Origin of the sequence: Veillonella tobetsuensis (assembly GCF_001078375.1) — a bacterium.
Lineage (GTDB): Bacteria > Bacillota > Negativicutes > Veillonellales > Veillonellaceae > Veillonella > Veillonella tobetsuensis.
In genome coordinates, this window is sequence record NZ_BBXI01000002.1 from 57,672 (window position 1) to 225,669 (window position 167,998).

At 39.0% G+C, this 167,998-nt stretch carries 151 protein-coding genes, 1 tRNA gene and 1 pseudogene (1 of these 153 running past the window's edge); 115 read left to right on the forward strand and 38 right to left on the reverse strand.

Annotated elements, in window-relative coordinates:
* Positions 1–987: the 5' portion of an STAS-like domain-containing protein gene (locus tag VEI_RS00380; RefSeq protein ID WP_059361117.1), read on the reverse strand. 291 nt of this gene lie to the left of the window's left edge; only the first 987 of its 1,278 coding nucleotides appear in the window; it begins with the start codon at positions 985–987; its stop codon lies beyond the left edge, outside the window.
* A gap of 371 nt (positions 988–1,358) precedes the next feature.
* On the opposite strand from VEI_RS00380, the gene VEI_RS00385 reads away from it, so the two are divergent.
* The 9 genes from VEI_RS00385 (at position 1,359) to VEI_RS00425 (ending at position 14,918) form a co-directional block, all read left to right on the forward strand.
* Entirely contained in the window at positions 1,359–2,285 is a 927-nt protein-coding gene (locus VEI_RS00385) for a DUF3829 domain-containing protein (RefSeq protein ID WP_059361119.1), read from the forward strand.
* Between the two features lie 418 nt (positions 2,286–2,703).
* Positions 2,704–5,538: an isoleucine--tRNA ligase gene (gene ileS / locus VEI_RS00390; protein WP_059361121.1), complete on the forward strand. Its 2,835-nt coding sequence runs from the start codon at positions 2,704–2,706 to the stop codon at positions 5,536–5,538.
* Positions 5,539–5,827: 289 nt separating this feature from the next.
* Positions 5,828–6,970 (forward strand): HipA domain-containing protein, encoded by a 1,143-nt coding sequence (locus tag VEI_RS00395; protein WP_059361123.1) that lies wholly within the window; start codon positions 5,828–5,830, stop codon positions 6,968–6,970.
* A 518-nt stretch (positions 6,971–7,488) separates the two neighbouring features.
* Positions 7,489–8,622: an inverse autotransporter beta domain-containing protein gene (locus tag VEI_RS00400; protein ID WP_059361125.1), complete on the forward strand. Its 1,134-nt coding sequence runs from the start codon at positions 7,489–7,491 to the stop codon at positions 8,620–8,622.
* A 43-nt stretch (positions 8,623–8,665) separates the two neighbouring features.
* Positions 8,666–9,892, forward strand: a complete 1,227-nt coding sequence (locus tag VEI_RS00405; RefSeq protein WP_059361128.1) for an inverse autotransporter beta domain-containing protein — start codon at positions 8,666–8,668, stop codon at positions 9,890–9,892.
* Positions 9,893–10,014: 122 nt separating this feature from the next.
* Complete coding sequence (locus tag VEI_RS00410) at positions 10,015–11,148, forward strand: inverse autotransporter beta domain-containing protein (RefSeq protein WP_059361130.1); 1,134 nt, start codon at positions 10,015–10,017, stop codon at positions 11,146–11,148.
* A 43-nt stretch (positions 11,149–11,191) separates the two neighbouring features.
* Positions 11,192–12,427, forward strand: a complete 1,236-nt coding sequence (locus VEI_RS00415; protein ID WP_059361432.1) for an inverse autotransporter beta domain-containing protein — start codon at positions 11,192–11,194, stop codon at positions 12,425–12,427.
* Between the two features lie 50 nt (positions 12,428–12,477).
* Complete coding sequence (locus VEI_RS00420; protein ID WP_059361132.1) at positions 12,478–13,722, forward strand: inverse autotransporter beta domain-containing protein; 1,245 nt, start codon at positions 12,478–12,480, stop codon at positions 13,720–13,722.
* Between the two features lie 80 nt (positions 13,723–13,802).
* Positions 13,803–14,918, forward strand: coding sequence for an inverse autotransporter beta domain-containing protein (locus VEI_RS00425; RefSeq protein WP_059361135.1), 1,116 nt, complete (start codon positions 13,803–13,805; stop codon positions 14,916–14,918).
* A 73-nt stretch (positions 14,919–14,991) separates the two neighbouring features.
* Here VEI_RS00425 and VEI_RS00430 read toward each other — a convergent pair whose 3' ends face one another.
* Together VEI_RS00430 and VEI_RS00440 are read right to left on the reverse strand one after the other, a co-directional pair.
* Positions 14,992–17,361: an SEL1-like repeat protein gene (locus VEI_RS00430; protein ID WP_059361138.1), complete on the reverse strand. Its 2,370-nt coding sequence runs from the start codon at positions 17,359–17,361 to the stop codon at positions 14,992–14,994.
* A 544-nt stretch (positions 17,362–17,905) separates the two neighbouring features.
* The gene (locus VEI_RS00440) at positions 17,906–18,688 is read right to left on the reverse strand and encodes a basic amino acid ABC transporter substrate-binding protein (RefSeq protein ID WP_059361142.1); all 783 of its coding nucleotides are present in this window, start codon (positions 18,686–18,688) and stop codon (positions 17,906–17,908) included.
* A 129-nt stretch (positions 18,689–18,817) separates the two neighbouring features.
* Between VEI_RS00440 and VEI_RS00445 the strand changes: the two genes are divergently transcribed.
* Positions 18,818–19,999, forward strand: a complete 1,182-nt coding sequence (locus VEI_RS00445) for an amidohydrolase (protein WP_059361144.1) — start codon at positions 18,818–18,820, stop codon at positions 19,997–19,999.
* A gap of 52 nt (positions 20,000–20,051) precedes the next feature.
* On the opposite strand, the gene VEI_RS00450 is transcribed toward VEI_RS00445, so the two are convergent.
* Positions 20,052–20,378 (reverse strand): hypothetical protein, encoded by a 327-nt coding sequence (locus tag VEI_RS00450; RefSeq protein WP_059361146.1) that lies wholly within the window; start codon positions 20,376–20,378, stop codon positions 20,052–20,054.
* A 96-nt stretch (positions 20,379–20,474) separates the two neighbouring features.
* Here VEI_RS00450 and VEI_RS00455 point away from each other — a divergent pair, with 96 nt between their 5' ends.
* From VEI_RS00455 to VEI_RS10575, 4 genes are all read left to right on the forward strand, one after another.
* On the forward strand, positions 20,475–21,419 hold the full coding sequence (locus tag VEI_RS00455; protein WP_059361148.1) for a Cof-type HAD-IIB family hydrolase: 945 nt from the start codon (positions 20,475–20,477) through the stop codon (positions 21,417–21,419).
* A 121-nt stretch (positions 21,420–21,540) separates the two neighbouring features.
* Positions 21,541–21,747 carry a 4Fe-4S binding protein gene (locus tag VEI_RS00460; protein WP_059361151.1) on the forward strand — a complete coding sequence of 69 codons (207 nt, stop codon included), beginning with the start codon at positions 21,541–21,543 and terminating at the stop codon, positions 21,745–21,747.
* A 193-nt stretch (positions 21,748–21,940) separates the two neighbouring features.
* The gene (guaA, locus tag VEI_RS00465) at positions 21,941–23,476 is read left to right on the forward strand and encodes a glutamine-hydrolyzing GMP synthase (protein ID WP_059361153.1); all 1,536 of its coding nucleotides are present in this window, start codon (positions 21,941–21,943) and stop codon (positions 23,474–23,476) included.
* 179 nt (positions 23,477–23,655) lie between these two features.
* The gene (locus tag VEI_RS10575) at positions 23,656–23,814 is read left to right on the forward strand and encodes an IS3 family transposase (protein ID WP_153280286.1); all 159 of its coding nucleotides are present in this window, start codon (positions 23,656–23,658) and stop codon (positions 23,812–23,814) included.
* Between the two features lie 32 nt (positions 23,815–23,846).
* Here the strand turns inward: VEI_RS10575 and VEI_RS00470 are convergent, their stop codons facing one another.
* The 3 genes from VEI_RS00470 to VEI_RS00480 are packed head-to-tail and all read right to left on the reverse strand — an operon-like array spanning position 23,847 to position 25,072.
* Positions 23,847–24,239 carry a protein-export chaperone SecB gene (locus VEI_RS00470; protein WP_059361155.1) on the reverse strand — a complete coding sequence of 131 codons (393 nt, stop codon included), beginning with the start codon at positions 24,237–24,239 and terminating at the stop codon, positions 23,847–23,849.
* 9 nt (positions 24,240–24,248) lie between these two features.
* Positions 24,249–24,485 carry a hypothetical protein gene (locus VEI_RS00475; RefSeq protein WP_059361157.1) on the reverse strand — a complete coding sequence of 79 codons (237 nt, stop codon included), beginning with the start codon at positions 24,483–24,485 and terminating at the stop codon, positions 24,249–24,251.
* Positions 24,485–25,072: a poly(ADP-ribose) polymerase family protein gene (locus VEI_RS00480; protein ID WP_059361159.1), complete on the reverse strand. Its 588-nt coding sequence runs from the start codon at positions 25,070–25,072 to the stop codon at positions 24,485–24,487. Before VEI_RS00480 ends, VEI_RS00475 begins: the two co-directional genes overlap by 1 nt.
* A gap of 351 nt (positions 25,073–25,423) precedes the next feature.
* Here VEI_RS00480 and VEI_RS10620 point away from each other — a divergent pair.
* From VEI_RS10620 to VEI_RS00515, 7 genes and pseudogenes are all read left to right on the forward strand, one after another.
* Positions 25,424–26,349: pseudogene (locus VEI_RS10620) on the forward strand (IS30 family transposase).
* A gap of 243 nt (positions 26,350–26,592) precedes the next feature.
* Positions 26,593–30,294: a hypothetical protein gene (locus tag VEI_RS00490; RefSeq protein ID WP_059361161.1), complete on the forward strand. Its 3,702-nt coding sequence runs from the start codon at positions 26,593–26,595 to the stop codon at positions 30,292–30,294.
* 34 nt (positions 30,295–30,328) lie between these two features.
* Positions 30,329–31,084, forward strand: a complete 756-nt coding sequence (locus VEI_RS00495; protein WP_059361164.1) for a hypothetical protein — start codon at positions 30,329–30,331, stop codon at positions 31,082–31,084.
* A 179-nt stretch (positions 31,085–31,263) separates the two neighbouring features.
* Positions 31,264–31,587: a hypothetical protein gene (locus VEI_RS00500; RefSeq protein WP_059361166.1), complete on the forward strand. Its 324-nt coding sequence runs from the start codon at positions 31,264–31,266 to the stop codon at positions 31,585–31,587.
* Between the two features lie 107 nt (positions 31,588–31,694).
* Positions 31,695–31,892: a hypothetical protein gene (locus VEI_RS00505; RefSeq protein WP_223209308.1), complete on the forward strand. Its 198-nt coding sequence runs from the start codon at positions 31,695–31,697 to the stop codon at positions 31,890–31,892.
* A gap of 18 nt (positions 31,893–31,910) precedes the next feature.
* Positions 31,911–32,330: a GNAT family N-acetyltransferase gene (locus VEI_RS00510; protein ID WP_059361170.1), complete on the forward strand. Its 420-nt coding sequence runs from the start codon at positions 31,911–31,913 to the stop codon at positions 32,328–32,330.
* A gap of 141 nt (positions 32,331–32,471) precedes the next feature.
* Positions 32,472–32,954 carry a GNAT family N-acetyltransferase gene (locus VEI_RS00515; RefSeq protein ID WP_059361434.1) on the forward strand — a complete coding sequence of 161 codons (483 nt, stop codon included), beginning with the start codon at positions 32,472–32,474 and terminating at the stop codon, positions 32,952–32,954.
* Positions 32,955–33,111: 157 nt separating this feature from the next.
* On the opposite strand, the gene VEI_RS00520 is transcribed toward VEI_RS00515, so the two are convergent.
* From VEI_RS00520 to VEI_RS00535, 4 genes are all read right to left on the reverse strand, one after another.
* Positions 33,112–34,212: a metal ABC transporter permease gene (locus VEI_RS00520; RefSeq protein WP_059361172.1), complete on the reverse strand. Its 1,101-nt coding sequence runs from the start codon at positions 34,210–34,212 to the stop codon at positions 33,112–33,114.
* Positions 34,209–35,072, reverse strand: a complete 864-nt coding sequence (locus VEI_RS00525; protein WP_059361175.1) for a metal ABC transporter permease — start codon at positions 35,070–35,072, stop codon at positions 34,209–34,211. The genes VEI_RS00520 and VEI_RS00525 overlap by 4 nt, the downstream gene beginning before the upstream one ends.
* Entirely contained in the window at positions 35,069–35,800 is a 732-nt protein-coding gene (locus VEI_RS00530; RefSeq protein ID WP_059361177.1) for a metal ABC transporter ATP-binding protein, read from the reverse strand. Before VEI_RS00530 ends, VEI_RS00525 begins: the two co-directional genes overlap by 4 nt.
* A 163-nt stretch (positions 35,801–35,963) precedes the next feature.
* The gene (locus tag VEI_RS00535) at positions 35,964–36,905 is read right to left on the reverse strand and encodes a metal ABC transporter solute-binding protein, Zn/Mn family (RefSeq protein ID WP_059361179.1); all 942 of its coding nucleotides are present in this window, start codon (positions 36,903–36,905) and stop codon (positions 35,964–35,966) included.
* 386 nt (positions 36,906–37,291) lie between these two features.
* On the opposite strand from VEI_RS00535, the gene VEI_RS00540 reads away from it, so the two are divergent.
* The 5 genes from VEI_RS00540 to cooS all read left to right on the forward strand — a co-directional run bounded on the left by VEI_RS00540 (position 37,292) and on the right by cooS (position 44,856).
* Entirely contained in the window at positions 37,292–37,738 is a 447-nt protein-coding gene (locus tag VEI_RS00540; protein ID WP_059361181.1) for an energy transducer TonB, read from the forward strand.
* 30 nt (positions 37,739–37,768) lie between these two features.
* On the forward strand, positions 37,769–38,116 hold the full coding sequence (locus tag VEI_RS00545) for an energy transducer TonB (protein WP_059361183.1): 348 nt from the start codon (positions 37,769–37,771) through the stop codon (positions 38,114–38,116).
* A 223-nt stretch (positions 38,117–38,339) separates the two neighbouring features.
* A complete protein-coding gene (locus VEI_RS00550; RefSeq protein ID WP_059361186.1) occupies positions 38,340–39,965 on the forward strand; it encodes a PAS domain-containing protein in 1,626 nt (541 codons plus the stop codon).
* A 341-nt stretch (positions 39,966–40,306) separates the two neighbouring features.
* Positions 40,307–41,935, forward strand: coding sequence for a phosphoenolpyruvate carboxykinase (ATP) (locus VEI_RS00555; protein ID WP_059361189.1), 1,629 nt, complete (start codon positions 40,307–40,309; stop codon positions 41,933–41,935).
* A gap of 728 nt (positions 41,936–42,663) precedes the next feature.
* Entirely contained in the window at positions 42,664–44,856 is a 2,193-nt protein-coding gene (gene cooS, locus VEI_RS00560) for an anaerobic carbon-monoxide dehydrogenase catalytic subunit (RefSeq protein WP_059361190.1), read from the forward strand.
* 466 nt (positions 44,857–45,322) lie between these two features.
* On the opposite strand, the gene VEI_RS00565 is transcribed toward cooS, so the two are convergent.
* Positions 45,323–46,108 carry an MBL fold metallo-hydrolase gene (locus VEI_RS00565; protein WP_059361191.1) on the reverse strand — a complete coding sequence of 262 codons (786 nt, stop codon included), beginning with the start codon at positions 46,106–46,108 and terminating at the stop codon, positions 45,323–45,325.
* A 160-nt stretch (positions 46,109–46,268) separates the two neighbouring features.
* Between VEI_RS00565 and VEI_RS00570 the strand changes: the two genes are divergently transcribed.
* On the forward strand, positions 46,269–46,868 hold the full coding sequence (locus VEI_RS00570; protein ID WP_059361193.1) for a TetR/AcrR family transcriptional regulator: 600 nt from the start codon (positions 46,269–46,271) through the stop codon (positions 46,866–46,868).
* Between the two features lie 402 nt (positions 46,869–47,270).
* Here the strand turns inward: VEI_RS00570 and VEI_RS00575 are convergent, their stop codons facing one another.
* Positions 47,271–48,608, reverse strand: coding sequence for an MFS transporter (locus tag VEI_RS00575; protein WP_059361195.1), 1,338 nt, complete (start codon positions 48,606–48,608; stop codon positions 47,271–47,273).
* Positions 48,609–48,941: 333 nt separating this feature from the next.
* On the opposite strand from VEI_RS00575, the gene VEI_RS00580 reads away from it, so the two are divergent.
* The 9 genes from VEI_RS00580 to VEI_RS00620 all read left to right on the forward strand — a co-directional run bounded on the left by VEI_RS00580 (position 48,942) and on the right by VEI_RS00620 (position 60,037).
* A complete protein-coding gene (locus tag VEI_RS00580) occupies positions 48,942–49,628 on the forward strand; it encodes a Crp/Fnr family transcriptional regulator (protein WP_071824871.1) in 687 nt (228 codons plus the stop codon).
* Between the two features lie 73 nt (positions 49,629–49,701).
* Positions 49,702–53,379: a nitrate reductase subunit alpha gene (locus tag VEI_RS00585; protein WP_059361199.1), complete on the forward strand. Its 3,678-nt coding sequence runs from the start codon at positions 49,702–49,704 to the stop codon at positions 53,377–53,379.
* Positions 53,369–54,796 carry a nitrate reductase subunit beta gene (gene narH, locus VEI_RS00590; RefSeq protein ID WP_059361201.1) on the forward strand — a complete coding sequence of 476 codons (1,428 nt, stop codon included), beginning with the start codon at positions 53,369–53,371 and terminating at the stop codon, positions 54,794–54,796. The genes VEI_RS00585 and narH overlap by 11 nt, the downstream gene beginning before the upstream one ends.
* Positions 54,796–55,320 (forward strand): nitrate reductase molybdenum cofactor assembly chaperone, encoded by a 525-nt coding sequence (narJ, locus tag VEI_RS00595; protein ID WP_059361203.1) that lies wholly within the window; start codon positions 54,796–54,798, stop codon positions 55,318–55,320. The genes narH and narJ overlap by 1 nt, the downstream gene beginning before the upstream one ends.
* A complete protein-coding gene (gene narI / locus VEI_RS00600) occupies positions 55,317–55,988 on the forward strand; it encodes a respiratory nitrate reductase subunit gamma (protein ID WP_059361205.1) in 672 nt (223 codons plus the stop codon). Before narJ ends, narI begins: the two co-directional genes overlap by 4 nt.
* 240 nt (positions 55,989–56,228) lie before the next feature.
* Positions 56,229–56,831, forward strand: coding sequence for a hypothetical protein (locus VEI_RS00605; RefSeq protein ID WP_059361207.1), 603 nt, complete (start codon positions 56,229–56,231; stop codon positions 56,829–56,831).
* 220 nt (positions 56,832–57,051) lie between these two features.
* Complete coding sequence (locus tag VEI_RS00610; protein ID WP_059361209.1) at positions 57,052–57,657, forward strand: hypothetical protein; 606 nt, start codon at positions 57,052–57,054, stop codon at positions 57,655–57,657.
* A 208-nt stretch (positions 57,658–57,865) separates the two neighbouring features.
* Positions 57,866–59,077 (forward strand): MFS transporter, encoded by a 1,212-nt coding sequence (locus VEI_RS00615; RefSeq protein ID WP_059361212.1) that lies wholly within the window; start codon positions 57,866–57,868, stop codon positions 59,075–59,077.
* 72 nt (positions 59,078–59,149) lie between these two features.
* Entirely contained in the window at positions 59,150–60,037 is an 888-nt protein-coding gene (locus VEI_RS00620; RefSeq protein ID WP_059361214.1) for a LysR family transcriptional regulator, read from the forward strand.
* A gap of 99 nt (positions 60,038–60,136) precedes the next feature.
* On the opposite strand, the gene VEI_RS00625 is transcribed toward VEI_RS00620, so the two are convergent.
* On the reverse strand, positions 60,137–60,745 hold the full coding sequence (locus VEI_RS00625; RefSeq protein ID WP_059361216.1) for a LysE/ArgO family amino acid transporter: 609 nt from the start codon (positions 60,743–60,745) through the stop codon (positions 60,137–60,139).
* 136 nt (positions 60,746–60,881) lie between these two features.
* The gene (locus VEI_RS00630; protein WP_059361219.1) at positions 60,882–61,925 is read right to left on the reverse strand and encodes a YeiH family protein; all 1,044 of its coding nucleotides are present in this window, start codon (positions 61,923–61,925) and stop codon (positions 60,882–60,884) included.
* 379 nt (positions 61,926–62,304) lie between these two features.
* Here VEI_RS00630 and VEI_RS00635 point away from each other — a divergent pair, with 379 nt between their 5' ends.
* The 10 genes from VEI_RS00635 to VEI_RS00680 all read left to right on the forward strand — a co-directional run bounded on the left by VEI_RS00635 (position 62,305) and on the right by VEI_RS00680 (position 70,472).
* On the forward strand, positions 62,305–62,850 hold the full coding sequence (locus tag VEI_RS00635) for a beta-class carbonic anhydrase (protein WP_059361221.1): 546 nt from the start codon (positions 62,305–62,307) through the stop codon (positions 62,848–62,850).
* Positions 62,851–63,470: 620 nt separating this feature from the next.
* The gene (gene bioD / locus VEI_RS00640; RefSeq protein ID WP_059361223.1) at positions 63,471–64,223 is read left to right on the forward strand and encodes a dethiobiotin synthase; all 753 of its coding nucleotides are present in this window, start codon (positions 63,471–63,473) and stop codon (positions 64,221–64,223) included.
* Positions 64,224–64,333: 110 nt separating this feature from the next.
* On the forward strand, positions 64,334–65,722 hold the full coding sequence (gene bioA / locus VEI_RS00645; RefSeq protein ID WP_059361225.1) for an adenosylmethionine--8-amino-7-oxononanoate transaminase: 1,389 nt from the start codon (positions 64,334–64,336) through the stop codon (positions 65,720–65,722).
* A gap of 118 nt (positions 65,723–65,840) precedes the next feature.
* Complete coding sequence (locus VEI_RS00650; RefSeq protein ID WP_059361227.1) at positions 65,841–67,181, forward strand: anaerobic C4-dicarboxylate transporter; 1,341 nt, start codon at positions 65,841–65,843, stop codon at positions 67,179–67,181.
* Positions 67,182–67,344: 163 nt separating this feature from the next.
* Positions 67,345–67,641 (forward strand): YciI family protein, encoded by a 297-nt coding sequence (locus VEI_RS00655; RefSeq protein WP_059361230.1) that lies wholly within the window; start codon positions 67,345–67,347, stop codon positions 67,639–67,641.
* Between the two features lie 232 nt (positions 67,642–67,873).
* Positions 67,874–68,323 (forward strand): hypothetical protein, encoded by a 450-nt coding sequence (locus tag VEI_RS10460; RefSeq protein WP_059361232.1) that lies wholly within the window; start codon positions 67,874–67,876, stop codon positions 68,321–68,323.
* Between the two features lie 84 nt (positions 68,324–68,407).
* A complete protein-coding gene (locus tag VEI_RS10465; protein WP_059361234.1) occupies positions 68,408–68,668 on the forward strand; it encodes a hypothetical protein in 261 nt (86 codons plus the stop codon).
* A 165-nt stretch (positions 68,669–68,833) separates the two neighbouring features.
* Complete coding sequence (locus VEI_RS00670) at positions 68,834–69,586, forward strand: hypothetical protein (protein WP_059361236.1); 753 nt, start codon at positions 68,834–68,836, stop codon at positions 69,584–69,586.
* An 82-nt stretch (positions 69,587–69,668) separates the two neighbouring features.
* Entirely contained in the window at positions 69,669–70,019 is a 351-nt protein-coding gene (locus tag VEI_RS10470) for a hemagglutinin repeat-containing protein (protein WP_082161439.1), read from the forward strand.
* A 27-nt stretch (positions 70,020–70,046) separates the two neighbouring features.
* The gene (locus tag VEI_RS00680) at positions 70,047–70,472 is read left to right on the forward strand and encodes a hypothetical protein (RefSeq protein ID WP_223209304.1); all 426 of its coding nucleotides are present in this window, start codon (positions 70,047–70,049) and stop codon (positions 70,470–70,472) included.
* A gap of 917 nt (positions 70,473–71,389) precedes the next feature.
* Here the strand turns inward: VEI_RS00680 and VEI_RS00690 are convergent.
* Genes VEI_RS00690 through VEI_RS00700 form a run of 3 tightly spaced genes read right to left on the reverse strand, consistent with a single transcriptional unit; the run spans position 71,390 to position 73,418 of the window.
* On the reverse strand, positions 71,390–71,794 hold the full coding sequence (locus tag VEI_RS00690; RefSeq protein ID WP_059361242.1) for a Fur family transcriptional regulator: 405 nt from the start codon (positions 71,792–71,794) through the stop codon (positions 71,390–71,392).
* Positions 71,795–71,803: 9 nt separating this feature from the next.
* Positions 71,804–72,622 carry a metal ABC transporter permease gene (locus VEI_RS00695; protein WP_059361245.1) on the reverse strand — a complete coding sequence of 273 codons (819 nt, stop codon included), beginning with the start codon at positions 72,620–72,622 and terminating at the stop codon, positions 71,804–71,806.
* Entirely contained in the window at positions 72,615–73,418 is an 804-nt protein-coding gene (locus tag VEI_RS00700; RefSeq protein WP_059361247.1) for a metal ABC transporter ATP-binding protein, read from the reverse strand. The genes VEI_RS00695 and VEI_RS00700 overlap by 8 nt, the downstream gene beginning before the upstream one ends.
* Positions 73,419–73,565: 147 nt before the next feature.
* Here VEI_RS00700 and VEI_RS00705 point away from each other — a divergent pair, with 147 nt between their 5' ends.
* Together VEI_RS00705 and VEI_RS00710 are read left to right on the forward strand one after the other, a co-directional pair.
* Positions 73,566–74,471 (forward strand): metal ABC transporter substrate-binding protein, encoded by a 906-nt coding sequence (locus VEI_RS00705; protein WP_059361249.1) that lies wholly within the window; start codon positions 73,566–73,568, stop codon positions 74,469–74,471.
* A 345-nt stretch (positions 74,472–74,816) separates the two neighbouring features.
* Complete coding sequence (locus tag VEI_RS00710; RefSeq protein WP_223209305.1) at positions 74,817–75,326, forward strand: hypothetical protein; 510 nt, start codon at positions 74,817–74,819, stop codon at positions 75,324–75,326.
* A 67-nt stretch (positions 75,327–75,393) separates the two neighbouring features.
* Here VEI_RS00710 and fliB read toward each other — a convergent pair whose 3' ends face one another.
* On the reverse strand, positions 75,394–76,311 hold the full coding sequence (gene fliB / locus VEI_RS00715; RefSeq protein ID WP_059361251.1) for a flagellin lysine-N-methylase: 918 nt from the start codon (positions 76,309–76,311) through the stop codon (positions 75,394–75,396).
* A 156-nt stretch (positions 76,312–76,467) separates the two neighbouring features.
* Between fliB and VEI_RS00720 the strand changes: the two genes are divergently transcribed.
* Positions 76,468–77,037, forward strand: coding sequence for a PepSY domain-containing protein (locus tag VEI_RS00720; RefSeq protein WP_059361253.1), 570 nt, complete (start codon positions 76,468–76,470; stop codon positions 77,035–77,037).
* A gap of 103 nt (positions 77,038–77,140) precedes the next feature.
* A complete protein-coding gene (locus VEI_RS00725; RefSeq protein ID WP_059361255.1) occupies positions 77,141–78,160 on the forward strand; it encodes a DUF805 domain-containing protein in 1,020 nt (339 codons plus the stop codon).
* A gap of 674 nt (positions 78,161–78,834) precedes the next feature.
* Here VEI_RS00725 and alr read toward each other — a convergent pair.
* Positions 78,835–79,947, reverse strand: coding sequence for an alanine racemase (alr, locus tag VEI_RS00730; RefSeq protein WP_059361257.1), 1,113 nt, complete (start codon positions 79,945–79,947; stop codon positions 78,835–78,837).
* Between the two features lie 231 nt (positions 79,948–80,178).
* Between alr and VEI_RS00735 the strand changes: the two genes are divergently transcribed.
* Positions 80,179–81,129, forward strand: a complete 951-nt coding sequence (locus VEI_RS00735; protein WP_059361259.1) for a 2-hydroxyacid dehydrogenase — start codon at positions 80,179–80,181, stop codon at positions 81,127–81,129.
* 14 nt (positions 81,130–81,143) lie between these two features.
* On the opposite strand, the gene VEI_RS00740 is transcribed toward VEI_RS00735, so the two are convergent.
* Positions 81,144–81,707 carry a TetR/AcrR family transcriptional regulator gene (locus VEI_RS00740; RefSeq protein WP_059361261.1) on the reverse strand — a complete coding sequence of 188 codons (564 nt, stop codon included), beginning with the start codon at positions 81,705–81,707 and terminating at the stop codon, positions 81,144–81,146.
* Between the two features lie 201 nt (positions 81,708–81,908).
* Here VEI_RS00740 and VEI_RS00745 point away from each other — a divergent pair, with 201 nt between their 5' ends.
* Positions 81,909–83,804, forward strand: coding sequence for a heavy metal translocating P-type ATPase (locus tag VEI_RS00745; protein ID WP_059361263.1), 1,896 nt, complete (start codon positions 81,909–81,911; stop codon positions 83,802–83,804).
* Between the two features lie 109 nt (positions 83,805–83,913).
* On the opposite strand, the gene pflA is transcribed toward VEI_RS00745, so the two are convergent.
* The 3 genes from pflA to pflB form a co-directional block, all read right to left on the reverse strand.
* The gene (gene pflA / locus VEI_RS00750; protein WP_059361266.1) at positions 83,914–84,699 is read right to left on the reverse strand and encodes a pyruvate formate-lyase-activating protein; all 786 of its coding nucleotides are present in this window, start codon (positions 84,697–84,699) and stop codon (positions 83,914–83,916) included.
* A 12-nt stretch (positions 84,700–84,711) separates the two neighbouring features.
* Complete coding sequence (gene grcA3 / locus VEI_RS00755) at positions 84,712–84,951, reverse strand: autonomous glycyl radical cofactor GrcA3 (protein ID WP_024066082.1); 240 nt, start codon at positions 84,949–84,951, stop codon at positions 84,712–84,714.
* 67 nt (positions 84,952–85,018) lie between these two features.
* Positions 85,019–87,136, reverse strand: a complete 2,118-nt coding sequence (pflB, locus tag VEI_RS00760) for a formate C-acetyltransferase (RefSeq protein WP_059361268.1) — start codon at positions 87,134–87,136, stop codon at positions 85,019–85,021.
* Positions 87,137–87,505: 369 nt separating this feature from the next.
* Between pflB and VEI_RS00765 the strand changes: the two genes are divergently transcribed.
* The 4 genes from VEI_RS00765 to VEI_RS00780 all read left to right on the forward strand — a co-directional run bounded on the left by VEI_RS00765 (position 87,506) and on the right by VEI_RS00780 (position 91,146).
* On the forward strand, positions 87,506–88,372 hold the full coding sequence (locus VEI_RS00765; RefSeq protein WP_059361270.1) for a DMT family transporter: 867 nt from the start codon (positions 87,506–87,508) through the stop codon (positions 88,370–88,372).
* 203 nt (positions 88,373–88,575) lie between these two features.
* Positions 88,576–89,598, forward strand: coding sequence for a methionine ABC transporter ATP-binding protein (locus tag VEI_RS00770; protein WP_059361272.1), 1,023 nt, complete (start codon positions 88,576–88,578; stop codon positions 89,596–89,598).
* Positions 89,598–90,269: a methionine ABC transporter permease gene (locus tag VEI_RS00775; protein ID WP_059361274.1), complete on the forward strand. Its 672-nt coding sequence runs from the start codon at positions 89,598–89,600 to the stop codon at positions 90,267–90,269. Before VEI_RS00770 ends, VEI_RS00775 begins: the two co-directional genes overlap by 1 nt.
* Positions 90,270–90,321: 52 nt before the next feature.
* Positions 90,322–91,146: a MetQ/NlpA family ABC transporter substrate-binding protein gene (locus VEI_RS00780; protein WP_059361276.1), complete on the forward strand. Its 825-nt coding sequence runs from the start codon at positions 90,322–90,324 to the stop codon at positions 91,144–91,146.
* A gap of 202 nt (positions 91,147–91,348) precedes the next feature.
* Here the strand turns inward: VEI_RS00780 and VEI_RS00785 are convergent, their stop codons facing one another.
* Both VEI_RS00785 and VEI_RS00790 read right to left on the reverse strand, forming a co-directional pair.
* Positions 91,349–93,223 (reverse strand): ABC transporter ATP-binding protein, encoded by a 1,875-nt coding sequence (locus tag VEI_RS00785; protein ID WP_223209306.1) that lies wholly within the window; start codon positions 93,221–93,223, stop codon positions 91,349–91,351.
* The gene (locus VEI_RS00790) at positions 93,220–95,079 is read right to left on the reverse strand and encodes an ABC transporter ATP-binding protein (protein WP_059361278.1); all 1,860 of its coding nucleotides are present in this window, start codon (positions 95,077–95,079) and stop codon (positions 93,220–93,222) included. Before VEI_RS00790 ends, VEI_RS00785 begins: the two co-directional genes overlap by 4 nt.
* A 219-nt stretch (positions 95,080–95,298) precedes the next feature.
* On the opposite strand from VEI_RS00790, the gene VEI_RS00795 reads away from it, so the two are divergent.
* Together VEI_RS00795 and VEI_RS00800 are read left to right on the forward strand one after the other, a co-directional pair.
* Entirely contained in the window at positions 95,299–96,765 is a 1,467-nt protein-coding gene (locus tag VEI_RS00795) for a DASS family sodium-coupled anion symporter (protein ID WP_059361280.1), read from the forward strand.
* Positions 96,766–96,961: 196 nt separating this feature from the next.
* Entirely contained in the window at positions 96,962–97,462 is a 501-nt protein-coding gene (locus tag VEI_RS00800) for an ECF transporter S component (RefSeq protein WP_059361283.1), read from the forward strand.
* Positions 97,463–97,584: 122 nt separating this feature from the next.
* Here VEI_RS00800 and VEI_RS00805 read toward each other — a convergent pair whose 3' ends face one another.
* On the reverse strand, positions 97,585–97,857 hold the full coding sequence (locus tag VEI_RS00805) for a hypothetical protein (protein WP_059361288.1): 273 nt from the start codon (positions 97,855–97,857) through the stop codon (positions 97,585–97,587).
* Positions 97,858–98,537: 680 nt separating this feature from the next.
* Here VEI_RS00805 and VEI_RS00810 point away from each other — a divergent pair.
* The 5 genes from VEI_RS00810 (at position 98,538) to pcp (ending at position 103,657) form a co-directional block, all read left to right on the forward strand.
* Complete coding sequence (locus VEI_RS00810) at positions 98,538–100,340, forward strand: S-layer homology domain-containing protein (RefSeq protein ID WP_059361290.1); 1,803 nt, start codon at positions 98,538–98,540, stop codon at positions 100,338–100,340.
* A 211-nt stretch (positions 100,341–100,551) separates the two neighbouring features.
* Entirely contained in the window at positions 100,552–101,037 is a 486-nt protein-coding gene (locus VEI_RS00815; protein ID WP_059361293.1) for a GNAT family N-acetyltransferase, read from the forward strand.
* A gap of 238 nt (positions 101,038–101,275) precedes the next feature.
* Positions 101,276–102,025 carry a DUF969 domain-containing protein gene (locus VEI_RS00820; RefSeq protein ID WP_059361295.1) on the forward strand — a complete coding sequence of 250 codons (750 nt, stop codon included), beginning with the start codon at positions 101,276–101,278 and terminating at the stop codon, positions 102,023–102,025.
* A 1-nt stretch (position 102,026) separates the two neighbouring features.
* Positions 102,027–102,956, forward strand: a complete 930-nt coding sequence (locus VEI_RS00825) for a DUF979 domain-containing protein (RefSeq protein WP_059361297.1) — start codon at positions 102,027–102,029, stop codon at positions 102,954–102,956.
* A 47-nt stretch (positions 102,957–103,003) separates the two neighbouring features.
* Positions 103,004–103,657 carry a pyroglutamyl-peptidase I gene (gene pcp / locus VEI_RS00830; protein ID WP_059361299.1) on the forward strand — a complete coding sequence of 218 codons (654 nt, stop codon included), beginning with the start codon at positions 103,004–103,006 and terminating at the stop codon, positions 103,655–103,657.
* Positions 103,658–103,724: 67 nt separating this feature from the next.
* Here the strand turns inward: pcp and VEI_RS00835 are convergent, their stop codons facing one another.
* A complete protein-coding gene (locus VEI_RS00835; protein ID WP_059361301.1) occupies positions 103,725–104,918 on the reverse strand; it encodes a HipA domain-containing protein in 1,194 nt (397 codons plus the stop codon).
* A gap of 157 nt (positions 104,919–105,075) precedes the next feature.
* Here VEI_RS00835 and VEI_RS00840 point away from each other — a divergent pair, with 157 nt between their 5' ends.
* Positions 105,076–105,474: a hypothetical protein gene (locus tag VEI_RS00840; RefSeq protein WP_059361305.1), complete on the forward strand. Its 399-nt coding sequence runs from the start codon at positions 105,076–105,078 to the stop codon at positions 105,472–105,474.
* Between the two features lie 55 nt (positions 105,475–105,529).
* Here the strand turns inward: VEI_RS00840 and rbsB are convergent, their stop codons facing one another.
* The 8 genes from rbsB to VEI_RS00880 form a co-directional block, all read right to left on the reverse strand.
* Complete coding sequence (gene rbsB, locus VEI_RS00845; RefSeq protein ID WP_059361307.1) at positions 105,530–106,432, reverse strand: ribose ABC transporter substrate-binding protein RbsB; 903 nt, start codon at positions 106,430–106,432, stop codon at positions 105,530–105,532.
* Between the two features lie 9 nt (positions 106,433–106,441).
* On the reverse strand, positions 106,442–107,377 hold the full coding sequence (locus tag VEI_RS00850) for an ABC transporter permease (RefSeq protein ID WP_004697939.1): 936 nt from the start codon (positions 107,375–107,377) through the stop codon (positions 106,442–106,444).
* Positions 107,377–108,858 (reverse strand): sugar ABC transporter ATP-binding protein, encoded by a 1,482-nt coding sequence (locus tag VEI_RS00855; protein WP_059361309.1) that lies wholly within the window; start codon positions 108,856–108,858, stop codon positions 107,377–107,379. Before VEI_RS00855 ends, VEI_RS00850 begins: the two co-directional genes overlap by 1 nt.
* Before the next feature lie 45 nt (positions 108,859–108,903).
* Positions 108,904–109,317, reverse strand: coding sequence for a D-ribose pyranase (rbsD, locus tag VEI_RS00860; protein WP_059361311.1), 414 nt, complete (start codon positions 109,315–109,317; stop codon positions 108,904–108,906).
* 209 nt (positions 109,318–109,526) lie between these two features.
* A complete protein-coding gene (gene rbsK, locus VEI_RS00865; RefSeq protein WP_059361313.1) occupies positions 109,527–110,414 on the reverse strand; it encodes a ribokinase in 888 nt (295 codons plus the stop codon).
* Between the two features lie 156 nt (positions 110,415–110,570).
* Positions 110,571–110,897: a type II toxin-antitoxin system RelE/ParE family toxin gene (locus tag VEI_RS00870; protein WP_059361315.1), complete on the reverse strand. Its 327-nt coding sequence runs from the start codon at positions 110,895–110,897 to the stop codon at positions 110,571–110,573.
* Between the two features lie 4 nt (positions 110,898–110,901).
* On the reverse strand, positions 110,902–111,183 hold the full coding sequence (locus VEI_RS00875) for a type II toxin-antitoxin system Phd/YefM family antitoxin (RefSeq protein WP_059361318.1): 282 nt from the start codon (positions 111,181–111,183) through the stop codon (positions 110,902–110,904).
* Positions 111,184–111,361: 178 nt separating this feature from the next.
* Entirely contained in the window at positions 111,362–112,018 is a 657-nt protein-coding gene (locus tag VEI_RS00880) for an NAD(P)H-binding protein (RefSeq protein WP_059361320.1), read from the reverse strand.
* A gap of 216 nt (positions 112,019–112,234) precedes the next feature.
* On the opposite strand from VEI_RS00880, the gene VEI_RS00885 reads away from it, so the two are divergent.
* From VEI_RS00885 to VEI_RS00990, 22 genes are all read left to right on the forward strand, one after another.
* Positions 112,235–112,480: a type II toxin-antitoxin system prevent-host-death family antitoxin gene (locus tag VEI_RS00885; RefSeq protein WP_059361321.1), complete on the forward strand. Its 246-nt coding sequence runs from the start codon at positions 112,235–112,237 to the stop codon at positions 112,478–112,480.
* A 2-nt stretch (positions 112,481–112,482) separates the two neighbouring features.
* Positions 112,483–112,803: a type II toxin-antitoxin system RelE/ParE family toxin gene (locus VEI_RS00890; protein ID WP_059361323.1), complete on the forward strand. Its 321-nt coding sequence runs from the start codon at positions 112,483–112,485 to the stop codon at positions 112,801–112,803.
* A 213-nt stretch (positions 112,804–113,016) separates the two neighbouring features.
* On the forward strand, positions 113,017–113,592 hold the full coding sequence (locus tag VEI_RS00895) for a hypothetical protein (protein WP_059361325.1): 576 nt from the start codon (positions 113,017–113,019) through the stop codon (positions 113,590–113,592).
* Positions 113,593–113,849: 257 nt separating this feature from the next.
* Entirely contained in the window at positions 113,850–116,405 is a 2,556-nt protein-coding gene (locus tag VEI_RS00900; protein WP_059361327.1) for a type I restriction-modification system subunit M, read from the forward strand.
* The gene (locus VEI_RS00905; RefSeq protein ID WP_059361329.1) at positions 116,405–117,649 is read left to right on the forward strand and encodes a restriction endonuclease subunit S; all 1,245 of its coding nucleotides are present in this window, start codon (positions 116,405–116,407) and stop codon (positions 117,647–117,649) included. Before VEI_RS00900 ends, VEI_RS00905 begins: the two co-directional genes overlap by 1 nt.
* A 21-nt stretch (positions 117,650–117,670) precedes the next feature.
* Positions 117,671–120,781: a type I restriction endonuclease subunit R gene (locus tag VEI_RS00910; RefSeq protein ID WP_059361331.1), complete on the forward strand. Its 3,111-nt coding sequence runs from the start codon at positions 117,671–117,673 to the stop codon at positions 120,779–120,781.
* 132 nt (positions 120,782–120,913) lie between these two features.
* Positions 120,914–122,497, forward strand: coding sequence for a tryptophan transporter (locus VEI_RS00915; RefSeq protein WP_059361332.1), 1,584 nt, complete (start codon positions 120,914–120,916; stop codon positions 122,495–122,497).
* On the forward strand, positions 122,490–123,299 hold the full coding sequence (locus VEI_RS00920; RefSeq protein WP_059361334.1) for an energy-coupling factor ABC transporter ATP-binding protein: 810 nt from the start codon (positions 122,490–122,492) through the stop codon (positions 123,297–123,299). Before VEI_RS00915 ends, VEI_RS00920 begins: the two co-directional genes overlap by 8 nt.
* Positions 123,300–123,308: 9 nt before the next feature.
* Entirely contained in the window at positions 123,309–123,977 is a 669-nt protein-coding gene (locus VEI_RS00925; protein ID WP_059361336.1) for an energy-coupling factor transporter transmembrane component T family protein, read from the forward strand.
* A 221-nt stretch (positions 123,978–124,198) separates the two neighbouring features.
* On the forward strand, positions 124,199–124,699 hold the full coding sequence (locus VEI_RS00930; protein ID WP_059361338.1) for a GNAT family N-acetyltransferase: 501 nt from the start codon (positions 124,199–124,201) through the stop codon (positions 124,697–124,699).
* 75 nt (positions 124,700–124,774) lie between these two features.
* The gene (gene hisJ, locus VEI_RS00935) at positions 124,775–125,641 is read left to right on the forward strand and encodes a histidinol-phosphatase HisJ (RefSeq protein WP_082161440.1); all 867 of its coding nucleotides are present in this window, start codon (positions 124,775–124,777) and stop codon (positions 125,639–125,641) included.
* A gap of 141 nt (positions 125,642–125,782) precedes the next feature.
* On the forward strand, positions 125,783–127,387 hold the full coding sequence (gene hisG, locus VEI_RS00940) for an ATP phosphoribosyltransferase (protein ID WP_059361340.1): 1,605 nt from the start codon (positions 125,783–125,785) through the stop codon (positions 127,385–127,387).
* Positions 127,388–127,515: 128 nt separating this feature from the next.
* A complete protein-coding gene (gene hisD / locus VEI_RS00945) occupies positions 127,516–128,793 on the forward strand; it encodes a histidinol dehydrogenase (protein ID WP_059361342.1) in 1,278 nt (425 codons plus the stop codon).
* 54 nt (positions 128,794–128,847) lie between these two features.
* Positions 128,848–129,447, forward strand: coding sequence for an imidazoleglycerol-phosphate dehydratase HisB (hisB, locus tag VEI_RS00950; protein ID WP_059361344.1), 600 nt, complete (start codon positions 128,848–128,850; stop codon positions 129,445–129,447).
* A gap of 69 nt (positions 129,448–129,516) precedes the next feature.
* Positions 129,517–130,248 carry a 1-(5-phosphoribosyl)-5-[(5-phosphoribosylamino)methylideneamino]imidazole-4-carboxamide isomerase gene (gene hisA, locus VEI_RS00955; protein WP_059361346.1) on the forward strand — a complete coding sequence of 244 codons (732 nt, stop codon included), beginning with the start codon at positions 129,517–129,519 and terminating at the stop codon, positions 130,246–130,248.
* The gene (gene hisF, locus VEI_RS00960) at positions 130,242–131,000 is read left to right on the forward strand and encodes an imidazole glycerol phosphate synthase subunit HisF (RefSeq protein ID WP_059361348.1); all 759 of its coding nucleotides are present in this window, start codon (positions 130,242–130,244) and stop codon (positions 130,998–131,000) included. Before hisA ends, hisF begins: the two co-directional genes overlap by 7 nt.
* Positions 131,001–131,020: 20 nt before the next feature.
* Positions 131,021–131,335: a phosphoribosyl-AMP cyclohydrolase gene (gene hisI / locus VEI_RS00965; RefSeq protein ID WP_059361350.1), complete on the forward strand. Its 315-nt coding sequence runs from the start codon at positions 131,021–131,023 to the stop codon at positions 131,333–131,335.
* A 78-nt stretch (positions 131,336–131,413) separates the two neighbouring features.
* Positions 131,414–131,743, forward strand: a complete 330-nt coding sequence (gene hisE / locus VEI_RS00970; RefSeq protein ID WP_059361352.1) for a phosphoribosyl-ATP diphosphatase — start codon at positions 131,414–131,416, stop codon at positions 131,741–131,743.
* Positions 131,744–131,753: 10 nt separating this feature from the next.
* Positions 131,754–132,836, forward strand: a complete 1,083-nt coding sequence (gene hisC, locus VEI_RS00975) for a histidinol-phosphate transaminase (protein ID WP_059361354.1) — start codon at positions 131,754–131,756, stop codon at positions 132,834–132,836.
* Between the two features lie 64 nt (positions 132,837–132,900).
* Positions 132,901–133,518 (forward strand): imidazole glycerol phosphate synthase subunit HisH, encoded by a 618-nt coding sequence (hisH, locus tag VEI_RS00980; RefSeq protein WP_059361357.1) that lies wholly within the window; start codon positions 132,901–132,903, stop codon positions 133,516–133,518.
* Between the two features lie 191 nt (positions 133,519–133,709).
* The gene (locus VEI_RS00985) at positions 133,710–135,542 is read left to right on the forward strand and encodes a carbon starvation CstA family protein (protein WP_082161441.1); all 1,833 of its coding nucleotides are present in this window, start codon (positions 133,710–133,712) and stop codon (positions 135,540–135,542) included.
* 109 nt (positions 135,543–135,651) lie between these two features.
* Positions 135,652–137,274: a translocation/assembly module TamB domain-containing protein gene (locus VEI_RS00990; RefSeq protein WP_059361359.1), complete on the forward strand. Its 1,623-nt coding sequence runs from the start codon at positions 135,652–135,654 to the stop codon at positions 137,272–137,274.
* 175 nt (positions 137,275–137,449) lie between these two features.
* On the opposite strand, the gene VEI_RS00995 is transcribed toward VEI_RS00990, so the two are convergent.
* Positions 137,450–138,145 carry a stalk domain-containing protein gene (locus VEI_RS00995; protein ID WP_059361361.1) on the reverse strand — a complete coding sequence of 232 codons (696 nt, stop codon included), beginning with the start codon at positions 138,143–138,145 and terminating at the stop codon, positions 137,450–137,452.
* Between the two features lie 217 nt (positions 138,146–138,362).
* On the opposite strand from VEI_RS00995, the gene VEI_RS01000 reads away from it, so the two are divergent.
* From VEI_RS01000 to dcuC, 18 genes are all read left to right on the forward strand, one after another.
* On the forward strand, positions 138,363–139,022 hold the full coding sequence (locus tag VEI_RS01000) for a hemagglutinin repeat-containing protein (RefSeq protein WP_059361363.1): 660 nt from the start codon (positions 138,363–138,365) through the stop codon (positions 139,020–139,022).
* A 685-nt stretch (positions 139,023–139,707) separates the two neighbouring features.
* Complete coding sequence (locus VEI_RS01015) at positions 139,708–140,109, forward strand: hypothetical protein (protein WP_059361370.1); 402 nt, start codon at positions 139,708–139,710, stop codon at positions 140,107–140,109.
* A gap of 142 nt (positions 140,110–140,251) precedes the next feature.
* Positions 140,252–140,749, forward strand: coding sequence for a preQ(1) synthase (gene queF / locus VEI_RS01020; RefSeq protein WP_005380022.1), 498 nt, complete (start codon positions 140,252–140,254; stop codon positions 140,747–140,749).
* A gap of 154 nt (positions 140,750–140,903) precedes the next feature.
* Complete coding sequence (locus VEI_RS01025) at positions 140,904–141,554, forward strand: hypothetical protein (protein ID WP_223209307.1); 651 nt, start codon at positions 140,904–140,906, stop codon at positions 141,552–141,554.
* Positions 141,555–141,782: 228 nt separating this feature from the next.
* Complete coding sequence (gene epsC, locus VEI_RS01030; RefSeq protein WP_059361374.1) at positions 141,783–142,394, forward strand: serine O-acetyltransferase EpsC; 612 nt, start codon at positions 141,783–141,785, stop codon at positions 142,392–142,394.
* Positions 142,395–142,641: 247 nt separating this feature from the next.
* Positions 142,642–143,076: a Dps family protein gene (locus VEI_RS01035; RefSeq protein ID WP_059361376.1), complete on the forward strand. Its 435-nt coding sequence runs from the start codon at positions 142,642–142,644 to the stop codon at positions 143,074–143,076.
* A gap of 50 nt (positions 143,077–143,126) precedes the next feature.
* A tRNA-Ser gene (locus tag VEI_RS01040) sits at positions 143,127–143,217 on the forward strand.
* 123 nt (positions 143,218–143,340) lie between these two features.
* Complete coding sequence (locus tag VEI_RS01045; RefSeq protein ID WP_059361378.1) at positions 143,341–144,078, forward strand: hypothetical protein; 738 nt, start codon at positions 143,341–143,343, stop codon at positions 144,076–144,078.
* Between the two features lie 193 nt (positions 144,079–144,271).
* Positions 144,272–144,883 carry a hypothetical protein gene (locus VEI_RS01050; protein WP_059361381.1) on the forward strand — a complete coding sequence of 204 codons (612 nt, stop codon included), beginning with the start codon at positions 144,272–144,274 and terminating at the stop codon, positions 144,881–144,883.
* The gene (locus tag VEI_RS01055) at positions 144,861–145,592 is read left to right on the forward strand and encodes a YaaA family protein (RefSeq protein WP_059361385.1); all 732 of its coding nucleotides are present in this window, start codon (positions 144,861–144,863) and stop codon (positions 145,590–145,592) included. Before VEI_RS01050 ends, VEI_RS01055 begins: the two co-directional genes overlap by 23 nt.
* A gap of 4 nt (positions 145,593–145,596) precedes the next feature.
* A complete protein-coding gene (gene hydE / locus VEI_RS01060; RefSeq protein WP_059361386.1) occupies positions 145,597–146,715 on the forward strand; it encodes a [FeFe] hydrogenase H-cluster radical SAM maturase HydE in 1,119 nt (372 codons plus the stop codon).
* Between the two features lie 120 nt (positions 146,716–146,835).
* Positions 146,836–148,902, forward strand: a complete 2,067-nt coding sequence (fusA, locus tag VEI_RS01065) for an elongation factor G (RefSeq protein WP_059361388.1) — start codon at positions 146,836–146,838, stop codon at positions 148,900–148,902.
* 324 nt (positions 148,903–149,226) lie between these two features.
* Entirely contained in the window at positions 149,227–149,703 is a 477-nt protein-coding gene (locus VEI_RS01070; RefSeq protein WP_059361390.1) for a YhcH/YjgK/YiaL family protein, read from the forward strand.
* A 5-nt stretch (positions 149,704–149,708) separates the two neighbouring features.
* Positions 149,709–150,638 (forward strand): DMT family transporter, encoded by a 930-nt coding sequence (locus VEI_RS01075; protein WP_059361392.1) that lies wholly within the window; start codon positions 149,709–149,711, stop codon positions 150,636–150,638.
* A gap of 90 nt (positions 150,639–150,728) precedes the next feature.
* Positions 150,729–151,670, forward strand: a complete 942-nt coding sequence (locus VEI_RS01080) for a DMT family transporter (protein WP_059361394.1) — start codon at positions 150,729–150,731, stop codon at positions 151,668–151,670.
* Between the two features lie 206 nt (positions 151,671–151,876).
* The gene (locus VEI_RS01085) at positions 151,877–153,172 is read left to right on the forward strand and encodes an amidohydrolase (RefSeq protein ID WP_059361396.1); all 1,296 of its coding nucleotides are present in this window, start codon (positions 151,877–151,879) and stop codon (positions 153,170–153,172) included.
* A 29-nt stretch (positions 153,173–153,201) separates the two neighbouring features.
* Positions 153,202–154,446 carry a M20 family metallo-hydrolase gene (locus tag VEI_RS01090; protein ID WP_059361398.1) on the forward strand — a complete coding sequence of 415 codons (1,245 nt, stop codon included), beginning with the start codon at positions 153,202–153,204 and terminating at the stop codon, positions 154,444–154,446.
* Positions 154,447–154,552: 106 nt separating this feature from the next.
* Positions 154,553–155,806 (forward strand): C4-dicarboxylate transporter DcuC, encoded by a 1,254-nt coding sequence (gene dcuC / locus VEI_RS01095; protein WP_059361401.1) that lies wholly within the window; start codon positions 154,553–154,555, stop codon positions 155,804–155,806.
* 139 nt (positions 155,807–155,945) lie between these two features.
* Here the strand turns inward: dcuC and VEI_RS01100 are convergent, their stop codons facing one another.
* On the reverse strand, positions 155,946–157,124 hold the full coding sequence (locus tag VEI_RS01100; protein WP_059361403.1) for an MFS transporter: 1,179 nt from the start codon (positions 157,122–157,124) through the stop codon (positions 155,946–155,948).
* Positions 157,125–157,313: 189 nt separating this feature from the next.
* Between VEI_RS01100 and relB the strand changes: the two genes are divergently transcribed.
* The 11 genes from relB (at position 157,314) to VEI_RS01160 (ending at position 167,774) form a co-directional block, all read left to right on the forward strand.
* The gene (relB, locus tag VEI_RS01105; protein ID WP_059361405.1) at positions 157,314–157,538 is read left to right on the forward strand and encodes a type II toxin-antitoxin system RelB family antitoxin; all 225 of its coding nucleotides are present in this window, start codon (positions 157,314–157,316) and stop codon (positions 157,536–157,538) included.
* A 3-nt stretch (positions 157,539–157,541) separates the two neighbouring features.
* A complete protein-coding gene (locus VEI_RS01110; RefSeq protein ID WP_059361407.1) occupies positions 157,542–157,805 on the forward strand; it encodes a type II toxin-antitoxin system RelE family toxin in 264 nt (87 codons plus the stop codon).
* 424 nt (positions 157,806–158,229) lie between these two features.
* Entirely contained in the window at positions 158,230–159,699 is a 1,470-nt protein-coding gene (locus tag VEI_RS01115) for an anthranilate synthase component I family protein (RefSeq protein WP_059361409.1), read from the forward strand.
* Entirely contained in the window at positions 159,699–160,265 is a 567-nt protein-coding gene (locus VEI_RS01120) for an anthranilate synthase component II (protein ID WP_059361411.1), read from the forward strand. Before VEI_RS01115 ends, VEI_RS01120 begins: the two co-directional genes overlap by 1 nt.
* 508 nt (positions 160,266–160,773) lie before the next feature.
* Positions 160,774–161,784 (forward strand): anthranilate phosphoribosyltransferase, encoded by a 1,011-nt coding sequence (trpD, locus tag VEI_RS01130; RefSeq protein ID WP_059361416.1) that lies wholly within the window; start codon positions 160,774–160,776, stop codon positions 161,782–161,784.
* 3 nt (positions 161,785–161,787) lie between these two features.
* Entirely contained in the window at positions 161,788–163,242 is a 1,455-nt protein-coding gene (gene trpCF, locus VEI_RS01135; RefSeq protein WP_059361418.1) for a bifunctional indole-3-glycerol-phosphate synthase TrpC/phosphoribosylanthranilate isomerase TrpF, read from the forward strand.
* A 42-nt stretch (positions 163,243–163,284) separates the two neighbouring features.
* Positions 163,285–164,478, forward strand: a complete 1,194-nt coding sequence (gene trpB, locus VEI_RS01140) for a tryptophan synthase subunit beta (RefSeq protein ID WP_059361420.1) — start codon at positions 163,285–163,287, stop codon at positions 164,476–164,478.
* Positions 164,471–165,262: a tryptophan synthase subunit alpha gene (trpA, locus tag VEI_RS01145; protein ID WP_005382019.1), complete on the forward strand. Its 792-nt coding sequence runs from the start codon at positions 164,471–164,473 to the stop codon at positions 165,260–165,262. The genes trpB and trpA overlap by 8 nt, the downstream gene beginning before the upstream one ends.
* Positions 165,263–165,438: 176 nt before the next feature.
* Positions 165,439–166,419 carry a DUF805 domain-containing protein gene (locus VEI_RS01150; protein ID WP_059361422.1) on the forward strand — a complete coding sequence of 327 codons (981 nt, stop codon included), beginning with the start codon at positions 165,439–165,441 and terminating at the stop codon, positions 166,417–166,419.
* An 8-nt stretch (positions 166,420–166,427) separates the two neighbouring features.
* Positions 166,428–167,012, forward strand: a complete 585-nt coding sequence (locus tag VEI_RS01155) for a DUF805 domain-containing protein (protein ID WP_059361425.1) — start codon at positions 166,428–166,430, stop codon at positions 167,010–167,012.
* A gap of 135 nt (positions 167,013–167,147) precedes the next feature.
* Positions 167,148–167,774, forward strand: a complete 627-nt coding sequence (locus tag VEI_RS01160) for a zinc-ribbon domain-containing protein (RefSeq protein ID WP_059361427.1) — start codon at positions 167,148–167,150, stop codon at positions 167,772–167,774.
* Positions 167,775–167,998 lie beyond the last annotated feature (224 nt).

Consider the following 167,998-nt stretch of genomic DNA (forward strand, 5'->3'; position numbering starts at 1 on the left):
ACGGACGATGTTATTTCGTTTAGCTACAGTTTCCGTAGCGTGTTTTCTGAAATCCTCTAGGTGTTTATGAAGATCATATGTTTTTAATCTATCAAAACCAATGGTCATGTATATAAATGTGCCAGGCCAAGCGTTTTCTAGTGTTGTGTAGGTTACATCTAGTGGAGAAATATGTGCGACACCATCGCCTGATACGATGTACATATCTGCTTCTAATGTTTTGCCAAGATTACTAGATAAGTAAAGGCCCATGCCTGCATTGTTTTGCTGTTTATAAGGTCCTACGTTGACGCCAAATGTACCAGAAATTTCAGGCTCTAGTGCCATAGCGATGGCATCTGTATTGTTTGTGAAAGGTGCATAGGTTTGCTCTAAATGTGTTTTAATACCTACACCAAGATCAGCAAGAATAAATGATAATTGGTTTTTATCTCGATACCAGTTAAATTGTAATAATGATGGAATCTGAGGATTAAAACCGTGTTCTAATGCATTATATGTTAGTTCGGATATGATATAACGAACTGCATCCTCATATCCTCTAATTAAATCTGTAGGTAAATCTAAGGCGTAATCACGAATCGTATTTAGCATTTTCGTAATATTATGATCTTTGTATTTGATGGCGAATATGGGCTTGTTGTAGACGTAATGAAAATTGTCTTGTGTGTTGTCTAGAACGTTAAAACAACCCTTGCCATCAATATTTTTCCACATATTATAAAATTGAGTATTTTTTGTATATCTCAAATTTACATATACATGGTTTCTTTTTAGATACCATATATATTGAATTAGTAGAATTAAAGATTGATAATCCGCCATTTTACATTGTCTTGCATCAATTGTTATTGAGTTACCTTCGTGATTCCACCTAAATAATTTAAGAATATTATCAAAGTCGATAATCCCCTTGTGTTTAAATGATAATGTATTTGGTATTGTTACGATTAGAAGTTTTTCTTTTGTCATACCTGTTGTGTTCATGCTCTCTCTCCTTTACGTTGACATAGGTACATGTTGTTGATATACTTTGTTTGAAGATAACGTCCTAGAGACATTAAAGAGCGGAATGTTCGTCTCTCGGTTGTCTCAGTTGACCCCATACTGTGTATGGGGTTTTCTTATACTTATATTATAGAACTAATGTTTGTAAAAACAAGAGAAATATCACTGTTATGATTAATTGATACACCAATGCGATTATTCGAAGTTTTTTGCGTATTTATCATACTGTTCCGAAGTAGTTTCATTCTTCTGTATGTCTAGTTATTTTCTCGTCTTGAATTGGATGTATTAATTTTATACAATAACAGTAATATTAATTTATAGGAATTTAGCGCATTTAGGAGAGATAGATGGTTGGTCAGAACTGGTGGAGTCGCATAGGTTTAGTTATGTGCATCGTGGCGAGTGTAGTCAGTGTAAGTGGCTGTGAGTTCAATATGGATAATTTAAAGAATAACAGTCAGGTGAAAGCCACTCAAAGCGATAGTGAGAAGGAAATCTGGCGTGTTTTTAGATTTTATTTGGCTGCTACGAATGAGTTTAATTTTGATAGTGTGAAATATAGTCATCAACATGTAGAAACGGTGCAGCAAGCACGGCAAAATGTACCGTTAGCTGAGTTTAAGGTGCGAGATTACGAACGCCTTGAGCAAGAACTCATTGCTGCACGGGAAGCAGTGCATTCACATAGTGACTTGGAAGCGGCTACAGATGCTTTATTACCAGTGTTGCACGAAGTTGTGGTGGCTGTAAAAGAGCTAGACACTTATTATAAAGAAAAGCGCTATGAATCAGATAATTATGCATTTGCCCAGACGCAATTGGAGAAACTTTCAACATTAATAGATGCATTTAGACCGAAATATGATGCGGTAGATAACCTGGTTAATACCTATCATAAGCAGGAGGGAGAACGTCTTGTTAAGGTAATGCGCAACAATGGACAAGCTAATGGAGCTAATATGGTGGAAATGATGCTTATTTATAGCGATATAGTAGATCATATTGTAGAACGTAAATCCGATAGCGATTTCCAGTGGTTGAAAGAACAGAAAAATGTAGCTGATGGAATTGGTGCAAAGATTACTGCCGCCGAAGCACAGAACCGTTTAGATCAACAGAAACATCTTGATAAAGCAATTGAGGATTTTATTGCTGATCCTCGTATTGAAACGGAGGATGCCGTTGTTGAGCAATATAATGAACTGGTAAGTAGACCGATGAATTTTAAATTATTAGATTCTGTGCAGAATCCATATGTGCCTGAAAAATTATAATGTGAAATGGTATATGTTAAAAATGATATAAATTTTACGTAGAATATATTTGACAACATAGGCCAAAGGGCCCTATAATTATCTATTATATGAATATTGCGTTGAAAAAGACGGCACGTCTCAGACGGATTTAGTAGAGACCAAACTCATGGGCTGAAAGGTTTGGAAATCTAGAGATTTGCGGATCACTTTGGAGCAAGCGGCAACGCCGCCGGTGAACACCGTTATATGTCTAAGTGGCTTTCATAGTTATGTGATGAGTTGCGTCCTATAAGTTACCATCATGCAGGCGCATGGTGTGACGATTGCAGAATATGCGGTGGCGTTAGCTTTCACAGAAGGTCAGTAGGGTGGTACCACGGATATTACGTCCGTCCCTTCGGGGGCGGGCGATTTTTTTATGTAAAAGGAGCACATCATGGATTACGGTAAGACGTTACATTTGCCTGAAACAGAATTCCCAATGCGCGGCAATTTGCCTAAGCGCGAACCAGAAATCTTAAAATTCTGGGAAGACAACAAAATTTACGAAAAACGTTTGGAATTGCGAAAAGACGCAAAACCTTTCATCTTGCATGATGGCCCTCCATACGCAAATGGTAAATTGCACATCGGTCATGCCCTCAACAAAACGTTGAAGGACATCATCATGAAATACAAAACAATGACTGGTCACTATACTCGCTACATCCCTGGTTGGGATACGCACGGTTTGCCAATCGAGCATGCGGTTATTAAAAATACTGGTCTTAACCGTCATGAAATGGCGCCTCTTGATTTGCGCAATAAATGTAAGGAATATGCATTAGAATGCGTAGAAACTCAAAAACAAGACTTCATTCGCTTTGGTGTACTAGGCGAATGGGAACGCCCTTATTTGACATTGCGCCCTGAGTTCGAAGTAAAACAACTTGGTATCTTCGGCGAAATGGCAAAACGCGGTCATATCTATAAAGGTCTTAAAACTGTATACTGGTGTACTCACTGCGAAACTGCATTGGCAGAGGCAGAAATCGAATACGCTGAGAAAAAATCTTTCTCCATCTACGTAAAATTCCCTTACGTATCCGAGAAAAAGGTAACATTGCCAGCTGGCGTAGATCCAAAACAAGCATTTGCTGTTATCTGGACAACTACTCCTTGGACAATGCCTGCCAACGTAGCAATCTCCGTTAACCCTGAGCTTGAATATGGCTGGGTAAAAGTAGGCGAAGAATACTACTTGATGGCGACTGAACTTGTTGAAGCAGCTATGAAAGATATCGGCATTGAAGAATACGAAATTATAAATCGCTTCTCTGGTGCAGACTTAGAATTGGCAGATTTTAAACATCCATTCGTAGAACGTAAATCTACTGTATTATGTGGCGATCACGTAACTCTTGATGCTGGTACTGGTTGCGTTCATACAGCGCCTGCACACGGTGAAGACGACTTTAACATCGTTCAACGTTACAATAAAGAAGGTAAAGCTGAGCTTCCTATCGTATCCCTTGTTAACGAAACTGGTAACTACACTAAACAAGTAGACGACAATCGTTATGGCGATACTGAGTTCCCATTGGCTGGCGTAGAAATTCACGATGCAGAGGTGCCTGTTATCAAAATCTTGGCGCACAACAATGCATTGCTTAGTAAATCTAGCTTGCGCCACCAATACGCGCACTGCTGGCGTTGTAAAAACCCTGTTATCTACCGTGCTACAGAACAATGGTTCTCCTCTGTAGATGGATATCGTCAACAAGCACTTGATGCAATCGACAATCAAGTACAATGGATTCCTAAATGGGGCCATGACCGCATCTTTAACATGGTTCGCGACCGCGGTGACTGGGTAATTTCTCGTCAACGTATTTGGGGCGTGCCAATTCCTATTTACTATTGTGAAAGCTGTGGCGAGCACATCATCAATGACGACACTATGTCTGCATTACTTGAAAAAGTAGCTGTAGAAGGTTCCGACGCATGGTGGGCACACAGTGCTAAAGAATTGTTACCAGAAGGCTTCAAATGTCCTCATTGCGGTCATGATGAGTTCAAAAAAGAAACTGACATCATGGACGTATGGTTTGACTCTGGTTCCTCTTGGGCTGGCGTACTTGAAGTTAACGATCTTGAAGTACCATGTGCTATGTACCTTGAAGGTTCCGACCAACATCGCGGTTGGTTCAACTCTTCCTTGTTAACTGCAGTGGCAACAACAGGTAAAGCACCTTACAACTCCGTATTGACTCACGGCTTCGTTGTGGACGGTGAAGGTCGCAAAATGTCTAAATCTGTAGGTAATACAGTAGCACCTAGCGACATCATCGACGTATACGGCGCTGACGTTATGCGTTTGTGGGTATCCTCTGCGGATTACCAAGCAGACGTACGTTTGTCTAAAGACATCGTAAAACAATTATCCGAAGTATACCGTAAGATCCGTAATACATTCCGGTTCTTGCTTGGTAACTTGGATGACTTTAATCCAAATACTGATAAAGTGGCTTATGCAGATATGTCTGAATTCGATAAATGGGCATTGTTGCGCTTAGAAGAAGTACGTCAAAAAGTTTCTGATGCATACGAAAACTATGAATTCCACATGTTGTACCATGCAATTCATAACTTCTGTACAGTAGACTTGAGCTCCATCTACCTTGATGTAATGAAAGATACTATGTACGCTGAAAGCAAAAATAACGTAGCTCGTCGTTCTGCTCAAACAGCGATGTATGAAATCTTAAAAACATTAGTAGCAATGGTATCTCCAGTACTTTCTTTCACAGCAGAAGAAGTTTGGAAATACATGCCTAAAGAAGACGGCATGCCTGAATCCGTTATGCTTCAAGATTGGCCACAAGGTCATCCTGAACACTTCGACCAAGAATTGGCTGATAAATGGAACCAATTGTTAGACTTGCGTACATCTGTACAAAAAGCATTGGAACTTGCTCGTCAAGACAAAACAATCGGTCACCCACTAGATGCATCTGTTACAGTATACGCTGAAGGCGCTGCATTCGACGCATTGAACGCCCTTGGTGAAGAAGGCTTGGCTAAACTCGTTATCGTATCTGAAGCTCACATCGTAAACGGCGCTGCTCCAGCAGAGGCTGTTAAAGACGAAGAAACAGGCGTGGCTACAGTAGTTGCTGCATCTGAACTTGAAAAATGTGAACGCTGCTGGATCCATCGCGATACAGTAGGTCAAGATAGCGAACACCCTACACTTTGCCACCGTTGTGCAGAGGTAGTAAAAGCACTATAATTCCACAATCGATTTAAATACAGTTGTCAGAATATCCCCTTCAGAAGGCTCCATCGGCCGGGTCTGTTCCTTCGGAACAGGGCCAAAAGTCGCCTTCTAAAGGGGATATTTTTCTGTATTTCAGTCAATCTGTGGGATTATAGCACTAGGAAAGGAGAGACAGTCGCTTCTCGAAGGGGATATTTTTATTGGCGTTTAAACTGTATTCGCTATCAGAGTGCTTTTCTGGTGTTTTTGTTATGTGATACAATGATGGAAATATTGGCTGCTAGTAAAGGGAGGGAATATCATGCAATTTCTGTTAATGCATAGGGATGTACCTGTCTTACAGTTTGCTATTTTCGATGATAGAAATTGGGCTCGTATTATTGATGTATTGAATGCGGCTCATGTACCTGTTAATATGCTTGTGCAACCTCATAACAGGGAGCATGCTTTAAATGAATTTATTGACCATCGATTTATTCCGCAAAGTCGTTCTAATTATGATGTTATTAAGGCGTTGTATAAGGCAAACGATGCATTTGAATTGTCTTTGCGATCGTATATGGTGAGTATTTCTGACCATTATTGGGTGAAACCTTGCGATAGTTCTGTGACTTGGTCTGACGTCAATTTTTATGATAATCCAATTCCCGATGATCAAGTGTTGATAGGGGCTATTGATACATTACATCAATATGATCCGTGGCGTCGGACGCCGAATACATCGAATAATGGGACATTGCGTCAGATTTGGTTGCACCGCGGAGATGAGATTTTGCTTTCAAAAGCAGGCGAATTGACCTTTAAACAAGAGCTTTTTAATGAGGCCGTTGTTAGCGATATATTAGCCTATTTTGATGTGCCTTATATCACGTACTATTTGGATTATATGTCTGATGAAGCAGAGAATGTATCGGTCTGCAACTGTTTTACGAATCGTAATGTAGAATACATTCCTGCATGGCAATTGACGGCTAACACGAAACCTAACGATGTGAGTGAGTACGCGCATTACGTGAATCAGTTGCATTCATTTGGTCTTACTGATGTGACGAGTCAGTTAGAGCAAATGATTGTGCTTGATGCGCTCATTGCTAATGAGGATCGTCATTGGGGCAATTTTGGTGCTCTTCGTGATAGTGAAAGTCTAGAATTTATCGGTCTTGCACCTATTTTTGATAACGGAAACTCCTTGGGGTATAAAGCGGCATCTGTTGTGCGAAACCGTAATGCTGATGCGTCCGTAGCCTTTAACAAGACTCATACACTGGAATTGAAACATGTGTCCTCTGCTGTGAAAGTAGATTGGGATGGCATTATCAATCACTGTATGGAGATTGTAGAACATAGATATAATCAACTAGTAGAACCGGAGTTCGGTATAGATCGTGCACATATGATTGGTCAATTCATACAAGAACGAGCAAAAAAATTAAAAACTTTTTAGATTTATGAATTCATTGTGTGCTATCATTCTCCTAAAAGATGTGGTGTTAATTGTCGATATGACATTTTCCTCATGAAATTTTTATGTGTAAAAATTTTCACATTTCATATTAAAGTTAATATACTCGTTTATGATATTTATAGTTAGTTTAGTAAATGAGTGTATGAGAACATGAGAAGGAGGAATATACCATGGTAGCAGCAATTATCAAAGCCATTTTGGCAGCTCTTACTGGTTTAGCAAATGCACTTTTGCCTTTATTCAAATAAGATAAAGTCCCTAAAACCCTCATAAAACCTCAAAGCTTGAGCATGTATGCTTAGCTTTGAGGTTTTTTTCTTTATATACTGTATCCCTCATAATTGCGAAAATGATATGTAATAGTAAGGTTTAAATGATGTTTATTGTTGATTTAAATGTGGTTGCCTTCATTGACTACATCTAAAAATGTGCATATAATGAAATGTGAATTGAAAATGAAGCGCATGTTCACAATAAATAATGAGGGAGACGATACAATGAAAGATTATTTTGCATTGAAAGCTATGGTCTTGGGGGCCATAGCCTGTGCTATTAGTGCTACTGGTATTGCGGCTGATGTGGAGGGGCATAATGTACTCCCTCCAACTAATAAACAACAACTAGATATCCGTGATATCGCCAGACATGAAGCGGTACTTTCAGATTGGATGGACCACACAGATATTAAGGTTGGCACACAGTCTAAAGTGGGTACACAAGTGTCTATAGAAACATTGCAACCCTTAACTCATTATGATGAAAACTCTAAGTCCGTACTTTTTGTACAAGGTGGTATTGATAAAGGTGGTCAAGAGCATAAGGTTAATTATTTTGATGGAAGTGGTGGAGTTTGGTATCCATACGACCCAGTTACAAATACTGTGGAAACAAAAAGTAAACCAGAACGACATGATGAGACAAAATCTTTAGGTACTGTGGGGAATATTGGTTTAGGGTATCGTCAGCTCAGTAAACATGAACATGCTTATGTAGGTATTAATGTATTTGCAGATCGCGCTTTTTCCGAGAATGCTAATCGAGTTAGTGGAGGCTTAGAATATGTGGCCGGATTTAACGAAGTTCGTGCCAATGTATATAGAGGTTTAGGAAATATAAAATCTCAATCTTATATTGTGGGCGTACCTGAATCGCATCTACCATTTCCATTGAATGGTGGGACTGCTAATTACACGGTATATAAGTCTCAAAAAGTATTATCTGGTTATGATATAAGTTATGCTCGTACCTTTAAGAATGCTCGCTGGGCTCGTGTGCACATTGGGGCTTATCACTGGAATGGTCTCGGCATTTCTTCCTATAGTGGAGGGACCTCTCCGATTTCTGATCTTGGGAATAGTTCTGGTTGGCAAGTGGGCACTACATTACAAGTGACCCCGCATGTATCCTTAGATTTAGGCTATACATCGGATAATAAGTATGCTAGTGGTGCTTATGGATTTATTAAGTATACATTGGGGACATCTAAATTTGCTTGGCATGGTGGTAAACATAGTGATGATACTATTACGAATGCTCGCGCTAGAATGTTAGACAAGGTAAAACGCAGCCCTATGATGATTGGCCGTGGTTATGAAGAGTATTGGGTGGTAGTGCCTTGGGATAATTTATAAAATTGATGATAATTTATAAAACTAAAAGGAGAGAAGTTTCGTAATGAAATATAAGTTAGTATTAACATCTATGGTTATGGGGGCCATAGTGTGTAGCACAAGTGCTGTAGTGGGAGCGGCCAATGTGGCGCCACAAGTGAGCGATACAGCAAAGCATGAGGCAGTACAATCTACATGGAAAGATCGTACTGATATAAAATTAGGAATCCAGTTTAGTCGTTCTTCTTCCTTCCATGAAGGGCTTTTCCCTGATGGAGTTAATAATAACTTTGTTCGCACAAAATCTGATTATAAAAACCTATCTAAGGTATATGTTGAAACATTACAACCAGTTACTCATTACAATGAACATAGTAAGAGTGTTGTATTTGTACAAGGTCAAATCGGTCATGGTGGAGAGAAAATCAAAACTGAAGGAGTACGAGGCTACATAATTCCAGAGTTTGTTACAACTTCGTATGGTATACGCTCTATGAAGCTCATAAATAGTGATACTGTTGGTTCCGAAACACTTGGTACTACCGGAAGCCTCGGTGTAGGCTATCGTCGCCTTAGCGAGAATGAAAATGCTTTTGTTGGGGTAAATGCGTTTGTAGATCGTGCATTTACTACAGATAGTACTCGTTTAAGTATTGGTCTTGAATATGTTGCTGGATATAATACTTTCTATGCCAATGCATATAAAGGTATAGGTGGCGACCAAAATATTACTTTTAGTGCCATCCCTTTTCCAAAACGATTATATCCAAATGGATATCCCTCCACATATCCAGATGATACTATCCGGGAAGAAACCGCTTATAACTATACTCAGGACAAGGCTCTAAGTGGTTACGATATTGGCTATGTAAGAACCTTTAAGAATGCTCGTTGGGTGAATGCATATATTAATGCTTTTGATTGGCGTAGTGGTGTTTCGGATCATAGACAAGCATATTACACCGGTGGACAGACTGTACCGAAGTTTGGAACCGCAGGGCATACACATTATAGGGGTGTTAAGCTTGGTACAGAGTTACAATTGACACCGCATATTAATGTCGATGCAGGGTATAACATGGGTAATCATACGGCTAAGGGGGCATATTTTACGGTGAAATATACTTTGGGCAAATCTAAATATGCTTACTTTGGTGGAAAACATAGTCAAGATATGGTAATAACTCCAGCAAGAGCTCAAATGTTAGATAAGGTTCGTCGTAATGATATTGTTGTTGAACATCTAGATGATACAGAATATGACTACATGGCACCTTCACAACATCTATAATATGGTTAAAACAAGAAGAACCCCTGCTTTAATTATGTAATAGAATTAGGGGTTCTTTATTAATTAATATAGTCAGAGTGATTAGAATTATTAAAATAATACTATAAGAGGAAGGCGATACAGTGAAAGGCGGTTTAATATTGAAAGCTATGGTCTTGGCGACCATAGCCTGTGCTATTAGTGCTACTGGTATTGCGGCTGATGTGGAGGGGCATAATGCACTCCCTCCAACTAATAAACAACAACTAGACATCCGTGATATCGCTAGACATGAAGCGGTACTTTCAGATTGGATGGACCGTACAGATATTAAGGTAGGTACACAATCTAAAGTTGGTAATCAAGTGGCTGTAGAAACATTACAACCCTTAACCCATTATGATGAGAACTCCAAGTCCGTATTGTTTGTACAAGGCGGTATTGGCAGAGGTGGTCAAGAATATTCTGCTAGTTACTATCATGGATATCATGAGATTTGGTATCCTTATAATCCTGCAACGGGTAAAGGTGATCAACGGTATATGGCAGAGAAGTATGAAAATACGAAATCATTAGGTACTGTAGCGAATGCGGGCTTAGGATATCGCCATCTTAGTAAGAATGAGCATGCCTATGTTGGTGTTAATGCTTTTGTTGATCGCGCCTTTTCCGAAAATGCGAATCGTGTGAGCGGAGGCCTAGAATATGTATCAGGTCTTAACGAAGTCCGTGCTAATGTATATAGAGGTTTAGGGAGTGTAAAATCGCAATCTGATATGATACATTTACCGCCATCGTACTTCACATTTGATTTGGATGGGGGCCCTGCTTACTATATGCCACATGAGTCTCAAAAGGTATTATCTGAATATGATGTAAGTTATGCTCGTACATTTAAAAATGCTCGTTGGGCCCGTGTACATGCGACGGTATATCATTGGAATGGTCTTAGTGTGCCTAATCATAGCAATGCATTATTGAAAACGCTTGAAATTGGCAACAGTCATGGATGGAAAGTAGGAACTACATTACAAGTAACGCCTCATGTATCGCTAGATGTAGGCTATACATCGGATAGCAAAGATACTAGTGGTGCCTATGGATTTGTTAAATATACATTGGGTACCTCTAAGTTTGCTTGGCATGGTGGTAAACATAGTGATGATGCTATTACAAATGCTCGCGCTAGAATGTTAGATAAGGTAGATCGTAGTCCGTTAATAATAGGCCATACATATGAAGAAGATTGGTATGTAAGACCTAATGATCACTTATAAAATTGATGATAATTTATAAAACTAAAAGGAGAGAAGTTTCGTGATGAAATATAAGTTAGTATTAACATCTATGGTTATGGGGGCCATAGTGAGTAGCACAAGTGCCGTAGTGGGAGCGGCCAATGTGGCGCCACAAGTGAGCGATACAGCAAAGCATGAGGCAGTGCAATCTAATTGGATGGATCGCACGGATATTGCTGTAGGTGTACAGACCGGAGGTCAGTCCAAATTAGATAAAGGACATTTTTTAACGGATGACCAAAATTCAATCTATAATAAGCAGTCTGACTATGGTAATTTAACGAAAGCCTATATAGAAACATTGCAGCCTATTTCTCATTATGATGAGAACAGTAAAAGTGTTCTATTTGTACAGGGGCGCATTGGTCGGGGTGGTGAGAAAATAGCTTCGAAAGAGATGCGTGGTTATCTTCTTCCTGAATTAATAATTAATCGGAATGGGCAATCTAGTTACACTAAAATAAATACGGATGAAAAATCATCAGAAACATTAGGGATTATTGGTACTGTTGGTATTGGATATCGACGTCTTAGCCGCAATGAACATGCCTTTGTAGGTGCTAATGCATTCGTTGATCGAGCTTTCACAGGCAATTACAATCGTATTAGTGGCGGCGTAGAGTATGTAAATGGGCTTAACGAAGTATATGCCAATGTGTATAAGGGGATTGGTAATAAGGACGTTGTAAGAGGAGGTGGTGGTAATCCATATCCTAAACGTTTGTATCCTAATGGTTATCCAGATTCATTCCCATATGGTGTTATTCCGTCAGAGAATTATTATACCTATAAAGGCGGTAGAGCACTGGGTGGCTATGAAATCGGTTTTGCTAGATCCTTTAAGAATGCTCGTTGGGCTCGTGCCTATGTAAATGGATATCGCTGGAAGGGGCAAGGTTTTGGCCATGAACAAAATTATAATTGGGGACGTCCAGGCCATTGGTCCGTTCCATGGTTTTCAGTGAGGGATGCAAATCACTATAAGGGCATTAAAATCGGTGCTGAATTACAGTTAACGCCACATATATCCTTAGATATTGGGTATAACAATGCAAACAATATGTCGAAAGGCATGTATGGTACTGTGAAATATACATTAGGTACATCTAAATTTGCTTTCTGGGGTGGTAGACATAGTGATAATAGAATTACTACTGCTCGCTCTAAAATGTTAGATAAGGTACGTCGTCAAGATATGATTGTAGAATCCTTTGATGATATTGAATACGATTATTTAGCACCTATCGATCATTTATAATATGGAGAAAATGTTAGTTTTATCATTGTTATGAGAGGGGACTATATATAATGTCAGGTAAATTATTATTGAAAGCTATGGTCTTTGGTGCCATAGCATTTACTAGTACTGCTGTAGGATTTGCAGCAAATATCCAAGATACTAATAGTATGGATTCTGTACAGCAAACTGTAGTAACAGATGAGGCTAAACGTGATGCTGTTCGTTCCACTTGGAAGGACCGTACTGATGTGGTAGTAGGGATTGGTCAAAAAACATCTGAAGGGACTAATAGCGAAGTTTTAAACGATTTCGTATATGGTCGCATACCTGTTACTACTACCGATAGATCTAAATCTACTGAATTAAAGAAACTGTATGTAGAAACATTACATCCTATTACTCAGTATGATGAAAATGCCAAGCGTGTAGTCTTTGTACAAGGGCGTATTGGCTATGGCGGCGAAAGAATTGTATCTGATAAATTAGAAAATTATCTAGTTCCTATAATGCCTGCAGGGGTTTTCATGCGCTATGACCATGATAAGAAAAAACGAGAAGCACTAGGTGTAATGGCTAATGTAGGTGTCGGATATCGTCGTCTCAGTGAACATGAAAATGCTTACGTAGGCGTTAATCTATTCTATGACCATGCATTTAAAGATGATAATAAGCGTATTAGCGGTGGTGTAGAATATGTGGTAGGTCATAACGAACTTCATGCCAATATCTATCAAAACGTAGGGTCTAATAATAGAAAATATAAAGGTATACGCAGCCGCTCTATCACTTGGTATGATCCTGATGGTTTATATCCATACGGCAGAGACAATGATACCTCTGTATATAATTATGCTAAAATCGATTATGAAAATCATTATAAAACAACGGAAAATGTGTCTGCCAGTGGTTTTGATATCGGATATGCACGAACATTTAAAAATGCTCGTTGGGCGCGTGTATATGCCGACTATTATAACTGGCGTGGTAGATCTGAAGTAAGGGTCGGCTATGATAAGCTAAGGAAACGAGAGGCCATTAGAGGTGTTAAGATTGGTGCAGAACTGCATATTACACCACATCTTACTCTTGATGCAGGATACCAAACTGCGTCTCATTCTTTAAGCGGTCCTTATGCAACCTTAAAATACACCATCGGTACATCTAAATTTGCTTGGCTTGGCGGCAAACATAGTGAAAGTGCTATTACACCAGCTCGCTCTAAGATGCTTGATAAAGTACGTCGCAGTGACTTAGTTGTACATGATGTAATTCAAGAACGTTATGACTATGGTGTTACAGATGTTGGTTTATAAATCTTAATCAAATAAATTGTTCGTGAGCTAGTAAACATGGTGATGCTACAATAAATATGTGAGAGAAGGGTAAAATTTACATGTATTTTAATACTAAGTTTAATATACGACTGCTACTTTGTGTAGCAGCTTGTACGATGTGTTGGACTATTGCTTTCGCAGATAGTACTGATACAAATACTGCTGTGAAAGTGAATTCTAGCAGTTATCAAGATTGGGCTGATCGAACTGATATTTCAGCGAAGTTTCAAACTAATCATAAGCCGCAATATAGCATAGAGACATTACAACCTATTAGACATTATGATAACAACTCTAAGAGTGTAGTGTTTGTACAAGGCAAAGTTACTTCCCATGGAGGCATAAGTCATACAGCTGATGGCTATGCGAATCATGTCACACGCGGTGCAGGCGGTATTATATATGAAATAGACTTTAATCAATCGACACAGTCCATTGGCACGACGGGAAGTCTAGGGCTTGGTTATCGACGATTAAGCAAAGGGGAACATAGCTACGTAGGTATCAATGCCTTCTATGATTATGCTTTCAAAGAACATTATAAGCGTGCTAGTTTAGGTGTAGAATATGTAACTGGTGAAAATGAATTGTATGCTAATTTCTATAAATCACTAGGGAATGGTACGTCATCCTATCGTATATTTAAGCGCGATGAAATGATTCCAGCACCTTATAATACGCCAGATGTTGATGTTTCTGTTGGTGAAAGTCATGAAAAACGTGTTGCCTCTGGATATGATATCGGATACGCACGAACCTTTAAAAATGCTCGTTATATACGAGCCTATATCGACCGTTATCACTGGAATCGGATGAATGGAGAGATTAGAGACATAGAATGGTCTAACCCTGATATATATAACTATAATATTGGATTCCGTGTAAATGGGGCCTATAAAAATGGTATTAAAACCGGTATCAATGTAAATGTGACACCTCACATTTCGGTAGGCATGGGCTATGATAAACCATTTGGTCACTCCGGAGAGTTTTATGTACAAACATTGTATACCCTTGGTAAATCTAAGTTCGCTCTCTTTGGCGGAAAGCATAGCGATAGTAGCATGACTACTGCTCGCTCTAAAATGCTCGATAAGGTTGAACGTCAAGACATGCAAGCCCTCAATCTAAATGGAGATTTCCGCGTTCATTATCCTCATGATTCTCTAGACTAAAAGTAGCTTATTTCAAAGTTATAACAAAGGAGCTAGTACGCTGTGTACTAGCTCCTTTTTGTATCTTTGTTTACTATTGTAAATCCTTAGGCACGCTGAGCGGTTTCCAATTATCTAACTCTGGAATGTCTAATGTATTGATAGTTCGTTGTATCCAGTAATTCAAGGACACTTCATTGCCAAAGTATTGTTCGAATAGGTAGGTGTTGCCAGGAATATCTTCTTGGTTTCCCTGTTCATCAACCGTGTGGCGCACCGATTCTTTTAAATACAGTTGAACTCTAAATGGATTTGATTGATTGCCTTTAAAAATGAAATAGGATGGACCGATGAAATCGTGGGTGCGAATATTGACTTGTTCGTACTTATTGTTTTTTAGCCCCTCTAGGGATGCTTGTATCATCGCATTGGCGTCATCATATTCTTCTAGTAGGAACGGCTCTTGGTCTACGTCGAGTACATAGTGCCAGGTCGGCTTTTCCTCATCCGTTTCCACCGTCCACGAATCTGAAAGATTTGGTAAGCGGTAGCTTTCATAAAGATTATGCCACAAACTGCGGGCATCCTCAGCACTGAGTAGTGATTTATACACCACCTCATATCCCTCCGTTGGATCGTACCCATACAAACGCACCTGATAGGTGTCGCGCGGCATGCGTTTCGACTCTAGCTTATAGATGTTGCGTAGCTTATCTGGAACGGATAGGAAATGATTGTAAAAGCTTAGTGCCACCGTATCTTGCATCGTGAGGGCCTTATCGATGGTGTCCCAATCGTACAAAGTTGTGTCCCACAGGAAACCATTCATATCTATAGATAATCGAGCCGCCTTATGAGGCCAAGTCGTTGGAGCCGAACGAACCGTCGTAGTAGATTCAGTAATACCATCCTTGTATTGCCAATGACCATTTATCTGCTCAAAGGCTATTAGACGTTCAGCCGCTTCATCATCTACAGGAATATCCTTAATTTCCTCATCCCGGTTTGCAATATGAGACAAGATATACTGATGAGAGCTTTCATAATATTGAACAGCTGTACCAAGGTCAGGCGTGCCTGTTACATATCCTTTTTCATAGGCATAGCCTAGGGCCACTCGTGTTAAAGCGCGGGTGATATCGTAAAATAGAACTCGATCCTCCTCTTCTAAGGCCCGATTTTCCTCCTCTAAGACGCGCATCAAGGACTGCACCGCAAATTTGGTGTTCTTGGTCACGCCTATGCCGTGAATGCGCATATAGCTAATATACGGCAATGCAAATAAGAATCTATCCTTAGTAGCCGCCATATGTGTCAAATCGGCAATGAGACCCCAGTCGAGGGGGAGCTGTCCAATGTGAAAGATATAGCTAAATGCAGCCTGTAACGCGGCATAGCCTGCATCGTTAAAATTTTTTGTTGCTGCCTGTTGGTACAATTCCGTACCCTTAACTGGATCATAGGGAATCGTAGCACGGAGCATAGGCTGTTTATAAAAATGGTAATAATAATCTGCAAGTTCTGCGATACACTCCGGCTGGCCTAGATCTGCGCCCTTTGTAAACCATGTGAAAGCCTCTGTAAACTCGCCTTTTTCGTGATGGTCGAGGCCCGTGTAGAGCATCATCGTTGGATTACCTAATTCTGCTGCGCTACGGGCAACACGGCGTGCGTTTTCATAATCGCCTTCATCGATGTAGATATTGCGCAAGTTCCCTTGGAACATGGCAAGTCCTTGCTCAAGAGCTTTCTTAAACCAGAGTTTTGCATATTCTCGTGATTTTGCTTGTAATGTTTCTTCATCTGCTGTACCACGCAAGGTAGCAATACCTTCGCGTAAACTCTTGCTTTGCAGGACTCGTTGTAACCGTTGACCAAAGGAGGCTTTATCAGGGGCCAATAGTTGCTTTGCTGGCGTAATGGTGTGATAATCGCCCCAGAAGAATACATTGCCTATAATATATTGGCAGTACGCATCGTCTTTTTTTGCGTAGTCACAAACAATACGAAATGCATCGTCAAAGGATAGTTGCATATCTCGCCTCACTGTAGGTGTAATGGAACCGGCTATGCGGAGAGCTTGCAAGGTGCCGATTGGACTATGACGGCGAATACTATCGTGAAGACATTGATAGGTGCGCATATTATCCTCTGGGAATCCAGATTCGGCCCAAGTAAAGCGAGGCCCTGCATAGACCCGTGCCAATAAAGCATAGGCATCGCCTAATTCACGCTCCTCAGGAGAAAAGGAATTTCTATATACCTCCTCAGACGTAGACTCGCCAGTACTACCTTGAACAGTAGTAGCATTACGCAACTCATATTGAGAGGGCTTTGTGATACTCGATTGATTATTCACAATCGACTCTAAAAGGCGGAGACCCTCTTGTGCCGTTTGCTGATTATATGACATAAAAATCATGTGGAAGACCTTTTGTAGGCGGTCTGTGAAGTATTGAGCCATAGGCCCTCCTTTCGTTTTTATACAATACACTACTATTATATACCGCGGTAGGAAATGGTAGAAGAGGAAAAGAACCGATGGGCCCAAAAATCCTCCACCGGCCGGGTCTGATTCGCCCTACGGGCTCGCAGGGCCAAAGTCGGATTTTTGGGCCCATCGGTTCTATCTCTCGGTCCATAGCTGACACGCGGAATATAATAGTAGTGAAATTGATAAAACCCGTTATTGCCAACCCAGCCGCTAAACAGCGAAAGGAGGGCCTATGGTCTCCGCGTAGTGCAGTACTCTCTTATCTGTATAACAAAAAAATACTTTTTTAGGCAGAAGTAGAATCTATATAAAAAAAGACACCCTCTCTGAAAACGACTTCGGATTCTTCTCTCCCGTATTAGAGACTAAAAATAATTCTTAGTGATATAGTAGATAGGCATGAAAAAGACACCTAGCAAAAACCGACTTTTGGCCCTTCCCGAAGGGAAGACCCGGCCAACGGAGGATTTTTGCTGGGTGTCTTTTGATTAGCGTTCTAAGTGTTCGCTAAGAATTATTTTTTGTTATAGTCACCAAACCATTTATCGTAAATTTTTTGGTATGTGCCGTCTTCTTTAAGTTCTTTAAGAGCTTTGTTAACAGCGTCTTGCAATTCTTTGTTGCCTTTTTTCACACCCAAAACTGTGCCTGGGGCTTTAGTAGGTTCGCCTACGAGTTTAAGGTCTTTGTCAGCACCTTGTTTTAGGTAGTACATAGCAACTGCGTTATCGATGATAGCTGCATCGATAGTGCCAGCTTTTAGTTCCATAAAGATATTGGCATTGGAGTCCATTTCTTTTACTGTTGTGTTAGGAATAGCTTTTGCCATGTCTACAGGAACAGTACCGATTTGAACGCCTACAGTTTTGCCAGCAAGTTCATCCATGTTATGGATTGTGGAGTTGTCTTTACGAACAACTGTGATGAAACCGCCTTGGTCAAAGTATACATCGGAGAAGTCCAATGCTTTTTCACGTTCTGGTGTTGCGTTGATACCGGCTGCGATCATATCGATATCGCCAGATTGAACTGCTGGAATTAAAGCGTCGAAGCCCATGGATTTGAATTCCATTTTTAGGCCCAATTTTTTAGCGATTGCTTCGGACAAATCAACGTCGAAACCAACGTATTTATCGCCATCAGTGAATTCAAATGGTGGGAATGTAGTTTCAGAACCTACACGCAACACACCAGCCTCTTGTGTCATTTTGCTTTTTTCACTGCCACAACCAGCCAATAGACCCATAGCAGCAACAGCTACAAGAGCGATGGCTGTCAATTTTTTGAAATTAAACATAGTATCCTCCTAGACCATATTACAAACATGTACATTTATACATCTGTTTATATTGTACGGAATTTTGAATCAATAGGCAATAACATTGTATAATTAAGAGTAAATGAATTAAAAAATAGAGGAGGGCCTATGTCTCTTACCAAATTATTTACTACTGCTTGTGAAAGCTTCGCCCAAGAAGCTTTCACCATTAACTATACATTGGCGAAGAATCCAGAACTGTCTAGTCATGAATTTAAGTCTGTTAAGACAATCGGTGCTGTCCTTGAAAAACACGGTATTCCTGTGACCTATGAGTTCTGTCACTTGCCGACTGCCTTTAAGGCGTCTGTTGTGAAAGTAGATAATCCTAAGGGCCGTTTAGCTATATTATGCGAATACGATGCGTTGCCAGATGTGGGACATGCGTGCGGCCATTGTGCTAGTGGGTCTATGAGTGTACTAGCGGCTCTTGCATTGCATAAGATGCAGCAAGACGGCGTAGCTTTCAACATGGATATCGACATCATTGGAACCCCTGATGAGGAAGCGATGGGCTGCAAGGTGGATATGTGCAACGCTGGCGTGTTCAAGAATTACGATTTTGCCATTATGGTGCATCTTGACGGCGAAGAAACGCGGCCGAATTTACAATTTTTGGCCCTTGATTGTTTCCGTGCTACATTCCACGGTAAACCGGCCCATGCAGCAGGCGAGCCGTGGAATGGCATCAATGCGGTAAACGGCGTGCAACTCGCTATTCATGCCATGGATATGCTGCGCCAACAAGTGCGACCAGAGTCGCGCATCGGCACGTGGATTATTAATGGTGGTACCGCATCTAATGTCATTCCTGCGACTGGCGAATTAGAGGTTACCGTGCGTCATACAGAACGTGACTATTTGAACGGTTTATCTGAACAGATTAAAAAAATCTTTGAAGGTGCTGCCATTTGTACTGGTACAACAGTAGATGTTGAGTTTTACGGAAACCCTTATGACGATATGAACCAAAACCATCGTGGCACACACCTCATCGAAGAGGTGATGACCGATATGGGCCTTGATTTTGAACCAGGTCCAGCGGATATTGGGGGCAGTTCCGATATCGGTAATGTCAGCTATCAATGTGCCGCATTCCATCCTAAATTGCGATTGGCTGGCCCAGATAAGGTGTGCCACGCCAAAGAATTTGCGGATGCTATGCTAGAACCAACCATTGAGCAAACCATTGTAGATGGCGCCAATATCATTGGGGGCACATTGTTGCGATTAGTAGAAAATCCAACTGTCTTAGAAGAAATTGTGGCTGAGTTTAATGCAACTAAATAATTCTCATCTACATATAATATTACTAAATAGTTTCTAGCTGATGAGAATAGCGCTAAATAAAATGTTTCCTGTATCTATCTGGGGAACTGTAATATCGCAGATAGAATTCGTTGCCTCTTTCAGAATTACTGATAATAGATGATAAGAGAATATTGCCATTTATAAAACTACGATTTTGGGTAAAATAAGTGCCCACCTCAATATCGTGGTGGTAGAGTGCCCAAACCACGTTATTTCCAGCGATGACAGGAATGTATTTAAACTCAAGAAATTCAAATAAACTAGCTATGGTGATGCCGTCTGGTACGGTAAATTCTTCGCGATGATGACTCATATCATCGGCCGCACAAACGGCATCTCGATCGATAATTATATGCATATGATTTCACATCCTTTGAAATAGTCATTCTATAATCTTATGTGATTATCTACATTGTACATCAAGTAAAATTTATATTGTATTAAAGGAGGTTTTATGTCCTCATCTGAACCATTAGACATTAAAAATTATATAGGTCTTACTGGTGATACGCCCATTCGATTCATCGCGTCCGACGTGGATGGCACTTTAGTAAACGACGCGAAATCCGTAGATTCAGAGGTGGTCAATGCGGTTCGTGCCGCTCGTGAAAGCGGTATCCGCGTGGCCATCGCATCGGGCCGTGCATGGCATGAGATGGACGATGTCATCGAGGCCATGCCGTGCTTGCGATACTTTGTGTGCACCAATGGCGCCTATGTCATGGATAAAGAAGAACAAAAGGAACTCGTTCACATTTCCTTTGATAAAACACGTGCCGTAGATTTAGTACGAAAACTAATGACCTATGGTGTGTTTGTAGAGGCTTATGTGAAAGCCGAGATTTTCGGTCAATACCCTGTTGTTGGTAATGAGACAGCGCAAGCAGAACATTTCTTTAGACCGAATATTAGACCATTTATCTTGAAAACGCGCACGATGGTGCCTGATTTATTGACACATTTAGAATCCTTGCCAGAAGGACCGGAGAAAATTCAAATCTTTTACGGCGATGAACGTATACGCGAACGCATCCTAGCTGATTTGCGGGATGAGTTCCAAGGTGCAGCTATAGATGGCAAAGGGCGCGAACGCTTTTATGATGTTCTTGAATCGAGTGAAGACAATTTAGAATTTGTGTTACCTCATACGACAAAAGGCACAGCCGTAGAGGCCTTGGCAAACCATTGGGGCTATACGCCTGACGGGGTGATGACCATCGGCGACAGCGAAAATGATCTATCCATGATTCGATTTGCCAGCGCCAGCGTGGCTATGGGAAATGCACGAGATAATGTGAAAGCTGCCGCCCGTTATGAAACGACAGATAATAATCACTATGGCGTAGCTCGTGCAATATATTCGGCTATTGCATATAATCGTGAATTGGAAAATAAATAGAAATACTAAGTGGCTAATAGAAATACTAATCTATTAAGGGACATACTAGTCTACTAATAGAAATAGTAAGCGGATAATGGATAGATACTATATCTTATGATTGATAGAGAGGTGATGTTATATGGGAAATCTAAAATTTGATATAGACGATACCTGCGTAAAATGTGGGGCTTGTGCTGAAGATTGTCCTGTTCAATGCATCACAGAAGGAACTACAAAATTTATCATTGGTAAAGGGTGTATTAGTTGCGGCGATTGCTACTCTATTTGTCCCGTTGGGGCTGTGCAGATGCATAAGCTACTCAAAGATACTACAGGCCTGAAGTAATCTAAAACCCGAACGTTAAAAAGTAATGTATAACTTTCATACGGAATATATGGAGTCCATATACTTCGTATGGTATAATGAAATGTAATGAAATTTAGCGTTTTGCTTGTTAAAACGCACCCCCAGTACAGGAATGTATGGATATTATAAATTGGTGAATATACTTTCACAAATAGATGCATACGGAGGAACTATGGAAAACAAGGAATTTGTTATTGTTGTCGATTTCGGCGGTCAATATAATCAGTTGATTGCACGCCGTGTTCGTGAAAATCATGTATACTGCGAAGTATATCCATACAACAAAGCATTGGAAAAAATTAAGGAATTGAAGCCGCAAGGTATCATCTTCACTGGTGGCCCTAACAGCGTGTACGAAGAGAATTCCCCTAAAATTGAAAAGGAAATCTTTGAACTTGGCATTCCAGTTCTTGGCATGTGCTATGGTATGCAATTTATGGCGCATACATTGGGTGGCGAAGTTAAATCTGCGGACAACCGTGAGTTTGGTAAAACACCTACTAAAGTGGACGCTACATCTCCATTGTTCAAAGGCTTGGACGAAGACCAAGTTGTGTGGATGTCCCACGTTGACTATGTAGCAAAAGTTCCTGAAGGGTTCGAAATCGTTGCGCATACAAAAGACTGCCCTGTTGCATCTATGCAAAACAAAGAGCGTAAATTATACGCTATGCAATATCATGCAGAAGTATTGCACACTGAACATGGTAAAGAAATGCTTCACAACTTCTTGTATGAAGTATGTGGTTTCACAGGCACATGGACAATGGCAAACTATGCAAAAACTGCTATTGAAGAAATCCGTAACACTGTAGGCGATGGCAAAGTATTGTTGGCATTGTCTGGCGGTGTAGATAGCTCCGTTGCGGCAGCTCTTATTTCTAAAGCTGTTGGCGACCAATTGACTTGTATCTTTGTTGACCATGGTTTAATGCGTAAAAACGAAGGCGATGAAGTTGAAGCAGCTTTCAAAGATTCCGGCATGCATTTCATTCGTGTAGATGCTGAAAAACGTTTCTTAGATAAATTGGCTGGTCTTGAAGATCCAGAAGCGAAACGTAAAGCTATCGGCGAAGAATTTATCCGCGTATTCGAAGACGAAGGTCGTAAAATCGGCTCCGTTGACTTCTTAGCGCAAGGTACAATCTACCCTGACGTTATTGAGTCCGGTACTGGCGAAGCAGAAGTTATCAAATCTCATCACAACGTAGGCGGCTTGCCTGCAGTTGTAGACTTCAAAGGCCTTATCGAACCATTGCGTAACCTCTTCAAAGACGAAGTGCGTGAACTTGGTTCTGAATTAGGTTTGGCTGATTACCTCGTATGGCGTCAACCATTCCCAGGTCCTGGTCTTGCTATTCGCGTAATGGGCGAAATCACGAAAGACAAACTCGACATCTTGCGTGATGCGGACTACATCTTCCGTGACGAAATTGCAAAAGCTGGCCTTGATCGCAGCATCAACCAATACTTTGCAGTATTAACATCTACACGTACCGTAGGCGTTATGGGTGACTTCCGTACATACGATTACACATTGGCATTGCGTGGCGTAACAACAACAGACTTCATGACTGCTGACTGGGCACGCATCCCTTACGACGTATTGGATACAATCTCCCGTCGTATCGTAAACGAAGTACAACACATCAACCGTATCGTGTACGACATTACATCTAAACCACCTGCAACCATTGAGTGGGAATAATAAGTAAATATTGATTTATAAATTCATTAATTGTACTTTTTGAGTAATACCAAATTCAACTGAAAGGTAAAAGAATAGGTTTGGAAGGGAGTTAGTTATTGAATTTTAAGTGTGTATAAAAGCCTCCCGTCGTTGATATGTACCCCCTTTACTGGACAACCAGTAAAGGGGGTATTTTCATGAGATATAGTTATGAATTTAAAAGGAATACAATTGAAGAGTACATCAACTATTATAATAAGAAAAGGATTCAGACAAAACAAAATGGATGCCCCTGTAAATTTCAGGGAAACATCCATGTATTTGGGTTAGGAAATAATATATATCCAAGGAAATAGGTGTATATCATATTAATATGAGTACGTTTTTGTCATTTTTTTTGATCATTAACTAAAGCTATAATATTCATTGCAGGCAATACAATAGGGTTCATTCCAGGTTGCGTAGTGATAATGGAAACATAACTTCTGATATAAGGAAACATAATGGCTAATGTATTTTTTTCTAACATATCATTTTTTTTCTGTTCAGTTGAAAAAATAGCTCTACCTGTAACATCAACAAATACTATTTCCTCATCATCAGAAATAGTAACTTTAAGTATAACTTCAAAAAAATTCTTTTTAAGCTCATTTATTTTACGATTTACTTGAACGCCTAATGATATATTATCAAGATTTTTATTTTTTTTTCGAAAAATACCTTCTATAATTTCTATTTTTTCTAATACAAGAGGACTTGTATATTTAGATTTTATATTCATATATTGCTCCTAACACGCAATACCATAATCTTCACATAAATAATAGGTAAGATTTTTTTCCTTAGTAGTAAGACTATTATCTAGATAATCAAAATAAGCCTGATGTAATTCAAAAGCACATTTTATATCATTTTCAGTAATCTCATGAGTATCCGTTCCAACCTTAATCATGGGGCTAGTAGCAGTATTACTTAACTCAACATTATATTTTTTACATAGAGAAAGAAATAATTCTTTATCAAACATCATATCACCTCTTCCTTTTCATTATAAATCAATACAGTTGATTTAATACAGTCTTTCTTTGAAACACAAATTTGTTTCTCCCGAAAATTCATTCCGATTAAATTTAAAAATTGTTTTTGGAAATCTCTTTCATCAGGAGTTCTTATTTCAGTATATCCTGCAAAGGGCTTATTAAAAGTTCTTATAATAACAGATATACCATTTTGAATTTTATAGTAATCAAAAAAAACTGCTCGAAATTTATTCTGTTCGAAAATGGGCATTTCCCCTGGGCAATATGCTTTTATCTCATTATAAGTCCTTTGAGTTTCAGTTATAAAGGCATCTAATTGTTCATTATCATCAAGATTTAATACCTCTTCGTCTAATGCTTCAATTTCTGCTTCAAAAATTATTCCTCCACAATGATCATTATGTGAAGAAGCTATATTAGCCCACCATAAGGCCTGTTCATATTTATCAAAAAAGTATATACCTTGACCTAACCAATGATCTAATCTATGATTAGTTTTATCTGGATCTAAGCCTTCACTCTCTATACTCTCACGATGCTTTAGACATGTGCCATGGTATCCTGTCTCATTCATCAGATAATATCCCTCAATATCTTCATATTAATAAGCAGTCCATTTACTAACAATCAACTAATGTTACTCCATATTATAAAAAATCACAATATAAAACAATAGATTAAGACTATGTTGATAACTATTATTCTTCTTCAAATTTTATCATAAAGCTTATTAAAAAACTATCTTGAAATCTCCAAAGATATTATTTTCTAATTTATATAACATATTGATAACAATATTATAATTAAAGTCTCCTATGCTTTTGATATGTATCCCCTTTACTGGAAAACTAGTAAAGGGGATACTTTCATGAGATCTTGTGTAAAATGTAAATAACTACAAATACATGACACGAAGGTCTCCAATATGAGCTATATACATCTTACCATAAAAAAACGAAGTCAAATAGAAATTTTAAGAAAAAAAGGTACTCTGTTCGTAGAATTGCTAGTTTAATCTGTGCCCGCCATATTCTACTGTAGCAAGAGAATTAAATTGCGGTGAAGGCGAATATTCTGTGATTAAAGCACAGCAGTTAGCAACTGCTAAGTCTGCTAATAAAGGAAGACTAATAAAGTTAACACCTCAATTAGCGACTTTGATTGAATTTAGATTACAACAAACTTGGTCTCCAGAAGAAGTGGTTGGTGCTGAATTAGTTGGAGTACTAAGCTTTAAGACAATACATTCCTGGATTTATCGTGGATTTCTTGCTGTAACGAAAAAAGTACTTCGATGGAAAGGGAAAAAGCCCAGTACATAAGAAAATCGTGGATGATTCAATTCTAAAAGAACCATTAAAGAAAGGCCTCAAGAAGTTGAAGACAAGGAGGTTTTCTAGATACAATGGTTTCTTCCAGCGGTCAAAGAAAGGCTGTTTAGCTACATTTATTGAATGTAAAACTCGATTCTATGGGACAATAAAAATGGATGACCAAACTAAGGATTCTATGTTTCTAGCTGTTAGAACTCTGTACAATATATTAACAAGTAAATTACTTAAACCCTTTACGGTGGACCGTGGTAAAGAATTTGCGTGCTATGAAAAGGTTGAAACCGAGTTCGGAATACCAATGTGTTTTGCCGATGCATATGCAGCATGGCAACGTGGTTCTAATGGAAAAAGTAATGAGTTACTCCCAGAATTTTTCCTTAAGAAAATCGATTTAGCTAAAGTAACAGTAGATAAACTAAAAGAAGCACTAATATTGATTAATAATCGACCTAGGAAATGTTTTGGGTTTAAAACACCATTTGACATATTAAAACACGAGATTAGAAAATTGATTTAATTTTTATCGTATAATTTATTGCAACTCAAGATATATAATATATCTTATATAAAATATTCATTTTTCAAAACATATTACACTTTAGAATTTACAGCAAATCATAGTAGGATATAATTAGATTATATAATTTATGATAGATTTTAATACTATTAAGCAGCTAAAATTATTAGAAAAGAGATTAGAATAAAAAAGGTTTTTTTCATTATTAGTGGGGATTATAGTTGTATATATGGGGTGAGAGAATTGAAAAATATAAACTTTATCCAAAGTGCCATAATGCAATTAGAGGGGGGAGCTTTTCAAAAACTATTTGATGCATATTTGTATAAAAAATATAAATTTAAAAATATTCAAACCCTAGGTGTTCAAACGGGAACTAATAAAACGACAAAAGGGACACCGGACGCTTATGTTTTGACTGATGAAGGCAATTATATTTTGATAAACTATGGAACCATCAGATCCCAGTCAGCAGCTAAAATAAAGGCGGATATTTTATCATGTTTTGAACAGTCAAAACTTTCTCTTAATAAGGAGAAAATACAAAAAATTATTTGTGGACATTGTTCTACAAATATTCATATAGAACAGTTTGATGATATTATAGATTCTATAGAAGGTGTTGAAGTAGAACTTATTGGAATTGATACACTTTCACATGATTTAGCATTATTGTATCCACATATTGCGAAAGATGAACTTAATATTGCAATAGATACAAATCAATTTTTTGATATAGATGATTTTGTTAAAGCGTATGATGCAAATGGTATAAATGCTCCTATTGATTGTCATTTTTTTCACCGAGAATCAGAGTTTACCGAGTTGTGTAGTAGTATACATAATAATAAAGTAACTATATTGACAGGACCATCTGGAATTGGAAAGACTAGATTAGCTGTAGAGGCATGTAAAGAAGAAGATAATGTAACTACAAAAGTTTTTTGTGTAAAAAGTAATGGGAACTTATTATATGAGGATATTAAATATTACATTTCTGATCCAGGTAGATATTTGATTTTTCTAGATGATGCAAATATGGTTGCAAGTCTAGATAATGTTATAAACACTATTTTAACATTATCACCTGATTTTGATATTAGGATTCTTATTTCAGTAAGAGATTATGCTAAGGATAGAGTTATAAAAGTAGTATCTAAGTATACAACTCCTAATATAATTGAAATTGGACCGTTTAAGGATGATGAGATAAAGAATATTTTGAAATCAAATTTAGGAATAATAAATTTAGATTATCTTAACAAGATTTCACAAATTTCGAATGGAAATATAAGACTAGCTTTTCTTGCGGGTATGAAATCTATAGAGGATGGATTTCAATCAATACGTAATGCTGAAGATATTTTTAGAAATTACTATGGAAGAATTATTGATGAAGCGAAGCTAACAAGAGAAGATATTCTTATGTTATTTTTTATTGCCATATCTGGGCCAGTGAAAAATAATGAAAACCAACTTTATAATAATTTGAAACAATTTTATGGTCAGAAAATTGATGAAATTCTTATAGTTGAACACTTATATTCATTAGAATTAGTGGATTGGTTCAAAAATAAGATAATAAAAATTTCAGATCAGAGTTTTGGAAACTATATACTGTACTATGTGTTGTTTGAGAAAAAATGGGTAAGTGTGGACGCTCTTATTTCCATTGGCTTTCCTAGCTTTAAAAATAAAATTGTATATGCTTTAAATACATTAATAGAAATATTTAATTCCGAAGAGTGTATAAAATATATTAAAGATTCAATAAATGCTGTTTGGGATAGTGTACCTGAGAGTCAGAATTTAGATTATCTTGAGTCTTTTTATCTGATTAATCCTGACAAAGCCTTATCTATAATCAAGAGTCATATTGAGCAAGAAGCATACGTAGATTTTGATTTACATAATTTTGATGTTAATTTTCCAAAAAAACATAATAGTTCTAGTACCAATATAATAGAAATATTAGGTGGATTTAAGTTTACACAGAATTATGAAGATGCAATTGATCTTTTGATGCGGTATTTTGATCGAAGGCCTGATTTGACAATGGATTTTTATTCCGTGTTTAGTGAGCGACTCTTATATGATACACATTCATATAAAGATAATTATAATCATGAGATGCGTCTTTTAGATAAGTTGTGGTGTTATACAGAAAATGGAGAAAATTATAATAATAGCATATTATATTTAAATATTGCGGAATATGCGCTAAAAACAGAAATATCTTTTAGCGAAGCGATTAGAAATAGTAAATCGATAAACTATGTTAGGATGCAACTTGGGTATACAGACGCAATAGCTAGTATACGAACTAACATATGGAAGAATTTAGCTACCTTGCGGAATCGGGAAGAGTATCAGAGTACTATTAATAACATTCTTTTAGGAATATTTTTTTATGATTTAAAAGATGAAGAATTGAAACAATATTTACAATCAGATTTTAATACGATTTATGACTTTGTAATTAATAAAAATTCTCCAGATTTTTTTGATGCAAAAATTGTTGCTAGATATAAAGAGTTAGCGGAACAAATAGGAATAAAATTAGATTTCCGCTACATGATAAGTGAACAAAATCTAGAGTTCAGGATATATAAGATGTTGAGACAGAAGCATTTAAGTGGTAGAACAATAGATGAGGATGAGCGCTTACATAAAGAATCTATTTCAAAAGAAATCAAAGAATATGATTTAAATGATTTTCAAGAGTTATTTAGAGCATGTAGTTTTTTAGAGCAAACAGTCCATGATAATGAGAAATGGTCTTTAAGTATGGGACTAGACTGTGTTTTTAAAGCTTTAGAGAAAGATTGTGTATTATATTTAAAGGTTTTAGAGCTATATATTCATGCAAAAACACCATTTAAGTTAAATGGATATTCTCAAATTAAATATATGCTCGAGCATATTGGATATGAACAAACGTATGACTTTATAAATAATAATGTGTTTGATAAAAAGGATTACTGGTTGTTATTAATTTGGGAATGTATACCGGAAGAAAATATAGATAATAAAATAGTTGAAGATTTTAAACTATATATGTTAAATAGCTTTAAGAAAAAGCAGCCTATAATACCAACAACTCAGGTTTTAATACGTTATAGTGAACGAGATAATGAGCTTAAAGAAAAAACAATTAAGACAATTGCATCTAATCCAGAATTTTCGGCAAGATTTTTAGATTATGTATATATAAATGATAATGAGGATGTTATTAAATTTTTTGCAAATGATATTAACTCATTAGTACTAATTTATATAAGTGCTCTAGCATTTCCTAGGCATATTGATTATAGCGGTCATCTTTTCGCAAAGATATTTGAGCAACAACCTACTATTTGGAATAAATACATAGATTGGATTAAGATTAAAGATGATATGGCTAGAGATAGTAATGCAAATAAAATCTTTGAATTTATTTGGTCTGTTGATAAGTGGAGAGAATATGTGGAGTATGCATTTAAAGTTCTTGTAGATAATGACAAGTTATTTTATATCAAAACTTCAGTGAAGTTTCTATTTGCAAAGACAACTGACGAAACCATATTTGAAAGAAAAAAAACATGGTTGATTGAAAAATTACGCGAAAATATTGTAGATATTAGAAAATGTAAAAAATATATTGGTATAGTTGTAAACTTTCTTCCAGACTGGAAATTGGTATATATTGTTGAGTTTTTGAAATTTAACAAGAACCTAGAAGAGTTTAAGCAAATCTCTTTATTTTCTTCATTATGCACATATTCGGGAAGTGAAATTCCACTAGTTATAGAGAAAATAAATTTTCTTAAATCATTAAAGTCTAATCTTAAGGGTCTCGATTACATTGATCATAGAAAATATATCGAAGATTATTGTATGAGGCTTGAGGAGTACAAAGAAAAAGTAGAATTAGAAGAATATCTTGAAAATGCTGATTATTCTTAATAAGTCATGTGGATTTTATAGGAAGGAATAAAAAATGAGATATGTTGCATATTTGGATATATTGGGTTTCAAGGAAACGCTTAAAAACCTAGAACATGATGATGCGATAAAATATATAAAAGATTTTGCTTCTCTTGTGTATAATAAGTTTTCAAAGGTAGAGTCAGATCGAAATATTAAAGGCTATATATTTAGTGATTCAATAATTCTGTATACAAATGATACCAAAGATGGATCTTTATCAGCCTTAATAAATTTAATTAGAGATATATGTAGAGATGAATTTGAAGTTAATAAAGTTCTACTTCGTGGTGGGCTTGCTCGAGGAGCTTTTGATAAAGTTCCAGCAAGTGAGCTTAAAGCTTTAGAAAAAGGATTAATAGTCGGAACGGCCTTTGTTGATGCTTATAGACTTGAAAGTTCAGCAAAGGTTATAGGGATAATGCTTTCTGACTATGTTAAAAATGATATGTCTCGATGTACCATGTATTCAAATATCAATAACTTGCTTAATTATATCGATATAGATTTTTTGTTTAAGAATAATAATCTTAGAGATTTTATTAAATTGGCATTTAATTCTGATTGGCGACCTCATTACTATAATACATTGTATTTTGTTATTAAGAATGAGCATAATAGTAATAAGGTGGAAAAATTATTTTCTGAAATTAAGAAGATATTAGAGGAATTAGATAGTAATCGAAATCTAGTTAGAACTTTTTGGGAGAAAGGTTTTAGTGAAAATGTTGAAGAAGATTTTCAATTGATATTACAAAAATATATTTAAAATTGTTATAGACTCTAGATAGAAGTATAATGGGTTATAGAAAAATATATCTATTAACTATAGGCTTTCTAAGCTCTTAAAAAGTCTACTGACAAAGAGTAGAAGATTATAGGGGGAATTTACTCTATAATCGGATTACTTTTCAGGTGATATGGTATATGTAGTTGATGAGGCCTAATATGAGCGATTTAGATTTTACTATTTGCTGTACAGTTATTTTCTTCAGCAAGAAGAGGGGAACTCCACCGAATTTGGATAATGGAAAGTATTGCCCTCATCTTGTTATAAAGGGCTCTGAACAGCGGTTAGGTGTAAACTTTATTGATGGTGAGGATGTTACCTTTGATAAACAAATAGTAGCTAATGCGTTACCACTTTATGAAACTGTAGATTATTCTGCTCTACAAGCAGGTACTGAGTTCTTTATCATGGAAGGCGGAAATATTGTTGGTGAAGGGATTGTAAAAGAAATCTTTCAACATAAATCGTATGGGAGTAAATAACTATGGGTTATAAAAATGTATGTATCAACTGCAGGCTCTCCTTGTCGGAGGGCACAAACTACGAGCTGTTTAATACCAATAAAACTTGTCCCACATGTAAAAGTAAGATGTACTTTGTGAACGAGAAGTTCAAAGCTCCTAAAAAATCTAATAATAAAGAATGGAAGATTATCGAGTATTTGTTGTTGAGCGGCTATGACTTCCGAAATCCTTATTGTGGACATGAGCAATGTATTTATTTTGAGTTCCCTAAGAACCTGCAAGAGGCAGAGGCGTTTATTCGTGAGATGCGAAAGTTAAAGTAATCATTTGAAGGAGCTTTTATGGCGATTACGTATACTGAAGAAAAAAATTTTACCCCTCAGCAAGTAGCAGATTTATTTCTATCTGTTCGTTGGGTAGTAGGCAAGTATCCTGACCGATTACATAAGGCTCTTATGAATTCATCTCGTGTGATTTCTGCATGGGATGGTGACCGTTTAGTTGGTCTTATTCGTGTCATGGATGATAGCGAGCTGGTGTGCTTCATCAATTATGTGCTAGTTCATCCTGAGTATCATGGCCGCGGTATTGCTGGTCATTTACTAGAAATGGTGAAAGAGGCTTACAAGTCTTACTTGTACATTAATGTTATGATTGGTGAAAGCAAGAATGCACCATTTTACGAGAAGCATGGGTTTAAGATAAAAGAGAATTCCTTGCCAATGCAATATCGGAATGTGCCTAAGTATACGAAAAGCTGATTGGTGGGATAATCCGTATAGAAAGTAACTGGTCAAATTGTTAATAAACGGCTACACGTTCATAGAGTTACGTGTAGCCTTTGTTGTGTAAACGGTATATACTAAAACCAATATGTAGACACGATGGAGAAGGATATGGATATGTTAATACGAAAAGCGACAACCGTTGATTTAGATTTGGTGACACATATAGAAGCAACTTGTTTTCCTCCTGCTGAGGCGGCGCCTCGTGAGGCTTTTAAGGAGCGATTAGCGCATTATGCAGGTCAGTTTTTAATTGCCTTTGACGGCGATACACCTATCGGTTTTATCGATGGTTTTGTAACGGATGACGAAGTCTTGACGGATGAGATGTTTGCTGATGCATCTATGCACAATCCTGATGGGGCATGGCAGATGATATTTGGTCTAAATACAATGCCAGCGTATCGCAATCGCGGTGTAGGGGGGCAGTTGATTGAGGCTTTCATAGAATTGGCCAAAGCAGAGAATCGAAAAGGCGTTATTTTAACATGTAAGGAAGAAAAGATTCATTATTACGCCAAGTTTGGCTTTGTAAATGAAGGGGAGTCTGTATCTGATCACGGCGGTGCTAAGTGGTATCAGATGCGTGTTGTGTTCTAGCCATATAATTAAATATAAAAGAAGAAGCTGAAATCTTGCAGATTAGCATTGATTTCAGCTTCTTTTTGTTGGGAAAATATTAAGTTTCTACAATTAAATTAATTTTAGACTATACGGATTTGCCTATTATTGTGTATACCAAAATCCATATGGTTAATTAAATAATTTCTTTAACCTGCGCCACGCCTTTATCGGTCAGCATATAGTACCCATTTGTTACGTACAACAAGCCTTGTTTCTTAAGATGTGTTGCGGCTTGGTGTGTATAGTCTGGTTTCCAGTTCAAGTGTTCGTGAATGGTGCCGATACCGTTTTCAATGGCCGCCACAGGTGTATTCATATGGGTATAGATGTGACAGAGCATCATCGTTTCTCGATAGTGACGACGTAAGTGACGTTGGCGACGATAGGTTGCAATATAGCCTGTCTTTGGCGTGCCAATAACGGCAATCAATAATGCGAGACCGATCGTTGTTGCGATAGTACCTGCAATGGATACGTCTAGGGTGAAAGCGACTTCTGTACCGATAACAGCACAGATAATGCCGATGATGATACTGCTAGTGAGCATGGCTTTCACAGAGTCCGTCCATAAATAAGCGATAACTGCGGGTCCAATCATGAGGCCGATAACGAGGATGGCGCCTACCGCTTGGAATGAAGCCACCACGGTGAGAGATACCATGGTCATGAGCACGTAGTGGATGAGGGCAGGCATGAAGCCGAAGAGCCCTGCTAATAGTGGATCGAAGGTAGATAGTTGCAATTCCTTGTAGAAGAGCATAACTAATACGAGGTTGATGACCGCTACCCCCAGGGAAATCCATAGTGAAACAGGACCTAGGTCGGTACCATTTAGAATCCATCTGTCGAACGGGGCAAACGCGATTTCCCCTAGAAGTGCCGTATCTACGTCAAGGTGTGCGTTGCCGCTGTAGAGACTGACGAGGATGATGGCAATAGAGAATAGAAGGGGGAAGATGATACCAATGGACGCGTCTTCGTTGACGAGGCCCGTGTTATGAAGCATCTCTGTAAGCCACACCGTTCCTACGCCGACTACGGTTGCCCCTACTAAAAGCAAGGGAGAGTTTAAGTCTTCCGTTACAAAGAAAGCGAGTACGATGCCGAGAAATACGGTATGCGTAATGGCGTCAGCCATCATGGACATGCGGCGCAGCACGAGGAATACACCAGGGATAGCGCACGAGATGGATACTGCGATGGCGATGAGTAAAATCTCTGTATGTACTGTCATGGGGCACCTCTTTTCCGGAATTGCCACAAGATGCCTCTATTAGGTGCAAATATGAGGCTCAATAGTACGATAACCGATAGAATGACGATGATCGCAGGTCCTGTAGGCAGTTTTTGTACTGTTGTACTCCAAAGGGTACCACCGATAGCAGATACCATGCCGAAACATCCTGCTAGTATACACATGGTACCTAGCTTGTTCGTCCACTGACGGGCCCCTACGGCCGGTGCAATGAGTAGGGAACTAATCAAGATAGCACCTACTGATTGAATGCCGATGATGATGGTCATGATCAATAGTGAACGATATAAAATGAGTGTAAAGGTGACGGGAATTTGCAAAGTTTTAGCGTATTCTACGTCAAAGGAAATGAGCTTTAGCTCTTTCCAAAATAAGGCTGTTAAAACGATAATGATGAGCGCTGCCGCCGATGTAATGTACACATCGCGAGCTAATATAGTGGCGGCCTGTCCAAATATAAATTTTGAAAGCCCCGCCTGACCTGCATTGTTTAGACTTTGAAGGTAGGTGAGTAGAACCATACCAAGACCAAAGAAAGCAGATAGTATAGTAGCTAGAGCACCATCGAATTTGATTTTACTATTTTCTACGGTGATGGTTATGAGCCACGCTGCGGCAATTGAGGAGAGGGCAGCACCGGTGATGAGCACCTCGATATCCTTTATGCCTGTCAGCAAGAACGCGATGACTACACCAGGCAGTGCCGCGTGGGAGAGGCCGTCACCGATGAGGCTTTCCTTGCGCAGTACTGCGAAGGTGCCTGCAATACCACTGGCAAGGCCCAAAAGAGCTGTGCCGAGCAATACCATCTGTGTCGTATAGGATTGGAGTATGGTCATACAATCCTCCCCTTGCCGTAGGTGCGCTCGATGGCTTCTTCGGTAAAGGTTTCTGCCACAGGACCATAGGCAACAGTTTGCTTATTGACCATCGTTACCCAGTCGAAATATTGAGGCACTGTATTTAAATCGTGATGTACGACGATCACCGTTTTGCCGCGCGCTTTCATTTCTTGTAAAAGAGAGATAATGGCGTGCTCCGTCGTTTTGTCGACGCCCTTGAAAGGCTCGTCCATGAGATAAATATCTGCCTCTTGTACGAGGGCTCTCGCGAGGAATACACGCTGTTGTTGGCCCCCTGAAAGTTGACGAATTTGTCTGTTTACATAGTCGCTCATGCCCATTTTTTCAATCATGGAGAGGGCGAGTTCCTTATCCTTTTTACTTGGTCGTTTGAACCAACCTAGATGACCATAGCGGCCCATGAGTACAACGTCTAATACGGTAGTAGGAAAGTCCCAGTCTACGCTACCGCTTTGAGGGACATAGGCGATTTTCTTGTAATCCTTTTTGTCCATCGCAAGGTGGTGGTCGATATAAAACTTAACACTACCAGAGATAACTGTTAATAGGCCTAACATGGCCTTTAATAATGTAGATTTGCCGGCCCCATTAGGGCCGACGATAGCCGCTAAGGAACCGATGGGCACCTTCATATCTACGTCCCATAATACGGGTTTTGTCGTATAGGCTACGGTCATATCTTCAACTTCAACGGCCCATTCCATGGAAACCTCCTTTTATCAATAAGTGCTACTAGCTGATATTGCTAGTAGCACTTGTACTTACAATAACAAAGTAAATTTAAAACTATCTAAGTCCTAAGTCCGAACTGTAACCAGACCTGTAAATTTACATTGTCGTATTTAATTAAGTTAATCAAATCATTGTTTATTTAAGTGCTTTAGCGATGGTATCGATATTGGCTTTTACCATACCGATATATGTGCCGCCTTCAGTGCCTTCAGAACCGAGGGAGTCGGAGTATAATTCGCCACCGATAGCAACGTTCCAGCCTTTAGCCTTAGCTGCTTCTTGAACGGCTTCAATTGTTTTGTGCGGTACAGAAGATTCTACGAAGATTGCTTTAATTTTGTGATCTACGATGAATTGAACAAGTTCATTTACATCTTGTGTGCCTGCTTCTGTAGCAGTACTAACACCTTGTAAACCTTTTACTTCAAAGCCATACGCGCGAGCAAAGTATTGGAAGGCATCGTGTGCTGTTACGAGAACGCGAGATTCTTTAGGAATTGATTCTGCTTGTGCTTTAACGTATGCATCTGTTTCATCTAATTTAGTGAGGTACGCATCATAGCGTTTTTTGAAATCCTCTTTGTGAGCTGGATCTGCTTTTGAAAGACCTTCATATACAGCCTTGGCTGCTAGTTTCCAGTTAGCTACATCGAACCAAATATGAGGATCTTTAGTTTTCACGCCATCTTCTTCGTCAAAGTCGAGTAGAGTAGCTGGATCAATGGCGTCAGATACGCGGATAGTAGCTTTATTTTGTTTTGTTAAATTGTCGAAAATAGAACCCATTTTACCTTCTAAGTGAACACCGTTGTACACTACAACATCTGCCTTAGACATAGTTGTTACATCGCCGGCGCTCGCTTGGTAGAGGTGAGGGTCTACGCCAGGCCCCATAAGACCTTGGACGGACACATGGTCACCGCCGATTTCTTTTACTAAATCGGTCAGCATCGTCGTAGTGGCGACGACGTTTAGTTTTTTAGAACCCTCTTGGGCCGTATCTTTGCCACAACCCACAAGTGCAAATATCATAATAACTAAAGAAAAAGCGAGTAATAGAGATTGTTTAATCTTCATAATAATCCTCCTATGATGTACATTCGTAATTTGGCTTTACCAGTATAGAAAAAAGCCGCTACTCATATAGCGGCTAAGGGAATATGGATGACTTTCTGCTAGATTACGGTCGTTTAATGCAGAAGAGCTTGTAGATGGTTTGGCCCTATGAGGGCTACAATACCAAGAACCATCATGACTTTCATTTGAATACGTTTTCTCCGTCTCATGATGAACCTCCTTATTATAATTTTTTGCCACATCAGTGAGATATGTTAATTCCGTTCATTTAAGTTATACTCAATATAACATAAATGAGAAAAATTATCAATAAAAAATATTCTTTAAATATTCATCTTTATTTAGTATTATATATAAAAAGATTAAAGCTACTAAGGAGGCTTATTATGAATAAACTTTTACGCTATACTGTTACAGCTGCACTTGTTGCATCGTTCAGCATGTTAGGCGATTATACAGCTGATGCAGCAAAATTTATAGAAGCACCAAGAGAGGTGACTATTGTTAAACCTGTAATGCCAACGATTCCTCCAAATATCGTAGTGGCAAAGGATATGCGCGTTCGCTTTTTGATTAATAAAAAAGGGAAGGTAGAGAATGTCTTTGTAGAACAATCCTCTGGCTATGCACCAGTTGATGAGGCTGTGAAAGCGGCTATTAAACAATGGGAGTTCACACCTGCTATTGGGGTGGATCAAAAAGCCCATGCCTCTATCATTGGTATGACTATTACCTTGCCAAAGGAAAATGCTCCTGTGAAGTCGGGTAATGGCACGTTGACTGTGAATAAAACGCAAACTGAGCAAACAGATAATAGTAAAAAAGCCAATTAAAGCAATTGAGAGTGAATAAGGAGAATGATGATGAGTAGTATATTGCGGCGTGTCGCATTAATGGCCCTAATCATGTCCACAACTGTGACCGTTTCTATGGCGGCACCGTATGAAGCACCTAAAGCTGTGTCTACTCCATCTTTGGATACTAGCGTATTACAGGGTTATTCTGGTGATGTTAATAGTGTAGGTGTGAGCTTTACTATTAATACGGATGGATCTGTATCTTCTGTACAATTACTAAACTCTACAGGTAATGATGGCGTAGATGCTGCTGTCTTAGAAACCGTTTTAAAATGGAAGTTTACTCCTGCTACAGATAGCAATGGCAATCCTGTAGCATCTTCTAAAACTGAATATATTGATTTTAGAAATTAATAGAAGGCACTCATACATTGTATGGGTGTCTTTTTATGTGCTGGTGAAAGTACTTACGGGTTTAATTATATTGGGGGAAAGTATTTTGTGAGTCAATTATCTTGGGAAATGTATCCACAGCAACTGAAAATTACTTTCAAAATGAATATAATAAATGTATATTTAATATAGTAATAATATATTGTATATACTAATAGTCTTTGACCCGTGGAGGTATAAGCGTATGAATCCATTACAGCAAAAGCTAGACATTAATAACGAACGGTACAGAATTATTGTATCTATTAAAGAGGATTATTTAGACGGTAAATTATCCTTGGAAGAGGGTAACCGTATTTTAAAAGAAAAGTTAGGCACTTGTACGCCTGACGAATTTGCTTATGCAGAGCAAAGTTTGAAAGGTATCTATAAGGATGAAGAAATACTAGACAAGATGGATGATTTGTTGAATTTATTTGACGGTGTATTAGTACGTGCCGAAAATGAGTACCCAGAGAATCATCCATTGTGGGCTTATTTAGAAGAAATTAATGCGGTTGAAAAGGTAGCTCTTGAAGCGGATGAATTGTTAAAACAAGATAAGTTTATTAAAAATCCTTGGCTTGGTGTTTTTGATTCCTTAGCAGAATGGCGTATCCATCTATCTCGTAAGCAAAATCAATTATATCCAATGTTAGAAAATCATGGGTTTGATCGTCCAACGCGGATTATGTGGACCTTTGATGATGGCGTTCGCGATTCTATCTCTTCATCCTACGCATTGCTTCGTGAAGATAAATATGAGGAGTTTTTAGCATCTGTTCCAGAAACACTGGCAAAGTTACGTGATTTGAACTCTAAGGAGTTAGAAGTTTTATTGCCAACATCCTTTAAACTATTAAGCGATGAAGAGTTTGTGCGCATGAGCAAAAATGACCATGAAATCGGTTATGCTATTATTAACGCACCAGGTTTATATGTCGTGCCAGGTATTAACGATTCCGCAGCCTCATTAAATGGAAATACTGCTGGTCATAATAGTGCAGTATCTAATGAGTTTCTAAATGATTTAGCAGGCTTATTATCTAAGTATGTAGGTCCTGTAGGTGGAGCACCAGTTGGTAAGGATACAGTCCTCGATGTGGCGACAGGCAAGTTGACCTTAGAGCAAATCAATTTGCTGTTCCGTCATCTTCCAGTAGACTTGTCTTATGTTGATGAAAATGAACTCGTTAAGTTTTACAGTGATACGCCACATCGTATATTCCCTCGCAGTGCCAATGTTATTGGTCGTGAAGTGAAGAATTGTCATCCTGCTAAGTCTGTTCATGTTGTAGAAGAAATCGTAGAGAAATTTCGTTCTGGTGAGCAAAACCAAGCTGAATTCTGGATCAATAAACCGGGATTGTTTATCTATGTTATCTACACGGCCGTGCGCGATGAAAATGGTAAATTCCGCGGTGTCTTAGAAATGATGCAAGATTGTACTCATATTCGTGAACTTGAAGGCTCTCGTACCTTGTTGACTTGGGATAAGACTGATTTTGTAGGAAATACAGATAATAATGGTAATGATAAATCCCTAGCTCAAGAGGCCGCAGAAGAGGTCGATGAAGAACCACTTACTACCGATGCAGATGGGAGATTCCATATCGATGCGAAGACAACATTATCTAATCTCATTAAACAAAGCCCGGATATCGTAGATTATTTGATTTCTTTAAATCCTAAATTCGAGAAATTAAAAACGCCTATGGTAAAAGTTATGGCTAAGGTGGCTACCATCAAGATGATTGCGGAGCGCGGTGATTTTGATGTAGATGATTTGATTGGTAAAATCGACGCATTTATTAATAAAAATAAAAAGTAACTCTCCTAGATAAATAAGAGGCGAGGTCGCGTGACCTTGCCTCATTTAATTTTGTTATTAGTCTAGTAATATAGGGTTTCCTTTGTTATTGTCGATGATACTTGAATAGACTTAGAGGGCTTACAATAGTTATCAATTTTTGTTATTACAAAATATGTTGCACTAATTCAAAATAAACATACAATAATTTACTTTTATTCATCTCTTTTGTGTATACAAATTTGGTTGAAAAAGGTAAAATAGAAAATAATGAAAGTGTTTGCAAAAATCATATTTTCATAAATTAATATACTTTTACAAGAGAAATTACTAAGATATTTAAAGGTGAGGATCTAGATACTATGTCGACAAGACGCGTTTGGAAGCAAAGTGAAATTAAAACAAACCCATTATTTTCTAAGATGCGCAGTACTATTGAAACTGCATTTTATGGAAACAATGTAACGCCTATTACATCTGTGGCACAAGCGTACCAATTTGCCACTGAAGAACCAGGTGTTATCGTCCTCGATATGCCTGTATATAAACCATGCGAGCAAGGTTTGCCAGCTGATGCAAAGGTACTAGTTACAAACGATGGTAAAACTACAGGTCGTTATGCAAAAGCTCGTCGCATTATTGGCGATGAAGGCATTGACGAAGTGGAACTTGCTAATATTGCACGTGATGCAGTCTATGATAGCCGTGGTAAAGAATGGATTTCTGCTGAAACTATCGTAGGTCTTGATAAAAAGTTCACAGCTCGTGCGCATTTGATGATTCCAAAAGACCATGCATCCATTTTGTATTCTTGGATTATGAACTTTAAGTTCTTTGATGCCGCTGTAAAAGAATTCTACAATGATAGTGTAGAAATTCCAGAAGGCGATATTTATATCTATTCTGATCCTGACTATGTGGTGCCAGGTCATCCAGGTGGGCTTGCTATTTTTGACCCAGCTCATAACTGCGCTATGATTCTTGGTATGCGCTACTTTGGGGAACATAAAAAAGGTACCCTTACATTGGCATGGTCCTTGGCAAATCGTTTCGACTATGTAGCATGCCACGGCGGTATGAAACGTTATAATCTTGAAAATGGTAAAAGCTACACTATCGGTGTATTTGGCTTGTCCGGTTCTGGTAAATCTACATTAACTCATGAAAAACATGATGGTCGTTATGATATTTCTATCTTGCATGACGATGCATATATCATCAATACTAATGACTTGAGTTCTATTGCTCTTGAACCTACATATTTCGACAAAATGCAAGACTATCCTGTGGAACATCCTGCTAATGAATTCTTGTTGACTCTACAAAATGTTGGCGTAACTATGGATGAGGATGGCCGTAAGGTTGTGTTGGCAGAAGATGTGCGTAATAATAATGGTCGCGCTATTAAATCTCAATTTTGGACAGATAATCGTGTAAACTACGTAGATCAACCAGTTAATGCCATTGTATGGCTTATGAAAGATAAAACTTTGCCACCAATCCTTAAAGTCGATGACCCTGTTTTGGCATCTACCATGGGTGCTACACTTGCGACACGTCGTTCGACAGCGGAAAAACTCGATGCTCACGTTGATCCAAATGCACTTGTTATCGAACCATATGCAAATCCATTCCGTACCTATCCATTGGTTCGTGATTATGAAAGCTACAAAAAATTGTTCTCTGAATGTGGCGTAGAATGTTACATCATGAACACAGGGTTCTTCTTGGAAAATAAAATTCCTAAAGAAGTGACTCTTGATTTGTTGGAACGCTTGGTAGAAGGCACATTGGACTTCAAACCATTTTATAAATATGAAAACCTTTCCTATGTAGAGGTTCCTGGTTTTGAACCACCATTCCAAGTGCGTGAATACCATCACCAATTGCACAAAGCTTTTGAGTTCCGCTATGACTATGTGGAAAATCTCAGAGACGGTAAAAATGAATTACCAGATGAAGTACTTGATGTACTAAAAACTTTAATGTAATACCTAAATACGGTGGCGGATAAAAAATCCTCCTCAAGCCGACACGCTACTGCGCTACGCGGAGCCCGAAGTCGTTTGAGGAGGATTTTTTTATCCTTACTCATTTAATAAATACATTAAAGTTTTTAGCACATTTGCGTTAGAGAAGCTACTGCGCTAAAGCGGAGCCCGAAGTTTTTTCCAGAGGGGCTATTTCTTTTCTGTATCTGTTTACATTAAGGTTTTTAGTGCATCGGTGTAGGGGGAGCTACTGGGCTAAAGCGGAGCCCAAAGTCATTTGTGACGGGCTGTTTTTACTTTATCCTTTATGCTTATACATTAAAGTTTTTAGCACATTTGTGTTAGAGAAGCTACTGCACTACGCGGAGCCCAACGCAGGGTGTGAGCTAACAGAGAAGCGCAGCGGCATATGGGGAGATTTATACTCTTTGTTACCTTAATTCCCAATAAAAACAGGAGTTAAAAAACAGAAGTTTGTGAAAATAAAATGAGCGAAATAATTGATGGAATATCGATATAATCTGATGCTATTTGGATATAAAAATTGAAAATATTATAAATTTTAATTGACAAATGTCCTTCGAGAAAATATACTTAAAGCAGTTTAAAACATATTTTGGAGATAGGATTTAAAGTCCGTCATTATGGTGGAATTAACCTGAAATAAATGTAGAATATGTTTTCTTATTATTGTCAGCTGGCCTACGTAGGCCCCTAGGAGGTTTATTATGAGTAAAGATGTGGAAAACAAAAATACCCATGACCATAGCCATGGTGAACATCATCATTGCCATTGTGGCGGTCATCATCACAATCATGACCACAATTATGATCACGAACATCATCACGACCACGATCATAATCATGATTATGATCATGAACACAATCATGACCATGGTCACGATCATAGCCATGAAAAGGCGCTGCCTACAGATAAATGGGTGCCACACACTCATGAACCAGGCGTGCCTCATGAACATGGCGTAAATGATTATCTTAAGGCTGTTGCTGAGTATCGTAAAACATGGCCTACTAAGCAAGATGTTATCGAGCAAACTCCTGACCCTGCCGTGCGTGAGATGATTCTTCGTATGGAACAAATCGGTTGCGACACTGTATTTGACCGTTTCGATAAACAACAACCTCAATGTGCGTTCGGTATTGCAGGCGTATGTTGTCGTATTTGTTTCATGGGTCCATGTAAAATTACGCCTAAGAGCCCTCGTGGTGTCTGCGGTGCCGATGCGGATCTTATCGTAGCTCGTAACATGACACGTGCTGCTGCTGGTGGTTTGACTCAACATGGTGCGCATGCTCGTGAAATTTTGATTTCTTTGAAAGCTGCCGCTAATGATCAATTGGATATTCCAATTTTGGGCGAAGAAAAAATCCGTACTGTATGTAAGGCTTTCAACATCCCTGAAGAAGGTCGTTCTTTGAAAGAAGTAGCTAATGATTTAGCAGACGTTCTATTAGAAGATTTGAGTCGTGCATTGCCTGGCGAATATAAAACAATTACAGCAATGGCTCCTGCTGAACGTCGCGAAGTTTGGAAAAACTTGGATATTTTGCCTATTTCCGCGTACAATGAAGCATTTGATGCATACCATCGTACTTGCGTAGGTACAGATGGCGATTGGGAAAGCAACATGAAACAATTCTTGCGTTGTGGTCTTGCTTTCACATTTACTGGCGTAGTAGCGGCAGATATCGCTACAGATGCATTGTTCGGACAAGGCGGTCGCCGTACATCCAAAGTTAACATTGGTGCCTTGAAAAAAGGTTATGTAAATATCGCTGTTCATGGTCACTTGCCAACATTAGTATCTCAAATTTGTACAATTGGTGCCTCTGAAGAGTATTTAGAAAAAGCGAAAGCTATCGGTGCCAAAGGCATCCAATTCTACGGTATTTGCTGCTCTGGTTTGTCCAGCATGTACCGTTATGAAAATGTTATTCCATTGTGTAATGCTATCGGTGCGGAACTTGTACTTGGTACTGGCGCACTCGATTGCTGGGTAGCTGACGTTCAAGACGTTTACCCTGCTATTATGGACGTAGCACGTTGCTTCAACACAAAGGTTATCACTACATCTGATGCAGCGCGTTTACCAGGTGCAGAACACATTGGTTACGATCACCATCATACTAACTTGTCTGAAACAAAAGCATTGGCTCGCAAAATCTTGGATCGCGCTCTTGAAGCTCATGAATTGCGTAAAGGCATGCCTGTATTCATTCCGCCATACGAAATCACTGCAGAGGTTGGTTTCTCTCCAGAATCCACTGTTAAACATTATGGTTCCTTCAAACCATTGGCAGAGGCTTTAAAATCTGGTAAAGTTCGTGGTATCGTTAACGTAGTAGGTTGTTCCAACCCTCGCGTTATCTACGAAAAAGCAACTGTAGATATCGTTGATACACTTATCAAAAATGGCTGTATCATCTTAACAAATGGTTGTGCGTCCTTCCCATTAATGAAACTTGGTTACTGTAATACAGATGCTATTAAGAAATGTAGCCCTGCATTACAAGAGTTCTTGGGCGATGATCAACCACCAGTATGGCATGTTGGCGAATGTGTAGATAATGCACGTTCCTCTGGTATCTTCGGTGGTATTGCGGCTGAACTTGGTCTTAACTTGCCACAATTGCCATTCGCTATGTCTAGCCCTGAATGGTCTAACGAAAAAGGTATCGATGCATCCCTTGGCTTCCGCTTGATGGGTATCAACTCTTACCATTGCGTTGAGCCACCTACACAAGGCTCTGATGCTGTTACAAAATGGCTTAAAGAAGACACTAAAGACATCTTAGGCTCTGTTATGTATGTAAATACAGATCCTGCTAAAGTTGCTGAAAAAATCTTGGCAGATATTGATGCTAAACGTGCTGCTTTAGGTTGGGCAGAAGTAAAATAATATAATATAAACAAAAGACCCTCTCCATAATCCTCCACCGCCCAGATCTGTTCCTTCGGAACAGGGGCAAAGTCGGATTCTGAAGAGGGTCTTTTTTGTATAAGGAGAAAAGACAGAGCAAAGTCGGACGTACTGAGAGGGTTATTTCATTAGAGGTAAACTCTAAATTAGTAAATCTAAATGATGAGTTTTATTTTTTACGTTTTAGCCTAATTAACTAATAATTATTTATGAAAGAATAAAAGCGTCAGGTAGGCCTGACGCTTCATTGTAATTTCCATCTTAAGTTTATTCAAATAAACTTAAGAAACGCCTAACGTAATAAGTACTGGTAATACTTACACGTTAGGCACATCTTATTTCCCAAATTTTTAGATGAGCCTAACGCTTGCACACGTCAATGACTCTCTTTATGTTTATAGTATACCTCAATAACAACATAAAAACAACATAGGTATATAGTAACTTATAGTACAATAGTTTCTCCATCCTCAGGGACTGCTACATGGCTTTCGATATTGGTGCCTTTGATAAACTTGTGCACATCCTTACGGCTTGTTGCAGTATGATTAACTGTATCCATGTGAACCGCAATGATTTTAGCCTCTGGTTTGCGTACCACCATGCGGCCAATATCTTTTGTACCCATAATAATACTATCTTCAAAGCCCAAAACTTGAGCATATCCTGTATTCATAATAATAACATTAGGGTCGAAGCGAAGAAGGGCCTTCTCTACATCGCTTGTCCATACTGTATCGCCTACAAGGTACACAGTAGGTTCGCCTTCTGCTTCAAAAATAACGCCCATTGCATCGCCTGCTAATGGTGCGAGAACTGGATTTGCATACATTTCTACAGTGCCGTGTGAGCCCCCTGTTTTTCTTAATGTGATACCATTAAACTCAAGACTTTCAAAAAGGATACGTACATCATTAAAGCCTTGGGAGATAATAAGTTCTTTGTCCGCTGTATTTTGCACAAAAATAGGAAGTGACTTTGGAATAGATTTAATTGCCGTGTCATCCCAATGATCGAGATGTGTGTGTGTAACTACTACTGCAGTTACATTGCTTAATAGATTGTCCATTGGTACAGGTAAATCAACCATAGGCATTCTTTGTTGATAGTTAAATGTTCCTTCAAAGCCAGGATAAGTATCTTTTGGTGCTAAGAATGGATCAATAAGAAATGTTGTGTTTTTTATTGTTAATTTTCCTGTAGCATTTCTAATGTGAGTATATTGTGTCATAGGTATCTCCTTAATTGTATTTTGAAAATCTAATTAAATAGATTACTGTTTGTAATCCCTAGAATTAGTGTACCTTGTTTTGTTATACTAGTCTCAACAATAATTGACACTATGTTTGTTAATAGACACATTGTATAAATGTGTCTATGTAGGAGGTTATATGATAACTCGAAAAGAAATGACACGAATGTTGTTAAAAGAAGGGTTGCTTAGTTGTTTAGAAAACCATTCTTTTGAGTCTTTAACCGTAACATTGTTGTGTAAAGCATCAGGTATAACTCGCTCTACTTTTTATTTACACTATAGCAATATCATGGAAATTGTTGATGATTTAGTAGATGATGCAATCGCTTATTCGAGACCAGGAATGGTAGATAATAATAATTTACAAACTATAGCTCAAACCTTATCGGCTGCTTCTGATTCAGTGTCATTGAGAGAATCATACGATTCTATTTTTGATAGATTGCCTTTATGTCAGCGTATTATACGACATAAAAAGTATTTACCTTTATTTTTAGATGACCAAATTTCAGAATATGTATTGCAACGAATTATACGGAGTGAAAAAGATCGGCAAGGGCTTGTTATGGCAGAAGCACTTGGGACTTCATTTGACGTGGGTGTATCCGTTTTTGTATTTTTAGTGCACGGACTATATGCTGTTAATAAACAATATAAGTGGTCCCAAAGCGATGAATGGTTAGAAGCGCAGAAAGTTATCTTTGAACTCGTTTACCGTGGGTTACATAGAAAATAAGCATATAAGGCTCACATACTTCCTTGGCGCATCTTAGGCAATACATGCTCACCTAGAAATTAGTACAGGCCTGTACTAATTTCTAGAAGCGGTATATGGATGAGGTTAAGTCCCTAGGCCGCAGACCGTTCTGTCTATTTAGAACGTATAAATTCATGGACAACCGTAATTGCTGTAATAGAAAATATAATTCACCATGTAGATAATCTAATTCACATCTAATTTCTAATGAAATAACCCCCTCAGAGAGTCCGACTTTGCTAGGCCAAGGCCTAGCCGCAGGCCGTTAAGGCGGTGGAGGACGACTGAGGGGGTATTTCATTACCCAAATTAAGGGTGAATTATATTTTCTTTAATGATGTAAATTATATTTTCTATACAGCTATAAGGTAGAACATGAATTTATACGTTCATGTTTGCCCCTTTTCTCACATAGAACCAGAAGCACACCGCTACAGTTACAAGGTTGAATGCAAGTAATACGGCGAAGGCTGGGTGAATGTTGCCGAATGTGGAGTATACGAAACCGAAGATTTTAGGTGTAATGAATGCACCGTATGCAGCTACGGCAGCTACGAAGCCTGTGATTAAAGAGGATAACAACGGATTACCAAATACGTGAGGAATCATACGGAATGTGGCACCTGTTGCGAAACCACAGCATACGAATGTTAATACGGACATAGCAAAGAAGAATGGGAAGTTGTGCATATCAACGCCCACTGCGATAAGCGCTGTTGTAGCACATAGGCCGATAAGGCTAACAAAAGTAACCTTTGTACCGCTATTAATTTTATCTGCTAACCAACCGCCTACAGGGCGAAGGGCACCTGCTACAAGGGGGCCTACGAATGCAATGGATGCAAATGGAACTTCAGGGAATTCTTTACCTACTAAGAGGCCTAGTGCTGCTGCATAACCAGAGAAAGCACCGAAAGAACAAGTGTAAAGTAATGTAAGAGCCCATGTGTGTTTGTTGCCAAAGATTTGTACAAGATTTTTAGGATTTGGTTTGTCTAGAGGCAAGTTGTCCATGAATCGAGTCATCAATGCAAGGATAACAACGAGTGGTACAATCCACATGAAAGCTGCATTGGCAAGGTATACTGCATTACCTTTGATGATAGCAGGTGTTACACCAAAGACATTGCCTAATGTAGCAGAACCCATAGCGAATGGTGCTAAGAAGTAAATTACAGAAATACCAAGGTTACCAATACCGCCATTGATACCAAGGGCTGTACCTTTTTCGGATTTAGGGAAGAAGTTGCCAATGTAGGCCATGGATGACGAGAAGTTAGCGCCCGCTAAACCGATAAGGGCGGTTAAAATCATGAATGTAGTGTACGAAGTAGTTGTATCCTGTACAGCAAAGCCGAGCCATACAACAGGGACCAACAAAATGATGGTGGAAATGAATGTCCAGTTTTTACCACCCATAAGTGCGGGCATATAAGTGTACACAAAGCGTAATGTAGCACCTACGAGGCCTGGGAAGGCAGCAAGTGTAAATAATTGGTCGGTTGTAAAATGGAATCCCGCACTATTTAATTGGGCTGCGATGGTGGACCATAGATACCATACACAAAAGGATAAAGTTAGGGCAATAGTGGATATTACCAAGTTTTGTTTGGCGATTTTTTTACCAAACTTTTCCCAAAACTCGGGATTTTCTGGTTGCCAGTTCGCAACAATCTCTTTGCGACTCGCACCTACTTGAGGCATTTTCAGTTCTGACATGAGAGCTCTCCTTTAAGTAAAACACATGTGATAAAAGGGGAAGATCTTTTTACACAAACTATACGGCACATTTTCATAAAAAATTTTCATGTGAATCATACAAAAAAAGTAGTATTATAAAAATAGAGAATGTGCCTAAAATCACAACATTATTATATAAAACAAAATATAATAATGTTGTGATGAAAAACACACTTATATAAGAATTAATCGGTTATAATGTTGGTAATATACGTAAGTATATAGTATATGTGCCTTTTGCCCATGTGTTTTGTGAAAGCAACTTTCAAAAAGGACATGGTCAAATGACACTAAAGGATGCACGGTGATAGTATGGAACAGGAGTTAATAAACCAGTTACTTGCATTGCCAGGTGAAACAATTCATCTTGAAAAAGGAGAATTTCTGTTTCACGAAGGTGATATAGCAGATCATTTTTTTATTGTTCGTAAAGGTAGACTTAGTATTAAGAAATTTGAGGCTAGTGGTCATATTTTTGCTCATCGTTTGGTGGGACCTAATAATGTGCTTGGCGAAATTCCTTTATATGAGACAAATACTCGGACTTACGTGTTTAATGCGATTGCACGTGAAAAATGCTCGGTATATTCGATTCGTTATGATGTGTTAGAACCAGCCATTGCAAAGGACCATTCCTTGGCTATTGCGATGATGAAAATCTATACACTTCACATGCGGCGACAACAGGCCAAGTATAGAGACTTGTTGTTGTATGGCAAAAAAGGTGCATTCTATTCGACTTTATTGCGTTTGGCTAATAGCTACGGTATAAAACGCGATGACGGTATCTATATCGACATTGCTTTAACAAACCAAGAATTAGCTGAATTTGCTGCCACATCTCGGGAAAGTTTAAACCGCATGCTTAGTGAGTTACGAAAATTAGGCTATGTAGCCTATGATAAACACCATCTGGTAATCTGTGACTTCGATGCATTAATCGGATTACTCGATTTGGATACGGAAACGATAGATCCTAATATCAGTAATATCGAATAATTGTGGATAATCGCCCTTGCTGTTGGCATTGCTAACGCAAGGGCTTTTTTGTAGTTTTGAAGGAGGACATGAGATGAGCTTGTTGTCTCAAAAGTTTAAGTTTCTTCGCAAGAAGAACGTATCTCCAAGCGGTCATCAAATAACTGAAGATGGCGGCCGCGAGTGGGAAAATTTTTATCGTGACCGTTGGTCTTACGATAAAGTTGTCCGCACAACGCATGGCGTAAACTGTACTGGTTCTTGTAGCTGGAATATCTACGTTAAGAATGGTGTTGTTGCGTGGGAAAATCAGGCTACTGATTACCCTGAAACACCAGATGATATGCCGGATTACGAACCACGTGGGTGCCCTCGTGGTGCCACATTCTCTTGGTATCTCTATAGCCCATTGCGCGTAAAATATCCATATGTACGCGGCGAATTGGCTGAGCTTTGGAGAGAAGCTAAAAAGCATGCTAAGAACCCAATCGAAGCTTGGAAATCTATCGTAGAAGATCCTGAAAAAGCGAAGAAATACAAATCTGCCCGTGGTATGGGTGGCTTTGTGCGCTCCACATGGGATGAAGCGACAGAAATCACTGCAGCATCTTTACTATATACAGCAAAAACATACGGCCCTGACCGCAACGCGGGCTTCTCTGTAATTCCAGCGATGTCCATGTTGTCCTATGCAGCAGGTGCTCGTTTCCTTAACTTAATGGGTGGTTCACCATTGTCCTTCTATGACTGGTATGCCGATTTGCCACCTTCTAGCCCTCAAGTTTGGGGTGAACAAACTGATACTCCTGAATCTGGTGACTGGTATAATGCTGGTTACATCATGACTTGGGGTTCCAACGTACCGTTGACTCGTACGCCTGATGCTCACTTCTTAACAGAGGTTCGTTACAAAGGTACCAAAGTAGTATCCGTATCTCCTGACTATGCGGAATCTACAACTTCTTCTGATGCTTGGCTTAATGTGAAAGCCGGCACTGATGCGGCTCTTGCTATGGCGATGGGTCACGTAATCTTAAAAGAATACTACATCGATAAAGAAACTCCATACTTCAAAGAGTATGCTAAAGAGTTTACTGATATGCCATTCCTTGTACGCGTTGAAGACATCAACGGCGCAGTACAACCAGGCCGTTTCTTAAATGCTAAGGATTTAGGTAGCAAAGAAGACGGTGCTGATTTCCAAACTGTATTGATTGATGAAACAACAAATGAAATCGTTGTTCCAAATGGTACAATGGGCGACCGTCACACAAATCCACAAAAATGGAACTTACGCCTTGAAAACCGCAATACAGGGGCTAAAATTGACCCTCGCTTATCCGTATTTGATCAACGGGAAGATGTGACTATCGTTAAATTGCCATACTTTGGTGACGAAGAGCACGAAGGCGTTATCGAACGTGCTATTCCAACGATTACAGTACAAACTGTTGATGGTCCTGTAAAAGTAACTACAGTATATGACCTTATTCTTGCTAACTATGGTATAGACCGTGGTATCGGTGGTGAAGTGGCTAAAGCTTACACTGATGACACTCCTTACACACCTACATGGCAAGAAAAAATTACAGGCGTAAAAGCAGATATTGCTATTGCCACAGCTCGTGAATTTGCAGATAATGCAGAAAAAACTAAAGGTCGTTCCATGATTATCATGGGCGGTGGTATCAATCACTGGTACCATGCGGATATCATTTACCGTACAATCTTGAACCTTATCATGTTCTGCGGTACAGAAGGTGTTAACGGTGGTGGCTGGGCTCACTACGTAGGTCAAGAAAAACTTCGTCCTGTTGAAGGCTGGGGCGGTATCATGACAGCTAACGACTGGAGTAAAGCTCCTCGTTTGCAAAATGGTACATCTTGGTTCTACTTTGCTACAGAACAATACCGTTCTGATTGCATCGACTTGGCAGACCGCGTATCTAAATTAGCTAAGCCTCGTTATCGTCACCCTGGCGATTACAATGTTTTAGCGGCTCGTTTAGGTTGGTTGCCATCGTATCCTACTTTCAATAAAGGTAGCCAAGAGTTGGTTAACGATGCTCGTGCAGCTGGTGCTGGTACAGAAGCAGAAATTAATCAATATGTGGCACAAGCATTGAAAAATAAAGAATTACAATTCTGCGTAGAAGATCCTGCGGCTAAAGAAAACCATCCACGCAACTTATTCGTATGGCGTGCGAACCTTATCGGTTCCTCTTCTAAAGGCCATGAATACTTCTTGAAACATTTATTAGGTACTAAAAATGCGGTATTAGAAGATGACGATGCACCTACACGTCCAGAAGAAATCAAATGGCGTGAAGCTGATGGGGCCGGCAAACTTGACCTCTTAATCGATATCGACTTCCGTATGGCTTCTACAGGCTTGTATTCTGATATCGTATTCCCTGCAGCTACATGGTATGAAAAAGAAGACTTGTCTTCTACAGACATGCATCCATATGTTCACGTATTCCAAGCAGCTGTTGATTGTGCATGGGAAACTAAATCTGACTGGGATACATTCCGTACCCTTGCAGAAACAGTGTCTCGCATAGCAAAAGAGTCTGGCTTCACAGAATACGAAGATATCGTAGCATTGCCTCTTGGTCATGACAGCCCAGGTGAAGTGGCTCAACCAGAAGGTAAGGTTCTCGACTGGAGCAAAGGCGAATGTGAGCCAATTCCAGGTAAAACAATGCCTAACCTCGTACATGTAAAACGCGATTATAGTCAAATCTTCGAAAAGTTCATCGCTTTGGGACCTAATATTGAAAATAAAATGGGTGCTCATGGCTTGGCGTGGGATGTATCCGATGAATACCAAACATTGTATGCACAAAATGGTATTATCGATAATCCAGAATTTATTTCTCATGGCCGTCCAAGCATTTACGAATGTAAGGAAGCTTGTAATGTTGTATTAACATTATCTTCTTGTACAAATGGTAAATTGGCTGTTCGCTCTTGGAAAGCGATGGAAGAAAAAACAGGTCTTTCTGGTCTTGAAAAGAATGCAAAAGGCCGCGAACAAGAAAAGATTACCTTCGATGATATGGTTCGCCAACCGCGCTTTATCATTAGCTCTGTAACAAGTACTGGTAAGAACGATAAAAACCGTCGTTATTCTCCATTCACAACATCTACAGAGGATAAAGTACCATTCCGTACCGTAACAGGTCGTCAATCCTTCTATTGTGATCATGAAATGATGCGCGATTACGGTGAAGCTATGGCGTTGTACAAACCTGTATTATCTTATAAACCAGTACAAGGTGACTACAAACAAGAAGGTATTCCAGAAATTACATTGAAATACTTAACACCACATAATAAGTGGTCTACACATAGTATGTACTTCGATAGCCAACAAATGTTGACATTGTTCCGTGGTGGCCAAACTATTTGGCTCAATGAAGATGATGCAGCAGAAATCGGCGTTAAAGATAATGACTGGGTAGAAGCTTTCAACAAAAATGGTGTTGTAGCAGCTCGTGCAGTTGTATCTCCACGTATTCCTCGTGGCATTTCCTATATGCATCACTCTCAAGATCGTCACATCAACGTTCCTGGTACGCAAGTTAAGAAAGACCGTCGCGGTGGTACACATAATGCACCAACTCATATTCACTTGAAACCGACACACATGATTGGCGGTTATGGTCAATTGAGCTATGGATTTAACTATTATGGCCCAACTGGCAACCAACGTGATATGACAATTGTGGCTCGTAAATTGAAGGAGGTGGATTGGCTTGAAGATTAAAGCTCAAGTATCCATGGTCCTAAATTTGGATAAGTGCTTAGGCTGTCATACATGCTCTATCACTTGTAAAAATACATGGACGAACCGCGAAGGCGCGGAATATATGTACTTTAATAACGTGGAAACTCGCCCAGGCGTAGGCTATCCACGTAATTGGGAAGACCAAGAAAAATGGAAGGGTGGCTGGACACTAGATAATTCTGGTAATTTAGCTCTTTCTACAGGTTCTAAAACCAATCGTTTAATGAAATTATTCTTCCATCCTGAACAACCAGAATTGAAGGATTATTTCGAACCTTGGACATACGACTATGAAACATTGATTCATGGTGGTCGTAAAAATAACCAACCAGTAGCTCGCCCTCGTTCCCTTGTAACGAAACAAAAAATGGAAGTGACTTGGGGCCCTAACTGGGATGATGACTTGGCTGGCGGTCAACATGCTCGCTCTGATGTGAACTTGACTAAGATGGGCCAAGATATCGTATTTGACTACGAAGAAGTATTCATGCGTTACTTACCACGTCTTTGCAACCACTGCTTGAACCCTGCGTGCGTAGCTGCATGTCCATCTGGCGCGATCTACAAACGCGACGAAGATGGTGTGGTTCTCGTATCTCAAGATGTATGCCGCGGTTGGAGACATTGCGTTCCATCTTGTCCATACAAAAAAATCTTTTATAACTGGGAAACTAATAAAGCTGAAAAATGCGTATTCTGTTACCCACGCTTGGAAAATGGCTTGCCTCAAATCTGTGCTGAAACTTGTGTAGGTCGTATGCGCTATGTTGGCGTTGTATTCTACGACATGGACAAAGTAGAAGCTATGGCAGCTACAAAAAATGAACAAGATATTTACGAAAATACATTAGATTTGATTTTGGACCCTCATGATCCAGAGGTTATTAAAGCGGCTCGTGCTGAAGGCATCTCTGAAGCATGGATTAAAGCAGCTCAAAAATCTCCTGTATACAAACTTGTAAAAGAGTGGGGCGTGGCATTGCCATTGCATCCTGAGTATCGTACATTGCCAATGGTTTGGTATGTGCCACCACTCAGCCCAATCTTGCAACGCGTAACATCTGATGTATACTTGCCAGATGCACATGAAATGCGCGTACCTGTACAATACCTTGCTAACTTGTTTACAGCAGGTAATACAGAAATTTTAGCTCGTACATTGCAACGTGTTCTCGACATGCGTGAATACATGCGCCGTCGTGAAACAGGTGACGGTCCTATCGATCACAATGTAGATTTAACAGAAGATCAAATGTACGGTATGTACAAATTGTTGGCATTGTCCAAATATAATGATCGCTTTGTTGTCCCATCTGATGTGAAAGTATCTCGCGAAGGTCGCCTAGAAATGCAACAAAATCGCGGCTTTGCTTGCCCAACAGGGGGATGTCAATAATGAAGGATGCTCAGAAAATCGCTCTTATTGCGTCATTTCTTCTACGCTATCCTGATGAACAATGGTATAACGAATTACCTGAATGGAGAGAGGACGCCCAATCCGTTGGGCATCCTCAACTTCGCCAAGGTTTATTAGAATTCTTCGACTATGTAGAGGAATTCGATAAAAAAGAATTCGAAGACCAATTTGTTCGTACCTTTGATTTTAGTCAAAATACAACGATGTATTTGTCGACTTATGAATTGCAAGGTACTGGGGAACAAGCAGAAGAACTCGTTAAATTTAAAGCGTTCTTCCTAGAAAACGACTATGATTTGCCAAAAGAAATGCCAGACTATATTCCAGCACTTCTTGAATTATGTGCCGTTATCGATGATGAAAAAGCAAAAGAAATTTACGACTATTGTAAACCAAAATTGGAATACATTAGAGAACGCTTCATTGAGGCTAAATTGCCTTATGCATTCTTGTTTGATATTATCTTGTCTGTTGCAAATGGATTGGAGGACGGTGCACGATGAATCTATTCCTTTGGGGCGCTTTGCCTTACATCGCTTTCACCTTCTTAATCGTAGGTACTTTGGTTCGTTTCTTCTACTTTGAAAGAAACTGGACCACAAAATCGAGTGAATTTTTAGAGAAAAAACAATTGCGCATTGCCAATCCATTGTTCCACTTTGGCTTGCTTTGCGTTATCGGTGGTCACGTAGTAGGTGTGTTAATCCCTAAAACTTGGACTGCTGCAATCGGTATTAATGACCATATGTACCATGAAGGTGCGTTATACATGGGTGCTGTAGCGGGTATCATCTTCATCGTAGGCTTCTTGCTTTTGATGAAACGTCGCTTTACTGTGCCTGCTATGAAAGTTAATACATCTGGCCTTGATAAATGGTTATACTTGTTCTTAACATTAGCCATTTTCAGTGGTATGGCTGGAACATTGCTTAATGCATCTGGTTTCTTTGATTACCGCGTATCCATCGGTCCTTGGTTCCGCAGCCTATTAGCGTTTATGCCGGATCCATCCTTGATGGAAGGTGTACCATTTATGTTTAAATTCCACATGTTCGCGTGGATGGCAGTGGCAATCATCTTCCCATTCAGCCGTTTAGTACACTGCTTGAGTGCGCCACTTAACTATTTAACACGTCCGTTTATCGTATATCGTAAACGAGATCAAAAATAATTAGGATGTTGATTGATTTGTATGCTCTTCTATAATATGACAAATTAATCTGAGCCCCTTATACGAATAAAGATTAAATTTATTCGTATAAGGGGCTTTTTATTTAGAACTATTCTTATTATTATTCTTATAATTAATAGTATTTATCTAATATAAGTAATCTACATATAGGCTTACAAATGATAAACTATATTAAGTAGAAATCATATTTATAAGTATTTTTATTTGAGAGGTTTTAAGATGAATCAAGTTGAAACGAAACAACACAAGAGCATTTACCATATCTTTATATGGATTGCAGTATTTTCCTTAATTATGATTGGTTTATTAGAGTGGGGTTACATCGCAGGCGGGCGTGCTTTTGGTAACTACAAAGTGTATACTGGTCTTGTGCCATGGTGTGTATGGATTGTTATGACCTATTTGGCAACTCGTCCTAAGTGGTTTACAAGCCGTTATAATTTAGGTGATATGTATAAGGTACATCGTGCATTAGGTATAGCAACTGTGGCTGTTATTGCATTCCATTTGTATCTCTATTTCGGTAAAGCTGCTAAATCTATCCTCGGTTGGTGGGGTGGCTATGTAGCCCTCACTTCTTTTGGTATTGCTACAATTTCTGGTCTTGCATTCTTAACACCAAAGTTGAGAAAGGTAACGGCATCTGGTCGAACAACAGGTATTTGGCTTCACCGCTTAAATCTTGTAGCATTAGTTGCTGCAGATATTCATATCCATGGCTTTACACGAATTTCCAAAATGGTACCATTTCTTCAAGTGTTTGATATCATTACATATGGTCTTGTGATTTATTGCATCTACTTGATGTTTAAAAAGAAATAATATATAAGAATTCTATCCCTCTGGATTATGCAGAGGGAATTTTCTTTTTAATAGATTAGATACGTTATTATGAAAGTTTATCAATTGTGATATTGGTATACATATTCACTTTACTGAAATAGTTAAAGTTGGTATTATCTTAATAATGATATGAGAAAAAATATGCCCATCATTTACTCGTTCTTTTTTCATTCTCTATAGTTGATATGTGAGGTTTATTATGGCAGAAGTTGTGAAAAAACAGTATAAGAGTAAGTACCATATTTTAATTTGGATTGCCGGATTATCTTTGCTTTTGATGGGCTTAATTGAGTATGGTTATTTTGCTATTGGTAGAGCCTTTGGGGTTTGGAAGATTCATTTAGGATTGATTCCCTATGCAGCCTGGCTAGTATTGACCTATATTGCGACAAAACCAAAATGGTTTATGGATCGGTATAATCCAGCAGAAATGTATGATGTTCATCGCATTGTTGGTGTTGTTAGTGTGGTGCTTGTATGTGCTCACTGGTATGTATATTTCCTTAAAGCATATAATCTTACCTTTGCATTCTGGACGGGTTATATTTCAACTGCGGCAATGCTTATAGCTTTAGTATTTGGTGTATTACAATTGTCTTCATGGCTAGGAGATAGAGCTAAATCTGTTTCTCACAAAAAGGCACTATGGATTCATCGTTTAAATTTAGTGGCCATCGTGGCAGCCAACCTTCATGTCCATGGTTTTGGACGAATCTCTAAAATGGTTCCGTTTATGACGGTGCTTGATGTATTAACTTATGGTCTAGTTATGTATTACATCTATTGGATGCTCAAACAAAAATAGGCTAAAATCTTTCGTTAATATAGTAAAATTGTACTTACAAATATGACTATAAAAAGATCATTTCTATCCAATATAATTGGAAGAGATGGTCTTTTTTTGCTATTTAAGATACAATATGAATATGAGTATATATTCTATAGTTATGTGTAAATATATACCTTCGTTATGTGTAAATATATACCATCGTCAAAGAGAAAAAGAGGGTTATATGGATTTTTCATGGAAACGCTTAATCTATTTGATGTGTGCCATACAGATTGGTGCGGGTATTACGATTATAGGTGTATTATCCTTTATACCTTTATATCTTGTGGAGCTTGGTTTAACAAATCAAGGAGAAGCCGCTATGTGGGCAGGACTCGTATCAGGGGTAACACCTTGTATGGTTGCTTTAAGTGCTCCTTTTTGGTCGCGAAAGGCCAATGAGCTAGGCCCTCGGAAGGTAATGATGTTTATTTTTATAACATTAATGCTTGCCGTTGGAGCCTGTAGCTTTGCACAGACGCCAACTCAATTACTTGTATTGCGCACATTACAAGGTTTAGTGGGAGGGTTTGTACCCATTGGGCTTGGTATAATCGTGTTAGTCACCCCTGAGGATAAAGTTCCTTGGGCAATGGGACTTTATCAGGCCTCCATGGTGATGGGGCTAGTTTTTGGACCTCTTATGGGCGGGATAACGGCTGACTTATTAGGTTATCGTGCTCCATTTTTATTGTTTTCTGCCTTATCTGGTTTATGCCTTTTAGGGGTTTACAAATGTATGCCAAATTTACAGCATACTCATAAGGTAGATGCTAGTGAGTCACAGTGGTCCTTGATCAAGTCGTTCATGTCTATTCCCACTGTTCGTTTATTGGTATTTATTTTATTCTTATGTAATTTCGGTATTACAGGAATTGGTCCCATTTTGCCGCTATATATTAAACATTATATGAGTGTAAATGATGATTTTGTAGCGACCATAGTAGGAATTATCATATTTGGGGCCGGAGTATTTAGTGCTCTAGCGTCTATATCAATAGGTAAATTGTCTAGATTTATGCCTATGCCACGTATATTATGCGTATCTACTTGTGGTGTAGGAGGATTTTTCATACTTCAATACTTAATGCCTGATGTGTGGGGGTTAGGAGTATCACGTGCTCTTGCAGGTTTCTTTATGGGGTTTATTACGCCCATTGCAAATACCCTTATTTCAAAGGCTGTGCCTATAGAGCGGCGAAGTATTGTTTTTGGTGCTGTATCAAGTGTAGTCATGATGGGCAATGTGTTGGGGCCTGTCATTAGCGGTATGATTGCACGTACTATCAGTTACGGTGCTGTATTCTGGAGTACGGCCGCCATATTCTTTATAGCGGCTCTTGGTGTATATTGGTATTTGATTTATAAACCAGTGTTGAAATATAATCGTAAGTAGATATTAATGTGTATAGTATTAAGCGTAGAATTAGAGAGTTACCGTTTAATACAAAGTTGAGAGAGAAGAGTCATGTTATTAAAACAATTAGAATACTTTATTTCTGTTGTGGAGCACAATAGCTTTACACAGGCTGCCTATGAGCACTATGTGTCACAATCGGCTATTTCACAACAAATTAAATCCTTAGAGTCAAGTTTGGGGATTCCCCTGATGGTACGTGAAAAGCGTAGCTTTTACCTGACTCCGGCTGGTGAATATTTATATCGTAACGGCAAGCACATGCTATTACGTATACAAAATTTACAAGAGGAGACGGCCCGTATTGGTAAGGATAGCCGTAAGTATTTACGCATAGGCTATTTAAATCGCTACAGTGGTATTGCATTGCAGCAGGCGTTAATGCGTACAACTAAGCGATATCGAGATTTAGATGTGCGTATGTACAGCGGTAGTCATTCTGAGCTTAATCAAATGCTCAAAGATAATTTGGTGGATATTATTTTTATAGACTATTGGCAAACAACGGAAAAAGCTAATAGTATAAGTTATGCCATTAGTACGGCTACTGTTGTAGCGGAAACACCTAAAGGGTATACTTTGGAAGGTGCTATAGAGCTAAAAGAACTAGCAGACTTACCGTTAATTCTTGTATGTCATGAAGATCAACGTTTTGATGAAGAGGAACATTACCGCAAGTCCCTTGGTTTTGGTGGTTCCTTTGTGCAAGTTAAAAATCTTGAAGAGGCACGTTTTCTCGTTTCTGCTGGTCAAGGGATATTATTAGTCGATCGGTTTAAATATTTGGTAGATACAATACCAGGTATCGAGCGAAAATGCGTATTGAATCATGGAAAACCTATCGAACAAGACTATTATTTCCAAGTCCCATTACATAACTCCAATACCTATGCAGAGGCCTTTAAAGACTTATTTCTTCAAGTACTCGACGAGTTTTAACTTAGAATATATAACAAAAACAGGTATTTCTTGAAATCATCCATGTTACTGTTCGTAACGTGGTATTAGAGATTTCGCGAAATACCTGTTTTTATGTGTTTATGAAAGTAGCATCATAATGCCTTCATAGACGAGTTTTAGGCCATAAATAATCAATACTAAACCGCACACTCTATTAATCCATACGAGATGAGATATTTTAATTTTCTTAGCTAATATATACATCGTGCCTGCCAAGGTACCAAACCAGATTGGCGTCATAGCTAGGAAACCGAAGAAGAAATGATATATCCCTTCCACAGGAATATTAGCACGAAAGGCACCGAGCATCATAGAAGCATCAATAACGGCTTGAGGATTACCCCACGTAACCAGTAAGGCCATTAGTAAAATGTCCTTGATTGGTATATTTGTATCTACCTTTTTGAGAGCTGGTTCGGTATTAAATGTTCTATAGCCGATATAGGTTACGAGCAATCCGCCGGCGATGAGAATGATGAGATTGAAAGTGGGCCATGTTTCTAGTAGAGTTCCGATGCCATAAAATGCAGCTGCACTCAATGTCATATCAAAGAGACCAATAATGGTAATCGTCAATATAATGCGAGGCAATGGCTGTACGAGAGCCGTATTAATGATAAATAAATTCTGCATTCCAATAGGTGCAAACGTAGCGAGCCCAACTAATAAACCTTGTAAGAAGTACATACATAATCCCCCTTTCTTTATGGATACAAAAGCTAGGCAAAATTAATATATGCTGAATAAAAGAATAGACCCCTATTGAGTGTATATATACACTTAATAGAAATCTATTCCGTATCAGATTATCCTTTATTCTATTTTACCATAAACCAATGACATATTGCATCCCTAGACTAACGAGAGCAATCGCAATCCAGCATGCAGCACCTAAAGCGAGGGCGCTACCACCAGATTTGATGAGTTTAACTAGATTTGTGTTAAGTCCAATAGCAACCATGGCCATAGTGATGAAATACTTAGAAATAGTTTTAAAGATATCCAAGAAATGAATGTCTACATTTGCGTAGGATAAAACTGTTGTAATAAGAGAACAAATGACAAAGTAGAGTACAAATTTTGGAAAGATGGCCGCAATATTAACAGGCTCCGCATTTTCACTCGCCTTTGCTGCTTGTTTTGCCTTGTATACTTGATAGCTAGCGAGACCTAAACAAATAGGGATAATGGCTAATGTACGTGTCAATTTCACGATAGTAGCATATTCGAGAACTTGAGTGCCTGTTCCTTTCATACTATCCCAAACAGCTGCAGTCGCTGTAACAGAGGATGTGTCATTTACGGCTGTGCCAGCGAATAGACCAAATCCCATATTAGATAAACCGATGGCATCGCCAAGTGGTGGGAACACGAAGGCAGCTACTACATTGAAAAAGAATACAACGGAAATTGCTTGTGCAATATCTTGATCACTAGCTTTCACAACAGGCGCTGCGGCCGCAATAGCACTACCACCACAGATGGAGGAACCGACGCCAATTAACACGGCTGTATTAGAATCAATATGTGTCGCTTTGAATATAATGAAAGCAATGATGAGGGATGTGGCAATTGTAGAGATGATAACTGGTAAGGAAACCCAGCCTACATGCAATACTTGCGTAATATTAAGACCGAAACCGAGTAAGATAACTGCCCATTGTAGAATTTTTTTCGATGTAAATCCGATGCCGGCACCCGTTTTTTCACGTTTCCAAGATGTGAATAAAGAACCAATAATAATGCCTAGAATAATAGCAAAAATTGGGCTGCCAATGAAATGAAATTGCTGTCCTAATAGCCAACATGGAATGGCGAGGACTGCGCAGAGCACAATGCCTGGTAATATTTTTGCGTTGATACCCATTATAAAACCTCCTAACTGTACCTGTGGCACATACATCACTGTGGTATCGCGCAGGATGCATAAATAATTTCTTATTTAATAGTATCACAATACAAGCATTTAAGCGAGAATATAAGCATGTTTTGTTTTTTCGATGAATATAGATTAAAATACTATACCGTATGTTAGTGTAATGGTCTGCATTGAAATGAATATATCAAAAAAATATCTTGTATACATGAGATATTCTATTGTATCTAATGGTGAAAGTTTATATAATCAAGAGCGGAGTAATTATACTTAATAAACGATATTTTCAAGTATAATTATAGATACTGATTCGAATAATAAAGTTTTAATAATAAAATTCGAATATTAGGCGTATATTGCGAGGTGCATTATGATTAATCTTGATGAAATATTAGAAAAGAATAAAGCCTATGTGGCAAAGCATCCTGAACTTGCAGACAAGGGGTTAACTAGCCATCCTACAAAGAAACTTGCTATTGTTACATGTATGGATACGCGCTTGGTAGGAATGCTTGAAGATGCACTCGGTTTTGAACGTGGTGAAATTATCACGATTAAAACAGCAGGCAATAGTGTGACACAACCCATTGATAATATTGTACAAAGTTTGCTCGTTGCTACCTACGGTATGGAAATTGAAGATGTGCTCATTATCGGCCATGAAAACTGTGGTATGATCGATTTTTCTGCTACACAATTTATGGAGTCTATGAAGGAAAAAGGCATTAGTGAAGATGCCATTCGCATGATTGAACCAGGTCTCATCGACTGGATGGATCGATTCCACATTTCTGAAGAAAACGTACGTTATACAGTACAATTCCTACGTCATCATCCATTGTTCCCTAAGGGGATGGGGTTCTATGGGGGGATGATGGATCCTGATACAGGGGAATTCCGCTATATTGAGGTATAAATTGTTTACTCGATGGGGCCCAATTTGAACTCTACATTTAGGTTAACAAGAGCCACTCACACCCTCTCGCTCCACCGGCCGGGTCTGTTTCTACGAAACAGGGCCAAAGTCGCTGCGAGGGTATGAGTGGCTCTTGCTATAACTGAAGATTGAAACTGGTCCCATCGAGTCTTCGTATAACCACAACATAGCGGAATTCCTCTGTAAGTAATGAGAGAAAAAGTAGGCCGGGTCTGACTACGGTCTGCGGTTTCCAGGGCCATAAGTAGGGTGTGAGACCGAAGAGGAGCGCAGCGACGCATGCGGTCCACACATCACTTAGTCCTGAACGTAAGATTTCGCGTAGCGAAATCCACAGTGAGGGTAAAGAGCTGTGGAAAGGGACCCTCTATTTCTATTTACTTTGCGTGTAAACTAGTCTCATCGGGTTATGCATACTCGCTCAATATAGCGAAGTTCTCCTGCATGGTGTTAGGAAAGAAAAAAGATTGTTAACCTTATGAATTTTGATATAGTTGACTGTTCCAGTTGTAAGTTTTATACTGTAATTGAATTGTTAACTAATATCTAATATATAGTTGCTAATAGATCGATGATTGTAGTTTGAATGAGGTGTTTGTATGAAACAGTTAGGTGTGTCCATCATCGGTACGGATACGGATGTAGGTAAGACGTTTGTCACTGGTTTGCTTGGTGCGTTGGCAATGGCTGATGGGTTCGATGTGGGCATGGTTAAGCCTGTATCGTCTAGTGCGGTGCCTTTTCCTCAATTTGTGACGATGGATGAGGATGAGATGTGCGTTGGCCTTGAAAGTAAGGATGCGACGTATTTAATGCAGTCTGTAGGTATTCCTGAATCCCGTCGTCATGAGGTAAATCCAATTGCGCTTGCTGGTGATTATTCGCCTCGCTTGGCTGCTGAATTAGCAGGCGTAGAAATAGATTATCCAGAGGTGGTGGCTCATGTAAAAAAAGTAGTCGCTCAGCATGATATTACCTTTGTAGAAGGTGCTGGCGGTATTACAACTCCACTTACGGCTGATATTACTTTCACAAATCTTATGAAAGATATCGCTTATCCAGCGATACTTGTTGCGGATGGTAGACTCGGCTCTATTAATCGCGTTGTTCTTACCTATGAGTATGCTAAATTACATAATATTGATGTGAAAGGTATCATTGTTAACGATACAACGGTGGTAGATCCATTCTTATTGAAAACAAATATAGAGGATATGGAGCGTTATACAGGTGTGCCTGTGCTCGGTGTAGTGCCGCCATATCAAGGTCCAAATCAAGAGCATATTAAGCTTGGGTGGGGGCGTTCTTTCTTACATACAGCTAAGATTTGGCATGCTGTATGGGGCATTTAGTGAAAACTCCCTTGTAGAAAAGATGGTATTAATAGGAAATATAGTATTAATAGAAATACGATATTAAGTAGATAGTATAGATGTAAAAATCTTAAGTATGAGGTGTTATGATGGCAGAGAAACAACTTTCACAAATCGCACAATGGGACCATGAATTTGTATGGCATCCGTTTACACAAATGCAAGATTGGCTAGCTCAAGAACCAGTAGTTATCGAACGTGGAGAAGGAGTTTATTTAGTTGATGATAAGGGGAAAAAATATTATGACGGTGTATCCTCCTTGTGGGTGAATATTCATGGTCATAATCACCCTGTTCTTAATCAAGCGTTGAAAGACCAAATTGATAAAATTGCGCATAGCACATTGCTCGGCTTGGTAAGCCCTCCATCGGCTCAATTATGTAAAGAATTAGTAGAGATTGCACCAGAAGGTTTGGAAAAGGTATTCTTATCCGATGATGGCAGTACGGCTATCGAAGTAGCAATCAAGATGGCCTACCAATATCGTCAACAAGTGGGACAAACTAAAAAAACTAAGTTTATCGCGCTCAATGCGGGCTATCATGGGGATACATTAGGTACTGTATCCGTCGGTGGCATTCAATTGTTCCATCAAGTATTCCATAATTTATTGTTCAAACCACTAACATTGTCAAGTCCTGGCGTATATCGCGATGTAGCTGATCGCGATAAAGCCTTCGAAGAGTCCTTGGCAGAATTGGAACGCATCCTCAATGAAGAAGGGGATGAAATTACAGCTCTCGTTATGGAGCCATTAGTACAAGCAGCTGCGGGCATGCTCGTAATGCCTCATGGCTATTTAAAACGGGTTCGCGAGTTAACCGCGAAACATGATGTATTCCTCATCGTTGATGAAGTGGCCACAGGCTTTGGACGTACAGGCAAATTCTTTGCGTGTGAACATGAAGGTGTATCTCCTGACTTTATGACCTTGTCGAAAGGTATCACCGGTGGGTACATGCCACTTGCGGCTACATTGACAACAAAACGCGTGTTTGATGCATTCCTTGGCACCTTTGAAGAAAAGAAGACCTTCTATCATGGCCATTCCTATACAGGTAATGCATTGGCTTGTGCCGTTGCATTAGCTTCGTTGAAAGTATTCCGTGATGAAAAGGTAATTGAAGGGTTGCCTGCGAAGATTGAAGCTTTCACAAAGGCCTTGAAGCCAATTGAATTATTAAAACATGTAAAAGAAGTGCGTCAACGCGGACTTATCGTTGGTATTGAGCTTGAAAAAGACGTGGCTACTCATGAAGCGTATCGCCCTAATGATGCGGTAGGGGCCAAAGTCGCCGTTCTTGCTCGTGAACAAGGTCTTATTTGTCGCCCTATCGGTGATGTAGTTATTCTCATGCCACCATTAGCATCTACAGTGGAGCAATTGGAAGATATGGTTCGCATCGTAGGTGAAAGTATTCAACGTGCCACAGAAGAAGAGGGTTTGCTTGATGATATGCGCCCTATTATTCTTTAATGTCCAACCTCTATTTCATGAAAGATTTAAACTATAGTATATACATTATCAAAATTCGATGATTATTTTGCATATCTATGATACTATATAGGTATAAATGTAAAAAGGAGGTCATCGTATGGACATTTATGTAATTATGCAAGTCATTATTCTATTCGGTGCTATTTTCCTTGGCGTTCGCCTCGGTGGAATGGGCATCGGCTATGCCGGTGGTCTTGGCGTTGTATTGCTGAGTCTTGGTATGGGCATGTTCCCAGGGCAGATTCCTTGGGATGTTATTCTTATCATTATGTCGGCTATCGCAGCGATTTGTGCGTTGCAATTGGCAGGCGGTTTAGATTATTTGGTTCGCATTGCAGAAAATATTTTGCGTAAGAACCCTAAACACATCAACTACTTAGCTCCAACAGTTACGTATTTTCTAACAATTTTGGCAGGTACTGGTCATACAGCATTCTCTATGATTCCCGTAATTGTGGAGGTAGCAAAAAGTGAAAACATCAAGCCATCCGTGCCATTATCCATCGCCGTTGTAGCGAGCCAAATCGGTATTACAGCTAGCCCTGTATCCGCAGCCGTTGTGGCCATGAGTGGTTTCTTAGAACCATTTGGTGTAAGCTATCCAACATTATTAGCAATCTGTATCTCTACAACATTTGTGGCAGTTTTACTGACTGCATTCATTATGTCTAATTTCTTAAACAATGATTTGTCCTCTGATCCTGTTTACCAAGAACGTTTGGCAGCAGGTCACGTGGCTCCACCTCGTGAAAAGAGCAGTGATTTCCAATTGAAACCAGGTGCAAAAACATCTGTTTTAATTTTCTTAATTGGTATTATCTGTATCGTATTTTATGCAACAGCAATCTCTAAAAATATCGGTCTTATTAAACCGGTTATCTTTGGTCGAAATGATGCCATCATCGGCTTTATGATGATCATTGCGGCGGCAATTACATTCTTCTGTAAAATTGATACAGCGCAACTTGTTAATACAAGTACATTCAAATCTGGTTTATCTGCCTGTGTCTGTGTACTTGGCGTAGCATGGTTGGGCGATACCTTTGTAAAAGGTCATATTCCTGAAATTAAAGCTCTTGCTTCTAGCATGGTAACAGCATATCCGTTCTTATTAGCGGTAGCATTCTTCTTTGCTAGTACATTATTGTATAGCCAAGCGGCAACAACGCAAGCTTTGGTACCAGCTGTAATCTTAGCGTTAGGCATTACACCAGAAAATACAGGTTCTGTGTATATCATTATCGCATCCTTCGCAGCCGTATCCGCGCTCTTCGTACTGCCAACATACCCAACATTGTTAGGGGCTGTACAAATGGATGATACTGGTTCCACACGAATTGGTAATCTCGTATTCAACCATCCGTTCTTTATTCCTGGTGTACTTGCCATTGCTATTGCAGTAGCACTTGGCTTTGTTGTAGCTCCATTAATGCTATAATTAGTGAAAGTATAAAACAAGATATTTTGTAGGTTCTCAGGGCGTAGCTTATGTAAAGCTGCGCCCTGTTTCGTACAATGGATAGATGATATGAAAAATGCTATAATGTGTTTAAGAGAGGGATCCTTATAGTGTATAAGTGAGAAGTATATAGGAGCCTATTATGTATACGATTTATATTAAGCTCGACATGAATCGTATCCCCCAGGATACATTTGATACGTTGAGAGAGAAGCATCACATATGGTATAAAACATATTTTAATGCAGGAAAATTTTTAATGATTGGCACTTGCCCTGATGTCTCAGGTGAAAGCCTTATTATCGCTCATGGAACACGAGAGGAGTTAGAAGAGGCTGTACAATTTGATTCATATTATGCCGATCAATTGGCAACCTATGAAATTCGTGAGTACAAAGTCGATTTGTTCAATGAAGCGATTAAAAACTATATAGACTAAATAACAAAATATCCTATATAAGGGGCTGTAACAGAATGCGGTTTTACCGCATTTTAGTTACAGCCCCTTTTTTGCGTTATTATAATGTTTTTCATTATACTTAGTGTTTCTGAGAATTAAAAACTAGAAGGTTTTTGTAATGTTAAATTTTCTATGAATTACACAAACTAATGCAGCTGGTTTTACAACAGTTACTAAAAAGAAAAGTTTAGTAAAACGTGAAAGCACTAATGTGGTGGATGATGTAACTACTACATCTGTAACTAAAAGTGAAGCTCCAAAAGATAAGAATATGTTGACTACCAAATCTCTCGAGATGAAAGATATCCAAAACGAAGCCGAGTATACATATAGCAATAATGGTATCGGCTATAACTACCATGGTAGTAAAAAGAAACTCGAAGAGATGAAGACCAACGATAAAAAAGGATATGATAAGATTTGTAACAGTATTGGTCTAGTTCCAAACTTAGGTGTAGGTTCTAAAGGTAAAGCAAGCTCGACTACTCAATCTGCAATCTCAGATGGTATACTAACAGTAGATGGTAAAGAAATTGATACTAAGACGATTAATACCAATACAGAGAATACGTTACATCAATTAGATAAGATATTTGATAAAAAGAAAATCGAAGAACGTCAGGAGCTAGCACGTTTATTTGCTAAGAATGCTTATGAGTAACTACATAACTGGCAACCTACCACAAAAGATGGAAAGATAGCTAAAGCTTTTGCTCATGGTGTGATTGGCGAGTGGTCTGCACGTATGACAGGTAATGCACCAGGTAGTGGTTTTAAAGCTACAATGACCAATGAATTGCTCATAGAAAAGATTAAGCAAATAGCAGATAATGATCCTGCATTAGCACAATGGTTGAGTGCTGCAGTAGGTGGTGTAGTTAATAAAGTGAGCGGAGACCTTGTAAGTGCTGCAGCTGCATCTTATGCAACAAAGTGGAATTCCTATTCGTTTGAAGATGTACCATATTCGAATTACTATTTGAGTACAATATCAGCAAGCTGTTAATGAAGCTATAAGAAGAACAGTAGAATCGGGTATTAGGAATCAAAAGGTGGAATTAGTGTGGCAAAAAAAGAAAATGATAAAGCAGCTTTATCAATGCGAACTGGAATATTGCAGCTATATAAATGGCATTTATATAATCATTTAGATTATTAATGAGGAATTTATATGAAAAAAGGTTTGATTTTATTATTTATTACTATGGTAATTGCTAGTATTACTATATATCAGCGTTATTATTGTGAGGAATTCCATAATAATATAGTTATTACTGCACAGTCTCATGAACTTGTAGACACTTCAATTGATGAATCAATTTCTAACCGAATTTTAGCAGTATATCCCACTAAATCTTACTATTATTATTTAGGCTATGATGGAATTGGTCGATATGATATCAAAAATCATATTTTAGATGTTTTAGAGTTCGAGATTTATGGAGATGAAATTGGACCTTTTAAAACCTATCATCCAAAATCTAAGATGGTTGTTAATAAGAAGAATACACTATATGATTTTTCAAAAGAAGATTTAGATAATTTTGAAAAAATGTTAATGGACTCTGAGCATAATGCACAATACTTTAATAAAAGGTGGTACCGTTCCGGTTATGAAGCTACTTTTTTGGATTTAGATAATCATCTTATTATTACGAATGATGTGAGAGGTGTAAAAAATACACCTACAAAAATTTTAATATTTAATGTGAGTGGCTTTATTATTATTGATAAAGAAACTAATGATATACGAGTTTATTTTGATGAAAGTATTGCGGGTAAAAAATCTAGAGACTCAGCTGTTTCAATCTTAAAACATGTTTATGGAGAACATCTGATAATTCTAAATAGTATAGATCAAATTGGAGAAGATGAGAAAATTGTTTTATTACAATTAAGAGATCAATACATTAGTAAAAAATAATTTGTGCGTAGTTAGAATTATTGGGCTCTAATAGAAGGCGGTTGTACAGTATTCTGCTTGTAGCCTCTTTAAAATATAAGAAATACCAAGAAATAATAGCGATGACCACCAGGAAAGCTATGTGTTAACAAAGATTAAAGCAGCTGAATTGGTACAACTTAAAGTAAAGCGAGATACTACTATTATTGGTTCTACCGTATCTGGTAAAAAGGTAGAAGTAGACACAGGCCGTGATTTACATATTCAAAGCTTACAAGATGTAGATAACTTTAAAGAATATAGTAAATCTGCGGGATTCTCCGTTTCTTCTAAACCTAACTTCAAGGATCTAACTGGTAGTATTAGTGCTAGTGTAGGACGCATTGATAGCAAATGGAATGGTTATAATAAAATGTTAAGTAGAATTATAATTTTTGGTTTAATTACTTGTTGAATAATAATTGAAATTAGGATTACTTGGATGAATATGAATAGAAGTTGTTTTAAATTGAGCAGATTACCAGCTGTTGTTAAAATTTATGTTGGTTTTGTCTTATTTGTATCCATACTAATAGGACTTATTAATTTTCATGCGTATATTAATAGGCCGGAGCAGATGCAAAGTCTTCAATTATATGAACAAAAGTTAGAAACTATATCCTCAAAAAAAGTAAATGAGAAGTATTATGCATCTGGCAGAGCATCTCAAAATAATAATCTTGAAATTACATATGACTCTGTTACAATTGACGATGTTAAAGAGATACTTTCAAAACAAAATATAGGTTGGAACGAGATAAGCAAAAATCGTATAGTTGGACACGATTATGATACTAATGTTTATATCGAACTATTTAAAGAACGAGGTTCTAATAAAGTGATTTTAATATTACAAAAAAGAAACTAGAATTTTCTTACGATAATAAATGATTTGTATTACTTATTGATGTTTATACTAGTCATATGTATTTAGTATTGGGAAATTTTTATATTAGATATAGTTTCTGTGTATGCTAAGAAAATATCGTTAATGAAAAGGGCCCCAATTCAATTATTGGTGCCCGTTCGAGTTATTCATTATAATTTTGTTTCCATAGCATTAGAAGACATTCTTTAGTCTGTAGTTGATTGCGATGAGTGGACCCAGGGTAGTACTCTTGTTAGCGACAGTACTGTACGTATTACAGCTCGTGATTTACATATGCAAAGAGGTCGGCCAACCCCAGTAGGTAGTTTATTCAATTATGCATCGATGAAATATGAAAGCTCTAATATTGATAAATATGGGCCTGAGAGAGCAATGGCTAGAGTGAGTGGAGATTTATTTTATGATTTTTAATGCCACAACATATATTACAATTTGTATATTTATCATATATTTATTCTATGTTTTTAATGTTCATTCATTTCGATTAAATAGTATAGACTTAAAAAAAGTATAGAACTTAAGATTTGTCAGTTAATAAAAGGAGTGGCTGTATTAGGCGGTACTATAACCCCTCGGGGTTATACCTTATGGGGTAGAAGAGTGTTTGTTATAATTTTTCTTGTGGCTATATTGGGTGATATTTATTATAAAAATAAAGCTGTTAAAGAAGTTAGTGATTTGTCAATTCATGATAAAGAGCATTTATGTAGCTCTGCTAAAATGCTTTATATTTACTCTATACCTTTTGTATTGGTATGTCTGTTTATGATCTTTGCTATGGATCTTTAATGGTTTATATTTATGTAAAAATATGTATATTTATCTGAATGCAAAAGAAGGGGCTGTTTTGTTACAGTCCCTTTTAGAGGGGAATAGAGTGAATGGTATCAAATAATTTACTTGGTTTGTTTGCATTTTTGGCAAATGCCTGCAATCTCTAAATGATGTTCCGTCACAGTAAATCCTGCATCTGTTAGTTCTTGTGGCATTTCTACAACGGGACATGTATGGAGTGGCACCATGTCACCACACTTAGTACATACTGCGTAATGACGATGTGTATGAGGAGTAATCTCATAGTATGCCATATCACTACCCATGATAGTGGTTCGTGTAATAATTCCCTTTGTTTCTAACATTTCTAAGGTTCGATATATAGTAGACATCCATGTTGTGCCATCACTGATTGTTTCCGCAATATCTAGGGCCGTAATAGGTTTTGTTGCATCAGTTAATACAGACCAAATAGCTTCGCGCTGTTTGGTCTTTTTTATGCCTTCAGGCCAATTTGTAAGTATCATAATATCCTCTTATTTGCTAAATTGTAATCGACGTATAACCGTCTTTATATTCTTGATTACAAGCACTACCAATAGAATAAATACTGATGTAAGTGAAACAAATCCACCTGGTGCTACATTGAGATAATAAGAGCCAAAGAGGCCTATAATCATAGCTAGTAAACTAAATCCAATGGAACACAGTAATGTCGTTCTAAACCCTTTTTCTAGCTGTAAAGCCGATGCGACAGGCAAGGCAATCATGGCACTTAATACAAGGACGCCCACGATTTTAATAGAAATGGAGACCGCTGCCGCCATTAAGATAGCAAAGATATAGTTGATTAAATCTACCTTTACGCCTGCTACTCGGGCCGCTTCTTCGTCGTATGCTATATAGAGTAAGGAGTTATATAGTAGATACAACGTGAGTACCGATAATATGGTAAGCATAGCAATACTGATCATATCCGCTGTATTAACGGTGAGAATGCTACCAAAGAAGAATACGTTGGCATTAGCTTTCAACTTGCCAGAACTGATGAGAGTAATGGCTGTACCAATACTGAGGGATAGGATTATGGTGAGAATCAAATCGAGGTGATGAGAAAAATATTTCCGCAAGAATTCAATGAGCGCACCACAGATAGCTGTAAATATGAAAGCCCCTACAATAGGGTTTGTATTAGTTAACAAACCTAATGTAATCCCTGCAAGGGACGCATGACTCATGGTGTCCCCAATCATACTGGAACGGCGAAGTACCATGAAAATACCGATACATGGGCAGAGTAGGGAGATGCAAATGGCTACAAAGAAGGCGTTTTGCATGAAATCATAACTAAACATGACGCACCTCCTCAATCGTAGTATCATCGGCCTGAGCCTGAGCCTGAGCCTGAGCCTGAGCCTGAGCCTGATTCTGATTCTGATTCTGAGCTGTTACATCTGTAAAACAGGAGCAGTTTTCATGATCTATGGGGTTATGTCCCGTGTTGTGCATGATTTCGCTTGCATATTGTTCAGGAGAACAGAGGTGACCTTGGCCGTTGGCAATATGATAGATATTGGTTGAATTAGCGAGTGCCATCTCTAGATTATGCTCAACAGAGATTATCGTAATATGATGCTTTTGGTTTAAATCCCGAAGAAGCGCATAAATACCTTCTTGGCTTTTACGATCAATACCCGTAGATGGTTCATCGAGGATGATGAGGTCAGGTTTGCCGATAAGGGCACGGGCGATAGATACACGTTGTGCTTGTCCGCCAGATAATTTACTGATGAGGCGGTCCTTAAATTCCGTCATATTAGTGAGTGATAATACACGATTGACTTCATTTTTATCTTTGATTTTTAAAAGCTTGCGGTATGAATCGAGGATTTCTTTTACTGTAATAGGAAATCCTGCATGAGAAAAATCATTTTTCTGTGATACATAGCGAATATTCTTTGTATCTCGTGTGATGGTTCCTTTCACAGGGGTTAGAAAACCTAGTATGAGACGCAAGAGCGTACTTTTACCAGAACCATTATCGCCTACAATGGAAATATAGTCGCCACTGTGAACCTCTAAATTAAGGTCCTTTAGCACATAGGGCGGTTGATTATGGTAGGAAAAATATAAATGTTGAATTGATAACATAAAAACCACTTTTCTAATTGACAAAATTTTCAGTACGTTTATACTATAATTATATTACAAATGCAATTGAGTCGCAACTGCAATTAAGGAATGGTATATATTCTATAATAGCATATGTACTCAAGGTTTTAGAAAAGGAGGCCTACTATGGTCAAAAAACTGGTTTTGTTAGTAGTTGGTGTATTGATGGCTGCTCTATTTGCAGGCTGTGGTAATGACGCACCGAAGGAACAAGCAAGTAAAAAGATCCAAGTGGTAACAAGTTTTAATGCGATGGCTGAATTCACAAAGGCTATTGGCGGAGATAAGGTTGAGGTATCTACCATTATTCCAGATGGTGTTGAGCCACATGATTTCGAGTTGAAACCTGAAAATATGAAACAATTGGCAACAGCTCAAGTATTTGTTTACAATGGTTTTGGTATGGAGCCTTGGGCACAACAAGCAATCGATGCTGCTAAAAATGATAAGCTCGTAACTGTTGTAGCAACTGAAGGTGTTGAGGCGATTAAAAACACTGACCCTGAAGAAATTAAAGAACATGGTGCCGAAGATCCTCATGCATGGTTATCTTTGAAAAATGCTAAAATTGAAGTGAAAAATATCAAAGAGGCTCTTGTAAAAGTAGATCCTAAAAACAAAGATTACTATGAAAAGAACTATACTGAATACGTAGCAAAATTAGATGCTATGATTAAAAAGTACGAATCGGAATTTGCAAAAGCACCTCATAAAAACTTTGTGACAGGCCACGCAGCCTTTGCATACCTATGCCGTGATTTTGGTTTAGAACAAAATAGCGTAGAAGATGTATTTGCTGAAGGTGAACCAAATGCAGCACAATTAGCAGAGCTTATCGAGTATGCTAAAGAAAATCACGTCACTACAATCTTTGCTGAAGAAATGGCTAGTCCAGAAGTATCCAAAACATTAGCTCAAGAGGTAGGTGCTAAGGTAGAAACTATTTACACTATCGAAAGCAACGAAGATGACAAAACATATCTTCAAAGAATGGATGAAAACTTGACTAAGATTTTAGCAAGCTTACAATAATTAGATAGTATACAAATTTAAATAATTCTTAACAAAAATATATAAAAAATCGAAAGCAAGGTATAGAGTATGCCTTGCTTTTGTGTTATAATAAATGAGCAGTTCATGAAGGACTGCTTTGTTTAGGTCCGACACATAGGTCCTAACAAATGTGTTGAAGTATTAGTATGTATTAAAAGAGGACATATGATTGAATTTTTAGATCGATTAGCAGGTCCCATAGATACAGACAGCGTACGTATATATCGCCGTCGTACTAGTGTTGTCTAATTAATCGTAATGATAGTTCTAGCCATCATATGCTATCAGTTTACTGTAATTGGAGATACGGTCTATGCGGATTCCATGCGAAACTTCATTATGAATCCCACCATATTTACAAGACTTGAGCACCTTAGCTTGCTTAATGTTGTTGAAATTAATGGGCTGTTAGAACAATTGAATAATAAGACGCCTCTTTGGGATATGAGTCATTGGCTACTATTGATTGTGAAAGCGCTATTTATGGCAGTCCTCATTAGTCTCTATGCTCTGTGGCGCTCACGCCATTGCTATACCATGACCGTTCTGACCGGCGTATTTCATTGTATTGCATATGCACAACTGGTAATTGGTATCTATATGTTCAGCTTAGGGGTTCTTATTAGCTTTGCTAAGGCTCCTATAGTGCTAGTGTTATTGCTCGGCGTATTTCTAAGTATTATCTGTGTATTACTGACGATGTCATTGCTTACCGTAGTAGGACGTGTAAGTGGAGCTACTATTTCGGGCAATACCTTTGAAGGTTTACTCGTTATTACTGGCGCATATCTCATATGGGTTTGCATTAAATTTATAGGCTTATTATTATTCTAACAAGGCATACCCCTGTAAAGGGGAGGTGCCTTGTTGCTTATGCATCATAAAAAAGAGCAACTACGAATTATATATCGTAGTTGCTTTTTTCGTATGCATCAAATAGAAATCCTACATTATCTTCGTCGTATTCAATTTGCTCTGACCACCGTCGAATCTGCTCTGGTAGATTCCCAAATTCTCTTGCAGCTAGACTAATAAAGAGGGTCGCATCAAAGGCGTATTGTACAAGGGCATCCAATGAATATTCTGCAAGCATATCGATTTGTCGATATAAAATATATTGGTACACCTTGTTAAAAATGGCTTTATCACGATTAGTAGTTTGTAAGAGGTCAGTTGTATTATTAACAGTTGTATTAGCAAGGGTTGCTTTCAAATGACCTAATTGCTGTGTCCATTCTATATCAATGGGTTCAGTTTTTGCATATAAATCAATTAGCTCCTGGCAATATGATATTGATTGATTCATCTCTAACTGACAAAGTTCAGGGTCAATATCCAATGCTAGCAGTTCAAATATATTCTCTAATAGGGGACGTTCATCTGCTCCAAACTCGCCCTCATCATCCTCTATGGTAAATTGCACTTGATCGCCTTTGGAGGATAGCAACTTTTCTACGGATTCTTCACAGGAGAGCCCTACACCACAAAGCTCTAGATCTTCTATGTATTTATAGAAACGAGGATGCATGTGGCATGTTTCGCATAAACCTTCTTCACCGAGCTCTAACACCACACGACATAGACCATCCTCTTGTAAAAGAGGACAGGTCGGTTGTTCGTCGCTAAATATAAAATGGGCCCCTTCATCATCGATGGTAATAAAATTGCGAAGGTCTTTCCCTAATTGTGTAGGTAATGCGTTGTATTTAGCCGCAGTATCTTTGTCAATATCGATGGTCCATTTTTGGCAGCATGTGTGACGGCAATTATTTGCTTTACATTGAAATGTGTGATAAAAGGTTGGATATAAGGAAATCATAGTACTCACTTGTATGTATTGATTAGATAGTATATAGATATATAAATTGTATCATAAGTGCCGCTGTGTGTGATTATTTTATTCGTGAAACACCGTTTATTGTGTATAATAGAGATATATGGAATATTTACTAAACTATTTATGTAGGAGGATATTATGAAATCTTTGTTAGTAAAAGGTAGTATTGCGTTGGCATTAGCAGCGGCATTTGGGGTAAACGCACCTGCTGTAAATGCGGCTGATATTGTACCTGTAGAACCAACAGTAGAGGCTGTTGATGCTAATCATGCAGGGATTGCGGGTGCTAATCTTTTGCTTAATGCCTTTATTGAAAGACATCCAAAAGCAGCGATTACAGAAATTGCATTTGATGGCGAAGATAGTCAAATCAAATATGAAGTAGAGGGCTTCGATACAACTGGTAGATATGAGTTGAAATATAATTTCAGTACAGATCAAATGAGCGAAACAAAAGACGGGGACTACAAAGTTGCTTTAGAACGCAAAGCCTTTGACCCTACTCGTATTTTGCCGCCACAAGCTATCGTTAACTTTGCCTTTGCTCAAGCACAAGGTCAAGCGACAAGCCTTAATAGCTGGTCTGTAAAAAATGAAAAAGGCCGATTCGTATATGATGTAGACTTTGGTGCAGCTAATCATCAAGAAATCGAAGTCATTATTGATGCTTTCACAGGTGAATTACTTTCTGTTAAAGGCGTTAAATAGTTGCATTTATTTTGATGCAATGATATAAATTTAATTATGAATCCAATGCCACAAGATTTTGGCCTTGTGGCATTTTTATGTTTGTTTGAGAGAGGTGTATGCTATGCAGTTTAAAGAAGAGTGGAGAGCGTTTCTAAGCAATATAAAAAGTATAAAGGAGAATAGGCGGATAACGAACTTCCCGTATGCGTTTGCGATTATCAATATCCATATTATTTATACGTGGACCATGCTTATCTTATTAGCATCTGTTTTAGGCGGTCGCGTAACTATGACTGTGGACAAGGGGATAACCATGTCGGCTACATCGCCTTTTCTTATCAGTGGCCCTACATTCTTTTGGTGTGCAGCTATATTAGTGTTTATAACGAATCTATTGGTTGCGGTACTCATTAAAAGACGATATAACGATGTAAATCGCACGTGGGCGCCTGCTCTAGGAACCTTTGCCTTTATCGTTGTTATTATAACAAACCTTGTACTTTGCATTACATTCCTCAAGCCTATTCTTATAGGAGCTCATCTGTCCCTTGATGATACATTTATGTTCATGTTTAGAGGTAGTGCGATAATGCATTTGGTTTGTTTAGCATCCTGTTTACTCCGTAAAAATAAGGCCCGTAATACGTATGGATTACCTGATGGAGGCCAAGTGATAGGGAATTATGAATTGTCCTATGAAACAATTATGCCTATTGCTAAGGAAGGTGAAAGCTGGACTGATTCACTGGGGATTGGCAAGGGGTTAGAGTCCTATAAATATATGTTTTTTGATGGCGTTATAGACTATAAAAGCCGCACTAAGCGCCATGAAATTTTCTGGGGAAACGTTCTATTTTGGTTGATTTATATTATTGTTGCTGTAATCTTACAAAAGGTATTACCCTTTGCCGTATCTTCGTATTTTGTAAATGAATTTATGAATAATTTTTACGGTGGCCTTATGGGCGTATGGTGGTTAGCGGCTAATATTGCTGCTTGTTATCGGCGATTACATGATGCGGGGCGCAGTGCTTTCTGGATTCTTGGGTTTTTAATTCCTTTTGTTAATGTATATAGCTATTATTTGGTTAACTGGAAGCCCTCTTTAAAAACGGTAAATCCTGTTTCACATGAAGAATAGTCAGTACTATAAAGAATAATTATTACTGCAAGGAATAATTGAATAGGCCTATTGGCTGTACGAAAACATATCGCTCCTATTTCTTGGGAGCGATATGTTTGTTTTTGTGAAATTTTCTAAAAATTTGCTCATGAATTATGGACTACTATATTTATTTTGACATGTATTCTTTGAATTTATAAAGAGTACTCATAATATGGGCATTGTAGTACATATAGTCATTAATATGAAATGATTATTCATGAATATAAACTCTTATATTATATGGTGATATAGCTAAATTTTCACATATATTTCATGCCGGATAATAGTAAATCTTAATAATTTAATTTATATCTCATATGAGATAGGTAAGATGAATTCAGTTAGTGAATAACTACTATACCATTACACGGAGCTAGCGCTATCCCATCGGCGCTAATGAATGCATAACATCTCCCATATGCATTCACCAGGGCCCTCTGGTTGGACAGACTTACGTTGACTCTCTCCTATGTTATCTGTCGCCTTTGGGCCTCCTTATGAAGGGCTTCCCTCCCTTTTCATAAATATTATCTTTTCCACACACACATGTGCATGGTATAGGAGAATAAAAGCATCACCAAGATATTGGTGGTGCTTTTATTCTTGAAAGAGGCTGATTTCGTAAATCCGAATATCAGCCTCTTAGTCGTTTATATATATTGTCGTGGTACTCGATCGGAGAACCCACAGAAGATTTCATAAGGAATAGTGGACGCAAGCGCTGCAATTTCAAGAGCTGAGATACTTTCATGACCTTGAGAACCTAATAATACAACCTTGTCGCCTGGTTTTACTGTAATTGTATCTGGCACTGCCACCATGAATTGGTCCATACAGATACGGCCTACTACAGGGCAACGGGTACCTTGGATGAGGACGGTACCACGATTGGATAGGCTGCGAGGATAACCATCAGCATAGCCAACAGGAATCGTTGCAATGGTCATTGGCTCAGGAGTCACATAGGTAGAACCGTAGCCAATGCCTTCACCGGCATCTAGATGTTGTACATGTACCACTTCGCTATGGAAAGAGAGTACCGGTTTAAGACCTAGACGATTTGGCACGTCCAGAGATGGCATGATGCCGTATTGGATAATACCAGGTCTAGCATCTGTAAATAAGCTATCTTTGACAGACAATAATCCTGCACTATTGGCGAGGGAAAAACGATAATCCTCATTTGGACGGAATGCTCGGATTTCATCTACCATTTTATGGAATTTTTGCGCTTGTCCATGTGCGTGGCTTTGATCTGCCGCATCAGCATTACTCATATGTGAAAAGAATCCATCCACTGCAAGATTAGGGTAGGATTCAACCCGTTTGATAAATTCTACTGCGTATTCTGGGGTAATGCCAATACGATGCATGCCCGTATCAACGGCCACTGCAACGCGAATAATCATATCGTGATTATCGGCCACCTTGTTGAGGGCTTCTAAATCAGTAGATTCACAAACAGCCGGAATAGAGTTCGTATCGGCGACGAGCTCAAAGGATTGAGGTCTAGTAAGGCCTAATAGATAAATAGGTACCATAATGCCTGCATTGCGAAGCGGTACTGATTCCTCTGGAATGGCAACGGCTAATGATTCATACCCTTCCTCGACAGCGATACGCCCCATCATAACGCTGCCGTGACCATATCCATTAGCCTTGATTACGGCCGTGGATGTGCTCCACTCAGGGAGGCTATCTTTTATTTTTCGTAGGTTCTCTCGAACCAAACTTGTATCTATCGTTAAATATGTTGGTCTCATGATATTCATTACTCCTAATTTACATTACTTTTATTGTATAACTTTTGTGGAATTAAACAATAGTTTTTGTGAAAGTTTATGCTAAAATTTCATTTATACTTATTATCTAGATGTTATTAGTCATAATTAGTATAGGATGATATTGAATATGACGTATAATTCACAGCTTTTGGTAGTATAATTAGTATATGAGATGCTTTCACAAATCATAGAAACATAGAGGAGGATATTATGAACGAACGAGTTGTAGTGGTAAATGCAGGCAAGATGAATTATGATCATTTACTAGATTTTTCTGTTTTATCAAATGATGTACAGGTCTATGACGATAGTACTAATGCAGAGCTTATTGAACGTATTCAAGGGGCTCGTGTGGTGGTAACAAAAGAATTGCCTGTAGGGGCAGATTTACTCTCACAATTCCCTGACTCAGTAAAACTCATCGTAGAAGCGGGTACTGGATATAATAATATCGACCTTGATGCGGCGCGTGCAAAGGGGATTACGGTGTGTAATATCCCTGCATATAGCACAGAACGTGTAGCACATACAGCGATTATGATGATCCTCAATTTCGCGTCTACTATGCAACAACAAATCGATATGCTCGCTAAAGGTGATCGCAGTAATTTTACAAAACATCTACAAGTGAGCCACACAGAAGTGAATAGTAAAACCTTAGGTGTTGTTGGCGCTGGTCATATCGGTATGGAAGTTATCAAGGTAGCAAAAGCACTCGGTATGAATATTTTGGTTCATACGCGCACACCAAAGGCTGATGGAGATGGCATTCGTTATGTAAGTCTTGATGAATTACTAGAACATAGTGATTATATTACCTTACATTGCCCATTGAATGAGCAAACTAAACATATGATTAATAAGGATACAATCGCTAAGATGAAATCATCGGCAATCATCATTAATACTGGTCGTGGTGCACTCATTAATGAAGCAGACCTTTGTGAAGCATTAGCGGCTAAACGCATTGCAGGTGCAGGCCTTGATGTACAAGAGGTAGAACCTCCCGCAGAGGATAGCCCTCTATATACACTCGATAATGTTATTATCACACCTCATATGGGATGGAAAGGTCTTGAAACACGCCAACGCTTGGTAGGCATCATTCGAGATAATGTACAAGCCTTTTTTAAGGGTGAACTAATTAATGTTGTATCTTGATAGAATTTAAATAATTATATAATAGGTTCTATAACGGCATGGAAGTAATTGTCTAATTTTGTAGGCGATTCTTTCATGCTGTTTTTTACCCACCATAACACCATTTCGACAAAACTACCTGAAATATGATTGATGATAAAGTCATCCGGTAGATTTGTATTTGCTATACGGTCTTGATTGATGAAATATCCTTGCACCAACTCATTTAGATGATCTCTAAAATAGCGCAAAAAGATTTCGTTATTATCACTAGCTAGTAGTTCGAGGATTTTATTTTCATTTTGCTGTAAATGTTGTAATAAATGACCAAATACTGAGACTGGGTAAATACTTTGTTGATAAAGCCCATGAGCATGAGGTAAATGATTAATACTATCTTTTATATGTAAAAATAAGTCTTCGCAGAGGGCTTCTAGTAAAGCCTCTTTTGTGTCGAAATGAGCATAAAATGTGGTGCGGCCAATATCTGCGGCACTAATGATTTCTTGAACGGTGATTTTGTCATACGCCTTTTTAGATAATAATTCGTTAAAAGCTATAAATATGGCTTTGCGCGTTCTTTTCTGTCTACGATCCATATTAACTCCTGTCATACTTTTAGTACAAAACATCATATATGTTCCGTAATGAACATATATGATGTTTTATATATTGTATTAAAACCATAGGTTGATACAATTAAAGGGAACAAAGTGTTCGCTATCGTAATTATTGTACTGTAAGTATAGTCATAATTCAATTCATATTGATAGTGAAAGTTTTATAAGGGAGATTGCTGTATGGTACATCGAATACATGATATATTATCTGGTTTATATATGACGATTTTAGCGGGGCTATTTTTACTGCTTGATGGGATTCCGCATTTGATAGAGGAGTTTGGTGGACAGAGTCCGTTTCAAAATATATTCCCTTTTGAGCCTTCTTGGGTTACCGTTATTATTTGTGGTTTTCCTCTTGTGTATTTATCTATTCGAAGGATCGTATATAATAAGGGAATTAGTAAAATCTCATCAGCTCTGTTGATTTCCATGGCTATGTTTGCAGCCGTTGCCATCGGAGATATATTTGCGGCTGGTGAGGTAGCGTTTATTATGGCTTTAGGCGCTCTCCTTGAAGAGTCAACTACCGAGCGAGCAAAAAAGGGGTTAAAAAAGTTAATTTCTTTAGCACCTGTTAAGGGTCGTAAAATACAAGATAACAAAGAAATAATGATTTCCGTAGAGTCTATACAAAGTGGTGATTACTTGCGAATCCTTCCGGGCGAAACAATACCTGTAGATGGGCGAATCATTAACGGTGAAACAACGGTAGATCAATCCATTATGACAGGTGAGTCTATACCTGTTGATAAAACAATTGATGATGATGTATTTGGTGGAACTATTAACTGTTTTGGTGCCATAGATATTATAGCTACTAAAGTGGGCGAAGATAGTTCTATTAAAAAAATGATTCAGCTTATTAGAAATGCGGAACAGAAACAGGCTCCGATTCAGCGTATAGCTGATACTGTTGCTAGTCGATTGGTTCCTATTGCATTGATGATTGCATGTATAGGCTATCTAGTAACTGGAAATATCATCGTCGGTGTTACTGTGTTGGTAGTATTTTGTCCTTGTGCATTGGTGCTTGCTACACCTACTGCGGTTATGGCCGCTATTGGTCAAGCTACTAAACATGGCGTTATTATTAAATCTGGTGAAATTCTTGAAACTATGGGAAAAGTGGATACCATGGCATTTGATAAAACCGGCACATTAACACGTGGTCAGTTATCGGTTCAATCTATTTTGGTCGTTGATACAGATTATAGTGAGGTCGATATTCTTCAATTAGCTGCATCTGCGGAGGCTAAGAGCGAGCATCCTATTGGCAAGGCTATCGTTTCTCATGCCATACATCAAGATTTAGAAATACTTGCTACTACTTCGTTTACAATGTCCGTAGGAAGAGGCATTATTGCCGTAATAAACGGTGTTACATTATATTGTGGTCATGAACGTTTTCTTGAGGAACATAATATTATTGTTGATGAAAGGGTTCAACAAAACGTTAATACATATCGAAGTGAAGGAAAGGTATCTATCATTATTGCCGATAAAGATCATATTATAGGTATTATTGCTTTATCTGATACTATGCGACGAGATACGGCAGATATGTTGTCTGCAGTCTCTAGCCTAGCTATGAAAACAGTACTTCTTACGGGGGATAGTAAAGAAACAGCTACATATATTGGCAAAAAAGCAGGTATTTCTGAAATACATGCGGAGCTTTTACCTGGCGAAAAAGTGAGTATTATTGAAGAGTTGCAAGGAAAACACCACAAGGTTTGTATGGTTGGTGATGGAATTAATGATGCACCAGCTATGAAGACTGCTGATGTGAGTATTGCAATGGGGAGTATCGGTAGTGATATTGCCATAGAAACAGCTGATATTGCATTGATGAGTGAAGATCTTAACAAAATTCCATATATTAAGCGACTATCAGATGCTACGATTAGAACTATTAAATTTAGTATTGCTTTATCAATGGCCATTAACTGTATCGCTATTATTCTCTCATTACTTGAGGTTTTGACACCTACTACTGGTGCGTTAGTTCATAATGTGGGGTCCTGTTTGGTTGTCCTCATTGCAGCCCGTTTGTATGATAGAAAGTTTATTTAAACACAATAAGAGCCGTCCCCGGTTGTGTGGGGGCGGCTCTATTGTTTAGGGCTATCATAGATCAAGTCTTGGTATATATATGTATATATATCAAGGGAGGTAGTTATCCTCAAACTTGATTATGATTAATTTGAGTTTTGATGGGACTCCACCAATGGCGTCTATAGGCCTTGATGCCTTCCACAACAGTTCTAGTTGCTTGTGCTGCTACAGCTTTTGTGGCAGCTGGTATACCCTCTAGGCGATAGGTAATTCCTAACTCCTTATATTTAGCAGTACCCATAACGTGATATGGTAAGCAATCAACGGCTTGTAAGTTTTTCAGTGATCCTAGGAAAAAGCCTAGACGATAGTGATGATCTGTATTATCTGTAATCGTTGGGACTACTACGTGACGAACCCAAATCGGAACTTCCACGTCTGCCGTTAATCGAGCAAACCCGAGAATGGGCTCTAACGGTTTGCCTGTTAGCCACAGATGTTTGGCAGGATCGATTTCTTTAATGTCTAGGATGACGAGACTAGTAACGCTCAGTAACTTACGGTATGCCACCTCTTGGTGGGGATCAAAACAAATTCCACTTGTATCTAAACAGGTATGGACGTTTCTTTCACGGAAATATGTGAAAAGCTCAGTTACAAAATCGATTTGCATCAGAGCTTCCCCACCTGTGACGGTGATACCACCATTAGTATAAAATTGGCGGTTACGTTCGTACTGGTCCCACAATTCTTCAACAGTCATGAGCTTAGCTTCGACGCTAGTTTCATTCCACGTATCAGGATTGTGGCAATAAGCACAACGCATGGGGCATCCTTGTAGAAATACCACCATGCGCATGCCTGGACCATCAACCGTACCCATCGTTTCAACCGAATGAATACGTCCAGTCATAGAAAACCTCGATTAGATTTGTTGATGGAATGTACGAGAAATAACTTCGTCCTGTTGTTGTTTTGTCAATTTGCTGAAATGTACTGCATAACCAGATACACGAACAGTCAATTGAGGGTACAATTCAGGATGTTTTTGAGCGTCTAACAATGTTTCGCGAGTGAACACGTTAACGTTCAAATGGTGACCACCTTTTTGGGAGTAGCCATCCAATAATTCTACCAAGTTATCAACTTGTTGTTGGTTGCTCATGGGTATTCCTCCTTTCAACCAAAATACGAGTATTGATGCCGGTGAAAGCATACAATACGATGGAAGATTATTTTTCTTCCTCTATAGTAACATTTGGTTCGCTGCATGCGAAGTTTGTATTGCAGTTAGGCAATTGAGAAGGGTCTAACTCAATATCAAAATCGCCTACGGCTACAAATGTTTCACCAGATTTACCTAATGCGTCTGGAACGATGGAGAAGGTATTGGAAATACCGTCAGAGCAATCGCGCCATGGCATTTTTGCAACGGAAGACAACGAAGCTACAGCACCGTGAGAATCACGACCATGCATAGGGTTTGCGCCAGGAGCGAAAGCTTCACCAGCTTTACGGCCATCTGGAGTAGAACCTGTTGCAGTACCGTATACTACGTTAGAAGTAATTGTTAACAAGCTCATAGTAGGAACGGATTGACGGTATGTAGGATGTTTACGCACTTTGTTCATGAATGTGGAAACAACCATAGAAGCCAAGCTATCTACACGATCGTCATCGTTACCATATTTAGGGAATTCACCTTCGATTTCGAAATCAACAGCGATGCCGTTTTCGTCGCGAATAGGTTTTACCTTAGCGTATTTAATGGCAGACAAGGAGTCAGCTACTACGGATAAACCAGCGATACCAGTTGCAAACCAACGAGTTACCTTGCGGTCATGTAATGCCATTTCTAATTTTTCATACGCGTATTTGTCGTGCATGTAGTGAATGATGTTCAATGCGTTTACATATACGCCAGCCAACCATTCCATCATGTCGTCAAATCGTTCCCATACTTCGTCGAATTCTAAGTACTCAGACGTGATAGGGCGGTATTTAGGACCAATTTGTTTCTTAAGTTTTTCGTCAACGCCGCCATTGATTGCGTAAAGCAAGCATTTGGCTAGGTTAGAACGAGCGCCGAAGAATTGCATTTCCTTACCAATACGCATTGGGGATACGCAACATGCGATAGCATAGTCATCGCCAGAGTTAGGACGCATCAATTCGTCATTTTCGTATTGGATGGAAGATGTTTCGATGGATAATTTCGCACAGAAACGACGGAAGCCGATAGGCATGCGAGGAGACCACAATACAGTGAGGTTTGGTTCTGGAGCAGGACCAAGGTTAGTCAATGTATGTAAGTAACGGAAGGACATTTTGGAAACCAATGTACGACCGTCAGTACCCATACCACCGATAGATTCAGTAGTCCATACAGGATCGCCTGTGAACAAGTTGTTGTATTCGTGGATACGTGCGAAGCGAACCATGCGCAATTTCATGATGAAATGATCTACGAACTCTTGGATTTGTTCCTCTGTGTATGTACCGTTGCGAAGGTCACGTTCAGCATAGATGTCTAGGAATGTAGAGTTACGGCCGATGGACATAGCAGCACCGTTTTGCTCTTTAATAGCGCCAAGGTAGCCGAAGTAAATCCATTGCATAGCTTCGCGAACGTCTTTTGCTGGCTCGGAGATATCGTAACCATAGGACGCAGCCATTTCTTTTAATTCCTTCAAGGAACGGATTTGATCTTTAATTTCTTCGCGGTCGCGGATTACGTCTTCAAGCATATCACCCATAGTGATGTTGAATTCTTGGTTTTTCTCTTCGATTAGATAGTCGATACCATATAATGCGATACGACGGTAGTCACCGATGATACGACCACGGCTATACGCATCTGGCAAACCAGTTACGATATGTGCGGTACGAGCGGCACGCATTTCTGGTGTATATACATCGAATACGCCATCGTTGTGAGTTTTACGATGCTTTTTGAAGAAGTCCTCTGTTTGAGGGTCCATTTTAAAGCCATATTCTTCGATAGCGGATTTTGCTGTACGAAGGCCGCCATAAGGGAACATAGCGCGTTTGAGTGGTTTATCAGTTTGTAAACCAACGATTGTTTCAAGGTCTTTGTCGATATATCCTGGCGCATGCGCAGTGATGTGTGTAGCCACGGAAGTATCGGCATCAAGCATGCCACCTTTTTCGCGTTCTTCTTCGTATAGTTTCATTACCTTGTCCCACAATTTTGTAGTACGTTCTGTAGGACCAACTAGGAAGGAGTCGTCCCCTTCATAGGGAACATAGTTTCTTTGGATAAAGTCGCGTACGTCAATCGCTTTATCCCACACACCTGTGTTAAAATCTTTCCATGCAGTATGTTGCATTTTGCACCTCCATAAATGGATATAACTATAGATTTTGATACATCTAGTGTACAATGTTTATCTAAAACTCACAATATATAAATGATATGAATTTTCAATACATACTATGCAAATTTCGTAACTATAGATGTTATTTATATTGAGGGGTATATAAAATAGATGTGGAAAAACCAGTATCTATAGTGATAGATATGTAATTGTTAACCCTGTATAATAAAGTGTTGTGCTCGCTGATATTATTTTGAAATAATGAAAATATATTTCAGTAATATTGGGTTCGTCGATAAGATGATTTCAGGGGTGTAACATTTTATTCTCTAAGAGGGTATAATTGAACTATATTGAATGATAAAAAGGGGGCATAGTGTTATGTCGAATCAGGTGAAAGCCGTCTTAGGGGCGTTAGCGACCATAGCTGTTTGGGCAACCGCATTTCCATGTAGCAAAATAGCATTGCAACACGTGGATTCTTTAACTCTCTCTGTGGCTCGTGTTGTAGGTGGAGCTATGTTGATGCTTATAATCGGCGTTGCTAGAGGATTACATATTCCTACGAGCTGGCGCGAGTGGGGCTTATATATAGTACTTGGCATGACAGGGAATTTTGTATATCAAGTCGTATTTAATCAAGGGCTTATGACCATTCCTGCAGCTACATCGAGCATTATCATGGCACTAACGCCTATGACAACGGCACTGATGGCTTTGGTAGTATATAAAGATTATATGAGACCCATTGGATGGGTGTTTACGATTACCGCATTTCTAGGAGTGGCCATCATTATTCTTTGGAATGGATCTATTAATATACCAGTCGGGGCATTTTGGACCTTGCTGGGTATGGTGCTTTTTGCGATATATAACATCGTCAATCGCGGATTGAGTTTAAAAGGACATGATCCAATTACCGTAGCGACTTGGTCTATGTTTACCGGCGCTATTATGTCCCTGCCCTTTGTATCGCAATCCGTTGCCAATATTGCTGCTGCACCTGCAAGTACATGGGCAGCTATTATGTATTTGGCCTTCTTCTCCAGCGCATTGGGCTTTGTATTCTGGAGCTATGCATTAGAACATGCGGAACGTGTATCTGATGTGACGAATTTTATGTATCTCTCCCCAGTAGTAGCAGCCATAGGTGCTGCGATACTCGTAGGAGAAATACCAGATATGGGACTATATATTGGGGCGCCTATTATATTAGGTTCCTTGTATATGTTTAATAAATGTCGATAACAATTAAATATATAATCTCGGATATAGCGCGTTGCTAGAATTTAAATCCCCTGATAAGTGGAAAACTTATTAGGGGATTTTCTTATTGACAGTTTTTTTTAAGTGTAGTATTCTTAACCTACAGTTAAAACATACTTTCAAGATATGATTTAAAATAAAGTTAATTCCCTTGCATTTAATGGGAATAAATAAGGGGTGATAGTGTGATCTCTATACATAATTTAACCAAAGAGTTTAATTATAATAAGCAAAAGGTTACAGCTTTAGAGAATGTAACTTTCACAATTGAAAAAGGAGATATCTTTGGCATTATTGGTTTTAGTGGTGCTGGAAAATCAACATTATTACGGATGATTAATGCTCTTGAAATGCCTACAACAGGTTATGTCGAAATTGATGGCGTTAATATTAATAGCCTCAGCTTTAATGAGCTAAGAAAAATCCGTAAACGTATTGGCATGGTTTTTCAGCAGTTTAACCTGCTGAATGCTAAATCTGTATATGATAATGTAGCAATTCCTCTTGTTTTAAATGGTGTTCCCAAGAAAACGATAGATAAGAAGGTTAAGTCCCTCTTAGCGTTTGTTGACTTATCGGATAAGGCTAATGCCTACCCAGATGAGTTATCTGGTGGACAGAAACAGCGCGTCGGTATTGCTCGTGCACTTGCAACAGATCCATCTATTCTATTATGTGATGAAGCGACAAGTGCACTTGATCCAGATACAACTGAATCTATACTTCAGCTCTTAGAACGGGTGAATCGCGAATTAGGTATAACGATTGTCATCGTTACACATGAAATCGATGTAATTCAAAAAATCTGTAACCGTGTAGCCGTTATGGAAAAAGGTCATCTTATAGAAGAAGGCTCTGTATTGCAAGTGTTTAGCAAACCTAAGCATAATACAACAAAACGATTTGTAAGAACCGTGATTCCAGATGAAATTCCTACAACAGTAAAACATACATTGGCTTGTGAAAAGCGAGAGTATACGATTTTGAAGATGCATTTTCTCGGTAGTAATACAACGGATAATGTGCTTCATCATATTAATAAGACCTATGATCTAGAGACTAGTGTGCTATTTGCTACCGTAACTGAGTTAGAACATACGGTATTGGGCGTGTTCATAGTTCAATTCATAGGTAATGACCTGGAAGTGGGTAAGGTGAAAGAATACCTTTTGTCACAAGCTGTTGATTGGGAGGAGGTAGAAATATAATGGACTTCTTTTCACAGGAATTAGGTGTTTCTGGGGCACAGTTATTGCTATCAGCAGAACAGACCTTGTTTATGGTGTTTGTCTCACTATTTCTCGGCACAATACTGGGCCTCATTATGGCTGTTACATTAGTCGTAACAAGCCCAAATGGAATTATTAGAAATAATATTATTTACACTATCACAAATACAATTGTTAATACGGTACGGTCAGTACCATTTATTATCTTGATGGTATTTATATTGCCCTTAACAAAAATGATTGTCGGTACACGCGTGGGTACTACTGCGGCTATAGTTCCACTAGTTATCTTTATTGCACCATACCTTGCACGCCTTTTTGAAAATTCTATTTTAGAGGTTAGTAAAGGCATTATCGAAGCCGCGCAATCAATGGGGGCTTCTCATTTTGAGGTTATTTGGCATTTTATATTACCTGAAGCCAAAGGTTCTTTAATTTTGTCTGTTACGACAGGGACTATAGGACTCATCGGTGCTACGGCTATGGCTGGTGCTATTGGTGCAGGTGGTGTTGGCGATTTGGCACTTACCTATGGGTATGAGCGGTTAAACTTCCCACTTATGCTGTTTACTGTTGTTATTCTTATCGTTTTTGTACAAATTATTCAGACCATTGGTAACTATTTTGCGCGACGAGCTCGTCGTTCTTAATTTGTAAAACAATTTTAAATATATTGATTGTGAAAGTATAGGAGGATATACCATGAAATTTAAGAAACTTCTTGCCCTTGGTGCGGCATTAGTATTTAGCGTAGCTTTCATCGCAGGCTGTGGTTCCAATAACAGTGATAATGGAGCAAAGAAAGAATTAACCTATAGTAAGTCGCAAGGACCTTACTCTGAATTATTCGAAAAAGGTGTTAAACCAATTTTGGAGAAACAAGGCTATACCTTCAAAGGTGTAGATATGTCTGACTTGGTACAAGCAGACCAAGTGTTGAGTGATGGTGAAGTAGATTTCAATGTTGAACAACATACAGCATATATGAAAAACTTCAACGAAAAACAAAATGGCCATCTTGTAGCCTTAACTCCAATTCCAACAGTGCCAGCAGGAATTTTTAGCGGTTCTAAAACATCTTTAGATCAAGTGGCAGATGGGGACACAATTGCAGTACCTAATGATGCATCCAACATGGCTCGTGCTTATGCGTTATTGCAAAAAATCGGTTGGATTAAACTTGATCCAAATAAAGATTTAGCGACAGTAACACAAGCAGATATTATTGAAAATCCTAAACATCTTAAATTTACAGAAATGAAATCCCTTACAATTCCTTCTGTGCGTACTGATTTCGATTATATTGTTATTACTGGTGCTATCATTTATAATGCAAAAATTAATCCTAAAACGGCTCTTGCAAACGAAGATGTATTGCCACAATGGTTATTGCAAGTTGTAGTTAATGAAAAAAATAAAGATGCACAATGGGCGAAAGACCTTGTGGCAGCATACCACTCTCAAGAATTCAAAGACTATATGGAAAAAAATAATAACGGCCTATGGTTCGTACCAAAAGGTGAATAATCAATAGAGATACATATTAAATATGTGTGTAAATAATAGAACCACTGATAAGTTGTAGCTTATGAGTGGTTCTTTTTTCCTATAATTCTATTGTATGGTAATACAAAAAATAAACCAACTAACAGTCAATAACGTCCAATCAAGCGGACAAATGAGTGTTAATCAGTTTATGATTAACAATAGTATACTAAACGAAAAAGATTTAGACAAGCTTCGAAAACAATATAATTATCAGTACTATCAAGCTGCTTGTCATGGCTCGTCTTCCTGCCACATAGTTTTCGTATAGTTCTTTATAGTGACCACCGCGCTCTATAAGTTCTTGGTGTGTCCCTTGTTCCACAATGGTGCCATTTTCAACTACTAGTAGGAAGTCTGCATTTTTGATTGTAGACAAGCGATGGGCAATAACGATACTTGTACGTCCTTTGAGGAGTGTGTTCATCGCTTTTTGAACCTCTACTTCGGTACGTGTGTCGACGTTAGCCGTTGCCTCGTCTAGGATGAGAATACTAGGGTCTGCCAAGAAGGCGCGAGCGATGGTAATCAATTGGCGTTGACCTTGAGATAGGTCATCACCACCTTGTTTGAGCACTGTATCATAACCATTTGGCAAGGTACGGATAAAGTAATCTGCCATGGCCAGCTTTGCTACATATTCGATTTCCTGACGAGTAGCATTTGGCTTACCGTAGCCGATGTTATCAGCAATAGTGCCTGTGAAAATCCATGCATCTTGCAATACCATGCCTACCGTATTATGTAAGCTTTCACGAGATACATCACGAATGTCGACTCCATCAATGGTGATGCGGCCATTCATAATATCATAGAAGCGCATGATGAGGTTTACCAGTGTGGATTTACCAGCACCTGTAGGGCCTACGATGGCCACCATGGAACCGCCAGGAATATGGATATTGATATCTTTCATAAACACATTGGACGGCGTATAGCCAAAATCAACATGTTCAAAGTCGATAGTGCCTGTATGCGTTATAGGATTCGAGGTATTACCCATTATAGAGGAATCAGAGCCAATCGTATCTGTGTTAATAGGGGATTTACTATTAGATAACACAAGTTTTCCATTATCGATTTCAGATGGTGTATCTATGACCTCATAAATACGGCCTAAAGCGGCGGCAGTTTCTTGAAATTTTGTCATAATGTAGGAACTACGAGAGAGTGGATCCGATACTTGACCTACATAGAGGAAGAAGGCCTGGATATCACCGATAGAAATAGCACCACGCAACACCATGAGGCCCCCTTGAATAGCGACGAGGCAATAGGTGAATTGATTTAGAAATTTAACAAGAGGTTCTACGAGCTGACTGGTAAAAGCAGCGCTTCGCATACTTTTAAATAGATTTTCGTTCAGCACCTGTACTTGATTCGTTGTAGTATCTTCCAGGCCAAAGGTTTGAATGATTGGCTTTCCTACAACGATTTCTTCAATGCCACTATTGAAAGCGCCTAAGGCATTCTGATTTCTAAGGTACACGCGGCGCGCTCGTTTAGATAGCCACGTTAAACATACGATGCCGACTAGTATAATACCGATAATGGAGGCCCCTAATATGGGGCTAATCCAAAGCATCATAGCAGTAGCACCAATAATGCCGATAATGGCGGATACGAGGCCTGGTACACCTTCACCGATTGTTTCTGCTACAGCATCTAAATCAGACGTAAGGCGGCTTAGTAAATCGCCCCGCTGGTGATCGTGAAAGTACTCGATCGGCAATGAGTATAAATGAGTACTCATGCGTGTACGTAAAGAGAGTACTGTTTTTGAACCGATAGAAGCCATCATGTATTCCCCAAAGTAGGTGAATAAAGCATGCCCACTATAGATGGCAATGAGCCAGAGGATGATTGTATCAATAGAGGCAAAGATAGTATTGATATCTTGATTTGTTTGTAATCCACTAACAATAGCATCTACCACTTTACCAAGTAACACTGGAGCGGAGACCTCAAATATAGCCGCAGTAATAAGTGCTAAGATGAGGAGAGCGAGCCAGCTCCATTGGCTTTTAGATTCGACTAGGAAACGACGTAATGGGCTCATGCTGTCACCTCCTGAGATGCTAAAATTTGTTGATATACAGTTGAGGTAGTTGCTAGCTCATTATGTGTGCCATATCCTGCAATTTGACCTCTGTTGATGATTAGAATATGGTCTGCTTTTTTTGCAGCACTTACCTTTTGCTCCACAGAAATGAGGGCTGGCCGATTGTCCTTTTGTAATTCCTCATGTAGTGCTGTACGAACAGCACGCTCGGTAGTGCCGTCTAGGGCGGAAAAGCTATCGTCGAATATGAATAAATCAGGTTTACGCACTAAGGCTCTAGCCATAGCAAGGCGTTGCCGTTGACCACCTGATAGATTGGTACCACCTTGGGAAACCATATACTGGTAACCACCGTCGAGACGATTGATAAACTCATCTGCCTTAGACAAGTGGCATGCATTTTCTACATCTTCTACTGACAGTACTTGGTTTGATGCGGCTCCATATCGAACGTTCATATCGATAGTTCCGGTAAACAAATAAGCCTTTTGTGGTACATAGCCAATATGAGCTCGCAAGTCATCTACATTCCACTTATAGATGGATTTACCTTTAAAGAGAATATCTCCAGATTCAATAGCGAAGAGGCGAGGGATAAGATTAGTGATTGTACTTTTACCAGATCCAATATCACCCATGATCGCTAACGTCTCGCCATGATGTACCTTAAAGGAGATATTTTCCAGCGCAGGGGACTCAGCATTATCGTAACGGAAGGTAACGTTGCGGAATTCCAAAAGTGGTGTAGTATCGTTTGCCGTTGCCGTTGCCGTTGCCGTTGCCGTTGCGATTGCGGTTGTCATTGCCGTAGCCGTAGAGTTTTGGTAGCTTCCTTGATTAGTAGAATACTTAGTAGATTGAGAAATTGAATTTGTCATACTACTAACATATGGTTCAGGGAATGTATCGGTATTTTCGTGTTCTAATAACTCACGAATACGAGCGTAACACACGATAGCTTCCGGGATGTCGATAATTACGAATATGGCCATGAGCATGCTCAATAGGATGAGGTTTGCATATTCGATAACGGCCATGATATCACCAACTTGTAGGGAGCCCATACTGACATTGTAGCCGCCGAACCAGAGAATAGCTACGGTACTCATATTAAATAGAATGAGTATCGTCGGTAAACCGATGGCAAAGGTTTGGTGCAGTTTTTTGTTCAGTTGTGCGGATTCTGTAAAAATAACAAATTCCTTGTCGTTTTCGTAGGTTCTCCTGTTGAAAGCTCTGATAACAGGCATACCTACGATATGATCTCGGACCAGATCAGTAATATCATCTAGCTTTAATTGTATAGCTTTGATAATTGGCAAGGCGCGACTTTCAATAAAGATAATGGTAAGTATCATGCAAGCCATAACAGCAAGGATGACGAGACCTAGTTGCCAGCTCTTATAGAAGGTAAGTCCTAGACCGACGCAAATCATGAGTGGCATAGGGAGGATCATATTTAAACCTTCCCCGAGAAAAGATTGAATTTTTTCTACGTCCCTGCTTGTGCGCATCAATATGGTGCCGGTACCAAAGTGCGTAAAGTCGCGGAGTGAAAAGTATTGTAGTGCTTTCACTAGATCGTCACGCAATACCTTGCCTACAGATGCTGAAATATGAGCACTCATAGCAACGCCTAGAATAGCGGATAGGACGGTTAGTAATGCTACAATAAGCATGTTCATGCTAGAGTTGGTAATCATCTCTAGGTCGCCTTTAAGGACACCATCATTGATGATGGTTGCCGTTAATGTTGGTATATATAATGTGCCTGCTACAGTGAGTAACGAAAGGACCGATACGATGATGATAGGAAACCATAAAGGTTTTATATAGTGTATGAATGGTTTCATTTAAATCCTTTCAGTAAAATTAGCTGAATTAACAATTTTAGATATATATTATATTGCATAAAATTAAAATTATCTAGTAGGATGAAATTTATTACTAAAAGTTTATTAGCAATTAATAAGTATTATGATTAAGTTTATATCATCTTATTAAAATTTTTGATATACTAAATAGGCATTTTATTTGCAATTTTTGTTTTGAAGTAGTAAGGAGAGTTTCTAATGAAGTTGAATTGGAAATTATTCGCACCGCTTGTAGTAGCTATTATTGTATGGCTCATCGGTGCTCCTGAAGGTCTTAGCGCAAATTCTTGGATTTATGTAAGTATTTTCGCTGGCCTCGTGGTAGGGTTGATTTTAGAACCAATCCCACCAGCTTTTATCGGTATCATTGCAGTTACTGTATCTATGTTGTTTAAGGTTGGTCCTGCCCCTGTGGTAGATAAAGCAACCGGTGTCGCTAAGGCGATTACTGATGCGCAAGCTATCAGCTGGGGCCTTAGTGGTTTCTCTAATGCCATCGTATGGTTGATCTTTGCCGCTTTCATGATTGGTATTGGTTATGAAAACTCTGGCCTTGGCCGCCGTATTGCCTTGTTCCTCGTAGCAAAGCTTGGTAAGTCTTCCTTAGGTCTTGGTTATGCCATTGCTATTACGGACCTTGTGTTGGCTCCATTTATTCCAAGTAATGCGGCTCGTTCTGGTGGTACGATTTATCCAATCGTATCTAGTATTTGTCCAATGTTTGACTCCTATCCAGATAAGAATCCTCGTAAAATTGGTTCCTATTTGAACTGGGTAGCGTTGGCAACTACATGTGTGTCTAGCTCTATCTTCTTGACTGGTGCAGCGCCAAACCCATTGGCTCTAGAATTGTCTGCTAAAGCTGGTATCGTAGCGGCGAACTGGGGGACATGGTTCCTCGCATTCTTGCCAGTAGGCCTTATCTTGTTCATCATCACTCCATTGTTGACATATGTATTCTGCAAACCAGAGGTAAAAGGTTCCCCTGAAATTGCAGAATGGGCAAAGGATGAGTATAAGAAACTAGGCTCCATGACACGCAGTGAAATCTTCATGGCCTTAATTTCTGTATTGGCTCTTGTGTTGTGGATTGGTGCCTCTACATTCAAAGTAAACCCTACAACAACAGCTTTGATTGTTATTATTTTGATGATTTTCACTAAGATTATGACATGGCAAGACTTCCTTGCTAACAAACCAGCATGGAATGTTTTGACTTGGTTTGCTACACTCGTACCTATGGCTTCTGGCCTTAAAAATGTAGGCTTCTTAGACTGGCTTGCTAAATCTGCTGGTGGTTCTTTGGTTTCTTTGGATCCTACAATGGCAGTTCTTGGTTTGTTATTAGCATTCTGCTTGCTTCGTTACTTCTTTGCTTCTGGTACTGCTTATGTAACAGCTATGGTAGGCTTGTTTGCTACTCTAATTCTTCAAATTCCTGGTGTTGATCCAGCTCAAGTTATGTTAATTCTGTTAGTACCAATGGGTATTATGGGGATCCTTACACCATATGGTACTGGTCACAGCCCAATTTGGTTTGCTAGTGGCTATAACAAAGGTCCTGAATTCTGGAAATTAGGCGCTATCTTTGGAATTATCTACCTCGCTATCTTTATCGTGGTGGGGATTCCATGGATTCAGTTCGTAATGCCACTTTTAGGATAAAGTGCTCCGCCGCATTGTATCTCCTTGCGCTCCATTCGCTGCAAGTCGCTTAGTAGATACAATGCGGCTTCTTTTTATCCTGAAATGGCAAAATTTGATTAAACTCGATAAATCTCGACAAATCTAAAAAAATAAATATAATAGTGATGTAATAGTAAAATTCTTATCTAGATTTCTGGTGGAGGTGTTTATTATTATGTCTACAAAGTCTATTACGGGCACAGGCCTATTGTTGGCCGTAGCCTTATTGGCGCAAAGTTTACGCCTCATTTTCCCATTTATTCCTAATCAGGTGAGTATGTTCCTCATCGGTTCTATTACGTCCGCTACCTTTGTACTTGCCACATGGCGTTATGGTTGGAAAAATGGTCTCGTTATCGCTTGGATTGCTCCCGTAGTGGCACATTTACAGGGCATGTTGCCATTGCCACCGTTTATTTTGATTACGGGCCTTGGCACGACAGCCTATGTATTCGTAGCGCACTGGTTACAACATAAACCGAAGGTATTGCTTATTATCGTGGCGGCCTTGGTAAAAGCAGGTGTTCTCTTTGGTGGTTATTCTTTGTTCTTTTCACTATTCCAATTCCCACCAAAGATTGTAAACACAATGCTATTTGTATCTAGCTGGCCACAATTGGTGACATCGTCTTTAGGGATTCTTTTAGCTCTTCTCGTAACAAAACGGGTTAGATAAGGCACGATGATATTCTTTGTCATATATGCTAAAAAGGTGTTATCATATCCTGCGTAAATCAATTACAGTTTGTACTGTTTTGATATAGGATGTGATAACACCTTTTATGTATTGAATCGTTATTATTTTTTCTTCATAGATTTAAGAATAAAACCGCCTACAGATGCAGTAATGCCGAAACCTAATAGGGCCATACCGATAGTATGCATTAGAATGCTAGTTTGATTATTTTTGGAAATTTCTTGCGCTGCTTGCATCGCATTAGTAGCTTTTTTCATAACCTCTACATTATTTGCAGATGGATCTGGAATGATGAATAAGATTACAATGGCAATCACTAAACACACAATGCCAGCATATAACAAGTATTTTCCTCTTTGATTCATTTGTTCCATAATGTTCTCTCCTTGTATAGTACGAACCAAAATAAGTTTATTTATAGTTATTATATATTGTATTCACACAATTGTAAATTCACCACATCTGACCATAGAAATTATAGAGTTTACTATATACATAATTCGTGATTATAAAAGATGGTGCCATTCATTGTGATGGCACCATCTTTTATTTTGTATTGAGATATATACAGTTTTGTTTAATAAGTTGAGTGGATAAATAAGTAGTCGAATAGGAATTAGATTATAGATATGTATAAATCTTCATAATTCTTCATGAAGAGCGTTAAAAATATATTCTATAGAAAATAATCAGGTTAAAAAGTTTATAAAAACAGGAATAGTTTGAGTAGTAAAATACGCATAATATAAGATGATTTATAGTGCTAGTAATCTTTTATGTAAAATTTAATAATAAAGATAACATGAAGAATGCTGGATTTCTTTCATTTTATATACATGAAGAAATGATGAAAATACTGGTTGTGGTAAGGTGAGAAAATCGAATGTAGTGGTGGCCTAACATGGTGTTGCTTGTGAATGTTTATATTTTTTGATACACTCTTTTGCAACAAAACAATATAAAATATCTTTAAATTGTATTTTGAGGGGTATGATTGAAAGATAATGCATGTTTTTGTATTGTAAGTTGGTTTTATTTAAAAGAGGATGTTAAAATGAGAGAAAATAAGCGTTCCCAAAAATTTGCCATTGCTGCGTTGGCAGCTCTTGCGGCCCTTGGTATGAGTGTGGTACCAGCGAGTGCGGCTGCACCTGTTCAAGCTGGTACTAATAATACACTTACTGGTACCTTTGATTCTGTTGCTTTTGGTATGGATAATACTGTTTCCGCTGCAGACCATACATTCCGTGATCGTGTTAATGATAATGAACCAGACACTGCAACTCGTGTAAATAATACTTACGCGTCTGGTTCAGTAGCTATTGGTACTGGTAACACTGCAAGTGGTGATTCCGCTCTTGTTATTGGTAATAAGTCTAAAGCAACATTAAATGATGCTACTGCTATTGGTCATAGTGCTGAAGCAACTCGTGTTGGTACAGTTGCTATTGGTGCTCGTGCAATTGCTGGTGAATTTGTAGCAAATCCAAACGTTATCACTGATCCACAGGTAACTGCTTTGTATACACCTCGTCAAGATGGTGCAGACCGTGCCGTAGCTGTAGGTTATGAAACTCGTGCTGTAGGTTATAAATCTAATGCAATCGGTTCTAGTGCTTGGGCTTTAGATAACCACTCCACAGCAATTGGTTCCTCTGCAAAAGCTATAAAAGATCATTCTCAAGCATATGGTGCAGGTGCAGAAGCAACTGCAGTACGTGCGAATGCATTTGGTTCTGACTCTATGGCAAAGGCAGAATTCTCCATGGCTATGGGTGATCATGCGGAAGCAACACATACTAACTCCGTTGCTTTAGGTCACGAAGCTGTTACAAGTGCTGCAACAGCTGAAACTAGTGCAACTGTAGCAGGCCATACATATACTGGCTTTGCTGGTGTAGGTTCTGCTGCTAATGGTTCCGTATCTTTTGCTAAAGACAGCAATAGTGCACGTCAACTTAAAAATGTAGCGGCAGGTCAAATCTCTGCTACATCTACAGATGCTGTAAACGGTAGCCAATTGTACTCCGTAGCCAATGAATTACAAACTCAAATTAATAACTCCACACCTGGTGCAATTAATAATAATATTACTAACTTGACTAACCGTGTAGGCAATGTGGAACAACGTGTTAATAAAGTAGGTGCAGGTTCTGCTGCATTAGCTGCATTACATCCACTAGATTTCAACCCAGATGACAAATGGACTATAGCAGCTGGTTATGGTCATTACCATAATGCAAATGCTGGTGCATTAGGTGCTTACTACCGTCCAAACGAAGATACAATGTTCTCCGTTGGTGGTACAATCGGTACTGGTGAGACTCAATTAAATGCAGGCGTATCCATCCGTCTTGGTAAACGCTCTCCTGAATCTCGTTCCCGCGTAGCTATGGGTCGTGAAATTGCTGAATTAAACGCACGTCTTCAAGATATTGAAAACAAATATAATAACTTGTTACAAATCTTGAATCCACATGCAATCGATCCTAGCAAAACAGCTGAATTCCCAGATGTTCCTCGCAACCATTGGGCTTACCAATACATTAGCCAATTGGCTGGTAATGGTATCCTTGTTGGCTATCCTGATGGCACATTCAAAGGCGATGCGACTATGTCTCGTTATGAATTCGCAACTATGTTGTATCGTGCACTTCAAAATGGTGCTCCTATCGATGACAACATGCGTCGTGCAATGGATGAATTCGGTCCTGAATTACAAAACATCCGTCTTAACCACTTCCGCATCGATCGCATTGCTGGTGCTGACAATAATCGTCATAAAACTGAACGTGTTCGCGTTAACAACGAACCAGAAAACCAACGTGACGTATACGGGTCCCGTATTTACCAATAATTCTTTTATAATATAACTTCCCCTCGAGCTTGTGAAAGCTCTGAAAGCAGGATGTATCTTCTTGATACATCCTGTTTTTATTTTATATAAAACTTCATCTAATATTTATGTAAAAATATTGCATTTTGATACATGCAGGTGTATAATAATTTTCATCGACAAATAAATATACATAATTTATGAATAAAAATATAAATATGAGGGCAAGACAATGAAAGAATTTAGACAATTAACAGTAGCAGATACAGCAGAATATTATAAGGTTTTAATCGACGGTTATGCAGCTATCAAAGACTTTCCAATTACCTTTGATGCTATAGACTTTACGGAAGAAGAGTCAAAAGAGTGGATAGAAAATTATCCTGTATATGGCTTGTATATCGATGGGCAATTAGTAAGTTCCATTACATTTTGTATGCCTTGGGTTAAATATTCTACACCTGATAAATATCCACATATTGCACATTTTGTAACAGCGCCAGCTTTCAAAGGTAAAGGCTATGCGCGGGAAACACTAGGGTATGCAGAGGAACTATTGAAGAGTCAATTTAAGACTCATTCAGTTACGCTTGGTACTGCTAAAGAACATCCGTGGTTGCCTAAGATGTATGAGTCATTTGGTTTCAAAGCATATGATCAAGTTCATTTTAGAGGGAAACAACACACTACAGTATTGTTTAAAAAAGATTTGTTATAGTAACCGTATAGGCTTCTACGAGTATCTATAGGATACCTTAATATTACAACTATACCTTGCATATAAATTTAATTGATATATCAATCTATTTGGTTGAGTATTAAATAGGTTTAATGTGCAAGGTTTTCTTTTTTATTGCTTATGCAGGAGTTTGGCTATCAGATATCTAATATATACTATGTAGTGTATCTATGTGTCAGAAGCAGATCATAGATATTTTTTGAAAGGATGTGACACTATGTTAGTTTTGTCTGGTATTTTGGTGATGGTTATCGGTTTGATGCTTCGCTTTAATGCCTTGTTAGTTGTTGTTGCAGCAGGTTTTGCAACGGGTCTTGCAGCTGGCCTTAGCATAAATGATATCGTTGGTGCTATCGGTGAGGCTTTTATTAAAAATCGTTATATGTCATTATTTATTTTGATTTTGCCTGTAATTGGTATTATGGAACGTCATGGTTTGCGTGAACGAGCAGAAATTTTAATTGGTAAGATTCATGCCGCTACAGCAGGTCGCATTTTCATGATTTACCTATTTGTCCGTCAAGTGACAGTGGCATTAGGGATTAGTATGTCAGGTGTTGTAGCCATGGTTCGGCCACTCATTGCACCAATGAGTGAGGCCGCAGTAGCACAAGGTCGTCCTATCTCTCAACGTACACTTGATAAAATTCGTGGTGTAGCAGCGTCCTCTGATAACATAGGCAATTTCTTTGGTCAAAATTTATTTTTGGCTGCCGGTGGATTACTTTTAATTAAAGGCGTTATGGAGCAACTTGGTTATACTGTAGAACTTACCGATATGGTGCTTTATGGACTGCCAACAGCAATCTGTGCGTATGTAGTTAGCGTCATTCGTTTCTTTATCTTTGACAAAACAATTCAAGGCTATATGGCACAGGACGAAGCAGATATGAAAGCTGGTAAACTGGTACCTAATGAGCTAAATATTCTAGTAACACCAGAAGAACTAGAGAAGGAGGGGAAATAAAATGATGGAACTATTAAATCAAATGAAACCCTTAGATTATGTATACCTTCTCGTAGGGATTATTTTATTCATATTCTCGATTCTATCTTTTCTTGATAAAGAGCACAAACATCGTATTGGTACAGGATTATTCTGGCTTATATACAGTGTATCTTTTATTTTTGGATCCTACTTGTCTAAAGAAATCAATGGCTGGCTCGTAATGGTTATGGCCGGTATTGTTTTAATTAAACAACTGGGTAAAGGTGCTTACTTTGAATCCCCTATCGACTTTAAGAAACTTGAAGCGTTACGCATTGGTAATGTAATTTTCATTCCAGCGTTAATGGTAGGTATCATTACTTTTATTATTGGTTTCTTTACTAAACTCGGTGCTCTTGTAGGTCTTGCTATTGCAGCGATTTTCGCAATGCTCGCAGCCCTTTATATTACAAGAGCCAATGTTAAACAAGGTTTCCATGAAGGCCGTCGTCTTATCGATGCCATCGGTTGGACTGCTATTTTGTCCCAATTGTTAGCCGCTCTTGGCTATTTATTCAACCTTGCAGGGGTAGGCAAGATTATTTCTAGTGCTGTTGCAAGCGTTGTGCCTGCGGATAATGTATTCCTTATCGTTGTAGCCTATTGTATCGGTATGGCATTATTTACAATGATTATGGGTAATGCCTTTGCAGCATTTGCGATGATCACAAGTGCTATCGGCGTTCCTATGCTTGTAGTTGCTCATGGCGCTAACCCTGCTATCATTGGACCTATTGCGATGCTTGCTGGTTATTGTGGCACTTTGATGACACCTATGGCTGCGAACTTTAACATCGTTCCTGTAGCGCTTCTTGAAATGAAAGATGCGTACGGCGTTATTAAAGCACAAATTCCTGTTGCTGTAGTTATGCTTGTATTGAACATTTTATTAATGTACTATTTCCTTTAATCCATAAGTGTACACAACATCATTGTATGTTGTTATGAGGTACTAGAATGAAAACAATTTTAATTACAGGTTTTGATCCTTTTGGTGGTGAAAGTGTTAATCCTGCGTGGGAAGCAGTAAAAACAATGGAAGGCTATACAGATGGGGACTACAAGGTGATCACTCAAATGGTGCCAACCGTACGTTATAAATCTGTAGAAACTGCTATAGCAGCAGCTGAACAATGCAATCCTGATTTTATTCTCTGTGTAGGTCAAGCAGGTGGGCGCCCAGATATTACCATTGAACGGGTAGCCATTAACTGTGATGATTTCCGTATTCCGGACAATGCTGGCAACCAACCAGTTGATGAACCTGTTGTGGCCCATGGTCCAAGTGCATACTTTGCTACACTTCCTATCAAGGATATGGTGAATGCGTTGCACCAAGCAGGCGTTCCGGCAAAGGTGTCCAACACAGCGGGTACATTTGTATGTAATCACATTATGTATGGCGTATTGCACTATGCAGCTCAAAAGGGCGGTATCAAGGTGGGCTTTATGCACATTCCGTACTTGCCAGCACAAGTAGTGAATAAGCCAGATCAACCGAGTATGGCCGTTGAAACAGTACGTGCTACACTAGAAACAATCGTTCACGTATTGGCTCATGGTGAAAGCTACGAAGCACAAAACATTACATACACAACTCCACATGAATAAGGTGTTGTAGTTTGTTATATACTAAGAGGCTGTCAAATGACAGCCTCTTTTGCTATGTATGTAATTATTATTGTTTTGGTATATGAGGGTGAGTGAAATTAATATATTTTCCATCCAGTAGGTCTATAAAATAAGCCGCCCTTTGTTGGATATAGGATTCTAATAGATCTAATTTTTTATCTGTTAATATGTCAGATGGAAGGCGATTAAATGTAAAATCCAGTAATGGGGTTAACATAGATCGATGTGAGCCATGAAGATATAATTTTGCTAGTGTATCAAAGGAGAGACCCCAGAAACTTATATCTTTTATAGCGTTTAAATCTGAGTATTCATCGTCAGTTATATTGTAGAATAATGAATTGCCATGATCGAATAAAGGTGCAGGCCCCAGAATACGATTGCTTTTATTATCTATGAGAACACCAAAATTATTGAGGTGTCTATCAGTATTATGTATGAGCGCATCAAACACCATCATATCGGAAAATGGCATAATACCGTATAGGCTAGCTATATCGCATTGTTTATCATACAACATGAGTTCATCCCGAGATATCGCTTCATCTAAGAGCCCAGATATAGGCATATATCCAATCTGTTCTGACGTGAATAGAGGACACGCACTAACTAGTTGGTCATGGAATGTAGTGAGTTTATATTCCACATGTGCTAATCCCATAGCGGCCGCAATCTGGCTAGCATATACTTCACTGAGTGCCTCAAGTCCACCATTAGCGTAGCGAGGGGTTGACCCTTTGTATAAATAGATGACGTCATTTTCGCGATGCCAACACTTACGGAGCATACCATTCGTAGTGTACTCTGGTGTTGTAACAATTCCTTTTATGTGACTATCTTCGCCGGTGAAAGCAATACCTGCCACAATTTCGCTAAATGGATTGTTGTATAAATTAACATCTGACCATGAAACTGAAGAACTCATTGGTTTTACCCAGAACGTATCATTTAAGGATAGGCCGTAGGTTACATCTAAATACCGATAGGGATTTTCTGTGTCGGAAATAGCGTCTAATAAACTCTCGACGAATGTACGGTTATTTGGTACCTTACGCTGTAATAGCCAGTTTTTTAACCCTTTTACAGTAGGTTGCATATTCAATGGCAATGCCACATTATCTATGATTGTTAAATCGGTAATATTCATGTGAACTAATGTGGTTAAGTTGACAATCTCTTCATGCCTCTCGATGCGAAACTGCAACACAGGAACATCCTTGTTGAGTAATATATAGTCCATGAAAACCCTCCTTTCCTTTGTATTTTATATATGCTCATTATAGCATAAGAAAAAACTTTCTATGGATATAGTTGAAACTCAGCTTATCTGAGTTTATTAGCTTTTAGATTGGATGCTATAATAAACAATATAAAGTTGTTTATGGAGAGTAATGATAATGTATGAAATTGTAAATGAATCTAATTTAACAATAGCATTTGATATGGATACAGAGTTATCTCAATTTGGTGTGTTTGGCATATATATTAAACGGGGTTATAATATCTGTGCTGGGTACATTGACCCTAGTGACTGGTCAGGGATTCGTATTGGTTATAAAGAATTAGTTGACTTGTATGAAAACTGCAAAGGAGAAGCAACCTTTACATATATTCTGACGGGAGAAGGGGATACGCTAAAATTCTCGTTAGACCAAAAGGGTGTTTTGACAATGGATGTTAATATCTGTACCACTTGGAATTACAAATGTAATATGACGATTGAAAGTTTAGATCAAACGTATTTACCAAAATTCATTACATTTTTCAAGGAATTTTTAGAACGAGAGCCAAAATAAAAAGAGTCGCATCATTTGATGCGACTCTTTTTCTGTACCCAGTTTCTATATACAATTATTTTGTAACAACTTTAAGATCTACAGGAATTTTAGCTTCTACAGCTTCGCCTTTGATAACTTTTTGAGCTGTATCGATAGCGAGTTTACCCATTTGGTCTGGTTGTTGAGCAATTGTTGCAGCCAATGTGCCGTCTTTAACAGCTTTGTCTGCGTCAGCAGTACCGTCAAAGCCTACGATGAAGATTGTTTTGCCTGCGGATTTAGCTGCTTGGATAGCGCCCAATGCCATTTCGTCGTTATGAGCGAAGATAGCTTGTACGTCTGGGTTAGCTTGTAAGATATTTGTTGCTACGTTCAAACCTTTTGTGCGGTCGAAGTCAGCACTTTGTTTTGCTACTACTGTTAAGTCTTTGTCAGCTACGTTATGGAAACCTTGGCCGCGTTCACGAGTTGCGGAAGCACCAGGGATACCTTCGATTTCAGCTACTTTCGCAGCTTTGCCTACTTTATCAGCGATAAGTTGAGCTGCCATTTCGCCGCCTTTTACGTTATCGGAAGCGATGTGAGCTACTACTTTGCCTTTATCAGCAGAACGGTCAACAGTGATTACAGGAATGTTTTTAGCGTTTGCTGCTTCTACAGAAGTAGAGATAGCTGCAGAGTCTACAGGGTTGATGATCAATACGGAAACGCCACTTTCAAGCAAGTCGGAAATATCGTTTGCTTGTTTTGCAGGATCGTTTTGAGCATCAACGATTTTAACTTTAAGACCAAGCGCTTTAGCTTGAGCCTCAACGCCTTCCTTCATAGTTACGAAGAATGGGTTGTTCAATGTGGAAACAGAGAAGCCGATAGTGCCGGATTTTTTGTCGCCGCCGTTATCAGCGCTTTTACCACAGCCTGCTACAAGACCGATAACCATAACGGCCATCGCCAACAGTAACAATAGTTTTTTCATAGGAACCTCCTAGGCTTTCTTACGGTCTGCAAGAACAGCCAGTAAAATAACAATACCTTTTACAACTTGTTGATAGAAACTGGAAACGTCGAGAATATTTAACCCATTGTTGAGGGTACCGATAATTAGGGCACCAATTAATGTGCCAACGATATGACCACGACCACCAGCAAGGCTTGTACCGCCAAGAACTACTGCTGCGATAGCGTCAAGTTCGTAGCCTGCACCTGCTGTAGGTTGTGCAGAGTTAAGACGAGATGTAATGATTGCACCAGCGATACCACAGAGCATACCAGTCAAGGCATACACGAAGATTTTAACGCGGTCAATCTTGATACCAGCAATGTAACTTACCTTTTCGCTACCACCTACGGCGTATGTTTTACGGCCTAAGGATGTGCGGCTCAATACGAACCAGAGGATGATGAAAGCAAGGAACATTGTGATGGCTGGAACTGGAAGGCCTGCAATATCCCCTTGGCCAAAGCCGTGGAATAGAGGATCTTGAGTAAGACCGGAGATTGGGTTACCGTCTGTGAATACCAAAGTGGCACCACGGTAGATTGTCATGGTCGCCAAGGTAGCGATAAATGGAGCTACGCGGCCATAAGTAATAACGAGACCGTTAATACCGCCCAATACAAGACCAGCACCGGCAGCTAGCACGATAGCCAATACAGGGTCAGTACCTGTTACGATGAGGTTGGCCATCACTGCACTAGAGAGGGCAAGGATGGAACCAACGGATAAGTCGATACCGCCTGTTAAGATGACGAAGGTCATACCAAAGGCGATGATTGCATTGATGGATACTTGGCGTAATAAGTTACGCAAGTTAGAGAATTCAAGGAAACTGTCGTTCATGACAGAGATAATGATAAATAATAGGATGAGGCCGATGAGGGGGCCTAATTTTTTTACATATTGTAGAGCTTTGCTGTCCATTATTGTCCTCCTGTGGCTAATGTCATAATCGATTCTGGTGTTGCATCGCAGCGGTCCAAGATACCTGCTACGCGACCTTCATGAATGACCATAACGCGGTCGCTCATGCCTAGCACTTCAGGTAACTCAGAGGACACCATGATAATGGACACACCATCGTTCGTTAATTCGTTCATTAAATCATAAATATCACGTTTCGCACCGATATCGATACCGCGCGTCGGTTCGTCCATGATGATAATGGATGGCTTTTTACCAACCCATTTTGCGATAACCACCTTTTGTTGGTTACCACCGGATAGGGACGATGCCGGTTCGTGAATAGATTGTGTTTTAACGCCTAGCTTTTTAGACAATTCGTCAGCAAAGGAATTGAGCTTGCCCTTATCCAGCACATGAGATGGACAAATGTCGCCAAGGTTCGGCAATGTAATATTGGAACCGATGGAGAAATCGAGGATCAAGCCTTCGCTCTTTCTATTTTCTGTGATGAAAGCAATGCCAGCTTTGATGGCATCTTCTGGTTTTTTACAGTTGAGAACGGAGCCGTTAACTGTTACGGTACCGCCATTATGTTTATCTACGCCGAAGATGGCGCGCATGATTTCTGTACGGCCAGCGCCCATGAGACCTGCTACGCCGAGGATTTCGCCTTTGCGCAAGGAGAAGGAAATGTCGTTATCGAACCCTTCTGGTTTGAGGTTATCTACGCTCATCACAACTTCGCCAGGTGTTGTAGTACGAGCAGGGTAGAACTCATCGATAGAACGACCTACCATGTGGCGTACCACTTCATCTACAGAAATCTCTGCAGTTGGTTTTGTAATGATGGTGTGACCATCACGCATAACCGTGATGGTATCGCATTCGCTAAATACCTCTTCCATACGGTGAGAGATATATACGATAGCTACGCCGCGGGCTTTCATTTTGCGCATCATGTTAAACAATGTCGCCGTTTCACGCTCGGTGAGGGCTGCTGTCGGCTCGTCCATGATGACAACCTTGGCATCTAACATCAAGATACGAAGGATTTCCGTCATCTGTTGGTGACCGACGGAGCAAAGGCCTGCTTCCATTGTGAGCGGCAATTCGATTCCTAGTTCGCGGCATGTATTTTTTGCCTCAGAGAGCATCGCTTTTTTATCGAGCATACCGAATTTATTGCGCTTCGGTCTCATTAAATATAGATTTTCTAACAATGTTAGATTTGGCCAAATGTTGAGCTCTTGGTGGATGAAAGCTACACCGTTTAGCTCGGCCTCTCTCGGGTTCGGGAAGGTGCGCTCTACGCCGTCGATGGTGATTGTACCAGCATCTGCCTTGTGAATACCCGTAAGGATATTCATGAGGGTGGACTTGCCGGCGCCGTTTTCGCCCATCAAGGCGTGAACCTCGCCCTCCTTGAGGGTAATACTTACATCGCGTAGTACTTGGTTCGTACCAAATGCCTTTGCAATGCCTGACATAACAATTTCCATAACTACTCCTATATGATTGGTGAAAGTATCTCTTAATCTATTGCTCTAGGGACGATCGCTAAAAATACAATCGGCGCGCAAGATAATGTTGGCATACGGAGATGCTTCACCAGTTCTAATAATGCATTTGCATTGCTTTGTTGCTTCTTTGAAAGCTTCATGGCTCGTTTCAATCCATTCGTATTGATTGGATGGAAAGGTAGACTCCAAGAAGTCATACGCTTTAGGATTATGTTCCTTAATTTCTTTTGCCACATGAATCGCTTCGGATTTCATATGCTTAGCGATGATGGATACCACTTGCTCAAAGCTTGGTACACCAAAATCTAAGGCTAAGTCAATCTTTTGAATCCCTTCAGGTACTGGTAATCCGCAGTCGGAGATACAAATTGTATCTGTGTGACCTAAATCAGCAAATACCTTAGCGATATGGCTATTTAAAATGCCGTGTCGTTGCATGATAAACTCCTTTTTATCAATCAATAAATGAGGCTTTTTAGCCTCATTTATTGATTTGTTAAATTTACTATATAGAGGGCGAACGTATTCGTTGGTTGGCAAACTTTTGTTAGAACTGAATAGGACTTTCAAAGCGACTTTGGCCCTGCGGAGGCCGTAGGCCGAAGTCAGATTTGGCCGGTGGAGCTTTTAAAGTCCTATTCAGTTCGTTAATGCTTAGCCAAGAATGCGTCGACCTCATCCTTGGTAGGCATGCCACCTTGGGCGCCCAAACGTTGGATGGAGAGGGCCGCAGCTGCGTTACCGTAGTGCAATGCGTTGGCTAAGCTTTTACCATTGACGATAGCTGTTGCAAAGGCACCGTTGAAGGTATCGCCTGCGCCTGTTGTATCTACTGGTTCTACCTTGAAACCAGATACGGTGTGGATTTCGCCGTTGTCAGCATAGCCCACGCCTTTACTGCCAAGAGTAACGATGATTTTGTTTTCGTTTGCTAACAATGTTTCCTCTGTAGATTGGTTAGGGTAGAGCGCAGATAACTCATGCTCATTTGGCGTGATATAGGTTGCTAATTCTAACCATTCAGGATTGAGGTCCGCCGCTGGAGCCGGATTTAAGAGGACCTTTACATTAGCATTGTGACAACGACGAACGATATATTCGATAGTTGGAATAGGAATCTCGTTTTGTACCATTACAAGATCTGCTTGTTCGATACCAGACCAAGCATTATCGACGACAGATTGGTCCACCTTAGCATTAGCACCTGCAATAACAATAATACTGTTATCGCCTTCAGCTAACGTGATATGAGCAGTACCTGTTGTCGTATCTGGGACAGTGACGATATAGTCCGTATTGATATGATTTTTTTTGAGGTTATCCAAAATCATTTGTCCATATGCATCTCGACCGATGCAGCCTACCATAGTAACCTCTGCACCGAGACGAGCAGCAGCAACCGCTTGGTTGGCACCTTTGCCGCCGTGAGCGATGTGCAATTCGTTGCCCATAATGGTTTCGCCTGCAGTAGGGCGTTTGTCCGCAAGGACCACAATATCCATGTTGCAACTACCAATAACAACAATGCGATTCATATTAACTCCTTATATACCTATTAGTGTATCTTAATCTTATATTAGTATAGCGTAAATAACGCGGTTTATCTACATAAATAAGGATAAATTATGGGAATTAAAAAACGGTATACACTTTCTGGACATGAAAATGTATACCGAATGTATTTTATAGTTTTATAAACCGTTAAGGATATTAATGTAATCTTGTCGTTGATCCACTATAGAGAGTAAGTAAATAGTTTTAGTTTCTTCTACAACTGTATAGAATATAATGATTTTATTTAAAATTAGCATACGAAAATCATTGTCTTTAAGATTTCTGATTTTAGGGGTAGTACCCATATATGGATGTAATTGAAGATTTAAAATAGCTGTTTGAATATTTTCTTTAACTTGTAGTGCCGTCTCTTTAGAGAATTGCATAGCCACATAGAGTATCTGCTGATGTAACTCTTTATTGAATTTTTCTGTATGAATACTGGTGTAAGTTTTTATGGTCATTATCTTACTCCATTTGTTCTAACATTTTATCGATGCTATTAAAGGCTTCTTCTACAGTAGTGGTTCGACCATGAATAATATCATTTTGTCCTTCAATTAGTGATGATAGTAATTCGATTTTTGCTTTTAACATATTATATGTGTTATATCCTAAGCTGACAGTATCACCGCGACCATTTACGGTAATTATGGCTGCCTCATCTTTTAGTTGTAAGGTCTTAGATATTTCAGGATACTTATTTCGTAAATCTGATGATGGACGAATTGTTTCACGTAAGATGCCCATATTTATCTCCTTATAATTTACAAGATTTCTATTCCTAATTTACATACTGTAATTATATCATTTAAACGATATAATTACAGTATGTTTTTATATTGAAGTATCAAAGTTAGTACCTCGATATAAAAATAAAAGACTATCTTTCTATTTGGGATAAGAAAAGAAAGATAGTCTTTGCATCCTATAAAAACGATGGTTTATCGTAGTGTGTACCTGGTTCACCAACACCAATGCTAGCACGGCTGAATGGTGTTTCGTCCTCAGCGTGTAAGATATCGTAGATGGCTTTTACCACAGCTTCACGTGTGACCTGTGCGTCGTTGAAGGGTTCACCTTCAGGGATGAATTCGTAATTTGTGTTTTCCATATCATTATAGAGCCAAGGGAGACGCAAAATAGTGTAGTTCAAGTTGGATTCACGCAATACATTGCGTGCTTGGCGTTCGCCTTGTACGTAGCTGATTGGTAGTCTGTCAAAGGTCCATTTTTCTAATTCTTTTGGGAACTCACCGGCAAGGCCTACGATAGATAAGCCGAGAATACGGCGTACATTTTGGCGAGAAAGGGCTTTCACAATGGCAGCCATATCACTACCAGTTTCCATTGCACTGAGGAATACGATCTCTGAATTTTTTACTGCTTCCTCTAATTTTTTAGGGTTCTGAAAGGAGCCTTCAATAACGGTTATGCGATTATGTTCCAAAATTTCTGGATGAATACGGGAGCTCAATTGACGACCATATAAAGTAATGTGCATATCTGTATATGTTAATAACGTCGCCGTTAAGCGTTGTGCGATTTGGCCCGCAGCGCCTAAGATTGTAATGTATTTATACATATAGACCTCCTATGTCCGAGCGTAAGTAATAGATTGCATTATATCACAACTATGTGACGAAAAAGTGAGAATGGTATGTATAGTGAGGTTACAATTTATTCGTTTATATAATGCTGTAAAATTTATTGTTGAATTTACATGATAATTTATCTACAATAATAATAAGACATTTGAAAAATGAGTGTTATATTACTAAAGCTTCTTGGAGGTGATAATATGCCGAATATAAAACCTATTTCAGATTTACGCAATTATTCAGAAGTGTTACGTGATGTTGCTATAGATAGTCCCGTATTCTTAACTAAAAATGGTAGAGGACGATATGCAATTATGGATATTCAAGATTATGAACGTGTGATGGCTACGATAAAACTTATGGGCGCTTTAGAGGCAGGTCGTAAATCTGGTGAAGAACAAGGATGGATTTCATCAGAGCAACTAAAGTGTGAATTGGGGATTTAATTATGGATAATCAAATTAGCTATGCACCAAAAGCCCGAGAAGATTTACTTCAAATAAAATCTTTTATAGAAGAAGAAACCGGTGATATTGAGTTAGCTAGGAAAACTGTTTCGGATATAGTGACTACGAATGATTCGTTGCGTGTTTTTCCAGAAATGGGACAGCAATTATTGATTAATCTAGGGAGTAAAATTGAATACAGATATTTACTTTGTCATAATTATTTAAGTTTTTACCGTTATTTTGACCAGACTATCTATATTGACAGAATATTAAACAGTAGACGTGATTATCTTAGAATATTATTAGATGAAGTCCATTAGTTCTTAAAAGCACTATCGTTAATAGATGGTGCTTTTTGTTATGGTTTTGATATAACACAAAATGATTTTAATAGTAACATGAAGATGCATGGATATTCTTTATGATTGAGATAAATTATGATTTAATGATATAAAAGCTAGATTTTATTTAATCTTAATTCGTAATTGAAAGAGAGAAGATATTCATTACAAAATTAATTGGAGGAAATTAATATGAAGTTTCTAGATCATTTGAATGATGCTGTAAAAGACGTAAAAGAATTAGCAAAATCTAAGGCTAGTGTTGTAAAAGACTTAACTGCTGACGCTGCACAAGAAGTAAAAGTATTGGCTAAAGAAAAAGCAAAAGATGTGAAGGCTAAATCCGCTGATGCGGCGCAAGACATCAAAGTGCTTGTAAAAGAGAAAGCAGAAGATGTTAAAGCTAAATCTGCTGATGCGGCGCAAGATATTAAAGTGCTAGTAAAAGAAAAAGCTGGAGATGTTAAGGCCAAATCTGCTGATGCAGCACATGAAGTAAATGAATTGGTAAAGGCTAAGTCTGCTGTTGTAGCAAAAGATCTTGAAGTTACCCTCAAGGAGAAGGCAGAAGAGTTAAAACAAAAGGCTAAAGAAGTAAAAGATATAACTGCTGATGCGGCTAAAGATATTACAGAAACTGTTAAAGAAAAATCCGCAGGGGCAGCCAAAGAAATTAGAGAAAAAGTTGCTGAAACAACAGAAGGTAAAGAAAAGGCTGAAGTTTCGAGTGAAGCAGTAGCAACAGAGAGTGGAGAAAAGACTGAATAGAATTTTAGATTGAATAAATCTAATCTAATCTACATTTATATATACGTATTGACTTATACTGTTTTAACTTGTAATATTATTGTACATAGAAAAATCATATATGGTTTCAAGCGGCGGCATCGTTTATTCGGTGTCGCTTTATTTTTTTAGGCGCCCTTAGGAGACTTTTTTGTGTATTGAAATCTATAAAAGTGCTATAGAGCGTTTGCCTGTAATGGTATAATACACATAACAACTAGTATTACTTGAGGTGGCATATGGATAAACAGCAATTAGCAAATAAAATTTGGGAATCAGCCAACAAATTACGCTCTAAAATCGAGGCGAATGAGTATAAAGATTATATATTAGGATTCATGTTTTATAAGTTTTTGTCTCAAAAAGAGGAAGAGTTACTACGTATACAGTATCAAATAGCAAAAGCTGAATACAAATCTGTTTTAGTAGAATCAAATGTAGAATTACGTGATGCTATTCGAAATGATTTGTACTACTTTATACCATATAATCATTTATTTTCTACATGGATTCAGGATGGAAACCAGCTTGATGTAGGTAGAGTGCAAGATGCATTAAATTCTTTTGAACGCTTATTGAATGATCAATATAACCGAATATATAAAGGTATCTTTGATACATTGCAATTAGGTTTAACTAAGTTAGGCGATAACTCTGGTGCTCAATCCAAAGCTATTCAACAATTAATCTCATTGATTGATGAAATACCAATGGATGGCTCTCAGGATTATGATGTCTTGGGATTTGTATATGAATATTTGATTTCGAATTTTGCTGCCAATGCAGGTAAAAAAGCGGGTGAATTCTATACGCCTCATGAAGTTTCTGTTTTGATGTCAGAAATTGTAGCTCATCATTTACAAGGTAGAAATGAAATTTCAATTTATGACCCTACAAGTGGATCAGGTTCCTTGTTGATTAATATTGGTAAAAGTATTGAGAAATATAGAAAAGACAAAAATAGTATTAAATACTATGCTCAAGAGCTAAAAGAGGCAACGTATAATTTGACGAGAATGAACCTTATTATGCGCAATATTCAACCATCTAATATTATGGTTAGAAATGCAGATACATTAGAAGATGATTGGCCTTATTTTGATGAAGCGGACCCTCAACAAACGTATAATCCATTATACCTAGATGCAGTCGTATCTAACCCCCCATATTCTCAACACTGGGAGCCAAAAGGAAAAGAAAATGACCCTAGATACAGTCGATTTGGGTTAGCGCCTGCTACAAAAGCCGATTATGCTTTTTTACTCCATGATTTATATCATTTAAGACCAAATGGTATTATGACAATCGTATTGCCACATGGTGTATTGTTCCGTGGGGATAGTGAAGGAGAAATTCGTAAGGCTCTTATTGATAATAATCATATTGATGCCATTATTGGTTTGCCAGCGAATATTTTCTTTGGTACAAGCATCCCAACAATCATAATGGTATTACGTCAGAAGAGAGAGAATCAGGATGTACTTGTTATTGATGCTTCAGAATATTTTGTGAAAGCCAATAAAAATAACAAGTTACAATCATCAGATATTCGCCGCATTGTAGATGCTTATTGTAAAAGAGAAACGCTTCCTGGATATTGTACAGTTGTATCTCGCGATGAGATTATAGGTAATGATTACAATTTAAATATTCCTCGCTATGTGGACACATCTAAAAATGATGAAATATATGATATATATGGTATTGTTCATGGTGGTATTCCATATAGTGAGATAGAAAAATTATCCCCGTATTGGAGTGTATTTGAAGGGCTTGATAAAGAAATCTTTAAACAAGGGCAAGATGGATACTATTCATTGGTAGAGGGGGATGTTGCTAAGATTGTATATGATTATCCTGCTGTAAATAAATTTACAGACTCCTTGGGATCAAAGATTAATCAGTATATAGAATATGTCTCACAGTCAGTTATTGATGATTTTAAAGTTGGAATGGATGAAACTGTTTGGCACATATTGTCAGCTGAGTTATTTGAACAATTTTCTAATATACCATTAATCGATACCTATGATATCTATCAAATTATGAGTGATAATTGGTCTAAAATTACATTAGATATCGATAAAATGGGACATAATGGTAAAGCCTTGGTTGCTTCTGTAGAACCAAATATGGTAATGAAAAAGAAAAATAATAAACAAGTAGAGGTTCAAGAGGGGTGGAAAGGGGCTATTGTTCCTTTTGGATTAGTGCAAGAATTATATTTGCAGAATGAACTTTCAAATCTAACACATATAGAGAATGAACTTGAAGCGATTAAAGAGCGAATCGCTGAACTTGCTGAAGCTGTACCAATGGACTATCAAGATATGGAATTCCTGAATGATGATAGAACTGGGTTCGTGAAGACGCCATTAAACGCAGCCGTTAAGGTTTATAAGGATGAACCAGAATTATATCCATTGTTAAAGGCCGTTAAAGATTTATATGCTGAAGAAACAAAACTGAAAAAATGTCAGAAGGTGGCTGTTGCTGAGTTAGCAGATGCGACAAAATATTGTATAGAAAATCTTACTGATGAACAAATCGATGCATTGCTATATCAACATTGGATTGTGCCAGCAATAAATGAACTAAAAGCGTATTCCACAAAGACTGTTAATGATTTTATTCAATGTTTAAGTGCTTTGGCCAATAAATATGGAACTTCACTACAAATAATAGATAATGACATTAGAGTCGTAGAGCAAGAGTTGATTACATCATTACGTGAGTTAGAAGCTAATGACGATATGGGGATATCCTCCTTATTAGAATTGTTAGGAGCAAAATGATGAATACTAATAAAAAAACTCCTAAATTACGATTTAAAGGCTTTACTGATGATTGGGAACAGCGTAAGTTGGGTAGTATTGGTTCAACATATACCGGATTATCAGGTAAAACGAAAGAAGATTTTGGGCATGGTGAGGCACAATATATTACATATTTAAATGTATTTCAAAATACAGTTTCTGATGTAGCTATGACTGATAAGGTAGAAATAGATACAACACAAAATGAGGTTAAATATGGAGATGTATTATTTACTACCTCATCCGAAACACCAGAAGAAGTTGGCATGTCCTCGGTATGGCTTGGACATACGCCTAATATTTATTTAAATAGCTTTTGTTTTGGTTTTAGACCTAATCAAAAAATTAATCCATATTTTTTAGGATATTCATTACGTGCGCCATATATGCGAGACAAGATCAAAATACTTGCTCAAGGTATATCACGGTATAATATTTCAAAAAATAAAGTTATGGAACTTGAGATAAGTTTGCCAAATAATGAGGAACAAAGCTTGTTAGGAAACTTCTTAAGGAATATTGATTTGGGTATTACCCTTCATCAGCGTAAGCTTGAAAAACTTAAATTAGCTAAAAAAGCGTTATTGCAAAAATTATTCCCTAAAAATGGAAGTCAATTTCCTGAAATTAGATTTAAAGATTTTACTGATGCTTGGGAACAGCGTAAGTTATCAGATATATCTACGAAAGTTACAACCAAAAATGTAGATGTCCATTATACAGAAACATTAACTAATTCTGCTGAACAAGGCATTATTAGCCAGGTTGACTTCTTTGATAAAGAAATTTCAAATAAGGATAATATTAATGGATATTATATAGTTGAGAACAATGACTTTATTTATAATCCGAGAATCTCGACATTAGCACCTGTAGGTCCAATCAATCGCAATAAGTTGAATCGCACTGGTATAATGTCTCCTTTATATACTGTTTTTAGAGCATCTAAAGTAGATTTAGGTTTTTTAGAATGGTATTTTCAATCAAACCATTGGCATCGTTATATGAAACTAAATGGTGATAGTGGTGCTAGAGCTGATCGTATAGCAATAAAAGATTCTACATTCTTTGAAATGCCAATAAAAACTCCAGTTAATATAAAAGAACAAGTATTTATTGGAGAGACATTAGAAAAGTTTAATCAATATATTACCCTTCATCAGCGTAAGTTGGATCATCTTATATCAATAAAAAAAGGTTTACTCCAACAGTTATTTGTGTAGATGTAATAGATTAGGTGAAATATGATTTTTACAAAAGAAGCTGATTTTGAATCAGCCCTTATTCAGCAATTATCTAATCATGGATGGGAAGCAGAGTGTATTGAATATCCTACAGAAGAGGCACTAGTAAAGAATTGGGCGGATATTATTTACAAAAATAACTGCTCCCCTGATAAACTGGATAAATACCCGTTGACGGATAGTGAGATGAATCAAATCTTAATGCAAATTAAGATGTTGAAAAGTCCTGCCATGATAAATGATTGGATAAATGGCAAAGTTGTTACTATTAAACGTGATAATTCAGATGATACGATGCATTTGGGGAAAAATGTATCACTTAAAATTTTTGATCGCAATGAAATTGCTTCTGGCCAAAGTGTTTATCAAATAGCGCGTCAACCTCAATTTAAAGGACTTAATGATGTTTCTAGAGATAGACGTGGAGACGTTATGTTGCTAATTAATGGAATGCCTGTTATTCATATTGAATTGAAACGTTCGGGCGTTCCGGTTGATTTCGCAATTAATCAAATTGATTTATATAATCGTCGAGGTATGTTCTCAGGGTTATTTTCCTTAATACAAATTTTTGTAGCTATGACCCCAGAAGAAACGGTATACTTTGCTAATCCTGGAACTGGAGAGGCCTTAAAATCGGAATTTCAATTTCATTGGGCTGATGTAAACAATGAAATTATAGGCGATTGGACTCATATTGCAGGAACATTATTAGCAATCCCTTTGGCGCATGAATTATTAGGGTTTTATACAATTCCAGATAGTTCTGATGGTATTCTTAAAGTGATGCGTAGCTATCAATATTATGCAGCAAGTCGTATTGCAGATATAGTTAGTAAAGCTGATTGGGGATATACTAGTCCTTTAGGTGGGTATATTTGGCATACAACAGGATCTGGTAAAACCATGACATCGTTTAAAACAGCGCAGATTATTGCGAGTGTAGGCGATGCTGATAAAATCGTGTTTCTTGTGGATCGTGTTGAATTAGGAACACAGTCTTTGCAGGCGTACCAAGGGTTTGCCGACTCTGCCACATCTGTGGAAGGTACAGAAAGTGGTACTATATTACTGGAAAAACTAGATAGCATTGAACCAAAGGATATGATTATTGTTTCTTCTATTCAAAAGATGAATCAATTATCTAAAGATGATACACGCGATGACATGTTAAACCGTGTTAAGGGAAAACGGTTGGTTTTTATTTTTGATGAATGTCATCGTAATACCTTTGGCGATATGTTGCGAGCGATTAAGGACACATTCCCTCATGCCTTATTATTTGGTTTTACAGGTACGCCAATTTTTAAAGATAATGCAAAGAAAACATTAGCGACTGCCGATTTATTTGGTGATGAATTGCATCGGTATAGCATTTCTGATGGTATTCGAGATAAAAATGTGTTAGGTTTTGATATTACATCAGTGCCAACATATACTGATGACGATTTACGTAATGCCGTTGCATTACGTGAGGTTGGTGCAAATACTATTAGTGATGTTATGGAATCTCCAGAAAAACGAGAAAGGTATTACCATTTTATACATGATGTACCTATGGTTCGAGATTATGACCGTGGATATACAAGAGGTATTGAAGATTATATAGAAAATGGGCATTATGATAATGATCCCCATCGTATAGCCGTAATTAAAGATATTCATAATAAATGGTTAGTACAAAGCTATAAAGGATTATTCCACGGCATTTTAGCAACCCATAGTATATCTGAAGCCATCTCTTATTATCGATTGTTTAGACGTTATGCATCTAATTTAAAAGTGGTCGCCCTATTTGATCCTACCGTAGATGGTGAAATGGACCCTGCAACAGCGGTTATTAAAGATGAGGCGTTGGAAGAAATCTTAGCGGATTATAATAGATATTTTAATCAAAAATTTACAGTATCAAATTATGCCTCATTTAAACGAGACGTCTGTACTAGACTTGCACATAAATTACAATATCGTTCTAATGATGTAGAGAATGATACAGATCAATATATTGATATTGTAATTGTCGTTAAACAATTACTGACAGGCTTTGATTCAAAATATGTAAATACACTATATGTTGACAAAATTATGGCTTATGAAGAGATAGTACAAGCTTTCTCTCGTACAAACCGTCTATATGGTCCAGAAAAACCATTTGGTAGTATTAGATACTATCGCAAGATACATACTATGTCTCGTAATATTCAAGATGCTTTCAGATTATATTCTGGAGCGGTGCCCGAAGGATTGTATGCAGATAAAAAAGATCAGAATATTCGCAAAATGAATGTTATAGTCGAGGATATTTCAGATTTATTTATAGCAGAAGACATAGAATACTATTCAAAACTACCAGATAACATAGCGAGTCGGCATAAATTTGGACGCTTATTCTATCAATTACGTATATTAATGGAAGCTATTCGGCTACAGATGTTTACGTGGCAAAAGAATATTGATGAAAAACTAGGACTAAATTTAGATGAGGAAACGTATAATACATTAGCAGCTCGATATGGAGAGTTGTTTAGTTCTAGTACATCGGATGGTAAAACTAATCCATTGATTCCTTTTGATTTAACTGCCAAAGCTCATAAGCAGGAGTCGATTCGTATTGATGCTGACTATATGAATAAAAACTTTGAAAAGTATATCAGAGCATATAATATTGATGACTCTGATAAGACATTAATTGATCAGTTAAGAATGATGCTTCATAAAAGTTTTGCTCAACTGTCTCAAGAGGAACAACGTGCTGCTAGACAAATATTAGTTGATATAGAACATAAGCGGTTAGTATTTGACGAGAATAAGACATTGACTGATTATATCAATGATTATATAAATGTCGATTGGAATGCTAAGATACAGCATTGTATTAACTTGTTGGGGGTCGATGAAGCTAAGTTGAGGGCTTTGTTAAATGCTCATGTTAATGAAGCTAACATTGATGAATATGGACGATTTAATGAATTGATTTCCACTGTAGACATCGAGCGAGCTAAACAAAATTTAGGAATTGTAGATCAACCTCATTGGAAATGTATTATTAAAATTAAAAATATACTTAGAGAGTTTGTTATTTATAATAAGCTTGATGGTTATAAATCGTAAATTTGCTTTTCCGTATATTATAAAAATAGCAGGATTACCCCCTGCTATTTTTTATTATGTTCTAAACTTTCACAATACCCATATAAATGTTAAAATAGACAGTATATATTCTATTGAAGAAAAGAGGGTATTATGGAACGAATAAAGGATCTCGTGTACACTCATGATCAGGGTGGACAGTTTAGATGGGTAACGGTGAGCACCTTAATGCTCGCGTTAGGTACAATTTTGCACTTGGTGAGTCCTAGTTTTGCAGGAATTACGCCAAACTGGATGATTGCAGCGTATTGCGTAGCGATTTTGCTGACAAAGCCAAGCATCTCCCAAACATTGGGCATTGGTTTAGTAGCGGCCTTGATTGAGGTGTTGACATCAAAATCTGGTTTCCCATATGGTAACTTGATTTCAGAACCTGCTGGTGCATTGATGGTAACGCTTATTGCTCGCACTATGGCTACTATGAAAATTAGCAAAATTGGTTCTTTCGAAATCACGCCAATCGTAACAGCTTTTTTAAGTACTGTTGTATCTGGTGGTATTTTTATTACTCTTTTGTGGCAAATTGCAGGCTTGCCTAACAATGTATATCTCTTTGTGATTTGGCCAGCCGTACTCGCCGTAGCTGCTGTTAATGCGGCCATTACACCGATTTTATACATTCCAGCTCAAAAGATGTTTGCTAAACGCGGTATGTTGCCTACCGGTAATGCAGAATCTAGTAATCATAGTCATTTGGTGATCAATCCTGAACGAGAAGCGAAGATTTCCATTGAGCATATGAACTATTACCATCCTAAGGCGACTACGCCTACATTAAAGAACATCAACCTTGATGTACATGATGGAGATTTCTTAGTTATTACTGGTCCTGCCGGTTGTGGTAAAAGTACACTTTGCATGGCCATGGTTGGGGCGGTGCCTAAATTCTACGGCGGTCGCTTGGAAGGCATGGTCTTTGTAGATGGCAAAGCTACTACTCAAATGGATATTCCAGATTTAGCAAACCATATTGGCGTCGTTCTTGCTGATTACGATACGCAACTCGTAACGATGACTGTTCGTGAAGAAGTGGCCTTTGCTATGGAAAACCGCGGTTATGACCGTGATGTTATTGAGGCTCGTTGTGCAGAGGTGTTTAAGCAAGTTGGCATTGAGGGTTTAGAAGACCGTAAGATTACGAGCTTGTCCGGTGGTCAACGTCAACGTTTGGCAATTGCCTCTGTATTAGCTACTAATCCATCTGTTCTCGTTCTTGATGAACCGACTAGCTCTCTCGACCCAGAGGGGACAGCTGAATTATACCGCCTCGTTGGTGATTTGAACCGCAATCACGGTATTACCGTTGTGGTTATCGACCATGATTTACACGCTGTATTGCCATATGCGAATCGCATGGCCCTTATGGTAGACGGTGAAGTCGTATGCGATAGCGATGTGGCGACTACGTTGGGCTATATGTATGATCATAATATTTATGTGGATGCATTGCCATCTGTGTTTACTACGTATATGGAGCTTGAAAAAGCAGGGTACCACAGTGATGCTCCTTGGCTCAGCATCGAGTCCGCTATTGAGGGCCTTCATCAAATCGAGATGGCTAAGGCTATTGAACGTTCTCGTTATGATGAGCCGAACCATACAATTGCTTATGGTGAAAGCATAACTCAAGATACTAATAATGTAGGTGAAAGTACAGGAGGTGGCGCACATGCTTAAGGTAGAAAACTTGCGATTTGGCTATGTGCCTACCGTAGATATTTTTAGAGATGTAAACTTTACCATTCATGAAGGCGAGTTTATTGCTATTGGTGGTAAGAATGGTTGTGGTAAAACTACTATTACACGCTTGTTAGTAGGCCTTGAAAAGGCTGCTGAAGGTCGTATCCGTTATAATGGCAAGGACATTACATCTATGCCAGCGTCTAAACGTGGTCAATTCATTGGCTATGTATTCCAACAGCCAGATCGACAAATGTTTAGACCTACTGTAGCTACAGAGGTGGCGTTTGGTCCTGAATCCTTGGGCCGCACAAAAGCAGAGGTTGAACGCATTGTAGATGAGGCGTTAGAGCGTTGTGGTATTAGTCATTTGCGTGAAGAATATCCACCGACATTGCGCCGTGGTGAAAAGCAGCGCGTTGCTATTGCGTCTGCATTGGCGATGCAATCTAGAATTCTTATCTTAGATGAACCGACTAGTGGTCAAGATGGTAAGGAAACGAAAGAATTACTAGCATTGCTTCGTCAATTAAACAGCGAAGGCTTAACAATTCTTTTGATTACACATGATATGGAAATCATGGCAGCTGAATGTTCTCGTGCTATTATCATGGGCCATCGTACGGTCGCCTTTGATGGTACACCAGAAACTTTATTTTCAAAATCTACCGATGAATTATATGACTTAGGTCTTACAAAACCGCCGAGCGTGGAACTTTCACAAGCGGTACCGGGACTAGGCTATTGCAAATCGATGGATGAATTACGGACGCGCCTTATTGCGCAGTTAGCAGAGTAGGAGGGAATCATGGAACGATTAGTACCATTAACAAAAATTTTGATGTCCCTCGCTGTATCTGTGTGGGCTATCTTGCTACGCGACTGGATGTCATTGATGGCGTTAGTTGTAGTAGAACTAGTAGCACTCTTGCTAACAGGTTTGTTGTGGAAACAATATAAGGCCGTATTTGCATTGACTGTGTTCGCCGTATTCTTAGGCGTAGTTCAATATTTAGGCAGTGGCGATATCGTATCTGCAGCAGTAGCAGGCCTTCGTATGTTAGCGATGACCCTCGTATTTATCGCTTTGTTGGCCACTACAAAATTACAAGATTTAACGGCAGCCCTCGTAACGCAATGCAAAATTCCTTATGAATATGCATTTATGTTTACCGCAGCACTTCGCTTTGTACCGGATTTCATTGGTGAAAGCAAGGCTGTTCAAGAGGCACAATCTTGTCGTGGGCTTTCCCTTGAAGGTAATATCTTTAAACGGATGAAGTCTTATGCCTCTGTTATCCAGCCGTTGCTTTTAAAATCCTTAGGCCGCTCTGAAACGATGGCATTGTCCTTGGAACTTAGAGGCTTTGGCAGCAAAAACCATAGCTTTGCTGCATCTGTAGGTCTTAAATTATTGGACTACTTGGTTATAGTAGCATTAGTGATAGTTACGCTTATTTTGTTTGGCGTATTATAGAGAGATATAATTGACTATCTTTTATTGCTAGTTAGTGTTATATATTTATGATATACTACGGATAGGTAGTAAAGCGTACGAAATTACCTACAATATAACAAAAAAAAGGACGAGTTGCAGCTCGTCCTTTTTCTTGCTTATTTTTTGTCTTATTCTGTAACCAATAGTTGTCGGTAGTTACAACTGAGGTTGCTTTCATAAACTGTTTTAGAGGAATACGTATGAGTGAATTAGTCATTCAATCAATCACAAAAAATGATATATCTGCTTGTTTAGCCATATATAATTACGAGGTCATACATGGTGTAGCCACCTTAGACCTCGAACTACGCACATTAGAAGAGTGGCATGAATGGTATAATGCTCACAGCGATGAGCATCATCCTATCATTGTAGGCACCATTGATGATGTAGTGGTAGGCTATGCATCGCTTTCACCATATCGATTAAAAGATGCTTTTAAAAGTACTGTAGAATTATCCATATATATTCACCAAGATTACTGTGGTCAAGGTGTGGCAACACAGTTGATGGAACATATTTTAGAGATGGCCAAAGCAGATACGATGATTCATAATGTAGTATCTGTTATTACTGCAGGCAATGAGGGGAGCACGAAATTACACAATCGATTTGGCTTTACCTATTGTGGGCTTACCCCTGAAGTGGGTTTTAAACATGGTAAATATCAGGATACCGAAACTTACGCATTATTGGTATAATAATAGATATTAAATCATTCATATGTCCGTGGGGTTGCGGATTATATGTTCCACATAGATAGGGGTTAGGTAGTTATGATAAATATGAAAGCAGAACGGCAGTTCATAGGCAATAGTACGTATCGTAGCCGATTGGTAGATGGTCATTTTCATACTGAATTATGTCCACATGGTAGCGGTGATAGAACGGCATTGATGATTGAAAAAGCCATTGAATTGCGCATCGAAAAGGTGTGTTTAACAGAGCATGCTCCGTTACCAAAGGCCTTTGAGGCTGAGTATGGCGGTGATAAGATTGCCTATGATACGGCGTCTCTTAAACTCAATCAGGTGGATTCTTATCTTGAATTGGGGCGAGAATTACAACGTGCCTATGGCACACATATCGATATTTCATTAGGTTTTGAGGTAGATTATATTCCTGGCTTTGAAAGTGATATCCAAGACTTTCTTGATCGCTATGGTCCATTAACAGATGATAATATACTGTCTGTTCACTTTATGGATGGTGTAGGTGGAAAATACTACTGTGTTGATTATAATACAGATGAATTTGCAAAGGGCTTTGCCCCTTGGATGTTTAACCAAAGTGAACTGTACTATAAATACTTTAGTATCATTCGCCAAGCGGTACGTGCTGATTTAGGTACCTATACGCCTAAGCGGATTGGTCATTTTGATCTGATCAAGAAATACCAACATCACTTTGGCTTTGCCCATCATTTGGATAAGCGAAATGCACAACTCGTGAGCGATATATTACATATTATGCGCGTTCAAGGTCGTGAGTTAGACTATAATATGAGCGGGTTCTTTAAACCGGACTGCGGTGAAATGTATCCAAGTCGCTTTATCCAAGGCATGGCCGCTATTATTGGGGTTCCCTTTGTATTGGGCTCCGATGCACATAGTGTGGCGGATGTAGCAAAGGTTTGGGATTAGATATAATACTCCTCTATTGACAATTCTATAGAGGAGTATTATTATAGTTTTATGCTTTAGCGTGATAAAGTGATAAAACCCAAAAGAGTCTATATATTTAAAATAGTAATATTAGGATAGTTAATAGAAAGGATGATCCTTATGGTACAAAAACAGTTGCCTACAGGTTTTCGGGATGATATAGGGACTGTAGCGGAGCGCAAGGATGATGTGAGTCAATATTTGCTCGGTCTTTGTCGCAATCGTCAATACACAAAAATCTCTACACCTCTTGTAGAATATAAAGATGTGTTCAATGGTTATACATTAGGCAGTGGTCAACATATGTACGAATTCTTTGGTAGTTCTGATGCATCTGTGGTCATCCGTCCCGATTTGACTATGCCTATCGGTCGCTTCCTAGCTACAACGAATATTGAATTGCCTCGTAAGTTCTACTATCTTGGTGATGTGTTGATGAAAAATAAACAGCACCGCGGTGATATCAACCAAGTTACACAAGGTGGTATCGAAATGGTAGGGTACGAAGGTATTGAGGCCGAACTCGAATGTTTTAATATCATCAAAGAGGTAAACGAGTCCCAGCTAAATAATACATTGTTGTTAGAGATTGGTGATGCTCGTTTTTCTCGCGCCATTACAGATGCACTAGGATTGACTGATGGTGAAAGAACAGATTTGCTAGATGCATTATTCACAAAATATTTGCCACGATATAATGAATTGATCAGCGAATTTAAAAATAATGCGCTCTATCCATTCCTTACGATTTGGCCGCGTTTATTCGGTACTGTAAATGACATCAAAAATGAGCTCACTCAAGTCATCTTGCCGGCTGGGGCACAACGTATTTTAGATAGTCTTATGGATTTAGCCGGTCAAATCGAGGCTACAGGACAACAGGTTCGCATTGATGTTTCTACAGAGCCGCTTCAATCCTACTATACAGGCCTTACCTTCAGAGGTTATGTAGATGGCGTATCTCAATATATCGTCAGCGGTGGTCGCTATGATGGTTTACTATCTGGCTTTGATGGAACGCCAATGCCGTCTGTGGGGATGGCTTTCAACATTGATGTCCTTACAGAGGTTCTTGTACAAGGTGAAAGCAATACAAAGGACAATGGCAAATTGCGTATTGCCTTGACGAAGGGCCGTGTGGAAAAGGATTTCATTCCTCTCTTGGAATCGTGTGGTGTAGATTGTGAGCCGCTACGCAACAAAGCTCGTAAGTTGATTATTCCATTAGGTGATAGCATCGAGGTTATTCTTGCGAAAGGTCCTGATGTAACGACCTATTTGAATAATGGTGTTGTTGATTTAGGCATCGTCGGTAGTGATGTACTAGATGAACAAGATAATACATCTTATGAAATGTTGGATTTGAAAACGGGGCAATGTCAATTTATATTGGCCTCCTTAGAGGGCTATGACCCTAAGGAAGGTAGACGTCATCGGATTGGTACTAAATATCCAACCGTTACAAAGCAATATTTTGGTTCTCAAGACGTAGAAATCATCAAAATTGAAGGCTCCGTTGAATTGGCGCCCCTCGTAGGCCTTGCTGATGCCATCGTAGATATTACAGAAACAGGCACAACCCTTCGAGAAAATAATCTTAAAATTTATGATTGGCTCCAACCAATCTCTACGCGGTTAGTGGCGAATCCATTGGCATTAAAACAAAAGAGAAATACGATTTTTGCTTTAATTGACCAATTACAAGCGGCTATCGATAAGAAATAAATGTACTGTATCGATAAGAAATATATATACTATATCGAGAAAGAAATAGAAATATACTCTATCGTGATATGATGAGAAACGTTTACAATATAAGTATAGACATACATAGTTTGAAATGAGGACATACGATGAAAATTTACAAAGAATCTCTTGATGCAATGCTTGGCATTGTCCGTCAATATACACAACAAACAACAGATATGGAAATCGAGCGCCGTGTATACGATATCATTGAAAATGTACGCACCAATGGAGATGCTGCGCTACGTGAGTATTCTGAACAATTTGATGGTGTAAAGCTAGATAATTTCAAGGTGGATCAATCCATTATTGATGAGGCATGGGATAATTTGCCAGAAGATTTAAAACACGCTTTATTGGTAGCAAAGAAAAATATTACTGAATTCCACAGCCGTGAAATAGAACAAGGCTTTGTAGATATGGATACACCGGGCATTACACGTGGTCAAAAGGTAACGCCATTGGCACGTGTGGGCCTCTATGTTCCGGGCGGTACAGCAGCATATCCATCTACGATTATGATGACTGCGTTGCCGGCAAAAATCGCAGGGGTTAAGGAAATCGTTATGGTAACACCTCCTCAAAAGGATGGCATTAACCCTGCTGTATTAGGCGCTGCAAAACTTGCTGGTGTTGATGCGGTATACCAAGTGGGTGGTGCTCAAGGTGTAGCAGCTCTTGCATATGGTACGAAACAAATTCCTAAGGTAGATAAAATCGTAGGCCCTGGCAATATTTATGTAGCTACTGCAAAACGCCAAGTATTTGGTCAAGTAGATATCGACATGATTGCAGGTCCTAGTGAAATCGGCATCATCGCGGATGATAGTGCCAACCCTGTTCACTTAGCCGCGGATTTATTGTCCCAAGCAGAACATGATCCACGAGCTCGTGCCATTATGGTTACAAATAGTGAAAAACTAGCACAACTCGTATCTGATGAGGTGGAACGTCAACTTTCACAATTACCTCGTGAAAGCATTGCTCGTCCAGCTATCGAAAACAATAGCTATATTGCTGTTATGGATAGCGTAGAAGCTATGTTTGCCGTGATGAACGAAGTGGCGCCAGAACATTTGGAAATTCAATTACCGGACCCTATGGAATATATGAGTATGGTAGAAAATGCCGGTTCCGTATTCCTTGGCAGATATGCCTCTGAACCATTGGGCGACTATGTAGGCGGTACAAATCACGTATTACCTACGAGTGGTACTGCAAAATTCTCGTCCCCACTTGGTGTGTACGATTTCGTAAAACGCATTTCTTTTACCCAATTCAGTCGTGAACGTTTGCAAGAGGTGGCGAAGGATATTACTACCTTGGCACGTACAGAAGGCCTTGAAGCACATGCTCGTGCTATCGAGGTGCGTTTCGAAGATTAGTTGTGTGGATGGAGTAAACCTTTATAGGTGCTCTTAGGTAATAAAGAGGATAGTATGATGAGAACAAATCGGTCTGCTACGGTAACTCGTAAGACGGGCGAAACAGATATTACAATTACACTTACTTTAGATGGCAATCAAGAGATTCAGGTTGATACAGGCATCGGTTTCCTTGACCATATGCTCCATTTGTTGGCAAAGCATGGCCGTTTTGGTCTTGCTGTAAAAGCCGTAGGCGATACGTACGTGGATGCGCATCATACGGTAGAGGATATTGCATTGACCTTAGGGCAAGCATTGACACAGGCTCTAGGTGATAAGGCGGGTATCGAGCGTTATGGCGACGCATGGGTGCCTATGGATGAAGCGTTGACACAGGTTGTTATCGACCTTAGTGGCCGTCCATACCTCGTGTTTAATGGCGAGTTTACGACTCCTGTATTGGGTGGTAATTTTGAAACAGAATTGGTAGAGGATTTCTTCCAAGCCTTGGCTGTGAGTGGTGCCATGAACTTACATGTGCGCAACGAATATGGTCGCAATACGCATCATATTATTGAAAGCATGTTTAAGGCTACGGGCCGTGCGTTACGTAAGGCGGTTACCATTAATCCAGATATTCAAGGTGTTAACTCTACAAAGGGCATGATTTAATAGGAGCCTTGTAGATTGTGAAAACAAAGCCTTATGATTGTTGCAAGGTTCGTAAATAAAGGAGATTCTATGATTTTTCCAGCTATAGATTTACAAGATGGTCGCAGCGTTCGCCTTTACAAAGGTGACTTTGCGAAGGAAACCATCATCAATCCAGATCCAGTAGACCAAGCATCACAATACGAATCTGCTGGTGTTGGCGCTTTGCATCTCGTCGACTTAGATGGGGCAAAGGCGGGAAAACCAGTCAATGTAGATATCGTCAAAAATGTACGTGCTGCATTTACAGGAATTCTAGAAATAGGTGGCGGTATTCGCGATAAAGCGGCCGTAGACTTATATTTAGAAATGGGCGTAAACCGTGTAATCCTCGGTTCCGTAGCCCTTAAAAATCCAGAGCTGACAAAAGAGGTTATTGCTGAATATGGTGCAGAGCGCATCGTTATCGGCGTAGATGGTAAGAATGGTAAGGTTGCCGCTGAAGGTTGGCTCGACCAATCTGATGTGCCTATGACCGCGCTTATCGGTGCAATGGTGGCCGCAGGAGCGAAGTATTTTATCGTTACCGATGTGGATCGAGATGGTACCATGCAAGGGGCTAATGAAGCATTGCTTGGTTCTTTGCAAGACCAATTTCCAACCGCTCGCATCGTTGCCTCAGGCGGTGTCCGCCATTTAGAAGATATTAAGAACCTTGAAAAATGCGGTGTTGTAGACAGCATCGTAGGCAAAGCATTATACGAAGGTACTATTACATTGGAGGAAATTGCTGCATTTAATAAGGAGAATCCATCATGTTAGCAAAACGGATTATTCCTTGTTTGGATGTAGATAATGGGCGCGTTAAAAAGGGTGTCAACTTTGTAAACCTCGTCGATGTAGGTAGTCCTGTAGATATTTCTGCTACCTATGAGGAACAGGGGGCCGATGAGCTCGTATTCCTAGATATTACGGCAACCGTAGACAGACGCACGACGATGCGTGATGTGGTGACAGATATTTCAAAACACGTATTCATGCCTCTCACCGTAGGTGGTGGTATTAAAACCGTAGATGATATGAGCGCATTGCTGAAAGCAGGTGCCGACAAGGTGTCTCTTAATTCAGCCGCTTTAGCACGACCAGAACTCATCAGTGAAGGTGCTCAAAAGTTTGGTAATCAATGCATGGTTGTTGCTATTGATGTAAAGACGGATCCAGAGACTGGTACATGGTATGTGTACACCCATGGAGGGCGCAATCGTAGTGATTGGGAAGCCCTAGCGTGGGCTAAAGAAGCGGTGAGCCGTGGCGCTGGTGAGCTATTGGTGACAAGCATGGATAAGGATGGCACCAAATCTGGCTTTGACATCAAATTATACAAGGCCTTGGAAGAGGTCGTAGATGTACCGATTATCGCCTCCGGTGGAGCTGGTACGGTACAGCATTTTATCGATGTTTTTACCGAGACCGGCGTTACGGGTGCATTAGCAGCATCTATATTCCATTTTGGTGAAATCAGTATTCCCGACTTGAAATCACAACTTAAAGCAGCCGGTATTGCTGTTAGATAGATTAGGAGATTGTAGTATACATGAAACCAGATTTTAATAAGGGTGGTGGCTTGCTGCCAACCGTTGTGCAAGATAGTATAACTAAAGAAGTACTTATGGTGGCGTGGATGAACGAAGAGAGCTTTCACAAAACGTTAGAAACCAAGGAAACTTGGTTCTGGTCCCGTTCTCGTCAGGAGTTATGGCACAAGGGCGGTACTAGCGGCAATGTACAACATGTTGTAGATATGAAGCTCGACTGTGATGGAGATACATTGCTTGTACTCGTTAAAGCAGAAGGTCCAGCGTGTCATACGGGGGCTGTGAGCTGCTTTTTCAATGATGTAGAAGCCTAGGCATATAAAAGAAGCGATATATTTGTTATATGATGTGAAGTGGCGCAAAGGCGTTAGCTTTCACAAAGGAGAATAGATATGGCCCATGAACAAACATTAGAGGAATTATACGCCATCATTAAAGGGCGTAAAGAAACGCCGAAAGAAGGATCCTATACGAATTATTTATTCGATAAAGGGCTCGACAAAATCTTGAAAAAGGTGGGCGAAGAAGCGACAGAGGTTGTCATCGCTGCAAAAAATGAAGACACTCAAGAGCTGGTGTACGAAACGGCGGATGTATTGTATCATTTGCTCGTATTATTGGTGGAAAAGGGCGTTCCTTATGAAGCGATTTTAGAAGAGTTGGCAAGCCGCGAGGGCGTGGTGAGTAAAACCGCGGAGCGCAAAGCGATTACAGATTTGTAAGGAGTATAGTATGAAGAAGATTATTGGCCAATTAAAGCCCTATGTGCCTGAGGAGCCTGCAGAGTCTGTAAAGGCACGCCTAGGCGTAGATCGTCTTGTGCGATTGTCTGCCAATGAGAATCCTTATGGTACATCGCCAAAGGTGCGTGAGGCAGTGCTTGATTATGTAGTTAACAATGATGCTAACTTATATCCAGATGGTAATGCATCAGCTTTGCGGGCTAAATTGGCAAACTATTGGAATGTAGAGGAAAATCAACTGGTTATCGGCGTCGGCCTTGATGAGGTGATTTCCATGGTAAATAAAACCTTTATCAACACAGGCGACTCCATTGTTATCAGTGTGCCCGCTTTTTCTGAGTACGGCCTTAATGGTCTTGTGGAAGGTGCTGTAATTCGCGAAGTACCTTGTATCGAAGCAACCGGTCAGTATGATTTCGGTGCTATGCGTAAGGCCGTAGATGATACAACACGCATCGTATGGATTTGTAATCCTAATAATCCAACAGGTACCTATGAATCTGTTGAAGATATTCGTAAATTCATAGGTACATTGCCAGATAATGTGTTAGTTATCATCGACGAAGCATACATAGATTTTGTAACCTCTGTTGAGGTGCCTACCGCACGAGTGTTGCTTGATGAATTTCCTAATGTATGTATCATGCGCACCTTCTCTAAGGCTTATGGTCTTGCGAACTACCGCGTAGGCTATATGATGAGTAGCGCTGAATTAGCGAATTATATTCAAACAATCCGATTGCCATATAATTTGAATACCTTGTCCCAAGTGGCTGCAGAGGCGGCGTTTGAGGACCAAGAATTCTTGCGCGCTACGGTTAGAAAAAATGCGGTAGAACGCGATTTATGGGAACAGACCTTAGATGAGGTAAAAGCGACTTACTATAAGAGTGGTGCTAACTTTATCTTTATGTCCGTACCCAATGCGGAGGTTCTCGCTGATGAGTGGCTAGCTAAGGGCTATCAAGTGCGACGTGGACAACGAGAAAATTGGCTTCGTGTAACATTGCCACCTGCAGACGATGGTGCTATTATGCGCTCTCTTTTGAAAGACTATATGGCACGCCAATAATATAGATCGATTATATAGCGATGTATATTATGATTTTTATAGGCGTAAAAGAAAGGATATCACTATGATTGCCATAATTGATTATGATGCTGGTAATACGTTTAATGTACAAAAAGCATTACAACATATCGGACTTGATGCGGTGTTGACTGCTGACCGTGACACCATATTAGCGGCTGATGGTGTGATTCTACCTGGTGTGGGCGCCTATGCATCGGCTATTTCCGTCCTTCGTGAACGAGGTCTTATCGAGGTCATTCACGAGGTGGTAGACCGTAATATACCTTTACTTGGCATTTGCCTCGGCATGCAGCTCTTGTTTGATGAATCTGAGGAATACGGTCCAACCCCGGGATTAGGTATTATTCCAGGTACTGTGAAAGCTATTCCCAGTAATTTAGGCCTACGCGTTCCTCATATGGGGTGGAATCAAAATACATTATGTCGTAAAGACAGCGTTTTTTCTGATGTGGCTGATAAATATACATACTTTGTGCACTCTTATTATGTGGACACCGATTCTCAATATATTACAACAACAGCCGATTATGGCATTCAAGTGCCCGGTATTGTAGAGAAGGGCAATGTGTATGGCATGCAGTTTCATCCTGAAAAAAGCGGTAATGTAGGGCTTGATTTGTTGCGTACGTTTGGAAATATCATATTAAAAAAAATAAAATAGTCTTCGATATATGCTTTTAACGAATAATGAGTATCTAGAATGAGAAAGTGTAAATTGACATATCCTTGTTTAGTTATACAATAAGATTGTAAGTACTCATCAATTTATAAGCTACAGTGGCATTGGAGACCTAGCTTTATTAGAAATATTTATTCGGCACCTCCGATGTCATGTACATTGGAGGTGTCTTTATGGTTATGAATGGTATTTACTTTGTTATAGCCTCCGCGTGTATTCTGATTTTAGCATACCGCTTTTATGGGGCTTTCATAGCTGCGAAGGTATTGACGTTGGACCAGTATCGTCCTACACCGGCTATGACACACAATGATGGTCACGATTATGTGCCAACAAACAAATGGGTTACCTTTGGTCATCACTTTGCTGCTATTGCTGGCGCAGGGCCATTGGTAGGTCCAGTTATCGCCGCACAGTTTGGTTATTTACCTGGCGCATTATGGATTCTAATTGGTTCCGTAGTAGCAGGTGCTGTGCACGATATGGTTATTCTATTTGCATCAGTTCGGTATGATGGTAAATCCATCGCGGATATTGCCCGTGAAGAAATCAGTAAACTCGCTGGCTTTGGTGCTATGCTTGCTACCTTGTTCCTATTAGTTATCACCCTCGCTGGTATGGCCGTAGTAGTAGCTAACGCATTGCATAACTCTCCTTGGGGGTTCTTCTCCGTATTCGCTACCATTCCAATTGCTATTTTTATTGGTATTTATTTGAAATGGTTGCGCCCTGGTAAAATCCAAGAGGCTACAATCATCGGTGTAGCATTAATCTTTGCCGCTATTATTTATGGTCCAAACGTAGCAGCTAGTGAATATGCACACTGGTTCACCTATGATTTGCAAACCATTGAAATTATGCTTGCCGTGTATGGTTTCTTTGCTGCAGCATTACCAGTATGGTTATTGCTTGCTCCTCGTGACTATTTGTCTACATACCTTAAAATCGGTACAATCGGCGCCTTGGCGCTTGGCATTATCGTTGTAATGCCTGAAATCCAAATGCCAGCTGTTACTCCATATATCTGGGGTGGCGGTCCTGTATTGAAAGGGTCTGTATTCCCTTACATCTTCATTACGATTGCATGTGGTGCTTTATCTGGTTTCCATACAGTAATTGCTACAGGTACAACACCTAAAATGCTTACTAATGAAAGAGAAATCTTGCCTATCGGTTATGGTGCGATGTTAACAGAAGGCTTCATCGCTATGATGGCGTTGATCGCAGCGACTGCATTGCATCCAGATGATTACTTTGCTATTAACTCCACAGTTGAATCCTTCAAGGCATTAGGACTTCAAGTTCATGAATTGCCAGCATTGTCCGCAATGGTTGGGGAAGACTTGATGCACCGTCCTGGTGGCGCCGTATCCCTTGCAGTAGGTATGGCTCATATCTTCTCTAGATTGCCTAACATGGATCACTTGATGGGTTACTGGTATCACTTCTGTATTATGTTCGAAGCATTGTTCATCATGACTTTGATTGATGCTGGTACTCGCGTAGGTCGTTACTTACTTCAAGAATTATTAGGTCATTTCCATCCTAAATTCAACGACCAACATTGGGTTCCTGGTGTATATGGTTGTGCAGCTTTGATTTGTATCTTGTGGGGCTACTTAGTTCTACAAGGTAACATCGGTATTATCTGGCCTCTATTCGGCGTATCTAACCAATTATTAGGTACTATGACATTGGCTGTAAGTACTACTGTTATCATGCGACTTGGCCGTAAACGCTATGCGTGGGTTACAGGTGTTCCATGTATCCTAATGGCTATCGTTGCTATCGCTGCAGACTATGAAAATGTATTCTTCAGCTACATTCCTGCTGGTAAATGGATTCTAGTAGCATTTAGTGCTGCTATGTTCCTCATGATTCTTATCGTATTAATCGAAGCTATACGCAGCTGGATTCGCTTGTCTAATATTCCTCAAGACTATCGCAGTCAAGCAGAAATTGAGGCTGAAAGCCTTGTAAAATACGGTAAAGGCGTAAAAGCATAAATCTGATTTGCTATACTAAACGAAAGCGCACTCACATTGGTGGGTGCGTTTTTTGTTTGTAAATCTATAGTATGATTGGTTTTGTAAAATTTAATGCTATAATAAACGTATGACTAGACGAATTCGCTCGTATTGGAGCAAATATATACAACTATATAAGCGAGGTATATTAGGCATCATTACGTTTATTGGCATTACAGTAATCATTATATCTATATTAGCCACTGTTGCTAGTCGCGGTATGGGGGTCATTTTTAATGAGGTAATAGCACGTCAGACGATGATGAAAGGGTCCGTTACTGTTGCTAGTTTAACTGCAACCCCATGGGGGACTATATCCTTTGAAGATTTACAGTGGAACGATGAAGAGGGGCATCAGTTGATGTCTGTTCCATCAGGTAAGATACGCGTTAATATGTGGGATGTGATTACCCGTAATTTTAAAGCGTCTGCTATTCGCGGTATAGAATTAAATGATGCGGTTATTGTAGTAGATTTGGATGATGATAATCGAGTTGATTTTGTGCCAGCATCCCCTGATGTTAATAAGCCTTTAACTGAGGTAGCTCAATGGCCTAAAGCACCTAAGAAAACGACGTTAGAACGTCAAGAGGAACTTGGCAAAAAGGTGCGTAACTTTAACTGGAACGGTCAACATATCGATGCCATTGTTAAGCTTTCAAACTGCCAATTGGAAATATTCCAAAAGAATCGACATTATGTGATGAACGATGTTAATGCGCGGTTTGATATTGATACAAAGAGTGCCATTCGCGTAGACATGAAAACAGGCAAATTCGGTGGTACAGCCATTGGCGATGGTCTTACCTTAGAAGGGCGTATTGATTTAAAGGACGTGCTAAAGGATCGTATGCCTACGCTAAATATGAATCTAAACATATATGGCGTAGATCCTGCATCACTTGGTTTTGGTGATAGTATTCACGATAAGATGACCTTGCTTACACGAGTAAATGATGATTTTAACAGACCATTTGCCTCTGGTCGGGTTACGATGCCGATTCTTAAAATTCCAGCGTTAACCTTTGAAAATGTAGTAGGCGATGTGATGTACCAAGATGGCATCTTGAAATTTCAAGATGTGTACGCCAATGTATTTGGAGGCAAACTAAAAGCAGAAGGTATATATAATCTAGATACTCGTGCCTATGAGTTGACGGGTGTAGCCACAGATGTAGATAGTAGTATCGCCTTGAAAATACCGGACTTTGCCGTTCCTGTCTCGGCCAATCTTAATTTTTCTAGCAAGGGTCAGCCAAAGGATATGGTCGTATGGGGCGATTTTACATCTGGTGCAGGCCGGTATATTTTAATCCCTATACAGTCGATTACAGGGCGCTTTCACAATCAAGGACGACATTTATCCTTTGCAGATGTAAAGGTACATACGTCGATATCTACAATTTCTACGAATGCATTACATATTGATAATGGGGAATTAACACTGGGGCCGTTGAATATTACATCCAATGGGGGAAGTAATTTTGCCATTTACGATGAGGATGCCTTTGATGAATTAGGTAATACAATGAATCGCATCAAAAATGATATGACTCAAGTCGGTCAAAATATGAAACGTGTTACAGACAATACGAAATCGATACATCAAGTAGAGTTAAGACCGCCGAGTGATACAAAAGACGTCTTGAATGATGCAAAGGAATCGATTAATGGCATATCAGACAGTTTAAAAGTCATTAAGATACGATGAAGTTTAAAATTTTTCATACGCTATTTAGCTCTTTGCTTTCCTTGCTACAAAACTTGTTCAACGTCTTCTTTAAATAAAATATGATTAACGGAACGGCGACTATTAATATGAAACCGCCGTTTTACATATGCTAAAGCCCTTCGGTAGCGTCCGAAGGGCTTTGTTAGTTGTAGTATTATTTTGTGTTTTTGTCAGTTGTTTGTGTACGTTTAACCTTGATAAGAGGTTCGTCCTTTGTAGTAGTCTTTGTATTAGATTCTACTTTTGTAGTCACCTTGTCAGATGGTGGCAAGAATGTATTAATTCCGTTTGTATGCACTACATCTGTATTTGTTGTAGATTGAAGTTGCATGCGTTGTGGAGCAATAAAGATTTCATCCTTCGTGATTTTTACATCATTTAATAATAATTTGAAGACATTAGGGCTAACGAATAATTGACCATCTATCATGCGTGGTGTAGGTAGCATAGATTCGGATGTATCAAGGTTGATAATTTGCAACTTGCCTTTTCTCACGATTTGCGCTTGATCTGGCTGGATAGCTAGTGTGGCAATGCTCATATCTACCAATGCCGTTTTTGTTGGTGTGTCCCACGCCACCTTATAGCCTAATGCTTCTGATACTTGTCGTAATGCTACGAGCGGTTGGCCGTTTACATAGGCTACGTTTTGATGGTCCTTCACCGGTTCTAATACCTTGCCATCCACGTTAATATGATGTTGTGTCGTTACGGACGCAGGTTTCTCTAGATTTTGAGCTGGCGCAGGTGTTTCCATGCCGATTGCTGCATGTGCTGGCTGTGCCATGCCTACTGTGAAAGCTAGCGCACCTAGAGCGATGCTAGATAAAATAAGCTGTTTTAATTTCATAAGGGACCTCCATAAGGTGTTATATCGTTTTGAATGTATTAATATTACTAAATGTATATGAATATTTTATTATAAATTTTAATTTGATGCAATTAATAATACAACTATATAAGTTGTTAATTTATTTTGCATAAACCATAAATTTAATAATAGTTTGCGCTTTACAAAAAAACTTTAATTATGCTGTTCTGTTGATAGAAAAAATTATGATTTAATCATGATTGGTAAAATTACTATTGAGGATAATAGTGCAGACTCTGTCAAGGATAATATTAAAGCTGTTGGTGGAACGATTTCAGGTAAAATAGTCAATTTAGTAGCTTCTAATGATGTATTTTTACAAGCAGCAATGAATACAAGTGAAAAACTTGAAAATGCTAAGAGTAAAGGTTGGTCTGTTGGGGCTAATATTAGTGTTGCTGGCGGCGGTATACTAGATTTTGAGGCAAGTGCTAATGCTGTAAAAGAAAAGCGTAATATGAGCTCAAGCAATGGAAAAATGAAAAGTAATTATGTAATTATTACTGATCAAGCTGCTATTTCAAATGGTACAATAGAAGTACGAGACTCTGATTTTAATATTCAAACACTGTCCCGAGATACAAAAGAGAGTTTAAATAAGCTTGATGAAATCTTCGATAAAAAGAAAATTGAAGAACGTCAAGAATTATCTAAATTATTAGCAAAAGAGAAACCTGATGTAGCTCAAATCTTAAGTGCACTACTAGGTGCTGCAGGAGCTAAAGCTGATGCTTATTATGATACTGAGAAGAGAAAGGGAAAAATTAAGTTTGGTCTTGCAGGGGGCTATTATGGAGGAGCTCTTGGTGTAGTTATTGAAGAAAATGAAGATCAGAAAAAGAATCGTAAGAATTAATAGGAGCATTTAAAATGTTTTTAAAGATTTATAATTATTTTGTGAGAGGCGTTGTACTTTTCTTTCTTATAATTATCCCTTTTACTATTGTTACAAATCCTGAAATGATTGAGGATGAAGTCGATTTTTATTTTTTTGTTACTGTATATATTGTAATCCTTTTGATCTACGTGGTATGGACCTATATTTATAACTATTTAAGTCGTAAAAGGAGTTAGTATTTGTGCATATTCATTTGCCCTTAGTTTGCGTAGTTATCTTTTACTCGGCAATTGTTCTCTATTGGATTATATATAGGATACTTTTAAGAAAAAAACTTTCACCATTACTAGTATCTTTAATTGCTAATTCTAATTATGGTTTTATGAAAGTTATCTCTTGGGCAATAATTATTACATACCCCTTCATGCTATTTAGCATGTTTTATTTCTTAGATTACATAGCCGTGCCAATTGTTATGGCTTGGTTTTTACAACCTGTTTTAATTGCAGCTACATTATTTAGACAACCGCTACATTGTCGCTATTATGAATGGGCTAGAAAAAAACAAATGTATGTAGTGTGGATTGTATTCTTTTATTTATTAGCGGTTCTAGGTTTATTGAAATTCTATGATTTTTTGTAGCGTTTAAGTTGTAAAGAGAAAAGCATATTTCTATTATTTATAGTCAAGAGAGAAATAGTCATGTCTGTTAATAATAAAAATTTTTTTAAAGCTATATATATGTTTATTGTTCTTTTTATATTGGATGCAGCTCTTGTATATTCGCTACTTCAGTCAGGAGATGGGCCGTATCGTAAGATAGATGCTATAGCCTGTTTTGGGGCTATTAATGCGATATTTATATATGTAAATATTGAGGAGATAAAAGTCATTTATAGATATATAAAGGAAGACCGCTTTGTGGAAGGTATAAAAAAGGCTGTACGTTTATTGAAATATAGTAAAACTAGTTATTTTGCCCGTATATCAAGTATAATTATAGGCATTTGTTTTATTGGTTGGGGCATACAAGTTGAAAGTGGTATATTGATAAAACTAATCGCATTTACTATTGGTGGTATTAATCTTTGGAGAGCAATATAGTTATTATTTTAGAGAATCTTAATCTATTAATTACGTATATAGAAACGTAAGTATAATGAGGTTGAACCTCTTATGATATAATTAAGTATTATATGAATTATTTAATATATCTAATTATAGAATGTATAGAAAGAGGTTCCTTATGGCATCCGGCAGATCTGAAAAAGAGTTACAAGGGGTAACGATGTTAGGTCACAAGACCGATTACCCTACTGATTATGCACCACAGGTGTTAGAGGCGTTTGATAACAAACACCCAGACAATGATTATTTTGTAAAATTTAACTGCCCTGAGTTCACAAGCTTGTGCCCTATGACAGGTCAACCAGACTTTGCGACAATCTACATTTCTTACGTACCAGATAAGAAAATGGTGGAGTCCAAATCTTTGAAATTATATCTATTTAGTTTCCGCAATCACGGGGACTTTCACGAGGACTGCATTAATATCATCATGAAGGATTTGATTAAGTTGATGAATCCTAAGTACATCGAAGTGTGGGGCAAGTTTACACCGCGTGGTGGTTTATCTATTGATCCATATGCAAACTACGGCAAGCCTGGTACAGACTGGGAAAAGACAGCGAAAGAGCGCCTTCATTTCCACGATATGCAGCCTGAACGCGTAGCGTACCGTTAAGATGAATTACGAATTTATAGCGGTCATCTCGGCATTCATATTTTGCTTTGTATTTGGCCTGTTGTTGTCATTACATCCAGCAGCGCTCGTCGTTGGTAGTCATAGTTCACTACATACATACAGCCGATGGACACGGTGGAGCGCTTACATAGCGTTGATACTATTAGTATTGCGTATCGACATGGCTGTTACAGACTGTATGGTGCCATCTAGTTGGCTATTTAGTGAATGGTTTCAACTTGTCACTATTGGTATATTTGCTCTTGTCCTATTACAAACATTAGGATTGGTAGATATTACACATGGGGAACGTTATATTCAGTTCTATTTTTTGCAAATGGAGCAAGGGCATAGTTCAAACTCTTGGATAGAACGATATTTACGCAAGTATCATGGTCAAGTGGCAGGGGCTTTGGTAAATTATGGTTATGTTCTATGGATGACATGGCGTTCTATGTGGCCTGCCATCTTGGTGCTATTGTGGTATAAATTATGGGCCGTTGAGGTAAATGGCTTGCTTTCACCAATTATATCTAGAAAAGAGCATATGCCAGATGTGGTTTCTTATTTGATATTAAATCCACATATTGTAACGTATACCTTGGCTGGTTTCTTATGGGGGTATATTGTATTATCTGAACGAAAGAACATCATCTTATATGGCAATAGTAGGGCTTTCCAGTTTGTGCTCTCTAGGCTTGTAGTTATCGTGGGAAGTCTTTTATGGATAGGAATCGCCGTTGCTATTATGACGGTGCCTATTACGTGGGATTCGGTGATTAACACGCTTAGTAAGATACGATAAACTCAGTTATTTCCTATAAACTGCGGACTTTAAAGACCCTCAAAATTCTTGACAGATATATTCCTAGGTGTTACAGTAGGAATATATCTATAGAGTGTACAAATGATTATACCCGGTGTATAGTTTGGTGATAGATGAAACCGTGACTTACGCCCTTGGGAGTATCCAAGGGCGTTTTCTTTTTAATGCCTAAGAGAGATAGGCTAGGTAAGTAGATATGGAGTAGTTATAATGCAAGGTTTGCGTGAATTATGGGGGAAAATTCAATATAATATTCAACGTGTAATGGATTCTGACCCAGCCGCATCAAATGTATGGATGGTTTTATGGACCTATCCTCATATTACAGCTTTGTTTTGGCATTTCTTTGCACATCGTCTCTATAAAGCGGGATGGCCTACATTGGCACGCCGTATAGCACTTCATTCTCGTCATGTAACAGGCATTGAAATTCATCCAGGAGCTACCATTGGTCGAGGCTTATTTATTGACCATGGTATGGGTGTTGTTATAGGTGAAACGGCTATTGTAGGGGATAATGTAACATTATTTCATCAAGTAACTTTAGGTGGTATGTCCTCTAAAAAGGTGAAACGCCATCCAACTATAGAAGATGAAGTGCTTATCGGTACAGGTACGAAAATTTTAGGGGATATTACGATTGGGGCACGCACCAAAATTGGATGTAATCTTGTTATTAAACACGATATTCCTAAAGATATGGTCATCTTTGAAACGGATCCTGAAAATATGTATGTGCGCAAACCTCGGAGAAGTGCGAACAATGGGGCGTCTACTGACAGTCCTTATCCAGAAAACTACATAGAGTACTATATATAAATAGACTGGCTTAGACCTCTTGCTGTTAGATGCATATCTGATGGTAAGAGGTTTTTTGTTTCATAAAAGTATTATTGAAATAATCGATAAAGTTATTGACAAGGAAAATCATTATTGGTATTATAATCTTGTAATCAATATTGATTACAAATTACAAAAATAAATAACAAACATAAAAGCCGACTAGATTTATCCTGATGTTAGGATAAATAGTAATTGAGAATTAAATGAAAAAGGAGTAATTATTATGAAAAACGTACAACAAGTAAATCAATATTTAGCAGATCTTTCCGTATGGAATGTAAAATTACACAATCTTCATTTCAACGTAACTGGTCCACAATTCAAATCTATCCATGAATACTTGGAATCCATTTATGATGAAGCGTTTGAATACTTTGATGCCGTAGCTGAACATGTAAAGATGCAAGGTGAATTCCCATTGGTAAACTCTGCTGAATATGCTAAATTAGCAAAAATTGGTGAGCTAGGTCAAGAAGATGTTCCTCAACATAAAGTTATTGAAATTTTACTTCACGACTTCAAATATATGAAGGATCAAGCTGCTGCTATTCGTAAGGCCGCTGGTGAAGAAGATAACTTCTTGCTTTCCAACATGATGGAAGACCACATTGCATATTATGTAAAACAAATTTGGTTCATCGAATCTATGTTGAAATAATTCAATTGACAATGCCTTATTGGGTATGATATGATTACCCAGTAAAGCATGGAGGATTACTCAAGAGGCTGAAGAGGACGGTTTGCTAAATCGTTAGGGCGGGTTACCGTCGCTAGGGTTCGAATCCCTAATCCTCCGCCATGCTGAGCCCTCACATCGTCTGATGTGAGGGCTTTTTTTATAGTAAGAAAAGGGATAGAGTTGACGTATTCATATCTGATTGATTATAATAGATTGTATAAAATTTAATTTAAGGAGACTCTTATGAATACAATATATACACATCGCTTAACAATGATTCGCCGTGCTTTAAGTGTTGGTGCATTATGTTTAGTCGCAACTTTAGGTACAGTTCATGCTAATAGTGTGGAAATCCCTAGTGCACGACCTGTAGTAGATGGTATTAGCTTTGATACAGATGATGTTAAAGTTTCTTCATCTTCACATCGTGTAAGTCAAGATGTGATAACCCCAAATGATTGGACGTATACAGCGCTGCAAACACTTATAAAACATGGGGCCATTACAGATACACATGGCTTTGTTTTTGATGGCAGTACTAGTTATACAAAAGATGAGTTGATGCCTCTTATTGATGAAGTGGTAGAAAAGCGGGAGCAAATGAACGAAAATGACCGTCAATTTGCATTGCGCATCTATCAGGAGAATATGCGTGAGGTAATGGATTACCGCATTGCACGGGATAAGAAAATTACAGAAGAACGACGCCAAAAATTAGAGGAAAAAAGAGCTAGAAAATCTGACAAGACAAAAGTATCAGCGGCCCAACAAGAGGCTCTTGATAAAGCTAATGATGAGGTAGCAAAACCTGAAGAGCGCGCGTTAACAGATGAGCAAATCAAAGAAAAAATGAAGAAATTTAAGATTGATGACTCCCGCGTTAAAGTAAAGAATGATGTGCGTATTCGCTATACTGGATCAAAGGATAATAAGTCTAAATCAGATGCTCGTATGCAAACGGAGATAACATTTAAGTTATAAGTCTATAACTCTATAACTCTAGAGTTTGTTTAAGCCATTGCTACTGGTAGATGTTACCAGTAGCAATGGCATTTTTGTATCTACTTATAAAAGCCCTGATATAGTATATTCTTAGGAATAAAATATGATACAATAAAAGATAGAATTTAATTTGCTGGTATAGCAGTTTATATATGTATTTTAGGAGGCTTTCATGGCAACAGAAAAAGAAACTCATATTTTAAATGCCCCATTACAATCTGATTATAACGAGGTTGTTCGCGATATCGGTGAGGAGTTATTGGCTCGCCTTAATATTGAACCAGATGGCACGATTATCGACATGTTCCAAACAGGTTCTCTCGATCCTTGGCAATTATTTGTGTTCTTCTCTGCGTTGGAACATGCATTAATGGAGTTTAGAACGGATAAACGCAAGAAAACAGTTATCGTTCACGCACAACCTGAGGCTCTCATTGGTACAGGTGCAGTTGTGACACCCGTATCTACCATGTTAGAGCATATTTTGATGGCTCGTGTCAGCGATATGAGTGAAGGCCGTTTGGAAACAGGATTGCTTACTGTTTCTGGTGAAAGCATCGATTACGAAGGGGTTAACCTCAAAGGTCGCCACGTGGTTATCGTGTGTGATGTTCATGACAATGAATCTCCATACTTAGCAGAATGTATTAAATTATGTAAAGAAATGAAGGCTACACATGTTGTGGCAGTTCCTCTTATGTTGTGGAATCCTGATTTAATCGATAACCTAACAGAGGAAACTCTTAAGGCGGAATTATCCCATGAAAATCGTCCTCTCTCCTAGTAAGACAAAAACGATTTCCCCTGTTGTAACGGTCAAGGTTCCATTAGAGGCTGAATTTCAACCAAAAATTACGAAAAAGATTCTAACACATGTGCAGTCTCTTGATGTGGTAGCTCTTGGCAAGGCTCTCAAGCTCAAGGCTGATAAGGCGCAGGACCTCTATGACTTCTATCTAGACTTTGAGGCGCAGCCAGTAGGTCGTGCTTGTGAAAGCTACGATGGCATTGCCTTTAAATATTTAGACTGGGCAGGGCTATCTAATGAGGCTAGGGCGTTTGGTGAACATCATCTCGCTATCATGTCTGCGTTATATGGCGTTGTAGAGCCTACGATGGGCATCAGAGACTATCGATTAGATATGGTCGATAAGGTAGGGATTAATTTATATGAAACTTGGCGTGAAGCGGTAGATGCATACTTTCACAAGGAAGATTGGATCCTAAACCTAGCATCTAAAGAATACGCCAAAATGGTAAACCATCCTAAGGTGGTAACCGTTGAATTTTGGGAATTACGAGGCGATACATTTAAACAGATGAGTACGTCCTCCAAAATGAGTCGTGGTATGATGGCACACGCATGTTTGACGAACCACGTGAAGCATGTGCGAGATTTACCACGCGAAATTAATGGATTTATCTGCGTTACTGATATTGAATCCATTACGATACCAAGCGAATCGATGACGGTTCGTTACGAAAGGAAGTGATTGTTTGCAAGTGCAAGACATTCTCGGAAAAGACCTTGTCGGCGATGAATGGCTGACTGAGGAAGAATTGCGATTTCTCATATCTGTAACTGATGAAGACGAGTTGCAGTTAATATATAAAAAGGCTTACGAAGTGAAGGCGAAATATGTAAAGCCTGTAGCGTATTATCGGGGTCTCATCGAGTTTTCGAACCGATGCATTAAGAATTGTAATTACTGCGGTATCCGTCGTGAAAATGACAAGACGGAACGCTTTGATATGAATCGTGAAGATATCATCAAGATGGCACAGTGGGCGTATGACCATGAATATGGTTCTATTACGCTACAATCTGGTGAACGCAGTGATGATATATTTGTCGATTATGTGGTAGATCTCATTCGCGATATTAAGGCCATCGGCGATGGTTCTCTAGGCATTACGATGTGCGTAGGGGAACAAAGCGAAGAGGCGTACCGCCGCATGCGTGAAGCCGGTGCGAGCCGTTACTTATTGCGCATTGAAACAACAAATAAAGAGCTATACTACAAGATTCATCCTCAAGATGAATTGCATTCCTTTGAAACGCGCGTAGAATGTTTACGTCGTTTGCGCCGCGTAGGCTTCCAAGTAGGTACGGGCGTTATGATCGGCCTGCCTGGTCAAACGGAGGAAGATTTAGTGAACGATATTTTGTTCTATCGCGACATGGATATCGACATGATCGGTATGGGTCCTTATGTAGTGCATCACGACACGCCATTAGGCCAAGAGGCTCTAGCTATGGGCATCGATGACAAAGAAGGTAAGCTCCGCCGCGTTCAACTAGGCCTTAAGATGATTGCGTTGACTCGTTTATTCTTGAAAGACGTAAACATTGCGGCTACCACAGCGTTGCAAGCGCTCGATAAACTAGGCCGTGAAAAAGGTTTAGCCGCTGGAGCGAATATCTTGATGCCTATCATTACGATTCCAGAACACCGTGCAAAATATTTGCTATACGATAATAAACCTTGCGTAGATGACAATGCAGAACAATGTAAAGACTGCTTAACACGTCGCGTTATGTCCATCGGTGACACTGTAGGTTGGAAACAAAATGGGGATTCTAAACATTACGGTAAACGGACAGGATCCTTTTAGTTGTATAATAGTCCTCTTTTTTCGATAAAAGTTTTTTTCGGAAAAAGAGGATTTTTATATTCTAGCGTCGAAACAATATAGCAAGAACACCAAATAGTTTCTTATAAGGAGGCGATTCCGATGAAAGAATATAGTAGTGATCAGATTCGTAACGTAGCTGTAGTGTCCCATGATGGGGCAGGGAAAACTGCTCTTGTTGAATCTTTATTATTAACCTCTGGTGCTGTTGACTTTGTAGGTAAAGGCCAAGATAACAAACATATTATGGACTTTGAACCTGAAGAAATTAAACGTAATGTAACAATCCAGTTGGGCATGGCACCATGTGAGTGGCATGACCACAAGGTTAATTTTATTGACACTCCTGGCTACAATGAATTCCATGGTGAAGTTCGTGCTGCATTGCGTGCTTGTGATGGCATGCTTATGGTATTGTCTGCTACAACTGGTGTTGAAACAGATACAGTACGTGCTTGGGATTATGCTGTTGAGTTGCAAATGCCACGTATGGCATTTATTAACAAAATGGACGTTGATGGCGCCGATTTCTTTGGCACTATTGAACGTATGCGTGAACTATTTGGCAAGGCAATTATGCCACTTCAAATTCCAATTGGCGAAGGTGCCAATTTTGAAGGTGTTATAGACGTAGCTAAAATGACTGCGTTTACTTATAAGGACGGCCAACCAACAGAAATCGCTGTACCAGCTCACCTTATCGAAAAGGCTCAAGAAATACGGGAAATGACCGTAGAGGCCGCGGCTGAAGGTAGCGATGAATTGTTGGAAAAATATTTAGAAGGCGAAGAGCTTTCATTAGAAGAAATTCGTCAAGGTCTACGCGAAGGGATGATTAGTGGCCGTGTGTGCCCAATCATGTGTGGTAGTGCCACATCTCGGATTGGCTTAGATCAAGTATTGGACCGAATGATTCGGTATATGCCAGATGCTGCTAAAAAGGTTATGACTGCTGTTGAAGCAGGGTCCGATGAACCAGTTGTGGTACATGTAGATAAACCATTAACAGCATTTGTGTTTAAAACATTGCTTGACCCATTCGCAGGCAAACAAAGTTTTGTACGTATCTTCTCTGGTGAACTTAAGGAAGGCGATAAGCTTTTCAATGTAAATCAAGGTGCCGAAGAAAAATGGAGTAAGATGGTTACCCTTATTGGGAAGCAACAAATTCCAGTATCTGCTGCTAAAGCTGGCGATATCGTAGTGATACCGAAATTAGCTAATGCAAAAACAGGCGATACTTTGACAACTCCTGATTTTAAAGTGAAGTACGACCCAATTCGTTTCCCTCAACCTTTGTATACTGTGGCTTTAGAACCAACGAAAAAAGGTGAGGAGGAAAAATTAGCGGGTGCTGTTTTAAAAGTAGCTGAAGAAGATCCAACTTGTGTAGTTGTGAAAAATCCAGAAGCACGTCAATTACAAATTGACTGCATGGGTGAGGTGCATTTAGAACACATTCTCAACAAGATTGACCGTAAATACGGCGTACAAGCTAAACTTGTAAAACCATATATTCCATATCGTGAAACTATTAAGGGTTCTGCAGAAACAGAATCAAAATATAAAAAGCAAAGTGGCGGTCATGGTCAATATGGTCATGTTAAAATTCAAGTTGACCCATTGTTTGATGGTCAAGAGTTTGCCTTTGTAGATAAGATTTTTGGTGGTGCTGTACCAAAACAATATATACCAGCAGTGGAAAAGGGTGCCAAAGAAACCCTAGATAAAGGCTTAATTGCGGGATATCCTATGATTGGCGTGCAAGTGACACTCTTGGATGGATCTTACCATACTGTAGACTCCTCAGAGTTAGCATTTAAAGTAGCTACGTCACAGGCTATCAAGGATGTAATTCCTAAGGCGAAACCAGTCCTATTAGAACCAATCTATGAAGTTAACGTGTTTGCACCAGATGCTTTCATGGGTGACATTATGGGTGATCTAAATAGCCGTCGAGGTCGCGTATTAGGCATGGAACAAAGTGAAAGAACAGGTATATCTGTTGTTAAAGCACAAGTACCATTGGCAGAAATGTCAGACTATGTAACTGTATTGCGTTCCATGACGCAAGGACAAGGCGTATTTAATCGTCAGTTCTACAGTTATGAAGAGGTTCCTCACAAACAAGCAGATGAAATAATTGCTGCTTTCCAGGAACAAGATTAATGTAAAAACTGTCCACGAAGTTAATTTCATTGAGAATTGACATTTTACTAACAACTTCATATACAACTAAATATAAAACTTAATATAAAACTTAATATACAATTTCATATGTATAACAATCATTGACGTAAGTCATAAATTTGAATAGTACTTTACGAACCCTCCATATATGTAGCGTATGGAGGGTTTGTTTTGCGTAATCCTATATGGAAGCCAAGGCGCATATGTGCTACCATAGAAGTATAAAATCAATACAAATAGATTAATAATTAATCGTATGTATGGTGTTATATGCACTATGGTTTATATAGAAAGGATGTACCTATGTTTTTTTCAAGTATACATGCAGATTATACAAAAATGGGATACCCTGCAGCCATCGTTCGTGCTCTTGATTTCTTAAAGCACACAGATTTAAAAGCCTTATCTGGAGGTCGTCATGCTATCGAGGGCGATATGATGTACGCCAATGTAGATGATGTGGAAACAAAATTATTTGAAACCACAAAGCCAGAGTCTCATAAAAATTATGTAGATATTCAATTTATGGTGAGTGGCGAAGAAAACATGGGCTTTTTTGTAGACCATGGGCGAGTACAACCGATTGAATCATATCCCGAACGAGATTGCTATTTCTACCCTAACGAATCTGTTGATGAAGGGACTATTTATTGTCCAGAAGGGTATTATACGGTTTTCTTTCCCTCTGATATCCATCGTCCTCTGCTAGCTGTTAACGATAAGCCTATTAGTATTCGTAAGGTTGTTGTTAAGGTCCATGTATCTCTACTAGGTGAATAAGTACCATGAAGCGATATGAAGTTATAGGTATTGTCTTAACCTTGCTAGGGGCTATCGTTTGGGGGGTGTCTGGTACATCGGTCCAATTTTTAGGAAACTTCCGCAACATGAATTTAGAGTGGCTTATTACCATGCGATTGATAACGGCTGGACTTTTGACCGTACTCTATGCGTGGTTTAGACAAGGAAACTACGTATTCCATGTGTTTCGTAGCGCTAGAGATACGTTAGGTCTTATAATTTTTGGCGTTTTTGGCATGGCATTATGTCAGTATACATATTTTAGAGCTATTGTTCTTGCTGGGGCAGGCATTGCAACGGTATTACAATATTTAGCACCATCTATGATTATCATTTATATGTTAATGAGGTATGGAAAACGGCCGTCTCGTGGTGAAATTATTTCCGTCATACTCGCATTGGTCGGTACTATTTGTTTAATGGGGAACGATGGATTCTCTTTTGAAAGCTTTCGTGGTGATGTTTTATTCTGGGGCTTATTATCTGCCGTGGGCGTAGCTGTATATAGTGTTTCCCCTGTACGATTACTAGCAACCTACGGGACAATTCCTATTGTAGGTTTTGGTATGCTCATTAGTGGTCTCGTAGCAGCAGTTTTATTTCATCAGCCCCATTCTTACGCAGTATGGGATGTGTGGACTATCGTAGGATGCTTTAATGTAGTATTCCTTGGTACTATCGTATCCTTTAATGCCTACCTAGAAGGGGTTAAGCGGATTGGTGCTGTTTCAGGGGCTATCCTATCATCTGTTGAGCCTATTTCGGCTGCCTTCCTTGGATGGGCCTTATTGGGCAATCAATTTAACTGGATTGGTATCTTAGGGATGGCCATGATTATTGCAACTGTTATTATCATTGCTCTTGAACGACGTAAACCGCAGCCTAAAAGGACTGAAAATACGAATACTGTTTAATGTGAAAGGTTTCTGTTCTATGTGTTGTAGAATGGGGGCCTTTTTGTTATCATGATACATATTATGAAAGCATTTGTAAGCGGAGGATGTATGGAAGAGAAACAGTGGATAGGCATGGGGCTCGCCATTATGGGAGCGCTCTTTTGGGGGCTTTCAGGCACGTCAGTACAATTCCTTGAGAGTGCAAAACATTTAAATGTAGAGTGGCTATTAGAGGTCCGTTTGCTAGTAGCCGGCATCTTGACAATAATGATTGCTTATATGCAAGATGGAAAACGTATCTTTGATATATTTAAGAACGCAAAAGACTTTGGCAAATTGCTCATATTCGGTATACTGGGCATTGCGTTGGCACAATATACATACTTTAGAGCTATCGCTATTTCTGGGGTTGGTGTTGCTACGGTATTACAGTATGTGGCGCCTACGATGATTATTATTTATCTATTTCTGCGGTACTTTAAAAAGCCATCGATACCAGAGCTGTTTTGTATTGTGTTGGCCATGGTGGGTACAGTTTGTATCGTCAAGCAAGAAGGTTTAGATATTTCCTCCTTTAATGGGGAAGCGATGTTCTGGGGATTGGTGTCTGCTGCAAGTATATGCGTGTACACATTACAACCAATAGAACTACTTAAAAAATATGGCACCACATCTATAGTGGGATTTGCCATGTTTATCTGTGGTATTTTATCTGTAGCTGTTTTCCAACAAATTGAATCGGAAGTAATTTGGGATGGCATGACCTGGCTCGGTTTATTCACGATTATAATTCTAGGCACCGTTGTATCCTTTAATGCATATATAGAAGGTGTGCGGCGCATAGGAGCAGTGCAAGGTTCTATCTTATCTTCATTAGAGCCAATCTCGGCAGCCATATTTGGATGGGCCTTACTGGGTAATGGATTTACTTTGGTAGGTATATTCGGGATGTTCTGTATCATCGCTACCGTATTTATTATTGCCTGGGATCGACAACGACAACTTAAACGAGATGTATTGGAAAAACTTAATAAAGAAGAAATTGCTTAGATTCAATGAGTCTTAAACATAAATTGATTACTTTTAAAACCTATATAGCTATGATTATCATATTTTGTCATAGTAATATAGGTTTTTGTCATTTTATGTAAGGTGGTATTCGATTTATACTGTATACATAGTTCCGTTTGTTGACTATTCCTACAGCTATTCATATAGTAGAAGTAGATAGATTTAGCTTTATTAAGGAGATAATTATGGACATTAAGGAATTTGTACAACAGCGTCGTGATGCGTTTATAGCTATGCGCCGCGATTTTCATATGTATCCAGAGCCAGCGTGGCTTGAGTACCGCTCTGCAGCCAAGGTTGCAGATAAACTCATTTCATTGGGCTATAATGTGGCATTGGGCTCAGAAGTGCTCGATTTAAACTCTCGTATGGGATTACCTAGTGATGAAGTGATGAAAGCCGCTATGGATCGTGCCATCGATGAGGGAGCTAATCCAGAACTTGTAGAAAAGATGGGCTATGGTAAAACTGCTATAGTAGCAACTATGAAGTTTAGTGATGACGGTCCTGTTGTCGCATTTCGTGCTGATATGGACTCTAATGATGTAATTGAGTCCAATGAGGCTTGTCATATTCCTGCAAAAAGTGGCTTCCGTTCTTGTCATGATAAGGCGATGCATGCTTGTGGTCATGATACACATATGACAATGGGACTTGGCTTGGCAGAATATGTGGCAACCCACAAGGATAATTTTAAGGGTACCATTAAGCTCATATTCCAACCAGCTGAGGAAGGTGTACGCGGTGCTAAGGCGATGGCCGAGGCAGGTGTCGTAGATGATGTGGATTTAATGTTCGGTATGCATATTGGATTTAATGAAAAATTATCTAACTGCTTTGCTTGCAGTGATCATGGATTTTTGGCGACTACAAAACTTGATGCCGTATTCCACGGATATTCTGCTCATGCTGGTGGATCTCCTGAGAAAGCACAGAATGCCATGCTTGCAGGGTGTACAGCGGTTCTTAATTTACAAGCTATTGCACGCCATAGCCAAGGTGCGTCTCGCATGAATGTTGGTGTGTTTGAAAGTGGTACAGGCCGTAATGTTACACCTGATGTGGCGGTTCTTAAGCTGGAAACGCGCGGAGCTACAACAGAAATCAACGATTATATGATTGAACGTGCCAAAACTATTATCAAAAGCGCTGCAGAAATGCATGATTGCACTTTTGAAATTACGAAGCAAGGTGAAACACCGGCTGGACGTATCAGTGATGATTTAGCTAGCGAAGTACAAGGGATTATTGAACCATTAGGTATTTTTAAAGAGGTTCCGTTTGATTATAGCGGTGGTGGCAGCGAAGACTGTGCGTACTTCTTAAATCGCGTTATCGATCGTGGCGGTCGCGCAACATATATGGTGTTAGGTTCTGCCATTAAGGCGCCTCATCATAATCCATTATTCGATATTGATGAAGAAGATATGTTAAACGGCATTGTTGCATTATCTGCTATTGCAGAGCATTATTTAAAATAACTTCTACATATTAGTTTTGAGGAGTATATATGATTCAAAAAGAACGATTAGCTAAAGATTTTGAGGCGATGGCACGATTGACGGATGTTGGAGACGGCATTAATCGTTTAGCCTTTACCGATGCTGATTGGGCAGGACGTCAATATATTGTAGACCGTATGATTGATGCGGGGCTCACAGTTGAAGCAGATGGATTTGGCAATGTTATCGGTTATAAAGCTGGTAAAAATCCTGATTTACCAGTGGTCATGGTGGGATCTCACACCGATAGTGTTCCTAATGGGGGCAATTATGATGGTGTGGTTGGCGTATTATCTGCCATAGAAGCAGTACGTAGCATGACAGAGGATAATGTTGAACACGATCATACCATTGCAGTAGTAGTTTTTATGTGTGAAGAATCTAGTCGCTTTGGGGCAGCTACATTGGGGAGTAAAGCGATGCGCGGTGAACTAACACTCGATGATTTGCACCGATTGGTAGACAAAAAAGGTATATCTATATATGAGGCCTTACAATCACGGAATCTTAATCCTGATGGTATTGAAACTATGGAATATACACGACCTGTAAAAGCTTTCACAGAAATCCATATCGAGCAAGGTAAAGTGTTAGAACACGAGCAGAAAAAGATTGGTATTGTTACGGGCATAGCGGCGCCTGAACGTTTTTATGTAACGATTAGAGGTAATGCGGATCATAGTGGAGCGACGCCAATGAAATTGCGACACGATGCGCTATGTGGGGCTTCAAAGGTTATCTTAGGGATAGAGGAGATTGCATCTATGCAAGAGGAACCACCAGTGGTGGGAACCGTGGGGGTTGTTGAAGTTATTCCTGGTGCGATGAATGTCATTCCTGGGGCTGTAAAACTAGGTGTGGATATTCGTAGTATTTCTAAGGTAGCTCGTGATTCTGTGGTGACATTAATTAAAGAGTTTATTGATGTTATCTGTGAGAAACGTGGCTTATCGTATACTATTGAGCCGATAGCGCAAGACCATCCTGTGGCTATGCATCCGGCAATGATTCGAGAAATCGAGGGTGCAGTTAAAGCAGTAGATGTAGAGTATATGACTATGCCAAGCGGCGCTGGACATGATGCGATGCACTGGGCTGATGTGGTCCCTACAGGGATGATTTTTATACCGTGTCGTGAAGGTATTAGTCATAATCCAGCTGAATTTGCGGACCTGGCTGACATCATAACGGGTGCTAAGGTACTAGATACAGTACTTAGAAAACTTAGTTTAGAAACAACAAAACTTGTGTAAGTTGATATCAATTGATATCAATATGTGTAATGGTGTATTTCAGATATACGATTGAATAGAGCGGTTGTAACTATTCTGAACTGAAATTACACGGATTGGAGAGAATATGGTTATAGCTGGTATTGTTATTGTAGTGGTGACATTCATTGCCATTATTAAACAGTTTGAAACGCGGCTTGTATTATTATTATCGGGCTTATTAATGTGTTTTATTGGTGGACAACTTGGTGCTGGTACGACGGCATTTGTGAAAGAGCTTATAAACCCAGGTCTTGTACCAACCATTTGTACTGTGCTTGGTTTTAGTTATGTTATGGAGTATACAAAATGTACAGAGCATATGGTATATTTCATCGCTGCAGGCCTTAAAAAGATGACTAAGATCATCATCCCTGGTGCTGTTATTATTACGTTCTTAATCAACATTGCGTTGCCTACAGCAGCCGGTTGTGCGGCGGCAGTAGGTGCACTTTTGATTCCTGCACTTATTCGTGCTGGTGTACATCCAGCGATGGCAGGTTCTGCCATTTTCTTAGGTACTTGGGGTAGTGCATTGAGCCCTGGGCTTATGTTTAACCCTCAAGTAGCACAACTCGCCGGTGAAGACGTAATGACCGTTATTGCGAGCTTCTCTATGCAAGCTATTATTGGCATTGTAGTGGCAGCTATTTTGCTTAATATCGTTGCCATTGTTAAGAAAGAGCATACTGGTTATGTAGTAAAAGGTTCTAATGCGGAGGAAGGCAAAGCATTTAAAGTGAACTATCTCTATGCTATTATTCCGATTATTCCTCTAGTATTACTTGTACTCGGTAGTAAACAAGTAGCAGTGATTCCAGAAATTTCTGTTCCTGTATCTATGCTCATTGGTACAGCTATTGGTATTATTGCTGTACGTCCGAATGTAACGGAAGCAGTTAAGAAATTCTTCCGCGGTACTGGCGATGGCATGTGTGATGTAGTCGGTCTTATGGCTGCTGCTGCATGCTTCACAGCTGGTATGCAACTTATTGGTCTTACAAATGCCCTTATTGATGGTATGAAAAACTCTCAACAAATCGCCCAAATCGGTGCAGCCTTTGGTCCATTCTTATTAGCAGTTATCTCTGGTTCTGGTAATGCGGCAGCTCTTGCATTTAACGGAGCTGTAACACCGCATGCGGCAGACTTTGGCTATGGCATTATGCAACTCGGCTCCATGGCTCAATTGGGTGCTGGTATCGGCCGTAGCATGAGCCCAGTAGCAGGTGCAGGTATCATCATTGCTGGCCTTGCAGGTATTAACCCTATGGAAATGGCAAAACGCAATGCGGTACCATGTATTGTTGCTACAGTAGTGATTATGCTCTTGTTACTATGATTAGATTAAAATGTAGCTGTAAAACTATAAATTCATAAATCACAGGTGTATTAAAGACGTTAAATCTTAGAATACATAATAAAAGAACCCCATTAGATCAAACCGGTCTTTGTGGGGTTCTTGTTGTATTGTACGTATATTATTTTAGTTTAAGGCCAATCCAGAGCGCGGAAATAATAAATAATCCGCCACTAGCCCAGAATAGTGTAGTAAAGCCTAGCCATGCCATAAGACTAGCACCACCGACTGCACCTAGGAAATAACCTAGGAATAAACAGGACTGATTATAAGAGAATACTTGACCTGTAAACTCACGAGGAGTTTTAGATGAAAGATAGGTATTTAATGCTGGTAACATGCCACCTAAACCAAAGCCTTGTAAGAATCGAATGATGGCGAGTTGGTATACATCAGAAACATAGGCTTGAGGAATATTCAAGATACCTACGTATATTAGAGAAATAACTAATACTTTACGAGGCCCGATTTTATCGACTAGTTTGCCAAGCGGAGAGCTACTGATTAATTGGGCGATACCCATTGCTGAGAAGACTGCACCTGCAATAAAGGCTATATTTTCCGTGTTACTAGGTAGAATCCCTTTGATATAAACGGAGATAACAGGTTGCAAGGACATGATACAAATAGCATAAATAAAAGATGCCACACATAAAGCTATAATACTATTGAATTCAGGGATTTGCTCTTTCAGTTTACTAATTGATAGCTTTTCAACATTATCTTTTGGTACATAATCTTCGTGGATAAACACAGTGGCTAATAAACCAGCCAAGCCCATGATGATGCCTACGATGATAAAATCATTGCGAATACCTACGGTGTCCGCAATGTAGCCACCTAATAAAGGACCAATCAATGAACCTGCAAGGTTAGCAGAGGCTAATAGTCCTAAGGCCCATCCGGTACGTTCAATTGGCGATTCCGAAGCAATTAGCGTGATAGATGCTGAGTAAAAACCGCTAACAAGACCTTGAATTAAGCGAATCAGAACAACTCCTTCTGGTGTTGTCTGAAAGGCGATTAAAATATTACATAATGCCATGCCAAAGCTAGATCGTATTAACGTGATTTTACGTCCTCTTTTATCGGCAATGCGTCCCCAAAAGGGTGCTGCTAAACATACGATTATATATGTGGCCCCTGTAGCCAAGCCAGACCATAGTGACATGGCCTCCGGTGTTTGTACACCTAAATCGTGAAAGTACAAAGGTAGAATTGGTGCTAATTGGCTTACCCCAAAGGCGATACAAAATACACAGACTAAGCTAATGTATACCGTTCGTTTCCACGTTTCCATAAAAACTCCTAAATCGATAAATGAATACTAATATATAATATATAATTTATAGTATAACGTGATATAGGTTGTTATGCATTATAAATATTAGAAAAATAATATATAATCAGATATAATTGTAATACAAGTAATACGGATTGAAGAGAGTGGATAGAATTAATTTAATACTATGATTTTGGAGGTGAGCATATGGCAATGATTTCATTACGTATTAGTTCAGATGAAGAAAAACTATTACAAACCTATTTAGCCGCACATAACTTAAATATTTCATCGTTCATTAGACAAGTCGTGTTTGATAAGATTGAAGATGACTTAGCACTAGATGAAAAGCGTATTTTGCGGGCTCGTAATCGGATTAATAAAGAAAAACATTACTCCCATGAGGAAGTTTGGAAAGAACTGGGGGTATAGAAAATGTACGAGGTTATATTTACTGATTCGGCATTAAAAGAATTGAAGAAGTTAGATAAACCGGTAGTACGAGTTATAAAAAACTGGGTTGTTAAGAACCTTGTTGATTGTGTTGATCCGAGAATGCATGGAAAACCATTAAAAGGCAATCTTAAAGGTGTTTGGCGCTATCGTGTAGGGGATTATCGGCTCTTTGCAGATATTCAAGATGATAAACTTGTTATCTTTTTATTTGAAGTAGCACATAGGAAAGAAATCTACAAATAAGTTTAGAAATTATAATGTTAGTTGAGATTTTTCTTGACTTTCATTCTATAGAAACATTATAATCAGATTATAATTTTATACTCGCCTGAAAGAAACCGATGAGGTGGAGATAAAAATAGGAAATGCACTCACAGAGAGCGGGATTAGCTGAGAACCCGTAGTACGCAGCTTATTAAATGGACCACCGAGGGCGCATGGAACAGAATGAACTTTCATTCCTAGTATGGTGCGACGTCACACGAGCGTTAGTCGTGAGGGATATGTTAGTATCCTGCGAAAGGGGAATGCGCTGCATTCAAACAAGGTGGTACCGCGATTTATAGCACATACAATCATATTGTAATAATAGAACTATAGACTCGTCCTTGACGTTATATTGTCATGGGCGAGTTTTTTTATTGGAAAATGCCAGATGGAGGTTCTCATGATTTTCCCTAGTCTTGACCGTGTGAAAGCTATCGCACCGGGCTACGATATCGTGCCTGTATATATGGAAATTTTATCCGACGTACGCACACCGATTAGTGTGTTGAAAGCATTAAAACAAGTGAGCAGTCATACGTACTTGCTTGAAAGTGCGGATAATAGTAATCATTGGGGCCGTTACTCCTTCTTAGGCTACGATCCTAAGATTGAGCTCTTCTGCAAAAACCATAAAATGACTATCAAAGATGGTACAACGCGTACCTTTGAATGCTCTGACCCAGCTGCAGAAATTCGTAATATTTTGAGCCAATATAAAAGCCCTCGCTTAGAAGAGCTACCAACCTTTACAGGTGGCTTTGTAGGGTACTTCGCTTGCGAATACATTCGCTACATCGAGCCAACATTGGATTTCTCAACACCAGACGATGACTCTGCTATGGTCAACGACGTAGACCTTATGCTCTTCGACAAAGTCATCGCATTCGACCATTATAAAAATAAAATTTACTTAATCGCTAATATCAGCACAAACGATTTAGAACGTAACTACAACAAGGCTGAGCTTGAATTGAAAGCATTAGCTGATCTCGTAGTAAACGGTAAAGAGGTGGACATTCCAAAAGGCATTCTTAAAACAGAGTTTACCTCTGAGTTTACAAAGGATGAGTTTGAAGCAGTTGTTAAAAAGACACAGCATTACATCAAGGAAGGGGATATCTTCCAATGTGTTGTATCTAATCGCCGTGAAGCTGAGTTCGATGGCAGCTTGTTAAATGCGTACCGCGTATTGCGTACATTGAACCCATCTCCATACATGTTCTACCTATCTGGTGGCGATGTAGAGCTTACAGGTGCTTCTCCAGAAACATTGGTAAAATTGACGGATGGTAAAATGTACACCTTCCCAATTGCAGGTACTATGCGCCGCGGTAAAACCGAAGCAGAGGACCTCGCTATTGAGGAAAAACTCATTAATGACGAAAAAGAGTTGGCTGAACATAACATGCTCGTTGACCTTGGCCGTAACGACTTAGGTAAAATTGCTAAATTCGGTTCAGTACAAGTAGAGGCGTTACACATGTTGCAACGTTTCTCCCACGTAATTCACATTACATCTACTGTAAGCGGTGACATTCAAGACGGTAAAGATGCCCTCGATGCCATCGGTGCTACATTGCCAGCTGGTACATTGTCCGGGGCTCCTAAGATTCGTGCTATCGAAATCTTACACGAACTAGAAAAAAGCCCGCGCGGTGTATACGGCGGTGCTGTAGGTTATATCGATTTCTCCGGTAACATGGACGTATGTATCGGCATCCGCATGGCTATGAATAAAGGCGGTAAGGTTTATGTTCGAGCTGGTGCAGGTATCGTTCGCGATAGTGTTCCTGCTAGTGAATATAACGAAACCTTGATCAAAGGCCAATCCATGATTTCCGCAATTACAGATGCACAGGAGGTAGAATAATGGTACTCCTTATAGATAATTACGATAGTTTTTCCTTTAATTTATACCAATTAGTAGGCTCTATCGATCCAGACATTAAAGTCATCCGCAGCGATGAATTAACAGTTGAAGAAATTCGTGCGTTGAAACCAGATTACGTGATACTTTCACCAGGACCTGGCAGACCAGCTGATGCGGGCGTATACGAAGACCTATTACGCGAATGCAAAGGCGAATTCCCAATCCTTGGTGTATGCCTTGGTCACCAAGCCATCGGCGAAGTATTCGGCGGCACCGTTTCCTATGCAAAACAAGTTATGCACGGCAAACAAAGCGTAGCCAAACAAGTACACCCATCCAAAATCCTTAAAGGCGTACCTGAACAATTCGAGGTGGCTCGCTACCACTCCTTGGCGATTATTGACGAAACCATGCCAAGCGAACTCATCGTTACATCCATTACGGACGACGGTGAAGTAATGAGCGTAGAACACAAAGACTACCCAATCTACGGCGTGCAATTCCATCCGGAATCCATCATGACACCAAATGGGGAACAAATGATTCGCAATTTCTTATCTAAGTAGTACCAGGACCGGTATTGTCTTATATACATTTGTAGTCGAGATGGAGGCCCTAAAGCCTCCACCGGCCAGATCTGTCCCTGCGGGACAGGGCCAAAGTCGTTTTAGGACCACCATCTCGACTACCATCTTTATTTAAATTTAAATCCGGTCCCATGACCACTTTTTATAAAAATTGCAAATCATTTGTTTCCTTAAACACAAAAGGAAAAGAACGGCACCGCCGTTCTTCTTCCGAGCGCCGCAGAAACATTTTTAAATATTTAATTGTTGTTCATTTTGATGGCAGTCTAAGCAGGTAGTAGGGCATATAGATGAATAAATGTCGTAGTGTTATTGTGGATTCACAGGGGTCTAGTTCCGACTTTGGCCCTGCGAAGGCCGCAGGCCGAAGTCAGACCCGGCCGGTGGAGGGAATAGGTCCCTGTGAATCCACAAGCGATATGAATGAGAGTCTATGCCCTATTACCGTTGAACAGAAGCAAAATGAACAACAAGTAAGGAGTTATAAATGATCCAAGAAGCATTATATAAAGTAACCCATGGTCAAGATTTATCCTACGACCTTGCAAAGGATACAATGAACAAGATTATGAGCGGAGATGTAGCCGAGGTTCCTATGGCTGGTTTCTTATGTGCTCTAGCAGCGAAAGGCCCTACTGTAGATGAGGTTACAGCTTTTGCTGAGGTTATGCGTGAAAAGGCTGGTTCTGTTCCGCACGAGCAAACAGTAGTTGAAATTGTTGGTACTGGTGGCGATGAAGCGAATACATTCAACATTTCTACTACATCTGGCTTTATCATTTCTGCAGCAGGTATTCCTGTAGCGAAACATGGTAACCGCAGTGTATCTAGTAAATGTGGTGCTGCTGATTTAATCGAAGCATTAGGCGCTAAATTAGAGCTTAATGGTGAACAAAATGAGGCAGTTCTCAATAAAGCCAATATGTGCTTCATGTTTGCTCCTGTGTATCATCAAGCTATGAAATATGCAGGCCCTGTACGTAAAGCGTTAGGCGTTCGTACTGTGTTCAACATCCTTGGACCATTGGCGAACCCAGCAGGTGCTACTGTGGAGTTGATGGGCGTTTACGATAAATCCTTGGTAGAGCCATTGGCTCATGTATTGGCTAACCTTGGTGTGAAACGCGGTGCTGTGGTACACGGCTTCGATGGCCTTGATGAAATTACGGCTACCAACAAAACGTACGTATGCGAAATTAATAATGGTACTTTCACAAGCTACGAATTCGATCCTAAAGAATATGGTTTCGAATACGCTGATAAAATTGAGCTTGAAGGTGGCGATGCAACAGTAAATGCTGAGATTACTCGCCGTGTTCTCGGTGGTGAGCAAGGCGGCAAACGCACGGCGGTTCTTCTTAACGCAGGCATGGCCATTTACCTTGCAAAAGAGGGCCTTACATTGGCAGAGGGCATTGAAGAGGCGAAAGATATGATCGATTCTGGTAAGGCTCTTGACACAATGGAACAGTTTGTGAAAGCAACCCAAGAGGTATAATCATTGATTTTAGATAAGATTGTAGAGGCTACCAAAATTCGAGTAGCCCAAGAAAAAAAGGTGGAATCACCTGAGGCTGTAAAAGCAGCGGCGTTGGCGTTACCATCTGATACAGGATTTCCTTTTGAAGCAGCCCTTCGTCAACAAGACTTTAACTTCATTTGCGAAGTAAAGAAGGCATCTCCGTCTAAGGGAATTATTGCTGAGCACTTTCCCTATTTAGACATCGCCAAAGAATATGAAGTGGCTGGTGCTGCGGCAATCTCTGTTTTGACGGAGCCAGACTTCTTTAAAGGTGATAAAAAATATTTGCAAGAAATTGCAAGCACTGTCAAAATCCCTGTACTTCGTAAGGACTTCATCATCGATGAGTACCAAATCTACCAAGCAAAGGTATGGGGTGCTAGTGCAATCCTATTAATCTGTGCATGTTTAGATGTGCCAACATTGACCAAGTTCCGTGAGATAGCTGATTCTCTTGGCTTGTCTTCCTTGGTAGAGGCTCACGACGAAAACGAAGTACAAATGGCTATCGATTGTGGGGCACGCATTATTGGTGTTAATAACCGTAATTTGAAAGACTTTACGGTAGACGTACAAAATAGTGTGCGCTTGCGTAATCTCGTTCAAGATGATGTAATTTTCGTATCTGAAAGTGGTCTTGGAACGCCAGAGGATATCCAAGTGTTGCGGGATAACAATATCGGCGTCGCCTTGATGGGGGAAACCTTCATGCGTTCTCCTAACAAGGTTGAAAAGTTGGCATATCTCTATGGTCCGATCTATTACACACCAAAGGTTAAGATGTGTGGCATCTCCATGGTTGAAACAATTCCTGCTGTAGTAGAAGCAAGACCAGATTATATGGGATTGGTATTTGCACCGAGCAAACGACAAGTCACTATAGACAAAGCTAAAATATTGGTGGAAGAACTACACAGAGGATATGCCAAAAAATATGGCTCAGATACAGAACATGATAAGAATGATACAATAAAAACTGTCGGTGTTTTTGTAAATGAAACAGTAGACAACCTCGTTACCATTGCTAATGAAACCAATCTTGATGCTGTGCAATTGCATGGCGATGAAGATGAAGCTTTCATCCAATCCTTAAAAGAATGTACTAATGTAGAGGTTTGGAAGGCAGTTCAAATTCGCAGTACTGCTGATGCGGAAAAATGGATCGATAGTAGTGCAGATATGCTGTTGTTTGATGCATATCATAAGGCTGAACGTGGCGGTACAGGTGAAGTGTTTGATTGGTCTTGCTTAGATGAGTTTGAACGCCCATTTATGCTTGCAGGTGGTATCGATTCTACGAATGTGGCGCGTGCTATTCGCACCGTTCGCCCTTACGGCATCGATATTAGTAGCGGTATTGAAACAGATGGCGTGAAGGACGATGAAAAGATTAAAGCTTTCACTAATATCGTAAGAACAATAGCCCTGTCATAACATGATACATTAGCAGGAATGATATATAGAAAGGTAAGTTATATGAGTGAACAAAGACATGGCTATTTTGGCGCCTTCGGTGGTCAATTTATGCCAGAAACATTGATGAATGCAGTCATCGAATTGGAAGAAGCGTACAATAAGTACAAAGATGATCCAGAGTTCGTGCGCGAACTTGAGGATTTACATAAAAAATATACAGGTCGTCCATCCCTTTTGTATTATGCAGACCGCATGACAAAAGATCTTGGTGGTGCCAAAATTTATCTGAAACGGGAAGATTTAAACCATACTGGTTCTCACAAATTGAATAACGTAATTGGCCAAATGCTATTGGCAAAACGGATGGGTAAAACACGCGTAATCGCTGAAACTGGGGCTGGTCAACACGGTGTAGCAACAGCTACGGTAGCCGCATTGATGGGCATGGAATGTGAAGTATTCATGGGTGCTGAGGACTGTGAACGACAAGCGCTCAACGTATATCGCATGGAATTATTGGGCGCTAAGGTGCATCCTGTAACAACTGGTACAAGTACATTAAAAGATGCTGTATCTGAAGCGATGCGCGAATGGACAAACCGTATGTCTGATACACACTATGTATTGGGTTCTGTTATGGGGGCGCATCCATTCCCGATGATTGTTCGTGATTTCCAATCTATCATCAGTCGCGAAGCGCGTGAGCAAATCCTTGAAGCAGAAGGCAAATTGCCAACAGCTGTTATGGCTTGCGTAGGCGGTGGCTCCAATGCGATGGGCATGTTCTATCACTTCATTCCTGATGAAGGGGTTCGCCTCATCGGTTGTGAAGCAGCTGGTCGTGGTGTTGATACAGAGGAACATGCAGCAACAATCGCAAAAGGTTCTGTGGGTATCTTCCATGGCATGAAATCTTACTTCTGCCAAGACGAAGACGGCCAAATTGCTCCAGTATATTCTATCTCTGCAGGCCTTGATTACCCTGGCATCGGACCTGAACATGCGTACTTGCACGATAGCGGTCGTGCTGAATATGTGCCTGTAACGGATGATGAAGCAGTGGATGCATTCGAATACTTGTCTCGTTTAGAAGGCATTATTCCAGCTATTGAAAGTGCTCATGCAGTGGCACATGCACGTAAAATTGCTCCTACGATGAGCAAGGATGATATCATTATTATTTGTTTATCTGGTCGCGGTGACAAAGATGTAGCGGCTATGGCGAAATATAGAGGGGTGGATCTTCATGAGTAAAATTAAAGACGCTTTCACAAAGGGCAAGGCATTCATCCCATTCATCAGCGCTGGTGACCATGGTATTGAGAATACGGAACGGTATATTCGCATCATGGTGAAAGCTGGCGCCGACATGGTAGAAATCGGTATTCCGTTCTCGGACCCGACAGCGGAAGGCCCAGTTATCCAAGAGGCAAGCACGCGTGCATTGTCTACAGGTGTAAAAATTCACGATATCTTCGATATGGTACGCCGTTTGCGTACTGGTGATGATGCGGTGACAGTGCCACTCGTATTCATGACCTATTTGAATCCTATCTATGTATTCGGTCGTGAAAAATTCTTTACCCTCTGTGAAGAGGTTGGCATTTCTGGCGTTATTGTGCCGGATATGCCGTTTGAAGAAAAAGGTGAACTTGGAACAATTGCTCATAAGCATGGTGTTGAAGTAGTATCCTTGATTGCCCCAACATCTGAAAATCGCATCGAAATGATCGCAAAAGAAGCGGAAGGTTTCGTGTATTGTGTATCGTCCTTGGGCGTTACCGGTATGCGTAGCGAAATCAAGACGGATATTAAATCCATCGTTGAAACCATTCGCAAATACACGGATATTCCTGTGGCCGTTGGCTTCGGTATTTCCAAGCCTGAACAAGCGGAAGCTATGGCTCGCGTATCTGATGGTGCTATCGTAGGTTCCGCTATTGTTAAAATCATTGCTGAACATGGGGAAAATGCAGATCAAGCATTGTTTGATTACGTACAATCTATGAAACAAGCGGTGTTAAAGGCCGGCGCATAATAGTTGATTTATAGCATACGGATAATAAGGACCTATCGATGGATAGGTCCTATTTGTATATAGTGCTACAAGTATTTCAATACATATGGGGGGTGTGTAGTTTTTTACTCATTGAGAAATAATTAATATATTTGGTATGATTATTCTAGATATATTGTTTGAGAAAAGGAATTTTCATGATACGACAGTTAGTGATTGATACGATAAAAGAGAATATAATGGATCGCTATTGTGAGTTTTCTGGTACTATTTCTCGTAGTGCCTTTTGGAAATTCATGCTAGTAGAACATTTGCTGTTTGGTTTCATTATAGCTGTTTTAGGGCTATTATCAGAAAATAGTGCGCTTTATGTGTACATGGTTGCCATCGTATTTGCCGTATGGGTGGTGGCTTTTATGACGCTTACGCTGCCTAATTTAGGCGCTATGGTATGCCGACTTCGCGATACTAATACGAGCGAATGGCTGCTACTATTGGTATTTATTCCATATATAGGTATTCTGATTATCATTGTTTTGCTATTGCGTGATTCTAAGGTGTCTTCTGTTGCTAGTGAAAGTCCGAATCTACTAGAATCTGATCTTGAAATGGACCAATTTAGCAATACCTATGAGTCTGTGCTAAATGTTGATGCTGAAGAGGGGCAAGAAGCGCCTAAGTCCTATGGTAAACAGAGCGTTATTTTAGCGACTTTGATTACTATTTTGTTTTGGTCCATAGGATTATATAGTTTTCACTCTGCCACACACAAGGAAATCAAAGCGTATTTACGGATGGAACCGGGCGCTTTTATGACCTTAGCAGCAAAAACACTTGATAGTGATACAGCTGTCAGTTCTGCAAAACAGGTCATGACTGAGTATTATACAAATCTTAATAAGGAGCAATACCAAGCTGCGTATCGTTTGCTTGCTCATAGAGAGCGTGAAAGATATGGCACCTATGATCAATGGGTTAAGTCCGTGAAAGCAAATCATGGACGAGAAATCAGCATTTTCTTTCTTGATGGTGTATATGTAGATGACGATGATATTAAACATATTGATTTTGATATGACTTTCAAAGAAAAAGACTATCCAAACAATGTGGCTGTACATATGATATATGAGTATGAAACATGGCGTATTGAATCCATTACGCCATATGAGCGTAGATAGGGGGACCCATGGAACAAAATATGATATATGATGTTAGCTATATGGAAGCCCTTAAACGCGGATTTAAGCAATATGCTACTTTTTCAGGACGTGCTAGTCGGAGTGAATTTTGGCGATTCATGGTGAGTCGAGAGATTATCATAAATAGCTTAGGTGTTCTTAGTATTATAGTGGATATGATATTTGGAGAAAATTCTGATATAAGTGATTATACGATCTGGCTATTTATTATAATGCATTTGATCTATTTAATGCCTACCATCGCTTATTCCAGTCGGCGATTGCATGATATTGGGCGGAGTGGAATGACATTGTTTATGGTATTAATACCTATTGTTGGTTTTTTTGTACTGCTATCTGATTTTGTTAAACAAGGAGATGTTTCATCAAATGCGTATGGAGAAAGAACTTCATATGTTGTAGTTACTCCTACCGAAGAAGAGCAAATTGGAATAGAGCGTACTGCATCATTGCGTGAAGACGTAACGATGGGAGCTCTTGCAATCATTTTATACATTTGGGTATTTGTATATGATTTTATTCCAGCTGCGTGGATAGCTTATAACACAAGTGGTTTTATTACTATACCCTAGAAAGTTTATAAAAGTTTAACCTAAGTTTTATTGACTATATTGAAAAATCTTGTAAAATGAATAATAGATGAAAATAATTAGTTTGATTAGATAATAATTATTGATGTTAAGTTATATCGTTGAAAGAGGTTTTGTATGTTGGCTTGTTCTAAATGTGGACAGATGATACCGGATTCAGAGCGGTATTGTCCATATTGTAGACACATGAAAAATGTTCCTTTGCCTATCGACTCTTATGAACTAGGTTTTATAGAGAATTTTAAACATTGTGCAATTCGTAAATATGCAGATTTTGAAGGCCGAGCCAGTCGTGGTGAATACTGGCGATTTATCCTTATGTATCTGCTAATTGTATCTATTATATTGTTTATCTGTGCTTTTCTTAGTCGTTTTACAACCGTATCAGGAACTACAGGTGTTGGTCTAGGTTTAGTTGCACTTGTCGTATTATCTATTGGCTTTGTTATACCTGGTATTGCTGTTGCAGTACGTCGTTTACATGATATAGGTTGGGCTGGTTGGTTTGTTTTAGTAGGACTTATTCCTTTTGTAGGAGTGCCTATTATGCTTATTCTTATGGCTCTGCCAGGAAAGAGCGCTGCTAATCGATTTGGAGCGCCAACGGGAACCACAATTATTACGAAACAAATGGCACATAAATATGGTTTCTTTGATACGACGCCGTCTAATGTACTGACCATGAGTCTTATTATATCTCTCATTGTTTTATGGATATTAGTGGATCATATGTTAGTAACATAAATAAATTTATATAAACAATAAAAAAGGCTAGAGTATTGATATGGACCCCCTTTACTGGACAACCAGTAAAGGGGGTCCATATCATAGATGTAGTACATCTTTTTTTTGCTAAATCTTCTATTGACTTTCAAAAAAAAAAAACATAATAAAATATAAAATATGAGTTTATGTTTTGTTTAGAGAGGAAATATATGATTAAGCGAGCGGTACTTTTGTATCTAGGG

Coding starts and splice junctions, on each gene's coding strand:
- VEI_RS00385 (WP_059361119.1), top strand. CDS start 1,359: ATGGTTGGTCAGAACTGGTGGAGTCGCATAGGTTTAGTTATGTGCATC.
- ileS (WP_059361121.1), top strand. CDS start 2,704: ATGGATTACGGTAAGACGTTACATTTGCCTGAAACAGAATTCCCAATG.
- VEI_RS00395 (WP_059361123.1), top strand. CDS start 5,828: ATGCAATTTCTGTTAATGCATAGGGATGTACCTGTCTTACAGTTTGCT.
- VEI_RS00400 (WP_059361125.1), top strand. CDS start 7,489: ATGAAAGATTATTTTGCATTGAAAGCTATGGTCTTGGGGGCCATAGCC.
- VEI_RS00405 (WP_059361128.1), top strand. CDS start 8,666: ATGAAATATAAGTTAGTATTAACATCTATGGTTATGGGGGCCATAGTG.
- VEI_RS00415 (WP_059361432.1), top strand. CDS start 11,192: ATGAAATATAAGTTAGTATTAACATCTATGGTTATGGGGGCCATAGTG.
- VEI_RS00420 (WP_059361132.1), top strand. CDS start 12,478: ATGTCAGGTAAATTATTATTGAAAGCTATGGTCTTTGGTGCCATAGCA.
- VEI_RS00425 (WP_059361135.1), top strand. CDS start 13,803: ATGTATTTTAATACTAAGTTTAATATACGACTGCTACTTTGTGTAGCA.
- VEI_RS00430 (WP_059361138.1), bottom strand. CDS start 17,361: ATGGCTCAATACTTCACAGACCGCCTACAAAAGGTCTTCCACATGATT.
- VEI_RS00440 (WP_059361142.1), bottom strand. CDS start 18,688: ATGTTTAATTTCAAAAAATTGACAGCCATCGCTCTTGTAGCTGTTGCT.
- VEI_RS00445 (WP_059361144.1), top strand. CDS start 18,818: ATGTCTCTTACCAAATTATTTACTACTGCTTGTGAAAGCTTCGCCCAA.
- VEI_RS00450 (WP_059361146.1), bottom strand. CDS start 20,378: ATGCATATAATTATCGATCGAGATGCCGTTTGTGCGGCCGATGATATG.
- VEI_RS00455 (WP_059361148.1), top strand. CDS start 20,475: ATGTCCTCATCTGAACCATTAGACATTAAAAATTATATAGGTCTTACT.
- VEI_RS00460 (WP_059361151.1), top strand. CDS start 21,541: ATGGGAAATCTAAAATTTGATATAGACGATACCTGCGTAAAATGTGGG.
- guaA (WP_059361153.1), top strand. CDS start 21,941: ATGGAAAACAAGGAATTTGTTATTGTTGTCGATTTCGGCGGTCAATAT.
- VEI_RS10575 (WP_153280286.1), top strand. CDS start 23,656: ATGAGATATAGTTATGAATTTAAAAGGAATACAATTGAAGAGTACATC.
- VEI_RS00470 (WP_059361155.1), bottom strand. CDS start 24,239: ATGAATATAAAATCTAAATATACAAGTCCTCTTGTATTAGAAAAAATA.
- VEI_RS00475 (WP_059361157.1), bottom strand. CDS start 24,485: ATGTTTGATAAAGAATTATTTCTTTCTCTATGTAAAAAATATAATGTT.
- VEI_RS00480 (WP_059361159.1), bottom strand. CDS start 25,072: ATGAATGAGACAGGATACCATGGCACATGTCTAAAGCATCGTGAGAGT.
- VEI_RS00495 (WP_059361164.1), top strand. CDS start 30,329: ATGAGATATGTTGCATATTTGGATATATTGGGTTTCAAGGAAACGCTT.
- VEI_RS00500 (WP_059361166.1), top strand. CDS start 31,264: ATGAGCGATTTAGATTTTACTATTTGCTGTACAGTTATTTTCTTCAGC.
- VEI_RS00505 (WP_223209308.1), top strand. CDS start 31,695: ATGTACTTTGTGAACGAGAAGTTCAAAGCTCCTAAAAAATCTAATAAT.
- VEI_RS00510 (WP_059361170.1), top strand. CDS start 31,911: ATGGCGATTACGTATACTGAAGAAAAAAATTTTACCCCTCAGCAAGTA.
- VEI_RS00515 (WP_059361434.1), top strand. CDS start 32,472: ATGTTAATACGAAAAGCGACAACCGTTGATTTAGATTTGGTGACACAT.
- VEI_RS00520 (WP_059361172.1), bottom strand. CDS start 34,212: ATGACAGTACATACAGAGATTTTACTCATCGCCATCGCAGTATCCATC.
- VEI_RS00525 (WP_059361175.1), bottom strand. CDS start 35,072: ATGACCATACTCCAATCCTATACGACACAGATGGTATTGCTCGGCACA.
- VEI_RS00530 (WP_059361177.1), bottom strand. CDS start 35,800: ATGGAATGGGCCGTTGAAGTTGAAGATATGACCGTAGCCTATACGACA.
- VEI_RS00535 (WP_059361179.1), bottom strand. CDS start 36,905: ATGAAGATTAAACAATCTCTATTACTCGCTTTTTCTTTAGTTATTATG.
- VEI_RS00540 (WP_059361181.1), top strand. CDS start 37,292: ATGAATAAACTTTTACGCTATACTGTTACAGCTGCACTTGTTGCATCG.
- VEI_RS00545 (WP_059361183.1), top strand. CDS start 37,769: ATGAGTAGTATATTGCGGCGTGTCGCATTAATGGCCCTAATCATGTCC.
- VEI_RS00550 (WP_059361186.1), top strand. CDS start 38,340: ATGAATCCATTACAGCAAAAGCTAGACATTAATAACGAACGGTACAGA.
- VEI_RS00555 (WP_059361189.1), top strand. CDS start 40,307: ATGTCGACAAGACGCGTTTGGAAGCAAAGTGAAATTAAAACAAACCCA.
- cooS (WP_059361190.1), top strand. CDS start 42,664: ATGAGTAAAGATGTGGAAAACAAAAATACCCATGACCATAGCCATGGT.
- VEI_RS00565 (WP_059361191.1), bottom strand. CDS start 46,108: ATGACACAATATACTCACATTAGAAATGCTACAGGAAAATTAACAATA.
- VEI_RS00570 (WP_059361193.1), top strand. CDS start 46,269: ATGATAACTCGAAAAGAAATGACACGAATGTTGTTAAAAGAAGGGTTG.
- VEI_RS00575 (WP_059361195.1), bottom strand. CDS start 48,608: ATGTCAGAACTGAAAATGCCTCAAGTAGGTGCGAGTCGCAAAGAGATT.
- VEI_RS00580 (WP_071824871.1), top strand. CDS start 48,942: ATGGAACAGGAGTTAATAAACCAGTTACTTGCATTGCCAGGTGAAACA.
- VEI_RS00585 (WP_059361199.1), top strand. CDS start 49,702: ATGAGCTTGTTGTCTCAAAAGTTTAAGTTTCTTCGCAAGAAGAACGTA.
- narJ (WP_059361203.1), top strand. CDS start 54,796: ATGAAGGATGCTCAGAAAATCGCTCTTATTGCGTCATTTCTTCTACGC.
- narI (WP_059361205.1), top strand. CDS start 55,317: ATGAATCTATTCCTTTGGGGCGCTTTGCCTTACATCGCTTTCACCTTC.
- VEI_RS00605 (WP_059361207.1), top strand. CDS start 56,229: ATGAATCAAGTTGAAACGAAACAACACAAGAGCATTTACCATATCTTT.
- VEI_RS00610 (WP_059361209.1), top strand. CDS start 57,052: ATGGCAGAAGTTGTGAAAAAACAGTATAAGAGTAAGTACCATATTTTA.
- VEI_RS00615 (WP_059361212.1), top strand. CDS start 57,866: ATGGATTTTTCATGGAAACGCTTAATCTATTTGATGTGTGCCATACAG.
- VEI_RS00620 (WP_059361214.1), top strand. CDS start 59,150: ATGTTATTAAAACAATTAGAATACTTTATTTCTGTTGTGGAGCACAAT.
- VEI_RS00625 (WP_059361216.1), bottom strand. CDS start 60,745: ATGTACTTCTTACAAGGTTTATTAGTTGGGCTCGCTACGTTTGCACCT.
- VEI_RS00630 (WP_059361219.1), bottom strand. CDS start 61,925: ATGGGTATCAACGCAAAAATATTACCAGGCATTGTGCTCTGCGCAGTC.
- VEI_RS00635 (WP_059361221.1), top strand. CDS start 62,305: ATGATTAATCTTGATGAAATATTAGAAAAGAATAAAGCCTATGTGGCA.
- bioD (WP_059361223.1), top strand. CDS start 63,471: ATGAAACAGTTAGGTGTGTCCATCATCGGTACGGATACGGATGTAGGT.
- bioA (WP_059361225.1), top strand. CDS start 64,334: ATGGCAGAGAAACAACTTTCACAAATCGCACAATGGGACCATGAATTT.
- VEI_RS00650 (WP_059361227.1), top strand. CDS start 65,841: ATGGACATTTATGTAATTATGCAAGTCATTATTCTATTCGGTGCTATT.
- VEI_RS00655 (WP_059361230.1), top strand. CDS start 67,345: ATGTATACGATTTATATTAAGCTCGACATGAATCGTATCCCCCAGGAT.
- VEI_RS10465 (WP_059361234.1), top strand. CDS start 68,408: ATGACAGGTAATGCACCAGGTAGTGGTTTTAAAGCTACAATGACCAAT.
- VEI_RS00670 (WP_059361236.1), top strand. CDS start 68,834: ATGAAAAAAGGTTTGATTTTATTATTTATTACTATGGTAATTGCTAGT.
- VEI_RS00680 (WP_223209304.1), top strand. CDS start 70,047: ATGAATATGAATAGAAGTTGTTTTAAATTGAGCAGATTACCAGCTGTT.
- VEI_RS00690 (WP_059361242.1), bottom strand. CDS start 71,794: ATGATACTTACAAATTGGCCTGAAGGCATAAAAAAGACCAAACAGCGC.
- VEI_RS00695 (WP_059361245.1), bottom strand. CDS start 72,622: ATGTTTAGTTATGATTTCATGCAAAACGCCTTCTTTGTAGCCATTTGC.
- VEI_RS00700 (WP_059361247.1), bottom strand. CDS start 73,418: ATGTTATCAATTCAACATTTATATTTTTCCTACCATAATCAACCGCCC.
- VEI_RS00705 (WP_059361249.1), top strand. CDS start 73,566: ATGGTCAAAAAACTGGTTTTGTTAGTAGTTGGTGTATTGATGGCTGCT.
- VEI_RS00710 (WP_223209305.1), top strand. CDS start 74,817: ATGCGAAACTTCATTATGAATCCCACCATATTTACAAGACTTGAGCAC.
- fliB (WP_059361251.1), bottom strand. CDS start 76,311: ATGATTTCCTTATATCCAACCTTTTATCACACATTTCAATGTAAAGCA.
- VEI_RS00720 (WP_059361253.1), top strand. CDS start 76,468: ATGAAATCTTTGTTAGTAAAAGGTAGTATTGCGTTGGCATTAGCAGCG.
- VEI_RS00725 (WP_059361255.1), top strand. CDS start 77,141: ATGCAGTTTAAAGAAGAGTGGAGAGCGTTTCTAAGCAATATAAAAAGT.
- alr (WP_059361257.1), bottom strand. CDS start 79,947: ATGAGACCAACATATTTAACGATAGATACAAGTTTGGTTCGAGAGAAC.
- VEI_RS00735 (WP_059361259.1), top strand. CDS start 80,179: ATGAACGAACGAGTTGTAGTGGTAAATGCAGGCAAGATGAATTATGAT.
- VEI_RS00740 (WP_059361261.1), bottom strand. CDS start 81,707: ATGGATCGTAGACAGAAAAGAACGCGCAAAGCCATATTTATAGCTTTT.
- VEI_RS00745 (WP_059361263.1), top strand. CDS start 81,909: ATGGTACATCGAATACATGATATATTATCTGGTTTATATATGACGATT.
- pflA (WP_059361266.1), bottom strand. CDS start 84,699: ATGACTGGACGTATTCATTCGGTTGAAACGATGGGTACGGTTGATGGT.
- grcA3 (WP_024066082.1), bottom strand. CDS start 84,951: ATGAGCAACCAACAACAAGTTGATAACTTGGTAGAATTATTGGATGGC.
- pflB (WP_059361268.1), bottom strand. CDS start 87,136: ATGCAACATACTGCATGGAAAGATTTTAACACAGGTGTGTGGGATAAA.
- VEI_RS00765 (WP_059361270.1), top strand. CDS start 87,506: ATGTCGAATCAGGTGAAAGCCGTCTTAGGGGCGTTAGCGACCATAGCT.
- VEI_RS00775 (WP_059361274.1), top strand. CDS start 89,598: ATGGACTTCTTTTCACAGGAATTAGGTGTTTCTGGGGCACAGTTATTG.
- VEI_RS00780 (WP_059361276.1), top strand. CDS start 90,322: ATGAAATTTAAGAAACTTCTTGCCCTTGGTGCGGCATTAGTATTTAGC.
- VEI_RS00785 (WP_223209306.1), bottom strand. CDS start 93,223: ATGAGCCCATTACGTCGTTTCCTAGTCGAATCTAAAAGCCAATGGAGC.
- VEI_RS00790 (WP_059361278.1), bottom strand. CDS start 95,079: ATGAAACCATTCATACACTATATAAAACCTTTATGGTTTCCTATCATC.
- VEI_RS00795 (WP_059361280.1), top strand. CDS start 95,299: ATGAAGTTGAATTGGAAATTATTCGCACCGCTTGTAGTAGCTATTATT.
- VEI_RS00800 (WP_059361283.1), top strand. CDS start 96,962: ATGTCTACAAAGTCTATTACGGGCACAGGCCTATTGTTGGCCGTAGCC.
- VEI_RS00805 (WP_059361288.1), bottom strand. CDS start 97,857: ATGGAACAAATGAATCAAAGAGGAAAATACTTGTTATATGCTGGCATT.
- VEI_RS00810 (WP_059361290.1), top strand. CDS start 98,538: ATGAGAGAAAATAAGCGTTCCCAAAAATTTGCCATTGCTGCGTTGGCA.
- VEI_RS00815 (WP_059361293.1), top strand. CDS start 100,552: ATGAAAGAATTTAGACAATTAACAGTAGCAGATACAGCAGAATATTAT.
- VEI_RS00820 (WP_059361295.1), top strand. CDS start 101,276: ATGTTAGTTTTGTCTGGTATTTTGGTGATGGTTATCGGTTTGATGCTT.
- VEI_RS00825 (WP_059361297.1), top strand. CDS start 102,027: ATGATGGAACTATTAAATCAAATGAAACCCTTAGATTATGTATACCTT.
- pcp (WP_059361299.1), top strand. CDS start 103,004: ATGAAAACAATTTTAATTACAGGTTTTGATCCTTTTGGTGGTGAAAGT.
- VEI_RS00835 (WP_059361301.1), bottom strand. CDS start 104,918: ATGGACTATATATTACTCAACAAGGATGTTCCTGTGTTGCAGTTTCGC.
- VEI_RS00840 (WP_059361305.1), top strand. CDS start 105,076: ATGTATGAAATTGTAAATGAATCTAATTTAACAATAGCATTTGATATG.
- rbsB (WP_059361307.1), bottom strand. CDS start 106,432: ATGAAAAAACTATTGTTACTGTTGGCGATGGCCGTTATGGTTATCGGT.
- VEI_RS00850 (WP_004697939.1), bottom strand. CDS start 107,377: ATGGACAGCAAAGCTCTACAATATGTAAAAAAATTAGGCCCCCTCATC.
- VEI_RS00855 (WP_059361309.1), bottom strand. CDS start 108,858: ATGGAAATTGTTATGTCAGGCATTGCAAAGGCATTTGGTACGAACCAA.
- rbsD (WP_059361311.1), bottom strand. CDS start 109,317: ATGCAACGACACGGCATTTTAAATAGCCATATCGCTAAGGTATTTGCT.
- rbsK (WP_059361313.1), bottom strand. CDS start 110,414: ATGAATCGCATTGTTGTTATTGGTAGTTGCAACATGGATATTGTGGTC.
- VEI_RS00870 (WP_059361315.1), bottom strand. CDS start 110,897: ATGACCATAAAAACTTACACCAGTATTCATACAGAAAAATTCAATAAA.
- VEI_RS00875 (WP_059361318.1), bottom strand. CDS start 111,183: ATGGGCATCTTACGTGAAACAATTCGTCCATCATCAGATTTACGAAAT.
- VEI_RS00880 (WP_059361320.1), bottom strand. CDS start 112,018: ATGTATAAATACATTACAATCTTAGGCGCTGCGGGCCAAATCGCACAA.
- VEI_RS00885 (WP_059361321.1), top strand. CDS start 112,235: ATGCCGAATATAAAACCTATTTCAGATTTACGCAATTATTCAGAAGTG.
- VEI_RS00890 (WP_059361323.1), top strand. CDS start 112,483: ATGGATAATCAAATTAGCTATGCACCAAAAGCCCGAGAAGATTTACTT.
- VEI_RS00895 (WP_059361325.1), top strand. CDS start 113,017: ATGAAGTTTCTAGATCATTTGAATGATGCTGTAAAAGACGTAAAAGAA.
- VEI_RS00900 (WP_059361327.1), top strand. CDS start 113,850: ATGGATAAACAGCAATTAGCAAATAAAATTTGGGAATCAGCCAACAAA.
- VEI_RS00905 (WP_059361329.1), top strand. CDS start 116,405: ATGAATACTAATAAAAAAACTCCTAAATTACGATTTAAAGGCTTTACT.
- VEI_RS00910 (WP_059361331.1), top strand. CDS start 117,671: ATGATTTTTACAAAAGAAGCTGATTTTGAATCAGCCCTTATTCAGCAA.
- VEI_RS00915 (WP_059361332.1), top strand. CDS start 120,914: ATGGAACGAATAAAGGATCTCGTGTACACTCATGATCAGGGTGGACAG.
- VEI_RS00920 (WP_059361334.1), top strand. CDS start 122,490: ATGCTTAAGGTAGAAAACTTGCGATTTGGCTATGTGCCTACCGTAGAT.
- VEI_RS00925 (WP_059361336.1), top strand. CDS start 123,309: ATGGAACGATTAGTACCATTAACAAAAATTTTGATGTCCCTCGCTGTA.
- VEI_RS00930 (WP_059361338.1), top strand. CDS start 124,199: ATGAGTGAATTAGTCATTCAATCAATCACAAAAAATGATATATCTGCT.
- hisJ (WP_082161440.1), top strand. CDS start 124,775: ATGATAAATATGAAAGCAGAACGGCAGTTCATAGGCAATAGTACGTAT.
- hisG (WP_059361340.1), top strand. CDS start 125,783: ATGGTACAAAAACAGTTGCCTACAGGTTTTCGGGATGATATAGGGACT.
- hisD (WP_059361342.1), top strand. CDS start 127,516: ATGAAAATTTACAAAGAATCTCTTGATGCAATGCTTGGCATTGTCCGT.
- hisB (WP_059361344.1), top strand. CDS start 128,848: ATGATGAGAACAAATCGGTCTGCTACGGTAACTCGTAAGACGGGCGAA.
- hisA (WP_059361346.1), top strand. CDS start 129,517: ATGATTTTTCCAGCTATAGATTTACAAGATGGTCGCAGCGTTCGCCTT.
- hisF (WP_059361348.1), top strand. CDS start 130,242: ATGTTAGCAAAACGGATTATTCCTTGTTTGGATGTAGATAATGGGCGC.
- hisI (WP_059361350.1), top strand. CDS start 131,021: ATGAAACCAGATTTTAATAAGGGTGGTGGCTTGCTGCCAACCGTTGTG.
- hisE (WP_059361352.1), top strand. CDS start 131,414: ATGGCCCATGAACAAACATTAGAGGAATTATACGCCATCATTAAAGGG.
- hisC (WP_059361354.1), top strand. CDS start 131,754: ATGAAGAAGATTATTGGCCAATTAAAGCCCTATGTGCCTGAGGAGCCT.
- hisH (WP_059361357.1), top strand. CDS start 132,901: ATGATTGCCATAATTGATTATGATGCTGGTAATACGTTTAATGTACAA.
- VEI_RS00985 (WP_082161441.1), top strand. CDS start 133,710: ATGGTTATGAATGGTATTTACTTTGTTATAGCCTCCGCGTGTATTCTG.
- VEI_RS00990 (WP_059361359.1), top strand. CDS start 135,652: ATGACTAGACGAATTCGCTCGTATTGGAGCAAATATATACAACTATAT.
- VEI_RS00995 (WP_059361361.1), bottom strand. CDS start 138,145: ATGAAATTAAAACAGCTTATTTTATCTAGCATCGCTCTAGGTGCGCTA.
- VEI_RS01000 (WP_059361363.1), top strand. CDS start 138,363: ATGATTGGTAAAATTACTATTGAGGATAATAGTGCAGACTCTGTCAAG.
- VEI_RS01015 (WP_059361370.1), top strand. CDS start 139,708: ATGTCTGTTAATAATAAAAATTTTTTTAAAGCTATATATATGTTTATT.
- queF (WP_005380022.1), top strand. CDS start 140,252: ATGGCATCCGGCAGATCTGAAAAAGAGTTACAAGGGGTAACGATGTTA.
- VEI_RS01035 (WP_059361376.1), top strand. CDS start 142,642: ATGAAAAACGTACAACAAGTAAATCAATATTTAGCAGATCTTTCCGTA.
- VEI_RS01045 (WP_059361378.1), top strand. CDS start 143,341: ATGAATACAATATATACACATCGCTTAACAATGATTCGCCGTGCTTTA.
- VEI_RS01050 (WP_059361381.1), top strand. CDS start 144,272: ATGGCAACAGAAAAAGAAACTCATATTTTAAATGCCCCATTACAATCT.
- VEI_RS01055 (WP_059361385.1), top strand. CDS start 144,861: ATGAAAATCGTCCTCTCTCCTAGTAAGACAAAAACGATTTCCCCTGTT.
- fusA (WP_059361388.1), top strand. CDS start 146,836: ATGAAAGAATATAGTAGTGATCAGATTCGTAACGTAGCTGTAGTGTCC.
- VEI_RS01070 (WP_059361390.1), top strand. CDS start 149,227: ATGTTTTTTTCAAGTATACATGCAGATTATACAAAAATGGGATACCCT.
- VEI_RS01075 (WP_059361392.1), top strand. CDS start 149,709: ATGAAGCGATATGAAGTTATAGGTATTGTCTTAACCTTGCTAGGGGCT.
- VEI_RS01080 (WP_059361394.1), top strand. CDS start 150,729: ATGGAAGAGAAACAGTGGATAGGCATGGGGCTCGCCATTATGGGAGCG.
- VEI_RS01085 (WP_059361396.1), top strand. CDS start 151,877: ATGGACATTAAGGAATTTGTACAACAGCGTCGTGATGCGTTTATAGCT.
- VEI_RS01090 (WP_059361398.1), top strand. CDS start 153,202: ATGATTCAAAAAGAACGATTAGCTAAAGATTTTGAGGCGATGGCACGA.
- dcuC (WP_059361401.1), top strand. CDS start 154,553: ATGGTTATAGCTGGTATTGTTATTGTAGTGGTGACATTCATTGCCATT.
- VEI_RS01100 (WP_059361403.1), bottom strand. CDS start 157,124: ATGGAAACGTGGAAACGAACGGTATACATTAGCTTAGTCTGTGTATTT.
- relB (WP_059361405.1), top strand. CDS start 157,314: ATGGCAATGATTTCATTACGTATTAGTTCAGATGAAGAAAAACTATTA.
- VEI_RS01110 (WP_059361407.1), top strand. CDS start 157,542: ATGTACGAGGTTATATTTACTGATTCGGCATTAAAAGAATTGAAGAAG.
- VEI_RS01115 (WP_059361409.1), top strand. CDS start 158,230: ATGATTTTCCCTAGTCTTGACCGTGTGAAAGCTATCGCACCGGGCTAC.
- VEI_RS01120 (WP_059361411.1), top strand. CDS start 159,699: ATGGTACTCCTTATAGATAATTACGATAGTTTTTCCTTTAATTTATAC.
- trpD (WP_059361416.1), top strand. CDS start 160,774: ATGATCCAAGAAGCATTATATAAAGTAACCCATGGTCAAGATTTATCC.
- trpB (WP_059361420.1), top strand. CDS start 163,285: ATGAGTGAACAAAGACATGGCTATTTTGGCGCCTTCGGTGGTCAATTT.
- trpA (WP_005382019.1), top strand. CDS start 164,471: ATGAGTAAAATTAAAGACGCTTTCACAAAGGGCAAGGCATTCATCCCA.
- VEI_RS01150 (WP_059361422.1), top strand. CDS start 165,439: ATGATACGACAGTTAGTGATTGATACGATAAAAGAGAATATAATGGAT.
- VEI_RS01155 (WP_059361425.1), top strand. CDS start 166,428: ATGGAACAAAATATGATATATGATGTTAGCTATATGGAAGCCCTTAAA.
- VEI_RS01160 (WP_059361427.1), top strand. CDS start 167,148: ATGTTGGCTTGTTCTAAATGTGGACAGATGATACCGGATTCAGAGCGG.